This is a genomic window from Variovorax ginsengisoli (genome assembly GCF_030486595.1).
GTDB lineage: Bacteria > Pseudomonadota > Gammaproteobacteria > Burkholderiales > Burkholderiaceae_C > Variovorax > Variovorax ginsengisoli_B.
On sequence record NZ_JAUJZH010000004.1, the window covers coordinates 1 to 220268 of the forward strand.

Annotated in this window: 221 protein-coding genes, 1 tRNA gene, 1 pseudogene and 3 riboswitches (1 of these 226 running past the window's edge); of the genes and pseudogenes, 95 read left to right on the plus strand and 128 right to left on the minus strand. The window is 68.0% G+C overall.

The window, feature by feature from the left end:
• Window positions 1–11: 11 nt before the first annotated feature.
• Window positions 12–1634 (minus strand): IS21 family transposase, encoded by a 1623-nt coding sequence (istA, locus tag QZH52_RS06795; RefSeq protein ID WP_301805791.1) that lies wholly within the window; start codon window positions 1632–1634, stop codon window positions 12–14.
• A gap of 156 nt (window positions 1635–1790) precedes the next feature.
• Between istA and QZH52_RS06800 the strand changes: the two are divergent.
• A pseudogene (locus tag QZH52_RS06800) lies at window positions 1791–2588 on the plus strand (IS3 family transposase); the annotation flags it as partial.
• Between the two features lie 60 nt (window positions 2589–2648).
• On the opposite strand, the gene QZH52_RS06805 reads toward QZH52_RS06800, so the two are convergent.
• The 6 genes from QZH52_RS06805 to rffA all read right to left on the minus strand — a co-directional run bounded on the left by QZH52_RS06805 (window position 2649) and on the right by rffA (window position 12672).
• Window positions 2649–4298 (minus strand): hypothetical protein, encoded by a 1650-nt coding sequence (locus QZH52_RS06805; RefSeq protein ID WP_301805793.1) that lies wholly within the window; start codon window positions 4296–4298, stop codon window positions 2649–2651.
• A gap of 22 nt (window positions 4299–4320) precedes the next feature.
• The gene (locus QZH52_RS06810) at window positions 4321–7701 is read right to left on the minus strand and encodes an O-linked N-acetylglucosamine transferase family protein (RefSeq protein ID WP_301805794.1); all 3381 of its coding nucleotides are present in this window, start codon (window positions 7699–7701) and stop codon (window positions 4321–4323) included.
• Window positions 7702–7917: 216 nt separating this feature from the next.
• Window positions 7918–9054: a non-hydrolyzing UDP-N-acetylglucosamine 2-epimerase gene (wecB, locus tag QZH52_RS06815; RefSeq protein ID WP_301805795.1), complete on the minus strand. Its 1137-nt coding sequence runs from the start codon at window positions 9052–9054 to the stop codon at window positions 7918–7920.
• 4 nt (window positions 9055–9058) lie between these two features.
• A complete protein-coding gene (gene wbjC / locus QZH52_RS06820) occupies window positions 9059–10186 on the minus strand; it encodes a UDP-2-acetamido-2,6-beta-L-arabino-hexul-4-ose reductase (RefSeq protein ID WP_301805797.1) in 1128 nt (375 codons plus the stop codon).
• 4 nt (window positions 10187–10190) lie between these two features.
• Window positions 10191–11243 carry a polysaccharide biosynthesis protein gene (locus QZH52_RS06825; protein ID WP_301805800.1) on the minus strand — a complete coding sequence of 351 codons (1053 nt, stop codon included), beginning with the start codon at window positions 11241–11243 and terminating at the stop codon, window positions 10191–10193.
• Between the two features lie 283 nt (window positions 11244–11526).
• A complete protein-coding gene (rffA, locus tag QZH52_RS06830; protein WP_301805802.1) occupies window positions 11527–12672 on the minus strand; it encodes a dTDP-4-amino-4,6-dideoxygalactose transaminase in 1146 nt (381 codons plus the stop codon).
• Window positions 12673–12791: 119 nt separating this feature from the next.
• Here rffA and QZH52_RS06835 point away from each other — a divergent pair, with 119 nt between their 5' ends.
• Window positions 12792–13793, plus strand: coding sequence for a class I SAM-dependent methyltransferase (locus tag QZH52_RS06835; RefSeq protein ID WP_301805805.1), 1002 nt, complete (start codon window positions 12792–12794; stop codon window positions 13791–13793).
• 5 nt (window positions 13794–13798) lie between these two features.
• Window positions 13799–14746 carry a glycoside hydrolase family protein gene (locus QZH52_RS06840; RefSeq protein WP_301805808.1) on the plus strand — a complete coding sequence of 316 codons (948 nt, stop codon included), beginning with the start codon at window positions 13799–13801 and terminating at the stop codon, window positions 14744–14746.
• Window positions 14747–14792: 46 nt separating this feature from the next.
• Here the strand turns inward: QZH52_RS06840 and QZH52_RS06845 are convergent, their stop codons facing one another.
• The 11 genes from QZH52_RS06845 to rfbB form a co-directional block, all read right to left on the minus strand.
• Window positions 14793–15665 carry a class I SAM-dependent methyltransferase gene (locus QZH52_RS06845; protein ID WP_301805811.1) on the minus strand — a complete coding sequence of 291 codons (873 nt, stop codon included), beginning with the start codon at window positions 15663–15665 and terminating at the stop codon, window positions 14793–14795.
• Window positions 15662–16099: a GtrA family protein gene (locus QZH52_RS06850; protein WP_366919273.1), complete on the minus strand. Its 438-nt coding sequence runs from the start codon at window positions 16097–16099 to the stop codon at window positions 15662–15664. The genes QZH52_RS06845 and QZH52_RS06850 overlap by 4 nt, the downstream gene beginning before the upstream one ends.
• Window positions 16096–16761, minus strand: a complete 666-nt coding sequence (locus tag QZH52_RS06855; RefSeq protein WP_301805814.1) for an acetyltransferase — start codon at window positions 16759–16761, stop codon at window positions 16096–16098. The genes QZH52_RS06850 and QZH52_RS06855 overlap by 4 nt, the downstream gene beginning before the upstream one ends.
• The gene (locus QZH52_RS06860) at window positions 16758–17396 is read right to left on the minus strand and encodes a class I SAM-dependent methyltransferase (protein WP_301805816.1); all 639 of its coding nucleotides are present in this window, start codon (window positions 17394–17396) and stop codon (window positions 16758–16760) included. The genes QZH52_RS06855 and QZH52_RS06860 overlap by 4 nt, the downstream gene beginning before the upstream one ends.
• Window positions 17396–18220, minus strand: coding sequence for a phytanoyl-CoA dioxygenase family protein (locus tag QZH52_RS06865; RefSeq protein WP_301805819.1), 825 nt, complete (start codon window positions 18218–18220; stop codon window positions 17396–17398). The genes QZH52_RS06860 and QZH52_RS06865 overlap by 1 nt, the downstream gene beginning before the upstream one ends.
• Window positions 18217–19161, minus strand: a complete 945-nt coding sequence (locus tag QZH52_RS06870) for a glycosyltransferase family 2 protein (RefSeq protein ID WP_301805822.1) — start codon at window positions 19159–19161, stop codon at window positions 18217–18219. Before QZH52_RS06870 ends, QZH52_RS06865 begins: the two co-directional genes overlap by 4 nt.
• Window positions 19158–19850 carry a WbqC family protein gene (locus tag QZH52_RS06875; RefSeq protein WP_301805825.1) on the minus strand — a complete coding sequence of 231 codons (693 nt, stop codon included), beginning with the start codon at window positions 19848–19850 and terminating at the stop codon, window positions 19158–19160. Before QZH52_RS06875 ends, QZH52_RS06870 begins: the two co-directional genes overlap by 4 nt.
• Before the next feature lie 137 nt (window positions 19851–19987).
• Window positions 19988–20536: a dTDP-4-dehydrorhamnose 3,5-epimerase gene (gene rfbC / locus QZH52_RS06880; RefSeq protein WP_301805828.1), complete on the minus strand. Its 549-nt coding sequence runs from the start codon at window positions 20534–20536 to the stop codon at window positions 19988–19990.
• Window positions 20533–21420, minus strand: coding sequence for a glucose-1-phosphate thymidylyltransferase RfbA (rfbA, locus tag QZH52_RS06885; RefSeq protein WP_301805830.1), 888 nt, complete (start codon window positions 21418–21420; stop codon window positions 20533–20535). Before rfbA ends, rfbC begins: the two co-directional genes overlap by 4 nt.
• A 16-nt stretch (window positions 21421–21436) precedes the next feature.
• Window positions 21437–22327: a dTDP-4-dehydrorhamnose reductase gene (gene rfbD, locus QZH52_RS06890; protein WP_301805832.1), complete on the minus strand. Its 891-nt coding sequence runs from the start codon at window positions 22325–22327 to the stop codon at window positions 21437–21439.
• Complete coding sequence (gene rfbB / locus QZH52_RS06895) at window positions 22324–23403, minus strand: dTDP-glucose 4,6-dehydratase (RefSeq protein ID WP_301805834.1); 1080 nt, start codon at window positions 23401–23403, stop codon at window positions 22324–22326. The genes rfbD and rfbB overlap by 4 nt, the downstream gene beginning before the upstream one ends.
• A 160-nt stretch (window positions 23404–23563) precedes the next feature.
• Here rfbB and QZH52_RS06900 point away from each other — a divergent pair, with 160 nt between their 5' ends.
• The 4 genes from QZH52_RS06900 (at window position 23564) to QZH52_RS06915 (ending at window position 25984) form a co-directional block, all read left to right on the plus strand.
• Complete coding sequence (locus tag QZH52_RS06900; protein WP_301805837.1) at window positions 23564–24034, plus strand: phasin family protein; 471 nt, start codon at window positions 23564–23566, stop codon at window positions 24032–24034.
• Window positions 24035–24149: 115 nt separating this feature from the next.
• Complete coding sequence (locus QZH52_RS06905) at window positions 24150–24824, plus strand: TetR/AcrR family transcriptional regulator (RefSeq protein ID WP_286522113.1); 675 nt, start codon at window positions 24150–24152, stop codon at window positions 24822–24824.
• A gap of 15 nt (window positions 24825–24839) precedes the next feature.
• Entirely contained in the window at window positions 24840–25667 is an 828-nt protein-coding gene (locus tag QZH52_RS06910; protein WP_301805843.1) for a tetratricopeptide repeat protein, read from the plus strand.
• A 62-nt stretch (window positions 25668–25729) separates the two neighbouring features.
• Window positions 25730–25984 carry an acyl-CoA-binding protein gene (locus QZH52_RS06915; RefSeq protein WP_301805845.1) on the plus strand — a complete coding sequence of 85 codons (255 nt, stop codon included), beginning with the start codon at window positions 25730–25732 and terminating at the stop codon, window positions 25982–25984.
• Between the two features lie 12 nt (window positions 25985–25996).
• Here QZH52_RS06915 and QZH52_RS06920 read toward each other — a convergent pair whose 3' ends face one another.
• The 3 genes from QZH52_RS06920 to QZH52_RS06930 are packed head-to-tail and all read right to left on the minus strand — an operon-like array spanning window position 25997 to window position 29511.
• The gene (locus QZH52_RS06920) at window positions 25997–26299 is read right to left on the minus strand and encodes a polyhydroxyalkanoic acid system family protein (RefSeq protein ID WP_301805848.1); all 303 of its coding nucleotides are present in this window, start codon (window positions 26297–26299) and stop codon (window positions 25997–25999) included.
• Window positions 26292–27398, minus strand: a complete 1107-nt coding sequence (locus QZH52_RS06925) for an aminopeptidase (protein WP_301806712.1) — start codon at window positions 27396–27398, stop codon at window positions 26292–26294. The genes QZH52_RS06920 and QZH52_RS06925 overlap by 8 nt, the downstream gene beginning before the upstream one ends.
• A 46-nt stretch (window positions 27399–27444) precedes the next feature.
• Window positions 27445–29511: a molybdopterin-containing oxidoreductase family protein gene (locus tag QZH52_RS06930; protein WP_301805849.1), complete on the minus strand. Its 2067-nt coding sequence runs from the start codon at window positions 29509–29511 to the stop codon at window positions 27445–27447.
• A gap of 73 nt (window positions 29512–29584) precedes the next feature.
• On the opposite strand from QZH52_RS06930, the gene QZH52_RS06935 reads away from it, so the two are divergent.
• On the plus strand, window positions 29585–30709 hold the full coding sequence (locus tag QZH52_RS06935) for an ABC transporter substrate-binding protein (protein ID WP_301805851.1): 1125 nt from the start codon (window positions 29585–29587) through the stop codon (window positions 30707–30709).
• Here QZH52_RS06935 and QZH52_RS06940 read toward each other — a convergent pair.
• The 3 genes from QZH52_RS06940 to QZH52_RS06950 are packed head-to-tail and all read right to left on the minus strand — an operon-like array spanning window position 30706 to window position 34269.
• Window positions 30706–31800 (minus strand): M14 family metallopeptidase, encoded by a 1095-nt coding sequence (locus QZH52_RS06940; protein ID WP_301805853.1) that lies wholly within the window; start codon window positions 31798–31800, stop codon window positions 30706–30708. The two genes, QZH52_RS06935 and QZH52_RS06940, sit on opposite strands and share 4 nt — an antisense overlap.
• Window positions 31797–33011: a M20 aminoacylase family protein gene (locus tag QZH52_RS06945; RefSeq protein ID WP_301805856.1), complete on the minus strand. Its 1215-nt coding sequence runs from the start codon at window positions 33009–33011 to the stop codon at window positions 31797–31799. The genes QZH52_RS06940 and QZH52_RS06945 overlap by 4 nt, the downstream gene beginning before the upstream one ends.
• Before the next feature lie 55 nt (window positions 33012–33066).
• Window positions 33067–34269 carry a glycerophosphodiester phosphodiesterase gene (locus tag QZH52_RS06950; protein ID WP_301805857.1) on the minus strand — a complete coding sequence of 401 codons (1203 nt, stop codon included), beginning with the start codon at window positions 34267–34269 and terminating at the stop codon, window positions 33067–33069.
• A 101-nt stretch (window positions 34270–34370) separates the two neighbouring features.
• On the opposite strand from QZH52_RS06950, the gene argE reads away from it, so the two are divergent.
• Window positions 34371–35579 (plus strand): acetylornithine deacetylase, encoded by a 1209-nt coding sequence (argE, locus tag QZH52_RS06955; RefSeq protein WP_301805861.1) that lies wholly within the window; start codon window positions 34371–34373, stop codon window positions 35577–35579.
• A 13-nt stretch (window positions 35580–35592) separates the two neighbouring features.
• Entirely contained in the window at window positions 35593–36816 is a 1224-nt protein-coding gene (locus tag QZH52_RS06960; RefSeq protein ID WP_301805864.1) for a DUF445 domain-containing protein, read from the plus strand.
• Between the two features lie 93 nt (window positions 36817–36909).
• On the opposite strand, the gene QZH52_RS06965 is transcribed toward QZH52_RS06960, so the two are convergent.
• Window positions 36910–37683, minus strand: coding sequence for a type III pantothenate kinase (locus QZH52_RS06965; RefSeq protein WP_286522095.1), 774 nt, complete (start codon window positions 37681–37683; stop codon window positions 36910–36912).
• 123 nt (window positions 37684–37806) lie between these two features.
• Between QZH52_RS06965 and lysM the strand changes: the two genes are divergently transcribed.
• The gene (gene lysM / locus QZH52_RS06970) at window positions 37807–38268 is read left to right on the plus strand and encodes a peptidoglycan-binding protein LysM (protein ID WP_301805867.1); all 462 of its coding nucleotides are present in this window, start codon (window positions 37807–37809) and stop codon (window positions 38266–38268) included.
• A gap of 36 nt (window positions 38269–38304) precedes the next feature.
• On the opposite strand, the gene QZH52_RS06975 is transcribed toward lysM, so the two are convergent.
• Window positions 38305–38733 carry a rhodanese-like domain-containing protein gene (locus QZH52_RS06975; RefSeq protein WP_301806715.1) on the minus strand — a complete coding sequence of 143 codons (429 nt, stop codon included), beginning with the start codon at window positions 38731–38733 and terminating at the stop codon, window positions 38305–38307.
• A gap of 108 nt (window positions 38734–38841) precedes the next feature.
• Between QZH52_RS06975 and QZH52_RS06980 the strand changes: the two genes are divergently transcribed.
• From QZH52_RS06980 to QZH52_RS07000, 5 genes are all read left to right on the plus strand, one after another.
• Complete coding sequence (locus QZH52_RS06980) at window positions 38842–39267, plus strand: CopG family transcriptional regulator (RefSeq protein WP_301805869.1); 426 nt, start codon at window positions 38842–38844, stop codon at window positions 39265–39267.
• Between the two features lie 34 nt (window positions 39268–39301).
• Window positions 39302–40447 (plus strand): extracellular catalytic domain type 1 short-chain-length polyhydroxyalkanoate depolymerase, encoded by a 1146-nt coding sequence (locus QZH52_RS06985; protein WP_301805872.1) that lies wholly within the window; start codon window positions 39302–39304, stop codon window positions 40445–40447.
• 147 nt (window positions 40448–40594) lie between these two features.
• Window positions 40595–42637, plus strand: coding sequence for a DUF6600 domain-containing protein (locus QZH52_RS06990; protein WP_301805874.1), 2043 nt, complete (start codon window positions 40595–40597; stop codon window positions 42635–42637).
• Window positions 42638–42690: 53 nt separating this feature from the next.
• On the plus strand, window positions 42691–44046 hold the full coding sequence (gene gorA, locus QZH52_RS06995) for a glutathione-disulfide reductase (RefSeq protein ID WP_301805876.1): 1356 nt from the start codon (window positions 42691–42693) through the stop codon (window positions 44044–44046).
• Between the two features lie 14 nt (window positions 44047–44060).
• Window positions 44061–45578, plus strand: a complete 1518-nt coding sequence (locus QZH52_RS07000; protein WP_286522088.1) for an AMP nucleosidase — start codon at window positions 44061–44063, stop codon at window positions 45576–45578.
• Between the two features lie 18 nt (window positions 45579–45596).
• On the opposite strand, the gene QZH52_RS07005 is transcribed toward QZH52_RS07000, so the two are convergent.
• A complete protein-coding gene (locus QZH52_RS07005) occupies window positions 45597–46322 on the minus strand; it encodes an ArsR/SmtB family transcription factor (protein ID WP_436411549.1) in 726 nt (241 codons plus the stop codon).
• A gap of 21 nt (window positions 46323–46343) precedes the next feature.
• Here QZH52_RS07005 and QZH52_RS07010 point away from each other — a divergent pair, with 21 nt between their 5' ends.
• The gene (locus QZH52_RS07010; protein WP_301805887.1) at window positions 46344–47495 is read left to right on the plus strand and encodes a cytochrome P450; all 1152 of its coding nucleotides are present in this window, start codon (window positions 46344–46346) and stop codon (window positions 47493–47495) included.
• Between the two features lie 3 nt (window positions 47496–47498).
• Here QZH52_RS07010 and QZH52_RS07015 read toward each other — a convergent pair whose 3' ends face one another.
• Together QZH52_RS07015 and QZH52_RS07020 are read right to left on the minus strand one after the other, a co-directional pair.
• The gene (locus QZH52_RS07015; RefSeq protein ID WP_301805890.1) at window positions 47499–48458 is read right to left on the minus strand and encodes a pyridoxamine 5'-phosphate oxidase family protein; all 960 of its coding nucleotides are present in this window, start codon (window positions 48456–48458) and stop codon (window positions 47499–47501) included.
• Entirely contained in the window at window positions 48455–49099 is a 645-nt protein-coding gene (locus QZH52_RS07020) for a glutathione S-transferase family protein (RefSeq protein WP_301805892.1), read from the minus strand. Before QZH52_RS07020 ends, QZH52_RS07015 begins: the two co-directional genes overlap by 4 nt.
• A gap of 108 nt (window positions 49100–49207) precedes the next feature.
• Between QZH52_RS07020 and QZH52_RS07025 the strand changes: the two genes are divergently transcribed.
• From QZH52_RS07025 to QZH52_RS07040, 4 genes are all read left to right on the plus strand, one after another.
• The gene (locus QZH52_RS07025) at window positions 49208–50098 is read left to right on the plus strand and encodes a LysR family transcriptional regulator (RefSeq protein ID WP_301805895.1); all 891 of its coding nucleotides are present in this window, start codon (window positions 49208–49210) and stop codon (window positions 50096–50098) included.
• Window positions 50099–50114: 16 nt separating this feature from the next.
• Window positions 50115–51059 carry an ATP-binding cassette domain-containing protein gene (locus QZH52_RS07030; protein WP_286534222.1) on the plus strand — a complete coding sequence of 315 codons (945 nt, stop codon included), beginning with the start codon at window positions 50115–50117 and terminating at the stop codon, window positions 51057–51059.
• Window positions 51060–51893: an ABC transporter permease gene (locus tag QZH52_RS07035; RefSeq protein ID WP_286534223.1), complete on the plus strand. Its 834-nt coding sequence runs from the start codon at window positions 51060–51062 to the stop codon at window positions 51891–51893.
• 71 nt (window positions 51894–51964) lie between these two features.
• A complete protein-coding gene (locus QZH52_RS07040) occupies window positions 51965–53602 on the plus strand; it encodes an NHL repeat-containing protein (protein WP_301805907.1) in 1638 nt (545 codons plus the stop codon).
• A gap of 19 nt (window positions 53603–53621) precedes the next feature.
• Here QZH52_RS07040 and QZH52_RS07045 read toward each other — a convergent pair whose 3' ends face one another.
• Window positions 53622–54515, minus strand: coding sequence for a LysR family transcriptional regulator (locus QZH52_RS07045; RefSeq protein ID WP_301805909.1), 894 nt, complete (start codon window positions 54513–54515; stop codon window positions 53622–53624).
• Window positions 54516–54604: 89 nt separating this feature from the next.
• Between QZH52_RS07045 and QZH52_RS07050 the strand changes: the two genes are divergently transcribed.
• Together QZH52_RS07050 and QZH52_RS07055 are read left to right on the plus strand one after the other, a co-directional pair.
• Window positions 54605–55606 carry an NAD-dependent epimerase/dehydratase family protein gene (locus tag QZH52_RS07050; protein WP_301805910.1) on the plus strand — a complete coding sequence of 334 codons (1002 nt, stop codon included), beginning with the start codon at window positions 54605–54607 and terminating at the stop codon, window positions 55604–55606.
• A gap of 77 nt (window positions 55607–55683) precedes the next feature.
• The gene (locus QZH52_RS07055; RefSeq protein ID WP_301805913.1) at window positions 55684–56862 is read left to right on the plus strand and encodes an acyl-CoA dehydrogenase family protein; all 1179 of its coding nucleotides are present in this window, start codon (window positions 55684–55686) and stop codon (window positions 56860–56862) included.
• A gap of 239 nt (window positions 56863–57101) precedes the next feature.
• Here the strand turns inward: QZH52_RS07055 and QZH52_RS07060 are convergent, their stop codons facing one another.
• Complete coding sequence (locus QZH52_RS07060) at window positions 57102–58328, minus strand: DEAD/DEAH box helicase (protein WP_301805915.1); 1227 nt, start codon at window positions 58326–58328, stop codon at window positions 57102–57104.
• 74 nt (window positions 58329–58402) lie between these two features.
• Here QZH52_RS07060 and QZH52_RS07065 point away from each other — a divergent pair, with 74 nt between their 5' ends.
• The 4 genes from QZH52_RS07065 (at window position 58403) to QZH52_RS07080 (ending at window position 61425) form a co-directional block, all read left to right on the plus strand.
• The gene (locus tag QZH52_RS07065) at window positions 58403–58624 is read left to right on the plus strand and encodes a DUF3820 family protein (RefSeq protein WP_301805918.1); all 222 of its coding nucleotides are present in this window, start codon (window positions 58403–58405) and stop codon (window positions 58622–58624) included.
• Window positions 58625–58845: 221 nt separating this feature from the next.
• Entirely contained in the window at window positions 58846–59256 is a 411-nt protein-coding gene (gene rbp / locus QZH52_RS07070) for an RNA-binding regulator (protein WP_301805921.1), read from the plus strand.
• A 155-nt stretch (window positions 59257–59411) separates the two neighbouring features.
• Entirely contained in the window at window positions 59412–59900 is a 489-nt protein-coding gene (locus QZH52_RS07075; RefSeq protein WP_286534232.1) for a tripartite tricarboxylate transporter TctB family protein, read from the plus strand.
• A gap of 13 nt (window positions 59901–59913) precedes the next feature.
• Window positions 59914–61425 carry a tripartite tricarboxylate transporter permease gene (locus QZH52_RS07080; RefSeq protein WP_301805926.1) on the plus strand — a complete coding sequence of 504 codons (1512 nt, stop codon included), beginning with the start codon at window positions 59914–59916 and terminating at the stop codon, window positions 61423–61425.
• Window positions 61426–61655: 230 nt separating this feature from the next.
• Here QZH52_RS07080 and QZH52_RS07085 read toward each other — a convergent pair whose 3' ends face one another.
• The 9 genes from QZH52_RS07085 to purT form a co-directional block, all read right to left on the minus strand.
• Window positions 61656–62828: an ABC transporter substrate-binding protein gene (locus tag QZH52_RS07085; protein WP_301805929.1), complete on the minus strand. Its 1173-nt coding sequence runs from the start codon at window positions 62826–62828 to the stop codon at window positions 61656–61658.
• Window positions 62829–62862: 34 nt separating this feature from the next.
• Window positions 62863–64749 (minus strand): AMP-dependent synthetase/ligase, encoded by a 1887-nt coding sequence (locus QZH52_RS07090; RefSeq protein ID WP_301805933.1) that lies wholly within the window; start codon window positions 64747–64749, stop codon window positions 62863–62865.
• The gene (locus tag QZH52_RS07095) at window positions 64746–65519 is read right to left on the minus strand and encodes an ABC transporter ATP-binding protein (protein ID WP_301805936.1); all 774 of its coding nucleotides are present in this window, start codon (window positions 65517–65519) and stop codon (window positions 64746–64748) included. The genes QZH52_RS07090 and QZH52_RS07095 overlap by 4 nt, the downstream gene beginning before the upstream one ends.
• Window positions 65520–65874: 355 nt before the next feature.
• On the minus strand, window positions 65875–66690 hold the full coding sequence (locus QZH52_RS07100) for an ABC transporter ATP-binding protein (RefSeq protein WP_286534238.1): 816 nt from the start codon (window positions 66688–66690) through the stop codon (window positions 65875–65877).
• Window positions 66687–67763, minus strand: coding sequence for a branched-chain amino acid ABC transporter permease (locus tag QZH52_RS07105; protein ID WP_286522068.1), 1077 nt, complete (start codon window positions 67761–67763; stop codon window positions 66687–66689). Before QZH52_RS07105 ends, QZH52_RS07100 begins: the two co-directional genes overlap by 4 nt.
• Before the next feature lie 13 nt (window positions 67764–67776).
• Window positions 67777–68652 (minus strand): branched-chain amino acid ABC transporter permease, encoded by an 876-nt coding sequence (locus QZH52_RS07110; RefSeq protein ID WP_286534241.1) that lies wholly within the window; start codon window positions 68650–68652, stop codon window positions 67777–67779.
• Between the two features lie 103 nt (window positions 68653–68755).
• Window positions 68756–69499: an AraC family transcriptional regulator gene (locus tag QZH52_RS07115; RefSeq protein WP_301806719.1), complete on the minus strand. Its 744-nt coding sequence runs from the start codon at window positions 69497–69499 to the stop codon at window positions 68756–68758.
• A gap of 165 nt (window positions 69500–69664) precedes the next feature.
• Window positions 69665–70606: a LipP1 family hormone-sensitive lipase gene (gene lipP1 / locus QZH52_RS07120; protein WP_301805940.1), complete on the minus strand. Its 942-nt coding sequence runs from the start codon at window positions 70604–70606 to the stop codon at window positions 69665–69667.
• 27 nt (window positions 70607–70633) lie between these two features.
• Window positions 70634–71836, minus strand: a complete 1203-nt coding sequence (gene purT, locus QZH52_RS07125) for a formate-dependent phosphoribosylglycinamide formyltransferase (protein ID WP_301805943.1) — start codon at window positions 71834–71836, stop codon at window positions 70634–70636.
• A 176-nt stretch (window positions 71837–72012) separates the two neighbouring features.
• Between purT and QZH52_RS07130 the strand changes: the two genes are divergently transcribed.
• The 5 genes from QZH52_RS07130 (at window position 72013) to QZH52_RS07150 (ending at window position 76058) form a co-directional block, all read left to right on the plus strand.
• The gene (locus QZH52_RS07130) at window positions 72013–72861 is read left to right on the plus strand and encodes a 3-hydroxybutyryl-CoA dehydrogenase (RefSeq protein ID WP_286534245.1); all 849 of its coding nucleotides are present in this window, start codon (window positions 72013–72015) and stop codon (window positions 72859–72861) included.
• Between the two features lie 128 nt (window positions 72862–72989).
• Window positions 72990–73805, plus strand: coding sequence for a crotonase/enoyl-CoA hydratase family protein (locus QZH52_RS07135; RefSeq protein WP_301805945.1), 816 nt, complete (start codon window positions 72990–72992; stop codon window positions 73803–73805).
• A gap of 99 nt (window positions 73806–73904) precedes the next feature.
• Window positions 73905–74360 (plus strand): MarR family winged helix-turn-helix transcriptional regulator, encoded by a 456-nt coding sequence (locus QZH52_RS07140; RefSeq protein ID WP_301805948.1) that lies wholly within the window; start codon window positions 73905–73907, stop codon window positions 74358–74360.
• Between the two features lie 58 nt (window positions 74361–74418).
• Window positions 74419–74844, plus strand: coding sequence for an organic hydroperoxide resistance protein (locus QZH52_RS07145; RefSeq protein WP_301805951.1), 426 nt, complete (start codon window positions 74419–74421; stop codon window positions 74842–74844).
• Window positions 74845–74942: 98 nt separating this feature from the next.
• Window positions 74943–76058: a DUF2855 family protein gene (locus QZH52_RS07150; RefSeq protein ID WP_301805953.1), complete on the plus strand. Its 1116-nt coding sequence runs from the start codon at window positions 74943–74945 to the stop codon at window positions 76056–76058.
• Here the strand turns inward: QZH52_RS07150 and QZH52_RS07155 are convergent.
• The 5 genes from QZH52_RS07155 to coxB form a co-directional block, all read right to left on the minus strand.
• Window positions 76039–76410 (minus strand): TfoX/Sxy family protein, encoded by a 372-nt coding sequence (locus QZH52_RS07155; RefSeq protein WP_301805956.1) that lies wholly within the window; start codon window positions 76408–76410, stop codon window positions 76039–76041. The two genes, QZH52_RS07150 and QZH52_RS07155, sit on opposite strands and share 20 nt — an antisense overlap.
• Before the next feature lie 136 nt (window positions 76411–76546).
• Entirely contained in the window at window positions 76547–77878 is a 1332-nt protein-coding gene (locus QZH52_RS07160) for a ferredoxin reductase family protein (protein WP_301805958.1), read from the minus strand.
• 34 nt (window positions 77879–77912) lie between these two features.
• Window positions 77913–78254, minus strand: a complete 342-nt coding sequence (locus tag QZH52_RS07165) for a hypothetical protein (RefSeq protein ID WP_301805960.1) — start codon at window positions 78252–78254, stop codon at window positions 77913–77915.
• Complete coding sequence (ctaD, locus tag QZH52_RS07170; protein ID WP_301805962.1) at window positions 78251–80791, minus strand: cytochrome c oxidase subunit I; 2541 nt, start codon at window positions 80789–80791, stop codon at window positions 78251–78253. The genes QZH52_RS07165 and ctaD overlap by 4 nt, the downstream gene beginning before the upstream one ends.
• Entirely contained in the window at window positions 80788–81498 is a 711-nt protein-coding gene (coxB, locus tag QZH52_RS07175) for a cytochrome c oxidase subunit II (RefSeq protein WP_286653950.1), read from the minus strand. The genes ctaD and coxB overlap by 4 nt, the downstream gene beginning before the upstream one ends.
• A gap of 33 nt (window positions 81499–81531) precedes the next feature.
• On the opposite strand from coxB, the gene QZH52_RS07180 reads away from it, so the two are divergent.
• Window positions 81532–82041, plus strand: coding sequence for a DUF2231 domain-containing protein (locus QZH52_RS07180; RefSeq protein ID WP_301805968.1), 510 nt, complete (start codon window positions 81532–81534; stop codon window positions 82039–82041).
• Here QZH52_RS07180 and QZH52_RS07185 read toward each other — a convergent pair.
• Together QZH52_RS07185 and QZH52_RS07190 are read right to left on the minus strand one after the other, a co-directional pair.
• Window positions 82005–82517 (minus strand): HemJ family protein, encoded by a 513-nt coding sequence (locus QZH52_RS07185; RefSeq protein ID WP_301805970.1) that lies wholly within the window; start codon window positions 82515–82517, stop codon window positions 82005–82007. The two genes, QZH52_RS07180 and QZH52_RS07185, sit on opposite strands and share 37 nt — an antisense overlap.
• The gene (locus QZH52_RS07190; RefSeq protein WP_301805973.1) at window positions 82514–83239 is read right to left on the minus strand and encodes a cytochrome c oxidase assembly protein; all 726 of its coding nucleotides are present in this window, start codon (window positions 83237–83239) and stop codon (window positions 82514–82516) included. Before QZH52_RS07190 ends, QZH52_RS07185 begins: the two co-directional genes overlap by 4 nt.
• 176 nt (window positions 83240–83415) lie before the next feature.
• Here QZH52_RS07190 and QZH52_RS07195 point away from each other — a divergent pair, with 176 nt between their 5' ends.
• Window positions 83416–84465, plus strand: coding sequence for a serine/threonine protein kinase (locus QZH52_RS07195; protein WP_301805975.1), 1050 nt, complete (start codon window positions 83416–83418; stop codon window positions 84463–84465).
• Here the strand turns inward: QZH52_RS07195 and QZH52_RS07200 are convergent.
• Window positions 84456–85352, minus strand: a complete 897-nt coding sequence (locus QZH52_RS07200; RefSeq protein ID WP_286522046.1) for a LysR family transcriptional regulator — start codon at window positions 85350–85352, stop codon at window positions 84456–84458. The genes QZH52_RS07195 and QZH52_RS07200 overlap by 10 nt on opposite strands.
• 107 nt (window positions 85353–85459) lie before the next feature.
• Between QZH52_RS07200 and QZH52_RS07205 the strand changes: the two genes are divergently transcribed.
• From QZH52_RS07205 to QZH52_RS07215, 3 genes are read left to right on the plus strand one after another with little or no spacing between them, the layout of a single operon-like run.
• Window positions 85460–87154: an acyl-CoA dehydrogenase family protein gene (locus QZH52_RS07205; RefSeq protein WP_301805982.1), complete on the plus strand. Its 1695-nt coding sequence runs from the start codon at window positions 85460–85462 to the stop codon at window positions 87152–87154.
• 29 nt (window positions 87155–87183) lie between these two features.
• Window positions 87184–88170, plus strand: coding sequence for a Bug family tripartite tricarboxylate transporter substrate binding protein (locus tag QZH52_RS07210; protein WP_301805985.1), 987 nt, complete (start codon window positions 87184–87186; stop codon window positions 88168–88170).
• A gap of 4 nt (window positions 88171–88174) precedes the next feature.
• Complete coding sequence (locus QZH52_RS07215) at window positions 88175–89296, plus strand: CaiB/BaiF CoA transferase family protein (protein ID WP_301805987.1); 1122 nt, start codon at window positions 88175–88177, stop codon at window positions 89294–89296.
• Between the two features lie 3 nt (window positions 89297–89299).
• Here the strand turns inward: QZH52_RS07215 and QZH52_RS07220 are convergent, their stop codons facing one another.
• Entirely contained in the window at window positions 89300–89572 is a 273-nt protein-coding gene (locus QZH52_RS07220; protein ID WP_301805989.1) for a metal/formaldehyde-sensitive transcriptional repressor, read from the minus strand.
• Window positions 89573–89620: 48 nt separating this feature from the next.
• On the opposite strand from QZH52_RS07220, the gene dmeF reads away from it, so the two are divergent.
• A complete protein-coding gene (dmeF, locus tag QZH52_RS07225; RefSeq protein WP_301805991.1) occupies window positions 89621–90586 on the plus strand; it encodes a CDF family Co(II)/Ni(II) efflux transporter DmeF in 966 nt (321 codons plus the stop codon).
• Here the strand turns inward: dmeF and QZH52_RS07230 are convergent.
• The 5 genes from QZH52_RS07230 to QZH52_RS07250 all read right to left on the minus strand — a co-directional run bounded on the left by QZH52_RS07230 (window position 90564) and on the right by QZH52_RS07250 (window position 96313).
• Window positions 90564–91028 carry an EVE domain-containing protein gene (locus tag QZH52_RS07230; RefSeq protein ID WP_301805996.1) on the minus strand — a complete coding sequence of 155 codons (465 nt, stop codon included), beginning with the start codon at window positions 91026–91028 and terminating at the stop codon, window positions 90564–90566. The genes dmeF and QZH52_RS07230 overlap by 23 nt on opposite strands.
• 23 nt (window positions 91029–91051) lie before the next feature.
• Complete coding sequence (gene htpG / locus QZH52_RS07235; protein ID WP_301805998.1) at window positions 91052–93094, minus strand: molecular chaperone HtpG; 2043 nt, start codon at window positions 93092–93094, stop codon at window positions 91052–91054.
• A 117-nt stretch (window positions 93095–93211) separates the two neighbouring features.
• A complete protein-coding gene (locus QZH52_RS07240) occupies window positions 93212–94237 on the minus strand; it encodes an ABC transporter substrate-binding protein (protein ID WP_301806000.1) in 1026 nt (341 codons plus the stop codon).
• A gap of 58 nt (window positions 94238–94295) precedes the next feature.
• Window positions 94296–95657 carry a sensor histidine kinase gene (locus tag QZH52_RS07245; protein ID WP_301806001.1) on the minus strand — a complete coding sequence of 454 codons (1362 nt, stop codon included), beginning with the start codon at window positions 95655–95657 and terminating at the stop codon, window positions 94296–94298.
• Window positions 95654–96313, minus strand: a complete 660-nt coding sequence (locus tag QZH52_RS07250) for a response regulator (RefSeq protein WP_301806004.1) — start codon at window positions 96311–96313, stop codon at window positions 95654–95656. Before QZH52_RS07250 ends, QZH52_RS07245 begins: the two co-directional genes overlap by 4 nt.
• A gap of 159 nt (window positions 96314–96472) precedes the next feature.
• Here QZH52_RS07250 and QZH52_RS07255 point away from each other — a divergent pair, with 159 nt between their 5' ends.
• Entirely contained in the window at window positions 96473–96940 is a 468-nt protein-coding gene (locus QZH52_RS07255) for a DUF3761 domain-containing protein (RefSeq protein ID WP_301806008.1), read from the plus strand.
• Window positions 96941–96966: 26 nt separating this feature from the next.
• On the opposite strand, the gene QZH52_RS07260 is transcribed toward QZH52_RS07255, so the two are convergent.
• Window positions 96967–97743, minus strand: coding sequence for a pseudouridine synthase (locus QZH52_RS07260; RefSeq protein WP_436411550.1), 777 nt, complete (start codon window positions 97741–97743; stop codon window positions 96967–96969).
• Between the two features lie 137 nt (window positions 97744–97880).
• Here QZH52_RS07260 and QZH52_RS07265 point away from each other — a divergent pair, with 137 nt between their 5' ends.
• Window positions 97881–98093, plus strand: a complete 213-nt coding sequence (locus QZH52_RS07265; protein ID WP_286522033.1) for a hypothetical protein — start codon at window positions 97881–97883, stop codon at window positions 98091–98093.
• Between the two features lie 129 nt (window positions 98094–98222).
• Window positions 98223–99185: a Bug family tripartite tricarboxylate transporter substrate binding protein gene (locus QZH52_RS07270; protein WP_301806013.1), complete on the plus strand. Its 963-nt coding sequence runs from the start codon at window positions 98223–98225 to the stop codon at window positions 99183–99185.
• Window positions 99186–99194: 9 nt separating this feature from the next.
• Here the strand turns inward: QZH52_RS07270 and QZH52_RS07275 are convergent, their stop codons facing one another.
• Complete coding sequence (locus tag QZH52_RS07275) at window positions 99195–99953, minus strand: SDR family NAD(P)-dependent oxidoreductase (RefSeq protein ID WP_301806016.1); 759 nt, start codon at window positions 99951–99953, stop codon at window positions 99195–99197.
• Between the two features lie 117 nt (window positions 99954–100070).
• Between QZH52_RS07275 and QZH52_RS07280 the strand changes: the two genes are divergently transcribed.
• Window positions 100071–100697: an SOS response-associated peptidase family protein gene (locus tag QZH52_RS07280; RefSeq protein ID WP_301806019.1), complete on the plus strand. Its 627-nt coding sequence runs from the start codon at window positions 100071–100073 to the stop codon at window positions 100695–100697.
• On the opposite strand, the gene QZH52_RS07285 is transcribed toward QZH52_RS07280, so the two are convergent.
• From QZH52_RS07285 to QZH52_RS07295, 3 genes are all read right to left on the minus strand, one after another.
• Complete coding sequence (locus QZH52_RS07285; RefSeq protein WP_301806020.1) at window positions 100694–101335, minus strand: helix-turn-helix transcriptional regulator; 642 nt, start codon at window positions 101333–101335, stop codon at window positions 100694–100696. The genes QZH52_RS07280 and QZH52_RS07285 overlap by 4 nt on opposite strands.
• Complete coding sequence (locus tag QZH52_RS07290; protein WP_301806022.1) at window positions 101290–101679, minus strand: hypothetical protein; 390 nt, start codon at window positions 101677–101679, stop codon at window positions 101290–101292. The genes QZH52_RS07285 and QZH52_RS07290 overlap by 46 nt, the downstream gene beginning before the upstream one ends.
• A 69-nt stretch (window positions 101680–101748) precedes the next feature.
• Window positions 101749–102486 (minus strand): Crp/Fnr family transcriptional regulator, encoded by a 738-nt coding sequence (locus QZH52_RS07295; RefSeq protein ID WP_301806024.1) that lies wholly within the window; start codon window positions 102484–102486, stop codon window positions 101749–101751.
• A gap of 93 nt (window positions 102487–102579) precedes the next feature.
• Between QZH52_RS07295 and QZH52_RS07300 the strand changes: the two genes are divergently transcribed.
• The 8 genes from QZH52_RS07300 (at window position 102580) to QZH52_RS07335 (ending at window position 112230) form a co-directional block, all read left to right on the plus strand.
• Window positions 102580–104514, plus strand: a complete 1935-nt coding sequence (locus tag QZH52_RS07300; protein ID WP_301806723.1) for an AMP-dependent synthetase/ligase — start codon at window positions 102580–102582, stop codon at window positions 104512–104514.
• Complete coding sequence (locus QZH52_RS07305) at window positions 104511–105299, plus strand: ABC transporter ATP-binding protein (protein WP_301806025.1); 789 nt, start codon at window positions 104511–104513, stop codon at window positions 105297–105299. Before QZH52_RS07300 ends, QZH52_RS07305 begins: the two co-directional genes overlap by 4 nt.
• Complete coding sequence (locus tag QZH52_RS07310; RefSeq protein ID WP_301806027.1) at window positions 105299–106228, plus strand: branched-chain amino acid ABC transporter permease; 930 nt, start codon at window positions 105299–105301, stop codon at window positions 106226–106228. Before QZH52_RS07305 ends, QZH52_RS07310 begins: the two co-directional genes overlap by 1 nt.
• 14 nt (window positions 106229–106242) lie before the next feature.
• Window positions 106243–107307 (plus strand): branched-chain amino acid ABC transporter permease, encoded by a 1065-nt coding sequence (locus tag QZH52_RS07315; protein WP_286522025.1) that lies wholly within the window; start codon window positions 106243–106245, stop codon window positions 107305–107307.
• A 29-nt stretch (window positions 107308–107336) separates the two neighbouring features.
• Window positions 107337–108662 (plus strand): ABC transporter substrate-binding protein, encoded by a 1326-nt coding sequence (locus tag QZH52_RS07320; RefSeq protein ID WP_301806028.1) that lies wholly within the window; start codon window positions 107337–107339, stop codon window positions 108660–108662.
• Window positions 108663–108682: 20 nt separating this feature from the next.
• A complete protein-coding gene (locus QZH52_RS07325; RefSeq protein ID WP_286534303.1) occupies window positions 108683–109513 on the plus strand; it encodes an ABC transporter ATP-binding protein in 831 nt (276 codons plus the stop codon).
• Entirely contained in the window at window positions 109510–110757 is a 1248-nt protein-coding gene (locus QZH52_RS07330) for a phenylacetate--CoA ligase family protein (protein WP_301806031.1), read from the plus strand. Before QZH52_RS07325 ends, QZH52_RS07330 begins: the two co-directional genes overlap by 4 nt.
• Before the next feature lie 177 nt (window positions 110758–110934).
• A complete protein-coding gene (locus tag QZH52_RS07335) occupies window positions 110935–112230 on the plus strand; it encodes an acetyl-CoA hydrolase/transferase family protein (RefSeq protein ID WP_301806032.1) in 1296 nt (431 codons plus the stop codon).
• Between the two features lie 24 nt (window positions 112231–112254).
• On the opposite strand, the gene QZH52_RS07340 is transcribed toward QZH52_RS07335, so the two are convergent.
• The gene (locus tag QZH52_RS07340; RefSeq protein WP_286534306.1) at window positions 112255–113322 is read right to left on the minus strand and encodes a DnaJ C-terminal domain-containing protein; all 1068 of its coding nucleotides are present in this window, start codon (window positions 113320–113322) and stop codon (window positions 112255–112257) included.
• An 85-nt stretch (window positions 113323–113407) separates the two neighbouring features.
• Here QZH52_RS07340 and QZH52_RS07345 point away from each other — a divergent pair, with 85 nt between their 5' ends.
• The gene (locus tag QZH52_RS07345) at window positions 113408–114742 is read left to right on the plus strand and encodes a cytosine deaminase (protein WP_301806033.1); all 1335 of its coding nucleotides are present in this window, start codon (window positions 113408–113410) and stop codon (window positions 114740–114742) included.
• Between the two features lie 197 nt (window positions 114743–114939).
• Here the strand turns inward: QZH52_RS07345 and QZH52_RS07350 are convergent, their stop codons facing one another.
• The 3 genes from QZH52_RS07350 to QZH52_RS07360 form a co-directional block, all read right to left on the minus strand.
• Window positions 114940–115371, minus strand: coding sequence for a CBS domain-containing protein (locus QZH52_RS07350; protein WP_286534308.1), 432 nt, complete (start codon window positions 115369–115371; stop codon window positions 114940–114942).
• Window positions 115372–115645: 274 nt separating this feature from the next.
• Window positions 115646–116386 carry an SIR2 family NAD-dependent protein deacylase gene (locus tag QZH52_RS07355; RefSeq protein ID WP_301806034.1) on the minus strand — a complete coding sequence of 247 codons (741 nt, stop codon included), beginning with the start codon at window positions 116384–116386 and terminating at the stop codon, window positions 115646–115648.
• 16 nt (window positions 116387–116402) lie between these two features.
• Window positions 116403–117863, minus strand: coding sequence for an NAD-dependent succinate-semialdehyde dehydrogenase (locus QZH52_RS07360; RefSeq protein WP_301806035.1), 1461 nt, complete (start codon window positions 117861–117863; stop codon window positions 116403–116405).
• Between the two features lie 190 nt (window positions 117864–118053).
• Between QZH52_RS07360 and QZH52_RS07365 the strand changes: the two genes are divergently transcribed.
• Window positions 118054–119031: a tripartite tricarboxylate transporter substrate-binding protein gene (locus QZH52_RS07365; protein WP_301806036.1), complete on the plus strand. Its 978-nt coding sequence runs from the start codon at window positions 118054–118056 to the stop codon at window positions 119029–119031.
• A 64-nt stretch (window positions 119032–119095) separates the two neighbouring features.
• Here the strand turns inward: QZH52_RS07365 and QZH52_RS07370 are convergent, their stop codons facing one another.
• A complete protein-coding gene (locus QZH52_RS07370) occupies window positions 119096–121204 on the minus strand; it encodes a PQQ-dependent dehydrogenase, methanol/ethanol family (RefSeq protein WP_301806038.1) in 2109 nt (702 codons plus the stop codon).
• A 133-nt stretch (window positions 121205–121337) separates the two neighbouring features.
• Between QZH52_RS07370 and QZH52_RS07375 the strand changes: the two genes are divergently transcribed.
• Together QZH52_RS07375 and QZH52_RS07380 are read left to right on the plus strand one after the other, a co-directional pair.
• Complete coding sequence (locus QZH52_RS07375; protein WP_301806039.1) at window positions 121338–122582, plus strand: helix-turn-helix domain-containing protein; 1245 nt, start codon at window positions 121338–121340, stop codon at window positions 122580–122582.
• Window positions 122579–122848, plus strand: coding sequence for a hypothetical protein (locus QZH52_RS07380; protein WP_301806041.1), 270 nt, complete (start codon window positions 122579–122581; stop codon window positions 122846–122848). The genes QZH52_RS07375 and QZH52_RS07380 overlap by 4 nt, the downstream gene beginning before the upstream one ends.
• 26 nt (window positions 122849–122874) lie before the next feature.
• On the opposite strand, the gene QZH52_RS07385 is transcribed toward QZH52_RS07380, so the two are convergent.
• The 4 genes from QZH52_RS07385 to xylF are packed head-to-tail and all read right to left on the minus strand — an operon-like array spanning window position 122875 to window position 127002.
• Complete coding sequence (locus QZH52_RS07385) at window positions 122875–124017, minus strand: ROK family transcriptional regulator (RefSeq protein WP_301806043.1); 1143 nt, start codon at window positions 124015–124017, stop codon at window positions 122875–122877.
• A complete protein-coding gene (locus QZH52_RS07390; protein ID WP_301806044.1) occupies window positions 124014–124787 on the minus strand; it encodes an ATP-binding cassette domain-containing protein in 774 nt (257 codons plus the stop codon). The genes QZH52_RS07385 and QZH52_RS07390 overlap by 4 nt, the downstream gene beginning before the upstream one ends.
• Complete coding sequence (locus tag QZH52_RS07395; protein ID WP_301806046.1) at window positions 124788–125975, minus strand: sugar ABC transporter permease; 1188 nt, start codon at window positions 125973–125975, stop codon at window positions 124788–124790.
• Between the two features lie 4 nt (window positions 125976–125979).
• Window positions 125980–127002: a D-xylose ABC transporter substrate-binding protein gene (gene xylF / locus QZH52_RS07400; RefSeq protein ID WP_301806049.1), complete on the minus strand. Its 1023-nt coding sequence runs from the start codon at window positions 127000–127002 to the stop codon at window positions 125980–125982.
• Window positions 127003–127162: 160 nt separating this feature from the next.
• Between xylF and QZH52_RS07405 the strand changes: the two genes are divergently transcribed.
• Genes QZH52_RS07405 through QZH52_RS07415 form a run of 3 tightly spaced genes read left to right on the plus strand, consistent with a single transcriptional unit; the run spans window position 127163 to window position 129623 of the window.
• On the plus strand, window positions 127163–128182 hold the full coding sequence (locus QZH52_RS07405) for a thiamine pyrophosphate-dependent dehydrogenase E1 component subunit alpha (RefSeq protein ID WP_301806050.1): 1020 nt from the start codon (window positions 127163–127165) through the stop codon (window positions 128180–128182).
• The gene (locus tag QZH52_RS07410; RefSeq protein WP_301806051.1) at window positions 128173–129159 is read left to right on the plus strand and encodes an alpha-ketoacid dehydrogenase subunit beta; all 987 of its coding nucleotides are present in this window, start codon (window positions 128173–128175) and stop codon (window positions 129157–129159) included. The genes QZH52_RS07405 and QZH52_RS07410 overlap by 10 nt, the downstream gene beginning before the upstream one ends.
• On the plus strand, window positions 129156–129623 hold the full coding sequence (locus tag QZH52_RS07415) for a MarR family winged helix-turn-helix transcriptional regulator (protein WP_301806054.1): 468 nt from the start codon (window positions 129156–129158) through the stop codon (window positions 129621–129623). The genes QZH52_RS07410 and QZH52_RS07415 overlap by 4 nt, the downstream gene beginning before the upstream one ends.
• Window positions 129624–129672: 49 nt before the next feature.
• Here QZH52_RS07415 and QZH52_RS07420 read toward each other — a convergent pair whose 3' ends face one another.
• The 9 genes from QZH52_RS07420 to QZH52_RS07460 all read right to left on the minus strand — a co-directional run bounded on the left by QZH52_RS07420 (window position 129673) and on the right by QZH52_RS07460 (window position 139688).
• On the minus strand, window positions 129673–130434 hold the full coding sequence (locus QZH52_RS07420; protein ID WP_301806056.1) for an SDR family NAD(P)-dependent oxidoreductase: 762 nt from the start codon (window positions 130432–130434) through the stop codon (window positions 129673–129675).
• A 322-nt stretch (window positions 130435–130756) separates the two neighbouring features.
• Window positions 130757–132151 carry an amidase gene (locus tag QZH52_RS07425; RefSeq protein ID WP_301806058.1) on the minus strand — a complete coding sequence of 465 codons (1395 nt, stop codon included), beginning with the start codon at window positions 132149–132151 and terminating at the stop codon, window positions 130757–130759.
• The gene (locus tag QZH52_RS07430) at window positions 132148–132852 is read right to left on the minus strand and encodes an ABC transporter ATP-binding protein (protein WP_301806061.1); all 705 of its coding nucleotides are present in this window, start codon (window positions 132850–132852) and stop codon (window positions 132148–132150) included. Before QZH52_RS07430 ends, QZH52_RS07425 begins: the two co-directional genes overlap by 4 nt.
• Before the next feature lie 14 nt (window positions 132853–132866).
• Complete coding sequence (locus QZH52_RS07435; protein ID WP_301806064.1) at window positions 132867–133589, minus strand: ATP-binding cassette domain-containing protein; 723 nt, start codon at window positions 133587–133589, stop codon at window positions 132867–132869.
• On the minus strand, window positions 133586–134686 hold the full coding sequence (locus tag QZH52_RS07440; protein WP_301806067.1) for a branched-chain amino acid ABC transporter permease: 1101 nt from the start codon (window positions 134684–134686) through the stop codon (window positions 133586–133588). The genes QZH52_RS07435 and QZH52_RS07440 overlap by 4 nt, the downstream gene beginning before the upstream one ends.
• Window positions 134683–135549 carry a branched-chain amino acid ABC transporter permease gene (locus QZH52_RS07445; protein ID WP_301806071.1) on the minus strand — a complete coding sequence of 289 codons (867 nt, stop codon included), beginning with the start codon at window positions 135547–135549 and terminating at the stop codon, window positions 134683–134685. Before QZH52_RS07445 ends, QZH52_RS07440 begins: the two co-directional genes overlap by 4 nt.
• A gap of 17 nt (window positions 135550–135566) precedes the next feature.
• Window positions 135567–136793 carry an urea ABC transporter substrate-binding protein gene (locus QZH52_RS07450; protein WP_301806074.1) on the minus strand — a complete coding sequence of 409 codons (1227 nt, stop codon included), beginning with the start codon at window positions 136791–136793 and terminating at the stop codon, window positions 135567–135569.
• Between the two features lie 98 nt (window positions 136794–136891).
• Window positions 136892–138409: an amidase gene (locus QZH52_RS07455; RefSeq protein ID WP_301806076.1), complete on the minus strand. Its 1518-nt coding sequence runs from the start codon at window positions 138407–138409 to the stop codon at window positions 136892–136894.
• Window positions 138410–138620: 211 nt separating this feature from the next.
• The gene (locus tag QZH52_RS07460; RefSeq protein WP_301806078.1) at window positions 138621–139688 is read right to left on the minus strand and encodes a substrate-binding domain-containing protein; all 1068 of its coding nucleotides are present in this window, start codon (window positions 139686–139688) and stop codon (window positions 138621–138623) included.
• 235 nt (window positions 139689–139923) lie between these two features.
• Between QZH52_RS07460 and QZH52_RS07465 the strand changes: the two genes are divergently transcribed.
• Window positions 139924–140358 carry a MarR family winged helix-turn-helix transcriptional regulator gene (locus tag QZH52_RS07465; protein WP_301806080.1) on the plus strand — a complete coding sequence of 145 codons (435 nt, stop codon included), beginning with the start codon at window positions 139924–139926 and terminating at the stop codon, window positions 140356–140358.
• Between the two features lie 99 nt (window positions 140359–140457).
• Entirely contained in the window at window positions 140458–141471 is a 1014-nt protein-coding gene (locus tag QZH52_RS07470; protein WP_301806082.1) for a Bug family tripartite tricarboxylate transporter substrate binding protein, read from the plus strand.
• Between the two features lie 138 nt (window positions 141472–141609).
• Here QZH52_RS07470 and QZH52_RS07475 read toward each other — a convergent pair whose 3' ends face one another.
• A complete protein-coding gene (locus tag QZH52_RS07475) occupies window positions 141610–141933 on the minus strand; it encodes a DUF1840 domain-containing protein (protein ID WP_286522006.1) in 324 nt (107 codons plus the stop codon).
• Window positions 141934–141944: 11 nt separating this feature from the next.
• Window positions 141945–143216, minus strand: coding sequence for a class I SAM-dependent methyltransferase (locus QZH52_RS07480; RefSeq protein WP_301806084.1), 1272 nt, complete (start codon window positions 143214–143216; stop codon window positions 141945–141947).
• 105 nt (window positions 143217–143321) lie between these two features.
• On the opposite strand from QZH52_RS07480, the gene QZH52_RS07485 reads away from it, so the two are divergent.
• The 6 genes from QZH52_RS07485 to QZH52_RS07510 all read left to right on the plus strand — a co-directional run bounded on the left by QZH52_RS07485 (window position 143322) and on the right by QZH52_RS07510 (window position 150303).
• Window positions 143322–145679 carry a bifunctional salicylyl-CoA 5-hydroxylase/oxidoreductase gene (locus QZH52_RS07485; protein WP_301806087.1) on the plus strand — a complete coding sequence of 786 codons (2358 nt, stop codon included), beginning with the start codon at window positions 143322–143324 and terminating at the stop codon, window positions 145677–145679.
• 89 nt (window positions 145680–145768) lie between these two features.
• On the plus strand, window positions 145769–146245 hold the full coding sequence (locus QZH52_RS07490) for a MarR family winged helix-turn-helix transcriptional regulator (protein WP_286534330.1): 477 nt from the start codon (window positions 145769–145771) through the stop codon (window positions 146243–146245).
• Complete coding sequence (locus QZH52_RS07495; RefSeq protein WP_286534332.1) at window positions 146242–147096, plus strand: enoyl-CoA hydratase family protein; 855 nt, start codon at window positions 146242–146244, stop codon at window positions 147094–147096. The genes QZH52_RS07490 and QZH52_RS07495 overlap by 4 nt, the downstream gene beginning before the upstream one ends.
• A gap of 5 nt (window positions 147097–147101) precedes the next feature.
• Window positions 147102–148295 (plus strand): acyl-CoA dehydrogenase family protein, encoded by a 1194-nt coding sequence (locus QZH52_RS07500; protein ID WP_301806095.1) that lies wholly within the window; start codon window positions 147102–147104, stop codon window positions 148293–148295.
• A complete protein-coding gene (locus QZH52_RS07505) occupies window positions 148292–149911 on the plus strand; it encodes a benzoate-CoA ligase family protein (protein WP_301806096.1) in 1620 nt (539 codons plus the stop codon). Before QZH52_RS07500 ends, QZH52_RS07505 begins: the two co-directional genes overlap by 4 nt.
• Window positions 149908–150303: a RidA family protein gene (locus QZH52_RS07510; RefSeq protein ID WP_301806098.1), complete on the plus strand. Its 396-nt coding sequence runs from the start codon at window positions 149908–149910 to the stop codon at window positions 150301–150303. Before QZH52_RS07505 ends, QZH52_RS07510 begins: the two co-directional genes overlap by 4 nt.
• A 168-nt stretch (window positions 150304–150471) precedes the next feature.
• Here the strand turns inward: QZH52_RS07510 and QZH52_RS07515 are convergent.
• From QZH52_RS07515 to rplN, 18 genes are all read right to left on the minus strand, one after another.
• Window positions 150472–150548, minus strand: a tRNA-Met gene (locus QZH52_RS07515).
• 18 nt (window positions 150549–150566) lie between these two features.
• Entirely contained in the window at window positions 150567–150968 is a 402-nt protein-coding gene (gene rplQ / locus QZH52_RS07520; RefSeq protein ID WP_286521998.1) for a 50S ribosomal protein L17, read from the minus strand.
• A gap of 105 nt (window positions 150969–151073) precedes the next feature.
• Window positions 151074–152063, minus strand: coding sequence for a DNA-directed RNA polymerase subunit alpha (locus QZH52_RS07525; protein ID WP_093382585.1), 990 nt, complete (start codon window positions 152061–152063; stop codon window positions 151074–151076).
• Window positions 152064–152188: 125 nt separating this feature from the next.
• Window positions 152189–152812, minus strand: coding sequence for a 30S ribosomal protein S4 (gene rpsD / locus QZH52_RS07530; protein ID WP_286521997.1), 624 nt, complete (start codon window positions 152810–152812; stop codon window positions 152189–152191).
• Window positions 152813–152944: 132 nt separating this feature from the next.
• Window positions 152945–153349: a 30S ribosomal protein S11 gene (gene rpsK / locus QZH52_RS07535; protein WP_009124825.1), complete on the minus strand. Its 405-nt coding sequence runs from the start codon at window positions 153347–153349 to the stop codon at window positions 152945–152947.
• 9 nt (window positions 153350–153358) lie between these two features.
• Entirely contained in the window at window positions 153359–153724 is a 366-nt protein-coding gene (gene rpsM / locus QZH52_RS07540; RefSeq protein WP_286371094.1) for a 30S ribosomal protein S13, read from the minus strand.
• 24 nt (window positions 153725–153748) lie between these two features.
• Entirely contained in the window at window positions 153749–153862 is a 114-nt protein-coding gene (gene rpmJ / locus QZH52_RS07545; protein ID WP_038201958.1) for a 50S ribosomal protein L36, read from the minus strand.
• 74 nt (window positions 153863–153936) lie between these two features.
• Window positions 153937–155247 (minus strand): preprotein translocase subunit SecY, encoded by a 1311-nt coding sequence (secY, locus tag QZH52_RS07550; protein ID WP_286506520.1) that lies wholly within the window; start codon window positions 155245–155247, stop codon window positions 153937–153939.
• Window positions 155248–155273: 26 nt separating this feature from the next.
• Window positions 155274–155705, minus strand: coding sequence for a 50S ribosomal protein L15 (gene rplO / locus QZH52_RS07555; RefSeq protein ID WP_286506519.1), 432 nt, complete (start codon window positions 155703–155705; stop codon window positions 155274–155276).
• A 21-nt stretch (window positions 155706–155726) separates the two neighbouring features.
• Window positions 155727–155909 carry a 50S ribosomal protein L30 gene (rpmD, locus tag QZH52_RS07560; RefSeq protein WP_286371091.1) on the minus strand — a complete coding sequence of 61 codons (183 nt, stop codon included), beginning with the start codon at window positions 155907–155909 and terminating at the stop codon, window positions 155727–155729.
• An 11-nt stretch (window positions 155910–155920) separates the two neighbouring features.
• The gene (rpsE, locus tag QZH52_RS07565; protein WP_028250822.1) at window positions 155921–156439 is read right to left on the minus strand and encodes a 30S ribosomal protein S5; all 519 of its coding nucleotides are present in this window, start codon (window positions 156437–156439) and stop codon (window positions 155921–155923) included.
• Between the two features lie 18 nt (window positions 156440–156457).
• Complete coding sequence (gene rplR, locus QZH52_RS07570) at window positions 156458–156823, minus strand: 50S ribosomal protein L18 (RefSeq protein WP_286522277.1); 366 nt, start codon at window positions 156821–156823, stop codon at window positions 156458–156460.
• 14 nt (window positions 156824–156837) lie between these two features.
• On the minus strand, window positions 156838–157371 hold the full coding sequence (rplF, locus tag QZH52_RS07575; RefSeq protein WP_301806221.1) for a 50S ribosomal protein L6: 534 nt from the start codon (window positions 157369–157371) through the stop codon (window positions 156838–156840).
• Window positions 157372–157395: 24 nt separating this feature from the next.
• A complete protein-coding gene (rpsH, locus tag QZH52_RS07580) occupies window positions 157396–157791 on the minus strand; it encodes a 30S ribosomal protein S8 (protein ID WP_286521995.1) in 396 nt (131 codons plus the stop codon).
• 20 nt (window positions 157792–157811) lie between these two features.
• The gene (gene rpsN, locus QZH52_RS07585; RefSeq protein WP_286371088.1) at window positions 157812–158117 is read right to left on the minus strand and encodes a 30S ribosomal protein S14; all 306 of its coding nucleotides are present in this window, start codon (window positions 158115–158117) and stop codon (window positions 157812–157814) included.
• A gap of 8 nt (window positions 158118–158125) precedes the next feature.
• Entirely contained in the window at window positions 158126–158665 is a 540-nt protein-coding gene (rplE, locus tag QZH52_RS07590) for a 50S ribosomal protein L5 (RefSeq protein ID WP_028250827.1), read from the minus strand.
• An 11-nt stretch (window positions 158666–158676) separates the two neighbouring features.
• Entirely contained in the window at window positions 158677–158994 is a 318-nt protein-coding gene (gene rplX, locus QZH52_RS07595) for a 50S ribosomal protein L24 (RefSeq protein ID WP_286521994.1), read from the minus strand.
• 13 nt (window positions 158995–159007) lie between these two features.
• Window positions 159008–159376, minus strand: coding sequence for a 50S ribosomal protein L14 (gene rplN, locus QZH52_RS07600; protein ID WP_068674584.1), 369 nt, complete (start codon window positions 159374–159376; stop codon window positions 159008–159010).
• A gap of 264 nt (window positions 159377–159640) precedes the next feature.
• Here rplN and QZH52_RS07605 point away from each other — a divergent pair, with 264 nt between their 5' ends.
• Together QZH52_RS07605 and proC are read left to right on the plus strand one after the other, a co-directional pair.
• Window positions 159641–160798 (plus strand): esterase-like activity of phytase family protein, encoded by a 1158-nt coding sequence (locus QZH52_RS07605; RefSeq protein WP_366919274.1) that lies wholly within the window; start codon window positions 159641–159643, stop codon window positions 160796–160798.
• Window positions 160795–161652 carry a pyrroline-5-carboxylate reductase gene (gene proC, locus QZH52_RS07610; RefSeq protein WP_301806240.1) on the plus strand — a complete coding sequence of 286 codons (858 nt, stop codon included), beginning with the start codon at window positions 160795–160797 and terminating at the stop codon, window positions 161650–161652. Before QZH52_RS07605 ends, proC begins: the two co-directional genes overlap by 4 nt.
• Window positions 161653–161659: 7 nt before the next feature.
• Here proC and ubiA read toward each other — a convergent pair whose 3' ends face one another.
• The 4 genes from ubiA to recG form a co-directional block, all read right to left on the minus strand.
• Window positions 161660–162529, minus strand: coding sequence for a 4-hydroxybenzoate octaprenyltransferase (gene ubiA / locus QZH52_RS07615; RefSeq protein WP_301806734.1), 870 nt, complete (start codon window positions 162527–162529; stop codon window positions 161660–161662).
• Window positions 162530–162578: 49 nt separating this feature from the next.
• Window positions 162579–163172, minus strand: coding sequence for a Dps family protein (locus QZH52_RS07620; protein WP_286521990.1), 594 nt, complete (start codon window positions 163170–163172; stop codon window positions 162579–162581).
• 83 nt (window positions 163173–163255) lie between these two features.
• Entirely contained in the window at window positions 163256–164221 is a 966-nt protein-coding gene (locus QZH52_RS07625) for a LysR substrate-binding domain-containing protein (RefSeq protein WP_301806242.1), read from the minus strand.
• 59 nt (window positions 164222–164280) lie between these two features.
• Window positions 164281–166389 carry an ATP-dependent DNA helicase RecG gene (gene recG / locus QZH52_RS07630; RefSeq protein ID WP_301806244.1) on the minus strand — a complete coding sequence of 703 codons (2109 nt, stop codon included), beginning with the start codon at window positions 166387–166389 and terminating at the stop codon, window positions 164281–164283.
• Between the two features lie 80 nt (window positions 166390–166469).
• Here recG and queA point away from each other — a divergent pair, with 80 nt between their 5' ends.
• Together queA and tgt are read left to right on the plus strand one after the other, a co-directional pair.
• Window positions 166470–167522 carry a tRNA preQ1(34) S-adenosylmethionine ribosyltransferase-isomerase QueA gene (gene queA / locus QZH52_RS07635; protein ID WP_301806247.1) on the plus strand — a complete coding sequence of 351 codons (1053 nt, stop codon included), beginning with the start codon at window positions 166470–166472 and terminating at the stop codon, window positions 167520–167522.
• Window positions 167516–168688, plus strand: coding sequence for a tRNA guanosine(34) transglycosylase Tgt (tgt, locus tag QZH52_RS07640; RefSeq protein WP_301806249.1), 1173 nt, complete (start codon window positions 167516–167518; stop codon window positions 168686–168688). The genes queA and tgt overlap by 7 nt, the downstream gene beginning before the upstream one ends.
• A gap of 11 nt (window positions 168689–168699) precedes the next feature.
• Here the strand turns inward: tgt and QZH52_RS07645 are convergent, their stop codons facing one another.
• Complete coding sequence (locus QZH52_RS07645; protein WP_301806252.1) at window positions 168700–169635, minus strand: aldose 1-epimerase; 936 nt, start codon at window positions 169633–169635, stop codon at window positions 168700–168702.
• Between the two features lie 88 nt (window positions 169636–169723).
• On the opposite strand from QZH52_RS07645, the gene QZH52_RS07650 reads away from it, so the two are divergent.
• On the plus strand, window positions 169724–170503 hold the full coding sequence (locus QZH52_RS07650) for an SDR family NAD(P)-dependent oxidoreductase (protein ID WP_301806254.1): 780 nt from the start codon (window positions 169724–169726) through the stop codon (window positions 170501–170503).
• Here the strand turns inward: QZH52_RS07650 and QZH52_RS07655 are convergent.
• The 6 genes from QZH52_RS07655 to QZH52_RS07680 all read right to left on the minus strand — a co-directional run bounded on the left by QZH52_RS07655 (window position 170476) and on the right by QZH52_RS07680 (window position 175458).
• The gene (locus QZH52_RS07655) at window positions 170476–171564 is read right to left on the minus strand and encodes a serine endopeptidase (RefSeq protein WP_301806258.1); all 1089 of its coding nucleotides are present in this window, start codon (window positions 171562–171564) and stop codon (window positions 170476–170478) included. The two genes, QZH52_RS07650 and QZH52_RS07655, sit on opposite strands and share 28 nt — an antisense overlap.
• Window positions 171561–171788, minus strand: coding sequence for a hypothetical protein (locus QZH52_RS07660; RefSeq protein WP_301806260.1), 228 nt, complete (start codon window positions 171786–171788; stop codon window positions 171561–171563). Before QZH52_RS07660 ends, QZH52_RS07655 begins: the two co-directional genes overlap by 4 nt.
• On the minus strand, window positions 171785–171907 hold the full coding sequence (locus tag QZH52_RS07665) for a hypothetical protein (RefSeq protein ID WP_286534350.1): 123 nt from the start codon (window positions 171905–171907) through the stop codon (window positions 171785–171787). Before QZH52_RS07665 ends, QZH52_RS07660 begins: the two co-directional genes overlap by 4 nt.
• Before the next feature lie 67 nt (window positions 171908–171974).
• Complete coding sequence (locus QZH52_RS07670; RefSeq protein WP_301806267.1) at window positions 171975–172628, minus strand: phosphatase PAP2 family protein; 654 nt, start codon at window positions 172626–172628, stop codon at window positions 171975–171977.
• A gap of 10 nt (window positions 172629–172638) precedes the next feature.
• Entirely contained in the window at window positions 172639–174585 is a 1947-nt protein-coding gene (locus tag QZH52_RS07675; RefSeq protein WP_301806270.1) for an MFS transporter, read from the minus strand.
• Window positions 174586–174588: 3 nt separating this feature from the next.
• Complete coding sequence (locus QZH52_RS07680; RefSeq protein WP_301806273.1) at window positions 174589–175458, minus strand: hypothetical protein; 870 nt, start codon at window positions 175456–175458, stop codon at window positions 174589–174591.
• 125 nt (window positions 175459–175583) lie between these two features.
• Between QZH52_RS07680 and QZH52_RS07685 the strand changes: the two genes are divergently transcribed.
• The 3 genes from QZH52_RS07685 to QZH52_RS07695 all read left to right on the plus strand — a co-directional run bounded on the left by QZH52_RS07685 (window position 175584) and on the right by QZH52_RS07695 (window position 179491).
• On the plus strand, window positions 175584–176318 hold the full coding sequence (locus QZH52_RS07685; RefSeq protein WP_286506498.1) for a helix-turn-helix domain-containing protein: 735 nt from the start codon (window positions 175584–175586) through the stop codon (window positions 176316–176318).
• Window positions 176319–176456: 138 nt separating this feature from the next.
• Window positions 176457–176564, plus strand: a riboswitch (glycine riboswitch).
• Between the two features lie 79 nt (window positions 176565–176643).
• Window positions 176644–177873 carry an FAD-dependent oxidoreductase gene (locus QZH52_RS07690; protein ID WP_301806276.1) on the plus strand — a complete coding sequence of 410 codons (1230 nt, stop codon included), beginning with the start codon at window positions 176644–176646 and terminating at the stop codon, window positions 177871–177873.
• Between the two features lie 3 nt (window positions 177874–177876).
• Window positions 177877–177962, plus strand: a riboswitch (glycine riboswitch).
• A gap of 15 nt (window positions 177963–177977) precedes the next feature.
• Window positions 177978–178086: riboswitch (glycine riboswitch) on the plus strand.
• An 88-nt stretch (window positions 178087–178174) separates the two neighbouring features.
• Window positions 178175–179491 (plus strand): D-amino acid dehydrogenase, encoded by a 1317-nt coding sequence (locus tag QZH52_RS07695; protein ID WP_301806279.1) that lies wholly within the window; start codon window positions 178175–178177, stop codon window positions 179489–179491.
• On the opposite strand, the gene QZH52_RS07700 is transcribed toward QZH52_RS07695, so the two are convergent.
• Together QZH52_RS07700 and QZH52_RS07705 are read right to left on the minus strand one after the other, a co-directional pair.
• Window positions 179452–180720, minus strand: a complete 1269-nt coding sequence (locus QZH52_RS07700) for an FIST signal transduction protein (protein ID WP_286534360.1) — start codon at window positions 180718–180720, stop codon at window positions 179452–179454. The genes QZH52_RS07695 and QZH52_RS07700 overlap by 40 nt on opposite strands.
• Window positions 180721–180730: 10 nt before the next feature.
• Window positions 180731–181426, minus strand: a complete 696-nt coding sequence (locus tag QZH52_RS07705) for a PhaM family polyhydroxyalkanoate granule multifunctional regulatory protein (RefSeq protein ID WP_301806286.1) — start codon at window positions 181424–181426, stop codon at window positions 180731–180733.
• Window positions 181427–181562: 136 nt separating this feature from the next.
• On the opposite strand from QZH52_RS07705, the gene QZH52_RS07710 reads away from it, so the two are divergent.
• Together QZH52_RS07710 and QZH52_RS07715 are read left to right on the plus strand one after the other, a co-directional pair.
• Complete coding sequence (locus QZH52_RS07710) at window positions 181563–181973, plus strand: VOC family protein (RefSeq protein ID WP_286521973.1); 411 nt, start codon at window positions 181563–181565, stop codon at window positions 181971–181973.
• Window positions 181970–183154, plus strand: coding sequence for a toxin-antitoxin system YwqK family antitoxin (locus QZH52_RS07715; protein WP_366919275.1), 1185 nt, complete (start codon window positions 181970–181972; stop codon window positions 183152–183154). The genes QZH52_RS07710 and QZH52_RS07715 overlap by 4 nt, the downstream gene beginning before the upstream one ends.
• Window positions 183155–183216: 62 nt before the next feature.
• On the opposite strand, the gene QZH52_RS07720 is transcribed toward QZH52_RS07715, so the two are convergent.
• From QZH52_RS07720 to QZH52_RS07730, 3 genes are read right to left on the minus strand one after another with little or no spacing between them, the layout of a single operon-like run.
• Complete coding sequence (locus QZH52_RS07720; protein WP_286521972.1) at window positions 183217–184194, minus strand: Bug family tripartite tricarboxylate transporter substrate binding protein; 978 nt, start codon at window positions 184192–184194, stop codon at window positions 183217–183219.
• A 50-nt stretch (window positions 184195–184244) separates the two neighbouring features.
• A complete protein-coding gene (locus QZH52_RS07725; RefSeq protein WP_301806292.1) occupies window positions 184245–184454 on the minus strand; it encodes a hypothetical protein in 210 nt (69 codons plus the stop codon).
• Window positions 184451–186196: an FAD-dependent monooxygenase gene (locus QZH52_RS07730; RefSeq protein WP_301806294.1), complete on the minus strand. Its 1746-nt coding sequence runs from the start codon at window positions 186194–186196 to the stop codon at window positions 184451–184453. The genes QZH52_RS07725 and QZH52_RS07730 overlap by 4 nt, the downstream gene beginning before the upstream one ends.
• A gap of 74 nt (window positions 186197–186270) precedes the next feature.
• Between QZH52_RS07730 and QZH52_RS07735 the strand changes: the two genes are divergently transcribed.
• Window positions 186271–187041, plus strand: a complete 771-nt coding sequence (locus QZH52_RS07735) for a helix-turn-helix transcriptional regulator (protein WP_301806296.1) — start codon at window positions 186271–186273, stop codon at window positions 187039–187041.
• 15 nt (window positions 187042–187056) lie between these two features.
• Here QZH52_RS07735 and QZH52_RS07740 read toward each other — a convergent pair whose 3' ends face one another.
• Window positions 187057–188067, minus strand: a complete 1011-nt coding sequence (locus QZH52_RS07740) for a fumarylacetoacetate hydrolase family protein (RefSeq protein ID WP_301806298.1) — start codon at window positions 188065–188067, stop codon at window positions 187057–187059.
• Window positions 188068–188167: 100 nt separating this feature from the next.
• On the opposite strand from QZH52_RS07740, the gene QZH52_RS07745 reads away from it, so the two are divergent.
• From QZH52_RS07745 to QZH52_RS07755, 3 genes are all read left to right on the plus strand, one after another.
• Window positions 188168–189313 (plus strand): DUF3108 domain-containing protein, encoded by a 1146-nt coding sequence (locus tag QZH52_RS07745; RefSeq protein WP_301806299.1) that lies wholly within the window; start codon window positions 188168–188170, stop codon window positions 189311–189313.
• 115 nt (window positions 189314–189428) lie between these two features.
• Window positions 189429–189707 (plus strand): BTH_I0359 family protein, encoded by a 279-nt coding sequence (locus QZH52_RS07750; RefSeq protein ID WP_286371057.1) that lies wholly within the window; start codon window positions 189429–189431, stop codon window positions 189705–189707.
• A gap of 26 nt (window positions 189708–189733) precedes the next feature.
• Window positions 189734–190540, plus strand: a complete 807-nt coding sequence (locus QZH52_RS07755) for a ChaN family lipoprotein (protein ID WP_301806300.1) — start codon at window positions 189734–189736, stop codon at window positions 190538–190540.
• Between the two features lie 9 nt (window positions 190541–190549).
• Here QZH52_RS07755 and aptA read toward each other — a convergent pair whose 3' ends face one another.
• Window positions 190550–191884, minus strand: a complete 1335-nt coding sequence (gene aptA / locus QZH52_RS07760; RefSeq protein ID WP_301806301.1) for an omega-aminotransferase AptA — start codon at window positions 191882–191884, stop codon at window positions 190550–190552.
• A gap of 93 nt (window positions 191885–191977) precedes the next feature.
• Here aptA and purU point away from each other — a divergent pair, with 93 nt between their 5' ends.
• Genes purU through QZH52_RS07775 form a run of 3 tightly spaced genes read left to right on the plus strand, consistent with a single transcriptional unit; the run spans window position 191978 to window position 193917 of the window.
• A complete protein-coding gene (gene purU, locus QZH52_RS07765; protein ID WP_301806302.1) occupies window positions 191978–192823 on the plus strand; it encodes a formyltetrahydrofolate deformylase in 846 nt (281 codons plus the stop codon).
• Between the two features lie 16 nt (window positions 192824–192839).
• The gene (locus QZH52_RS07770; protein ID WP_301806303.1) at window positions 192840–193187 is read left to right on the plus strand and encodes a CidA/LrgA family protein; all 348 of its coding nucleotides are present in this window, start codon (window positions 192840–192842) and stop codon (window positions 193185–193187) included.
• Between the two features lie 4 nt (window positions 193188–193191).
• Complete coding sequence (locus tag QZH52_RS07775) at window positions 193192–193917, plus strand: LrgB family protein (protein WP_301806305.1); 726 nt, start codon at window positions 193192–193194, stop codon at window positions 193915–193917.
• Here QZH52_RS07775 and QZH52_RS07780 read toward each other — a convergent pair.
• From QZH52_RS07780 to QZH52_RS07795, 4 genes are all read right to left on the minus strand, one after another.
• Window positions 193914–194288 carry a hypothetical protein gene (locus QZH52_RS07780; RefSeq protein WP_301806306.1) on the minus strand — a complete coding sequence of 125 codons (375 nt, stop codon included), beginning with the start codon at window positions 194286–194288 and terminating at the stop codon, window positions 193914–193916. The genes QZH52_RS07775 and QZH52_RS07780 overlap by 4 nt on opposite strands.
• Before the next feature lie 114 nt (window positions 194289–194402).
• Window positions 194403–195134 (minus strand): SGNH/GDSL hydrolase family protein, encoded by a 732-nt coding sequence (locus QZH52_RS07785; protein WP_301806308.1) that lies wholly within the window; start codon window positions 195132–195134, stop codon window positions 194403–194405.
• Window positions 195135–195178: 44 nt separating this feature from the next.
• On the minus strand, window positions 195179–198478 hold the full coding sequence (locus QZH52_RS07790) for a carboxyl transferase domain-containing protein (protein ID WP_301806313.1): 3300 nt from the start codon (window positions 198476–198478) through the stop codon (window positions 195179–195181).
• Between the two features lie 5 nt (window positions 198479–198483).
• Window positions 198484–200109: an AMP-binding protein gene (locus QZH52_RS07795; RefSeq protein ID WP_301806317.1), complete on the minus strand. Its 1626-nt coding sequence runs from the start codon at window positions 200107–200109 to the stop codon at window positions 198484–198486.
• Between the two features lie 74 nt (window positions 200110–200183).
• Between QZH52_RS07795 and QZH52_RS07800 the strand changes: the two genes are divergently transcribed.
• The 5 genes from QZH52_RS07800 (at window position 200184) to QZH52_RS07820 (ending at window position 203981) form a co-directional block, all read left to right on the plus strand.
• Entirely contained in the window at window positions 200184–200876 is a 693-nt protein-coding gene (locus tag QZH52_RS07800) for a TetR/AcrR family transcriptional regulator (RefSeq protein ID WP_301806320.1), read from the plus strand.
• A 40-nt stretch (window positions 200877–200916) separates the two neighbouring features.
• A complete protein-coding gene (locus QZH52_RS07805; RefSeq protein ID WP_301806323.1) occupies window positions 200917–202170 on the plus strand; it encodes a branched-chain amino acid ABC transporter substrate-binding protein in 1254 nt (417 codons plus the stop codon).
• A gap of 70 nt (window positions 202171–202240) precedes the next feature.
• Window positions 202241–203152, plus strand: a complete 912-nt coding sequence (rocF, locus tag QZH52_RS07810) for an arginase (RefSeq protein WP_301806325.1) — start codon at window positions 202241–202243, stop codon at window positions 203150–203152.
• Between the two features lie 114 nt (window positions 203153–203266).
• Entirely contained in the window at window positions 203267–203488 is a 222-nt protein-coding gene (locus QZH52_RS07815) for a hypothetical protein (protein ID WP_286371041.1), read from the plus strand.
• A gap of 106 nt (window positions 203489–203594) precedes the next feature.
• On the plus strand, window positions 203595–203981 hold the full coding sequence (locus QZH52_RS07820; RefSeq protein WP_301806330.1) for a response regulator: 387 nt from the start codon (window positions 203595–203597) through the stop codon (window positions 203979–203981).
• Between the two features lie 12 nt (window positions 203982–203993).
• Here QZH52_RS07820 and QZH52_RS07825 read toward each other — a convergent pair whose 3' ends face one another.
• The 4 genes from QZH52_RS07825 to QZH52_RS07840 form a co-directional block, all read right to left on the minus strand.
• On the minus strand, window positions 203994–204638 hold the full coding sequence (locus QZH52_RS07825; protein WP_286538660.1) for a DUF2242 domain-containing protein: 645 nt from the start codon (window positions 204636–204638) through the stop codon (window positions 203994–203996).
• Between the two features lie 165 nt (window positions 204639–204803).
• On the minus strand, window positions 204804–205430 hold the full coding sequence (locus tag QZH52_RS07830) for a nucleoside/nucleotide kinase family protein (protein WP_436411551.1): 627 nt from the start codon (window positions 205428–205430) through the stop codon (window positions 204804–204806).
• Window positions 205427–206701 carry a Glu/Leu/Phe/Val family dehydrogenase gene (locus QZH52_RS07835; RefSeq protein WP_301806334.1) on the minus strand — a complete coding sequence of 425 codons (1275 nt, stop codon included), beginning with the start codon at window positions 206699–206701 and terminating at the stop codon, window positions 205427–205429. The genes QZH52_RS07830 and QZH52_RS07835 overlap by 4 nt, the downstream gene beginning before the upstream one ends.
• Window positions 206702–206790: 89 nt before the next feature.
• Entirely contained in the window at window positions 206791–209745 is a 2955-nt protein-coding gene (locus QZH52_RS07840; protein ID WP_301806337.1) for an L-glutamate gamma-semialdehyde dehydrogenase, read from the minus strand.
• Window positions 209746–209835: 90 nt separating this feature from the next.
• Between QZH52_RS07840 and QZH52_RS07845 the strand changes: the two genes are divergently transcribed.
• On the plus strand, window positions 209836–210318 hold the full coding sequence (locus tag QZH52_RS07845; protein ID WP_301806340.1) for an Lrp/AsnC ligand binding domain-containing protein: 483 nt from the start codon (window positions 209836–209838) through the stop codon (window positions 210316–210318).
• Here the strand turns inward: QZH52_RS07845 and QZH52_RS07850 are convergent.
• Window positions 210315–211226 carry a LysR family transcriptional regulator gene (locus QZH52_RS07850; protein ID WP_301806342.1) on the minus strand — a complete coding sequence of 304 codons (912 nt, stop codon included), beginning with the start codon at window positions 211224–211226 and terminating at the stop codon, window positions 210315–210317. The two genes, QZH52_RS07845 and QZH52_RS07850, sit on opposite strands and share 4 nt — an antisense overlap.
• A 127-nt stretch (window positions 211227–211353) precedes the next feature.
• On the opposite strand from QZH52_RS07850, the gene QZH52_RS07855 reads away from it, so the two are divergent.
• Together QZH52_RS07855 and QZH52_RS07860 are read left to right on the plus strand one after the other, a co-directional pair.
• A complete protein-coding gene (locus QZH52_RS07855; protein ID WP_301806345.1) occupies window positions 211354–212070 on the plus strand; it encodes an SDR family NAD(P)-dependent oxidoreductase in 717 nt (238 codons plus the stop codon).
• A 6-nt stretch (window positions 212071–212076) separates the two neighbouring features.
• Entirely contained in the window at window positions 212077–212295 is a 219-nt protein-coding gene (locus tag QZH52_RS07860; protein ID WP_301806346.1) for a tautomerase family protein, read from the plus strand.
• Between the two features lie 46 nt (window positions 212296–212341).
• On the opposite strand, the gene QZH52_RS07865 is transcribed toward QZH52_RS07860, so the two are convergent.
• Window positions 212342–213028 carry a YggS family pyridoxal phosphate-dependent enzyme gene (locus QZH52_RS07865; RefSeq protein WP_301806348.1) on the minus strand — a complete coding sequence of 229 codons (687 nt, stop codon included), beginning with the start codon at window positions 213026–213028 and terminating at the stop codon, window positions 212342–212344.
• A 39-nt stretch (window positions 213029–213067) separates the two neighbouring features.
• On the opposite strand from QZH52_RS07865, the gene QZH52_RS07870 reads away from it, so the two are divergent.
• The 3 genes from QZH52_RS07870 to QZH52_RS07880 all read left to right on the plus strand — a co-directional run bounded on the left by QZH52_RS07870 (window position 213068) and on the right by QZH52_RS07880 (window position 216491).
• On the plus strand, window positions 213068–214111 hold the full coding sequence (locus QZH52_RS07870; RefSeq protein ID WP_286371030.1) for a type IV pilus twitching motility protein PilT: 1044 nt from the start codon (window positions 213068–213070) through the stop codon (window positions 214109–214111).
• 34 nt (window positions 214112–214145) lie between these two features.
• Window positions 214146–215282, plus strand: coding sequence for a PilT/PilU family type 4a pilus ATPase (locus QZH52_RS07875; RefSeq protein ID WP_286521945.1), 1137 nt, complete (start codon window positions 214146–214148; stop codon window positions 215280–215282).
• Window positions 215283–215570: 288 nt separating this feature from the next.
• Window positions 215571–216491 carry an NAD(P)-dependent oxidoreductase gene (locus QZH52_RS07880; RefSeq protein WP_301806352.1) on the plus strand — a complete coding sequence of 307 codons (921 nt, stop codon included), beginning with the start codon at window positions 215571–215573 and terminating at the stop codon, window positions 216489–216491.
• A gap of 9 nt (window positions 216492–216500) precedes the next feature.
• Here QZH52_RS07880 and QZH52_RS07885 read toward each other — a convergent pair whose 3' ends face one another.
• Window positions 216501–217289 carry a BON domain-containing protein gene (locus QZH52_RS07885; protein ID WP_436411552.1) on the minus strand — a complete coding sequence of 263 codons (789 nt, stop codon included), beginning with the start codon at window positions 217287–217289 and terminating at the stop codon, window positions 216501–216503.
• 198 nt (window positions 217290–217487) lie between these two features.
• On the opposite strand from QZH52_RS07885, the gene QZH52_RS07890 reads away from it, so the two are divergent.
• Window positions 217488–218966 (plus strand): patatin-like phospholipase family protein, encoded by a 1479-nt coding sequence (locus tag QZH52_RS07890; protein ID WP_301806353.1) that lies wholly within the window; start codon window positions 217488–217490, stop codon window positions 218964–218966.
• A gap of 18 nt (window positions 218967–218984) precedes the next feature.
• Here QZH52_RS07890 and QZH52_RS07895 read toward each other — a convergent pair whose 3' ends face one another.
• Together QZH52_RS07895 and QZH52_RS07900 are read right to left on the minus strand one after the other, a co-directional pair.
• On the minus strand, window positions 218985–219614 hold the full coding sequence (locus QZH52_RS07895; RefSeq protein ID WP_286521942.1) for an SIS domain-containing protein: 630 nt from the start codon (window positions 219612–219614) through the stop codon (window positions 218985–218987).
• A gap of 66 nt (window positions 219615–219680) precedes the next feature.
• Complete coding sequence (locus QZH52_RS07900) at window positions 219681–220079, minus strand: YraN family protein (protein WP_286521941.1); 399 nt, start codon at window positions 220077–220079, stop codon at window positions 219681–219683.
• Between QZH52_RS07900 and rsmI the strand changes: the two genes are divergently transcribed.
• Window positions 220079–220268, plus strand: the beginning of a protein-coding gene (rsmI, locus tag QZH52_RS07905; protein WP_301806358.1) for a 16S rRNA (cytidine(1402)-2'-O)-methyltransferase. The gene runs 758 nt beyond the window's last position; the window shows 190 of its 948 coding nt (coding positions 1–190); its start codon is at window positions 220079–220081; its stop codon lies off the right edge, out of view. The genes QZH52_RS07900 and rsmI overlap by 1 nt on opposite strands.

The window sequence follows — 220268 nt, forward strand, 5'->3', positions numbered from 1 at the left end:
CAAGGACAAGCTCAAGGCCGGTCTCGTACGGCCTCACGACGACGACTCATCTCAACCGGGTGGGGAAATCTGAACGACCACGACTGGGGAATATCCGGCGACCCTTGACAGATGAGCGGGTGCTCCTGGATCAGCGACATCTGCGAGCCCGCCGGAACCGGGGCTGCGGCGTCGATGGCGGCCAGCGCACCGGCCACGAGCTTCTCGGTCAGCCTCTTGACGTGCTGGTAGCTGTGCACGCCCTCGGCGATGGCACGCGCGCAGGCGCTGTCCACCAGACGGCGTGGGTAGCGTTCGGCCAGCCCGACGATGCCCCAGAGCTTGCGCTGCCCGACCCGCCCCTCGATAGCGAACAGCATCTCGCACAGCCGCTCGGCGTCTGGGCCGATGGCCTTGGCCTGCCCGAGGATGCGGCGCGTCTCGCGCGACGGGTTGAAGACTCGTTCCTCCAGCGGCAGCACGACCGTGCCGGGTCGATCGACACGGTCATGCGTGCGCAGCAGCGTGTGCGTCTTCAGGTCGCGGATCTCGATGCGATGCTCGAAGAGACGAACCAGGACCTTGCTGCCGATCGGCGCCGGCCGGGCTGCGTAGCTGCTGTGGTCGACGCGCACGCAGCTGTCGTCGCAGACCGTGCGCGGACCCTCGGTGAAGTACTGCATGCTCAGCAGCGGCAAGGGCTGCAAGTGGGGCCGCTCCTCCTCGAACATCGCCTGCACCTGGCGGCGGGCGCTGCCGTGGATGCGCTTGGCGGCCCAGCGACTCTCCCAGTGCTCGAGGAAGTCGTTCTGCTCAACGATGGACTCGAAGCGTCGGCCCTTCAAGGCAGTGGCCTGGGTGTGGCCGATCGCGTTCTCCACAGACCCTTTGCGGTTTGGGTCACGGACGCGGGCCGGGTCGCCGACCACGCCATAGTGGGCAAGCGTCGCGGCATAGACTGGGTTGAGTTCAGGCTCGTACAGGTCGGGCTTGAGCACGCCTTCCTTCAGGTTATCGAGGACTACGTACCGACACGATCCGCCGAAGTAGCGCCAGGCCTGCTCGTGAAGCCGCGCCCAAATCTCTTGGCTGGACTTCCACACGACGCGCCGGAAGCTGCGCCGTGAATAGCGCAGCGTCGCCACGAACAGGCGCGGCTTGCGATAGCGGTCGGTGCCAGGCACGCGGGTCGGGGCGCCCTCACCGTAGTCGACCTGCATCTCTTCGCCCGGCAGGAACGACAGGCGGTCGAACTGCTGCGGCTCGCGCCGACGCAGCTTGGCGGCAAAGCGCTTGACGGAGTTGTAGGCACCGCCGAAGCCGAACCGGTCCACCAAGTCCTGGTAGATGGCCGTGGCATTGCGGTTGAGCTTGAGTTGTTCCTCGATGAATGCCCGGTGCGGCTCGCACGTCGACAGCAGGCTGGCCGCCGCCGCGACCGGCGACCGGGCCGGTGGCCAGGGTGGAGCAGTTTGCGCCGACGCATCGCTGGCCGCATCAGGTCCGAGGGCGCCGCCCTCGGCGGCGAACCGCTTCTGATAGGCACGAATCGTGTGCCGTGAGATGCCCGTGACGCGGGCGATCTCCCGCTGGGTGGCGTTGTTGCGCAGTAGGGTCCAAATGGTGGTTTGCAGATGTGGCTTCAAGACGTTCAACCTGTGGGCTCCCCCGAAAACAAGGGAGCGAAAGTTACGTCCTGCCGCCAGCCGCCGACCTACGACGGCGCTGCGATCAGCGCCTCAAATGCCGGTGGCCAGGTGGAGCAGTTTGACCCGGCCTCAAGTGGAGCAGTTTGGGTGGCCACCGGGGGTCTTGCCCGCAGTTCGTATTTCTACCACCGGGCACGCCTGCAGGTTGCTGACAAACATGCTGGTGCGCGCTGGGCGATCACCGACATCTTCGAACTCAATCACCGTTGCTACGGCTATCGCCGGATGCAGGCGGCGCTGAGTAGGCAGTGCGTGCGCCTGTAAGAGAAGGTGGTGCAGCGCCTGATGAAGGAGGAGCGCCTGCTTGTCGCAAAGCCGAAGCGGCGCCGATACGGCTCCTACCTAGGAGAGATCAGCCCGGCGCCAGAAAACCTCATCAACCGAGACTTCCAGGCCGCGGCCCCTAACGTGAAGTGGCCGACAGATATCACGGAATTCCAACTTCCTGCCGATAAGGTGTATCTGTCGCCGATGATCGACTGCTTCGACGGGATGGTCGTCAGTTGGTCGATTGGCACTCGCCCGGACGCCGAGCTTGTGAACGCCATGTTGGATGCGGCGGTCGAGAAGGTGGCCGACAGCGTCAATCGGCCGATGGTCCACTCCGACCGAGGGGCCCACTATCGCTGGCCTGGCTGGCTCGCGCGCATCGGCGATGCGAGGCTGATCCGCTCCATGTCACGCAAAGGGTGCTCGCCCGACAACGCGGCCTGCGAGGGCTTCTTCGGGCGCCTGAAGACAGAGCTGTTCTATCCTCGACAGTGGCGCTCCACAACCATCGAGCAGTTCATGCAGGCGCTCGACTCCTACATCCGCTGATACAACGAAAAGCGGATCAAGATCTCCCTTGGCTTCCGCAGTCCTCTCGAATACCGTGCGAGCCTTGGACTTGCGGCATAGCCCAGTCCAAGAATTCCGCCGCACCCCCGGTGAGTCAAGATTTAACCGGCGCCGACAATACTACAGATCGGCCTTCGAAATGCAGCACATCTTGTCGGACCTGATCGCCCTGTCCAACAACGCCTTCGGCAGGTATTCACAGCGCGAAAGGATGCCGCCGCTGTCAATTTTCCTCAGGAACTCAGGGAGCTTCTGTCCGATGTCCATCCCGAAGGCATAGTCGGACACGTAAAACACATTGATCGGCTGGCGGCCGTGCTGGAAGAGGAAGTAGGCGGCACCGTCCAGCACCAGGCGTTTGTCACCGTCATGAATGCCGCACCGTTTGGCAAGGGAGGGAATTTGGGCATGCTGGTCTTCGCGCACGAAGACCGGCGTTGACAAGGACTGCCCCTCTATCACGTCGTCGCCGGCACGAGCGATCTGCAGCAATCTGGGCGTTTGGATGGGGAGGAGCACCGCCATGCTCGCAATGGCAAGCAGCATCCAATAGAACGCCACAGCGCCTGCAACCAGCCTGATCCAGTTCGACACCGGCCATTGCGCGTCCAACACCAGCAGCAGCAAGATGGACAGCGCGGGCACGATGAGCCCGGGTGTGTAGAAATGCCATGCATTGACGTTGTACGCAACGCCGTGAAGCACTAGGCCGGCAGTCATCGAAATACCCAGCAAGGCCCCTGGTTCCAGACGCTTGCGCAGCAGTTCCATCACGACTCGAAGGATCCCAGCGCAGAGCAACAGCAACGCGAACACATGCAGGCTGACTTTCAGCAGCTTTCCAAACCCAGCCAAACCCGGCTCAATCCATTTGCCATCGACCGACGGCAGCCAGTTCGATTGGTAAACGAGGGTTACCGGCACGCGCTCAATGACGAGGCCGAGTGATGAGGCCACATTGCGAGAGGCCTCCCTGAAAAACGCTGCCCTATCGGTCGAAAGCAGTTGAAAGTCCAAGGTGTGCTGAGCGAGAACCAGAGACATCGCTGGCGCATCCACGCAGCGCGACGCGACTTGGACGTGCTGGAAAGACTGCGCGATTGCAAAGCCGAGCGACAGCAAGACCCCAACGGACCACAGCTTGCCCGCATCGCGAAAAATCAGAAAGGCCGACGCCAGAATGATCGGCGAAAAGAACAGTGCCTTGGGATGCGCCAGCAAGAAGACCGAGGTAATCAGGAAAATCAGCGCGGCCTTGAGGCCCTTGATATAGATTCCGTCGGTCTCCGTGGAACGCCAGAATATCGGGAATATGCAATAGGCCAAGAGCCCGACCACCAAAAGCTGCTCCGATCGTGCCAAGACAAGCACGAACGGCAGGACGCCGAGCATGTTTAGCGAGAGTACAACCCCCTGAAGGCTGCGCTTGGAAATCAGCGTCTGCGGATGCCTGCCAGCCCACATCCACAGCAGGCTCAGCCATGCGCCGCAAATCGCAATGCCTCGGATCCGCAATCCCAGCTCGCTTGCCCCCGAGTACAGGATGGCGTTGAAAACAGCTCCCGGGTACCAAGACGCCGGGATGGGCATCAGCAATGGGCGACATTGGGGCAGTAGATTGAGGAGAGCGCCGTCTTCCAGGAAAAATCGCGCACGGACCATCTGAACGGCAATTTCATCCGAATACAACGGAATCAATATCCCGGCAGCACAAACCGAAAGTGCCAATACCAATACAGCAAATCCAGCCAAATTGTTGAGGCGAGTCATCCACTGTGCTGACATCGCCGGGCTACTTCCATTCGCCACGCAACCAATTTGCCGCCGGCAAACCTTCAAGCCTCCTGTTCCACGAATGAGTGAGGAATTTTTGAAATTCGTCGCTGCTGGCTTGGCTCTCTACGTAGCGAGATGATTTTTCTTTCATCTCCGCCGAAATGCGAGCACGCCATACTTTATCTGATGCGATCCTCAAGGCGATATCGACATAATCCTCTCGACTGCTCGCCGTCAGCCCCTCTATCCCGATATATTCATAAATTGCCGCAGTCCATCGGCCGAATGGAATATCCGCCGGAAGCGTCACGGTCGCTATCCCCAGCATGGCGCCATCGAAGCTCGACGACATTCCGCAGAGAGGATAAGAATCCAGACAACAATCCACTGACTGCAATAACATATGGGCATCATCCTTGCTCATAGTTGGCACGAACACAACTCTTTCATAGAGCGACCCAAGCTTAGCTCGCAATCTTGCCCGCAAGCTCTGCGCCGGCGGATATTCTCCGCGAAGAAGCACCAGGATAGCCTCTTTGTCACGGTCCAGGACGTCAAAGAATATGTCATCCATATCGGGATGGATCTTCGGTGGCGTATTCGCACACAAATAAAGGCGAGCTTCCGGACCTACATTCAGTAGCCGTCTCCTGGTATCCGTTCGCGCCTCCGGAGAAATTGAACCATTTTCACCAATCGCTGGCCTCTCAATCCAGTAGGGAGGATTTTGAAATAACGCTGCCTTGGTCTTGTAAAAGTCAGCCGGATTGACAGGCTCAGCTTGTTGCCAAGAAATGTAGTAGTCAGCATTGGTCAAGCCATCTGTCCAGTTCGGCTCCAACAAGACCATTTGAAGCGGTGCAAGTCGCGCCATCATCGGATAAAACACTGCGGCGATAGAAGGTCCGGATATGATGATGTCGAGCTCCTCATTTGCAATCACCTGAAGAGCGGCATACATATCAACATCCGAATACTGCACAACCTTGTCGGCCCTAGCAATCCAACTTTTTGCGGCGGCAGATTGACCAGCTGTGCCCGGGCGGAGAAATACCGTTTCAAAGCGATCTCTGTCAAGTCGAGGCAAAAACCCCGACATCATCGGCATGGAATCATGGACGATGAATCCAATGCGAATTTTTTTCCCCTGTCTCTTCTGAAGATCCATCGCATCGCCGACATGTGGCGCCGTAAAATCAAGTTTAGGCCAGGTATTGAAAATCATCTTTTCGATGGCGGCAATGGCCTCACCATACAATTTGGGCGCAACGAGGCAAAAAATGTACTGCCACGGCGTCCAATTATTCGTCATGTCCGCGATCGGCTCACCCAACTCCACAGGATTTTTGGAGATGCGAAGACCCGCCCGGATGAATTTTTCAACGATGACGGCCCCATGGATCGGACGCTCCGGGATCATGGGCGGGGTCATCTCGTTCAGGATCAGGAGAGATTGACTCTCCTTGCTTCCCGCTTCGCACGCGGTTTGGAGCGCCTCATACACCCCGTCACCAAAGTCCTGGGGCAAATGCAGATATCGACAAAAAAACAACAAGACTCTAGCAATCTTGATGGGCTGAGGATTCTTCCTAAGGTAGGCGATAAAATCCCCTCTTAGAGTGGCAATATCGTGCCCATCGAAAAGCGACTCAATGTCTCTCAGTCCGATGACAAAATCAACCGGCGAACTCATGCTTGCACGATAAAAATCCAACATCGAGACTGGCGCTGGAAACTGAGAATTCGGTGCACCGAGAAAATTTAAGTACCGCTTGTAATCGAGGCGTTTTGCACAGATGCTCATGTACAGAGTCAAGAGTTTGCCTTCTCTTGGATGCCGCAACAAACCCTGCTCAAGTCGCCCCAAGCATCCGTCCAGATCCGAGAGACAGATAAACGCCAAACTTGACAAGTGATAGTCTTGAGCGTCTTCCAGATTGTGCTCGGTCAACTTTCTATGAATAGCGTTCGCCTCATTGGTGCGCTCTCTCAATAGCAGCAATTCAGCGACTTGCCACAATGCCAGGGCGTTTCTAGAAAATTCCTTGATTGAATTTATCTTTTGCTCACCCAATCTTATCAGCCCTGAGTTCAAGCAATAATCAATCAAACCGACTTGAAATTGAGGATCGGGGAATTTTTCAAAAAGCACTTCACAAGCTTGCTCCTCGGTTTTCGCGTCTGATGCCAAGATGCGGAGGACGCGTTCCATCTGTCCAAGTTTTGAGCAAACAAGGATATAGTGGTCCACCAACTCCGCAGCTTGCGGATATTCTTTGATTCCTGCCTCAAACATATCGGCAGCGCGCGCGGAGTTGCCCAGCCTGTGCTCAGAGAGCGCTGAATGTACAAGACCCAGAGGATTCTCTGCAGGGCGCGCAGCCAACCGCTTATAAATAAGCTTGGCCTCGTCGCTGCGTTGGTAGTGCAACAACACATCTGCAAGCGTCCAAAGCAGCACGTTGTCCGAGCAGTTTTCCAGCAGAACTCTAACTTTCTGTTCGGCAAGATCCGGGAGGCCCCTGTGCAGGGCGTGTGCGATCAGGCTCACTTGGAAATGCGAGTCCGGAAATTTGTCAAACGCAGCCTCGCACACCTGACGGTCCTCCTCCCCTCCACTCTCCGCTGCCACCAAGCGGAGGACCCGATCCATCTGCCCAAGTTGTACGCAAATATTTGCGTAGTGGTCCACCAACTCCGTAGCTTGCGGATATTCTTTGATCCCCGCCTCGAACATATCGGCAGCGCGAGCGGAGTTGCCTAGCCTGTGCTCAGAGAGCGCTGAATGCACAAGACCGAGAGGATTCTGTGCAGGACGTGCAGCCAACCGCTCATAGACAAGCTTCGCCTCGTCGCTGCGCTGGTGCTCCAACAAGACATCGGCAAAGCGCCAAAGCAGCGCGTTGTCGGAGCAGTTCTCCAGCAGAACTCTGAGTTGTTGTTCCGCAAGATCTTCGAAGCCGCTGTGCAAGCAGTGGGCGATCAGGTTCGCTTGGACATTTGGATCAGGGAATTTTACAAACAGCGTCTCGCATAAGTGCCGCTCATCCACTCCACTCGATGTAAGCCGCCGACCTGCACGCCCAATCTGTTCGTGTTCAAGACAAACACGAACATAATGCTCCATCAGGGACGACGAGGCCGGATATTTATTCAGACCCGTTTCGAGCACCGATATTGCCTCGTCTGGCCTACGCAGCCTTTGCTCAGAAAGACCTGCGTAGATATAAGCCTCCGGGCTTGTCAGGCGACTGCGGGACAGGAGTCGATAGATGGATGCAGCTCGGGAATCGTCTCCCGCGGCATGGGCGAGATCAGCCTGTACCCAAAGGTATTGCGAATCCTTGAATCTATAAACCAGCGGTTTTAGCAGCGCCTTGAATTTGGTGAAGTTCATTTGTCGATGCAACATTTCGTGTTGCGCTGAATTGGTTTAGCGATTTCGGATACAGCTAATCGATAGATTTCGAGGACTACGCATCTTCGATGAACGTGGTCGACCTGCGCGCCGCAAGATCAGAGGCGTGCCGCCTGAGGCGCTCGAGCATCGATCACGTAGTGCGGCGAGGCCCGGCGAGATGCGTGGTGGAGGCGATCTTGGGCTCAACGGCCCTCAATACTTCTTCCACACCACACGGTTGACGTAGTCCACGTAGCTGTGAATGATCCGAAGCACCTTGTCGGACACGTTGGGCATGTTGTAGTCGGCAACCATGCGCAAGCCGCGATCGGCGCCCCGCGGTTGCGATTCCAGGATGGCCAGTCCCTGTCGGACGCGCTCCGCGTCCAGCCCCACCATCATCACCGCGGCCTCCTCCATGCCTTCAGGCCGTTCGTGCGCCTCGCGGAGGTTGAGCGCCGGGAAGTTCAGGATCGAGGATTCTTCGTTGATGGTGCCGCTATCCGAGAGCACAGCCTTCGCAGACATCTGCAGCTTTACGTAGTCGTGGAACCCAAGAGGCTTCAAGAGGCGAACTTGCGGATGAAAACTGACCGACGTGGCCTGGACTCTCTTTTGTGTTCGAGGGTGCGTGGAAACGATCACGGGCAAGTCGTGGTCTTTGGCGATGGCATTCAAGGTCGAGACCAACTTGCCGAATGAGCTATCGGACTCGATGTTTTCCTCACGATGCGCGCTGATCACAAAGTACTTGCCTTCGGTCAGGCCCAGCCGCTGCAGCACGTCTGAAGCCTGAATCTGCGGCATGTAGTGGTGCAGCACCTCGTACATTGGACTGCCGGTCTTGATCACTTGGTCGGGCGGCAAACCCTCGCGCAGCAGGTAGTCGCGGGCGATCGTGCTATATGTGAGATTGATGTCGGACGTGTGATCGACGATGCGGCGATTGATCTCTTCTGGCACCCGCAGATCAAAGCATCGATTGCCGGCCTCCATGTGGAAGATCGGGATCTTGCGCCGTTTGGCCGGGATCACTGCAAGACAGCTGTTGGTGTCTCCGAGCACGAGCATGGCCTCCGGCTGGACCTCTCCCAGGACACGATCGACTTCAATAATGAGATTGCCGATGGTGTGCGCCGCGCTGGTGCTGCCGACCGCGCTGTTCAGGAAGTGATCCGGCTTGCGCAACTTCAAGTCATCAAAGAAGACCTGGTTCAACTCGTAGTCGTAGTTCTGCCCGGTGTGGACCAGTAAATGGTCGCAATGCTCGTCCAGCGCGGCAAAAACGCGGGAAAGGCGAATGATCTCTGGCCGCGTGCCGACCACGGACATGACTTTCAGCTTCTTCATTTTTTCAGAGGGGACAGGCGTAGGTATCCGGCCGGGCGCGGTCGAAGATTTCGTTGGCCCACAACATCACGACCAGCTCGTCCTGACCGATGTTCGTGATGTCGTGCGTCCAACCTGGGGCGGTCTCGACGATCTCGGCGCCTTCGCCGTTCGTGGTCAGCTCATAAGTTTCGCCGGTCTGGATGTGGCGGAACTTGAAACGCGCATGGCCCTTGATCACCAGGAACTTCTCGGTCTTGCTGTGGTGGTAGTGGCCGCCACGCGTAACGCCCGGGTGTGCCGTGAAGTAGGAGAACTGGCCGCTGTCGGGCGTTCTGAGCATCTCCACAAACACGCCGCGCGGGTCTGCATGGCGCGGCACGGCATACTTGAACTCTTCCTCCGGCAGGTAGCTGACGTAGGTCGAGTACAACGCCCTCACGAGACCGGTTCCGACCCGTTCGGTCAGCAAGGTCTGGCGGCTTTCCCTGAAGCGTCCGATCAGATCCGCGACCTCACCCACGGTGGTCGAAAACTGCGGCGTCACGGTTGCAAAGCCCTCGGCATCCACCGACGCAACGGCACCATCCAGCAACTGGACGAATCGCCCGACGAGATCGTCAATGTAGACAAGCGTCAGGGGCGCCGCTGGATCGCGAACTTCGATCGGCAAGCCTCGGGCAATGTTGTGGCAAAAGGTTGCCACGGCGGAGTTGTAGTTCGGTCGACACCACTTGCCGAACACGTTGGGTAGCCGGAAGACATGCGCAGGAAAGCCATAGCGCTTCGCCGCGGCGAAAACAGCTTTCTCAGCCCCGCGCTTGCTCTGCCCATAGGGATTGTCTCGCTCGGCCTGGATCGAAGATGTCAGCACGACCGTGATCTTCTTTCCGCAGGTCTCCATCTCCGCGCTCACTGCATTGCACAGCGTTTGCGTCAAGTCCAGATTTCCCGTGGCGAACTCTTTGGGATCCTGGGGCCGATTGACACCGGCCAGATGAAACACGAACGCAGCACCGTGCAGCATCGCAGGCAACTCCGACACGCTGTTGCCGACATCGAAAGTGACCACTTCGACGTCCGCACGCTCGAAGAGAGCCTGTCGAAGATTCTTGCCGACGAAGCCATCGGCACCAGTAATCAATACCTTCACCGACTCATCCTTCCAATACGGCGGGCTCTCCGCGAGTGATCTTCTGCATGAAGTCGAGCTTCAGAAGCAAGTTCTTCATCCCCTCGACGTCCAGACGCGTCGTGTTGTGCGAGTTGTATTCTTCGCCGTGCAAGGCCCTGGTGATACGGCTCTCACCCTCTTCGACGAACTTCGCGTAGTTCAGATCGCGCCCGTCCGGCGGAACCCGGAAATAGTCTCCCAGGTCCTCGGCACATGCACGCTCTTCCTTACCGAGCAACGACTCATAGAGCTTTTCGCCATGCCGTGATCCGATAATGGCGATCGGATGACCTTTCTTGTCCATCAGTTCAAGGATGGCCTGGCTGAGTACGTCCATAGTCGCAGCGGGCGACTTCTGAACGAAGATGTCGCCGTTCCCGCCGTGCTCGAAGGCGTAGAGAACCAGATCGACTGCATCCTCCAACGTCATCATGAATCGCGTCATGGTCGGATCGGTGATCGTGATCGGGTGGCCTTCGGTCACCTGCTGCACGAACAGCGGGATGACCGAGCCTCGCGAGGCCATCACATTGCCATAGCGGGTGCCGCAGATCACGGTGTCGGTGCCTTCGAGGTTGCGGCTCGCGGCAACGATGACCTTCTCCATCATGGCCTTGCTGATGCCCATGGCGTTGATCGGATAGACCGCCTTGTCGGTGCTCAGGCCCACCACCCGCTTCACGCCCGCCGCGACGGCACTTTCAAGAACATTCTCTGCCCCCAGCACATTGGTGCGGACCGCCTGCATGGGGTGAAATTCGCAGGATGGCACCTGTTTCAGGGCTGCGGCATGGAACACGTAGTCAACCCCGCGCATGGCGCCAACCAGGCTGCGCGCATCGCGAACGTCGCCGATGTAGAACTTGAGCTTCGCGTTGTTGTAACGCTTGCGCATGTCATCCTGCTTCTTCTCGTCCCGGCTGAAAACTCGTATCTCGCCGATATCCGTCTTGAGGAAGCGCTGAATGACGGCGTTTCCAAAAGAACCGGTCCCGCCGGTTATCAATAGGGTTCTGTTGCTAAACGGCTTTTGCATTTGAATCTGGGCCCTGAAAGGCTCTAGGAAAAGAGGAATCGGCTTGATAGGTGAAGAGGCGACCTCAAGCGATGCTGTGCGCTTGTGTCTGATGGTAACGCCGGCGCCCTCAGGCGCTCAGGCGCTCACTGTAGCGCAATCCAGACCCCCATCGGCAGGATCCCGAATTTGGCGTGCCACCGTCCCTGCAACGCGTCAGATCAGCACGTCATCCGCCGAATTTGCCCTGCCTTGGACGGCAGGCCAATCGGTGAAACCACTGCGCAGCTCGTGAGAACGCCCCTCAGGATTGCGCCGAGATCGCTTCCTGAAGTACCTGGACGACGGTCTCTTGCTTTTCTCGGGGCAGCCCCACCCAGAGCGGCAGGCGGATCAGGGATTCCGCTTGACGGTCGGTGACATCTAGCGCGCCGTGCGTTCTGCCGTAGCGTCGCCCTCCCGGAGAAGAATGCAAGGGTACATAGTGGAACACCGATGAGATGTCAGCCCGCTTCAGCGCATCGAGAACCCGCTGACGGTCGATCTCGGGCGCAAGAATGACGTAGTACATATGCGCGTTGTGCCTGCAAGCGTCCGGCACCGTGGGCCGCCGGATCACCCCACCCCCCTCCATCGTCTCCAACAACCCATGGTAGTGATTCCAGGCGTCCAGGCGCATCTGCGTGATGCTCTCGGCCTCTTCGAGTTGCGCCCAAAGGAAGGCTGCAACCAGTTCACCGGGAAGAAACGAAGATCCGACCTCTTGCCAGGTGTACTTGTCGACTTCGCCCCTGAAGAAGCGACTGCGGTCTGTGCCCTTCTCACGGATGACCTCCGCGCGGAGCGCCAGCGACGGATCGTTGACCAGGAGCGCCCCGCCTTCGCCAGAGATCACGTTCTTTGTCTCATGGAAACTGTAGGCACCCAGTTGACCGATGCTGCCCAGCGCTCGGCCCTTGTAACTCGCCATGACACCTTGCGCGGCGTCCTCGACCACCACGAGCCCGTACCGCTCCGCGGTGGCCATGATGGCATCCATCTCGCAAGCCACGCCCGCATAGTGGACGACTGCAATGCCACGTGTGCGCGGCGTGATCGCCGCTTCGATCAGCGACTCGTCGAGGTTCAGCGTATCGGCACGGATATCGACAAACACCGGCACGCCGCCCCTCAGCACGAACGCATTGGCCGTCGATACAAAAGTGTAGGACGGCATGATGATCTCGTCGCCCGGCTGGATGTCGAGCAGGAGTGCCGCCATTTCGAGCGCCGCGGTGCACGAGTGCGTGAGCAGCGCCTTCGAACTTCCGGTGCGGCTTTCCAGCCAGCCATGGCAGCGCTTGGTGAATGGGCCGTCGCCCGCCAAGCGCCCATTAAAATGCGCCTCAGCGATGTAATGCAACTCCTTGCCGGTCATGTGCGGCCAGTTGAATGGAATGCGGTCTTTCATAGGTTTCGTTCTGGCCCGGTGAAGCAGCGAGCTTAACAAGGCCCCATGAACACGGACAACCGTCAAGGGATGGGCGGAAACTGAAGGCAGAATGTCGCGACACTGCCTGGCTGACTCAGATGAACATGAACCCCACCCGTACTTCGCTCTACGAGGCATTTTGCGATCCGCTCACCCATTGTGCATTGGAGGTGACCGGCCACCGCGGCCTCAAGAACGGCGACGGAACCACCTACAAGTTCCTTGATGGCGACGAGTCGATCGTTGATTTCCTCGCGACGACGGGGGCCTCTGCAGCCGACGTTGCGAACTTGAAGATGTACGATGACCAAAGCCCGACCGAACGGTATCGCAACTTTCTTCGCTGGCTGTTTCAGACATTCAAGGTGAGCGAAGCCGAATTCAGGACCGACTTGCTGGCGCGGCTGAAGATCTCCGGCGGCATGAAGGTACTGGTGATCGGTTGTGGCCTCGGGGAAGACGTCGCGATAATTCACCAGGCGATCGGCGCCGGCGGAGAGTTGCATGCGCAAGACATCAGCAAGTCGATGGTCAAGGCTGCCAGCGACTCGATCGATTCGCCGAACGTCTGCTTCTCGATCTCGAACGCCCTGAGCCTGCCGTACAAGTCACGGTACTTCGACGTCGTATTCCATTTCGGTGGCATCAACCTGTTCGGCAACATGCAGAAGGCGATTGCCGAGTTGGAACGAGTCTGCAAGATCGGCGGGCGCGTGATGTTCGGGGACGAGGGGATTGCACCGCACCTGAGGGGCACGGAATACGCCAACATTCTGATCAACAACAACGGATTGTGGGCGCTTGAGGCGCCGATGCATCAGTTGCCTCACAATGCGGCCGGCATCGAAATCACCTACGTGCTCGGGAACTGCTTCTATCTGATCTCGTTCAGGCCCCAGGAAGGACTGCCGAAAGTGGACCTGGACGTCCCGCACGTCGGTACACGCGGCGGCTCGGCCCGAACTAGGTATTTCGGGCGGCTGGAAGGCGTCACGCCGGAAACCAAGGACAAGTTGGTCGAAGCGGCGCGGGCGCGCGGCATCTCTGCGCACGCCTTGCTGGAGGAAATCATCAATCGGCAGATTCCGAGCGGTCAATGACACCCATGGGACATTGGATCAAGCAGGGTCTCCTCTATGCGCTGCCCCCCGGCGGGCTGCATCCGAAACTCCTGACGCATGCGGCAAACCCGCTGCCCGCACACATCGCGGACGACGTCTATCGCATCTTCTTCAGCGCCAGGGATTCCAGCAATCGATCGTCTGTTGGCGCCGTGGACGTGGACATCGGGACTCGACAGATCGTTCGCGAGCACTCGCAGCCCTTCTTCGAGCACGGGCCCACCGGAAGCTTCTACGCCGACGGTGTCAGCATTGGCAATTGCTACGAGGTCGGCGGCACGCGATACATGCTCTTCATGGGATGGCAGGCCCCAACCGACGGTCACTGGCGGGGGGACATCGGTCGGCTGGTCGTTCGCTCCGACCTGACCCTCGCGCTGAACAGTCCCACCCCTTTTCTTGGCGCCGATCCCATCGATCCCATCAGCCTGTCGTACCCATGGGTGATCAACGCGTCCACCGACCGGTTCCGCATGTGGTATCCATCGACCAAGACCTGGGACGCGGGTAATGGCGAGATGCTGGCAGTACTGAACGTCGCGGATTCCGCGGATGGGCACCAGTGGGTCCGCAAGGGGTTGGGCGTGCCGTACGAACTCGGAAGGGCTCAGGCTTTTTCAAGACCGAACGTGCTGGGAGACCCGATCGCGGGATACGAGATGTGGTTCTCCTATCGCGGCGGCGGCGGCAGAAGTTATCGGATCGGGTATGCCGTCAGTCCTGACGCAACCGATTGGGAACTGAGACTCGACGATGTCGGCATCGACGTTTCGCGCGAAGGCTGGGATTCCGAAATGATCGAATATCCATTCGTGTTCGACCATCGCGGCCGTCGATTCATGCTCTACAACGGCAATGGCTACGGCAAGTCCGGATTCGGCATCGCAGAGCTGGTTGCCTCGGAGGCAACCACCGGTCGAGGCGCGCGATAGACATGATGGTCGCGTTGCCTGGATAGGCGACCATCATGTTTCATGTCTAGCGTCTCTGCGCCACGACGAGCCTCGAACCGCCGACAGGCAAGTCCATGCCGCGCTTGATCAACGCCAACTCGGCCACCAAGAGACTGAAGAAGGTCTTGTTTAACCAGGGCGCGATCTTCAGCTCTCGAGTCGCATCGAATTGCGCTATGTCGGCTTTGCGTTGAGTCAAGCGCGCCGCCATCATCGCCGGCAGGAGGAAGGTCACGAATGAGCTGCTTCGGATCACGCGAAAGCCGGCGGCTTCTATTTTTGCTTGCAGCTCGGCACGCGCATAGCGCCGAACGTGATACGCGTAGTCGTCCGCCGCGCTCCACAGCCATCCATGCTGAGGCACTGTGAGCAGCAGAAAGCCTCGGGGCTTCAGAGCAGCCTGAACCTGAGCCAGCACCTGCTCGTCCTGGTCGATGTGCTCCAGAACGTCGAACGCGCCGACGACGTCGAATTCCTCGCGATAGGGGATGTCCCTCGCGTCCATCTGCATGAAGTCGACGCCCGGAAGCCGGCGTGCTGCGAAACCAAGGCCTTCGGTGAATATCTCGCTGCCATGCAGCACCGGCCTCGCGAAGCGGTCGGCAATTCCCGAAAGGACAAACCCGGTTCCGCAACCGATCTCCAACAGGTTCTGAAAATTTCCACAGTATCTCTGGAGCGCCCAGAGGATGATTTCATTGCGACCTCGAAACCAGAAACTGGCGCCTTCGAGCTCGGCCAGCTCAGAGAAGTACTCCGAACTGAACCCCCCACCACCGTGCGCAAGGGCGGGCGCAAAGGACTGGAAGCCGTCGACACGCTCGGGCTGCGCTCCACATGCGGAACATGTCAACGCGGCCGAGGGATACGACGCGCCGCATGCAAGACAGCGCCTCAACGTTCGGCTCCCTGCGAAGAAGTCAAGTCCCTGAAGACGAAGAACTTGAAGGCCAGAAAGAGATATCCGGCAACCACGAAAACGCCAATCGCCTGCGCCCACTGGTGGGGATACCCCAGCTTGTCGATCACGACAGCGAATATGGCCAGGTTGATCAGGTATCCAAGGCAGTGGGCCAATACATAGCGGGTCGCAGTCCTGAGGACCCCACCCTCATGCCGAAAGGTCAGCCTCTTGTTGCCCCAAAACCCACCGAATGCACCGACCCCGTAGAGCACCGTCATGGCCGCCCTCGGGGGGGCTCCTAGATACGTGACAAGAAGGTAGACCGCATAGCCCGCCAAGTTGACAGTCAGTCCGACAAGCCCGTATCGCATGAGCTGCTCGAACGAACTCTGCCCACCCCCGCCGTGAGGAAATCCGATGGATTTCATATCCCTCGCAGCCTGCCGCTTGGCACCCTCGAGCGCTCTGTCGCAGGACCGATATAGACGCCGTCGGCTTCTGCATCGGCAAGAAGCAAGGCACCCGCGCCAATGACGCACCGCGCCCCGACCTTGATGTGATCGCGCAGAGTGGCGTTGACGCCGACAAAGCATTGCTCCCCGATCTCGACGCCCCCGGATACGACAACATGCGAAGCAATGAAGCAATGACTGCCGATGACCGAGTGATGGCCGATGTGGTTGCCGCTCCATAGCGTCACGTTGTCGCCCAAGGTCACGAAAGGCTGGATCGTGTTGTCTTCGAGGATGAAGCAGTTTTCACCGATGCGGCCCCCATTGAGCATGGTCGCGCGCGGACTCACGAAGCTCGCCAGCCGGTAGCCAAGGGCCTTGGCGGCGAGGTACTTCTCCTTGCGCACGGCATTGAGCTTCGAATAGCTCAGTGCAACGAAGAGATGGACCTCTTCCGGAGGAAACCGCGCAACGATTTCCTCAAAAGCCACAACGGGGAGTCCGCAGAAAGTGGACCCGGGCACAAACGCCGCGTCAACAGTGAATGCCACCACTTCGTAATCCGAGCCTGCGCTGAAATAGAAATGCGCCAATTCCCCGATGTCCCCGCATCCGAAGATGACGAGCTTGAGCTTCATATCGCCTTTCGCACGATGATCGTGAATTCGTAGAGGCCGTAGTCATGAAGAAGGGCCACGTTTCGCGAGAACCGACGCTTGCAAAAATCGAACAGCAGGCAGGGATCGGCGTAGTAGAGGTCGCCGCGCATCTTCTCCTTGTCGGAATAGGACGTCAGGCAGTTGAAGGAAAATCCACGCTCACTCGTGTGATCCATCAATTCGAGCGTTGCCTCAACATAGCTCCGCCATTCCGAATCCGAGCGCCCGAGCCGGACGTTAAAGATGCCGCTTGCGATACCGTAATCACTCACACGGTCAGGCTCGCTCGCCACGACAAATCGCGCATGAGGCTTGTCGCGATGACGCTCACGCGCCGCATTCACCATCGCCTCGGACACGTCTATGCCGGAGTATTCGAAGCCTTCCCGTCCAAGCTGCACGAAGTCGCAAAGCGCGCCGTATCCGCACCCCAGGTCGTTGACGGAAAAGCCGCGATCACGCTCGATCACCTTGCACAGTTGCTCGAAACGCAGGGTCTGGCCCGCTTCGCCGTTCCAGTCGACGCCCTGTGCACTTTCGCCGTGCAATGCCAGTTTGCCGTCGTAGTAGTCGGCCACTTCGGCAAGCAGTGTGTCTCTGGGTTCGGTCTTCATCATTTTCTCGCTGCGCGTTGTCCCAGATAGTCGGCCACCGCGCGGGGCTCGATATAGTTGAAACCGAGGACATCGCGCGCCTCCGGCGACAGACGCTCTCCATCCATGTTCAGCGGAATGTTGATCTGCTGCTTGAAGTAAGGGATGTTGAACATGTGATTGACCGCGCGCCGAGGCACGCTTGTCGTGTTGAATCCGCCGGCATGGAACATCATGCAGTCCAGCACGATGAACGAGCCCGCCTTCGCCGCCACCTGCACGGCGTTGCGCGAAACGTATGCAGATGAGGGAAAGGCCGCGGACTTGTGGGAGGCTGGCAGCACGAACGTAGCGCCATTGTCGACAGTGAAATCGTCGATGCAATAAAGTGCATTGATCGCCAGCGGCGTAGTGGTAACAAAGTGCTGATACGGAAGGTCGCGATGCCAGGCGCTTTGACTGTAGCCCTGCTGTGGCGGATTCACGATGCCGTTCTGCTGGTTGAGGATGAACTTGCCGCCGATGAGCCGCTTCAGAAGGGACATCAACGTCGAATTGAGGGCGAGATCGACAAAGATCTCGCTGCCCTGGATCAGCATCGCACGGATGGTGTCGAACTCCCCGGCCCGCTTCAACAGAGCTTCGCCGTGTATCCCGACATAGGCCGCGCGCACGCGGTCGAACTCTTGAGCCACACGGGCAATATCATCCGGGCTGTAGCCCGCATCCACGACAGCGTACCCGAGTTCTCGAATCTGCTCGACGGCCTCCGCCTCGGAAGTGGAAGCGGCCGTACGGTCCAACACGCCGTAAGACGCTGTGGGAGGTTGACGTTCGGTCGTCATTGAAGTGGGTCCTGCTGGCCTGGATTCGCGTAGATCTGGCGAATAATCGTGTAGGGACGACGCTTCACCTCCGAAAACACCTTGGCAATGTAGATCCCTTGCACGCCGAGGAAGAAGATGATCAAGCCCGAGAAGAGCCATATCGACGCGATGATCGATGTGTAGCCGTCCGGAGGTGCGGCGATGAATGCATACCTGACCGACAAGTAGACGATGTAGACGAGCGCCGACACGGAGATAAGCAGACCCGAATAGAAGGTGAGCACCAGCGGCAGGCTGCTGAAAGAGGTGACCGCATTGACGAAATGACTGAACTTTCGCGACAGGGAGTAGGTCGTCGGGCTGGTCGAATGCTTGTTGACGGTGAGTTGCACCTGCCTGAAGCCTGTGACGACCCACAAGCCCCCAATATTTAGCTCACGTTCCTTGTGCAGCAACAACGAGTCCACGTATCTGCGGGTCATCAGTCTAGCCGTCACGATATTGTTCGGCTGGTTGATGCCCGTCAGCATCCGAAAGGCCCGATAGAACAAGGCCCCGCTCATCTGCTCGAAGAATCCGCCTCGACGCCTGGCCTGGACGCCGTAGACCACGTCGCATGATCTCGATGCCATCTGCTCCGCGAAAAGGCCGAGCCACTCGGGTTCTTCCTCGAGGTCGCTATCGATCAGGAACACACGATCGCCCTTGGCCGCCGCGAGCCCGGTCATCATGGCTTTGTGGTGGCCGAAATTGCGGGAAAGGTCGACAACCACGACACGGCTGTCCACCTGCGTCAGTTCGATCGCGAGGGCCAAGCTCTGGTCCGGTGAGCCATCGTTGACTAGGATGATCTCGTAGTCCTCTGCGACAAGTTGCCTGGCCGTTTCACTCGCTCGCCGATGGAATTCAGCGACGTAGGGGGCAGACTGGTAAAGCGTCGCGACGATCGAAAGCTTCACCCTGCATGCCTCATATAGCTTCGCGCATCCTTGCCGCAGTTGAACATCAGGTCGAGCACCGTGACGCCGTGGGTGAAATCGCCCCAGAGCTGCGGGTATTCAGGATACCCGGCGTAGTCGAACCAGGTCAGCGCAATGCCACGCTCACGAAAGACGGTCTCGTCCACATAGTTCTTGGCGGACGGGCCGGAGATGTATTCGGTACCACCCGCCTGCACGCAAAGGTCGACGAGGCGCTCGGTCTTACCGTCGGCGAGGGAAAATGAAGATGAATCACTGATCTTCGTGTCGATTTCCAGGTAACTGCAGATCCGCTCGATGAAGTGACTGTTGAGCTCCGACAGGTACACGTATTCGGCCTGTCTGTACATGGGCTCAAGCCACACGGCGATTTCTTCGAAGTGCTTGGCGCGCGCATAGTTCTGCACCAGCGATTTCCAATGCGTGCCGGCCCAATCCGCGCCGTCGATTTCGGTTTCCCTGATCTTTTGCTCGTACTTGCCCTTGACGCGGACTGGCACCGTGAGCCACCGGAGACCCAGCGGGGTCTTGATCTGGTTTCGATTTCTCCAGTCGCGCCGCGTGTACTGCATGTCGTCGAATAGGATGAACTCATCGACCCGCGCAATGAGGTCGAAGTATCCCTTCCAGGGGATGTAATTGGACTGAACGATGGCGATCTTCTTCAATTCATCTCTCGCGCGCGAAGTTTTGAAGGGTCCGCGCGACCGCGGTGTTGCGGCTCGCGTTAAGCGCCTCTCGAAAGGCGTCGTCGAAACTCTCGTCTGTGAAATCAAGCATTGCAGTTCTTTTTCTATGTAATTGTTCAATCGAACAATGCAGCTGCTCGAAATTCACCAGCCGCGGAATCCTTCGACGATAGCTTGAGGTCGCCGCCAAAGTCCGGCCAGCGGATGTCCAGGACGGGGTCGTTCCAGATGATTGCGCGCTCATGGCTCGGCGCGTAATAGTCGGTCGCCTTGTACAGGAAGTCCGCGGATTCACTTAGTACGAGAAAGGCGTGCGCGAAGCCTGCCGGTATCCAAAGCTGCTTGTGATTGTCTTCACTCAGTTCGAGCCCAACCCACTGACCAAACGTCGGCGACGACTTGCGGATGTCCACCGCAACGTCGAACACCGCACCGCGAGCCGCTCGGACCAGCTTGCCTTGAGACTGCTGGATCTGATAGTGCAATCCACGGAGCACACCCTTGACCGAGCGCGAATGATTGTCCTGGACAAACTCGACATGCTCGCCCACCGCCTCGTCGAAATCCTTCTGATTGAAGCTTTCGAGGAAGAATCCCCGCGCGTCGCCGAACACCTTGGGCTCGATGACAAGCACGTCGGGAATCGAGGTGGGGGTGACTTTCATGAGCGCACCTCTTCTGCTAGTAGATGATTGAGGTACTTGCCATACCCGCTCTTCTCCAGCGGCGCAGCCAGCATCGCCAACTGCTCCGTGGTGATGAACCCGTTCCGCCACGCCACCTCTTCAGGGCACGCGATCTTCAGCCCCTGCCGATGCTCCAGCGTCGCAATGAACTGCCCCGCCTCCAGCAGGCTCTCGTGCGTCCCCGTGTCCAGCCACGCATACCCCCGCTGCATGATCTGCACATTGAGCTTGCCCAGATCCAGGTACGCCTGGTTCACGGCCGTGATCTCCAGTTCCCCTCGCGCGCTCGGCTTCACCGCCTTGGCAATGTCGACCACCTGGTTGTCGTAGAAGTACAGCCCGGTCACCGCATAGCTGCTCTTGGGCTTGACCGGCTTCTCCTCGATGCTGCTGGCCTTCCCGTTGGCATCGAAGGCGACAACGCCATAGCGCTCCGGGTCATGCACGTGATACGCGAACACCGTCGCGCCCGCGTCCTTCTTGTCAGCATCCGACAGCAGATGCACCAGGTCGTGCCCATAGAAGATGTTGTCCCCCAGCACCAGCGCGCTCGGCGAATTCCCGACGAACTTGTCCCCGATGATGAACGCCTGCGCCAGCCCGTCCGGACTCGGCTGCACCGCGTACTGCAGGTTGATCCCCCACTGGCTGCCGTCCCCCAGCAACTGCTGGAAGCGCGGCGTGTCCTGCGGCGTGCTGATGATCAGGATGTCGCGCATGCCGCCCAGCATCAAGGTGCTCAGCGGGTAATAGATCATCGGCTTGTCATAGACAGGCAGGAGCTGCTTGCTCATGGCCAGCGTCGCCGGGTGCAGCCGCGTGCCGGAGCCGCCTGCCAGGATGATGCCTTTGCGTTGGGTCATTCTTTGTCGTCTCGAATCAGAGGGTTTCGGCGAGCATGCGCGCCACGCCTGCCTGCCAGTGCGGCAGCTTTAGGCCAAAAGTCGCTTGCAGCTTGTCAGTATTCAGCCGGGAATTGTGTGGGCGAACCGCCGGCGTGGGGAACGCACTGGTCGGCACCGCATCGACCGCCTCGGGCGAAGCCTTGAGTTCGACCCCTGCCGCCTGCGCTTGCGCCAGCACGAAACGCGCATAGCCGTTCCAACTGGTCTCGCCGCCCGCCACCAGGTGATACAGCCCCGCCTTGCCCGGGTCGGCAACGGTCGCGCGGATGGCATGGGCCGTCACGTCGGCCAGAAGCTCAGCCCCGGTCGGTGCGCCGAACTGGTCGTCGATCACGGTCAGACGGTCACGCTCCTTGGCCAGCCGCAGCATCGTCTTGGCGAAGTTGCCGCCGCGCGCCGCATAGACCCAGCTGGTCCGGAAGATCAGGTGCCGCGCGCAGTGCCGCGCGACCAGCAGCTCGCCTTCGAGCTTGGTGCTGCCGTAGACGCTGAGCGGCGCCGTGAGGTCGTCCTCGAGCCAGGGCTTGTTGCCGCTGCCATCGAATACGTAGTCGGTCGAGTAATGCACCATCAGCGCGCCGATCTGCTGCGCCGCCTGCGCTACCACGCCCGGCGAGGTCGCATTCAGCTTGCGCGCGAACTCCGGCTCGCTCTCGGCCTTGTCGACCGCGGTGTGCGCCGCCGAGTTGACGACCACGTCGGGCCGCACCTTCAGCACCGTTTCGGCCAGCTGTTCCGGGCGGCTGAAATCGGCATGGAAGTCGGTGCTGTCGAAATCGAGCGCCACCACCTCGCCCAAGGGCGCCAAGCTGCGCTGCAGCTCCCAGCCCACCTGCCCGCCCTTGCCGAGCAGCAGCAGCTTCATGCCGCCGCCTTGGCGGGCGCAGCCTCGTACTGCTTCTGCACCCATTCGCGGTAGGCACCGCTCTGCACGTTGGCCACCCATTCGCCGTTGGCGAGATACCACTCGACGGTCTTGCGGATCCCAGTGTCGAAGGTCTCGGCCGGCTTCCAGCCCAGTTCGCGTTCGAGCTTGCGCGCATCGATCGCGTAGCGGCGGTCGTGGCCCGGGCGGTCGGTGACGTAGCTGATCTGCTCGCGGTAGCTCTTGCCGTCGGCCCGCGGACGCAGTTCGTCGAGCAGCGCGCACACGGTGTTGACGATCTCGATGTTGGGCTTTTCATTCCAGCCGCCGACGTTGTAGGTCTCCCCCAGCCGGCCGGCTTCGAGCACGCGACGGATCGCGCTGCAGTGATCCTTCACGTAGAGCCAGTCGCGCACCTGCATGCCGTCGCCATACACCGGCAGCGGCTTGCCGGCCAGCGCGTTGACGATCATCAGCGGAATCAGCTTCTCGGGGAAGTGGAAGGGGCCGTAGTTGTTCGAGCAGTTGGTCGTCAGCACCGGCAGGCCGTAGGTGTGGTGCCAGGCCCGCACCAGATGGTCGCTGGCCGCCTTGCTGGCCGAGTACGGGCTGTTGGGCTCGTACTTGTTCTCTTCGGTGAAGGCCGGGTCGGTCGCCGAGAGCGAGCCGTACACCTCGTCGGTCGACACGTGCAGGAAGCGGAAGGCGGCCTTCTGGTCGGCCGGCAGCGCGCTCCAGTAACCCCGCACCGACTCCAGCAGCCGGAAGGTGCCGAGCACGTTGGTCTGCACGAAGTCCTCGGGGCCGTGGATGGAACGGTCGACGTGGGATTCGGCCGCGAAGTTGACGATGGCGCGCGGCTTGTGCTCGGCCAGCAGCCGGTCGAGCAAGGCGCTGTCGCCGATGTCTCCCTGCACGAAGACGTGCTTCGGATTGTCGTCGAGCGACGCCAGGGTCTCGAGATTGCCCGCGTAGGTCAGCTTGTCCAGGTTAACCACGGCCTCGCCCTGTTGCGCAGCCCAGTCGAGAACGAAATTGGCGCCGATGAAGCCGGCGCCCCCGGTTACCAGGATCATGGGAGTCCCTCGCTATTGTGGAGTGTCAAATGTCGCCTGTGGCGGCGCTCGAACCCATGATTATCCCATCCGCGGATGTTTCATTTTGCAGCTAGAACCTTAGCTCTACACCGCCCCCCGGCCGCCGCGCTAGAGTGGCTGACCATCCCAAGGAAGACCCATGCCGACCTCCGACGACGACAAACCCTCTGACCGCATCAAGGACTCCGCCCAGCAGATCTGGCTCGCGGGCCTGGGTGCCTTCGCCAAGATGCAGCAGGAAGGCAGCAAGGCCTTCGAGGCCCTGGTCAAGGATGGGGCCGGCGTGCAGAAAAAGACCCAGCAGGCCGCCGAAGAAACCCTCGCCCAGGCGCAAGCCCGGATGGCCGGCTTCGCCAGCGAGTTCGGCACCAAGGCCGCGGGCGGCTGGGGCAAGCTCGAGAACATCTTCGAGGAACGCGTCGCCCGCGCCCTCGAAAAGCTCGGCATGCCGTCGGCCGACGAAGTCGCGGCCCTGCGGGCCCGGGTCGAGGCGCTCGAGGCGCAGCTCAAGCGCCAGGCCGGCGCCGCCGCGCCCCGCAAGACCGCCGCGCGCAAGACCTCGGAGCCGGCCAAGCCTTCGCAGCGGCACAAGCCGGGCGGCGCCGGCTGAAGCGCCTTGACCAGACCCTGAGCGCCCGCGCGGCGCTCGCCCGCCGGCGCGCCGCCTCCCCTGCTTTCGCGGACTTGCGCTAGAGTGCTCCCCACGAGACAAACGGGGCTACGACATGGCCAAAAAAGCGCCACGCCGCACTGCGCAACGCATCCTCGAAGCCGCACTTGACCTGTTCAACCGCTTCGGGGAACCGAACGTCTCCACCACCCTGGTCGCCGGCGAGCTCAACATCAGCCCCGGCAATCTCTACTACCACTACCCCGCCAAGGACGAGCTGATCAACCGGCTCTACGAGGGCTACGAAACCGAGCTGCTCGAACTGCTGCATGCCAGCGACGGCGTGCACGACGTCGAGGACGCCTGGTTCTTCATGCACAGCCTCTTCGAGCTGATCTGGCGCTACCGCTTCCTCTACCGCGACCTGAACGACCTGCTCAGCAAGAACCGCCATCTCGAGACCCAGTTCCAGCTGGTGCTCAAGAACAAGACCCGCGCCATCCGGGCCCTGATCGCCGGCCTGGGCCGCGCCGGCCACCTCGACATCGATGCGAGGGAGGTCGACACCCTGGCGCAGAGCATGGTGGTGGTGCTGACCTACTGGCTCAGCTACGAATACGTGCGCAACCCGCGCGAGGCCCTGGAGCCGGCGCACGCCCAGGGGGCGCTGATGCGCGGCGCCCACCACACCCTGCACCTGCTGGCGCCTTATCTCGCCACCGAGCAACGCCGCCACCTGCTGGCCCTCAGCAGCGCTTATGCTGGCGAAGATCAATCCGCGATGGCCTGACACCTCATAGAGCGAATGAATCCACCCCCACCCGACCCGCTTTCGCTGCTTTCGTCCCGGGAACCCGACACGGTGGGCCAATGGACCCGGCTGCCCTACCGCGACGGGCCTCGCTTCAACGCCGCCGACCTGCACCTGCACTGGCCCCGGCTGCATGTCGGGCAGGGGCTGCCGCCGCCGCAGGGTCCGCTCGCCGAGGGCTGGGCGCTCTATCACAGCGGGGATTTCGAACGCGCCGCCGCGCTCGGGTTGGCGCACGCGCCCGAAGGCCTGGCGCTCGCCAACCAGGCGACGGCGATCTACGCCAACTACCTCGAGCCGCGCGAATCCGTGCGGCAGGCGCTGTTCAAGCAGGTGGCCGAGCGCGCCACCGCGCAGCTCGCGTCGGACCCGGACGATTGCCAGGCCCTGTACTGGCAGGCCTACGCGCTGGGTCGCTACAGCCAGGGCATCAGCGTGGCGCGGGCCCTGGCGCAGGGCCTCGGGACCAAAGTCAAGGGCGCGCTCGAACACCTGATCGAACTGCGGCCGCAGCACGCCGACGCCCACGTGGCGCTGGCGGCCTTTCACGCCGAGGTGATCGACAAGGTCGGCTCGCTGGTGGGCCGCATGACCTACGGAGTGCGCGCCGACGCGGCCGTGTCGCTGTTCGAGCGCGGGCTCCAGCTCAACCCCCACTCGGCCAGCGCGCTGATCGAATACGCCCGCGGCCTGCTGATGCTGCACGGCGATTCGCGCATGCCCGAGGCCACCCGGCTCTACGAGCGCGCGGCCCACCTCGAACCGGCCGACGCGCGGGAGCGGCTCGATGTCGAGCTGGCGCGGGCCGGATTGATCGATTGATCTATCTCAACGGCGCCGTCACTTAAGATCGCGTTTCGTTCCTCATCACGCCCCCATCTTTCATGTCCGACCTGAACGCCCTGTTCGAATCCGCCCAAGCCAACTCCAAGCTGCTCGCCGAGCGCCCGGACAACCCCACGCTGCTCAAGATCTACGGCCTGTTCAAGCAGGCCACGGCCGGCGACAACACCGAGAAGAAGCCCAGCTTCAGCGATATCGTGGCGCGCGCCAAGTGGGACGCCTGGACCGCACGCAAGGGACTGAGCGCCGACGAGGCGAAGCAGCAGTACATCGACCTGATCGAGTCGCTGCGCTGAACGGCGCCCGGCTCAGGCCGGTGCCGCGCCGGCCAGCAATTCGTCGAGGCTGCTGGCGAGCCGCTGCTCGATCTGCCCGCTGAAGGCCGCGAACAGGAAACCCAGCGTGGCCTCGAGCCGGAGGCGGTCGGCGCCGACCTCGACCCGGCCATCGACCCCTTCGCGGGTGAATGCCGCCTGGTCGCCATCCGCCCCTTCGACATAGCGGCACTCCAGGCCGTACGCCTCCTCGGCCTTGCGCATCCACCGGTGCGCGACCTCCCGGGCACCGGCCAGGCCGAGTTGGTGGGCGCGTTCGATCACGATGTCAGCCACCTCGGCCTCCTTGCTGTTGTTGTTGATTTGTCGGGGCGCCCGCCGTCGCTGGCGCGGCCTCGGTCCGCAGCGCCTGACGGCGCTCGGCCTTGGGCATTTCGGCCAGCCGCTTGACCGCCGCGTAAAAGCGCGTCCAGTCTTCGCCTTCGCGCTCGAACAGGGCCTCGAAGCCCGGCACCAGCTCGTCGTAGGCGGCTTGGGCGCCGAACATCGCGTTGTTGGCCCGCGCCACCCAGCCGTCGTAGACGCCCTGCCGCGGACCGGTCCAGCCTTCGCGCAGCTTCGCGTAGCGTTGCCGGAAATCGGCCATCGCGTCGGCCTTCATGGCGTCGACCGCCGGCCAGTCCTGCGCCTTGGCCGCGGGCGAGCCGTAGACCGCCTCCAGAGCCCGCCGCGTTTCGGCCGTGAGCGCGCGGAACTGCTGGCGGCGGCCATCGAACTGCGCGTAGTCGAGCCGCGCCGCCTCGCTCGCATGCGTGCGCAGCCATCTGGCTCCGCCGATGCGTTCCACCGCGGTCGCGAAGGACTCGTTGAACATGGTGTCGTCGGGCACGTACAGCACCTGGTGCGCGAGTTCGTGGAACACCAGCCGGGCCAGTTCGCCTTCCGGATAGCCGATGAAGGTGGACAGCAGCGGATCGCCACCCGCCCAGTTCATCCAGCCCAGGGTCGAGTACGCCGGCACCGGGTAGACGGCGGTCTCCAGGCCCTGCGACTGCTGGGCAGCGGCCTCGGCATTGGCGGCGGCCTCGTCGTAGTAGCCGCGGTAGCCGACGCAGCCCGCCACCGGGAAGCACCAGGTCTTCAGGGTCAGTGCGTGCGGCGGTGCAGCGACCACGTTCCACAGTGCCGCGTTGCGGTGCAGGTCGGCATAGGACTTGTAGCTGTCGTTGTCCGGCAGGCCGAGTTCGGCCACCGCGAACTGGCGGATGCGCTGCGTCAGCGCCAGCTTGGTCTTGAGCGCCTCCGACGTGGCCGGATCGTCGAGCCACTCGGGCACCGGCCGGGCGGCGCGCATCAGGCCCAGGTGCCCGCTGGCCGACTGCCAGTAGTAGCCGAGGTCGGCACAGCCCGCCAGCAGCGCCGACGCGGCGAGCATCGCCAGCGCTGCCGAGCCGCGCCTGCCGAGCCTCACTGGGTCACCTTCATGACGCGGCCGGCTCCGGCACCGCGACGGCTTCGACCTCGACCAGGCAGTCGTAGAACGTGGGCCCGCGCCCGATGTCGGTCAGCCGCTGGCTGGTGAGCTGGTTGACATTGGTGCCGTCGAGCCCGAGCTTGCGCCACCAGATGCCCAGGCCATGCACCACGCCGGGCCGGGCGCGGCGCGAGATCTCGGCGCGGCAGCGGTGCTCGCCGCGCTGGTTGAAGATGCGCACCGTGGCGCCGTCGGCGATGCCGCGCGCGGCCGCGTCGGCGGCGTGGATCTCGAGCAGCGGCTCGCCCTCGATCGCGCGCAGGCTGCGCACGTTGACGAAGCTCGAGTTGAGGAAGTTGCGCGCCGGCGGCGAGATCATCGCCAGCGGGAACTCGGTCGAGCTGCCGAAGGCCTCGTGGTTGGGCAGGTGGTCGGGCAGCCCGTCCTGGCCCATTGCCGCCAGCGCTTCGCTGAAGAACTCGCAACGCCCGGAGGCGGTCGGGAAGTTGCCTTCGGCAAAGGGCGCGTCCGGCAGCTTCAGCGTCGCGAAGCCCTGCGCCTGCAATTCCCCGAAGTCGACCACCTCGGGCGCGAAGGCGCTGCGGCAGACGGCCTCGTCGCCGTCGGAGAAACACGGCTCGTCGAAGCCCATCCGGCGCGCCAGTTCGCGGAAGACCCAGGTGTTGCTGCGGGCCTGGCCGCGCGGCGCGACGGCCGGCTGGTTCAGCAGCACGTCGGTGTGGCCGTAGCTGGTGTGGATGTCCCAATGCTCGAGCTGCGTGGTGGCGGGCAGCAGGTAGTCGGCATAGTCGGCGGTGTCGGTCTGGAACTGCTCCAGCACCACCGTGAAGAGATCCTCGCGCGCGAAGCCGGCCACGACCTTGCCCGAATCGGGCGCGACCGCGACCGGGTTGCTGTTGTAGACGATCAGCGCTTCGACCGGATTCGCCGTGTCGGTCAGCGCGTCGCCGATGCTGCTCATGTTGATGGTCCGCGGCCGGCGCCCCGCCAGCAGGTCGGGCCGCTGCAGGGCCGCCCGGTTCACGGGGTACAGGCCGGAGCTGCTCAGCAGCAGCCCGCCGGCCCGCTCGCGCCAGGCGCCGACCAGCGCCGGGAGGCAGGCCACGGCGCGCGCGGCGTTGCCGCCGCCGCGCACCCGCTGCATGCCGTAGTTGAGCCGGATCGCGGCCGGCCGGGTGGTGCCATAGGCGCGCGCCAGCGCCACGATCTGTGCCTCCGGCACGCCGCAGACCGCGGCGGCGCGGGCCGGCGGCCACTGGAGCGCGCGCGCGCGCAGCTTGTCCCAGCCGATGGTGTGACGCTGGATGTAGTCGTGGTCGAGCCAGTCATTCACGATCAGCTCGTGCATCAGGGCCAAAGCCAGCGCGGCGTCGGTGCCCGGCAGCAGCGCCACGTGCTCGTCGCACTTGTCGGCGGTCTCGGTCTTGCGCGGATCGATGCACACCAGCCGCGCGCCGGCCCGTTTCGCGGCCTGCGCATGGCGCCAGAAATGCAGGTTGCTGGCGATCGAGTTGCTGCCCCAGATCAGGATCAGGCGGGCTTCGGCAAAGAATTCGACCCGCATGCCCACCTTGCCACCCAAAGTAAAACTTAAGGCTTCACCCCCAGCGGTCGAGCAGATCGTGCGGTCCAGCAGCGACGCCCCGAGCTTGTGGAAAAAACGACGATCCATCGACTCTCCCTGCACAAGACCCATCGTTCCGGCGTAACTGTAGGGGAGAATCCCTTCGGGATTGTTACCTTTCAATACATTCAGGCGGGAAGCGATGTCGTCGAGCGCCGCGTCCCAGCTCACCGGCTCGAAGCGGCCGCTGCCCTTGGGCCCAGCGCGCTTCATCGGCTGGACCAGGCGCTCGGGGTGGTCGTTGCGCTCGATGTAGCGCGAGACCTTGGTGCAGAGCACGCCGGCGGTGTGCCGGTGGTCGGGATTGCCTTGCAGCTTGACGGCCACGCCGTCCTGCACGGTGGTCACGAGGGCACAGGTATCGGGGCAGTCGTGCGGGCAGGCGCCGAGCACCTGGGTCACTGAATTCGAGGGGGTGGGGGAAGTCATTGTTCGACCGGAGCGAAGACCAACCCGCAAGTCTAGTTTGAACGATGCGAACACGCGCAAAGGGGTATTCACGATGATCAGCCGCAGACAATTTTCAATCGCCACGGGCGCCGCGGCGCTGGCCGGCTTCCAGCTGGCGCGGGCGCAGAGCGAGACGCCGATCATCCTCGGCCAGTCCGCCCCCTTCACCGGACCGGCCGCGCAGCTGGGCATCCAGTTCTACGAAGGCGCCAAGCTCTACCTCGACCAGTACAACGCGCAGCCCGGCCATCGCGACGTGCAGATCAAGTTCCTGGACGACGGCTACGAGCCCGACCGCTGCGCGGCCAACACCAGGAAGCTGATCGACGAAGAGGCCTTCGCGCTGTTCGGCTACATCGGCACGCCGACCAGCCTGGCGGCGCTGCCGCTGGCGGTCAACGCGAAGGTGCCGTTCATCGCCCCCTTCACCGGCGCGATGGCGTTGCGCGAGCCCTTCCACAGGAACGTCTTCCACCTGCGCGCCTCGTACAACGACGAGACCGCGCTGATCGTCAAGCAGCTCACCCACCTGGGCCTCAAGAAGATCGCGGTCTTCTACCAGAACGACGCCTACGGCAAGGCCGGGCTCGACGGCGTGACCCTGGCGCTGGCGCAGCTCGACCTGAAGCCGACCGCGCTCGCCACGGTCGAGCGCAACTCGGTGGATGTCGCCGCCGCGGTGAGGACCATCGCCGCCGCGAAGCCGGACGCCGTGGTCCAGGTCAGCGCCTACAAGTCATGCGCCGCCTTCATCCGCGAAGCCCGCAAGGCAGGCTACGGCGGCACCTTCTTCAACGTGTCCTTCGTCGGCACGCAGGCGCTGTCGGACGAGCTCGGCAAGGACGGCGCCGGCGTGGTCGTGACGCAGGTCGTGCCTTCGCCCTACAACGCGGCGAACGCCATCACGCGCGAATTCAACGAGGCCCAGCGCAAGAGCGGCGGCGCCACCAAGGCCAACTTCTCGAGCCTCGAAGGCTATATCGCTGCCAAGGTGCTGGTCGAGGGGCTGCGCCGGGCGCCCGGCAAGGTGACGCGCGACAGCCTGATCGCCGGTCTGGAGAGCATCGACCGGCAGCAGTTCGGCGGCTTCGAGGTCTCGTTCTCGCCGCGCAACCACGTGGCGTCGAAGTTCGTCGAACTGTCGATGATCACCGGCGACGGCCGGATCAGGACTTAGCTCGCGAGCCCATCCACCGCCTGGAACATCGCCTGCCTGGCCTGGCTGATGATCTGGCCGCGCCAGCCGTCGGTGTCGGTGTAGAAGGCCTCCAGCATCTGGGCCCGGATCGAGGCGGCCAGTTCGGGCGGCGCTTCGGGGTGCTTGTGCAGCCAGTGGTCGGCCCTGAGCGCGCCCACCACCTGCATCACCGGCACCGTGCCGTATTCGAGGGCGATGCCGGTGTACTCGGCCTCGGGGCATTCCTCGTAGATCGAACTCCACATCAGGCCGGTCAGGAAGGCCGAGGTCGAGGAGCCGTCGTAGATCGATGTCACCGGCGCCGCGGGCGTGCCCCACCACGCGTTGGCGCGCGCATAGGCGGCCTTGTCGTCGCGGCAGGAAAAGATCCGCTCGCCGAGGCCGTTCGGGCCCAACCCCGTGTGGAGGTCGATCCAGGCCAGCCGGCGGGCCGCCTGCACCTGCGTGCGCAGAACCTTGCGCAGGGTGTCGTTGCTCCAGGTCGGCGCCTTGCCGCCGAAGAACAGTCCGTCGTCGAACTGGTACTGGCCGCGGGTCACGGCCGCCTGGTAGGCGGTGGGACCGTTCTTCTCGATCCAGGCGCCGAGGGCGGCCTCGTTGGCCGCGGTCGGCGGCCATTGTTCGGGCAGCAGCAGCGCGTGGATTTCCGCATAGTCCCTGTTGACCGGCAGCGGCCTGGCGAAATCGAAGAAGTTGCGGTTCAGGTCGCAGTTCTCGTGGGTCACGCGGCGGCCGTGCGAGAAGCCGTGCGGGTTGAGCGCATGGACGTACAGCACGGCCACGCCCTGCGCCCTGGCCTTCTCGCGCCACTCGGCGTCATGCAGGGCGAACACCTGCACGCCGCTGCCGCAGTGGCCCTCGACGCCATGGCAGGCGCTGGTGACGATCAGCATGCGCTCGGCCTGCGGGTCGCCATCGAGCGCGACGTCCATCGCGAGCTCTTCGCCGTCGCGTCCCTTCAGCGGGTGGACATGCGAGCGCACCGCGAGGCCGGCGCCGTCGCAGCCCTGCAGGAACTTCTGGCGGGCCTGCGCATAGCGCGCGGAGAAGGCTTCTGCGATGCCGATCATGCCGCGCTCCCTTCCGCCAGCTTCGGGCCGTTGAGGAACTGTTCGGCCAACTGCACCCAGCAGGTGGCGCCGAGCGGGATCAGGTCGTCGTTGAAGTCGTAGCTCGCGTTGTGCAGCAGGCACGGTCCGCCGCCGTGGTGCATGGCGCGATGGCTGCCGTCGCCGTTGCCGATGAAGGCATAGGCGCCCGGCCTGGCCAGCAGCATGAAGGCGAAGTCCTCGGCGGTCATGGCCGGCTCCTGCACCAGCACGTTGTCGGCGCCGACGATGCCGGCCATCACGCGGCGGGCGAAGTTCGCCTCGGCGGCCGAGTTGATGGTCGGCGGGTAGTTGCGGTGGAAGCGGAAGTCGCACTCGGCCTCGTGGGCCGCGCAGACATGTTCGGCCACGGTCTTCATGCGCGACTCGATCAGGTCCAGCACCTCGAGCGAGAAGGTGCGCACCGTGCCCTTGATCTCGCAGCTGTCGGGGATCACGTTGCTGGCCTCGCCGCCGTGGATCATCGTGACCGAGATCACGCCGGGATCGGTCGGCTTCTTGTTGCGCGTGATGATGGTCTGGAAGGCCTGCACCATCTCGCAGGCCACCGGCACCGGGTCGATGCCGGTGTGCGGCAGCGCCGCATGGCCGCCCTTGCCCGTGATCCTGATGGTGAACTCGTTGCTCGAGGCCATGGCCGGCCCGGGGCTGACCGCGAACTGGCCGGCCTTCATGCCGGGCCAGTTGTGCATGCCGAACACCGCCTCCATCGGAAACTGCTCGAACAGGCCCTCCTTGATCATCTCGCGGGCGCCGCCGCCGCCCTCCTCGGCCGGCTGGAAGATCAGGTAGACCGTGCCGTCGAAGTTGCGGTGCTTCGCCAGGTGCTGCGCCGCCGCCAGCAGCATCGCGGTGTGGCCGTCGTGGCCGCAGGCGTGCATCTTGCCGTGGTGCTGGCTGGCGTGCTCGAAGGTGTTGAGTTCGGTCACCGGCAGCGCGTCCATGTCGGCGCGCAGGCCGACGGCGCGCTCGCTGGTGCCGTTCTTGACGATGCCGACCACCCCGGTGGTGCCGAGCCCGCGGTGGATCGGAATCCCCCACTCGGTCAGCTTGGCCGCCACCACGTCGGCGGTGCGCACTTCTTCGAAGCAGAGTTCGGGATGGGCATGCAGGTCGCGTCGGACCGCGGCGATGCCGGCCGCCTGGGTGACGAGGGAATCGATGAGTTTCATGGGCAAGAGTCTAGGCTTTGCGGGGAGCGCCCGCAAAGATCGTGCCCCCTTCGCCTCAGCGCCCCATGTCCTTCACCCAGGCGCCGCGCGCCGCCAGCGCGGTGTCGGTGAAATCGGTGAAGACGCCGTCCACGCCGAGCCGGTAGAAGACGATGTATTCGTTCGCCGGATCGCCCTTGTAGTCGCTGGCCAGCCGCCGCGACTCGTTGCGGAAGGTGAACGGGTGCACGAACAGCCCGGCCTTGTGGGCATCCGCGACCAGCGTGGTCGGCGCGGTCGACACGGCGTCGGCGTCATTGATCTTGCCGTCGCGGTTGACGTCGACGGGCTTGCCGTCGGCGCCAATCGTGCCCTTGGTGCTGACGATGTAGCGCTTCCACGGCCCGATGCCGTCGGCATAGGTCTTGATCTCGGCCAGGCCGGCCGGCGTCACCATGACGTCGAAGTTGCGGCGGTCGCCGGCCTTGGTCCATTCGTAGGGGCGATCGACCGGCACCGCGTAGGTCATGGCGCCGGTCTTCAGGTCGATGCCGTCGCCGTCGATCAACTGCACCGTCTTCGTCTTCAGGCCCTTGCCCTTCATGTACTTGAGGCTGCCGGGCTCGAAGGACTGCACGAAGACCGGGGCGCCACGGCTGTTCCAGCCGGCGGCCTCGAGCATCGCGATCAGCTTGTCCTCCAGCGGCAGGCCGAGGTCGCGGAAGTAGGTCGGATTCTTGGTCTCTGGGTAGATGCCGATGGTGCGGCCGGTCTCGCGCGACTTGGCCTTGGCGAGGTCGATCACCTGCTGGAAGGTCGGCACCTTGTACTGGCCGTTGAACTGCTGCGGCCGCTCGGCATCGGTCGAGATGGCGCCCAGCCGCTGGATCTCGGCCAGGGTGAAATCGTTGCTGAACCAGCCGGTCTGGGTCTCGCCGTCGACCTGGATCGTCTTCTTGCGGGCCGCGAATTCGGGCCGGCTGGCGACGTCGGTGCTGATCGCCAGGTTGGGATCGTGGCGGGTGATCAGCACCCCGTCACGGGTCGACACCAGGTCCATCTCGATGTAGTCGGCGCCCAGGTCGATGGCGCGGGCGTAGGCCTCCAGGGTCTCCTCCGGCAGGTAGCCCGAGGCGCCCCGGTGCGCGACGACCAGGGGCGGCTGGCCGTCCAGCGTGGGCAGGCGGGCGGTGGCACCGCCCCCCGGCGCGCTGCAGCCTGCGAGGCAGAGTGCCGCAGCCAGGGCGGCGGCGGCGATCGGGGTCTTGCTTGGCGTCATGTCGGGGCTCCGGGAAGGATTCAGCGCTCCAGCCTACCGCACGGCCATGACACTTCGGCGGCCGTGGCACCACGGCGCCAACTTCCCGGACAATGGCCCGCATGTCACACGTGCTTTCCCCCCGCAGCCTCGAACTCGCGCAGACGCTGGTGCGCATGAACACCGTCAGCGCCAACAGCAATCTCGAGCTGATCGATTTCGCGCGCGACCACCTGGCCGGCCTCGGCGTGCGCAGCCGGCTCACCTACAACGCCGACAAGACCAAGGCCAACCTGTTCGCCACGCTGGGCGCCGGCAAGAAGGCCGGCGTGATCGTCTCCGGCCACACCGACACCGTGCCCTGGGACGGCCAGGACTGGAGCGTCGACCCGCTGTCGGCAATCGTGCAGGACTGGCCGGCCGACGACGCCGATGCCGAATCGGCACGGGTCGAGCCGCGCCTCTACGGCCGCGGCGCCGCCGACATGAAGAGCTTCATCGCGATCGCCCTGGCCAATGCCGAGCGCTTCATCGAGAGCGACTCGCCGTTCGCGGTCCACTTCGCCTTCAGCTACGACGAGGAAGTCGGCTGCTTCGGCGTCCGGGAGCTGATCGCCGACATGAAGGACCAGGGCATCAAGCCGCTGGCCTGCATCATCGGCGAACCCACGCTGATGATCCCGGCGATCGCCCACAAGGGCGTCTACCGCTACAAGTGCTGCGTGCGCGGCAAGGAGGCGCATTCGTCGCTGACGCCGCAGTCGGTCAATGCGATCGAGATGGCGGCGCGGGTGGTCGGCAAGCTGCGCGACATGGCCGAGGGCTTCGAGCGCGACGAGCGGCGCTACGAGGGCTTCGACGTCCCGTTCAGCACCGCCAGCGTGGGCCAGTTCCACGGCGGCATCGCCGACAACGTGGTGCCGCGCGACGCCGAGTTCCGCTACGAGTTCCGCAACCTGCCGACCGCCGACGCGGCGCGCATGCAGAAGGAGGTCGCCGACTACGCCAGCCGCACCGAGGTGGCGATGAAGAAGGTCGCGCCCGATGCCGGCTTCAGCTTCGAGACCATCTGCGAGATCCCGAGCTTCCTCAGCTCCGCCGACGAGCCCGTGACCCGGCTTGCGCAGCGGCTGGCGAAGGAGTCGCGGACCACGCTGGTGGCCTTCGGCACCGAGGCCGGCCTGTTCAAGAACGCCGGCATCCCGACCGTGGTCTGCGGCCCCGGCAGCATCACCCAGGCGCACCAGCCCGACGAGTACGTCACGCTGGAGCAGTTGGCGCGCTGCGAGCAGTTCCTGCAGGGGCTGGCCGCGGCCAAGGAGATCCGCTGACCCGGCCCACGGCATGAAACGCATCGCGCTGGCCCTGCTGGGCGCTGCCGCGCTGCTCTATGCGCTGGCGACGGCGCTGGAAGCCCGCCATCCGGCCTGGGGCTATGTCGCGGCCTTTGCCGAGGCGGCGATGGTCGGTGCCATCGCCGACTGGTTCGCGGTGGTGGCGCTGTTCCGCCATCCGCTCGGCCTGCCGATCCCGCACACCGCGATCATCCCGGCCAACAAGGACCGCATCGGGGCCCGGCTCGCCGGCTTCATCTGCAACAACTTCCTGAGCACGCCGCAGGTGCTGGCCAAGCTGGCGCAGTTCGATCCGGCCGCCCGCCTGGCGGACTGGCTCTCGCGGCCCGAGAGCGCCGACAAGCTCGGCGGCCACCTGGTGTCGGCGGTGCGCTACGGCCTGACGGCCTTCGACGACACAAGGGTGCGCGACTTCCTCGGCCGGATGGCGGCGGCCGGGCTGGCGCAGGTCGACCTGGCCCGGCTGGCCGGCCAGGCGCTCGATGCGCTGACCGCGGGCGGGCGCCATCACGCGCTGCTCGACGACGTGCTGCGCCAGGTCACGGCCGTGGTCGAGGGCGAGGAGATGCAGGAGCGCATCACCGAGGCGATCGCGCGCGAGATCAAGACCCTGCGCTATGTCGGGCTCGACCAGATGGCGGCCCGGCTGGCGACGCGCAAGATCGTGGCCGCGGCGGTCCACACCCTGGGCGAGATGGCGGCCGAGCCGGTGCATCCGCTGCGGCTGCGCTTCGACGCCTACATGACCGGCTTCGTCGAACGGCTCAAGACCGACCCCGAATTCCAGCGCCGCGGCGAAGCGCTCCGGGCCGACCTGCAGGCCCATCCGGCACTCGGCGACTACCTGCACGGGCTGTGGAGCGAACTGCTCGCCTGGCTGCATGACGACCTCGCGAAGAGCGACTCGAGCATCCGGCAGCGGCTGGTCGCGATGATCGGCGCCCTCGGTGCCCGGCTCTCGGCCGACGAGGCGATGCGGCGCTGGATCAACGAGCAGATCGTGGACGCCGCCCCGCGGGCGATCGAGCGCTACCGCGAGGACATCCGGCGCTACATCGTGGAGCGCGTGGCCGAGTGGAACGCCGACGAGATGACCGTTGAGCTCGAGCGCAACATCGGCCGGGACCTGCAGTTCATCCGGGTCAACGGCACGCTGGTCGGCGGGCTGGTGGGGCTGTTGATCCACACCGCCACGCAGCTATGGAAGGGCTGAGCGGTTCAGGCCGGCGCCGGGCCGCCCCAAGGCGGCCTGCGGCCCCCTCGGGGGGCAGCGACCACACGCAGTGAGGGAGCGTGGGGGCCACATTCAGCCGGCCAGCATCCGCTCCTGCGCGATGACCAGGAGGCCGTCCATGATCAGGCTGTCCACCAGCTCGAAATCGCCGTTCATGCTCGGCGCCATCTTCCAGCCCGCGCCGCCGGTCATGTAGCAGGCCGGCTCGGCGCCGCAATGGGCCCGCACGTGCTGAACCATGCGCTCCACCGCGCCCGCGATCGCGTAGGTGCCGCCGCTGGTCAAGGCGTCGCTGGTGTTGGTCGGGAACTCGCGCACCTCGCCGGTCGGCACATGCAGCCCGGCAGTGCCGGACTCGAGCGCGCGCAGCATGATGCCGTGGCCGGGCAGGATCAGGCCGCCGAGAAACTTGCCGTGCACGTCCACCGCCTCGACCGTCACCGCGGTGCCGATCATCACGACCACCATCGGCCGCGGCGCGCCCTGCGTCATCATCCGGTGGCGCGCGCCGATCATGGCCACCCAGCGGTCGGCCCCCAGCCGGGTCGGGTGGTCGTAGCCGTTGACGATGCCGGCCTCGGCCTGGCTCGACACCACCCAGCGCGGCGAGCACTCGAAGCGCTCCACCAACTGCTCCTCGGCCCGGCGCCGCACCGCGTCGCCGGCGACCACGCAGCCGAGCATCGAATCGGGAGGCGGCAGGTCGGCCCACGGGCCCTCGGCCAGCCGCTCGATGTGGTCGAGAAACTCGGCGCCATGCGCGATCGGCACGGCGCCGGGCCGCGCCGCATCGTAGAGGGACCACTTGAGGCGGGTGTTGCCGATGTCGATCGCGAGGAATGCCATGCGCGGCATTATTGCGAGTTGTGCTTACGGCCGCTTGCACATTGCGACCGCCGCCTACGCGAAAGCGCCATCTTCCGCCGTTAAAGTGGCCCGTCCGATCCACCAAGGCAGAAGGAGAAAACCATGGGTTTGTTGAGTTTCATCAAGGAGGCTGGGGAGAAGCTGTTCGGCGGGTCGTCCGCGCACGCAGCCGAACCGGACAAGGATGCGGCCGCCGCGGCCGCCATCAAGACCTACATCGAGACCCAGAACCTGGGCCTGACCGACCTGGCGGTGACCTATGTCGCGACCAGCGGGATCGTGACGCTGTCGGGCAGCGCGCCTTCGCAGGAAGCCAGCGAGAAGGCCTCGCTCGCCGCCGGCAACGTGGCCAATGTCACGCAGGTCGACAACAACCTCGTCGCGCCCGCTGCCGACCCGGCGCAGTACCACGACGTGGTTCGCGGCGACACGCTGTCGGCGATTTCCAAGAAGTACTACGGCGATGCCAACAAGTACAACGCGATCTTCGAGGCCAACAAGCCGATGCTGAGCCACCCGGACAAGATCTATCCGGGCCAGAAGCTGCGGATCCCGAAGCTCTGAGTTCGCAAGGGCCGCGCCGGGCCAACCGGTGCGGCGTCAGGTTTGTTTCCAGGGCAGGCCGCGAAAACGCCAGCCGCCCTGGCGGCCGCGGTGGCCCTCTTCGTCGGGATTGCCTTCGAAGCCTTCGAGGATGTTGTAGGCCTCGATGCCGAGTTCGGTGGCGCGCCTGGCGGCCGCCACCGAGCGCACGCCGCTGCGGCACAGCATCACCGCCTTGAGGCCCGCCGGCACGGCCGCCCTCACGCCTTCGTCGAAGCCGGGATTGAGCGCCATGCCCGGCCACTGCTTCCACGCCAGTCCCACCCCGCCCGGCACGTAGCCGACCCATTCGCGTTCGGCGTCGCTGCGCACGTCGACCAGCACGGCTTCGCCGCGGGCGACCCATTGCGCGGCCAGTTCGGGGGTCACGTCGCCCGCGTAGCCGGCGGCCGGGCGGATGTCGTCGCGGCCGGCGGCCACGGCCATGGTTGGGGAAGAACGGTCTGAATCAGTCATACCCGGATTCTTCACCAAATCGAGAACATGGTTTTACCATCCCAACACCATCCACCTGGATGGTGCTAGGATGGCGTCATGCAAGTTCAGACCCCTCTTCCGGCCACCCGGCCCAAATTGCCCGAGGCCGAGAAGATCACCATCAACCTCGGCTACGTCGACCTCGGCCAGGTCGACCTGCTGGTGGCCGAGGGCTTCTATTCGAACCGCACCGATTTCATCCGCACCGCGATCCGCAACCAGCTGACCGCCCACGGCGAGGCGCTGAAGCAGGTGGTCGCCCGCAAGATGCTGGTGCTCGGGCTGCAGCAGTTCAGCGCCGCCGACCTCGAGGCCGTGCGCCGCGCCGGCGAGAAGCTCGAGATCCGCGTGCTCGGACTGGCCACGATCTCGGCTGACGTCACGCCCGAGCTGGCGCTCGAGACCATCGCGTCCGTCACCGTGCTCGGCGCCCTGCATGCGAGCGCCGCGGTCAAGGCCGCACTGGCCGATCGCCTGCGTTGATGCCTTTCCTACTTTTTTCTCTCCAAGGCTCCCCATGAATCCCCTGTTCGAACGCCTGATGCGCAAGGCCACCCGACTGACCCAGGTCGGCCAGCTGCAGGAGGCGACCCGGGCGATCCAGCGCGCCCTGGGCGGCGGCGCCGATGAAGGCAGCCGCGCCACCGACCGGACCACCGCCACCCCGGCGGCGAACGACGAAGCCCAGGTCATCGATGTCGAGGCTCGCTTCGTCGAGCCGGCAACCGCGCCCGCGCCCGCGCCCGAAACACCGCGAGCGCCGCCGCCAACGGCTCGGGAAACCGGCGTCGAGCAGTGGAGCGACGGCCTGTTCGCCCACCAGCACCGGCCCATCGCCTACAAGCTCTTCGTGCCCGGCACGCAGGCCGTGGGCCCTCGCCCGCTGGTCGTGATGCTGCACGGCTGCACCCAGAACCCCGACGATTTCGCCGCCGGCACCCGGATGAACCAGCTGGCGCGCGAGAACGGGTTCCTGGTCCTTTACCCGGCGCAGACCCAGCATGCCAACTCGTCGAAGTGCTGGAACTGGTTCAAGTCGCAGCACCAGCAGCGCGGGCGCGGCGAGCCGGCCCTGCTGGCGGCGCTGACCCAGTCGGTGATCGATGCCCACGACGTGGACCCCGAGCGCGTCTACGTCGCCGGCCTGTCGGCCGGCGGTGCGATGGCCGACATCCTGGGGCGCAGCTATCCCGACCTCTTCGCGGCGGTCGGCGTGCACTCGGGGCTGCCCAGCGGTGCGGCCAGCGACCTGATGTCGGCCTTGGCCGCGATGAAAAGCGGCCCCTCGGCGGCCGCCTCGAACACGACCGGCGGCCCGGGCGTGCCCACCATCGTCTTCCACGGCGATGCCGACGGCACCGTCCACGCCCGCAACGGCGAGGCGGTGGTCCAGGCTGCACTGGCGGCCCAGGACGGCGCTGCCACCCAGGTGCAGGCGTCGGACGGCCGATCGGCGCGGGGTCGCGCCTACACCCGCCGCGTGCATGTGGACGCGCACGGCCTGGCGGCGGTCGAGCAGTGGCTGCTGCATGGCGCCGGCCATGCCTGGTCGGGAGGCAGCGCGCACGGCTCGTACACCGACCCTTCCGGTCCGGATGCGAGCGCAGAGATGCTGCGCTTCTTCCTGAGCCACCGGAAGGTGGCGGTCGCCGCCACGCCCTGAGAAGGCGCGGTCGACCTGCAGCCGGGCGCAAGCTCGGCTTACACGTGGTTGCCTTCAGGGGCGAAATATTTCCTTGCTTTGCAAAGCGGATGCCGTCGCGCATCCGCTGTAGTGCGTTAAGTGCAAAGAGACGAAAGAAAGCCCTCGATGATGCACCGCACCCCCCTCCTTTCCGGCCGCGCGGCCCGCTGGCTGCTCGCCCTGGCGTTGCTGCTGGCCGGGCTGCCGGCGCTGGCGCAGCCAGACCCGCCCGGCCGGGTCGGCCGCCTCAACGACCAGCAGGGCACGGTGAGCTTCTCGCCGGCCGGCGCCGACGACTGGTTCGAGCTGGGCCCGAATCGCCCGGTCACCACCGGGGACCGCCTCTGGACCGACCGCAATGCGCGCGCCGAGCTGTCGCTGGGCGCCACGGCGCTGCGCCTCGACGAGCAGACCGCCATCACGCTGTCCGAGCTCGACGACGTCACCGCCCGCATCACCGCCGCCCAGGGCAGGCTGCAGCTGCGGGTGCGCGAGGATCTGGCGGGCCAGCGCATCGAGGTCGACACCGCGAACCTCGCCATGGTGATCGACAGCCCGGGCGACTACCGCATCGAGACCGATCCGGCAGCCGGCACCACCCGGGTTGCCGTGGCCGCCGGCCAGGTGACGCTGTTCGGCGAAGGCGGCGAGTCGGTCGCCCTCGGCGCCCAGCAGCAACTCACCACCGCGGGGCGCAACCTCGAGGCCGTGAGCGGCGCACCGGTGCGCGCCGGCACCGGCTTCGATCGCTGGGTGGCCGAGCGGGACCGGATCGAGGACCAGTCGATCTCGGCGCGCTACGTCTCGCGCGACGTGGTCGGTTACCAGCAGCTCGACGCCTATGGCGACTGGCAGAACGACCCGGGCTACGGCAGCGTCTGGTATCCGCGCAACGTCGATGCCGACTGGGCGCCCTACCGCGACGGCCAATGGGTCGAGGTGGCGCCCTGGGGCTGGACCTGGATCGATGCTGCGCCCTGGGGCTTCGCGCCCGCCCACTACGGACGCTGGGCGCGCATCGGTCCGCGCTGGGGCTGGGTGCCCGGGCCGCGGCAGGCGCGCCCGATCTACGCGCCGGCGCTGGTCGGCTTCGTCGGCGGTGCCGCCGGCGCCAACCTCGCGATCGGCAACGGCCGGCACGGCGTCGGCTGGTTCCCGCTGGCGCCCGGCGAGCCCTGGCGACCAGGCTACCGCGCCAGCCAGCGCTATGTCGACGAGGCCAACCGGGCCGCCTTCCAGCGGCAGCTGGCGGCGCGCAATGGCGGCTTCGCCAACCAGCAGCTGCCCGGCGCCGTCACGGTGGTCCCCACCGACGCCTTCGGTCGCGGTCCGATCGGCCGGCGCGACATGGTCCGGCTGCCGCCCGCACAGCTGACGGGGGTGCCGGTCGGCATGGGCGCGCCGGTGCCGACGGGCGACCGGGGCCATGGCGGTTTCGGCCGCCCGGCCACGCCGCCGCCGCCGCAGGCCGCGCTGCAACTGCGGCAGTTCCAGCAATTGCAGCAGGCACAACAGATGCAGCAGACGCCGCAGTTCCAGCAGGCTCCGCAGCTTCAGCAGCAACAACAGCAGCGCGCGGCGCAGGCACAGGTGCAGGCGCAGCAGATGCAGCAGGCACAGCAACTGCAACAGCAGCAGGCGCAGCAGGCGCAACGACAGCAGATCGAAGCCCAGCAGCGTGCCGCCCAGGCGCAGGCGCAGGCCCAGGCACAGGCCCAACAGCAACAACAACTGCAGGCACAGCGCCTGCAGCAGGCCCAGCAGTTGCAACAGCAGCAGGCCCTGCAGATGCAGCAGGCGCAACAGGCGCAACGGCAGCAGATCGAAGCCCAGCAGCGAGCAGTCCAGGCACAGGCACAGGCACAGGCTCAACAGCAGGCCATGCACCTGCAGCAGGAAGCGCAGCAACGCGCGGCCCAGGCGCAGGCCCAGCAGCTGCAGGCGATGCAGCAGATGCAGGCCCAGCGCGCGCAGCAGCAGCAGATGCAGGCGCAACAGCAGATGCTGCAAGCCCAGCAGGCGCAACAGGCCAACGCGATGCGCCAGGCGCAGGAAGTGCAGCAGCGCGCCCAGCAGATGCAGCAGCAGCCCCGGGGACCTGGCGAGCCGCGCGGCCCGCAGCGCAGCGGCGTTCCGGGCCAGCAACAGCCACAGCCGGACCGCCCGTAGCCCGCGCAGCAGGAACGCCCCGCGCCGGCTACAGTCGGCGCGAAGGAGTTCCCATGCGCACATTCGACTTCGACCTGTTCGTCATCGGCGGCGGCAGCGGCGGCGTGCGCGCCGCCCGCATGGCCGCCCAGCGCGGTGCTCGCGTGGCGCTGGCCGAATGCGCGGAACTGGGCGGCACCTGCGTCAACGTCGGCTGCATTCCCAAGAAGCTCTACAGCTACGCCGCCGGCTACGCCGAGGCCTTCGAGGAGGCGACCGGCTTCGGCTGGGACCTGGGCGAACCGCGCTTCGACTGGAACCGCCTGAAAAGCAACCGGGCGCGCGAGATCCAGCGCCTCAACGAGGTCTACCGCAGCCTGCTCGAAGGCGCCGGCGCGACCCTGGTCCAGGGCTGGGCGCAACTGGCGGATGCCCATACGGTCCAGGTCGGCGAGCGCCGCTTCACGGCCCAGCACGTGCTGATCGCGACCGGCGGCATGCCCTTCGTGCCCGACCTTCCCGGCCGCGAGCACGTGGTCGTCTCCGATGCGATGTTCGACCTCGACCCCTTCCCGAAGCGGCTGCTGGTGGTCGGCGGCGGCTACATCGCCTGCGAGTTCGCGTCGATCTTCAACGGCCTCGGCGCCGAGGTGGTCCAGTTGCAGCGCAGTGCGCACCTGCTGAGCGATTTCGACGAGGACATCCGCGAATTCCTGGCCAAGGAAATGCGCCGCGCCGGCGTCGACATCCGCTTCAACGCCGAGATCGCCTCGATCCGCCGCCTCGACAGCGGCCTCTGCGCGATCTTGTCGCGCGGCCAGCGGGTCGAGGCCGACGCCATCCTGTTCGCGACCGGCCGGGTTCCGAACACCCAGGGCATGGGCCTCGAGGCGGCCGGCATCGTGCTCGACGCCCAGGGCCGGGTCGAGGTCGATGCGCGCTACCGCAGCTCGGTGCCCTCGGTCTACGCCGTGGGCGACGTCTCGACCCGGCAGCAGCTCACGCCGGTGGCACTGGCCGAGGCGATGGCCGTGGTCGACACGCTGTTCGGCACCGGCAAGCGCCGGCTCGACTACGACTACACGCCGACCGCCGTCTTCACCCATCCGAACATCGGCACCTGCGGCTACACGGAGGCCGCCGCGCGCGCCAGGTTCGGCGCGGTCACGCTGTACTCGAGCGAATTCCGCGCGCTGCGCCACACGCTCTCCGGCAGCGCCGAGCGCACCTTCATGAAGCTGATCGTCGACAAGGCCAGCGACCGCGTGGTCGGCCTGCACATGGTCGGCCCCGACGCCGGCGAGATCGTGCAGGGCTTCGCGGTCGCCATGCGCGCGGGCGCCACCAAGGCGATGTTCGACAGCACCATCGGCATCCATCCGACGGTGGCCGAGGAGTTCGTGACGATGCGCGAACCGATGCCGGGCTGAGCCACAATGGCTTCATGCCCTACATGCCCGCCTTCATCGCGCCCGCCCGCTTCACCGATCCCGATGCCGCCCTGGCGCAAGTCCGACTGATCTACAACGGCGGCCTGCAGCACCTGCGCGATGCGATGCTGCGCTTCGTGGCCGGCGAGAGCCTGCCGGGCCGGGTGCGGGCCTGCTACCCCTTCGTGCGGGTCCACACCCATACGGTCTCGCGCCGCACGCCGGCCGCCAATGCCGGGCTGAGCTACGGCTTCGTCTCCGGGCCCGGCCGCTTCGAGACCACGCTGACCCGGCCCGACCTGTTCTCGCGCTACTACCGCGACCAGTTCCGCCTGCTGCTCGAGAACCACCAGGTCGAACTCGAGATCGGCACCAGCACGCAGCCGATCCCGATCCATTTCTCCTTCGCCGAGAACGACCACATCGAGGGCACCATGAGCGCCGAGCGGCGGGCGCTGATGCGCGACGTGTTCGACCTCCCCGACCTCGGCGCGATGGACGACGGCATCGCCAACGGCACCTACGAGGCCAAGGCCGGCGAGGCGCAGCCGCTGTCGCTCTTCACGGCGGCGCGGGTCGACTACTCGCTGCACCGGCTGCGCCACTACAGCGGCACGGCGCCCGAGTGGTTCCAGAACTTCGTGCTGTTCACCAACTACCAGTTCTACATCGACGAGTTCGTGCGCCTCGGCCACGAGGCGATGACCGACGAGAACAGCGAATACATCGCCTTCATCGAGCCGGGCAACGTCATCACGCGGCGCCGCGGGCTGGCGGCGGGTTCGAGCTCGATGTATGGCGAGCTGCTCGACGGCTCGCAGGGCACGCCGCCGCCGCGCCTGCCGCAGATGCCCGGCTACCACCTGGTGCGCGAGGACTGCACCGGCATCAGCATGGTGAACATCGGCGTCGGCCCGGCCAACGCCAAGACCATCACCGACCACGTGGCGGTGTTGCGGCCGCACGCCTGGGTCATGCTCGGCCACTGCGCCGGCCTGCGCCAGGGGCAGCAGCTCGGCGACTACGTGCTCGCGCATGCCTATGTGCGCGAGGACCACGTGCTCGACGAGGAACTGCCGCTGTGGGTGCCGATCCCGGCGCTGTCCGAGATCCAGCTGGCGCTCGAGAAGGCGGTGGCCGAGGTCACCGGCACCCAGGGCACCGAGCTCAAGAAGATCATGCGCACCGGCACCGTGGCCAGCACCGACAACCGCAACTGGGAGCTGCTGCCGGGCAACCAGCCGCAGCGGCGCTTCAGCCAGAGCCGGGCCGTCGCGCTCGACATGGAAAGCGCCACCATCGCGGCCAACGGCTTTCGCTTCCGGGTGCCCTACGGCACGCTGCTGTGCGTCAGCGACAAGCCGCTGCACGGCGAGATCAAGCTGCCGGGCATGGCCAACCAGTTCTACCGCGAACGGGTCGAGCAGCACTTGCGCATCGGCATGGCGGCGATCGACATCCTGCGCCAGGAAGGCTCGAGCCGGCTGCACAGCCGCAAGCTGCGCAGCTTCGCCGAAGTGGCTTTTCAGTAGGCCGACGGGGCCGGACGCTCAGGCCAGCCCGAACAGCTCCGGCATCTCGCGCGCGGCCTTGGGCGTCAGGGCCAGCGCCCGGCCATCGAGATCTTGCCGCACCCAGCCGCGGCGCAGCGACAGCTGCAGGCAGGCCGCCCCCAGCGCACCGCCCAGGTGGGGCCGGCGCTCGCTCCAGTCGAGGCAGGCACAGGCGAAGCGGCGCCGGGCGGAGCGGGCCTGCGCCACGTCCAGGCCCAGGCTCTCGAGCGCCATCGCACCCGCCGGCGTGAGCACGTAGTCGCCGCCCTCCGAGGTCGCCCGCAGCCAGTCCTGGGCATGCAGGCTGTCGTGCAGCGCCACCCCTGCGCTGCCGGCCATGTGGTCGTAGCAGGTGCGCGCGGCGCGCAGCCGGTTGGGTGTGGTCGGGCGGAACTCGCCGCGCGGCGCGCCGGCCACCACCAGCAGGCCCTCCAGCGCAGCGGCCACCTCGGGACCCGCGAGCCGGAAATAGCGGTGCTTGCCCTGCGCCACCGCATGGACCAGCCGCTGCTCCTTGAGGCGCGCCAGGTGCGCGCTGGCCGTGGACGCCGCGACCTCGGCGACGGCGGCCAGTTCGGTCGCGGTGCGGGCATGGCCGTCCATGAGGCAGCACAGCATGCGCGAGCGCGCGGGCTCGGCGATCGCGCTCGCCAGGCGCGAGAGATGGGAATCGGCGGTGGAGGCGGCATCCATATTTCGATCGTAGACGAAGCGTGTCGGCATGAAAAGTCCAGACTGCGGGGCATGAACTCCATGGCCCCGCCCAGCGACGCGATCGCCGCCGTCACCCACGGCAACCCCTACCCCTGGTATGCCGGCCTGCGCAGCGGGCCGGCGCTGGTCTTCGATCCGAGGCTGAAGCTCTGGATCGCCAGCCGCGCCGAGGTGCTGCGCGAGATCTTCGCCAACGATGCGCTGCGCGTGCGGCCGGCGGCCGAGGCGGTGCCACGCGCCATCGCGGGCACCCCGGCCGGCGAGTTGTTCGGCCTGCTGGTCCGCATGAACGACGGCGCGCTGCACGCAGACCACAAGCCGCTGCTGCAGCGCGCGCTCGCGGGCGTCGACCTCGAAGCGGCGCATGCCGCCACGCTGCGCGTCGCCGCAGCGATGCCCGCCATGACGCTGGCCGACCGGGCCTTCGCGCTGCCGGTCAGCGCGGTCGCGCACCTGCTCGGCTTCGCCGATGGCGAACTGCCGCAGGTCGCGCGATGGACCCGCGACTTCGTCGCCTGTCTCTCGCCCCTGTCGACCGACGGCCAGCTGGCGTCGGCGAGCGCCGCCGCGGCCCGGCTCATGGACCGCTTCGAAGGGCTGGTCGCTGCCCGGCCGGCCCGCCGCGGCAGCCTGCTCGCCACCGTTCAGGCCGACGCACCGGCGCCCCTGTCGCGGGCGCTGCGCGCCAACCTGGTGGGCCTGCTGTCGCAGACCTGCGAGGCCACGGCCGGGTTGCTGGGCAACGGCCTCGCCGCGCTGGCGCGGGAACCGGGCCTGCGCCGGAAGATTGGCGACCGGTTGACGCTGATGCCCCTGTTGGTGGCGGAAGTCGCGCGGCACGACCCCGCGGTCCACAACACGCGGCGCTTCGTCGCCTTGCCGACCACGGTCGCCGGCCAGGCGCTGGCGCCGGGCGACGCGGTGCTGCTGGTGCTGGCGGCCGCCAACAGGGACCCGGCGCTCAACCCCGCCCCCGCGACTTTCGAACTGATGCGGACCGACCGGCGCTGCCTGGGTTTCGGCCACGGCCGCCATGCCTGCCCGGGGCAGGCGCTGGCCGGCACCCTCGCGGCCGCCGGCCTCCAGGCGCTGCTGGCCGAGGGGCTCGACACCGATGCGCTGCTGCGGCGCGGCTGGCACTACCGCCCGTCGGTCAACGCGCGGATCCCGGTCTTTCACTGAACTTCATGCGGCATCCGGCCAGCGCCCGGTGGCGGCGAGAAAGGGCGACAGCGCGGGCCGGCCCCAGCGCAGCGGCAATGCGCCCGGCCGGTGCAGCACCGACACCACCTGCATCCGCAGCAGGCGCTCGGCACCCGCGAAGGCGGCCAGCTCCGGCCCGTCCCAGAGCACTTCCGCCCTGACCGCGAGCTGCAGCAAGTCGCCGCGTTCGAAGTCGATGAACAACAACCCGGCGCGCGGATTCACCGCGATGTTGCCGAGCGTGTTGAAGAACGCGTTGCCGACAAAGTCGGGCGCGGTCAGCGTGCCTTCCCCGCTCACCTGCACGAAGCCCGGCCGGCCACCCCGGTGCGAGACGTCCACCCCCTGCGCCGCGCCGCCCCGTCCGGCCGACGGATGTGCCGTCGCGATGAAGAAGGTGTCGGCCTGGCCGATCAGCCGCCGCGCCGCGGCATCGAGGCGGTCGGTCCACTGCGGCGCCGCGGCCGCCGGCGCGCCTTCGACGAAGACCGGCTCGCGCGCCTGGATGTACTTGGGGCAGTTGCCGAAGCTCTGCTGCACGTCGACCGAGAAGCCGGCGCCATCGACGCTCGCCACCACGCCGTTCATGCGATTGCGCCGGCGCGTGTGCGGCTCGATGCCGAGCAGGCCGATCGGCGCGTCGGGCGCCAGGGCCTGCGCCAGCGGATCGCCTTCCGCGGGCAAGGCGTCGATGCGCAAGCGCCGCGGATCGGGCGAATGGGCGAAGCCCGGCGGCGCCGCCAGCACGCTGGCCCACGGCTGCGAAGCGGCATCCAGGCTGCCGACGACCAGGAACGGCAGCTGGGCGAAGAAGTCCCGGTGCTGGTCGGGCATGTGGTCGCGCAGCACGCGCACGCCGAAGGCCTCCATCCGCTCGCGCACGCCGGCGAGCGTCTGCATCGCGCGTTCGCCCTCGTGCCAGGGGGTCGCGGTCGCGTTCATGCCACCAGCCCGATGCGCGAGGCCGCCATCGGCACGAAGCCCGGCAGTGCCTCGATCCGCGCCAGCCAGGCGCGCACCTGCGGATAGGCCTCGAGCGACACATTGCCTTCCGGCGCATGGGCCACGTAGGTGTAGTTGGCGATGTCGGCCAGGGTGACGGACTCTCCGGCGAGGAACGGACGCCGCGACAGCTCGCCCTCCATCACGCGCAACAAATCGTGCGAACGCGCAATCACCTCGGCTGGGTCCCGCGCCAGGCCGAACAGCACGATCACCCGGGCCACCGCCGGACCGGCCGCGAGCTGGCCGGCGGCCACCGACAGCCAGCGCTGAACGAGCGCCGCGCCGAGCGGATCGCGCGGATACCAGCGCGCCGGGTCGTCCGCATAGCGCTCGTTGAGGTACACCATGATCGCGTTCGAGTCGCACACGGTCACCTCGCCGTCCTCGATCACCGGCACCTGGCCGAAGGCGTTGCGCTCCAGGAAGTCGGGACGCTTGTGCTCGCCCGCCCCCAGATTGACTTCGACGGTCTCGAATGGCAGGCCGAGCAGCGAAAGGAACAGCCGGACCCGGTGCGAATGGCCGGAAATCGGCGAACTGTGGACCTTGATGGGTGCGGCGGGACGGGGTGCGGTCATGGGCTTCTCCTGGATGGGTGGGGGATGCCGCCATTCTTGTTTGTTCCCCCTCACGAAGTAATGGCCTCACCTGCATTTGACTGCTGCGTTTTCCGGTTTAATCGGCCCATGGACCGCCTGAAAGCCATGCAGACCTTCGTGCAGATTGCCGACCAAGGCAGCCTGACCCGGGCCGCGGATGCGCTGGGCAGCTCGCTGCCGGCGGTGGTGCGCGCGCTGGCCGCCCTCGAAACGCACCTGGGCGTGCGCCTGTTCCACCGCACCACGCGCCGCATCTCGCTGACCGAGGAGGGCCGCAGCTACCTGCACAGTGCGCGCGAGGTGCTGGCCGCCGCCGACGCCGCCGACCGCGCGCTCACGCTCGACGCTTCCGAGCCCGCCGGCCATCTCACGGTCACGGCGCCGGTGCTGTTCGGCCACATGTACGTGGCGCCGGCCATCGTGCGCTTCCTGCAGCGCCATGCGCGCATGCGCTGCAGCGTGCTGCTGCACGATCGCCCGGTCAACCTGCTCGAGGAGGGCGTCGATGTCGGCATCCGCATCAGCGCACTGGAAGACTCCTCGCTGGTCGCCCAGCAGCTCGGCAGCATCCGCCGCGTGGTGGTCGCGAGCCCGGACTGGCTGCGCGCCAACGGCCGCCCCGCGCATCCGCGCGATCTGGCGCGCGCCAACTGCGTGTGCGTGGTGCCGAACTCGTCCGGGCAATGGATGTTCCGCGAGAACGGCCGGCCGCTGCCGGTGGCGGTCAAGGGCAACATCGAGTTCAACCACATCGCACCGGCGATCGAGACCTGCGCCGCGGGCCTGGGCTGCGGCATGTTCCTGTCCTACCAGGTGCTGCCCCTGGTGGCCGAGGGCCGGCTCGAGATCCTGCTCGAGGGCTTCGAGGCGCCGCCGCGGCCGGTGAGCGTGATCTACCCGCACGCCCGGCTGCTGCCCGCGCGCACGCGTGCCTTCATCGACTGGATGAAGGCCGAGTTCGACGGCCTGGCGCTCTGACCCGGCCCGGCGGCGCATGCGACACAATGCCGCCGTGCCGCATCCCCTCTTCCAAGCCCGCCACCTTCGCAAGCGCTACGGCACCGCCACCGTGGTGGACGACCTCTCGTTCGAGATCGCACCGGGCGAATGCCTCGGCGTGATCGGCCCCAACGGCGCCGGCAAGACCACCACCATCCGCATGTGCCTCGGGCTCACGGCGCCCGACGAAGGCAGCATCGAGGCACTCGGCGGCCTGTCGATGCCGCGCGATGCGCGCGCCATCAAGGCGCAGCTGGGCGTGGTGAGCCAGTTCGACACGCTCGACCCCGACTTCAGCTGCGCCGAGAACCTGATGGTCTACGCGCGCTACTTCGGCATGCGCCGGCGCGAGATCGCGCCGCGCATCCCGCAACTGCTCGAGTTCGCCGCGCTCTCGCACAAGGCCGATGCCAAGCCGGGCGAGCTCTCGGGCGGCATGCGCAGGCGGCTGTCGCTGGCGCGCGCGCTGGTCAACGATCCGAAGCTGCTGATGCTCGACGAGCCCACCACCGGGCTCGACCCGCAGGCGCGGCACCTGATGTGGGAGCGGCTGCAGGTGCTGCTGCAGCAGGGCAAGTCGATCCTGCTGACGACCCACTTCATGGACGAGGCCGAGCGCCTGTGCTCGCGGCTGCTGGTGCTCGACCATGGCCGCAAGATCGCCGAAGGGCGCCCGCGCGACCTGATCGCCGAGCACCTCGAACCCGACGTGGTCGAGTTGTACGGCGACGGCGCGCTCGAACTCGCGCAGTCGCCGCTGAAGGACTTCGCGGCCCGGGTCGAGGTCAGCGGCGAGACCGTGTTCTTCTACACCCAGGATGCGCGCGGGCTGATGGCGGCCCTGGGCGACCGCAGCGGCCTGCGCACCTTCCACCGGCCGGCCAATCTCGAGGACCTGTTCCTCAAGCTCACCGGCCGGCAAATTCGCGAAGACGGCTAGATGAGCTCGAACGCAATGTCCACTTCCTCGGTGCCCGCGGCGCCTTCGGTCTGGCGCCCGCCCGAACTCTCGATGCGCTGGTGGCCGGTGTTCCTTCGCAACCTGCTGGTGTGGCGCAAGCTGGCGATCCCGAGCCTGATCGGCAACATCGCCGAGCCGCTGATCTGGCTGGTGGCCTTCGGCTACGGCATGGGCGCGCTGGTCGGCGAGGTGCAGGTCGGCGGCACCGCCGTGCCGTACATCCTGTTCCTGGCCAGCGGCTCGGTCTGCATGAGCGCGATGAACGCGGCCTCGTTCGAGGCGCTCTACTCGGCCTTTTCGCGCATGCACGTGCAAAAGACCTGGGACGGCATCATGAACGCGCCGGTCGGGCTCGACGACGTGGTGCTGGCCGAGATGCTGTGGGCCGGCTTCAAGGCGATCTTCACCACCACCGCGATCATGCTCGTGATGCTGGCGCTGGGCATCAGCCACAGCCCGAAGCTGGTGGTCGCCTGGTTCGTGCTGGTCGGGGTCGGCATCACCTTCTCGTGCATCGCGCTGATCTTCAATGCGCTGGCCAAGGGCTACGACTTCTTCACCTACTACTTCACCTTGTTCATGACGCCGATGATGTTCCTGTCGGGCGTCTTCTTTCCGCTCGAGCAGCTGCCGGGCGTGGTGCGCGCGGTCGCCGCCTGGCTGCCGCTCTCCAATGCGGTGGCGCTGGTGCGGCCGCTCTTCATGGACCAGTGGCCGGCCGACTGGTGGCTGCATGCGCTGGTGCTGGTGGCCTACACGGTGGCCGCCTACTGGGTCGCCCTGGGATTGACCCGAAAGCGCTTCAGGGCCTGACCCGGCTTGTCTCATGCGTGACTGCAAACCGGGCCTGCGCTGTTAGGGTCCGGTCACAACGAGGAGACGACATGAACCGCATCCTGAGCGGCGCCCTGCTGGCGGCCACACTCGCATTCGGCGCCTGCACCACCACCGCGCCGCCGACCCGTCCCGCCGCCTGGGCACCGCCCGAGGCGATCGTCGCGCCCTCGTCCTTCGCCGGCGTGCACGGCCTCGCGATCGACGGCAAGGGCCGGCTGCTGGCCGGCTCGGTGGTCGGCAACACCCTGTGGGAGGTCGACCGCCAGAGCGGCGCCGCCCGCGTGCTGGTCAAGGGCCCCGAGGGCCAGGCCGACGACATCGCGGTCGGCCCCAAGGGCGAGCTGGCCTGGACCAACTACCTCATGGGCGCGCTGCGCATGCGCGACAGCGACACGGCGCCGATGCGCGTGGTCGCCAAGGACCTGCCGGGCCTCAACTCGCTCGACTTCGACCGCCGCAACGGCAAACTCTATGCCTCGCAGGTGTTCCTCGGCGACGCCCTCTGGGAGATCGACCCCGCCGGCCAGAAGCCGCCGCGCCTGATCAAGAAGGACATGGGCGGCTTCAACGGCTTCGAGGTCGGGCCCGACGGCATGCTCTACGGCCCGCTGTGGTTCAAGGGCCAGGTGGTGAAGATCGATCCGGCCAACGGCGCCATGACCGTGATCGCCGACGGCTTCAAGATCCCGGCGGCCGCCAACCTCGACGGCAAGGGCAGCCTGTGGGTGGTCGACGCGCGCAGCGGCGAACTGGTGCGGGTCGATCTCGCGAGCGGCCGCAAGACGGTCGCCAAGCAGCTCAAGCCCTCGCTCGACAACCTGGCGATCGCGCCCGAAGGCACGATCTACGTCTCGAACATGGCTGACAACTCGGTCGAGGCCTTCAACCCCGCGACCGGCGAACTGCGGCTGCTCACCAGCGGCAAGCTGGCGGTTCCGGCGGGCCTCAAGATCGACGGCAACGACCTCTGGGTGGCGGACATCTTCGGCTTCCGCCAGGTCGATGCCACCACCGGGGCGGTGCGCGACATCTTCCGCATGCAGCGCGACCCAGAGCTTGAATACCCGTTCGCGGTCGGCCTGTCGGCCACGCACTTCGCGCTCACCTCCTGGTTCACGGGCACGGTGCAGCTGGTCGACCGCAAGACGCTCAAGACCACCGGCATGCTGCACGGGCTGAAGGCCCCGGTCGATGCGATCCCGATGGCCGACGGCAGCGTGATCTATGCCGAGATCGCGACCGGCAGCGTGACCCGCGCCAGCGGCCCCAAGTTCGAAAGCCGGCAGGTGCTGGCCAGCGGCCTCGGCGGCCCGGTGCAGATGATCCTCGGCCGCGACGGCGCGCTCTACGTGACCGAGGCCGCGGGCAAGCTGACCCGCATCCCGCTCGACGCCAGTGCGCCGCTGCGACCGGTGGCCGAAGGGCTGGCGATGCCCGAAGGCGTGGCGCAGACCCCGTGGGGCAGCTTCATCGTGGCCGAGACCGCGGCCCGTCGCCTGGTCGAGATCGACCCGGTCGGCGGCAGCCGCCGCACCGTGGCCGACAACCTGCCGATCGGCCTCGAGCCCGGCCCCGGCATGCCGCCGCCCTACGTGCCCACCGGCGTCGCGGTCGGCAGCGACGGCACGATCTACATGACGGCCGACCGCAACAACGCGCTGTACCGGATCCGGCCGCAGCGGTGATGTCCGCGCCGCCGGGAGGTCATTCGCTGCAGTAGGCGGTGAAAGCCGTCACCAGGTGCGCGAAGGTGGCGCGCACGCGCCGGATGCGGCGCAGGTCCTCGTGCATCGTGATCCAGGTCTCGAAGCCGAAGTCGATGGCCTCCGGCAGCACCGCGACCAGCGCCGGGTCGCGCCGCGCGATCGCCTTCTGGCAGAAGCCGATGCCGAGGCCGGCGCGGATCGCGCTCAGCTGGGCCAGGTGGCTGTCGGTGCGGCAGCTGAAGTTCGGCCGCGGCAGCCGCAAGCCCAGTGCGCCCAGGGCACGCAGGTCGGCCACCTCGCGGTCCGGGCCGATCAGCGCAAAGCGGCCCAGGTCGTCCAGGTTCGCCGGCGTGCCGTTCTGCCGCAGGTAGTCGGCGCTGGCGAACAGGCCCAGCGCGACGACGCCGGCCCGCGTGGCGACCATCGCGGCCTGCGTGGGGCGCACCATGCGCACCGCGATGTCGGCCTCCTGGCGCAGCAGGTCCTCATTGCGGTTGGTCAGGCTGAGCTCGAACACCAGCCCCGGCTGGGCCGCCCGCAGCCCGGCCAGCATCGCCGGCAGCACCTCGACGCCGACCATCTCGCTGGCGGTGATGCGCACCGTGCCGCGCACGGCATCGGTGTCGGCCGAGGCGGCCCGCGCGAAGGCATCGGCCGCGGCGGCCATCGCCTCGGCGTGGCCGCCGAGTTCGCGCGCGGCGTCGGTCGGCGACGGGCCGCCCGGCGAACGGGTGAAGAGGGCGACGCCGATCGAGCGCTCCAGCGCCTCGAGCCGGCGCCGCACCGTCGGCTGCGCGACCCCCAGCGCGCGCGCCGCCGCCGACAGGCTCCCGCCCCGCAGCACGGCGAGAAAGGCGCGCTGGCTCTCCCAGTCCAATGGATTCAGGCTCATACATTTCATACTAGCCGATAGCACCGTTATGACAATTGTGCTTAACGATGCCGCAGCCAAGAATCGATGCCTCAACACCAGGAATCGACATGGAACAAGCAACGGCATTGGTGCTCGGCGCGACGGGCGGAATCGGCGGCGAAACGGCGGCGGCGATGCTGCGGCGCGGCTGGCAGGTGCGGGCGCTGGCGCGCGACCCGGCCCGGGCGGCGGCGCAATGGCCCGCCGGCACGGCGAGGCCGCAATGGGTGGCTGGCGACGCGATGGACGCCGGCAGCGTCATCGCCGCGGCCCACGGCGCATCGCTGATCGTCCATGCGGTCAACCCGCCCGGCTACCGCAACTGGGGTTCGCTGGTGCTGCCGATGATCGACAGCACGATCCGCGCGGCCGAAGCCTCGGGCGCGCGCATCGTGCTGCCCGGCACGGTTTACAACTACGGGCCCGACGCCTTTCCCTTCATCGCCGAGGACGCCCCGCAGCATCCGCGCACCCGCAAGGGCGCGATCCGCGTGCAGATGGAACAGCGACTGCGTGCAGCGGCCGACCGCGGCGTGCGCACGCTGATCGTGCGGACCGGCGACTTCTTCGGCCCGCGTGCCGGCAACAACTGGTTCTCCCAGGGCCTGGTCAAGCCCGGCCGGCCGCTGGCCGCGATCGGCGATCCGGCGCGACCCGGCGTCGGCCACCAGTGGGCCTACCTGCCGGATGTCGCCGAGACCATCGCCCGGCTGGTCGAGCGCGAAACCGCGCTGCAGCCCTTCGACAGCTTCCACATGGGCGGCCACTGGGACGCCGACGGCACCCGGATGCAGGCCGCGATCCGCCGCGCCAGCGGCCGGCCCGGGCTGCCGCTGCGGCGCTTCCCGTGGGGGCTGATGGCGTTGGCGTCGCCCTTCGTGCCGCTGCTGCGCGAGCTGCGCGAAATGCGCTACCTGTGGCAGCAGCCGGTGCGGCTGGACAACGCGCGGCTGCTGGCGCTGCTCGGCAGCGAGCCGCACACCGCGCTCGACGCCGCGGTCGGCGCCACGCTGGAAGGCCTCGGCTGCCTGGCGCCCGGGGCCGGCGCGCTGGCGGCGGGACACCCCTAGCCACTTGCCGCAAGCGCGGCCGGCCGCCTCGTCCTAGAGTGGCCGACGATGACCGCAGACACGACCGGAGACCGGACTTGAACTACACGCACGAACACCTCGAGATCCAGAAGACGATGCGCCGCTTCATCGACGAGCGGATCAATCCGCACGTCGATGCCTGGGAGGCCGAAGAGGCCTTCCCGGCGCACGAGGTGTTCGCCGGCCTCGGCGCGCTCGGCCTGCTCGGACTCAACAAGCCCGAGGCCTACGGCGGCGCCGGCCTCGACTATTCCTACGCCATGGCGCTGGCCGAGGCGCTCGGCCACGTGCGCTGCGGCGGCGTGCCGATGGCCATCGGCGTGCAGACCGACATGTGCACCCCGGCGCTGGCGCGCTTCGGCAGCGACGAGCTGCGCCGCGAATTCCTGGCGCCGGCCATCGCCGGCCAGACCGTCGGCTGCATCGGCGTCAGCGAGCCGGGCGCCGGCAGCGACGTCGCCGGCCTCAAGAGCCATGCCCGCAAGGACGGCGGCGACTACCTCATCAGCGGCCAGAAGATGTGGATCACCAACAGCCTGCAGGCCGACTGGATGTGCATGCTGGTCAACACCAGCGACGGCCCGGTGCACCGCAACAAGTCGCTCGTGATGGTGCCCATGGACAGCCCCGGCATCGAGAAGGCGCAGAAGATCCGCAAGATCGGCATGCATTCGAGCGACACCGGCCTGATCTACTTCGACGAGGTGCGGGTGCCGCAGCGCTATCGCATCGGCGAGGAGGGCCAGGGCTTCGTCTACCAGATGCAGCAGTTCCAGGAAGAGCGCCTGTGGTGCGCGGCGAGCTCGCTGGTGCCGCTCGACGACTGCATCGCCGAGACCATCGAATGGGCCCAGCAGCGCAAGCTCTTCGGCGGCACGCTGGCCGACCAGCAGTGGGTGCAGTTCAAGCTGGCCGAACTCAAGACCGAGGTCGAGGCCCTGCGCGCCCTCACCTACCGGGCCTGCGACCTGCATGTGCAGGGCCAGGACGTGACCGAGCTGGCCTCGATGGCCAAGCTCAAGACCGGCCGGCTCACGCGCGAGGTGGCCGACACCTGCCTGCAGTTCTGGGGCGGCATGGGCTTCACCTGGGACAACCGGGTCTCGCGCCTGTACCGCGACGGCCGGCTGGCCTCGATCGGCGGCGGTGCCGACGAAGTGATGCTGGGCATCCTCGCGAAGACGATGGGGATCGCGAAACGTGGCTCGCCCCCAGGTCGGTCTCACTGCGTGTAGACCTCCCACCCCCTACCGGGGGCAACACCAGCGGCCTGGCGAAGCCAGTTCCGCGGTGTTTCACCGACGGGCCTGGCTGCGCCGGCCGGTGAATACTGGCGCGATGGCTTGTTCTTTGGCGGCGCGCAGCGCACGCCTGTTCGTGAGCAGTCGCGGAACCGGCTTTGCCGGGCCGCTGACTGCGCCCCCGGCAGGGGGTGGGCGCCCGGACACGAAGTGCCGGGCAACCTGGGGGCGAGCTACATCCCGCGCAACTTGTCCTTTTTGCTGGGCCGCTTGCCCTTGATGCCACCGCCCGCATCCGCCGGCGCGGGCGGCGGCGCCTCGGCCGGCTCGAAGCCGACCACCCGCTCGCGCGGCACGTTGAGGCCCTGGCGCTTCTCGATCAGCCTGAAGTGCGCTTCGGTGGCCGCGCTCACGAAGCTCACCGCGACGCCGCTCGCGCCGGCCCGGCCGGTGCGGCCGATGCGGTGCACATAGTCGACCGCCGAGCGCGGCAGGTCGTAGTTGACCACCACCGGCAGCTGCGCGACATCGATGCCGCGGGCCGCCAGGTCAGTGGCGACCACCACCTGCACCCGGGAGGCCTTGAAATCGGCCAGCACCTGCGTGCGCTTGCCCTGGCTCAGCAGGCCATGGAAGGGCTCGGCCTCGACCCCGGCGCGGCGCAGCTTGTCGGCCACCATCTCGGCGCCATGCTTGGTGGCGACGAAGACCAGCACGCGCGTCCAGCCGCTGCCCTTGACCAGCTGGCGAAGCAGCTGGGTGCGGCGTCCGGCATCGACCTCGATCGCCCGCTGCTGGATGGCGGCGGGCTCGCCGACCGGATCGTCCTGCGCTTCGACGCGCACCGGGTCGCTCAGCAGGCGCTCGGCCAGCGACTGGATCGCCGGCGGGAAGGTGGCGGAGAACAGCAGGTTCTGGCGCCGCTCGGGCAAGAGCGCCAGGATGCGCCCGAGTTCCTCGGCAAAGCCGAGGTCGAACAACCGGTCGGCCTCGTCGAGCACCAGCATCGACACCGACGACAGCCGCAGCGCGCGATGGTCGAGCAGGTCGAGCAGGCGCCCGGGCGTGGCGATCATGACGTCGGCACCGCCGCGCAGCGCCATCATCTGCGGATTGATCGAGACACCGCCGAAGGCCACCGCGATGCGCATCGGCACCGGCAGCTGCTGCGCCAGGCTGCGCATCGATTCGCCCACCTGCGCCGCCAGCTCGCGGGTCGGCACCAGGACCAGCGCCTGAAGCCTGCGCGGCTGCTGGCGCCCGGCGCCCGCGAGCCGCTGCAGCAGGGGCAGCGAAAATGCGGCCGTCTTGCCGGATCCGGTCCGGGCGGCGCCCAGCAGGTCGCGGCCCTGCAGGATCGCCGGAATGGCCGCCACCTGGATGGCCGTGGGCGCGAGGTAGCCCTTGTCGGTGGCGGCCCGCACCAGGGAAGGATCGAGTCCCAGCGAATGGAATGGCATGAGCGGAGGGCCCCGCGAGGGACCTGTGAACGAACGGGCGGCAACTGCCGCGGAGATCGAGGAGCATAGCCACCATGAACCCGGAAGACCTCGAAAAGCTCGTGAGCCGCGAAATGCCCTTCGGCAAGTACAAGGGCCGCCTGATCGCCGACCTGCCCGGCAACTACCTCACGTGGTTCGCCCGCGAAGGCTTCCCGCCCGGCGAGATCGGCCGCCTGCTGGGTCTGATGCACGAGATCGACCACAACGGCCTGACAGCGCTCCTGAACCCCCTGCGACGCCGTCCCCCGGGTTGAATTCGTCTCTTTTTTTGCGTTGCATCATCAAATAGCCTGAAATTTCAAGAAGAAATTTACCCAAAAGTTCCTTTGTGCCTGACAATGCCGAAGCGTTTCGGGCAATTCCATGCCGGATTCGTGAACCGGTGATCGGTCAGTTTCGCGCCACAGCGCCATTTGTTTGTTGTGATTCTGGGACTCCATCGCTTTGTTTTTTTGGTTTGATTAGGAGTCCCTCCATGGGCAAGAAACTCTACGTAGGCAACCTCGCCTACTCCATCCGCGACAACGACCTCGAACAGGCTTTCAGCCAGTACGGCTCGGTCGCCAGCGCCAAGGTCATGATGGAACGCGACAGCGGTCGCTCCAAGGGCTTCGGCTTCGTCGAAATGGGCACCGACGCGGAAGCGCTGGCAGCCATCGAAGGCCTGAACGGCCAAGCTCTCGACGGCCGCAGCCTGACCGTCAATGAAGCCCGTCCGATGGAGCCCCGTTCGCCCGGCGGCTTCGGCGGCGGCGGTGGCCGCAGCGGTGGTGGCGGTGGCTACGGCGGCGGCGGCGGTGGCGGCGGCTACGGCGGTGGCGGCGGCGGCAACCGCAGCGGCGGTGGCGGCTACGGCGGCGGCGGCGGTGGCCGCGGCGGCTACTAAGCACCCCTCGGCTTTCAGCTGAACAAAAAGGCTCCTTCGGGAGCCTTTTTCGTTGCGGCGCCAGACTGGCTACGTGGAAGTCCGTACCACCCAGGTCAGCCAACCGTCAGGCTCCGGCGACGACCCTCGAAGACACACAAACGAGGGTCGAGACAATGCGCATCAAGAGTCAGGCTGACTTCTATTCAGGGGTCATGTTCACGGCGATAGGGGCGGCGTTTGCCGTCGGCGCCACCACCTACAACATTGGCGACGGGGCCCGCATGGGGCCCGGCTACTTCCCGCTGATGCTGGGCATCCTGCTGGCGCTGCTGGGCGCCGCCGTGATGTTCCAGTCGCTGGTGGTGGAGACCATCGACGGCGACCCGATCGGCAAATGGGCCTGGAAGCCGCTGTTCTTCGTGATCTTCGCCAACCTCGCCTTCGGCGTCCTGCTGGGCGGCCTGCCGAGCATCGGCGTGCCGGCCATGGGCATGATCATCGCGATCTACGCGCTCACCATCATCTCCAGCCTCGCGGGCGAGCACTTCAAGCTCCGCGACGTGCTGGTTCTCTCGACCATCCTGGCGGCAGGCAGCTACGTGGCGTTCATCTGGGCGCTCAAGTTGCAGATCCAGGTCTGGCCCACTTTCATTTCGGGCTGAGGAGACCATCGCCATGGAACTGTTCCACAACCTCGCGATCGGCTTCGGCGTCGCCTTCACCTTCACCAACCTGCTGTACTGCCTGGTCGGCTGTATTCTCGGCACGCTGATCGGCGTGCTGCCGGGCATCGGACCGGTCGCCACCATCGCGATGCTGCTGCCGGCCACCTACGCGCTGCCGCCGGTGTCGGCGCTGATCATGCTGGCCGGCATCTACTACGGCGCGCAGTACGGCGGCTCCACCACCGCCATCCTGGTCAACCTGCCGGGCGAATCGTCCTCGGTCGTGACCTGCATCGACGGCTACCAGATGGCGCGGCAGGGACGCGCGGGCCCCGCGCTCGCGGCGGCCGGCCTCGGGTCCTTCTTCGCCGGCTGCGTCGGCACGCTGATCCTGGCCGCCTTCGCGCCGCCGCTGACCGAACTGGCCTTCAAGTTCGGTCCGGCCGAGTACTTCTCGCTGATGGTGCTGGGTCTGATCGGTGCCGTGGTGCTGGCCTCGGGCTCGCTCCTCAAGGCGGTCGCGATGATCGTACTGGGTCTCCTGCTCGGCATCGTCGGCACCGACGTCAACTCGGGCGTGGCGCGCTTCAGCTTCGACATCCCCGAACTGACCGACGGCATTGGCTTCGTGGTCATCGCCATGGGCGTGTTCGGCTACGGCGAGATCATCGGCAACCTGTCGCAGCCGGACGAAGAGCGCGAGGTGTTCACCTCCGAGGTCAAGGGACTGTTCCCGACCAAGGATGACTTCAAGCGAATGGCGCCGGCCGTGCTGCGCGGCACGGCACTGGGTTCGGCGCTGGGCATCCTGCCTGGCGGCGGCGCGCTGCTGGCTTCGTTCGCGGCCTACGCGCTCGAGAAGAAGATCCGCATGCGGCCCGGCGAAGTGCCGTTCGGCAAGGGCAACATCCGTGGCGTCGCGTCGCCCGAGTCGGCCAACAACGCCGGCGCCCAGACCTCCTTCATCCCGCTGCTGACCTTGGGCATTCCGCCCAACGCCGTGATGGCGCTGATGGTCGGCGCGATGACGATCCACAACATCCAACCGGGTCCGCAGGTCATGACCAGCAACCCCGAGCTGTTCTGGGGCCTGATCGCCTCGATGTGGATCGGCAACGCGATGCTGATCGTCCTGAACCTGCCGCTGATCGGCATGTGGATCAAGCTCCTGACGGTGCCCTACAAGTTCTTGTTCCCGGCGATCGTGCTGTTCTGTGCCATCGGCGTCTACTCGACCAACAACAACACCTTCGACATCTGGATGGTGGCGGCCTTCGGCTTCATCGGCTATCTCTTCATCAAGCTGCGGACCGAGCCGGCGCCGCTGCTGCTGGGCTTCATCCTGGGCCCGATGATGGAAGAGAACCTGCGCCGCGCCCTGCTGCTGTCGCGCGGCAGCTGGGCCGTGTTCGTGACCCGGCCCCTGTCGGCCGGCTTGCTGGTCGCGGCCTGCCTGCTGCTGGGGATCGTGCTGCTGCCGTCGATCAAGGCCAAGCGCGAGGAAGCCTTCGTCGAGGAATAGGCTCTCCCCCAGGTTGGCTCACTTCGTGTAGCCGCCTCGAGTCGCTGCCAGAGGCGGCGGCCCTTCGGAGCCGTCCAAGCCTGCGCAGGCAGGTTTGGAGCCGCGGTTCCTCAGCCCCCTTCCGGGGGCGATACCAGCGGCCCGGCAAAGCCGGTTCCGTGGTATCCCTGGAAGGGCACTCGCAAAAAAGCCGCCCTCGGGCGGCTTTTTTGCTTTGCGCTAGCTCGCTCTCAAGGGGCGAGGTAATCGGTCACGACTTTCCACTTGCCGTCGACGATCTGCGACAGCCGCGACTGGTCGTTGCCGAGCCGCTTGGTGGCGCTGAAGGTCATCTTCGGGCTGCCGAACATGTCGGGCTCGAAGGTGCTGCTGTCCATCGCCTTGATGAAGCTGTCGGTCGTCAGGTTCGGCCCGGCCTTGTTGGCCGCCTGGATGAAGTCCTGGATGATCGAATAGCCGTAGACCGAGAACACGGTCGGGTCCTCGTTGAACTTGGTCTTGTATTTGTTGGCCCAGAAGCGCAACGGCTGCGACTGCTCGTCGGTGTAGGGGTTCTGCACCGTCATGGTGGCGTAGATGCCGTCCATCGGCTTGCCGCCCAGCTTGTGGATCAGGTCGGTGTAGGCCGCGCTGGACCCGAGGAAGGTCGGGTTGAAGCCGGTCTTGCGGGCCTCGCCCACGGTGCCGATGGTCTCGCGGATGATGGTGCCCAGCACCACCAGGTCGCAGTTGGCGGCCTTCATCTTGGCCACCTGTGACGAGAAGTCGGTGGCTCCGCGCTTGAACGAAGTCTTCTCGGTGAGTTCCAGGCCGGCCGCCTTGAGGCCGGCCTCGGCGCCGCGCTGGACCTCGAGGCCGAACTCGTCGTCCTGGTAGATCGTGCAGACCTTCTTGGCGCCCTTTTCCTTGACCAGCTTGGGCAGGGCGATGCGGATCTGGTCGTAGTAGGTCGCGGCGAACGAATACTTGAGCCGGTTGAGCGGCTCGTACATTTCGCGCGCGGCGGTGATCGGGAAGAAGTTGACGATGTTCTTCTCGAACTGCACCGGCATCGCCGCCATGTTCTGCGCGGTGCCGATGTGGCCCGCCATGATGAAGATCTTTTCCTGGTTGACCAGCTTCTGCGCCGCCAGCACCGCCTTCTTGGGGTCGTAGCCCGAGTCCTCGACGAAGAGCTTGAGCTTGCGGCCGTGCACGCTGCCCTGCTCATTGAGTTCATCCACGGCCAGCTGCATGCCGTTGCGCGACTGCTTGCCGAAGCCGGCCAGCGGTCCCGAGAGATCCTGGATGGTGCCGATGCGGATCTCGTCCTTGCTCACGCCCTGCTGCTGCGCGGCGGCCAGGCCGCAGCCCAGCGCGAGACCGGCCGCGGCGGCCAGGGGGATCAATGTCTGGGTCTTCATACGGAGTCTCCTCTAGGTTGGCGAAAAAACAGGGTCACGCGTACATGGCGTCGATGCGCTCGGCGTACTTGGCCTGCACCAGCTTGCGCTTGAGCTTCATGGTGGGCGTCAGCTCCTCGTCCTCGGCGCTCAGCTGGGTCTCGAGCAGGAAGAACTTCTTGATCTGCTCGACCCGCGCGAACTTGGCATTGACGCGGTCGAGCTCGGCCTGGATCAGGTCCTGCACCTGCTGCGTGCGGGTCAGGCTCTGGTAGTTGCTGAAGGGCACGTCGTGGTCCTGGGCGAACTTCTCGACGTTCTCCTGGTCGATCATCACGATCACCGTGAGATAGGGCCGGGCGTCGCCGATCACGACGGCATCCGTGATGTAGGGGCTGAACTTGAGCTCGTTCTCGAGTTCGCTCGGCGTGATGTTCTTGCCGCCCGCCGTGATGATGATGTCCTTCATGCGGTCGGTGATGCGGAAATAGCCGTCGGCATCGACCGTACCCACGTCGCCGGTGTGCAGCCAGCCGTCGGCGTCGATGGTCTCGGCGGTCTTCTCGGGCAGGTTCAGGTAACCCATGAAGACATTGGTGCCGCGCACCAGGATCTCGCCGGTGGCGGGATCGATGCGGACTTCGTTGTAGGCGGCCGCCGGCCCGATCGCGCCGGGCTTGATGCGCGCCGCCGGCACGCCGGTGGCGGCGCCGCAGGATTCGGTCATGCCCCAGACCTCGAGCATCGGCACGCCGAGCGCGAGATACCACTTGACCAATTCAGGCGATATCGGCGCCGCGCCAGTGACCAGGAAGCGCGCCCGGTGGATGCCGATCAGCTTGCGCACGTTGTCCAGCGCCAGCCAGCGCGCGATCCGGAACTTGAATCGCAATGCGGCGCCGATCGGCTGGCCGGCCAGCACGCGGTCGGCGATCTCGGTGCCGACGCCGATGCTCCAGGCGTAGGCGGCCTGCTGCACGCGGCTGGCCTCCTTGAGCGCGATCATCACGCCGGAATAGAACTTCTCCCACACCCGCGGCACGGCCGTGAACACGGTCGGCGCGATCTCGCGCACGTTCTCGGGCACGGTCTCGGGGTTCTCGACGAAGTTGAGGATCGAGCCGGTGTACATCGCGAAGTACTCGCCGCCCATGCGCTCGGCGATGTGGCACAGCGGCAGGAAGCACATGCGCTCGTCCTGCTCGTCCTGCGCCACCAGCGTGTTGTAGCCGCGCGTGGTGTAGACCAGGCCGCGATGGCTGTGCATCGCGCCCTTGGGCTTGCCCGTGGTGCCCGATGTGTAGACCAGGATCGCCAGGTCGTCGGGCCGGCAGGCGGCGACGCGCTGTTCGAGTTCCTGCGGATGGGCCTTGTTGTGGTCGCGGCCGAGCGCGCGCAGCGCATCGAGGCTGATGACGTCGGCGTCGTGCAGGTCGCGCAGGCCTTCCATGTCGAAGACCACGATCTTGCGCAGCAGCGGCAGTGCGGCGCGCACTTCGAGCGCCTTGTCGAGCTGTTCGTCGTCCTCGACGAAGAGCACGGTGGTGCGGGAGTCCTCGCAGAGGTAGTGGACCTGCGAGGCGGCGTCGGTCGGATAGATGCCGTTGGAAACGCCGCCGCAGCTCAGCACCGCGAGGTCGCACAGCACCCATTCGATCACTGTGTTCGAGAGGATCGAGGCGCACTCGTGCGGTGCGAAGCCGATCGCCATCAGGCCGCCGGCGATCTCGGCCACCGCGTCGGCGGTCTGCTTCCAGCTCCAGCTGCGCCAGATGCCCAGCTTCTTCTGCCGCATCCAGACGGTGTCGCCGCGCAGGCGGGCGGCGTTCCAGAACATCGCGGCCATGGTCTCGCCGGGCACCACGATGTCGGTGCGCGACTGGATGCGGCCGAGGTCCCAGAGGCCGGCGGGTGCCTTGGCGTGCGTGGTGTTCTGGGTCATCTCCAGGTCTTCTTTTTCTTCCAGCGCCGCTCGCCGCGCACGCCGTCGTCCTTGAGGCCGAGGTAGAACTCCTTGATGTCTTCCTTCTCGCGCAGGCGCTCGCAGGTGTCCTCCATGACGATGCGGCCGTTCTCGAGCACATAGCCGTAGTCGGCGGCGTTGAGCGCCATGTTGGCGTTCTGTTCGACCAGCAGGATGGTGGTGCCGCGCTCGCGGTTGATGCGCACCACGATCTCGAAAATCTCCTTGGTGAGCTTGGGCGAGAGGCCGAGACTGGGCTCGTCGAGCAGGATCAGGTGCGGCGCCGCCATGATGGCGCGCGAGATCGCGAGCATCTGCTGCTGGCCGCCCGACAGCAGGCCGGCGTCCTGCGTCGCGCGCTCCTTGAGGATCGGGAAGTACCCGTAGACCGTCTCGATGTCGCGCGCGACGCCGTCGCGGTCGCGGCGGGTGTAGGCGCCCATCAGCAGGTTGTCCCTGACCGACAGCAGCGGGAATACCTCGCGACCCTCGGGCACGTGGCTCAAGCCCTGCTGGACGATGCGGGCCGGGTCCTGCGCCGTGATGTTGCCGCCCTTGAACTCGATGCTGCCCTTGCGCGGGTCGATGATGCCGGAGATGGTCTTGAGAATGGTGGTCTTGCCGGCCCCGTTGGAGCCGAGCACCGTCGCGATCTCGCCGGCGCGCACCTTGAGGCTGACGCCGCGGATGGCCTTGATGGGGCCGTAGGCGCTTTCCACGTTGAGGAGTTGGAGGACTGTGTCTGTCATGACGTGCGTCGTCCGGGGCGGCGATGGCAGGCGGTATGCCCTGGACCGCTGACACGTCGGGGTTGCATCGGCGTTGGAGACGACACGGATCTTTGATCACCCCCTGAGCCCGGCATGCGGTGCGGGACGGGCGATCCCCTCTGCGCCGCTGAGCAGCGCAGCCTTTCGCGGATAAGGGCTCGCGACTGTCTGAGTGGAGCGAAGCGGAGCGAGTTTGAGCGAGACCCCGCGAAAGGCGAGCAGCGCAAGGGAGCCCGAAGGGCCGGCGCAGTGGGGTCGGCCGGCCCGCACCGCTTGCCGGGCGCCCGCCCCAACGACAACGACAACGACAACGACAACGACAACGAAGAAAGCATCAGGCAACCCTCCGCAAGCTGCTCACGTCATCCACGGTCCCAAGATAAGCCTCGATCACCCGAGCATCCGATTGCACCTCGGCAGGCGTCCCCGAGGCCAGCGCCTCGCCCATGTTCATCGCCAGCACCCGGTCCGACACCTTCGACACCAGCGACATGTCGTGTTCCACCATCAACACCGAAATCCCGAGTTCATGCTGGATGTCCTGGATCCAGAACGCCATGTCGGCCGTTTCCTCGACATTGAGGCCCGACGACGGCTCGTCGAGCAGCAGCAGCTTGGGCTCGGTGCACAGCGCGCGCGCCAGCTCGACCACCTTGCGCACGCCGTAGGGCAGACCCGCCACCATCGAGTCGCGGTGGTGCTGCAGGTCGAGCAGGTCGATCACCTGCTCCGCCTTCTCGCGCGCCGCGATCTCGGCCCGGCGGGTGGCGGGCGTGAAGAACACCTCGCTCCAGAAACCGGTCTGGCGGTGCGTGTGGCGGCCGATCAGCAGGTTGTGCAGCACGGTCGCGTGCTCGAACAACTCGATGTTCTGGAAGGTGCGCGCGATGCCCAGCGCCGCGATCTCGTGCGGCGCCTGCTCGGTCAGCGCCAGCGGCGCGCCGCCGCCATGCCAGACGATCTCGCCGGTGGTCGGCGTGTAGATGCGGCTGATCAGGTTGAACACCGTGGTCTTGCCCGCACCGTTCGGCCCGATCAGCGTGAAGACCTCGCCCCGGCGGACGTCGAAGCTCACCTTGTTGACTGCCAGCACGCCCCCGAAGCGCACGCTCAGGTCCCGGGCGGAAAGCAGGATGTCGGGTGTCGTCATCTGAGCCGGTCCGACTTGGTGAAAGATTTCTGCCGCTTGAACAGTCCGCGGCGATAAAAAGGAAACAACTGCAGCCAGGTGCGTACCTTGAGCCAGCGCCCGTAGAGGCCGAGTGGCTCGAACAGCACGAAGGCGATCAGCACCAGGCCGTAGACCAGGCCCTGCAGCCCGGGCGCCTGGCCGATGGCCTCGGGCAGCCAGTCCTTGGCCGACGCGATCAGCTGCGGCATCGCGATCAGGAAGATCGCACCGAGGAAGGCGCCGTGCACCGAGCCCAGGCCGCCGATCACCACCAGCAGCAGCAGGTCGATCGACTGCAGGATGCTGAACTGGTCGGGCGAGATGAAGCTCAGCTTGTGCGCGTACAGCGCGCCGCCCAGGCCCGCCAGCGCGGCCGAGATCGCGAACGACATCGTCTTGTAGCGCGCCAGGTGGATGCCCATGCTCTGCGCCGAGATCTCGGAATCGCGGATCGCGACGAAGGCCCGGCCGGTGGGCGAGCGCAGCAGATTCAGGATGGCCAGCGTGCACAGCACCGCGACGATCAGGCAGACCATGTAGAAGCTCTCGCTCGAGTTGAGCTCCCAGCCGAACAGGCTGGCCGACTTCACGTGCAGGCCCGAGTTGCCCCCGGTGACGCTCTCCCAGCGCGCGAACACCTCCTCGACGATGAAGCCGAAGGCCAGGGTGGCGATGCCGAGGTAGATGCCTTTCACGCGCAGCGCCGGCAGCGCCACCACCACGCCGACCGCGGCCGACAGCGCCGCCGCCGCGACCAGCGCCACCGGGAACGGCACCCCCATGTTGCTGAGCACCGCCTGCGTGTAGGCCCCCGTGCCGAGAAAGGCCGCATGGCCGATCGAGAACTGGCCCGTGAAGCCCGCCAGCAGCATCAGGCCGAGGCCGACGATGCCGTAGATCAGCACGAAGGTGAGTTGCGCCAGCCAGTACTCGGGCACCACCCAGGGCGCGGCGATCAGCGCCACGCCGAGGAGGCTATACCAGAAGACATGGCCGCCATGCCTGGCGAGGTCGATGTCCTGCGTGTAGCTGGTCTTGAAGATGTAGCGCATGAAAGGGGCGTCCTCAGACTTTCTTGCGCAGCTTTTCGCCGAACAGGCCGTTGGGCTTCACCATCAGCATCACCAGCACCACGATGTACGGCGCCGTGTCCTTGAATCCGTCCGGCAGGTAGAAGCCCGCGAAGGACTCGACGATGCCGATCACCAGGCCGCCGACGATCGCGCCCGGCAGGCTGCCGAAGCCGCCCACCACCGCGGCCGGGAAGGCCTTGAGGCCGATGAATCCCATGTTGGCGTGCACGAAGGTGATCGGCGCCAGCAGCATGCCGGCGATCGCCGCCACCGCCGCGGCCAGGCCCCACACCAGGCCGTTGAGCCGCTTCACCGGAATGCCCATGTAGTAGGCCGCCAGCTGGTTCTGCGACGAGGCCTGCATCGCAATGCCGAGCTTGCTGTAGCGGAACATCGCGAACAGCAGCCCGCACAGCACCGCCGTGGCGGCGATGATGGCCAGCTGCTCGAGGTTGACCACCAGCTCGCCGAGCTTCCAGATCTGGTCCTTGTAGGGCACCGGCAGCGTGTGGGTCTCGGTGCCGATGCCCGGGATCATCGTCACCAGGCCGCGCGCCACGTAGCCGATGCCGATGGTCAGCATGACGATCGAGAACTGCGGCTGGCCCAGGATCGGGCGGATCACGACCAGCTCGAGCAGCACGCCGAAGGCCACCATCGCCCCCACCGCCAGCAGCGCGGCGAGCCAGAAGGGCAGCCCGAACAGCGACATGCCGGCGAAGGCGCAGAAGGCGCCGAGCATCATGAGTTCGCCCTGCGCGAAGCTCACGGTCTCGGTGGCCTTGTAGATCAGCACGAAGCCCAGCGCGATCAGACCGTAGATGCAGCCTTGTGCGATGCCTGAGAGCAGGAGCTGAAGGATTTGCAAGAAGAAGTGTCTCGTTCGGGTTTCGCGGTTTATAGCGGCGACTCGTGCGCGCCCTGCAGAGGGTTGTCCCGCATCGGGTTCGCGCGGGCGGCCCGCGCGCGCCTCATTGGTGCACGGCGAGCCGCCGCGATCCGGCGAGGATGTCGCTGGGACGCAGGCCGTAGACCTGGCGGATCGAGTGGCTGAAGTGGGTCGAGTCGGGGTAGCCGGTGTCGAGTGCGATATCGGTCAGCGTGGCGCTCTGGCGCACGTGGCGCAACAGGCTGCGGGCCCGCTTCCAGGCCCTGAAGGCTCGGAAGGTCAGGCCGGTCTCCTGCTTGAACAGATGCAGGAAGCGCGAGAACGACAGCGTCACCGAGGCGGCGCATTGCCCGGCCGAGGCCGGCGCCGCGGGATCGGCGTTGATGCGCTCGATCACGCTGCGGATGCGCGGATCGAGCGGTCGCGGCGCCAGCGGCCGGTCGAACAACAGCGTGTCGAAGTCGAAGCGCTCGAAACTCTCTCGTCCCGATGCGGCGGCCAGCAGCGCATGGACGTCGCGCACCCGCTGGACGAAGGCCGGCGCATCGACCGGCCCGCAGCGCTGCAGGAATTCAGGCATCTGCGCCGGGTCGACGAACTCGGGCTCGATCAGCAGGCTGAGGATGCTGCGGTGATCGGTCGCGATCTGATGCGGCACCAGGGGCGGCACCACCATGAGCTCGCCGCGCTGCCAGGCGCCGCCGCCGATGCGGATGCGCAGCGGCGCGCCGGTGGGCGACAGGTAGATGCCATGGCCGCCGATGCTGCGCTCCGCCGCCGCGCCCAGGAGCCCGGCGTAGAACACGCGCTGAGAGGTGATCCACATGAGGCGCTCGCCGCGGTCGTTGCCGCGCGGCGCGTGCTTCGCTTGCCTGCTGACCAATGCCGTCTCCTCCGCTGGGCGACGGCCGGCCCGGTGGCCGGCGACGCCATCGGTCGATCGTAGCGGCGGACCGCGCCCACCGGGTCGGCGATCGCGCGGGGACTTTCCCTAACCGACCAATGCGCGGCGCAGTTCGGCGGCGCACAACGCGACGGCCGTGTTGGCCTCGTCGAGCAGCCGGCCCATGGTGATGAAGCCGTGGATCTGGCGCTCGAAGCAGACGTAGCTCGCCCGGTTGCCGGCGGCGGTCAGCGCCCGCGCGTAATCCAGGCCCTCGTCGCGCAGCGGGTCGTAGCCGGCGGTGAGGACCAGCGCCGGCGGCAGGCCCGCGAGGTCTTCGCGCAGCAACGGCGAGGCGCGCCAGTCGAAGTCCTGGGCCGCATCCGCGATGTAGTGGTCGTGGAAATAGCCGATGGTGTCGCTGGTCAGCACGTAGCCCTGGCCGTTGGTGGTGTGCGACGGGTGGATGCGGCGCATGTCGGTGGCCGGGTAGATCAGCAGCTGGTAGGCCACCGGCAGGTCGCCGGCGTCGCGCGCCGCGATCGCGACCACGGCCGCGAGGTTGCCGCCCGCGCTGTCGCCGCCGACCGCGAGCCGTTGCGCATCGACGCCGAGCGCGGCCGCTTCGCGGCGCACCCAGCGCGTCGCCGCCAGCACGTCGTCGACCGCCGCCGGAAAGCGGTGTTCCGGCCCCATGCGGTAGTCGACCGCCACCACCGCGCAGCCTGAGCCGTTGCAGAACTCGCGGCACAGCGTGTCGTGGGTGTCGAGGTCGCCGATGGTCCAGCCGCCGCCGTGGTAGTACACCAGCACCGGCAGCAGCGCGGAGGCGGCGCTGCCGAGCGGGCGATAGAGGCGCAGCGGAATCGGGCCGTGCGGGCCGTCGGCCTGCAGCTCGCGCACCTGCGCCACCTCGGCGGGATCGGGCTGCGTCAAGGCGCGCCGCTCACGGTAGAACTTGCGCGCCTCGGCCGGCGTCAGCGTGTGCGTGGGCGGCACGCCGCGCTGCGCGAGGAGGTCGATGAAGGCCTGGGCCTGGGGGTGCAGCATCTGTGTGGGGCTCCGGGGTTGGGAGAATCAGGCCTTGCGCGGCTTCACGCGCGAGGCGGCTTCCTTGGCATTGCGCCGCGCGGTGTCGATGTCGGCCGCATGCGCCAGCGCCACGCCCATGCGGCGCTTCACGAAACTCTCGGGCTTGCCGAACAGCCGCAGGTCGACGCCCGGCACCGCCAGCGCCTCGGCCACGCCGTCGAAGGCGATGCCGGTGGCATCGACGCCGCCATAGATCACAGCGCTGGCGCCGGGGCTCTTGAGCGTGGTGTCGACCGGCAGCCCGAGGATCGCGCGGGCGTGCAGCTCGAACTCGTTCTGCCACTGGGTCGCCATGGTCACCATGCCGGTGTCGTGCGGCCGCGGGCTGACCTCGCTGAACCAGACCTGGTCGCCCTTGACGAACAGCTCGACGCCGAACAGGCCCTGGCCGCCGAGGTCGGCAGTGACGGTCCGGGCGATCTGCTGCGCCAATTGCAGGGCGGCCGGCGCCATCGGGTGCGGCTGCCAGCTCTCGACATAGTCACCGCTCACCTGCACATGGCCGATCGGCTCGCAGAACTGGGTCTGCACCACGCCGGCGGCGTCGGGCGCGCGCACGGTCAGGAGCGTGATCTCGTAGTCGAAATCGATGAAGCCCTCGACGATCACCCGGCCGTGGCTCACCCGGCCGCCGGCCATGGCGTAGTCCCAGGCCTTCTGGACGTCGGCCGGGCCGTCGATCTTGCTCTGGCCCTTGCCCGAGCTGCTCATCACGGGCTTGACGATGCAGGGATAGCCGATCCCGCCATCGATCGCCGCCTGCAGCTCGGCCAGGGAGTCGCAGAACTTGTAGGGGCTGGTCGGCACGCCCAGCGTCTCCGCGGCCAAGCGGCGGATGCCTTCCCGGTCCATCGTGAGGCGGGCCGCCCGGGCGGTCGGGATCACCCGCACCACGCCGGCGTCCTCCAGCTCTTGCAGCATCGGGGTGGCGATGGCCTCGATCTCGGGCACCACCAGCTGCGGCCGCTCGGCCTCGATCAGCGCCTTCAGCTGGGCCGGGTCGCTCATCGTGATGGTGCGGGCGTGGTGGGCCACCTGCTGGCCGGGCGCGTTCTCGTAGCGGTCGACCGCGAGGGTCTCGACGCCGAGGCGCTGGAGGGCGATCAGCACCTCCTTGCCGAGCTCGCCGGAGCCGAGCAGCATCACGCGGGTGGCGGAAGGGGAAAGGGGCGTGCCGAGAGTGGTCATGGGTCGATTCGTGGCGGAAGAAAAGCAACGCGGCACTTTAAATCAGTCCCGGCCGCTGCGGCGCTGTCACGGACGGCAACGCGGGCCCTCGCGCTCTGTTTCACAATCACCGCCACGGGATGCCGCCCCGGGCGGCGCCCCTCCTCTTTCATTTCTCAGTTCAAGGAGCATTTCTCATGGCAATCCAGACGGTCGGCATCATCGGGGCGGGAACGATGGGCAACGGCATCGCGCAGGCCTGCGCGGTCGCGGGGGTGAACGTGGTCATGGTCGACATCGCGCAGGCCGCGGTCGACAAGGGCATCGCCACGGTGGCGGGCAGCCTCGACCGCCTGATCAAGAAGGACAAGCTCACGGCGGCCCAGAAGGACGCCGCGCTGGCGCTGATCAAGGGCTCGACGAACTATGACGACCTGAAGGCGGCCCAGCTGGTGATCGAGGCGGCGACCGAGAACCACGCGCTCAAGCTGAAAATCCTCAAGCAGGTCGACGAGCTGCTGGCGCCCGAGGTGATCATCGCGTCGAACACCTCGTCGATCTCGATCACGCAACTGGCCGCCGCCACCTCGCGCGCCGACCGCTTCATCGGCATGCACTTCTTCAACCCGGTGCCGATGATGGCGCTGGTGGAGATCATCCGCGGCTACCTGACCAGCGACGCCACCCACGACGCGGTGAAGGAACTGGCGGTCAAGCTCGGCAAGTCGCCGATCACGGTGAAGAACGCGCCGGGCTTCGTGGTCAACCGCATCCTGGTGCCGATGATCAACGAGGCCTTCTTCGTGCTGGCCGAGGGCCTGGCGACCGCCGAGGACATCGACGCCGGCATGAAGCTCGGCTGCAACCAGCCGATCGGCCCGCTGGCCCTGGCCGACATGATCGGTCTGGACGTCTGCCTGGCGGTGATGGAGGTCTATCTCGAGCAGTTCGGCGACTCCAAGTACCGCCCCTGCCCGCTGCTGAAGGAAATGGTGGCGGCCGGCCAGCTCGGGCGCAAGACCAAGCGCGGCGTGTACACCTACTGATGACCTTGCGGGACAGACCAGGAAACTGCGCAGCAGTTTTTGCTCTGTCCCCAACTGATGACCTTGCGGGACAGACCAGGAAACTGCGCAGCAGTTTTTGCTCTGTCCCCAACTGACCAGGAGCACAGATGACCGCCACCCCCACTACCCCGCCCATCGAAGGCTGCATCGACACCCAGGTGCTCGATCACGTGCTGCTGATCGGCATCAACCGGCCCGCCAAGCGCAACGGCTGGACGCCGCCGATGTTCAAGCAGCTGGCCGAGGCCTACACGCGGCTCGACGACGATCCCGCGCTGCGCGTGGGCGTGCTGCATGCGTTCGGCGATCACTTCACGGCGGGCCTCGACCTGCCGGCCGTGGCCGAATACATGAAGCGCGGCGAGAAGGCCGTGCCGCAGGGCCTGGTCGAGCCGCACGACTTCGGCCTGGCCGGCTACCGCCGGCGCACCAAGCCCATGGTGGTGGCGGTCAAGGGCATCTGCTTCACGGTCGGCATCGAGCTGATGCTGGGCGCCGACATCGTGGTGGCGGCCGACAACTGCCGCTTCTCGCAGATGGAGGTGCAGCGCGGCATCATGGCCACCGGCGGCGCCACCTTGCGGATGGCCGAACGCGCCGGACTCGGCAACGCGATGCTGCACCTGCTCACGGCCGACGAGTTCGACAGCGCCGAGGCCTTCCGCCTCAACTTCGTGCAGCGCGTGGTACCGGCCGGCAAGGAGCTCGACGAGGCGCTGCGCATCGCGCAGCGGATCGCGGCCCAGGCGCCGCTGGCGGTGGTCGCGACGCGGCTGAACGTCATCAAGGCGATCGAGCAGGGGCCGCTGGCGGCGGTCGAGGAATTCATCCCGGTGCAGCAGCGCCTCGCCAACAGCGAGGACGCGGCCGAAGGCGTGCGCTCCTTCGTCGAGCGGCGGCCCGCGCGCTTCAGCGGCCGTTGAAGCGCCGGTTTCGGCGGCCAGCTGGTGGCCGAAGTGGCAAAGGCCTTGTCGCAGACATTTATATTGCGCACAATTTAATTGCTCGCTACAATTCAGCCCATGCCCTCCACGAGCCTCTCCGCCGACGAACTGCTGAAGCTGGACAACCAGCTCTGCTTCGCCGTCTATTCGGCTTCGCTGGCCATGACGCGGCTGTACAAGCCGCTGCTGGACAAGCTCGGCCTCACCTACCCGCAGTACCTGGTGCTGCTGGTGCTGTGGGAGCGCGATGGCCTCACGGTCTCCGAGCTCGGCGAGCGGCTGTCGCTCGACTCGGGCACGCTGACCCCGCTGCTCAAGCGGCTCGAGGCCAGCGGCCTGGTGGCGCGGATCCGCGACACCGCGGACGAGCGCCGGGTGCATGTCAGCCTCACGGCCGCGGGCCGCAGGCTCAAGGCCCGCGCGGCCGAGGTTCCCGGCTGCCTGATGGCGGCCTCCCAATGCTCGGTGGCCGAACTGGTTTCGCTGACGCAGCAGGTCCAGGCCCTGCGCGACCGCATCAAGAAGGCGGCCTGACCCCGGTCCCCTGCCCCACTTTTTTCGTCCCTCCCTCCACCACTGCAAAGGAATCACCATGACCACCAAGCTCGACAAGGTTCTCTACACCGCCGAAGCCCACACCATCGGCGGCCGCGACGGCGCCGGCAAGTCCAGCGACGGCGCGATCGACGTCAAGCTCAGCCCGCCCGGCTCGGGCAAGCCCGGCACCAACCCCGAGCAGCTGTTCGCGGTCGGCTACGCCGCCTGCTTCATCGGCGCCATGAAGGCCGTCGGGCCGAAGATCAGCGTCAAGGTGCCGGACGACGTCGCCATCGACTCCAGCGTCTCGCTCGGCCCGATCAACGAAGGCAAGGCCTACGGCATCGCGGTCAAGCTCGCGATCACTCTGCCGGGCCTGGACGACGCGCAGAAGAAGCTGCTGGTCGAGACCGCGCACCAGGTCTGCCCGTACTCGAACGCCACCCGCGGCAACATCGACGTCGAGCTGTCGATCGTTTGATCGGACGATAGCGCCAGCCCGGCAGTGGCGTCGCCTGAGCGACCGCCCGCCGGGCTTTTTCTCATGCGCCCGCGCGCCCTCTGCGCTAAGGTCGCAAGATGAGCAACGACACCCTGCTGGTCCGCAAGGACGACCTCCACACCACCCGCCTGCACGGCGCCGCCGAACAACCGCTCGCCGACGGCCAGGTGCGCGTGCGCATCGAGCGCTTCGCACTGACCTCGAACAACATCACCTACGCGGCCTTCGGCGAGGCGATGAGCTACTGGCAGTTCTTCCCGAGCGGCGAAGAAGGCTGGGGCATCGTTCCAGTGTGGGGCTTCGCAACGGTGTCGCAGTCGCTGCATCCGGGCGTGGCCGTGGGCGAGCGTCTTTACGGCTACTTCCCCATGGCCGCCAGCGCGGTGCTGACGCCCGAGCGCCTGTCACCCGAGCGCTTCACCGACGGCGCCCCGCACCGCAGCGCCTTGCCCGCGGTCTACAACCAGTACCTGCGCACGCGCACCGATCCGCTCTACAGCGCCGGCACCGAAGACCTGCAGGCCCTGCTGCGGCCGCTGTTCCTCACTTCCTGGCTGATCGACGACTTCCTCGACGACAACGACTTCTTCGGCGCCCGTCCTGGGGTCGCGCTGCTGTCGAGCGCATCGAGCAAGACCGCCTACGGCACCGCCTCCCAGCTGGCCCGGCGCGAGGGCATCGAGGTTATCGGACTGACCTCGGCGGCCAACAAGGCCTTCTGCGAGAGCCTGGGCTGCTACCACCGCGTGCTGGCCTATGAGGAACTGGGCGAGGTCGCGGCCGATGTGCCCTGCGTCTATGTCGACTTCGCCGGCAACGGCGCGCTGCGGCGCGAGATCCACACCCGCTTCACGAACCTGAAGCACAGCGCCTCGATCGGTGGCACCCATGTCGACCAGCTGGCGGCCAGCGGTGCCGGCAAGAGCCTGCCCGGCCCGCGCGCCACCTTGTTCTTCGCGCCGGCGCAGGTCAAGAAGCGCAGCGGCGACTGGGGCCCGGCGCAGTTCGGCCAGCGCATGGTGCAGGCTTGGCAGGCCTTCCTCGGCCAGGTCGCGGACCCGAAGGCGCCGTGGTTGACGGCGCAGCACCACACAGGCCCGGCGGCCGTGCAGGCGGCCTATGCGGAGGTGCTGGCGGGCCGCGGTGATCCGCGGGTCGGGCACATCCTCACGCTCACCCCGGGGAACCCGTAGACGGGCGAGCCCGGCGCGCGGCAGGCTTCGGCGCCCCCGCGCGCAGCACCGCCTCCCACGCCCGCCCGGCCCACAACGCCGCTTCATGGCGGTCCTCGAACAGCTCGGGCGGCGCCTCGTAGTACGAGATCCGGGCGGTCTGCCCCTGGCGCTGGTATTCGAAGGGCGGCAGCTGGCGGTCCTCGAAGAAGGCCACCGTTTCGGCGTCGGCCTTCAGGTAGAGACGGCCGCCCGCGATCAGGCCGAACATCCGGCCCTCGTGGAACACGCCGTGGCCGCCGAACATCCGGCGCAGCGAGATGCGCCCGAAGCGCTCGAAGACATCGTGAAGCTCTTCCGCGAATTCGTTCATGCGGCGATTCTGACGCCCGAGCCATTGCTCAGGCGCCCACGCGCAAGACCGCGAACACCACCGCCACCAGCACCACAATGACCGCGGTGGCGAGAACCAGTCGATCGGCGAACAAGCGGCGCATGGGATCTGTCTCCTAGACGAAGCTGTAGCGCTCCGAGTGGTACTTCGAGAGCGGCACCTTCATCTGGCCCAGCGCCGCCTCGATGGCGTCCATCATCACGTCCGGGCCGCAGATGAAATACTCGTGGTCGGCGTAGCCCGGGGGCAGATGCCGCTTGAACACGGCGGCATCGATGTAGCCGCTTTCACCGGCCCAGCCTTCCGGCGGCTGCGACAGCACGTAGACCACCGTGAGGTCGACCCGCTTCGCCAGCACATCCAGTTCATCCCTGAAGGTCAGGGATTCGAGGTCCTTGCCGCCGTAGAGCAGGATCAGCGGCCGCTTGTCGCCGCGGTCGATCAGCGTGCGGATCATGCTCATCATCGGCGTGATGCCGATGCCGCCCGCGATCAGCACATGCATGTCCGCCGGGTTGCCGATGGTGAAGGCGCCATACGGCCCGTCGAGGTAGACGCGCCGCCCCACCGGCACCTTGGCGATGCCGCTGGTGAAATCGCCGAGGTTGCGGATCGTCATCTCGACCCGTCCGTCGGCGGCCTCCGCGCTCGACGAGAAAGAGAAGGGATGGCCGGTGATCCGGAACGGGCTGCCCCACAGCGTGAGCCAGCCGAACTGGCCGGGCCGGAAGCGGAAGCCGGCGTGGCCCTCGGGCCGCATCACCAGCGTGGTCGTGTCGCCGCGCTCGGCCCGCACCTCGGCCACGCGGTAGGGCCGCCGCAGCATGAACAGCGGCTTCACGATGCGCACGTACAGCAGCAGCGCGATCCAGAAGATCGTCATGCCGATCCACAGCGCGCGCTTCACCGGATCGGCCAGGTAGAAGCCCCAGCCCACCATGTGGAGCAGCCCGCCGCCGACCGCGAGCAGCGCGAGCCCGATGTGCGTGAAGTGCCAGAACTCGTAGCTGATCTTCAGCCGGGTGCGCCACAGCGCCATCACGACCAGCAAGACCAGCGCGCCGAGCGACAGCACCGCGAACACAGCGCCCAGCGGCACCTCGGCCAGGGAGTCGGGCATGGCCATCTTGTCGGAGCCGTTGGCGAGCAGGATCAGCGGATGCACCACTACCAGCCCGACCGCGAGCAGCGAGACCCGGCGATGGAAGTGGTAGATGACGTCCTCGCCCCACGGATCCGTGACATGCCTGAAGCGCGCCGTGAGCCCGAACTGCAGTCCCATCATCGCGAGGCCGGTGTAGCCGAGCGCGACCGAGAACTCGGTCCAGAAATCGCGCGCCGGCGGCAGCGCGCCGGTCAGCAGCGCCAGCAGCGGCGCCAGGATGAACAGCAGGTAGATCACGGACCAGACGACCCGGCGCTGGAAATCTCGGTCGCGGAACTGCATGGGGTTCGGTGCTGGAACGGGCTGGGGCTGGCGATCAGATGCAGGCGCTGAGAAGCAGCGGCGGACCGAGCGCGAGCACGCCGCTGGCGAACGCGGTGATCGTGGTCCAGACGATCGCGGTGTGCAGGAAGCTGCCGGTCTCTCCCGATCCGGGGTCGGGTGCGCCCTTGGCGAACCGGCCCCACATCCATCCGATCACGACCAGGTGCGCGATGAACACGAGGACCAGGGTCCAGCGCAGCGCGCCCGCCGACCAGCCGAAGGCACAGCCGATCGCGTGGATCGCATAGAGCGCCGCCAGCGCGACGCACCAGACGATGAAGCCGGCCGCGAGCCACCAGACACGCCGGGGTGGAACCGTCGTCACTGCATTCATGGCCGGGCCCCCAGCACGGTGACCAGCGACGGCAGCGCCAGCACCAGGCCCAGCGCGATGACGCCGGTCACCAGCGTGTAGTCGATCCAGAGCCGCGTCAGGCGCAGGTCGGTGCAGCGCAAGCGCGAGATGTAGCCGCTGCGCACGCGCTGGAAGTTGCTGATCAGGAACAGCAGCCCGGCAGCGGCATGAAAGCCCACATAGCCCAGCAGCACCGACGCGGTGGCGCCGAGCGCATGCGCGCGCGGGTGCGGCGTGACGCCCATGATCAACTCCACGATCATCCCCGCCGCCGCCATCAGCGCGAGCGCGGTGATCGCCATCCAGCCCGATGTCTTGCCGCTGGCGACCACGACCCTGAGCGAGCCGCGCGCCGCCACCGCCGCGACCGCCAGGCAGGCGACGACGCCGAAGGCCAGCAGCCGGCTCGGCTCGGGCGGCGGCATCTTCTGCCAGTCGCCGCCGGACAGCCAGAGGTAGAAGGTGCCGAACACCAGCGAGGTGAACAGCGTGCCGTTGGCGACCAGGGAGCAGATCAACGCCAGCCAGGACGGCGAGCTCGCGGCCTCGGTGTGCGGCGGCACCGAGACGCCGAGGCCGACGGGCAAGGGACCGTAGTCGCGCGGCAGGCCCGCGCGCCGCCCTGCGAAGACGAACAGGCCGAAGGTGACGAGCGCCAGCGCCAGCGACACCCAGTAGGCCTTGAACAGGAAGCCCAGCACGGCGCCGCCCGTGAACAGCGCCGTGACCAGCGGCAGGTAGGTCGGGTTCGGCAGCACGATCAGCTGCTCGGGCTTGCCGCTCGTGATGTGCACGCCCATCGCCTCCTGCCAGCCGTTGCGCGTGGCGCCCAGGTAGCCCTCGCCGCGCGCCAGCGAAGCCGCCAGCTCGGTCTTCGTCACGCCCTCGGTCTGCGGCCCGACATGCGGGATCGAGGCGAAGGCATAGGGCGCCGGCGGCATCGGCATCGCCCATTCGAAGGTCTGGGCCCGCCAGGGGTCGCGGCGCGAGCGGCGCCCGTGGCGCAGCTGCACCACGAGGTCGATGATCAGCAGCCCGAAGCCAATGGTCATCACGAAGCTGCCGACCGAGGACAGCAGGTTGAGCCAGTTCCAGCCTTCGTCGCCGCGGTAGGTGTAGACGCGCCGCGGCATGCCCAGCAGGCCGGTCAGGTGCATCATGAAGAAGGTCATGTTGAAGCCGATGAAGATCAGCCAGAACGCCGGCACCGACAGGCGCTGCACCGCGGCGCGCCCGGTCAGCAGCGGCAGCCAGTAGTAGAGCGCCGCCACCATCGGGAAGGCCAGCGCGCCGGCCACCACGTAGTGCATGTGGGCGACCACGAAGTAGGTGTCGTGCGCCTGCCAGTCGAAGGGCACCATCGCGAGCATGACGCCGGTGAGCCCGCCCATCGCGAAGACGAAGAAGAAGCCGAAGACGTAGAGCATCGGCACGTCCCAGCGCGGCCTGCCGTGCGACAGCGTCGCCAGCCAGGCGAAGACCTGCACCGCGGTCGGCACCGCGACGATCGCCGAGCCGGCCGAGAAGAAGGCCAGCGCCAGGTGCGGGATGCCCACCGTGAACATGTGGTGGACCCAGATGCCGAAGCTCAGGAAGGCCAGCGCGACGATCGCCACCACGATCGCGCGGTAGCCCACCAGCTGCCGGTTGGCGAAGACCGGGATCATGGTCGACAGCACGCCGGCCATTGGCAGGAAGATGATGTAGACGTCCGGATGGCCGAAGAGCCAGAACAGGTGCTGCCACAGCAGCGAGTCGCCGCCGCGCGTCGGATCGAAGAAGGGCAGGCCGAAGGCGCGCTCGAGCTCGAGCAGGATCGAGGCCAGGATCAGCGGCGGAAAGGCGATGATCATCATCATCGCGGTGACCAGGATGTACCAGCCGAAGATCGGCATGCGGTCGAGCGACATGCCCGGCGCGCGCATCTTGAGGATCGAGACCACGATCTCCATCGCCAGCGACAGCGCCGAAATCTCGACGAAGGTGATGCCGAGCAGCCAGACGTCGGCATTCACGCCCGGCGTGAAGGCGTTGGAACTCAGCGGCGTGTACATGAACCAGCCGCTGTTGGGCGCGACGCCGAAGATCAGCGAGACGGTCACGATCGAGGCGCCGAACAGATAGCACCAGTAGCCGTAGGCCGTGAGCCGCGGGAAAGCGAAGTCGCGGGTCCCGAGGATCTTCGGCGTCAGGTAGACCGCGAAGCTCTCGACCATCGGGATCGCGAACAGGAACAGCATCATCGAGCCGTGCACCGAGAACACCTGGTTGTAGGTCTCGGCATCGAGGAACAGCGAATGCGGCGTGGCCAGCTGCACGCGGGTCAGCATGCCCAGCAGCCCGGCGATCAGGAAGAAGGCGAAGGACGTGATGAACATCCGCATGCCGATGACCGAATGGTTGACCGCGGCCAGCCGCTGCCATCCCGGCCCGGTGGCCCAGATCTTGTTCAGCTCCCGGTGCAGCCGCAGTGCGCGGGCGCCTCCTGGCTGCGGATCGACGACGGGTCCACTCATTTCTTCGCCTCCGGTGCTGAAAGCGCCTGCGTCAACGCGGCTGAAAAATCCTCCGGCCGATGCACGATGACCGCGAAGCGCATGCCCGTGTGGCCGGTGCCGCAGAACTCGTCGCAGGTGCCTTCGAAGCGGCCGGGCTGGTCGGCCTGGATGCGCAGCCGGTTGACCCGCCCGGGAACCGCATCGACCTTGCCCGCGAGCCGCGGCACCCAGAAGGCATGGATCACGTCCTTGCTCGTCACCACCATGTCGACCGGCTGGCCGACCGGCAGCAGCAGCACGTTGCGGGTCTCGGCGCCGCCGTGTGCGGGATAGCGGAAGGTCCAGGTCCACTGCGACGCGATCGCCTCGATGCGCTGCGGCGGCGCGCTGCCCGGCAGCGGCAGCAGGCGCTCGCCGGTGACCAGGCCGTAGGCCAGCAAGGGCAGCAGCACGAGGGCCGGCAGCACCAGGCCGCCGAGCACGATCCAGCGCGTCGGCGAGACGCTCGAGCCCCAGCCCGGCCGCCGGATCACCAGGATGAAGATGCCGACGACGAGCAGGAACAGCAAGGCCGAGCCGATCAGCATGACCCACCACATGGTCGCGATCGAGGCCGCGGCCGGCCCGGAGGGATCGAGCGTCGAGAGCGGCCCGCTGCAGCCGCACAGCATCGCCAGCGATGCGGCTTGGAGCGCCGCGCGCAAGCCGCTACGATGGCCGCTCATCGGAAGCACCCGCTGCGAAGAAGGAGACGCACCATGGCGAACAAAGTCGACACCACCCCACCCCGCAGCGAGGTCATGCTCGAGCTGCAGCGGCTCGAAGTCGGTTCGGCGGTCGCGCTGGTCGGCCATCCGCTGCACGTGATGCTGGTGCACTTCCCGGTCGCGTTCGTGGTCGCCACGCTCGGCGTCGATGTCTTCTACTGGTGGTCGGGCGATGTGTTCTGGCTGCGGGCGGGACTGTGGGCCGCCGGCATGGCCTTCTGGAGCGGCGTCGCGGCCAGCCTGGTCGGCACCGGCGAGCTGCTGCTGGTGCGCGGCATCCGGCTGCACGAGGCCAGCTGGTCGCATGCCATCGCGGCCATGACGCTGGTCGCCATCTCGGGCGCCAGCTGGGGCCTGCGCCTGACCGACCCGGCCTCGGTGCTGCCGCACGGCCTGATGCTGTCGGTGCTGGCCTCCGTCATGGTCGGCTTCGCCGGCTGGCATGGGGGCAAGCTGGTGTTCGATCATGGCATCGGCATCCTGGTGTCGCCGAAGGACTGATGCCACAGGCGTGACAGCCCGCCGGGCTCGAACAAGTGGGTGGCGAACTGGTTCGAATCGATCTGCGGCTTGGCCAGCACCACCCACAGGATGGCGAGGATCAGCACCGCGTAGGTGACCGACAAGCTGATGAACGAGACGCGCCCGAAGCGGCCGGCGGGCGAAAAGAGCTGGTGCACCACCAGCCCCGCCACCACGTGCAGCATCGCCATGATGCCGACCAGCACCATCTTGATCGAGAACCACTCCTCGTAGGTGGCCTGCAGGAAGATCAGCGCGGTGCCGCTGCCGACCGCGACGAAGGCGGCCGGCGAGGTCAGCTCCACATACACCAGCCGGACGATCCGGTGCAGCCGATCGAGCTCGGCCCCGGCCTCGAGCCCGCGCCGCTGCCAGAACAGAAGGGGCAGCACCAGCAAGCCGCCCGACCAGACCGCGATCGTCGCCAGATGGACGAACTTGAGGAAGGTCGTCACAGGGCCGCCTCCGCGGGCCGCAGGCTGGTCCAGGCGCGCCAGAGTCCGGCGCCCAGGTAGGGCAGCATCGCCGGCACCCACATCAGCAGGCCGGCGAGCTGCTGGTCGGCCAGCGGCGTGAAGCCCCAGGCCAGGGTGCTCGCGAAGTGCACCGGATAGAGCGGCTGCGCCGCGAAGACGATCAGGGCGCCCAGCAGACCCATCTGCCCGATCGTCACGGCGAGCGCGACCAGCGCCAGGCCCGAAGGCGTGGCCGGCGACAGGATCGCGCGCCACATCAGCCAGGCGCTGCCGAGCAGCGTGAGCTGCATCAGCCAGTAGGCCGGGACGCTCGCGAGCCCCCAGGCATAGGCGCCGGGCGCATGCCAGACCCACAGGGCGACCGCATGGGCCGCGACCAGCATCGGGAGGGGGACCCGGCCGGCACGCCGCTGCGGGAAGGCCAGCGCCAGCAAGGCCGCCACCGCGCTCACCAGGATCACGTGATGCAGCACGCGGACCGAGAACAGCGCCGACGACAGGGCGCAAAGCGGCGACACGAAGACCACGGCCATCAGCGCCATCGCGCCCCAGCCGGCGCGGGCATCGGCGCCGCGGCCGCGGGCCACCACGAACGCCAGGGCGGCGAGCGCGACCAGCACAGGCGGATCGAAGTTCCAGCGCGACCACGCATCGTCAGGCACCGCGGCGGCACCGCAGTAAGCGATCAGCGAATTCACCATGGCGGTTTCCTTCCCCCGTGCCGCGGCCGTGCACGCCCCGCGGACTGCTTGGTTTGGAAAATACTAGTCCAGCACGCCCGGCCTGTCGAAGGGTTCGACTCGAATGACAAACGCCCGTTTCTGTGCAAAGCGGGCGAAACACGGTCGACGGCACACGCCAGGCCCGACAATGCGGAGTGGCTCCTTCCAACTCCCCTCCTTCGCCTGCGGCCTCGGCCGCCCACCCTTACGAGAGTCTCACGCCCGACGTGGTGCTGGATGCGCTGGCCGCGCTCGACCTGCACGGCGACGGCCGTCTCACGGCCCTGAACTCCTACGAGAACCGGGTCTACCAGGTCCACCTCGAAGACCGCAGCGCCGTGGTGGTCAAGTTCTACCGGCCCGGCCGCTGGAGCGACGACCAGATCCTCGAGGAGCACGGCTTCGCGATCGAACTGGCGGCGGCCGAAGTGCCGGCCGTGGCGCCGATCGCGGTCGCCGGCCGCACGCTGCACCACCATGGCGGCTTCGCCTTCAGCGTCAGCCCCTACCGCGGCGGCCGCGGGCCCGAGCTCGACGACTTCGAGGTGCTCGAATGGGTGGGCCGGTTCCTGGCGCGCATCCACGCGGTCGGCGCCCGCACGCCCTTCGTCACCCGTCCGGCCCTCGATCTCCAGACCTTCGGCCTCGCGTCCCGCGACTGGCTGCTCGGCCACCAGATGGTGCCGCTGGACGTCCAGCGCGAATGGGAAGCCGCGTGCAACACCGCCTTCGAGATGATCGCCGCCAGCGCGCTCGGCATCGGCCATGACGGCGACAACGACCCGCCGCTGAAGCGGCTGCGGCTGCATGGCGACGTGCACCCCGGCAACATCCTCTGGACGCCGACCGACCGCCCCGGCGGCGGCCCGCACTTCGTCGACCTCGACGATGCCCGCACCGGCTTCGCGGTACAGGACCTCTGGATGCTGCTGTCGGGCGACCGCGCCCAGCAGACCGGGCAACTGAGCGGCCTGCTCGACGGCTACGAGCAGTTCCGCGACTTCGACCGCCGCGAACTGGCGCTGGTCGAGCCGCTGCGCACCTTGCGACTGATCCACTACAGCGCCTGGCTGGCGCGGCGCTGGGAAGACCCGATCTTCCCGATCAACTTCCCGTGGTTCGGCTCCAGCGACTACTGGAAGGGGCAGATCCAGATGCTGCAGGACCAGTGCGAGGCGATGGCCGAGGAGCCCCTCTACGCCTGATCGGCGGCCGGCACGCCGGCCCGCACGGCACGCAGAAAGCCCTGCACCACCGCGTTCTCGGGCCCCTCACGCCAGACGCAGTAGGCATCCGAGCCGGCCACGTCCTCGTCGAGCGGGCGGAACAGCGCGCCGCGCAGCGCGGCCCGGCGCAGCGCGCTCGGCACCAGCGCCACGCCCATCCCCTGCGAGACCAGCGAGACCACCGACAGCCAGTGCCGCACCTCGTGCCGCACCTCGGGCCGGAAGCCGGCGTCGGCACAGATCGCGAGGATGCGCTCGTGGTAGTCGGGCGACGCGCTGCGCGAGAACAGGACGAAGGGTTCGTCGCGCAGGCTGGCGATGGCCACCGTGCGCCGGCGCGCGAGGCGATGCCCGACCGGCAGGCAGGCGACGAAGGGCTCCGACAGCAGCAGCTCGTGGCGCAGCTCGGCCGGCATGCGGCTGGTGTGGACGAAGCCGAAGTCCAGCCGGTCGTGCAGCAGCTCGGTGATCTGTTCGCCCGAGTTGAGCTCGGCCAGCGTGACGCGCACCGCCGGATGCCGGGCCTGGAACTTGGCCAGCGCCTGCGGCAGGCCGCGATAGAGCGTGGCGCCGACAAAGCCGATCCGCAAGCGCCCCGCCGAGCCCTGCGAGACGTCGTGCGCCTCGAGGGCCGCCTCCTCGGCCTGGCGCAGCAGCCGCCGGGCCGAGGCCTGCAGCGCCTGGCCGGCCGGCGTCAGCCGCACCTCCTTGCTGTTGCGGTCGAACAGCCGCGCGCCGACCGATTCCTCGAGCTGGCGGATGGCGACGCTCAGCGGCGGCTGCGAGATCGACAGCCGGCGTGCCGCGCGGCCGAAATGAAGCTCGTCGGCGAGGACGACGAAGTAGCGCAGGTGCCGGAGTTCCATGCGGGGCAGTTTTCCACAATAGGCAAATCAGATCAATCAAGTCATATCTGATATTGGACAAGCATCGTCAACCGCGAAAAGATGCGCGTCCGACAAGGAGACGAGACATGTCCAGCACACCCGCCCATCCCGTGCCCGACCGCCACGGGCAGAATCTTTTCACCACCGACGCCGAGCTGCACCGGATGCTCGCGCTCTACCTGCCGCCCGAGCTGGTGCGCCACATGCGCCCGCACTTCGAGCGCCTGGGCGCCCTGGCCGGCGGCCGGCTCGACGAGCTGGCGCAGACCGCCGACAAGAACCCGCCGACACTGACGCTGCGCACCCGCACCGGCATCGACCAGCAGAAGATCGACAAGCATCCCGCGTATGTCGAGATGGAGCGCCTCGCGCTCAGCGAGTTCGGGCTGGCCGCGATGTCGCACCGCGAAGACACGCTGGGCTGGAAAGGCAAGATGCCGCCGCTGGTCAAGTACGTGCTCACCTACCTCTTCGTGCAGGCCGAGTTCGGGCTCTGCTGCCCGGTCTCGATGACCGACTCGCTGGCCCGCACGCTGAAGAAGTTCGGCAGCCCCGAGCTGGTCGAGCGCTTCCTGCCGCGCTTCCAGTCGCTCGACTTCGACACCCTGGCTCAGGGCGCGATGTTCATGACCGAGCAGGCGGCCGGCTCCGACATCGCGGCCACCCTCACGCTGGCCCGCAAGGACGCGGCCGGCCAATGGCGCCTCGAAGGCGACAAGTGGTTCTGCTCCAATCCCGACGCCGACTTCGCGATGGTGCTGGCGCGTGCCGACGATGCGCCGGCCGGGATGAAAGGCGTCTCGCTGTTCCTGCTGCCCAGGCAGCTGGAGGACGGCAGCGCCAACCACTACCGAATCCTGCGTCTCAAGGACAAGCTGGGCACCCGCTCGATGGCCAGCGGCGAGATCCGCCTCGAGGGCGCGCTCGCCTACCTGGTCGGCGAGCAGGGACGCGGCTTCCAGCAGATGGCCGACATGGTCAACAACTCGCGCCTGTCGAACGGCGTGCGCGCCGCCGGCCTGATGCGCCGCGCCGTCGCCGAGGCCGAGTTCATCGCCGGCGAGCGCCGCGCCTTCGGCCGCCGCCTCGCCGACATGCCCCTGATGCAGCGGCAGCTGAACAAGCTCAGGCTGCCGGCCGAGCAGGCCCGCAGCATGGTGTTCCAGACCGCCCAGGCGCTGGCCCGCTCCGACGCCGGCGAAGCGGGTGCCTATGCGCTGCTGCGGATCCTCACGCCGCTCATCAAGTTCCGCGCCTGCCGCGACGCCCGCAAGCTGACCGGCGATGCGATGGAAGTCCGCGGCGGCTGCGGCTACATCGAAGAATGGAGCGACCCGCGCCTGGTGCGCGATGCCCACCTGGGCTCGATCTGGGAGGGCACCAGCAACATCGTCGCCCTCGACGTGATCCGCGCCGTCAAGCGCGAGAACTCGCTGCCGGCGCTGCAGGCGCATTTCGGCGGCCTGCTCGACGACACCGCCGTGGCGCCGGCCTTTGCCGGTGCACTGCGCGATGCACTGGCGCGCGCGGCCGCACTGGCCGCGACCGCGGCGCACGAAGGCGGCGACGTCCTGGCGCGGCAGGCGGCTTCCGCCCTCTATCACGTCTGCAGCGCGATCGCGATGGCCTGGGAAGGCGCGCGCAGCGGCTCGCCGCAGCGCATCGAGTGGGCGCAGGGCGTGCTGCTGCACCGTGTGCTGCCGCGCGATCCGCTGGCGCCGGATGCGGTGCCGGCCGCGTGGAACAGCCCTGCGATCGCGAAGCAGGCCGCCACCGCCTGACGCGCCCCACAGAACATCAAGGAGACACCATGAAACTGCTCAAGACCCTCGCCCTCGCCGCCGCCATCTGCGCCCTGCCGGTGCTGCCCATCCTGTCGACGGCGCAGGCCCAGGCTTTTCCGACCAAGCCGATCTCGCTGATCATCCCGTTCCCGCCGGGCGGGCCCACCGACGCGATGGCGCGCACCCTGGCCGCAGAGATCAAGGGCAGCCTCGGCCAGCCCGTGATCGTCGAGAACCGCGCCGGTGCCGGCGGCAACATCGGCGCCGATTTCGTGGCCCGCGCCCCAGCCGACGGCCACACGCTGCTGTTCGGGACCTCGGGCCCGTTAGCCATCAACGCCAGCCTCTACCGCAAGATCAGCTACGACCCGACCACCAGCTTCGCGCCGGTGATCCAGATCGGGCAGCTGCCCAACATCCTGGTCGTGAACCCCTCGCTGCCCGTGAAGGACGTGCGCGAGCTGATCGCTTATTCCAAGGCCCACCCCGGCCAGCTCAGCTATGCCTCGTCGGGCAACGGCGCCTCCTCGCACCTGGCGGGCGTGCTGTTCAACGGCATCGCCGGCACCGACCTGCAGCACGTGCCCTACAAGGGCACCGGGCCGGCGCTCAACGACCTGCTGGGCGGCCAGGTGTCGATGAGCTTCACCGACGTCCTGACCGCGCTGCCCTACATCAAGGCCGGCAAGCTGCGCGCGCTCGGCATCGCCACGGCGCAGCGCTCGCAAGCCCTGCCGGAGCTGCCGACGCTGGCCGAGCAAGGCGTCAAGGGCTACGACGTCAGCGTGTTCTTCGGCATCGTGGCGCCGGCCGGCACGCCGCCCGAGACCATCGCCAGGCTGAACAAGGCCTTCACCGAGGCACTCGCGACGCCCAAGGTGAAGCAGCTGTTCGCCTCGCAGGGGTTCGAGCCGGCGACCGACGCCTCGCCGCAGCAGCTCGGCCGCTTCATCGCGGCCGAGACCGCCAAGTGGAAAGACGTCGTGAAGAAGTCCGGCGCCCAACTCGATTGACGCCATGACCGCGACCACCAACACCGGCGCGCTGGCCGGCATCCGCGTCCTCGACATCTCGCGCATCCTCGGCGGGCCGTACTGCGGCCAGATCCTCGGCGACCATGGCGCCGACGTGCTCAAAGTCGAACCGCCGCAGGGCGACGACACCCGGACCTGGGGCCCGCCCTTCAAGGACGGCGTGGCCTCGTACTACCACGGCCTCAACCGCAATAAGCGCACGATGGCGCTCGACCTCGGCAGCGCCGAAGGCCGCGAGGCCCTGCTGGCGCTCGTGGCCGAGGCCGACGTGCTGATCGAGAACTTCAAGACCGGCACCATGGAGCGCTGGGGCATCGGCTACGAGGCGCTGTCCGAGCGCTTCCCGCGACTGGTCTGGTGCCGCGTGTCGGGCTTCGGCGCCGACGGGCCGCTCGGCGCGCTGCCGGGCTACGACGCCGCGGTGCAGGCCATGACCGGCATCATGAGCATCAACGGCGAGTCCGAGGGGGGTCCATTGCGCGTCGGACTGCCGGTGGTCGACATGGTGGCCGGGCTCAATGCGGTGATCGGCGTGCTGCTCGCGCTGCAGGAGCGCCAGCGCAGCGGACGCGGGCAGTTCGTCGAGGCGGCGCTCTACGACAGCGGCCTGTCGCTGCTGCACCCGCATGCCGCCAACTGGTTCCTCGACGGCCGCACGCCGCGCCGCACCGGCAACGCGCACCCCAACATCTATCCCTACGACGCCCTCCGGACCGGCACTGATCCGATCTTCCTGGCCGTCGGCAACGACCGCCAGTTCGCGAGCTTCTGCCGCACCATCGGCCTGCCCGAGCTCAGCGACGACCCGCTCTACCGCGACGCCGGATCGCGCTCTGTGAACCGCGACGGCCTGAAGCAGCGGCTCGAATCGCAGCTGGCGACTTTCGACGGCCGCCAGCTGGTCGACCAGCTCATGGCCGCGGGCGTGCCGGCGGCGCCGGTGCTGTCGGTCGATGCGGCGCTCGAGCATCCGCACACCGCGCACCGCGAGATGGTGGTCGAGATGGAAGGCGGCTGGCGCGGCATCGGCGCGCCGGTGAAGCTGAGCCGCACGCCGGCCAGCTACCGGCATCCGCCGCTGACGCCGGGCACGGGGTTCGAGTAATCGCTACTTCAGGTAGGACCGCAGCGCCGCCACCACGGCCTCGGTGTCCTCGCCCCGCTGTGTCGGGTCGGCCTCGGGCCCCAGGTGCTCGCGGACGTGGCCTTCGAGGACTTCCAGCATCAGCCCGTTGACGGCACCGCGGATCGCCGCGATCTGCTGCAGGATCTCCATGCACTCGGTGCCCGCGCCGAGCGCGCTCTCCAGCGCCGCGGCCTGGCCCTTGATGCGGCGCACCCGCGCCAGCAGCTTCGCGTTTCCTGTGATGGTGTGGCTCATGGGGCGATTCTAGACGGCCGGCCATATACTGGGGTACAGTATCTGGCCATGCAGACTCTTCAAACCACCCGGGGCTGGCAGCACGCCCACGTCTTCGACGACGGCAATCCCCTGGCCCAGCGCGCCACGCTGTGGGCGGCGGTCCTGACCGCCGTGATGATGGTGATCGAGATCGCGGGCGGCTGGATCTTCAACTCGATGGCGCTGCTGGCCGACGGCTGGCACATGAGCTCGCACACCGTGGCCCTGGGTCTGTCGGTGGCCGCCTATGCCGCGGCGCGGCGCTTCGCCGACGACCGGCGCTTCTCCTTCGGCACCTGGAAGATCGAGATCCTCGGCGGCTACACCAGCGCGATCGTGCTGGCGCTGGTGGCCGCGTCGATGCTCTGGCAATCGGTCGAGCGCCTGCTGGCCCCGAGCGCGATCCACTACGACCAGGCGATCGCGATCGCCGTGCTCGGCCTGGGCGTGAACCTGGCTTGCGCCTGGCTCTTGCGCGGGGAAGACCACGGCCACGCCCATCACGGCCACCACGATCACCACGGCCACGCGCACCACGACCTGAACCTGCGCTCGGCCTACCTGCACGTCGTGGCCGATGCCGCGACTTCGGTGCTCGCGATCGTCGCGCTGTTCGGCGGCAAGCTGTGGGGCGCCGACTGGCTCGACCCGCTGATGGGCATCGTCGGCGCCGGGCTGGTCGCGGTCTGGGCCGCCGGGCTGATGCGCGAGTCGGGCCGGGTGCTGCTCGACGCCGAGATGAATGCGCCGGTGGTGGCCGAGATCCGCGAGGTGATCGATGCCAGCCCGGTGCCGGCCACGCTGTGCGATCTCCATGTGTGGCGGGTCGGCAAGGGCAAGTACGCCTGCATCGTCTCGCTCGCCACCGACGGCGATGTCGGGCCGGACTACTTCAAGCAGCAGCTGCGCATCCACGAGGAGCTGGTCCACATCTCGGTCGAGGTGAACCGCGTGGCGGCGGCCCCCGGGCTCAGGCCAGCAGCTGCCTCGTGATGAGCTGCCAGTGCTGCGGCTCGACCGGCGTGATCGACAGCCGGTTGCCCTTGCGCAGCACCAGCATGTCGGCCAGCGCCGGCGTGGCGCGCAGTTCGGGCAGCGACAGCAGGCGGGTCTTGCGCAGCGTCTGCACGTCCAGCAGCAGCCAGCGGGGCTGCTCGGCCTTCGACGCGGCGTCGAAGTAGGGCGAGGCCGGATCGAACTGGGTCGGATCGGGCCGGGTGCCGGATGCCACGCGCGCGATGCCGACGATGCCGGGCTCCGGGCAGCTCGAGTGATAGAACAGCACCCCGTCGCCGACCTGCATCGCATCGCGCATGAAGTTGCGCGCCTGGTAGCTGCGCACGCCGGTCCAGGGCACGGTCGACTTCGGCGCCGCGAGGGCGTCGTCGATCGAGCACTCGTCGGGCTCGGACTTCATCAACCAGTAGCCGGACATGGCGGCGTCGCGCAGCGCGTGCCTCAGACCAGCAGGGCGTTGACCCGGCGCACGTAGGCCGCCGGATCGGCCGGCAGGCCGCCTTCGGCCAGCAGCGCCTGGTCGAACAGGATGTTGGCCAGGTCGTCGAAGTGCGCCGACCCCTCCAGTTTCTTCACCAGCGGATGCTCGGCGTTGACCTCGAGCACCGGCTTGAGCTCGGGCGCCGGCTGGCCGGCCTGCTTGAGCATGCGCGCCAGCTGGGTGCTCATGCCGCCGTCCTGCACCACCAGGCAGGCCGGCGAATCGACCAGGCGGGTGGTGACGCGGACGTCCTCAGCCTTGTCCTTGAGTGTCTCCTTGAGCCGCTCCAGCAGCGGCTTGAAGGACTCGGCGGCTTCCTCGGCCGCCTTCTTCTCGGCCTCGTCCTGCAGCTTGCCCAGGTCGACCGCGCCCTTGGCCACGCTCTGCAGCGGCGTGCCGTCGAACTCGGTCAGGTAGTTGAGCGCCCACTCGTCGACCCGGTCGGTCATCAGCAGCACCTCGATGCCCTTCTTCTTGAAGATCTCGAGCTGCGGGCTGTTCTTGGCGGCGGCCAGCGTGTCGGCCGTGATGTAGTAGATCGCGTCCTGGCCGTCCTTCATGCGCGACTTGTAGTCGGCGAAGCTGACGCTGACCGTGTCGCTGGTGCTGGAGGCGAAGCGCAACAGCTTGGCGATGCGCTCGCGGTTGCCGAAGTCCTCGCCCAGCCCTTCTTTCAGGACCGCGCCGAACTCGGCATAGAAGCGGGCGTATTTGCCCGATTCGTCGGCGTATTCCGCGGCGGCTTCGGCCGCGGGCGTGCTGTGGTCGGCCTTCTTGTCGACCACGTCGGTCACGCCTTCGGTCGGCTCGGGCGCCGGCACCGACTCGCCGGAGCCGACGTCGATCTTGCCCTCGCCGCTCTCGGCCGCCGTCTTCTGCTTCTTCGCCAGGTCCTCGAGCATGCCCAGCACGCGCTTGGTGCTGCCTTCGCGGATCGCCTTGACGTCGCGGCTCTCCTGGAGCAGTTCGCGGCTGACGTTGAGCGGCAGGTCGGCCGAGTCGATCACGCCCTTGACGAAGCGCAGGTAGCTGGGCAGCAGCGCCTCGGCGTCGTCCATGATGAAGACGCGCTTGACGTACAGCTTGACACCCGCGCCCTTGTCGCGGTTCCACAGGTCCATCGGCGCCTTGGCCGGGATGTAGAGCAGCTGGGTGTACTCGGTGTTGCCCTCGACCCGGTTGTGGCTCCAGGCCAGCGGCGCCTCGAAGTCGTGGCTGATGTTCTTGTAGAAGTCGACGTACTGCTCTTCGCTGATGTCCTTCTTGGCCCGGCTCCAGAGCGCGTTGGCCTTGTTGACCGGCTCCCATTCGCCGGTCTTCACCATCGCGCCGCCCTTGTTGTCCTCGCCCTCCTTCCACTCCTCCTTCTCCATCAGGATCGGCAGCGAGATGTGGTCGGAGTACTTGCCGATGATCGACTTGAGCTTCCAGGCGTTGAGGTATTCCTCGGCGTCGTCGCGCAGGTGCAGGGTGACGCTGGTGCCGCGTTCGGCGCGGCTGATGGTGTCGACCTCGAAGTCGCCGGCGCCGCTGCTGACCCAGCGCACGCCCTCTTCGGCCGGCAGTCCGGCGCGGCGCGATTCGACCGTGATCTTGTCGGCCACGATGAAGCCGGAGTAGAAGCCGACGCCGAACTGGCCGATCAGCTGCGCATCGGCCTTCTGGTCGCCCGACAACCGGCTCATGAACTCCTTGGTGCCGCTCTTGGCGATGGTGCCGAGGTTGTCGATGGCTTCCTGCTGGCTCAGGCCGATGCCGGTGTCGGTGATGGTCAGGGTCTTGGCTTCGGCGTCGAAGGCGACGCGCACGTCGAGCCGGGGCTGGTCTTCGAACAGCGCGGGCTGGTCGATGGCTTCGAAACGCAGCTTGTCGCAGGCGTCGGACGCATTCGAGATCAGTTCGCGCAGGAAGATTTCCTTGTTCGAGTAGAGCGAATGCGTGACCAGGTGCAGCAGCTGGGCGACTTCGGCCTGGAACGGGAGTTTGGTCTTGGAGAGGGTCATGGCGCGAGAACAATCAAAGGAAAAAAACGGTTCGCCAACGGCGTACGTTCAACTTTACAAGACCTGGGGCTGGCCGGCCCGATCGCAAGGGCCGGCGGTTTCAAAGCCTTACGAGGCTCAGCGCGGCTGCGACTCGACCTCGCGCGTCCAGCGATCGATCAGCCGCTTGCGCTCCGCCGCCTGGCCGTACTTCTCGAAGTCGTACTTGATGAGCTTGACCCCGTCCATCGACGGGATGCGCGGATCGGGCTTGAAGGTCCGGTTGGCCGGCGACTGCAGGCTGCCGGCCTGGGCGCCGATGGCCTGGCCGGCCGGGCTCATGAGCCAGTCGTAGTAGCGCTGGGCGTTGGCCTTGTTGCGCGCGCCCTTGACCAGCGCGATGCCGCCGATCTCGTAGCCGGTGCCTTCGCAGGGCGCCGCGGCCTTGACCGGGTACTTGTCCTGGCGCCATTTGTCGAAGCCGAAGATGAAGCTGATGCCGACCGCCACCTCGCCCTTGGCCACGTTGGGCGCCTGGGCCTGGCCGCTGCGGGTGTAGGTGGTGGTGTTGCGGTGCAGTCTCTTCAGGTAGTCGAAGGCGGCGTCCTCGCCCATCAGCTGCACCAGCCCGGCGACGATGGTGTAGCCGGTGCCGCTGGTGGCGGGGTGCGACATCTCGATCTCGCCCTTGTATTCGGGCTTGACCAGGTCGGCCCAGCAGCGCGGCTCCGGCAGGTGCTTCTTCTTGAGTACCTCGGTGTTGAAGCCGAAGCCCATGGCACTGGTGTAGAAGCCGCCGACCCGGTTGCCCGACATCGCGTACTGCCGCACCGACCAGTCGTACAGGTCGTTGATGTAGGCCGGGCGGTAGGGCTCCAGCAGCCCCTCCTCGGCCGCCTGCAGGAAGGGGTCGCCGGTGCCGCCCCACCAGATGTCGGTCTTGGGGTTGGCGGCCTCGGCCCGCAACTGGGCGCCGATCTCGCCGGTGCCCTTGTGCGCCTGCAGCACGCGAATGCCGGTGGCCCGGCTGAACTCGGCCGCCGCGGCCTCGCACCAGCCGGCGTCGGTGCTGCACAGGGCATTGACCGTGCCCTGGGCCTGCGCCGCCAGGGCGGCGGCGGTCAGGACGAAGGCGGCAAGGGTTTGGGGAACGAAACGGCGCATGAGGTCTCCCGGGTTCACGAACGAGACGCGCAGGATAGCGCCCCCGGGAGCGGCGCCTTCAGGCAGCGATCGGCGGCAGGTGGACCCGCGCCACCAGGCCGCTGCGTTCGCTCCGATTGGCCAGCACGATGCGCAGCCCGTTGCGCAGCGCCGCCGCCTGCGCGATCGCCAGCCCCAGCCCGCTGCCGCCGGCCGGGGCGCCGGCGACGCGGTAGAAGCGATCGAAGACGCGCTCGAGCTGATCGGGCGCGATGCCGGGGCCGTCGTCCACCACGTCGACCACCGGCTGGCCGTCGACCGCATGCAGCCGGACGTCGACCACGCCGCCCTCGGCCGCATAGCGCACCGCGTTGTCGATCAGGTTGTCGAAGACGCTGCGCAGATCGGCCGCCGGGGCACTGACCCACGGCGTGACGAGGCCTTCGAAGCCGACATCGACCCGGCGCTGGTCGGCCAGCACCATCAGCTGGCCGACGCTGTCGCGCAACAGCATCGCCAGGTCCACCGGGCCGCGGGCGCCGGCAGCCGGCGCGTCCTGGCGCGACAGACGCAGCAGCTGCTCGATCAGGTGCTGGGCGCGCCGGACGCCGCCCTCGAGCTGGGCGAAGCGCTCGGCGGCGTCGCCGTGTGGCACATGGGCGCGCAGGTTCTCGATCTGCAGGCCGATCGCCGCCATCGGCGTGCGCAGCTCGTGCGCCGCGTCCTGCATGAAGTGGCGCTGGGTCGACAGTGCGCCGCGCAGCCGGCCCAGCAGGCTGTTGAAGGCCGCCACCAGCGGAGCGATCTCCTCCGGCACCCGGGCCACCGGCACGCCGTCGGGGCTGGCCTCGTCCTGCGCCGCCAGGTCGCGGGCGACGATGCGCAGCGAGCGCGAGGCGGCCGAGACGATGGCCCACAGCAGGCCGAGCGTGATCGGCAGCAGGAGCAGGATCGGCAGGCTCTCGAGCAGCGCCCGGCGCACGATCCGGTGGCGCCGGAAGCCGTCGTTCTGCACCACCTGCACCCGCGGCGAGCCGTCGGGCGGCTCGGCCGCCAGCGTGTAGACCCGCCATCCGCCCGTGTCGCCGGGGCCGATTCGGACATCGCCGAAGCCCGGCTGCGGCTGCAGCGGCAGCGCCAGTCCGGCCCAAGAGGTGGCCTGCAAGGTGGCGCCGTCGGCACTCCACACCTGGACCACGAAGGCGCCGCGCTGGACGACGTCGTCGCTGCTCACCGGCTGCAGCGTGGGCAGCCGGTGGTGGGTCGCATGCGACTCGGCCACCAGCCGCATCTGGTCGTCCATGAAGTTGTTCACCAGCCGGCCGTAAGCCACGTAGGAAAGCCACACGGTGGCCGCGATCGCCAGCAGGTGCAGCGCCACCAGCCAGGCCAGCAGCCGGGCGCGCAGCGAGCGCGGGCGCCAGCCCCAGCCCGCGTTCACGCCGGTGCGACCCGCCAGCCGAGCCCGCGCACGTTGCGGATCGCCTCGGCACCCAGCTTGCGCCGCATGCCGTGGATCAGCACGTCGATCGCGTTGCTCGTGACCTCGTCGCCCCAGCCGTAGATGCGGTCCTCGAGCTGCTCGCGCGACAGGATGGCGCCAGGCCGCTCCAGCAGGGCATGCAGCAGCGCGAATTCGCGCGCGGTGAGCGCCTCCCGCACGCCGTTGGCGAGCACATCGCGGGTCGTGAGGTCGAGTTGAAGCGCCGCGGTGCCGATGACCGAATGTGCGGCGCCGTCGCGGCGCCGCACCACGGCGCGCATCCGCGCCAGCAGTTCGCGCAGGGCGAAGGGCTTCAGCAGGTAGTCGTCGGCGCCCAGATCGAGCGTCTGGATCCGGTCGTCGAGCCCGTCGCGGGCGGTCAGCACCAGCACCGGCGTGGCGTCGCCGCGGGAGCGGGCGCGCCGCAGCACCTCGGTGCCGTCCTGCTTCGGCAACCCGAGATCGAGCAGCACGCAGGTGTAGCCGCCATCGGCGAGCGCGCTGTGCGCCAGCAGGCCGTCGCGGACCCAGTCGACCGACCAGCCGGCGCGATCGAGCGCATGCATCAGGCTCGCGCCGATCATTTCGTCGTCTTCGACCAGCAATGCGCGCACGGAATCTCCTTGGAACAGGTTCGACGGCGAGGCTACGCCCGGATTCTTAGCGCTGCCTGAGCAAGCGTTGCGCGAAGCCGACGGCGATCGGTCAGCTGGCGTTCAGATCGCATGCGGACGATGGTTGTTCCCCATTTCACCGCCCGAGGAGGCGTCCGGATGACTTTTTCCCCCAAGACCTTGCTGGCCGCGGCGGGCCTGCTGGCCGCGCTCGGCGCCCAGGCCCAGCAACTGCCGGCCGGCGCGCCTGCCGGCACCACGGTGCAATGCAAGGACGGCAGCTTTGCGTCGCCCGACACCAAGTCTGGCGCCTGCCGCGGACACAGAGGCATCCAGACCTGGTACGGCAAGGCCGATCCGAAACCGGCAGCGGCACCTGCGGCGGCAGCCGCACCCGCAGCCGCTTTCGCGACGGCCGTCAAGCCGGCGGCACGGCCCGATCCGGCGACGATGGCCGCTGCACCCGGCGGCGGCGCCGGCAAGGTCTGGGCCAACGACGAGACCAAGGTCTACCACTGCATGGGCGACCGCTACTACGGCAAGACCAAGAAGGGCGAGTACCTGAGCGAAGCCGAGGCCAAGGCCAAGGGGATGCACGCCTCGCACAACAAGGCCTGCGCGGTCTGAGGCCGCTCGCGCCTGCCCCCCGTGGCTCAGAACCGTTCGTCGGCGCCCAGGTAGCGCCACTGGCCGACCGGCAGGTTGCCCAGCACCACCCGGCCGATGCGAATGCGCTTGAGCCCCACGACCTTGAGCCCGACCAGTTCGCACATGCGGCGGATCTGGCGCTTCTTGCCCTCGGTCAGCACGAAGCGCAGCTGCTCGGGGTTCTGCCAGTCGACCTTGGCCGGCTTCAGCGGCTGGCCGTCGAGGCTCAGGCCGTGGCGCAGCTTCGCGAGCAGTTCGCGCGGAAAGGCGGCCTGCGAGTCTTGCGCCACCGGGCCGTAGGCCACCCGCACCAGGTATTCCTTTTCGATGCCGGAATCCTCGCCGATCAGCTGCCGCGCCACGCGGCCGTCCTGCGTCAGCACCAGCAGGCCGACCGAATCGATGTCGAGCCGGCCGGCCGGCGCCAGGCCGCGCAGCTGCGGCGGCGAAAAGCGGTTGCGGCTCGGATCCTCGCGCCAGTGGGTGCGCGGATTGATCAGCACCACCGCGGGCTCGTGACCGTCCTCGGCTTGCCCGCTGACGTAGCCCATCGGCTTGTGCAGCAGGATCGTCACCTGCTGCTGCTGCTGGTTCTGCGCCTTGCGGTCGACCTCGATGCGGTCGGACGGCAGCACCTTGACGCCCATCTCGGCCACCTGGCCGTTGACCTTGACCCAGCCCTGCGCGATCCAGTCGTCGGCCTCGCGGCGCGAGCACAGGCCCAGCTCGGCCATGCGCTTGTTGAGGCGGGAAGGGGCGGGGGTCTCGGACATCGCGCCCATTGTCCGCGATCCGCGGCGTGCGTTTTTCACGCAAGCGCCGGCTGTTGCAATCACGTCGGCCGCCGCGTGATTTCGTTGCTTTGCGGACGTGCGGGGCCTGCGTACAACCGGTCCATGGGCTGAACAAGGAACCGCACATGGACATCCATGCGATCTCGCTGATCGTCGACGAACCGATCGCCGGTCACTTTTACTGGGTGCTGCAGAAGCAGGAAGGCAGCGACTGTCGCCCGATCGACGCCGCTGCCGGGCCGATGCCGACCTACGGCGCGGCGATGATGGCCGGCATCGAGGCACTGCAGCGGCGCACCGAGGCGCACGGCGATGCCGGGCCGCCCACGATGCATTGACGCGGGCGACCGCAGTCGCGATCCGAGATCTCGGCCATCGCCAATCGCGAGCGCTGCGGCCGGCGGGTTGGGGCACACTCCCGGCGCATGGCGCCGCATCTTCGCGGCGCCCCAACGACGAGACACCCCATGATCCGAAAGCTGCTCACCCTCGCCGCCCTGGCGCTGGCATTCACCGCCGCGCAGGCCCAGCCCTATCCCGCCAAGCCGATCCGCATGATCGTGCCGTTCCCGCCCGGCGGCGGCACCGACATCCTGTCGCGGCTGGTCGCCAACAAGCTGACCGAGGTCAGCAAGTGGACCGTGGTGCCCGACAACCGCGCCGGTGCCGGCGGCACCATCGGCATCGCCGAGGCGGTGCGGGCGGCGCCCTCGGGCTACGAGATGGTGATGGGCCAGAAGGACAACATGGTCGTCGCGCCCTGGCTCTACAAGAACCTGAGCTACGACCCGACCAAGGACCTGGTGGCGGTGGCGCATGTCGCCTACACGCCGGTGGTGATCGTCACCCGCAGCGATTCCAAGTTCAAGACGCTGGCCGATGTCGTCGCGGCGGCGCGCGCGGCGCCCGACTCGATCACCTACGGCTCGCCCGGCAACGGCACCACCATCCACCTGGCCGGCGAGATCTTCAAGAGCGCCGCCAACATCAAGATGCGCCACGTGCCCTACAAGGGCTCGAACGCCGCAATGATGGACGTGCTGGCCGGCAACGTCGACCTCATGGTGTCGTCGCTGCCCTCGGCCATGAGCCAGATCCAGGGCGGCAAGCTGCGCCCCCTGGCCGTGACCTCGGCGCGCCGCAGCAGCTCGCTGCCGGACGTCCCCACGGTGGCCGAACTGGGCTACAAGGGCTTCGACGTCAGCACCTGGTATGGCCTCTTCATGCCGGCCGGCACACCCAAGGACGTGGTCGTGACGGTCAACGCCGAAGTCAACAAGCTGCTGGCCACGCCCGAGATGAAGGCCGCGATCATCGCCCAGGGTGCCGAGCCGCAGGCCATGACGCCGCAGGAACTCGAAACCCTGCTGAAGACCGACTACCAGAAGTGGAAGTCGATCGTCCAGGCCTCCGGCGCAACGATCGAGTAACCCTTCAAGTCAGTCGCGGATATCGGCGACCGGGTTGTTGCCGAAGTCCGGACGCGCCAGGTACTTCAGGATCTTGGCGGCGGCCGACGCCGGGCTGTCGAGCAGGCCGTCGGCCTTGAATTTCTCGAAGCGCACGCGGTCCGGGAACATGTCGGCTTCGGCGCCCCGCAGCGCCACCTGCATGTCGGTGTCGATGATGCCGGGCGCCAGCGAGACGATCCGCGCGCCGTTGGCGGCCGCCTTTTCTTCCAGCGCCACGGCGCGCGAGAAATGGTCCATGCCGGCCTTGGCGGCGCAGTAAGGCGCCTGGCTGCCCATCGCATTTCGCCCCAGGCCGGAGGAGATGTTGAGCACCTTGCGCTCGGCGCGCCAGCCCTTGGTGGCTCCGAGAAAGGCCGAGGCCAGCAGCATCGGCGCCTCGAGGCCGACCCGCAGCGCCTGCGCCAGTTCGCTCGCCACCGCTTCGGACAAGGGGCGCGGACGGCCGACCGTGCCGGCGTTGTTGATCAAGGTCGCGCTGTCGAAGGCGTCGGCCTCGAGCCCCTGCAGCCAAGCGGCGAGCCGCGCCGCACCCGGCACCGGATCGGACAGGTCCAGCTGCCACTGCTCAAGCTCGGCACCGGCCTCGCGGGCGCGTGCGGCGAGCTGCTCGTCGGCTTGGCGGGAGATGCAGAGCAAGCGTTGGCCGGGTTGCAGCAACTGCTCGGCCATGGCGCGGCCCAGGCCGCGAGAAGCGCCAGTGATGATGGTGAGGCGGGAAGAGGTCATGGCGTTTTGGGGAGTTTTCGTGAGCTATGGCGCGCCGGCGCCGCTTGCGCACAGGCCGACCCTTCCTATGGTATCGGCGGCTGACTAGAATCCGCCAGCTTTCACATCGTCCTGGTCATGCCCACCCACTACCAAGCAGCGAGCGAGCCCCTTCACTTCGCCCAGCGCTTCGGTCTGGCCTTCCGTCCGGAGGCATCGATCGTGCGGCCGGGCGAGCAAGGCCTGTTCGTGCGGCGACCCCGTGCCGACGACACGGCCCAGGATTCGCTGGCCCGCTTCCAGATCGCCCCCGGGCGCTGGGGCCTGATCCCGCTGTTCAGCAAGGACGGCCAGGACCTCCACACCCACGAGGCGCGCGGCGAGACCGCCTTTGCCGAGCGCAACTTCTACCAGCCCTGGAAGCGCGGCCATCGCTGCGTGATCCTCGCCGATGCCGTGTTCCAGGACGCCGACATCGACGGCCACACCGTGCGCGTCTCGCGAACCGACGGCCAGCCGCTGGCCCTGGCCGGCCTCTGGAACGGCTGGCGCTCGCCCGCCGGCGAGTGCGTCGAGAGCTTCGCGCTGCTGACTTTCGGCGTCCCGGGACGGCCGGAGCAGCGCCGCACCGCGATCCTGCGCGACGCCTGGATCGACGACTGGCTGCATTGTCCGGTCGAGGAAACCGCGGCCTACCTGCGGCCCTATTCCGACGACAAGCTGGCGCGGCACACGCTGCCGACCGGGTCGGTACGCGCGGCTTAGTCCGCCAGCCGCAGGGCCTCGATCAATCCGGCGATGTTGCCGACCCCCAGCTTCTCGTAGATCACCTGGATCTGGTTGCGCACGGTGGCCGGCGAGCGGGTCAGCGTCTGCGCGATCTCCTTGTGGGTGTCGCCCTTGGCGATCAGCTTGGCGATCGTGAACTCGCGCGCCGTCAGGCCGTCGGCGCGGCAGCGCGGCCGGGCCTTGAGGAACAGCAGCTGCTGCTCGACGCGGGCGTCGACCACCACGGCGCGGCCGCAAAAGCGCTCGCCGTCGCCCTGGAAGTGGCTCGCGAGCGCGGCCGGCAGCCGGCGCTCCTGCCAGTCGTCCCACTCCTCGCCGGCCAGCGCGGCGAAGCGCGCATCCGCGTGGTAGACCACGCCGCGCATGTCGGCGATGGCACTGCCGCGGGGCACCGCATCCTGCTCGGCCGGGCCGAGCCGCTCGAGGTGCATCTTGCGGTTGATCGCCAGCGCCTCCATCACGTGCGGCGCCAGCAGCGCCAGCAGCCCGGTCTCCTCGGGCGTGTAGCCGGCATCGCGCTCGGCGCGGTAGAGCAGGATCCAGTGGGCGAAGCGCGTCGCGGGATCGATCACGGTGGTGGCCAGCATGTTCTCGATCTCGAAGCGCCGCAGCATGTCGCGGATCTCCTGCTGGCGCGGTCGGAGAACCAGGTCTCGAGGTGGAAGCCGCGCGTCGCCCGGGGCTCGGCGAACATGCCCGCCACCGCCGTGTCCAGGTGCTTGACCGACTCATAGGCCGGCAGCATCTCGGGCGACTTGTTATGCAGGTGGACGGTGTGGATGTCGGGCCCGCCGGCCGAGGGCGCGGCCGTGCCCCACAGCGACGAGTCGAACGGAAGCACCCCCTTGATCAGCCCGAGCGCGGCGTCCTGGAATTCGGTGATCGGCAGATCCTGGGCCATGCGGTAGAGCCGCAGGAGCAGTTGGTTGTAGCGTTGCAGTTCGTCGAGTGGGTCCATCGGGGATATCGTTGTCGGGGCCGGGATGCCGCGCCAGCATTCTGCACGCCAGTGCACGGCCCGCCGCCGCTACGCGGCGCCCTTGCCCGCCGTCACGCTGGCGCGCAGCGCCGCCAGGTCGAGCACACGCAGCCCGCCGTATTCGACCCGGATCGCGCCCTGCGCCTGCAGCGCGCGCAGGGCCTCGTTGACCCGCTGGCGCGACAGCCCGATCAGGTAGGCCAGCTCCTGCTGCGTGATGCGCAGCAGCTCTCCGACTCCGGGGAACAGCACCGGGTTGAACAGCGCCGCCAGATTGCGCGCCACGCGCACGTCGGGGTCGTTGAGCCGGTCGGTCTCGCGCGCCGCGATGAACTGCGCCAGGCGCTCGTTGAGTTGGTTCATCACGAAGCGGTTGAAGCCGATCGAGTGATCGAGCAGCCAATGGAAGTCGTCCGCCGGCAATCCCCCCACCACGCTGTGGCGCAAGGCCTGGACGTTGTAGCGGTAGGGCTCGCGCTTGAGCACCGTGCCTTCGCCGAACCAGCCACCCGGCGGCAGTCCGCTGTAGGTCATCGACGTGCCGTCGGCGTTGTCGTTGCTCATCTTGAGCAGGCCGGCGACGACGCCGAACCAGTAGGTCGGCGGGCGGCCGATGCGGCAGACCAGGTCGCCCGGCTCGGCCTCGCCGACCACCACCGCGGCCTCGGCGCGGCGCCGTTCGGCGGGCGTCAGCGCGTCCAGCCACGGGATGCTGGCGAGCTCTTCGGCGCTGGCCGGCCGCACGCGGTCGCGGATCGTTGAGGTGCCAGGGTCGGTGCCGCGCATCGGGAAACTCCGGGGAGTGTTGTCCCTAGGATTGTCGTTCAAACGACAAGTTGGCGTCAAAGTTGGTCCTACAGTCCGCCCATCGTGCAGACCATCCCTCCTACCTTTCCTCGCCTGTTGCTGGGCCATGCGCAGCATCAGCCCGATGCCCCCGCTGTGCGCGAGAAGGATCTCGGCATCTGGCAGAGCTGGTCCTGGGCGGACGTCGCGCGCGAAGTGCGCGAGTTCGCCTGCGGACTGGCGAGCCTGGGCTTCAAGCCCGGCGACAACCTGGCGATCGTCGGCGCCAACCGGCCGCACCTCTACATGGCGGTGATTGCGGCGCAGAGCCTGCGCGGCGTGCCGGTGCCGCTCTACCAGGACGCGGTGGCGGGCGAGATGGTCTTCATGCTCGAGGACGCCGCGGTCGAGTTCGTGGTCGCCGAGGACCAGGAGCAGGTCGACAAGCTGCTCGAATGCCGCGAGATGCGGCCTGCGATCCGCCATATCGTCTACGACGACCCTCGCGGGCTGCGCCACTACGACCAGCCTGGCCTGCTCGGCTACGAGAAGCTGTGCGAACTCGGCCGCGCCTGGGACGCCGCCCATCCCGGATTCTTCGACCAGAGCGTCGCCGCCGGCGAAGCCTCCGACGTGGCCGTGATCCTCTACACCTCGGGCACCACCGGGCGTCCCAAGGGCGTCTGCCAGACGCACGCGAGCTTCATCGCGGCCGGCCGCGGCGGCGTCGAGACCGACCGGCTCGGCCCCGGCGACAACATCATGAGCTACCTGCCGATGGCCTGGGTCGGCGACCATCTGTTCTCGGTCGCGCAGTGGCTGGTCGGCGGCTTCACGCTCAACTGCCCCGAGTCGGCCGAGACCGTGATGAACGACATGCGCGAGATCGGCCCGAGCTACTACTTCGGCCCCCCGCGCACCTTCGAAGGCCTGCTCACCGCCGTGTCGATCCGCATGGAGGACGCGGCGGCGCCCAAGCGCTGGCTGTATGCGAAGTTCATGGCGCTGGCGCGGCGCGTGGGCGCGGACATCTTGAACGGCGCGCCGGTGAGCCTCGGCGACCGGCTGCTGTACAAGCTCGGCGACCTGCTGATCTACGGGCCGCTGCGCAACGTGCTGGGCATGAGCCGCATCCGCGTGGCCTACACCGCCGGCGCGGCGATCGGGCCCGACCTGTTCCGCTTCTACCGCTCGATCGGCGTCAACCTCAAGCAGTTCTACGGCCAGACCGAGACCTGCGCCTATGTCTGCCTGCAGCAGGACGGCAAGGTCAAGCTGCAGACCGTGGGCAGCGCAGCGCCCGGCATCGAGCTCAAGATCGCCGACGACGGCGAGGTGCTGGTGCGCGGCGTGTCGGTGCTGCAGGGCTACTACAAGCGGCCCGACGCCACCGCCGAGGTGCTCGACGCCGACGGCTACTTCCACACCGGCGATGCCGGCGTGCTCGATGCCGAAGGCCACCTGCGCATCATCGACCGGGCCAAGGACGTCGGCCGCATGCTGGGCGGCGCGATGTTCGCGCCCAACTACATCGAGAACAAGCTCAAGTTCTTTCCCCAGATCAAGGAGGCCGTGTGCTTCGGCGACGGCCGCGACGAGGTCTGCGCCTTCGTCAACATCGATTTCGAGGCCGTCGGCAACTGGGCCGAACGGCGCGGCCTGGCCTATGGCGGCTATGTCGACTTGGCGGCCAAGCCCGAGGTGCTGGGGCTGGTGGCCGATTGCATCGCCCAGGTCAACGCCGACCTGGCAACCGAGGAAGGCATGGGCGACACCCAGATCGCGCGCTTCCTGGTGCTGCACAAGGAGCTCGACCCCGACGACGACGAACTCACGCGCACGCGCAAGGTGCGGCGCGGCTTCATCGCCGGCAAGTACGCGGTGCTGATCGACGCGCTGTACGGCGGCAAGACGGAGCAGTTCATCGAGACCCAGGTCAAGTTCGAGGACGGCCGCACGGGCGCGGTCAGCGCGACGCTGAAGATCGTCGATGCCAAGCGGTTTCCACCGCTGAAGGCCGCGGCATGAGCAACGGACGAAAAATCGGCGAGGTCATCCTCGACGTTCAGAACATCTCGCTCAGCTTCGGCGGCGTCAAGGCACTGACCGACATCAGCTTCAACGTCCGCGAGCACGAGGTGCGCGCGATCATCGGGCCCAACGGCGCCGGCAAGAGCTCGATGCTCAACTGCATCAACGGCGTCTACCAGCCGCAGCAGGGCGAGATCACCTTCCGCGGCCAGCATTTCAAGCACATGAACTCGCGCCAGGTGGCCGAGATGGGCGTGGCGCGCACCTTCCAGAACCTGGCCTTGTTCAAGGGCATGAGCGTGCTCGACAACATCATGACCGGGCGCAACCTCAAGATGAAGAGCGGCATCCTGGCGCAGGCGCTGCGCTGGGGGCCCGCGGCGCGCGAGGAGATCGCGCAGCGCGAATTCGTCGAGCGCATCATCGACTTCCTCGAGATCCAGCTGCACCGCAAGACGCCCGTGGGCCGCCTGCCCTACGGCCTGCAGAAGCGGGTCGACCTCGGCCGGGCGCTGGCGATGGAGCCGCAGGTGCTCCTGCTCGACGAGCCGATGGCCGGCATGAACGTCGAAGAGAAGCAGGACATGAGCCGCTTCATCCTCGACGTCAACGACGAGTTCGGCACCACGATCGTGCTGATCGAGCATGACATGGGCGTGGTGATGGACATCTCCGACCGCGTGGTCGTGCTCGACTACGGCAAGAAGATCGGCGACGGCACGCCCGACGAGGTACGCAACAACGAGGACGTGATCCGGGCTTACCTGGGGACTGAACACTGATGGGCTTTTTCCTCGAAACCCTGTTCGGCGGCCTGATGGCCGGCATGCTCTACGCGCTGGTCGCGATCGGCTTCGTGCTGATCTTCAAGGCCTCGGGCGTCTTCAACTTCGCGCAGGGCGCGATGGTGCTGTTCGCGGCACTGACGATGGCGCGCTTCGCCGAATGGATCCCGCGCTGGACCGGCCTCGACAACATGCTGCTGGTCAACCTGCTGGCGGCCTGCGTGGCGGCCGCGGCGATGGTGGTCGTGGCCTGGCTGGTCGAGCGGCTGGTGCTGCGCCACCTGGTCAACCAGGAAGGCATCACGCTGCTGATGGCGACCTTGGGCATCAGCTACTTCCTCGACGGCGCCGGCCAGCTGCTGTTCGGCAGCAGCACCTACAAGATCGACGTCGGCATGCCGAAGGATCCGATGATCGTGCTCGAGAACGTGTTCCAGGGCGGCCTGCTGCTGAGCAAGGAAGACCTCTACGCCGCGGCGATGGCGGCCCTGCTGGTGGTCGCGCTGTCGCTGTTCTTCCAGAAGACCAAGACCGGCCGGGCGCTGCGCGCGGTGGCCGACGACCACCAGGCGGCACAGTCGATCGGCATTCCGCTGGCCCGCATCTGGGTCATCGTCTGGTCGGTCGGCGGCCTGGTCGCGCTGGTGGCCGGGGTCATCTGGGGCTCCAAGCTCGGCGTGCAGTACTCGATCTCGCTGGTGGCGCTCAAGGCCTTCCCGGTGGTGATCCTCGGCGGCCTGACCTCGGTGCCCGGTGCGATCCTCGGCGGCCTGATCATCGGCGTCGGCGAGAAGCTGTCGGAGATCTACCTCGGCCCGATGGTCGGCGGCGGCATCGAGAACTGGTTCGCCTACGTGCTGGCGCTCGCCTTCCTGCTGGTCCGCCCGCAGGGCTTGTTCGGCGACAAGATCATCGACCGCGTCTAGGGCCTCGACACACCATGTTCTACCGCGAAAACGGCCAGTTCAAGACCAGCTACCAGAGCGACCTGCAGATCTTCCCGATCGCGCAGGACCGCATCGCGCTCGCGCTGTTCGCGCTGGTGGCCTTCGTCGCCGTGCCGATGCTGGCCAGCGACTACCTCTTCCGCGCCGTGCTGGTGCCCTTCCTGATCCTGTCGCTGGCGGCCATCGGGCTCAACGTGCTGGTCGGCTACTGCGGCCAGATCTCGCTCGGCACCGGCGCCTTCATGGCGGTCGGCGCCTATGCGGCCTACAACCTGAACGCGCGCATCGAGGGCATGCCGCTGCTGCTGTCGCTGATCGGCGGCGGATTCTGCGCGATGGTCTTCGGCATCCTGTTCGGCATTCCGAGCCTGCGCATCCGCGGCCTCTACCTGGCGGTGGCGACGCTGGCGGCGCAGTTCTTCACCGACTGGTTCACCAACCGGGTGGCCTGGGTCACGAACGGCTCCTCGTCGGGCTCGGTCAGCGTCTCGGCGCTGCAGTTCTTCGGCCTTGCGCTCGATACCCCGGCGCGCAAGTACCTGCTGTGCCTGTCGCTGCTGGTGCTGCTGGGGCTGGCGGCCAAGAACCTGGTGCGCGGCGCGATCGGCCGCGAATGGATGGCGATGCGCGACATGGACGTGGCGGCCGCGGTGATCGGCATCCGGCCGGTCTACGCCAAGCTCAGCGCCTTCGCCGTCAGCTCCTTCATCGTCGGCGTCGCCGGCGCGCTGTGGGGCTTCGTGCACCTGGGGGCCTGGGAGCCGGCCGCCTTCGGCATCGACAAGTCCTTCCAGCTGCTGTTCATGGTGATCATCGGCGGCCTCGGCTCGATCGTCGGCGCGGTGTTCGGCGCCGCCTTCATCGTGCTGCTGCCGCTGTTCCTGAACCTCGTGCCGCACTGGCTCGGGCTGGCGATCTCGACCGGCACCGCGAGCTTCCTCGAACACATGATCTTCGGCGCGCTGATCGTGTTCTTCCTGATCGTCGAGCCGCACGGCCTCGCCGCCCTGTGGGCCACGGCCCGGCAGAAGCTGCGGCTGTGGCCCTTCCCTCACTGACCCGTCCATTCAACAACAGGAGACACAGCATGAAGTTCCAGTCCATCGCTCTCGCGGCGGCCATCGCAGCGGCCGGGCTTTCGTCCGCGATGCTGCCGGTGCCGGCCCGGGCGCAGGCCGCCGGCGAGCAGTTCATCCCGCTCTTGGTCTACCGCACCGGACAGTTCGCGCCGCTCGGCATCCCATGGGCCGACGGCAAGCAGGACTACCTCAAGCTGGTGAACGCGCGCGACGGCGGCGTCAACGGCGTCAAGCTCGCGTACGAGGAATGCGAGACCGCCTACGACGCCGCCAAGGGCGTCGAATGCTACGACCGCCTGAAGGCCAAGGGCTCGGGCGCCTCGGGCTTCGACCCGCAGTCGACCGGCATCACCTTCGCGGTGACCGACAAGGCCTTCAACGACAAGGTCTCGATCGAGACCATGGGCTACGGCCTGTCGCAGTCGGTCGACGGCACGGTGTTCGAATGGAACTTCCCGCTGCTGGGCACCTACTGGACCGCCACCGACGTGATCCTGCAGGACATCGCCAAGAAGGAGAAGGGCAGCCTCAAGGGCAAGAAGATCGCGCTGGTCTACCACGACTCGCCCTATGGCAAGGAGCCGATCCTGCTGCTGCAGAAACTGGCGGCGCAGGACGGCTTCGAGCTGGCGCTGTTCCCGGTCACGCCGCCCGGCGTCGAGCAGAAGTCGACCTGGCTGCAGATCCGCCAGCAGAAGCCCGACTACGTGCTGTTCTGGAGCGCCGGCGTGATGACGCCAGCCGGCATCCGCGAGGCCCAGGCCAGCGGCTTCCCGCGCGAGAAGATGTACTCGGTCTGGTGGGCCGGCTCGGACCACGACGTGAAGGACATCGGCGCCGGCGCCAAGGGCTACAACACGGTCACGATCCACAACAGCGCCTCGCGCGACAAGGTGCACGACGACCTGAAGAAGTTCGTCTACGACAAGGGCCAGGGCACGGCCGCCAACGCCGACGAGATCGGCGTCATGGCGCACACCCGCGGCATGATGATCGCGATGCTGCAGGTCGAAGCCATCCGCGCCGCGCAGGAAAAGTACGGCAAGGGCAAGACGCTGACGCCCGAGCAGGTTCGCTGGGGCTACGAGAACCTCGACCTCTCGGCCGACAAGCTCAAGGCGCTGGGCTTCGGCGAGATCATGCGGCCGATCAAGACCTCGTGCAGCAACCACATGGGCACCGACTGGGCGCGCATCGCGCAGTGGGACGGAGCCAAGTGGCAGGTACAGCCCGACTGGTACCAGGCGCGCAAGGCCAACCTCGACCCGCTGGTCGCGGAGTACTCGGCCAAGTACGCGAAAGACAAGAACATCAAGCCGCGCACTTGCAGCTGAGCGGCCCGACGCAGCACGCCATGGTCAACGTATCCGCGCCCGCGCCGGCAGCCCCGCTGCTGGAGGTCAACGGCATCGAGGTCATCTACAACCACGTGATCCTGGTGCTGAAGGGCGTCTCGCTCACGGTGCCGGAGGGCGGCATCGTGGCGCTGCTGGGCGGCAACGGCGCCGGCAAGACGACCACGCTGCGCGCCGTGTCGAACCTGCTGGCGGGCGAGCGCGGCGCGGTGACCAAGGGCACGATCGAGCTGCGCGGCGAGCGCATCGAGGCACTGTCGCCCGCGGCCCTGGTGAAGCGCGGCCTGATCCAGGTGATGGAGGGCCGCCACTGCTTCGCCCACCTGTCGATCGAGGACAACCTGATGACCGGCGCCTACACCCGCACCGACGGCAAGGCCGCGATCGCGCAGACGCTCGAGAAGGTCTACGCCTACTTCCCGCGCCTGAAGACCCGGCGCGGCTCGCAGGCCGCCTACACCTCGGGCGGCGAGCAGCAGATGTGCGCCATCGGCCGGGCGCTGATGGCCAACCCCAACATGGTGCTGCTCGACGAGCCCTCGATGGGGCTGGCGCCGCAGATCGTCGACGAGGTGTTCGGCATCGTGCGCGACCTGAACGCGAAGGAAGGCGTGACCTTCCTGCTGGCGGAACAGAACACCAACATGGCGCTGCGCTATGCCGACTACGGCTACATCCTGGAGAACGGCCGCATCGTGATGGACGGCGAGGCGAAGAGCCTGCGCGAGAACGAGGACGTCAAGGAGTTCTACCTCGGCGTCGGCGGCGCCGACCGCAAGAGCTTCCGCGACGTGAAGAGCTACAAGCGCAGAAAGCGGTGGTTGGCATGACGGATTTCTACGATGCGCTCGAGGTCCGCGACCCGGCCGAGCGCGAGCGCGACCTGCTGGCGGCGCTGCCCAGGCAGGTCCTGCAGGCCCAGTCCGCGACCGCGGCCTTCGGCCACATCCTCGACGGCGTGAGGCCGGCCGAGATCACGAGCCGCGCGGCGCTGGCGAAGCTGCCCGTGACGCGCAAGTCCGAGCTGCTGGCGCTGCAGAAGGCGCGCCGCGCCAGCGACCCCTTCGGCGGCTTCTCGGCGCTGCGCTTCGGGTCCCGCATGCCGCGCGTGTTCGCCAGCCCCGGCACCATCTACGAGCCCGAGGGCGAGGCGAGCGACTACTGGCGCACGGCGCGGGCGCTGTTCGCGGCCGGCTTTCGCGGCGGCGAACTGGTGCACAACTGCTTCAGCTACCACATGACGCCGGCCGGATCGATCATGGACAGCGGCGCCCGCGCGCTCGGCTGCACCGTGTTCGCCGGCGGCACCGGCCAGACCGAGCAGCAAGTCGAGGCCATCGCCGAATTGCGGCCGACGGGCTACATCGGCACGCCGAGCTTCCTCAGGATCCTGATCGAGAAGGCGGCCGAGAAGAACATCGCGCTCGCCTCGCTGACCAAGGCGCTGGTCTCGGGCGAAGCCTTTCCGCCCAGCCTGCGCGACTGGATGGCCGAGCGCGGCGTGGCCGGCATGCAGTGCTACGCCACCGCCGACCTCGGGCTGATCGCCTACGAGACCTCGGCCCGCGATGGGCTGGTGCTCGACGAGGGCGTGATCGTCGAGATCGTGCGCCCGGGCACCGGGGATCCGGTGCCCGAAGGCGAGGTCGGCGAGGTCGTCGTCACCACCTTCAACCCCGACTATCCGCTGGTCCGCTTCGGCACCGGCGACCTGTCGGCCGTGCTGCCCGGGCACTGCCCCACGGGCCGCACCAACACGCGCATCAGGGGCTGGCTCGGCCGCGCCGACCAGACCACCAAGGTCCGGGGCATGTTCGTGCATCCGAGCCAGGTGGCCGAGATTGCGCGGCGCTTTCCCGAGGTGCAGCGGGCGCGGCTGGTGGTCGAGGGCGAGATGGCCGACGACCGCATGACGCTCCGGCTCGAATGCCCGGCGGCGCCCGAGGGCCTGGCCGAGCGCATCGCCGAGGCGATCCGCGACGTCACCAAGCTGCGCGGCGCGGTCGAACTGATGGCGCCCGGCAGCCTGCCCAACGATGGCAAGGTCATAGAAGACGCACGCAGCTATAAATAGGATGACCCCCCGAAGCGCCTGCGGCGCCTCCCCCTGGGGGCGATCCCAGCGGCCCGGCAAAGCCGGTTCCGCGGCATCCCTGGCATTTGGCGCGCCGGATTCATGCGTCGCGCGTCGGGTGATCGCGTGTTGGAGCACTAAGATGGACGCTGGCGGCAGCGAACAGGAGCATTCGAGATGACCATCCACGACCTCTACCAACAGAAACTGCAGCCGGCCGCCGAGGCGGTGCGCCAGGTGCGCGACGGCGACCTGATCATCGTGCCGACCGGGGTCGGCGAGCCACCCGCGCTGCTCACCGCGCTGTCGGTGCAGCGACGCGATTTCAGGGACGTGAAGGTGTCGCAGATCCTGGCGATGCGCAAGTACGCCTACATCGACCCCGAGACCACGCAGCACGTGCGCCACGTCGCCCTGTTCTTCGGCGGCGCGACCCGCGCCGGCGGACAGGAGGGCTGGATCGACTTCATCCCCAACTACTTCTCCGAGATCCCGGCACAGATCGAGCGCGGCCAGATCCCGGCCGACGTGGTGTTCAGCATGGCCTCGCCGATGGACGCCCACGGCTATTTCTCGCTCAGCCTGGGGGCCGACTACACGATGGCGGCGGTGGCCCGGGCCCGCGCGGTGGTGCTCGAGGTGAACCCCAACGTGCCCTTCGCCAACGGCAACTGCCACGTGCATGTCTCGCAGGTCGCGGCCCTGGTCGAAAGCAGCGACCCGGTGCTCGAGGTCGGACTGCCGAAGATCGGCCCGGTGCAGCAGGCCATCGGCAAGCATGTCGCCGAGCTGATCGAGGACGGCTCGACCTTGCAGATCGGCTACGGCGGCATTCCCGACGCGGTCGTGATGCAGCTCACAGACAAGCGCGACCTGGGCATCCACACCGAGATGCTCGGCGACGGCATCCTGACCTTGATCGAGGCCGGCGTGGTCACCAACCGGCGCAAGAACTACCTGCCCGGCAAAACGATCGCGACCTTCGCGCTCGGCTCGAACAAGCTGTACCGCTTCATGGACCGCAATCCGGCGGTGGAGATCCACCCCGTCAACTTCACCAACGACCCGGCGCTGGCGGGCCTGAACGACAACCTGGTCGCGATCAACGCCACCCTGCAGATCGACCTGCTGGGCCAGTGCGGCTCGGAGAGCCTGGGCCATGCGCCCTTCTCGGGCACCGGCGGCCAGTCCGACTTCGTGCGCGCCGCCAACCGCTCGCGCGGCGGCAAGGCCTTCATCGTGCTGCCCTCCACCGCCAAGGGCGACACGATCTCGCGCATCGTGCCCTCGCTGTCGCCGGGCACGCATGTCAGCACCAGCAAGAACGACATCAACTACGTGGTCACCGAACACGGCGTGGCCCAGCTGCGCGGCAAGTCGGCCAAGCAACGGGCACAGGAACTGATCGCGATCGCGCACCCGGATTTCCGCGCCGATCTGACCGAGCAGGCGAAGCGCGCGAAGCTGCTCTGAAAAAAGCAGCGCGCCGGATTCCGATCAGCCCTGGGCGGTCCGCCGGTCGCGCGCATCGAGCCCTCGCTCCCAGGCGCGCAGGCCCCGGTTCCAGGCCCGCAGGCGCTCGTCCGGCGCCGTGGCGCCGTGGCCTGACGACGATGCGATGAGCTGGTCGAGCAGGATCTCCTGGTCGGCGCTGAGCTGCTCCGGAAACACCGGCTGCACCGTGACCACCTGGTCGCCGCGCGCACCGCCGCGCCCCGTCGGATAGCCCTCGCCCTGCAGGCGATAGCTCAGCCGGTCGCGGCGCAAGGCCAGGGACCGCAGGCCCGCGAGGGTGGGCAGCTGGACCGTCCGGTTGGCGATCCAGGCGAAGCCGTCGACCGGCATCTCGCAGCGCAGCGTGCCGTCCTCGTCGAGTTCGAAGAAGGGGTGGGCCAGCAGCTCGACGCGAAGCTCCAGGTCGGCCGGCGGCGGATTGGCACGCGCGCGCCGGCCGTCGACGTGCAGCAGGTCGCCGTGACGCACCCCGGGCGGGATGCGGACCTTGACCTGGTAGGCGCGTGACTGGGTCCCGGCGCCCTCGCAGTCCGGACAGCTTCGCTGGGCGATGCCGCCGCCGTGGCAGGCGACGCACTCGCTCATGCCGCCGGGCCAGCCGAAGAAGGAGCGCTTCGCCACCGCGCCCGAGCCGCCGCACTGGGCGCAGTTGCCACCGAGCACCTGGTGGCCGGCCCCGTCGCAGGTGGCGCAGGCGTGCGTCATCTTGCCGCGCAGCGACTTGATGCTGCCGGCCGCCGCCTCCTCGAGCGTGAGCTTGACCTTGCGATGGATCGGCCGGCGCCGGGGTTCGGCGGCGTCTTCAGCAGCGGCAGCGGCCGGAGCGGGCTCGGTTTCGTCGGACGGCGCAGGCGCCGGGCTTGCGGGGAATCCGGCATTGCGGATTTGCTCGAAGGCCTGGTTGATTCGCTGCATCCTGGCGACCGCATCGGCGCTGGTGTTGCGGTCGGGGTGCCACTGCGACGCCAGGCGGCGCCAAGCCGCCTTGACCTCGCGCTCGGTGGCGTCGGAGCCCAGTCCCAGTTCGGCGAAAGCGTTGTCGGTGCCCATCGGCGCGAATTATCCACGAGCATGCGCGTGGACGGGCATGCTCCTTGCGGCAGCCAGAGCGAAAGAACCAATCCCATTCCAGCCGATGCCCCATTCCTTCTTCCAGCCGCCCCGGGCTTCGCGCCGTGCCCTGCGCAATGTGCGCGCCCCCCGCTGCCTGGTGCAGCCCGCTCTGGCGGGCGACACCGACGACGACCTGGTCGCCATCGACCTGCTCATCGACGACGGCCGCATCGCCGCCATCGACCTGGCCGGCCGCATGCCCGCCGAGTGGGGCCCCGACCTCGACGCCTCGATGGTGCTGCCGGGCCTGGTCGACTGCCACACGCACCTCGACAAGGGCCATATCTGGCCGCGCCAGGCCAACCCGACCGGCGACGGCGCGGGTGCCTCGGCGGCGACCTTGCGCGACCGGCAGGCGAACTGGAACGCCGAGGACGTGCGGCGGCGGATGGAGTTCGGCCTCGCCACGGCCTATGCCAAGGGTGTGGTCGCGATCAGCACGCACCTCGACTCGCTCGCGCCGCAGGCGTCGATCTCGTTTCCGGTGCTGCGCGAGGTGCGCGAGCGCTGGGCCGGGCGCATCGACCTCCAGGTGTCGTCGATCGCGCCGCTCGACATCTTCCTCACCGACGAGGGCCGCCGGCTGGCCGACATCGTGGCCGAGAGCGGCGGCAAGCTGGGCTGCGTGACCCGATCGGCGGCCTTTCCGAGCGAAACGATGCCGCCCGACCTCGACGAGGCGCTGGTGCGCGTGTTCAAGCTGGCCGGCGAGCGCGGGCTCGACCTCGACCTGCACGTCGACGAATCGACCGACCCGCGCGCACGGGCGCTGATCCGGGTCGCCCGCCATGCCGTGGCCCAGGGCTTCAAGGGCCGCATCCTGTGCGGCCACGTCACCTCGCTGGCCTTGCAGACCGACGAATTCATCGAGGAGACCATCGCCGCCTGCCGCGACGCCGGCATCGACATCGTGAGCCTGCCGACCGTCAACATGTACCTGCAGGACCGCAGCGCCGGGGCACGCACGCCGCGCTGGCGCGGCGTGACCGTGCTGCACGAGATGAAGGCGCGCGGGCTGCGGGTGGCGGTGGCCGGCGACAACTGCCGCGATCCGTTCCATGCCTACGGCGACCACGACATGCTCGACACCTTCACCCAGGCGGTGAAGATCCTGCACCTGGACCATCCGCTCGGCGACTGGATCCGCGCCGCGACCGAGACGCCGGCGGCCATCATGGGCATCGACCGCGGCGTGCTGAGGGCCGGCGCGCCCGCCGACCTGCTGGTGCTCAAGGCCCGCAACTATTCGGAGATGCTCTCGCGCACGCAGTTCGACCGCACCGTGCTGCGCGCCGGGCAGGCGATCGACACCACGCTGCCGGACTACCGGCTGCTGGATGATCTGATGCAGGTCTGAAGGACCGTCGAAAACGTGGGGTCAGGCCGACGCCGGGCCGCCCCAAGGCGGCCTGCGGCCCCCTCGGGGGGCAGAGACCCACACGCAGTGGGGGAGCGTGGGGGTCAGTCAGGCCGACGCCGGGCCGCCCCAAGGCGGCCTGCGGCCCCCTCGGGGGGCAGCGACCCACACGCAGTGGGGCAGCATGGGGGCCACACTCAGCCGGCGATGTAGTGCTGCAATTGCTCGATGATGAAGGTCTGCTCGGACATGATGCCCTTGACCAGGTCGCCGATCGAGATCAGGCCGACCAGCTTGCCGTCCTGCATCACCGGCAGGTGGCGGATCCGGCTCTGGGTCATCAGCGCCATGCAGTCCTCGGTGGTCTGGTCCGGCCGCACGTAGATCACGGCGGGCGTCATGACATCGCGCAGGGGGGTGTCCTTCGACGATCGCGCCAGCAGCACGACCTTGCGCGCGTAGTCGCGCTCGGTGATCATGCCGACGATCTTCTCGCCCTCCATCACGAGCAGCGCGCCGACGTTCTTCTCCGCCATCAGCGCGAGCGCTTCGTACACCGTTGCCGAAGGCCCGATCGAATACACGACCGAATCGCCCTTCGCCTTGAGGATTTCTGCCACAGTTTTCATGCGTTCTATTCTGCGCGGCGCGTGGACCCTCCACAAGCGCAAGCCATCGGCGGCGACAAAGGGTTTCAGTGCCGTGCGAGCGCCGCTGCTGCGCCGCCGTGGTGCGCGACGCGCGCCGCCGTGTCGACGTCGCGACCTTTTCCAGCTTCGGGACCGGCGATTTGCACACTTTCGTGTCAATCAACGCGCCAGGTCGTTTTGGTGCGCGCCGAAGACTGGATTTGTCGCCCCTGTAACCGATTGACACAACAACAATGAGAATTCACACGGAGCTTCAGCTTCGCGCAGTCGCGCCGTCGATGCCGTCGACCAGGAGCGGCAGCAGTTCCTCGGCCTTGCCGCGCAGCACCGCGGTCGCCGAATGGTCGAGCGCCAGCGGCTCGGCATTGAGGATGATGAGCTGCCCGCCGTTGGCCAGCGCCAGCTCAGGCAGGTCCGCGGCGGGATAGACGACCGCCGTGCTGCCGACCAGCACGAAGACGTCCGACTCCTCGGCGGCCACCTGGGCATCGAGCAGCACGCCCTTGTTGAGCAGCTCGCCGAACATCACGACGTCGGGGCGCGCCCGCCGGCCACAGCGGATGCAGCGCTGGAGCAGCCAGGGCCCGCGGCGGTTGCCGCAGTGGTCGCAGCGCCAGCGCTGCAGGGCGCCGTGCAGTTCGAGCACGTCGACGGCGCCGGCGCGGGTCAGCAGGCCGTCGACGTTCTGCGTCACCAGCCGCGTCGCCGGACGCAACCGCTGCAGCCGGGCCAGCGCGAGATGCGCCGGATTGGGCGCGGCCGCCTCGACCACGCGCAGGCGTTCGGCCCAGAACTTCGTGAACCCGGCCGGATCGCGCGCCAGATCCTCGGCGTGCGAGAAGCGCAGCGCGGCCTGGTTCATCCACAGGCCGTCGGCATCGCGGTAGGTCGGAATGCCCGAGGCCCTGGACAACCCCGCCCCGGAAAAGACCACGATGCGCCGGGCGGCGCGCAGCAGCTCGACGGCGAGCTCGACCGCGATGCCCTCGCTCATCCGGCCAGGATTCCGTTCATTGGCCGAGCCCCGCCAGGCAGACATACTTGATCTCCAGGAACTCGTCGAGCCCGTATCTGGAACCCTCGCGCCCCAGGCCCGACTGCTTGACGCCGCCGAACGGCGCCTCGGCGGTCGAGATCAGGCCGGTGTTGACGCCGACGATGCCGCATTCGAGCGCCTCGGCGACCCGCATGACGCGGCCGATGTCGCGGCTGTAGAAGTACGAGGCCAGTCCGAACTCGGTGGCGTTGGCCTGCGCGATCGCCTCGTCCTCGGTGTCGAAGGCGAAGATCGGCGCCAGCGGCCCGAAGGTTTCCTCGTGCGCCACCAGCATCTCGGCCGTGGCGCCGCCGATCACGGTTGGCTCGTAGAAGCGCCCGCCCAGCGCGTGCCGCTTGCCGCCGGCCAGCACCCGGCCGCCCTTGGCCAGCGCGTCGGCGACATGCTCCTCGATCTTCGCCACCGCCTTGTCGTCGATCAGCGGCCCCTGCGTGACGCCCGGCTCGGTGCCCTCGCCGACCTTGAGCCCATTCACCTTCGCGACCAGCTTCTGCGTGAAGGCCTCGAGCACGCCGCGCTGGACGTAGATGCGGTTGGCGCAGACGCAGGTCTGGCCGGTGTTGCGGTACTTGGAGACCATCGCGCCCTCGACCGCCGCATCGATGTCGGCGTCGTCGAAGACGATGAAGGGCGCGTTGCCGCCGAGCTCGAGCGACAGCTTCTTGATGGTGTCGGCCGACTGCTTCATCAGCGTGCGGCCGACCTCGGTCGAGCCGGTGAACGTGAGCTTGCGCACGATCGGGCTGCGCGTCATCTCGCCGCCGATCTTCGAGGCCGAGCCGGTCAGCACCGACAGCAGTCCCTTGGGCAGGCCCGCGCGATCGGCCAGCTCGGCGAAGGCCAGCGCCGAAAACGGCGTCTGGCTCGCCGGCTTGACCACCATCGCGCAGCCGGCCGCCAGCGCCGGGCCGGCCTTGCGGGTCAGCATGGCGGTCGGGAAGTTCCAGGGCGTGATCGCCGCCGTGACCCCGACCGGCTGCTTGAGCGCCAGGATGCGGCGGTCGGACTGCGGCGCCGGGATGGTGTCGCCGTAGACCCGGCGCGCCTCCTCGGCGAACCACTCGATGAACGAGGCCGCATAGGCGATCTCGCCCTTGCTCTCGGCCAGCGGCTTGCCCTGCTCGGTGGTCATGATGAGCGCCAGGTCGTCCTGGTTGGCGAGCATCAGGTCGTTGAGCTTGCGCAGGATGGCCGAGCGCTCCTTGGCCGGCCGCCCGGCCCAGGCGCGCTGGGCGACTTCGGCGGCCGCGATGGCGCGCACGGTCTCGGCGCTGCCGCACAGGGGCACGCTGCCGATCGGCTGGCCGCTGGCCGGATTGGTGACCGGGAGGGTCTCGCGGTCGTCCGCATCGGCCCATTCGCCGGCGATGAAGGCCTGCTGGCGCAGCAGGGTCGGGTCCTTGAGTTTCAGCATGCTTGTCTCTCCATGGGCTCGAAAGTGCAGGAAGGCACGATACCCGCGACAGTGTCCCGACGCCGGTCCCGGCCCGCAATTCCGGTCTTCGATCCCATTCATTGGCCTGTATCAAGCACTTGGGGGAAAACAGCGATGGTCACCTTCCGGTCAGACTATAAGATCGCTGCCATTTCTACTCGGAGACCGCATGAAAACACTGCTCGCAATCACCGCGCTGGCCGCCCTCGCGGCCGGCGCGCACGCCCAGGACTTCCCGGGCAGCAAGCCCATCAGCATCGTGGTGCCTTTCGCCGCCGGTGGCCCGACCGACCGGGTCGCGCGCGACCTCGCCGAGGCCCTGCGCAAGCCCCTTGGCGGCGGCAGCATCGTGATCGACAACGTCCCCGGCGCCGGCAGCTCGATCGGCGCCGCCAAGGTGGCGCGCGCCAACCCGGACGGCTACACCCTGCTGCTCAACCACATCGGCATGTCGACGATCCCGACCCTGGTGCGCAACGTGCCGTTCAAGGTCGAGACCGATTTCGAATACCTCGGCATCGTCAACGACGTGCCCATGACGCTCATCGCCAAGCCCCAGATGGCGGCCAACAACTACAAGGAACTGAGCGCCTGGATCGCCGCCAACAAGGGCAAGATCAACCTCGGCAATGCCGGCGTCGGCTCGGCCTCGCACCTGTGCGGCCTGCTCTACCAGACGGCCATGAAGACCGAGATGACCCCGGTGCCGTACAAGGGCACTGCACCCGCCATCACCGACCTGATCGGCGGCCAGATCGACCTGCTCTGCGACCAGACCACCAACACCTCGCCGCAGATCGAGGCCAAGAAGGTCAAGGCCTATGCCGTGACCACGCCCCAGCGCCTGACGACGCCGCTGCTGAAGAACCTGCCGACCCTCCAGGAAGAGGGCCTGAAGGGCTTCGAGGTCACGATCTGGCACGGCTTCTACGCGCCGAAGGGCACGCCGCCGGCCATCACCAAGAAGCTCAACGACGCGCTCAAGGTGGCCCTGAAAGACCCCGAGTTCATCAAGAAGCAGGAAGGCCTGGGCGCCGTGGTCGCGACCGACGGCCGCATCGAGCCCGAAGGCCACAAGAAGTTCGTGGCAGCGGAAATCGCCAAGTGGAGCCCCATCATCAAGGCGGCCGGCGTGTACGCGGACTGATCCCAGCACCTGAAGAAGAAAAGCCGCCGGAGCGAGAGCCCGGCGGCTTTTCTTCATTGCGCGATCACTTCGGCCGGATCGCGTCGGCCGTTCCTTGAATGAAGGCCTTGATCTTGTCCACGTCGTCGGGTGTCAGCTTGCCCGTGAAATCAGGCATGCCGCGCTCCATCGCCGGGCCCTTGAAGACGAACTTGTCGAGGTTCTCGATGAAGCTGGCGTTCATGTAGCCGAGGTTCGGGATGTTGCCGCCGCGGTCGACGCCGGGCACGCCGTGGCAGAAGACGCAGTTGCTCACGTACAGGTAGGTGCCGGCTTCGACCTTGGCGGGGTCGTACTTGACGCCCTGCAGCAGCTTGTCCATGCGGTACTGCACGAACTCCGGCTTGGGCGCATTGCCGCCGACCACGAAGGTGTAGACGGTGCCCGGCCCCTGGCGCTCGGTGGCCCGCTGGGCCAGGCCGTAGACGCCGCCCCAGCCCACCGCCACCGACACGTACTGCTTGCCGTCGACCATGTAAGTGGCCGGCGCCGCGACCACGCCGGTGCCGGTCGGCGTCTCCCAGAGCTTGTCGCCGGTCTTGGCGTTGTAGGCGACCAGCCGGCCGTCGGCCGTGCCCTGGAACACCAGGTTGCCGGCCGTGGTCAGCGTGCCGCCGTTCCAGGGCGACACGTAGTCGACGCCCCAGGCCTCCTTCTGCGCGACCGGGTCCCAGGCGACCAGGCGCCCCATCGGCTTGCTGGTCGGCGGCTCGGCATTGGCGAACTTGGCGGTGTTCCAACCCAGCGCCGCATGCGGCCGGCCCGGTGCGTTCTCGTTGAACTTCCAGTCCTTGTCGTCCATCAGGTTGAGCGGCACGTGCTGCGCCGGCAGGTAGGCCAGCCCGGTCTGGGGGCTGTAGGACATCGGGTGCCAGTTGTGGGCGCCGAAGGGGCCGGGGACGCTGTCGCCGGGCTTGGTGTTCTGGCGCGCGGCGGCGATCTCGATCGGCCGGCCGTTCTTGTCGTAGCCCGTGGCCCAGTTGACCTCGACGAAATTCTTCGCCGAGATGAACTTGCCGTTGGTGCGGTCGATCACGAAGAAGAAGCCGTTCTTGGGCGCATGCAGGATCACCTTGCGCGGCTTGCCCCCGATCTTGACGTCGGCCAGGATCATCGGCTGCGTCGAGGTGTAGTCCCAGTTGTCACCGGGCGTCTCCTGGTAGTGCCACTTGTACTTGCCGGTGTCGGGGTCGAGCGCCACGATCGACGCCAGGTACAGGTTGTCGCCGCCCTTCGGGCTGCGCTGGCTCTGGGCCCACGGCGAGCCGTTGCCGGTGCCGACGTACATCAGGTTCAGCTCGGGGTCGAAGGTGAGCGAGTCCCAGGCAGTACCGCCGCCGCCCGCCTCCCAGTACTTGTTGCTCGGGTCCCAGGTCTTCGCGGCCTTGGCCATCGAGGCGTCCTCGTAGGGCTTGGACGGATCGCCCGGCACCACGAACCAACGCCACTTCTGGTCGCCGGAGGCCGCGTCGTAGGCCGTGACATAGCCTCGCACGCCGTACTCGGCGCCGCCATTGCCGATGATCACCTTGCCCTTGAAGACCCGGGGCGCGCCGGTGATGGTGTAGGAGCGGCTGTGGTCGATGATGGTGTCCTTCTCCCATACCACTTGGCCGTTGGCGGCATCGAGCGCGATCAGCCGGCCGTCATAAGAGGCGACATACACCTTGCCCTGGTAGATCGCCACGCCGCGGTTGACCACGTCGCAGCAGCCCTTGAAGCCCTTCGAGCGGTCGACCTTCGGGTCGTAGGTCCAGAGCTGCTTGCCGGTGCGCGCATCGATCGCATGCACCACGCTCCATGACGCGGTGACATACATGATGCCGTCGACCACCAGCGGCGTGGCCTCGACGCCGCGCGTGGACTGGAGGTCGTAGGACCAGGCCAGACCGAGTTCCTTGACGTTCCCCGCGTTGACCTGGTCGAGCTTGCTGAAGCGGGTCTCGGCGTAGTCGAGGCCGTAGCTCGGCCAGTCTGGCGTCTTGGCCGCATTGGCGCGGATGAAGGCGCCGTCGACCTTCTGCGTGACCGCCTTGATGTGCTCGGGCGAGCCCTTGGCCGGTTGCGCCAGCGCGCCCGGGGCGCCCAGGCACAGCAGCGCGCCGAGCGCCAGCGCGGCGTGGATCTTCTTCATCGTCGGGTCTCCTGTCGTTGTGACCCGAAGGATCGGCCGTCCCGGACCTTTGTTCATCCTCGGGAATTCCCTAGAGCCCGACTGTTCCATTGCGGAACAAATTCGAGCCTCTTTTCCTGCCCTGGAGGCGCCCGTGCCCCTGACGACACGCAGCTTGGCCGGCGGCCCTCGACAGCTGTTCGCCAACACGCACACCGAACGCGTCGCGCTGGCCCGGACCCAGTTCTTCGAGGAAGGCGTGCGGCCTTCCGGGCTGGTCGGCGAGGCCGTGATCCAGTCCTGGATGCGCTGCGCCCGCAGCCATGCCGACACCCGGCGGACGATCGCGTTCGACGCGGTCACGCCGAGCCGGCTGCATGCCACGCTGGCGCGCAACCACGACCTGCTGGCAGCGGCGCAGGGCGAACTCGTGGGCATGGAAAGCTCGCTCGCCGGCACCGACTGCCGGGTGCTGCTGACCGACGCACAGGGCGTGATCGTCCACGTGACGCATCACCCGGCCGCGGCCGCGCAGCCGATCCTGCGCCGGACCGCCCGGCTGGGCGTCAACATCGCCGAGAGCGTGGTCGGCACCACCGCGCCGGGCATCGTCGCGCGCACCGGCCAGGCCTGCACGGTCGATGGCGCCGAGCACTACTTCGAATGCCTGCGGGCCATGCAGTGCGCAGCGGCGCCGATCCGCGATGTCCACGGGCACCTGGCCGGCGTGCTCGACCTGTCGGTGGAATCGCGCCGCTTCGGCTTCGACGCCGCCTCGATGGTCGCCCTCTACGCCACCACGATCGAAAACCGCCTGCTGCTGGCGCAGTCGAGCGACCGCCTGGTGCTCCGCTTCCAGGCCAGTCCGGCGCTGCTGGGCACGCCGCTCGAGGCGCTGGCGGGCATCGCCGACGACGGCACCGTCGCCTGGCTCAATGCCGCGGGGGCGCGGCTGATCGGCGGCCTGCCCGAGGCCGGCCCTTGCGACGCCGAGCTGCTGTTCGGCCTCGATCTGGCCGGGCTGCTGCGCCTCGGCCGCCGCGAAGCCGCGCAGCCGGTGCGGCTCGCGAGCGGACTGGGCGTCTGGCTGCAGGCGCGCATGCAGGCGCGCGACGGCATCGACTTCGGCCACGCGGCGAGCGTGCCCGCGGCGACCCCGGCACCGGCGGCCGCCGAGGTGCCGGCGGCCAGCACTGCCGAAGCGCCGCAGCCGGCCGGGCCCGCTGGCGGCGCGGACGCCGGCGACACCACCCTGCAAGGCCACAGCCGCAAGCTGATCGAAGACACGCTGGCGGCCCACCACGGCAATATCTCGCTCGCGGCGCGGCAGCTGCGGGTCTCGCGCGGCACGCTGTACCGGCGGCTCAGGCGTTGGCGCGAAGGCACAATCGATTCATGAGCGTCCAGGCCCTGCGATCCACCTTCGGTCACAACTGCCATTGGTGCGGCCTGCCCATGGATTTCGCGGAGCCCCGCAGCGACCCCGATTCGGCCACCATCGAGCACCTCAACGACGCTACCCTCGGTGGCGTCCGCAAGCAGAAGCACCGGCGACTCTCGCATGCGATCTGCAACCAGACCCGCAACGAATTCAAGCTCCAGGCCGAACGGCAGTTCCAGCGCTGGATCGAGGCGCGCCGGGCGTCGGCGGCCGGGGGCGACTGAGTCGCCGTTGCCGCCTTCTTCGGCTGTCAACCCTGGGCCGGCAGGCGCCGCGCCTCCGAGCTCGGATGCAGCGGCCGCAGGTACTCGTGCAGCGGCAGCGCGGCGGCTCCTACCGCCGGGGCCCATTGGCCGTAGCGCGCCGGCCGCACCACCGGCGCGGGCAAGCCGGCGCTGTCGGCGTAGCGCTGCACGGTCGCGATGGCGCCGCGCAGGAAGTCCGGATGCGCATCGCATGACTTGCCGCCGACCACGATCGCGCGCGGCTCGAAGGTGACCCACAGGTTCTGCAGCAGCACGCCCAGGTAGCCCGCGGCCCTGCCGGGCCCGTCGGCGCTGCGGTCGAGCACCCGGGCGCCCAGGAAGACCTCGGCGCAGCCGTTGCGGCCGCACGAGCAGCGCGGCCCGTCGATCTGCAGCACGGTGTGGCCGATCTCGCCGGCCATGCCGCCGGCGCCAGTGAACAGGCGGTCGTTGAGCACCACGCCGGCGCCGACCCCGACGTCGCAGCTTACGAAGATCAGCGGGTCTTCGCCCTCGCCGTCCGAGAACTCGAACTCGCCGAGCACCCCGGCATCGGCGTCGTTCTGCAGCTGCACCGCGATGCCCGCCAGCCCTTCGCGCGCCAGGGCCTCGCCGAGCAGCGGCAGGAAGTCGAGGTTGCGCCAACCGAGGTTGGGCGCGAAGCGCACCATGCCGGTGGCATCGTCGAGCGCCCCCGGAACGCCGACGCCGATGCCCGACAGCCGCAGGCCGGCAGCGACCAGGTGAGCGTGCGCCGCCGCCGCCATCCGCGCCACCTGCGCGCACGCCACCCGCGGCGCGCGTTCGACCAGCGGCTGCGAATCGGAATACAGCACCTCGCCCCGGAGCGAGACGCAGACCACGCGCACCGTCTCGACCGCGATCTCGACCCCCAGCAGCGCGCGCACTCCGACGTTGATGGACAGCGGCGTCGACGGCCGCCCGAGTCCGTCGGCGACCGGCGTGCCGGCCTCGTCGAGCCAACCGTCGTCGAGCAGCTCGCGCACCAGCAGGCTCACGGTCGACTTGGTGAGGCCGCTCTCGGCGGCCAGCCGCGCGCGCGAAAGGCCGGGCCGCGCCCGCAGCAGCCGCAGCAGCACGCTGCGGTTGATGCGCTTGACCAGCTGCTGGTCGCCCGTGGTCTTCATCCGGCGTGTTCGGCCTGCGGTTTTCCGTCGGGCCGCTTGCCCGCGATGATCATCCCGAGCACCTCGTCCTCGGTGACGTCGGCGGTGCGGTAGGTGCCGACCAGCCGGCCGTTCTTCATCACCGCGAGGCGGTCGCTGAGGCCGAACACGTCGGGCATGTCGTGGGTGATCAGGAAGATGCCCACGCCGTCGGCCTTGAGCTGCTTCACCAGCGCGCCGACCATCGCGGTCTCCTCGGGCCCGAGCGCCGCGCAGGGCTCGTCCATGATCAGGATGCGGGCGTTGAAGTACAGCGCCCGCGAGATCGCCACCACCTGCCGCTGGCCGCCCGACAGGCGCCGCACCGGCACCCGGATATTGGTGAAGTTCTTGTTGAGGCGATGGAATACCTTGCGCGCCTGGCCTTCCATGAAATGGTCGTCGAGCGTGCGCCAGGGCGTGAGCTTCTCGCGGCCGAGGAACAGGTTGGCGACCGAATCGAGGTTGTCGGCCAGCGCCAGGGTCTGGTAGATGGTCTCGATGCCCTGGGCCTGGGCTTCGGAGGGCGTGCGGATGTTGACCTTTTCGCCGGCGATCAGCGTGTCGCCGGAGTCGATCGGATAGGCGCCCGCGAGCATCTTCATCAAGGTCGACTTGCCGGCGCCGTTGTGGCCCAGCAGCGCGACCACTTCGCCGGGATAGAGGTTGACGCTGACGCCGTCGACCGCCTTCACGCCGCCGAAGGCCTTGCGGATCTCGCGCAGTTCGACGAGGGGTGGGTTGGCGCTCATCTAGTTCTCTCCGAACTTCTTGCGATACAGCACATCGAAGACCACCGCCACGATCAGCACCTGGCCGATGATCACCATCCGCTTGCCGATCGGCACGTCGAGCAGCAGCATGCCGCTGTCGAGCGACTGCATGATCAGCGCCCCGAGCACCGAGCCGAAGATCGAGCCGCTGCCGCCGGCCAGCGCCGTGCCGCCGATCACGGCCGCCGCGATCACGTAGAGCTCCATGCCGGTGCCGAGCGAATTGGTGCCGGCATTGAGCCGCGCGATCGAGACGATCGCGGCGATGGTCACCAGCACAGCCAGCAGCGCGAACAGCATCAGCGTCACCCGCTTGACCGGGATGCCGACCAGCGCCGCCGCGTCGGGGTTGCCGCCCATTGCGAACACATAGCGCCCGAAGCGGGTGCGGTGTACGATGAACGACAGGACCACCGACACCACCGCCCAGATCAGCACCGGGATCGGGATGCCCTGGGCCTCGGTCTTGGACGAGATCTGGTAGTTGTTCATGGTGGCGGCGAAGGCGAACACCACCGCCGCGGGCACTGCGGCCAGCAGCAGGTCCAGCCACAGGGGCTCGACCGGCATCCCGTGGCGCTGCCGAGCGCTGCGCTTCTGCAGCATGCGCGCGAAGATCACGACCGCCACCAGCGCCGCCAGCGCCCACGACGCCGTGGTGCCGATGCCGCCGTCGTAGCCGCCGCCCAGGCGCTGGAAGAATTCGTCGTTGACCGGCTGCGTCTTCCCGTCGGCCACCAGGAAGGCGGCGCCCCGGAACGACATCAGCCCGCCCAGCGTGACCACGAACGACGGCACGCCGAGCACCGCGGTCAGCCCGCCCTGGTAGAGCGACACCAGCAGCGCCACCGCCAGCCCGGCCAGGCTCGCCGCCGGCCAGGACCAGCCGGCCGAGTACTGCAGGTAGGCGACCAGCACGCCGACGAAGCCCATCACCGAACCCACCGACAGGTCGATGTGGCGGGCCACGATGATCAGCACCATCACGGTCGAGACGATGCCGACCACCGCGGTCTGCTGCGCGATGTTGTAGAGGTTCTCGGGCGACAGGAAGACGCCGCCCGACAGGACGTGGAAGACGATCGCCATCACCACCAGCAGCACGCTCATGAGCAGCAGCCGGAGATCGACGCCGCTGCGGCGCCACAGGCCGGGGGACGCGCTCATCGCCTTACTTGCAGGCCGGCGGCGCCTTGTCGCCGCTGACGCCCTTGCAGAGTTCGTCCTTCTTGATCCAGCCGGCCTTGACCACCACGTCGAGGTTGTCGCGCGTGATCGGCACCGGCGTCAGGAAGCGCGACGAGATCGCCACCTTCTTCTCGCCGCCGCTCCAGTCGGCCGCCTTGTCGGCCGGCTTGCCGGCGGCCAGCGCCACGGCCGCCGAGGCGGCCTCGCGTCCCAGTTCGCGCGAATCCTTCCACACCGACACGGTCTGGGTGCCGAGCGCGATCCGGTTGAGCGCCGCGAAGTCGGCGTCCTGGCCCGACACCGGGATGCCGCGGATGCCCTTGGCCGTGAGCGCAGCCACCGCGCCGCCCGCGGTGCCGTCGTTCGAGGCCACCACCGCATCGACCTTGTTGCCGGCCTTGGTGAGGATCTGCTCCATGTTCTTCTGCGCCACCTCGGGCTTCCAGCCGTCGGTGAATTCGTCGCCGACGATCTTGATGTCGCCCTTCTTGACCGCATCGGCGATCACTTCCTGCTGGCCGGCACGCAGGAAGTTGGCGTTCGGGTCGGTCGGCGAGCCCTTGATCATCACGTAGTTGCCCTTGGGCTGGAGCTTGTAGACCGCGCGCGCCTGCATCCGGCCGACCTCGGTGTTGTCGAAGGTGATGTAGAACACGCCGGGCGTCTCGATCAGCCGGTCGTAGGCCACCACCGGCACCTTCTGCTTAAGCGCCTTGTTCACCGCCGGCAGGATCGCGTCCTTGTCCATCGCGAGCACGATCAGCGCCTTGGCACCCTTCGACATCAGGCCCTCGATGTCGCCCAGCTGCTTCTCGGGCGAGCCGCCCGCGTCGGCGCTGATGTACTTGGCGCCGAGCTTCTCGAGCTGGGCCTTGATCGCGGCCTCGTCGGTCTTCCAGCGCTCTTCCTGGAAATTGGACCAGCTCACGCCGACCACGGTCTGGGCGCAAGCGCCGAGCGCGGTCAGTCCGAGGGCCAGGGCGGTCAGTGTCGGGGCGAACTTCATGGTCGGTCTCCAGGTTTGATTTAGTTTGAGCGACGAACTATGTCAGCAGGCCTACGTGTCGGCATTGGGATATTCCCTGCGGGTAAATGCGCTGCGCCTGATTAGTCACGATCGATACGATTTCGCGGACAACGCAAGCTGTGCATAAGCCGGAGACAAGATGGACCCTGAGATTTCAGCCCCGGAGCGCTTGGCGCTCTACCGCACGATGGTGCGCATCCGCACCTTCGAGAACGCCGCCGAGGCCGCCAGCCAGGGCGGCGTCAGCGCCTACGGCCAGGAGGCGGCGGGCGGCGCCAAGGTGCGCGGCCCGCTGCACCTGTCGACCGGCCAGGAGGCGGTGCCGGCCGGCGTCTGCGCCCACCTGAGCCGCGCCGACTACCTGACATCGACCCATCGCGGCCACGGCCACACGCTGGCCAAGGGCGCCGACCTGGGCCGCATGATGGCCGAGCTCTTCGGCAAGGCGAGCGGCTTCAACGGCGGCAAGGGCGGCTCGATGCACATCGCCGACTTCTCGGTCGGCATGCTCGGCGCCAACGGCGTGGTGGCGGCCGGACTGCCGATCGCGGTCGGCGCGGCCCATGCGCAGAAACTCCAGAAGAAGGACGCCATCACGGTCTGCTTCTTCGGCGACGGCGCGATCAACCGCGGCCCCTTCCTCGAGTCGCTGAACTGGGCCCGGGTCTACCAGCTGCCGGTGCTGTTCGTCTGCGAGGACAACCGCTGGAGCGCCACCACCGCCAGCGGGCCGATGACCGCGGGCGACGGCGCCTCGGCCCGCGCCGAGTCCATGGACATCGCCGCCACCCAGGTCGACGGCAACGAGGTGTTCGAGGTCCACGCGGCGGCCCGCCGCCTGGTCGCCGAGGTGCGCGCCGGCCGCGGACCGCGCCTGCTGCACGCCCTGACCTACCGGGTCAAGGGCCATGTCTCGGTCGATCCGGCCGCCTACCGCGACCCGGCCGAACTGGCCGCGGCGCTGGAGACCGACCCGATCGCACGGGCACGCGCCCGGCTGGCCGCCAGCGGCATCGATGCCGCGGCGCTGGCCGCGATCGAGAACGAAGCCCATGCCGAGGTCGAGGCCGCGCTCGCCGCCGCCGACGCCGCACCGTGGCCCGAGGCCGGCGCGGCTTTCACCGACGTGCAGACCACCGGAGCCGGCCAATGGACATGACCCACGAACCGGCCGCCGCCGTGCTTCAGCTCGGCTATGCCGAAGCCGCCGTGCTGGCGGTCCAGCGCCAAATGGAAGCCGACCCGCGCGTGGTGGTGCTCGGCGAGGACGTCGGCCGCGGCGGCATCTTCGGCCAGTACAAGGGCCTGCAGCAGCGCTTCGGCGCCGAGCGCGTGATCGACACGCCGATCTCCGAGGCCGCGATCATGGGCGCCGGTGTCGGCATGGCGCTGGCCGGGCTGCGCCCGGTGGTCGAGATGCGGGTGGTCGACTTCGCGCTCTGCGGCATGGACGAGCTGGTCAACCAGGCGGCCAAGAACCGCTTCATGTTCGGCGGCCAAGGCCGCGTGCCGCTGGTCGCGCGCATGCCCGGCGGCATCTGGGACGCGTCGGCGGCGCAGCATTCCCAATCGCTCGAGGCCTGGTTCGCGCACCTGCCCGGCGTGGTGGTGGTCTGCCCGTCGACGCCGCAGGACAACTATTCGCTGCTGCGCGCGGCGCTGCAATGCGGCGATCCGGTGGTCTACATCGAGCACAAGACGCTCTGGGGCGCACGCGGGCCGGTCGACGAAAGCCTGCCCGTGGCGCTCGGCAAGGCCGCCCGGCGGCGCCGCGGAGAAGCGCTGACGCTGGTCAGCTGGGGGCGGCAGATGCAGGTCTGCGAAGCCGCCTGCGACGCGCTGGCGGCCGAAGGCATCGAGGTCGACCTGATCGACCTGCGCACGCTGTGGCCCTGGGACCGCGAGGCCGTGCTCGAATCCTGCGGCCGCACCGGACGCCTGCTGGTGGTCCACGAGGCGGTGCAGGCGGCGGGCTTCGGCGCCGAGATCGCCGCCAGCGCGGCCGAGGCGACCGGCTGCCGCGTCGCCCGCCGCGGCGCCCCGCGCATTCCGGTCGGCTACGCGCCGGTGCTGGAGGCGCAATCGCGCGTCGGCGTCGAACAGATCGTGGGCGCCGCACGGGCGTTGCATGGATGAGCACCGAACCGGCATCGGCGATCGAGGACATGGTCTTCCTCAAGCTGGTGCGGGTCGTGAACCTGACGGCGCGGCCCTTCCGACAGCGGGTCGGGCGCGAGCACCAGCTCACGCTCAACGAGTGGCGCACGATGGCGCTGCTCGGCAGCCGCCCCGGCCTCACTGCGACGCAGCTCGCCGACCTCACCGGGCTCGACAAGATGGCGGTGAGCCGGGCCCTCGCGGGCCTGCAGCGCGCCCGGCGCCTGCACCGCCATGAAGACCCGACCGACCAGCGGCGCAGCCGGCTCTACCTGAGCAGCGCGGGCAAGGCGGTCCACGCGGCGGTCGTGGTGCGGGCGCGCCAGCGCGAGGCCGAACTGTTCGCGGGCGTCTCGGCCGAGGAACTGCAGCAGCTCAACGGCACGCTCGACAAGCTGATCGCATCGGTGGCCAGCAATGCCGGGCCGCCCGCTTCAGGCTGAGAAGCCGCCACTGGCGAGGCTGGCGAGATGGGACGCCCGGCCGCGCGCCCTACAGCTGCACGCCCCGCGTCAGCGCGCCATCGACCACCAGGTTGGTGCCGGTCACGAAGCTGGCGGCCGGGCTGGCGAGGAAGGCCACCGCATTGGCCATCTCCTGCGGCGTGCCCATGCGGCCGGTCGGGTTGAGCGCGAGCGCCTGGGCATAGAGCGCGGGATTGCCGTGCTCGATCTGCTCCCACACGCCGCCGCTGAAGTAGGTGTTGCCGGGCGACACCGTGTTGGCACGGATGCACTTGCCCGCGAGCTGGTACGCCAGGCCCTGCGTGTAGTGGACGATGGCGGCCTTGAAGGCGCCGTAGGGCCCGGCCGCGAAGTCGATCTCGCGGCCCGACACGCTCGAGATCGTGACGATGGCCGCATGCGGGCTGCGTTCCAGCCGCGGCATGGCGGCATCGACCAGCCGCACCGTGCCCATCATGTCGACCTCGAAGCCGCGCTGCCAGCCCGCCTCGTCGCTGGCGATGGCGAGCGCGCTCACGTTGGCCACCACGATGTCGATGCCGCCCAGCGCGTCGCCGGCGTCTGCCACCCAGGCCTTGAGCGCCGGGCCGTCGCCCACGTCGACCGCGCGCCCGAACACCTTGACGCCGCCGGCCGACAGTTCGCCGACCGCCTGCGCCACCTCGTCGGCGTGGCGGGCGCAGATCGCCACGTGCGCGCCCTCCGCCGCCAGCGTCCGCGCGATCGCGCGGCCGATTCCCTTGGTGCCGCCCGTGACCAGCGCGTTGAGTCCCTTGAGTCCGAGGTCCATGGAGGGGTCCTTTCGGGCTTCAGCCCGGCAAGAGGTAGGTTTTCGAGATGCCGGCGCCGACCGTGTACTTGGGGTCGACGAAGTGCGCGCGAGGGCAGGTCCTGCTCGGTCCTGATCGCGCCGTCGAAGGCATCGCGCGTCTCGACCACCACGCGGTCGCCGGGGCGCACCTGCAGCACCGGATCCGAGTAGGGACCGATGGTGTAGTGGTACCTGCCCTGCTTCGCCTCGGTGAGCAGGTGCGTGTCGGGCGTGCGGCCCTGCACCACGCCGCGCGTGCGCATGATCGAGCTGTCGAGCCAGTCCATGAAGCCGCCCCGCCCTACAGCGCCGGATGCCGCTGGTGCCAGTCGGTCGCCTGCTGGAAGGCCCAGCCGGCGCGCACCAGCAGTTCCTCCTCGAAGTGGCGCGAGACGAACTGGAACGCCACCGGCGTGCCCGCCTCGGTGAAGCCGCCGGGCAGCGTGAGGGTGGGGCTGCCGCTCATGTCCAGCGGGCAGGTGCAGCGCAGCATCGCCGACATCAGCTCGGCGTCCTCGCCGAAGCTCAGCATGCGCTCGAGCGTCGGCGACGCCACGCCCTGCGCGGGCATCAGCAGCAGGTCGATGCCCTCGAACATCTCTCGCACCCTGCCGCTGAAGGCCTGGCGGCGCAAGACGATCTTCTGATAGTCCATGCCGCTCTGCGCGCGGCCCAGGTCCAGCACGCCGGCAAGCGCCGGGCCGTACATTTCCTTGCGCGCCGGATAGGTCGCCTCGTGCACCACGGCCGCCTCGACGCCGCAGAGCGGGAACCAGTCGGCGATGACCTGCGTCGGGTCGGGGAAGCTCACCTCACGCACCTCGGCGCCGAGCTCGCGCACCGCCGCCAGCGCGCCGGCCATCGCGGTGGCGGTGGCGGCGTCGACGCCCTCGTTCCAGCGCGGGTCGAGGCCCACGCGCAGGCCGCGCAGGCCGCGCTGCATGCCCGCGAGGTAGTTGGGCACCGGAGCGAGGCTGGCGGTCGGGTCTTTCGGATCGGCACCGGCGATAGCGCCGAGCATCGCACCCGCATCGGCCGCGCTGCGCGTCATCGGACCGATGTGGTCGAGCGTCGCGGCCAGTTCGAAGGCGCCGTAGCGGCTGACGCGGCCCCAGGTCGGCTTGAGGCCGGTGAGGCCGTTGGCTGCGGACGGGAAGCGGATCGATCCGCCGGTGTCGGTGCCCAGCGACCCGTAGCAGAGGCCCGCCGCAGTCGCGACGCCCGATCCGCTCGACGAGGCGCCCGACCAGTGGGCCGCGTTCCACGGGTTGACCGGCGGCGTAACCGTCGGGTGGTGGTCGGCGTAGGCGCTCTCGGTGAGCTGAAGCTTGCCGAGGATCACGGCGCCCGCCTCGCGCAGCTTGCGCACCGCCGTGCCGTCCTCGGTGGGCACGAAGTCGCGGTAGAGCGCCATGCCGGCGGCGGTGGCCACACCCTCGGTCCAGCACAGGTCCTTCACCGCCACCGGCACGCCGTGCAGCGGCCCGCGGACCCGGCCCTTCGCGATCTCGGCCTCGGCCTGGCGCGCATCGGCCAGCGCCTGCTCGGCCATCACGATCACATAGCTCTTCAGCGCCCCGTCGACCTTCTCGATGCGGTCGAGCTGCGCTTGCGTGACCTCGACCGGCGAGAGCTCCTTGCGCCGGATGCGCTGGCCGATGTCCACCAGCTCGAGGTAATGCAGTTCGTTGCTCATCCATGGACTCCTGTGTATTGACTCATGATTTCGAAATCGCCGAGGTGCTCGCGCGGGATCTCGTCGCCAATCTGGCCGCGCTTGATCACCAGCACGCGCTGCGACACCGCCGCGATGAATTCGAGGTTCTGCTCGACCAGCACGATCGTGAGCTTCATGCGGTCGCGCAGCGCCGCCAGCGTCTCGGCGATCTCCTCGATGATCGAAGGCTGGATGCCTTCGGTGGGCTCGTCGAGCAGCAGCAGCGTCGGCTTGCCCGCCAGCGCCCGGGCCAGCGCCAGCAACTGCTGCTCGCCGCCCGAGAGCGAGCCGCCGGGCCGCTCGAGAAGGGGCTTGAGGCGCGGAAAGTCCTCCAGCAGGGCCTCGATGGTGGCCATGCTGCGCTCGCCGGTCTTCACCAGGCCCATGCGCAGGTTGTCCATCGCGCTGAGTGTCGGGAAGATCTCGCGCCCCTGCGGCACGTAGGCCATGCCCAGGCGCGCCCGCGCATGCGGCGCATCGCGCGTGATGTCGGCGCCGCCGAAGCGCACCGTGCCGGCGGTGGTGCGCAGCGCGCCGATCAGCGTGCGCAGCAGCGTGGTCTTGCCCATCCCGTTGTGGCCCAGGATGCCGACCGACTCGCCCTGGGCGATCGCGAGCGAGACCCCGTGCAGCACCGGGATGGCCCCGTAGCCAGCGTGCAGGCCGGTGACTTCGAGCATGCGTGCCTCCGGGTTCAGTGCGGCTTCTTGCCGAGGTAGATCTGCTGGATCAGCGGGTCGCTCATGATGCGGTCCGGCGTGTCCTCCTTGATGACGGCGCCCTGGTGCAGCACCGTCACCTTCTTGGCGATCATGCGGATGAAGTTCATGTCGTGTTCCACCACCACCAGCGCATGCTGGCGGTTGATCTCCAGGATGAGTTCGGCGGTGCGCGCCACCTCGGCGTCGCTCATGCCGGCGGCCGGCTCGTCGAGCAGGATCAGGGGCGGGTCGGCCGCGATCACCACGCCGATCTCCACCCACTGCCGCAGGCCGTGCGCGAGCAGCCCGGCCTTGACGTCGCGGTAGGCGTGCATGCCCACCCGCTCCAGCGTCTCGCGCGTGATGCGGTCGGCCTGCATGGTGCTGTTGAGCCGGCGGGCCGACAGCCAGACGTTCTCCCACACGCTCAGGCCGTTGAACAGGCTGGGCACCTGGGTCTTGATGCCGATGCCCAGGCGGCCCGGGTCGTGCGGCTGCATCTTCGAGATGTCCTGGCCGCGGAACAGGATCTGCCCCGAGGTCGGCTTGACCTGGCCGGTCAGCAGCTTGAAGAAGGTGCTCTTGCCGGCGCCATTGGGTCCGATCACGCAGCGCAGCTCGGTCTCGGCCAGCGTGAAGTTGACGTCGCGCGTGGCATGCACGCCGCCGAAGCGCACGTTGAGGTTGCGGGTCTCGATCAGCGGTGTCGTCGTCATGGCGCGGGCTCCGTGGCGGGCATCGGGTGCGGCACGTCCTTGCTCGCCGCCGCTGCCGCGGGCACGGCCGCCGGCTTCGGTGCCCTGGTCGGCGGCGCCCTGCGCAGGCGGCGCCAGGCGATGTCGATCAGGTCGCCGAGGCTGGGCACGATGCCGCGCGGCACCAGCAGCACGAAGACCACCAGGATGGCGCCGAGCACCAGGTTCGAATTGAAAGCCTGCTGGGTGCCGATCTGCGAGGTGATCCACTGGATCGCGACGCAGCCGACGACCGGGCCGACCAGCGTGCCGAGTCCGCCGACGATGACCCAGATGATGATTTGGGCCGACTGCGCGAGGCCGAAGATGGTCGGGCTCGTGAACGCACCCCAGTTCGCGAACAGGCAGCCTGCGAGCCCCGCGATGGCGCCGCCCAGCGTGAAGCTGAAGAGCTTGTAGATGCGCGCGTCGTAGCCCAGCAGCAGCACGCGCTGCTCGTTCTCCTTGGCCGCCACGATCACCCGGCCGATCTTCGAGCTGATCAGCACGCGCAGTCCCAGGTAGACCAGCAGCAGGCAACTGAAGGCGACGTAGAAGAGGTCTTTGGGCGTCAGGACCTCGTCCTGCTGCCCGGGCCAGTTGAGCGTCGGTATCGCAGGGATGCCGTTGAAGCCGCCCAGCGGCGCGCTGCCGATGCGCCACTCGGGCCCGGCGGTGGAATTGACCAGGTTGAACAGGATCAGCGTGACGGTGAGCGTGATCACGCCCATGTACACGTCCGACAGCCGGCCGTAGAAGATCACGTAGCCCAGCAGAGCGGCGAACAGCGCGGGCACCACGATCGCAAGCAGGAAGGGGATGGTGCTGTCGCCCATGTTCATCACCGCGATCGCGTAGGTGTAGGCGCCGAGACCGAAGAAGGCGGCTTGGCCGAAGCACAGGATGCCGCCGAAGCCCCAGATGAAGGCCAGGCTGACGCCCAGGATCGACATCACGGCATAGATCGTGACCTCGATCAGCGTGTAGTCGTCCATCACGCCGGGAAGGCCGAAGAGCAGCGCGATGCCCACGGCCAGGCTGAGCGCCGCGCTGGCCCAGGACTTGGCAAAACGGTTCACAGGGACCCCTTGAAGAAACGTCCGGTGATGCCCTGGGGCAGCAGCCGGAGCATTGCGATCGCGGCCACCAGCAGCGCCACCTCGCCGAGCACCGGCGTGGTGGCGAAGGTGGCCAGCTGGTTGATCGAACCGAAGAGCGTCGAGGCGCCGAGCAGGCCCGCCAGGATGGCCGGCCCGCCGCCGATCACGGTGATGAAGGCCTTGGCCACGAAGGCCGCCCCCATCGTCGGCACCACGCCGGTCAGCGGCGCGAGCAGCCCGCCGGCCAGGCCGGAGAGCGCGGCGCCGACGGCGAAGGTGACCGAATACACGCGGCTCGGGCTGATGCCCAGCGCGTTCGCCATGTCGGGCTTCTGCATGGTGCCGCGCGCGATCAGACCGAGCTGAGTGCGGGTGAGCACGAAGCGGATCGCCAGCGACAGCACCACCGCCACCGCGATGATCACCAGCGTGTAGCCGCTGATCGAGTAGGCGCCGATGGAGAAGCTGCCGAGCGGCGCCGAGACGCCGGCCGTGGTATTGCCCGCCACCGAGGTGACGATGCCCACCAGCAGCAGCGACAGTCCCCAGGTGGCGAGCATGGTGTCGACCATGCGGCCGTAGAGCCGGCGGATCACCAGCCGCTCCAGCACCACGCCGACCGCGCCGACCGCGATCGGCGCGACGATGAACATCGCGATCCAGAGGTTGACGCCCGCCTTGAGCGCGACGATCACGGCATAGGCGCCCAGCATCATGAACTCGCCATGCGCCAGGTTGATGACCTTCATCATCCCGAAGATGACGGCCAGCCCGGCCGAGATGATGACCAGGCTCGCCACCGCGTAGAGCACCTGGACGAGAACGACGAATGCGAGATCCATGATGTCGGCGCCCCGCCTCAGACCTTGATCACGTACTGCTGGTTGTCCTTCGGATTCTTCCTGAGGTTGCAGACCGCGCTGGTGTCCACCGGCGGCTGCTGCTGGAAGGTCTCGACGATGTTGAGCTGCTTGTTGCGAACCTCGGCGATGCTCACGTTCAGCACGCAGTGGTGGGTCTCCGGGTCCAGCGAGACCTTGCCGCTGGGCCCGTCGATGCTGATGCCCGACTCGAGCGCCGCGATCATCTTGTCGCGGTCGATCGAGCCGGCCTTCTTCACGCCCTCGGCCCAGAGCTTGAAGCCCTGGTAAGTGCCCATCGCGAGCTCGGTGATGTTCGGATAGTCGGCGCCGAAGCGCTTGTAGAAGCGCTCCTTGAAGGCCTTGTTCTCGGGCGTGTCGAGGTTCTGGAAATAGTTGTACGAGACCAGGAAGCCGTCGGCCTCGGCCGGCGACAGCACGATCTGCTCGTTGCCGCCGGCGAAGGTGGTGGACGCCAGCGGGATCTTCTTCGTCAGGCCCGCGGCGGCCCACTGGCGATAGAAGGAGATGTGGGCGCCGCCCACCAGCGCCGAGATGATCATGTCGGGCTTGGCCGCCTCGATCTTCGAGATGGTGGGGCCGAAGTTGGTGACGTCCAGCGGGAAGAAGTCTATCGAGGCAACCGAGCCGCCGTTGTCCTGCACGAACTTCTTCACCCACTGCGAGGTGATCTGGCCGTAGTTGTAGTCGGCGGCGACCACGTACACCTTCTTGCCCCACTTCTTCATCGCATACGGCACCAGCTTGGCCACGGTCTGGCCGGGCGTGACGCCGGTGCAGAAGGTGTTGCGGTCGCAGACGCCGCCTTCGTACTGCGTGTTGTAGAAGTAGAGCGTCTTGTTGCGGGTGAGCACCGGGCGGATGACCTCGCGCGAGGCCGAGGTGATGCCACCCATCACGACCGTCGACTTCTCCTTCAGCGCCGACTGCTGCGCGAACTGCGCATAGAGCTGCATGTTCGACTGCGGGTCGTAGGTGGCGAGCCTGATCTTCCTGCCCAGCAGGCCGCCGGCCGCGTTCTGTTCCTCGACCGCCAGCGTCATGCAGTCGGCCATCGGCTTGCCGTAGATGTCCAGCCCCCCGGACATGTCGATGATGCTGCCGACAACGATCTCGTCGGCAGCCAGGGCGGCCGTCGGAAGCATGGGGATGGCGGTGCCGGCCAGGGCCGCGGCCGAAGACCGGATGAAGGAACGACGATCCATGGAACTACTCCTCGTTGGGTGGGCGGGCGCAGCCGCCCGCTGTGTTTTGAGAAAGGCAGGGAAACGCAGGAAGGGAAATGGTCGAAGGCGTCGGATCGTCAGATCGCCTTCCAGTCGCCGGCCTGCTCGAAGGCATAGGCGGCGCGGTAGATCGTGGCTTCGTCGTAGAAGCGGCCGCTGAGCATCATCCCGACCGGCAGGCCGTCGACCAGGCCGCAGGGGATGCTCATCGAGGGATGGCCGGTGACGTCGAAGGGGCAGGTGTTGGGCAACATCTCGAAGGCCCGCGAGATCACCTCCTCCACCGGCGCGCCGGCCGGCGGCAGCGGCGTGGCGGTGAGCGGCAGCGTGGGCATCAGCAGCAAGTCGACATCGGACAGGGCGCTGTCGTAGGCCGCGGTGAGCTGGCGGCCCAGGTTCTGCGCTTTCGCGTAGTAGTGGCCGCGGTAATGCTGGATGAAGTACTCGCCCAGCACCATCGTGAGCTTGAGCGTCTCCGAGAGTTCGTCGGCACGCTGCTTCCAGCCCGCGTGGAAATCGACCATGCTGGTGACGTACAGGCCCTTCCAGTTGAAGCCGTGGCCGTTGTCCTTCATCATCTGCTGGGTCGCGCCCTCGGCCGCGATCGGCAGCCAGATCGCGGGGCCCACGCGGTGCATCGGCAGCGAGATCTCGCTGACCACCGCGCCCAGCTTTGCGAACACCTCGGCCGCCTTGCGCACCTTGGCGTCGACCGCCGGATCCGACTGCGGCCAGCCGAAGCCCTCCTTCACGATGCCGATGCGCAGGCCGCGCACGCCGTCCTTCATGAGCTCGCTGTAGGGCTTCGCGGTCTGGCCCGCATGCTGGCGCGGGTCCAGCCCGTCGGGGCCGGCCAACACCTCGAGCATCAGCGCGTTGTCGGTCACGTTGTTGGTCATCGGGCCGGTGTGGTCGATCGTGAGTTCGATCGGCATCACGCCGGTGTAGGGCACCAGCCCGTGCGTGGCTTTCATGCCGTAGATGCCGCAGTAGGAGGCCGGCATGCGGATCGAACCGCCCTGGTCGCCGCCGATCGCGAGGTCGACCTCGCCGGCCGCCACCAGCGCCGCGCAGCCCGAGGACGAGCCGCCGGCGGAGTAGCCCATGCGGTGCGGGTTGTGGACTGGCCCGGAGGCGCTGGTGTGCGAGCCGCCCGAGAAGCAGAAGTACTCGCAGACCGCCTTGCCGACCACGGTCGCGCCGGCGTCGAGCAGCCGCGTGACCACGGTGGCATCGACGTTCGGCACGTAGCCCTCGAGCGTGGAGGCGCCGTTCATCATCGGCACGCCGGCCAGGCAGACGTTGTCCTTGAGCACCACGGTCTTGCCGGCCAGCTTGCCCTCGGGCTTGCCCTTGATCGTGGTCTTGGCGTACCAGGCGCCGTACTTGTTCTCCTCGCCGCCGGGACGGTAGCCCGGGGTGCGCGCATAGCTCACCGTGGGCTGGTAGTCGGGCATCGCGTCGACCACGTCGTAGGCGTCGAAGTTGGCCTGCAGCAGCGCGTTGTAGCTGCTCGCCTGCGATTCGGACAGGTGGATGCCCAGGCTCAGCGCAACGTCCTGCAGCTGATCGAGGGTGGGTCGTTTGATGGCCATGGCGGACTCCGGATTCTTCGTTGACTGGGCGCCGGCAAGCCTCTGGGAGGGCTGCCGCACGGCTGCGCGGCGAGGCCGGCAGCATCCCCTCGGGAGCGGGACGCCACAACCTCGTCGCGCCTCCATTCTGGAATGTAGATACTTTCCAAGTCAAGCATTTTCTTTTCCTTGGAAAATAAAATGGACACCCGACCGGGCGCTGGGAGCGGGTTCAGAGCTGGGTGATCACCCGGTAGGCGTTGCCTTCGGCGCGCGCCAGGTAGATCGGCGTGCGTATGACGCCGCCGCCCTCGTAGGCCGCGTTGCGCGCACTGCGGTAGGCCATCGGCGCCTCGCCCAGTCGCCGTGGGGCGCCGTCGGCGTCCAGGCCGCGGTCCAACAGCGCCGCCAGGAAATGCAGGCCCTCGTAGGTCGACTGGCCGAAGGTGTTGAGCGTCGGGGCCCTCTCGCCGAAATGCGCGCGGTAGCGCTCCTTGAAGGCGATGTTGGCCTCGGTGTCGAGGCTGGCGAAATAGCCGCAGGTCATGAAGAGGTCCTCGGCGTTGTCGGCGCCGATGCCCAGCAACTCGTTCTCGCCGATGGCGCTGGAGAGCCTGAGCATGGCGCGCGACAGGCCGGCCCGGCCGAAGGCCCGGTTGAACTCGATCGCATCCTGCCCCACCAGCGACAGCAGCACCGCGTCGGCCCGCTTCAGGCGCAGCGCGTCCAGGGCTTCGGCGAAGTCGGTGGTGCCGAAGGGCACGTACATCTCGCCCACCAGCTCGCCGCCGGCCTCGGCGATATAGCCGCGCGCCATGCGATGCGACACATGCGGCCAGACGTAGTCGTTGCCGATCGCGAACCAGCGTCGCGGTCGCTTGCGCTGGCCCAGCCAGCGGATCGCCGGCTGCAGCTGGCGCGCGGTGGTCTCGCCGATCGCGAAGACGCCCGGCGTCGACTCCCCGCCTTCGTAGAGCGGCGTGTAGACGAAGGGAATTTCGCCGCCCACCGCGCGGAGGATGCGCTGGCGCACCGCGCTGGTGTGCATGCCGATGATCGCGTCGATGTCGCCCGCCTGCACCAATTCGATCAGCGTGGCTTCGATATCGGGCGCGTCGTCCGCCGCGTTGACCGTCAGCAGGCGGCAGGCGCGCCCGCCGACGCCGGCCTCCCGATTGAGCTCGACCACCGCCAGCTTGGCCGAGGCGAGCGCCGAAGGCCCCCACAGGCCGGCCGACCCGCCGAGCGGCACACACAGCGCGATGTTGAGCTCCTGGCGCCCCAGCAGCGAGGCCTGCACAGAACCCGCCGGCGCGCGGGGGCGCTGCGGCCGACGGGCGGCGGCGCCCGCCAGGGAGGCGCCGGAATGCGGAGGAACCGGTCCAGGGGATGAAAACATCGAAGCTCCCGGGCAATGCACCAAGATGGCGACAGGGAGAGCAGTGTCGCAAAAACCGCGCCAATGCTTTCCAAGGAAAGTGATCGCCGATAAGATGCAGGCAGATACAACAAGACGCCGGCCGTCGCCGCACCCCATGCCCGAACAAGACATCTCCCAATACCTGGCCTATCTGCTGGCCGCCGCCAACCGGCGCATGCGCATCGGGCTGGCCCAATCCATCGCGGCGGAGGAAGTGACCGAGGAACACTGGCGCATCCTGCAGGTGCTGGCCGACGAGCAGGGGCGCTCGATGGGCGATTTGGCGGAGGCGGTGCTCCTGAACCACCCTGCGCTGACCAAGAACATCGACAAGCTGGTCAGCCGTGGCCTGGTGCAGCGCGCCGCCGATGCCAAGGACAGCCGCCGCGTGCTGGTCTACATCAGCGACCTCGGCCTCGAGACCGTCTCGCGCCTGAAGAAGAGCGTGGACGCGCACCACGGCGTGATCGAGGAGGCGCTCGGGCCGCGCAAGACCAGCCAGCTCAAGAAGCTGCTCGAGAACTTCATCGACGAGTGCGAGGTGCATTGAGGCGTTCGCAGCCGGGGTTTGTACCAGCGCCGGGGCCTGCGCTTCTTCTGTACAAAGCGTGCAGGCCGCACGGCCCCTCCCCGATCGCCGAAGGAACGCATGTCCACTCCCAGACTTCCGCGCCGCGCCGCACTGGTCGCCACCGCGGCCGCGGCCGCCCTCTGGCTGGCCGGCCCCGCGGCCGCCCAGGGCAGCTGGCCGACCAAGCCGGTGCGCATCGTCGTGCCCTTCGCCCCCGGCGGCACCACTGACATCCTCGCGCGCGCCGTCGCGCCCGAGCTGTCGAGGGCCTTCGGCCAGCAGTTCATCGTCGACAACCGCGCCGGCGCCGGCGGCAACGTGGGCGCCGAGATCGTCGCCCGGGCGCCGAACGACGGCTACACGCTGCTCATGGGCACGGTCGGCACGCACGGCATCAACCGGGCGCTCTACCCCAAGCTGCCCTACGACCCGATCAAGGACTTCGTGCCGATCACGCTGGTCGCGGCGGTGCCCAACGTGATGGAAATGAACGTCGACAAGGCCCGCGCCCTGAACATCAACAACGTGGCCGACTTCGTCAAGTACGCCAAGGCCAACCCCGGCAAGCTCAACATGGCGTCGAGCGGCAGCGGCACCTCGATCCACCTGGCGGGCGAATTGTTCAAGAGCATGACCGGCAGCTACATGACCCACATCCCGTACCGCGGTTCGGGTCCGGCCCTGATGGACATGGTCGGCGGCAACGCCGACGTGATGTTCGACAACCTGCCCTCCTCGATGCAGCAGATCAAGGGCGGCAAGCTCAAGGCGCTGGCCGTGACCAGCGCCCAGCGCTCGCCGGCCCTGCCCGACGTGCCCACTGTCGAGGAAGCCGGCGGCCCCGCGCTCAAGGGCTACGAGGCCAGCTCCTGGTTCGGCCTGCTGGCGCCGGCGGGCACGCCGCCGGACATCGTCAACCGCGTCCAGCAGGAGGTGGCCAAGGCGCTGAACTCCCCGGCCGTCAAAGAAAAGCTGGTCGCCCAGGGCGCGATCCCGAGCGGCAATTCACCGGCCGATTTCGCCAAGCTGATCGACGCCGAGCACGTCAAGTGGGCGAAGGTCGTCAAGGCGTCCGGCGCAAAGGTCGACTGACCGCCGCTGAATGCAGGGCCGCCGAAGGCCGGCCCTCGTTGGTGAAGCACCGCGGAACCGGCTTTGCCGGGCCGCTGGTGTTGCCCCCGGCAGGGGGTGGGCGCCCGGACACGAAGTGCCGGGCAACCTGGGGGCGAGCTACACCTCCCAGATGACGTCCTTGCCGTCGGCCAGGGAGTCCTTGAGCATGTGAAGCAGGGGCGTCGCCCGCTGGCGCAGGCCGACGTGCTGCTTCTCGGCCTCGTTGTCGTGTCCTTCCACCGCGTAGGCGTCGGCGTTGTGGAGGTTTTCGCCTTCGCGCGCCATGGCGGCCTCGAGTGCCGCGATGGCGGCCGGCATCTGGTCGGTCGTGATCACGCCCTTCGGGGCCGGCGCCCGGCCGATGATCTCGAACAACTGACGCGCGTTCACCTCGAGCATCACGAAGGGGGGCGTCGCCCGCGATTGGAATCGATACAGCATGAAGCCTCTCTTTACTTGTTGTAGATGTAGTCGCGGTTGAAAGGGTACTCCGATTGCGCGCCGCGCAGCGACCGCGCGTCGACCTGGCCGTCGGGCTTGGTCGACAGCATCTGGTGCAGCGATATCCAGCCCTGCTCGAAGCTCATCGCCGAACCGGCCAGGTAGAGCCGGTAGGCGCGAAGGATCCGCTCGGCATTCTCGGCCTGGCGCCCGCCGCTTTTCTGCAGCACCTGGCGCGCCTCGTCGAGCCGGGCCTCCAGGGTGTCGGACCAGGCCCACAGCGTGCGCGCGTAGTGCGGCCGCAGGTTCTCGGTATCGACCATCTCGAGCCCGGCCGCCGCGGTCTCCCGCAGCACGTGGGTCACGTGCAGCAGTTCGCCGCCCGGGAAGATGTACTTCTCGATGAAGTCGCCCATGCCGGCGCCGAGCTGCCGGTAATCGAGCCCGCCCGAAGTGATGCCGTGGTTCATCACCAGCCCGCCGGGCGCCAGCAGCGCATGCAGCTTGCGGAAATAGGTCCCCATGTTGGCGCTGCCCACATGCTCGAACATGCCCACCGAGGAGATCTTGTCGAAGGGCTGGGCGTCGTCAAGCTGCCGGTAGTCGCGCAGCTCGACCCGAACCCGGCCCTGCAGCCCCTTCTCGTCGATCAGGCGCTGCACATGGGCGTGCTGGTTCTTCGACAGCGTGATGCCGGTGGCATCCACGCCGTAGTGCTCGGCCGCCCACATGAGCAGCGCGCCCCAGCCCGAGCCGATGTCCAGGTAGCGCTCGCCCGGCCTCAGCATCAGCTTGCGGCAGATGTGGTCGAGCTTGGCCTCCTGGGCCTGGGCCAGCGTCATGTCCGTGTCACGGAAGTAGGCGCACGAATAGACCCGCCGCGGATCGAGCCACAGGGCGTAGAAATCGTCCGAGACGTCGTAGTGGAATTCGATCTGGGCCGCGTCCTTGCCCAGCGAATGCGAGCCGCGCGACTTGGCGCGGCGCTGCAGGCGGCTCCACCAGCCGGTGTTGGTCTCGGCCGGATTGCCGGGCAGCAGCCCGACCGCGGCATCGATCAGGTCGCGCATGGCGCCCTCGATCTGGACCCGGCCCTCCACATAGGCCTCGCCGATGGCGCCGATCTGGCGTCGCCCCAGCTTGGCCAGTTCGGACCAGTCCTTGAAGGCCAGGGTGACCCGGGCGCCGGCCTTGGCGACCTGCCGGCCATCGGGGAGTTGCAGCGCGATGGGAACGGACAGCGAGGAAAGCTGGGACTCGATCTTCGGTATCAGGCTTTGCATACAGAACATTCTTGCCAGTGGAAACGGCCCCGTCAACCGCAGGGTCATGGAACTTCGGGCTTCCCATGGTTGACACGAGATCGTTTATGTCTAAACTATTTATCCATGAATAGCTTTACCCCGAATCTTCGCCGCGTGCTGTGCATCGGCGGTGGCCCCGCAGGGCTCTACTTCGCGCTGCTGATGAAGGCCCGCGAGCCTTCGCTGGAGATCACGGTGATCGAGCGAAACCGCCCGTTCGACACCTTCGGCTGGGGCGTGGTGCTGAGCGACCAGACGCTGGCCAACCTGGCCGCGGCCGACGCGCCGACCGCCAAGCTGATCGGCAACGAGTTCCATCACTGGGATGACATCCAGGTCTTCTTCAAGGGCCGGCAGGTGCGCTCGGGCGGCCACGGCTTCTGCGGCATCGGCCGCAAGCGGCTGCTCAACATCCTGCAGGAGCGCTGCCTCGAGCTCGGCGTCAACCTGGTGTTCGAGACCGACGCCACCGACGACCAGGCCCTGGCGGCGCAATACAAGGCCGACCTCGTGATCGCCAGCGACGGGCTCAACAGCCGCATCCGCCAGCGCTACGCCGAGGTCTACCAGCCCGACATCGACCTGCGCAAGTGCCGCTTCGTCTGGCTCGGCACCCACCAGACCTTCGACGCCTTCACCTTCGCCTTCGAACAGACCGAGCACGGCTGGTTCCAGGCCCACGCCTACCAGTTCGACGACAAGACCTCGACCTTCATCGTCGAGACGCCCGAGGCGGTCTGGCAGGCCCACGGGCTCGACAAGATGGAGCAGCCCGAGGCCATCGCCTTCTGCGAGAAGCTGTTCGCCAAATACCTGGGCGGCCACGCGCTGATCAGCAACGCCACCCACCTGCGCGGCTCGGCCAACTGGATCCGCTTCCCGCGCGTGGTCTGCAACCACTGGACGCACCGGATCGAGGTCGACGGCCGGACGGTGCCGGTGGTGCTGATGGGCGACGCCGCCCACACCGCGCACTTCTCGATCGGCTCCGGCACCAAACTGGCGCTCGAAGACGCGATCGACCTCGCCAACGAGTTCGAAAGCGGCGGCGACATCGACCCCGTGCTCGAGGCTTACGAGGCCCGCCGCAGCGTCGAGGTGCTGAAGATCCAGAACGCGGCGCGCAACTCCACCGAATGGTTCGAGAACGTGCCGCGCTACACCGGCATGGAGATCGAGCAGTTCGCCTATTCGCTGCTCACGCGCTCGCAGCGCATCAGCCACGAGAACCTGCGGCTGCGCGACACGCAGTGGCTGGGCGGCTACGAGCAGTGGCTGTCGGGCGGCAAGCCGATCGCACCGATGCTGATGCCGCTCAAGGTGCGCGGCCTCGAGCTCAAGAACCGCATCGTCGTCTCGCCCATGGCCACCTACAGCGCGGTCGACGGCGTGCCGCAGGACTTCCTGCTGGTGCACCTGGGCGCGCGCGCGCTGGGCGGCGCCGCGATGGTGATGGTCGAGATGACCAGCCCGACGCCCGAGGGCCGCATCACGCCCGGCTGCACCGGGCTCTACAACGACGCCCAGCAGGCGGCCTTCCAGCGCATCGTCGACTTCGTCCATGCGCAGTCGAGCGCCAAGATCGGCATGCAGCTCGGCCACAGCGGTCCCAAGGGCTCGACCCAGCTCGGCTGGGAAGTCACCGACGAGCCGCTCGCCTCCGGCAACTGGCCGCTGTTGTCGGCCAGCGCGCTGGCGTACGGCGAGCAGAACCAGCTGCCGGCGGCGATGACCCGCGAGCAAATGGACCAGATGCGCGACCAGTTCGTTGCCTCCACCCGCCGCGCCGCCGAGATCGGCTTCGACTGGCTCGAGCTGCACTGCGCCCACGGCTACCTGCTGTCGGCCTTCCTGAGCCCGCTGACCAATTTGCGCACCGACGACTACGGCGGCAGCCTCGAGAACCGCCTGCGCTACCCGCTCGAGGTGTTCCGCGCCATGCGCGCCGCCTGGCCGGCCGAGCGCCCGATGAGCGTGCGCATCTCGGCCCACGACTGGGCGCCGGGCGGCAACACCGACGCCGACGCGGTGGCCATGGCTCGCGCCTTCAAGGAAGCCGGCGCCGACTTCATCGACGTCTCCTCGGGCCAGACCACCCGGGCCGCCAAGCCGGTCTATGGCCGCATGTACCAGACGCCTTTCGCCGACCGGATCCGCAACGAAGTCGGCATCTCGACCATCGCGGTCGGCGCCATCACCGACGCCGACCAGGCCAACAGCATCATCGCGGCCGGCCGTGCCGACCTCTGCGCGATCGCCCGGCCGCACCTGGCCGATCCGGCCTGGACCTTGCACGAGGCGGCCAAGCTGCAGAGCCGCGATGTCGACTGGCCGAAGCAGTACCTGAGCGGGCGCGACCAGATGTACCGCGAGATCGCCAAGCAGCAGCAGCTGGCGGCGGCGCTGGCGGCCGCTCCGCGCGCGGCCGAAGAGGAGCAATGAAATGAAAAGCCCCCACGCTCATCGCTTTGCGTATCGCTGCCCCCCGAGGGGGCGCTCAGTGCCCTTCGGGCGGCCGGGCGGGCACTGACATGGACCTCGAAGCACGCGCCCACAGCGAGCACCCGGACGAGCTCCGGCTCTGGCTGCGCCTGCTGACCTGCACCCAGCTGATCGAGAAGCAGGTGCGCAACGAGCTGCGCGAGCAGTTCGCCACCACCTTGCCGCGCTTCGACCTGATGTCGCAGCTCGAACGTTCGCCCGAGGGACTCAAGATGAACGAGCTGTCGCGCCGCATGATGGTCACGGGCGGCAACGTCACCGGCATCACCGACCAGCTGGTCACCGAGGGCCTGGTCGAGCGGGTCGATGTCGCTGGCGACCGCCGCGCCTGGCGGGTGCGCCTCACGGCGCGCGGACGCAAGCTCTTCAACGACATGGCGCAACAGCACGAAGCCTGGATCTGCGACGCCTTCGCGTCGCTGAGCCCGAAAGAAATCAACCAGCTCCACAAGCTGCTCGGCAAGGTCAAGCAGCACTCGCATCAACAAATGGCGGAGGCCCTATGAAGCACTACATCGGCGCGACGAGTCCCATGCGCGCACAGTTCGAACCCAAGGCCGGCTACCAGGCCGAGCATTTCTCGTGGGCCTTCGAGGCCGGCGTCGGCACCATCACCCTGAACCGCCCGGAGCGCAAGAACCCGCTCACCTTCGACTCCTACGGCGAGCTGCGCGACCTGTTCCGGGCGCTGAACTACGCCACCGACGTCAAGGCGATCGTGGTCACGGGCGCCGGCGGCAATTTCTGCTCGGGCGGCGACGTCCACGAGATCATCGGCCCGCTGACCCGCATGACGATGCCCGAGCTGCTCGAGTTCACCCGCATGACCGGCGACCTCGTGAAGGCGATCCGCCACTGCCCGCAGCCGATCGTCGGCGCCATCGACGGCGTCTGCGCCGGCGCCGGCGCCATGATCGCGCTGGCCTGCGACCTGCGCTACGGCTCGCCCGCGACCAAGACCGCCTTCCTGTTCACGCGGGTCGGCCTGGCCGGCGCCGACATGGGCGCCTGCGCCCTGCTGCCGCGTGTGATCGGCCAGGGCCGCGCCTCCGAGCTGCTGTTCACCGGCCGCGCGATGACCGCGCAGGAGGGCCAGGCCTGGGGCTTCTTCAACGCCCTGCACGACAGCGACGCCCTGCTCGCCGCCGCCACCGCGGTCGCCCGCGACCTGGCCGAAGGCCCGAGCTTCGCCCACGGCATGACCAAGACCATGCTGTCGCAGGAATGGTCGATGACCATCGACCAGGCGATCGAGGCCGAGGCCCAGGCCCAGGCGATCTGCATGCAGACAGAAGACTTCAAGCGCGCCTACGAGGCCTTCTCGGCCAAGCGCAAGCCCGCCTTCCAGGGAGACTGATCGAGATGGCCGCATCCGCTGTAGACCCTTCGACGGCGCATCTCGCGCTGCCCTTCTTCGACGAGGCGCACCGCGCCCTCGCGCGCGACCTGCTGCCCTGGGCGGCGGCGCAATCGGTGGACGAGCGCGACGACCGCGCCGCCTGCCGCGACTGGGTACGCCGGCTCGGCGACGGCGGCTGGCTGCGCTACTGCGTGCCCGCCGCCTCGGGCGGCGCGCTCGAGCGCCTCGACTCGCGCGCACTGGTGCTGCTGCGCGAGACGCTCGCCTTCCACTCGCCGCTGGCCGATTTCGCCTTCGCGATGCAGGGGCTGGGCAGCGGCGCCATCACGCTCGCCGGCAGCGCCGCGCAGCAGGCCGGCTACCTGGTGCCGGTCGGACGCGGCGACAAGATCGCCGCCTTCGCGCTCAGCGAGCCCGAGGCCGGCTCCGACGTCGGCGCGATGGCGATGCGCGCCGAGCCGACCGCCGACGGCTGGCGCCTCACGGGCGAGAAGACCTGGATCAGCAACGGCGGCATCGCCGATTTCTACTGCGTCTTCGCCAAGACCGATCCGGCCGCCGGCTCGCGCGGCATCACCGCCTTCATCGTCGACGCCAGCACGCCCGGTCTCGACACCTCGGCCCACATCGAGGTGATGGCGCCGCATCCGCTCGCGACCCTGCGCTTCGACGGTTGCACGGTGCCGCGCACGGCCCAGCTCGGCGAGCTCAACGGCGGCTTCAAGCTGGCGATGCGCACGCTCGACATCTTCCGCGCATCGGTGGCGGGTGCGGCGCTCGGCATGGCGCGGCGAGCCCTCGCCGAAGCCATCCAGCATGCCCAGAAGCGCAAGATGTTCGGCCAGACCCTGGCCGATTTCCAGCTCACCCAAGCCAAGCTCGGCGAGATGGCGGCGCTGATCGACAGCGCCGCGCTCCTGACCTACCGCGCAGCCTGGATGCGCGACGACAGCGAGCGCCGCGGAGCACCTGCCGTCGGCGACCTGACCGCCGCCGCCGCGATGGCCAAGATGTGCGCCACCGAGAACGCCAGCCGCGTGATCGACATGGCGCTGCAGATGCACGGCGGCCTCGGCGTCAAGGTCGGGACCAAGGTCGAGAGCCTCTACCGCGACATTCGTTCGCTGCGCATCTACGAGGGCGCAACCGAAGTCCAGCAACTGATCATCGGCAAGGCCGTCTTGAGGCAAAAATGAGCTACAGCGCGCAGACCGATCGTTTCGTGCATGACCGCCTGCCGCCGGCCGATCAATTGCCGATCTTCCGCTACGACCTGCCCGAGCTGCAGTTGCCCGACCGGCTGAACCTGGTCGAGGAACTGCTCGACAAGGCGGTCGACCGGGGCTTCGGCGACCGGCCGATGTTGCGCTCCCCGGGCCGCACGCTGAGCTATGCCGAGTCGGCCCTCGAGGTCAACCGGATCGCCCAGGTGCTGACCGAGGACCTCGGCCTGGTGCCGGGCAACCGGGTGCTGCTGCGTGGCGGCAATTCGATCTCGATGGCGCTGGCGTGGCTGGCCGTGGTCAAGGCCGGCATGGTCGCGGTCGCAACCATGCCGCTCCTGCGCGCCAAGGAACTCGGCGAGATCATCGACAAGGCGCAGCCCACCGTCGCGCTCTGCGAGGGCAAGCTGCTCGACGAACTGGAGGCCGCGCAGCGTGCGCATCCTGTGCTGCGCACCATCGTCGCCTTCAACCGGCTCGACGCACCCGACTCGCTGACCACCCGCGCGGCGGCCAAGAGCGGCGTCTTCCCGGCCTGTCCGACGGCGGCCGACGACATCGCCCTGCTGGCCTTCACCTCGGGCACCACCGGCAAGCCCAAGGCCCCGGTCACGACGCACCGCGACGTGCTGGCGATGTGCCAGACCTGGCCGCGCCACGTACTCAAGGCGCGCAGCGACGACATCGTGATCGGATCGCCGCCGCTGGCCTTCACCTTCGGGCTCGGCGGCCTGCTGGTGTTTCCGATGTGGGCCGGCGCCTCGGTGTACTTCCACGACAAGAGCTACACGCCCGAGAGCATGGTCGAGGTGATCCGCGCGATCGGCGCCACCATCTGCTACACGGCGCCCACCTTCTATCGCCAGATGGCCGCCTTCGCCAAGACCGCGGGCGTGCCCAGCCTGCGCATCAGCGTGAGCGCCGGCGAGGCCCTGCCCGACGCCACCCGCCAGCTGTGGAAGCAGGCCACCGGCCTCGAGATGGTCGACGGCATCGGCGGCACCGAGGTCTTCCACATCTACATCTCGGCGGCCGGCGACGAGGTCCGGCGCGGGGCAGTCGGCAAGGCGGTGCCCGGCTTCACGGCCAGGATCGTCGACGACGAAGGGCGCGAGGTGCCGCGCGGCACGGTCGGCAAGCTGGCCATCATCGGGCCAGTGGGCTGCCGCTACCTCGACGACCCGCGCCAGGCGGACTACGTGCGCGACGGCTGGAACTACCCCGGCGACGCCTTCGTCGAGGACGAGGACGGCTATTTCTTCTACCAGTCACGCGCCGACGACATGATCGTCACCGCCGGCTACAACGTCGGCGGCCCGGAAGTCGAAGATGCGCTGCTCAAGCATCCGGCGGTGGCCGAATGCGGCGTGATCGGCAAGCCCGACGAAGAGCGCGGCATGATCGTCAAGGCGTTCTGCGTGCTCAAGCCCGGACACACGGGCGACGCCGCACTGACCAAGGCGCTGCAGGAGCACGTCAAGGCCACGATCGCACCGTACAAATACCCGCGAGAAATCACCTTCGTGGCCAACCTGCCACGCACCGAGACCGGAAAACTCCAGAGATTCAAATTGAGGCAAATGACATGATCAAGCACCTTCAACCTCCAGGCTGGCTGCCCCCCAAGGGCTATGCGAACGGCATCGCCGCGCGCGGCACGCAAATCTTCGTCGGCGGCCAGATCGGCTGGAATTCGCAGCAACAATTCGAGACCGACGATTTCATCGCGCAGACGGGCCAGGCGCTGCGCAATATCGTCGAGGTGCTGCGCGAAGCCGGCGCAGGTCCGGAGCACATGGTGCGCATGACCTGGTACATCACCGACCGCGACGAGTACAACAGCCGCCTCGGCGAGCTGGGGCCGGTTTACCGCGAGGCCGTGGGCCGCAATTTCCCGGCGATGACCTGCGTCCAGGTGGCCAGGCTGGTCGAGTCGCGGGCCAAGGTCGAGATCGAGGTCACGGCGGTCATTCCGGACTGATTCTGGGGGGCGACACCTGCGGGCCGGTGGAGCCGGTTCCGCGGTGTTTCACGAAGGACCCGCGGCATCGCGGGGTCCGCGATTTCCAAGAAAGCCAAAAACAAAAAAGCCCACTCGAAAGTGGGCTTTTTTGCTTCGTCGACAGCCCTTTTTGGGTTGTCGGGAATTTGGTTGCGCGAGCAAGATTTGAACTTGCGACCTTTGGGTTATGAGCCCAACGAGCTACCAGGCTGCTCCATCGCGCGGCAAGATGGAATTATATACTATTCTGCGGCGTTTTGCGAGTCGTCCGAAGATTCTGTCACTTCGGGGCGATCGACCAGTTCGACCAGGGCCATGGGCGCGTTGTCGCCGACGCGGAAACCCATTTTCAGGATGCGCGTGTAGCCGCCGGGACGTGCCTGGTAGCGCGGGCCGAGCTCGCCGAACAGCTTGACGACCATGTCGCGGTCGCGCAGGCGGTCGAAGGCAAGGCGCTTGTTGGCGACCGTCGGCTTCTTGGCCAGGGTGATCATCGGTTCGATGACGCGGCGCAGTTCCTTGGCCTTGGGCAGCGTGGTCTTGATGGCCTCATGCTCGATGAGCGAGTTCATCATGTTCTGCAGCATCGCGAGGCGGTGCGAGCTGGTGCGGTTGAGTTTGCGGAGTCCGTGACCGTGACGCATGGTGTGTTTTCCTTTACCTTTTAAATTCGTCCAGCCGTATCAGGTACTGAACGTTCACCTAAATCAGAAGTTCAAGGCCTCCGAAGGAGGCCTTGTTATCCTCAATTATCTCTTATCGAGACCGGCCGGCGGCCAGCTCTCGAGCTTCATGCCCAAGGTCAGGCCGCGCGAGGCGAGCACTTCCTTGATTTCGTTGAGCGACTTGCGACCCAGGTTCGGGGTCTTGAGCAGCTCGTTCTCGGTGCGCTGGATCAGGTCGCCGATGTAGTAGATGTTCTCGGCCTTCAGGCAGTTGGCCGAACGCACCGTGAGTTCGAGTTCGTCGACCGGGCGCAGCAGGATCGGGTCGAACTGCTGGGCGCTGCGCGGTGCCGGGGCGTCGAACGCCGCGAGTTCGCCGCCTTCGAGCTGGGCGAACACAGCCAGTTGTTCCACCAGGATCTTGGCCGAGGCGCGGACCGCGTCTTCGGCGGTGATCGCACCGTTGGTCTCGATTTCGACCAGCAGCTTGTCGAGGTCGGTGCGCTGTTCGACACGGGCGCTTTCGACCGTGTAGCTCACGCGCTTGACCGGCGAGAACGAAGCGTCCAGCACGATCCGGCCGATCGACTTGGTAGGCTCGTCGGCGTAGCGGCGCATCGTGCCGGGCACGTAGCCGCGGCCCTTCTCGACCTTGATCTGCATGTCGAGCTTGCCGCCTTGCGACAGGTGGGCGATCACGTGGTCGGGGTTGATGATCTCGACGTCGTGCGGCGTCTGGATGTCCGAAGCGGTGACCGGGCCCTCGCCGTCCTTGCGCAGGCTCAGCGTGACTTCATCGCGGTTGTGGAGCTTGAACACCACGCCCTTGAGATTCAACAGGATGTTGACGACGTCTTCCTGCACGCCATCGATCGACGAGTACTCGTGCAGCACGCCGGCGATCGTGACTTCGGTGGCCGAATAGCCGACCATCGACGACAGCAGGACGCGACGCAGTGCATTGCCGAGCGTGTGGCCGTAGCCGCGCTCGAACGGCTCGAGCGTGACCTTCGCCTTGTTGGGCGCGAGTTGCTCGACCTGGATGGTCTTGGGTTTCAGCAGGGTTGTTTGCATGCAGACTTCCTCTCAATACCCCCGGCTCGTTACACCGGTAAGGCTGGTGAAGCGCCCGCGGGGCGCAGCCCCGGCGGGAACAAAAATGACAAGGACGAGGCGCAAAGCGCCTCGTTATCCTCTGTTTAACGCGAGTAGAGTTCGACGATCAGCGATTCGTTGATGTCGGCAGCGAATTCGTCGCGATCGGGGACCTTCTTGAAGGTGCCTTCCGCCTTGTCGGCGTTGACGTCGACCCACGCCGGCATGCCCACCTGGGCGGCCAGCTGCAGCGCTTCGGCCACGCGGGTCTGCTTCTTCGACTTGTCGCGGACAGCGATCACGTCGCCGGTCTTGACCAGGTACGACGGGATGTTGACCGACTGGCCGTTCACGGTGATCGCCTTGTGCGACACCAGCTGGCGTGCTTCGGCGCGCGTCGAGCCGAAGCCCATGCGATAGACGACGTTGTCCAGGCGCGATTCGAGGATGAACAGCAGGTTCGCGCCGGTGTTGCCACGGCGGCGATCGGCTTCCTCGAAGTAGCGGCGGAACTGCTTCTCGAGCACGCCGTACATGCGCTTGACCTTCTGCTTTTCACGCAGTTGCAGGCCGAAGTCGGAGGTGCGCTGACCCGAGGTGCGGCCGTGCTGGCCGGGCTTGGAGTCGAACTTCGACTTGTCCTGGATCGAGCGGCGGGCGCTCTTCAGGAACAGGTCGGTGCCTTCACGGCGGGAGAGTTTGGCCTTGGGGCCGAGGTAGCGTGCCACGTGATTTCCTTCTGTGTCATCTGCCGCAGCGGAACTGCGGGAGCCATCGGCGGCGTGCCGGCGGCGGTGGGCTTCGATAAAAACAAAAAATGCGCAGCCGCCGTGAAGCAGGCTGCGCCGGGCGCTGTCGCCTTAGATGCGACGGCGCTTCTGCGGACGGCAGCCGTTGTGCGGCACCGGGGTCACGTCGGCGATGGAGTTGATCCGGATGCCGAGCGCAGCCAGGGCGCGCACCGACGATTCGCGACCGGGGCCCGGGCCCTTGATCTCCACGTCGAGGTTCTTGATGCCTTGCTCGACCGCAGCGCGGCCGGCGACTTCGGAAGCGACCTGCGCAGCGAACGGAGTCGACTTGCGCGAGCCCTTGAAGCCCTGACCACCCGACGATGCCCACGACAGGGCGTTGCCCTGGCGGTCGGTGATCGTGATGATCGTGTTGTTGAACGAGGCGTGCACGTGTGCAATGCCGTCCGCAACGTTCTTGCGGACCTTCTTGCGAACGCGTTGCGCCGCGTTGTTGGCGGGAGCTTTAGCCATGGTCTATCCTTATTTCTTCAGGGACTGCGCTGCCTTGCGCGGACCCTTGCGGGTGCGGGCATTGGTGCGCGTGCGCTGGCCGCGCATCGGCAGGCCGCGACGGTGACGGAAGCCGCGATAGCAGCCGATGTCCATCAAGCGCTTGATGTTCATCGTCGTCTCGCGACGCAGGTCACCTTCGATGGTGAAGAGAGCGATCTGGTCGCGGATCTTCTCGAGATCGGCGTCGGTCAGATCCTTGATCTTCTTCGCATAGTCGATGCCGCTCGCTTCGCAGATCTTGCGTGCGCGAGTGCGACCGATGCCGAAAATGGCGGTCAGGCCGATTTCAGCGTGCTTGTGCGGCGGAATGTTGATGCCAGCAATACGTGCCATGTGCGTCCTCTAAATCTCTAACAATCAACCCTGGCGCTGCTTGTGGCGCGGGTCGGTACAGATCACACGCACCACACCCTTGCGGCGGATGATCTTGCAATTACGGCAGATGGTTTTGACCGAAGCCGAAACTCTCATTTCATTCTCCTAAAACTCTTGTTCAACTCGGCGAACCATTCGCCTGAAAATTCGTTGCGCTCAAAGACCCGTGACTACGATGTCTTGAAGTTGGCTTTCTTCAGCAGCGACTCGTACTGCTGCGACATCATGTAGTTCTGCACCTGGGCCATGAAGTCCATCGTCACGACCACGATGATCAGCAAGGACGTGCCGCCGAAATAGAACGGCACGTTGTACTTGAGGATCAGGAACTCCGGCAGCAGGCAGACGAAGGTGATGTACACCGCGCCGGCCAACGTCAGTCGAACCAGGATCTTGTCGATATAGCGTGCGGTCTGGTCACCCGGGCGGATACCCGGAATGAACGCACCGCTCTTCTTCAGGTTGTCGGCGGTTTCGCGGCTGTTGAACACCAGCGCCGTGTAGAAGAAGCAGAAGAACACGATCGCGGTGGCGTACAGCAGCACGTAGATCGGTTGACCCGGCTGCAGCGCGCTCGCGATGTCCTTGATCCAGCGCATGCTCTCGCCGGTGCTGAACCAGCCCACCACCGTGGTCGGCAGCAGGATGATCGACGAAGCGAAGATCGGCGGGATCACGCCGGCCATGTTCAGCTTCAGCGGCAGGTGCGACGACTGGCCGCCGTAGACCTTGTTGCCGACCTGGCGCCGCGCATAGTTCACGAGGATCTTGCGCTGGCCGCGTTCGACGAACACCACGAAGTAGGTCACCAGGACCACCACCGCGATGATGAAGAGCGCAACGATCGGGTTCATCGCACCGGTGGTCACCAGCGAAGCCAGACCGCCGATGGCGTTCGGAAGCCCCGCCGCGATACCCGCGAAGATCAGGATCGAGATGCCGTTGCCCAGGCCACGCTCGGTGATCTGCTCGCCGAGCCACATCAGGAACATCGAGCCGGCCGTGAGGCTGACCATGGCCGTGATACGGAAGCCGAAACCGGGTGCGATGACCAGGCCGGCCGAGGACTCGAGCGCGACAGCGATGCTGAAGGACTGGAACAGGGCCAGTGCCAGGGCACCGTAGCGGGTGTACTGCGTGATCTTGCGCCGGCCGGCTTCGCCTTCCTTCTTCAGCTGCTCGAAGGTCGGCACCACGTAGGTCATCAGTTGCATGATGATCGACGCGGAGATGTACGGCATGATGCCCAACGCGAACACGGTGAAGCGCGACAGCGCACCGCCCGAGAACATGTTGAACAGGCTCAGGATGCCGCCCTGCTGACCTTGGAACAGCTGCGCCAGTTGGTCCGGGTTGATGCCCGGCACCGGAATGTGAGCTCCGATGCGATAGACCACGAGCGCGAGCAGCAAAAAGACGAGCCGGCGACGGAGGTCACCGAACTTGCCTGTTTTTGCGAGCGTTGCCGCGTTGGTTGCCACGAAGAACTTCTTTCAGTCCAGGGTGTTCAGGCGATGCTGCCGCCGGCGGCTTCGATCGCGGCCTTGGCGCCCGCGGTCGCACCGATGCCCGTCAGCTTGACGGCCTTGGTCAGTTCGCCGGTCTTGATGACCTTGACGACCTTGGCGATCTGGCCCACGAGACCGGCTTGCTTCAGTGCCAGCAGGTCCACTTCGGCCAGGCCGAGCTGCTCGAGAGCGGTCAGCGTGACTTCAGCGTTGTACTTGAGCAGTTGCGACTTGAAGCCGCGCTTCGGCAGACGGCGCTGCAGAGGCATTTGACCGCCTTCGAAGCCCACCTTGTGGAAACCGCCCGCACGCGACTTCTGACCCTTGTGACCGCGGCCTGCGGTCTTGCCGATGCCCGAGCCGATGCCGCGACCGACACGGCGCTTTGCATGCTTGGCGCCGTCGGCCGGCTTGATGCCATTGAGTTCCATATGCGTCTCTCTCGGTGCCGGTTAGAGCACTTTGACCAGATAACTGATCTTGTTGATCATGCCGCGCACTGCGGGCGTGTCCTGCAGCTCGCTCACGCTGTTGAGCTTGCGCAGGCCCAGGCCGCGCACGGTGGCGCGATGCGATTCCTTGGTGCCGATCGGGCTCTTGACCAATTGCACCTTGACGGTTTGTTGTTGCGTCATGTTGCTGCTCCTCAGGCGAAGAGTTCTTCGACGGTCAGGCCGCGCTTGGCAGCGACTTCTGACGCGGTCGTCGAGTTCTTCAGGCCGTCCAGGGTGGCGCGGACCATGTTGTAGGGGTTCGACGAACCATGGCTCTTGGCCACGATGTCGGTGATGCCCATGACTTCGAACACGGCGCGCATCGGGCCGCCGGCGATGATGCCGGTACCCTTGGGAGCCGGGATCATGACCACCGAGGCGGCGCCGTGGTGGCCCGTCACGCGGTGATGCAGCGTGCCGTTCTTGATCGAAATCTTGGCCAGGTTGCGACGGGCTTCTTCCATTGCCTTCTGCACTGCAGCGGGCACTTCCTTGGACTTGCCCTTGCCCATGCCGACGCGGCCGTCGCCGTCACCGACCACGGTGAGTGCTGCGAAACCGAGGATACGACCACCCTTCACCACCTTGGTGACGCGGTTGATCGCGATCATCTTCTCGCGCAGACCGTCCTCGGGGCCTTCGTTCTGCGTTCTTGCCTGAATCTTTGCCATTTTGAATCTCGTGTCCGGTTAGAACTGCAGGCCGGCTTCGCGGGCCGCTTCGGCCAGCGCCTTGACGCGGCCGTGGTAGGCGAAACCTGCGCGGTCGAAGGCGACCTTCTCGACGCCGGCTGCCTTCGCCTTTTCAGCGATGCGCTTGCCGATGGCGGTGGCCGCGGCTGCGGTGGCACCCTTGCCCGATGCGCCCAGTGCGGTGCGCATTTCGGCTTCGGCCGTCGATGCGCTGGCAATCACCTTGGAGCCGTCGTCGGAGATGACGGTGGCGTAGATGTGCAGGTTGGTGCGGTTCACCGTCAGGCGCGCCACGCCTTGCGTCGCAATGCGGATGCGGGTCTGGCGCGAGCGGCGAAGGCGCTGTGCTTTTTTGGTCAACATCATTTTGCTGCCCCTTACTTCTTCTTGGTCTCTTTGATCGTGATCTTCTCGTCCGCGTAGCGGATGCCCTTGCCCTTGTAGGGCTCTGGCGGACGAATGGCACGGATCTCAGCGGCGACCTGGCCGACGCGCTGGCGGTCGGCACCCTTGATGATGATTTCGGTCGGGGTCGGCGTTGCCACCGTGATGCCTTGCGGCATGTCCTTGTTGACCGGGTGCGAGTAACCGACCTGCAGGTTCAGCTTGGAACCTTGCGCCGCGGCCTTGAAGCCCACGCCGACCAGGTTGAGCTTCTTCTCGAAGCCCTTGGTCACGCCGACCACCATGTTGTTCACCAGCTGGCGGATCGTGCCGCTCAGCGCATTCGCTTCACGCGAATCGTTGGCGGGCTCGAAGCTCAGCTTGCCGTCGTTGTTGGCGACTTTCACCAGGGCGTTGCGGGCCAGGCTGAGCGAACCGCCCGAACCCTTGACGCTGATCTGGTCTTCCTTGATCGACACATCCACGCCTGCGGGGATGGCGACCGGCATTTTTCCTACTCGGGACATTTCAGTGACTCCTCGATGTCTCGGTCAGGCGACGTAGCACAGGACTTCGCCACCGACACCGGTAGCGCGCGCCTTGCGGTCGGTCATCACGCCCTGGGGGGTCGTGACGATGGCGACGCCGAGGCCGTTCTGGACTTGCGGAATGGCTTGCGCTGCCTTGTAGACGCGCAGGCCGGGACGGCTCACACGCTCGATGCGCTCGATGACCGGACGGCCAGCGTAGTACTTCAGCGTGATGACGAGTTCGGACTTGCCGGCTTCGGTCTTGACCTGGAAGCCGTCGATGTAGCCTTCGTCCTTCAGGACTTGCGCGATCGCGGTCTTCACCTTGGAAGACGGGACCGACACAGTGGGCTTCGCCACCATCTGCGCGTTACGGATACGCGTCAGCAGGTCGGCAATGGGATCACTCATGCTCATGTTGTTTGCTCCTGCCTGGCTTACCAGCTGGCCTTGGTGACACCGGGGATGTCGCCGTTGAATGCCAGTTCGCGGATCTTGGCGCGGCCCAGACCGAATTGACGGAAGGTGCCACGCGGACGACCGGTGATTTCGCAACGGTTGCGCTGGCGCGTGGGGTTCGCGTTGCGCGGCAGCTTCTGCAGGCCCAGGCGGGCAGCAGCGCGCTCTTCGTCGCTCTTCTTGAAGTCGTTGGCGATCGCCTTGAGTTCGGCGTGCTTCGCGGCGTACTTGGCGACCAGGTTGTCGCGCTTGAGTTCGCGTTGGATCAAAGATGCTTTAGCCACAGGTCGCCTCAGTTCTTGAACGGGAAACGGAAGCCAGCGAGAAGCGCCTTGGCTTCTTCGTCGGTCTTGGCCGTCGTCGTGATGCTGATATTGAGACCGCGCAGGGCATCGACCTTGTCGTATTCGATCTCGGGGAAAATGATCTGCTCTTTGACGCCGATGTTGTAGTTGCCGCGGCCGTCGAAGGCACGACCCGAAATACCACGGAAGTCACGCACGCGCGGCAGGGCCACGGTCACGAAACGATCGAGGAATTCGTACATCTGGACGCCGCGCAGCGTGACCATGCAGCCGATCGGCTGGTTCTCGCGGATCTTGAAACCGGCGATGGCCTTCTTCGACTTGGTGACCACGGGCTTCTGGCCGGCGATCTTGGTGAGGTCGGCAACGGCGTTGTCGAGCACCTTCTTGTCGGCGACTGCTTCACCCACGCCCATGTTGAGCGTGATCTTGGTCAGGCGCGGGACCTGCATCGGCGAGGTGTAGCCGAACTTTTCGGTCAGGTCTTTCGCGACTTTTTCGCGATAGTGTTGTTGGAGGCGTGCCATGTGAGTGCTCCTTAGGCCAGCTTGATTTCTTCGCCGCTGGACTTGAAGACGCGCACGCGCTTGCCGTCCGTGACCTTGATGCCCACGCGATCGGCCTTGCCGGTCGCGGCATTGAAGATCGCCACGTTGGATTGATGAATCGGCATGGCCTTCTCGACGATGCCACCGGTCGTACCCTTGAGGGGGTTCGGCTTGGTGTGCTTCTTGACGAGGTTGATGCCTTCGATGATCAGATGGGAATCATCCTTGCGCAGCGACACAGTGCCGCGCTTGCCCTTGTCGCGCCCGGCCAACACGATGACCTGGTCGCCTTTGCGAATCTTGTTCATGGCGTTGTTGTCCTTACAGAACTTCGGGTGCCAGCGACACGATCTTCATGAACTTCTCGGTGCGCAGTTCGCGCGTGACCGGTCCGAAGATGCGGGTGCCGATGGGCTCCAGCTTGGCGTTGAGCAGCACGGCGGCATTGCCGTCGAACTTGACGAGCGAACCGTCGGCGCGACGGATGCCCTTGGCGGTGCGAACCACCACTGCACTGTAGATCTCGCCCTTCTTGACGCGACCGCGAGGAGCAGCTTCCTTGATGCTGACCTTGATGACGTCGCCCACGCTGGCATAACGCCGCTTGGAACCGCCGAGCACCTTGATACACAGGACGGATTTCGCGCCCGTGTTGTCGGCCACATCGAGCCGAGATTCTGTTTGGATCATGTCGTGATATTCCCAACTTGTACCGTTTGCTGGCTCGGACAATCCCGAATGGCAGCGCTGCGGTCAGTCTTGGGCCCGTCGTCCACACACCGAAACCACTCCGGCGCGCTTCCATTGGGCTGAAACTTGAAACTGCAAAATTTGCAGAAACACTCGTCGCCCCTAAAGTTGATCCTTTAAAAGCGAAGCCCGCGATTGTTGCATAGTCTTGGCAGGACGTCAACACCCCCGTTCGACGAGGACGCGAGCCCGTAGACTCGCGGCGTGCCAGCCCGACCTTCGACGCCCTTTTCCCGCCGCCGCCTGCTGCTGGCCGCGGTCGCCGCCGGCCTGGCGGCCTGCCGCAGCGGGGTGGCCCAACCGCCTGCCGCCCGAGAGGGCCAGGCACTGCGGCTGCTGGCCGAGGCGCGCTGGCCCCACCGCATGGACTACCAGGGCAGCACCGTCGGCGGGCTGTCCGGCATCGACCACGACCGGGCAACGGGCGAATTCCTGCTCCTCAGCGACGACCGGTCCGATCTCGCGCCGGCACGTTTCTATAGTGCGCACTGGGACGTGGACGGGCGCCTGCCGCCGGAGGCCACCGGCGTCACATGGCTGCGACAGGCTGACGGCAGCCCCTGGCCCGCTCGCCGCGCCGCCAGCCCCGGCATCCCGGTGGTCGACCCCGAAGCCATCCGCTGGCGGCCGGACACCGGAACGCTGCTCTGGACCAGCGAAGGCGACGTCTCCCGCGGCTTCGGCCCCGCGCTCTACGAGTCGCGGCGCGACGGGACGCTGGTGCGGGAGATCGCGCTGCCCCCGATGTTCGCGGCCGACCGCAGCAACCAGCGCGGCCCCCGGGACAACCTGAGCCTGGAGGGCCTGGGCCTGACGCCGGACGGCCGCCACGCCTGGGTGGCGATGGAGAACGCGCTGCGCCAGGACGGCCCGCCGCCCACGCTGCGCGCGCCCGGCGGCCCCTGCCGCTTCACCGGGATCGATCTGGCGAGCGGGCAGGCCGCGCGCCAGATCGCCTACCTGCCCGACCCGATCCCGCTGCGCCCCCTGCTGCCGGGCACGCACGCCGACAACGGCGTGAGCGAGGTGCTGATGATCGACGCCCACCGGATGCTGGTGCTGGAGCGCGCCTACGCGGTCGGGGCCGGCAATTCGCTGCGGCTCTACGAGATCGATACCCGCGACGCCAGCGACACCCTGGCCCTCGACGCGCTGACCGCCGACAATCTCCGTCCGGTGCCGAAGAAACTGGTGGCGGACTTCGCCGCGCTCGGGCTTTCACGGCTGGACAACACCGAGGGCCTCTGCTGGGGCCCCGATCTGCCCGGCGGCCGCCGGATGCTGGTGGCGGTGAGCGACGACAATTTCAACCCTCTGCAGGTCACCCAGTTCGCAGCCTTCGAATTCACGGACAAGTCATGAACATCGCAGTCACCTTCCTGCCCCGCCAGGAGCCGACCCCCCTGCCCCCGATCGCCTTCATCGGCGGCGGCAACATGGCCAGCGCGATCATCGCCGGGCTGATCCGGCAGGACACGCCGGCCAGTACTTTCGAGGTGGTCGAACCCTTCGCCGAGGCCCGCGAGCGACTGGCGCGCGACTTCGGCATCGTCGCCCAGGCCGAGGCCGGCGCGGCCCTGGCGCGCTGCGAGCTCGTGGTCTGGGCGGTCAAGCCGCAGAGCTTCGCCGAGGCCGCCAAGCCGGTCCGCGGCCTGGCACCCGACGCCGTGCACCTGAGCGTCGCCGCCGGCATCCCCTCCGACAGCATCGCGCGCTGGCTCGGCACCGAGCGCGTGGTGCGCGCCATGCCCAACACGCCGGCCCTGGTGGGCCAGGGCATGACCGGGCTGTTCGCTCGCGAAGCCGTCGACGCGGCGGGCCGAAAGCGGGTCGAGCAGGTGCTGGGCGCCACCGGCGAACTGCTCTGGGTCGCCGCCGAGGAGGCGCTCGACGCGGTCACCGCGATCTCCGGCTCCGGGCCGGCCTACGTGTTCTATTTCATCGAGGCCCTGACCGAGGTCGGCATCGAGCTGGGCCTGACACCGGAGCAGGCCCACCAGCTCGCGGTCGGCACCTTCTCGGGCGCCACGGCGCTGGCCGCCAGCGCCAGCGAACCGCCCGCGGTGCTGCGCGAGCGCGTGACCTCCAAGGGCGGCACCACCTACGCGGCGATCACATCGATGGAAAACGCCGACGTGGCCGGCAAGATCAAGGCCGCCGCCCGTGCCGCGCACCAGCGCGCCCAAGAGCTGGGCGCGGAGTTCGGCAAGGGCTGAGCCCGATTCAAGGCAGGGCGTAGCCCGCCACCACGCCGACGAACACGGTGAAGCCCAGCCAGTGGTTGAGGCGGAAGGCCTTGAAGCAGCCTTCGCGCGTCCGGTCGCGGATCAGGCGCCAGTGCCAGAGCGCCTGCGCCGCCGCCGCGGCGATCGCCAGGTAGAACACCGGGCCCAGTCCCATGCCGGCGCCGATCGCGGTCCAGACCACCAGGAACGTGAGGTAGCAGGCCATCACGATCGGGACGTCGAAGCGCCCGAAAGTGATCGCCGAGGTCTTCATGCCGATCAGCAGGTCGTCGTCGCGGTCGACCATCGCGTACTCGGTGTCGTAGGCCAGCACCCAGAACAGGTTGCCCGCAAGCAGCCACCAGGCCAGCGCCGGCACCTCGCCCCGGACCGCGGAGAAGGCCATCGGGATGCCGAAACTGAAGGCGATGCCCAGCACCGCCTGCGGAATCGAGACGAAGCGCTTGGCGTAGGGATAGGCCAGCGTCACGGCCAGCGCCACGAAGGACCACAGCACCGTCGGCTGGTTGGTGGTGAGCACCAGCGCGAAGGCACACAGCGCCAACGCCGCGCCCAGCGCCAGCGCCTCCTTGACCGAGATCGCGCCGCTCGTGACCGGCCGCTGCGCGGTGCGCTTGACGTGGCGGTCGAAGTCGCGGTCGGCGACGTCGTTGATGCAGCAGCCCGCGCTGCGCATCAGGAAGGTGCCGAGGACGAAGACCACCAGCAGGTGCCATCCGGGCCAGCCGCCACCGGCGAACCACAGCGCGCCGAGGGTGGGCCAGAGCAGCAGCAGCCAGCCGGCCGGGCGGTTCCAGCGGATCAGGTCCAGGTAGAGCGCGAGGCGTGTGCGGCGGGGCTCGGGCATGGGCGTCGAGACGGCCGGCCCGGCGTCCTGCCCGGGCCCGGCCAAGGCATCATTCTTCAAGGAGCGAACGCAGCATCCAGGCTGTCTGGTCGTGCACGGTGCAGCGGGCGGTCAGCATGTCGGCGGTCGGATCGTCGCCCGCTTCCTCGGCCACGGGAATGAACTCGCGCGCGATCCGCGACACGGTCTCGTGGCCCTTGACCAGGATCCGCACCATCTCCATGGCCTTGGGCGGCGTCTGCGGCACGTCGGGCACGGTGGCGATCTTGCTGAACTCCGCATAGGAGCCCGGCGCGTAGTGGCCCAGCGCGCGGATGCGCTCGGCGATCACGTCGGTCGAGCCCCACAGCTCGGTGTACTGGGTCATGAACATCGCGTGCAGCGAGTTGAAATGCGGACCGGTCACGTTCCAGTGGAAGTTGTGGGTCGTCAGGTACAGCGTGTAGGTGTCGGCCAGCACGCGGCTCAGGCCCTCGGCGATGGCTGCGCGGTCCTGGCGGTCGATGCCGATGTTGATGATCGGCGCATTGCGGCTGCCCGATTCCTCGGCGACCTTGACGCCGCCTTTCTTCGGCACCTTGCCGGCGGAGGATGCCGGTGCAGGGGTGGCGGGCGACTTCGGCTTCTTGACGACTTTGGCCATGGCGACGGGTCTTTCTAGAGGAAGGTTGACGGCAGGAGGAACGGAGCCAAGCGGGGGCCGCTTCGCAACAGCCGCACTCTATCTCAGGACAAGCGCTTGACGCCCGGCAACTCGCAGGCATAGATCGCGTTGCGCAGCGCCGCGATCGCCTCGTAGCGGGTGAAGCTGCGCCGCCAGGCCAGCACCACGCGGCGCGTCGGCGGCTCGCCGCCGTGGGTGTCGCGCACCGGCAGGTAGCGCACGATCTGCTCGGGCTCCTTGCGGCCCTTGCCGCGCGGCTTGAGCGCCTCGGCCGGCACCGACAGCCGCGGCACCAGCGTCACGCCCATGCCCGAGGCCACCATGTGCTTGATGGTCTCGAGCGAGGAACCCTCGAAGCTCTTGCGGATGCCCTCGGCATTGCTCGAGAAGCGCGCGAACTCGGGGCAGACCTCGAGCACATGGTCGCGGAAGCAATGGCCGGTGCCGAGCAGCAGCATGGTTTCCTTCTTGAGCTCGTCGGAGCTCACCGACTCGCGCTCGGCCAACGGATGGTGCGCCGGCAGGGCAGCCATGAAGGGCTCGTCGTAGAGCGCGGCCATCGCGAGACCGGTGTCGGGAAAGGGCTCGGCCATGATCGCGCAGTCGATCTCGCCGGCGCGCAGCATCTCGAGCAGCTTGGCCGTGAAGTTCTCCTGCAGCACCAGCGGCATCTGCGGCGTGCGAGCGATGTTCTGGCGCACCAGGTCGGGCAGCAGGTAGGGGCCGATGGTGTAGATCACGCCGAGGTTCAGCGGACCGGACAGCGGGTCCTTGCCGCGCTTGGCGATCTCCTTGATGCTCGCCGCCTGGTCGAGCACGCTCTGCGCCTGCTGCACGATCTGCTCGCCCAGCGGCGTGACCGTGACTTCGCCGGCGCTGCGCTCGAACAGCTTGAGCTCGAGCTCGTCCTCGAGCTTCTTGATGGCGACCGACAGCGTGGGCTGCGAGACGTAGCAGGCCTCGGCCGCCTTGCCGAAATGCCGCTCGCGGGCGACCGCAACGATGTATTTGAGTTCGGTGAGGGTCATAGTCTGCGTCAATTATGCGCAAGGGGCGCATCGCCTGCGCCATCGGCCGGCGCAGGCCGTCAGGCTTTCAGGTATTCGGCCTTGCTGCCGAGCCAGCGGTCGACGTGCTTTTCGGCCAGCGCCGGGTCCCGGTCGAGCATCTGCGGCGCCAGTTCGCGGGCCCAGTCGAGCAGCATGACATCGGTCGTGAGGTCGGCGAAGCGCAGCAGCGGCGCGCCCGACTGGCGGGCGCCGAGGAACTCGCCCGGACCGCGGATCTCGAGGTCGCGGCGGGCGATCTCGAAGCCATCGGCGGTCTCGGCCATCGCCTTGAGCCGGGCGCGCGCGGCCTCGCCGACCCGGCCGCCCTCGTTCGGCGCATAGAGCAGCACGCAGGCCGAGGCAGCGGCGCCGCGCCCCACCCGGCCGCGCAGCTGGTGCAGCTGCGAGAGCCCGAAGCGCTCGGCGTGCTCGATGACCATGAGCGAGGCGTTGGGCACGTCGACCCCGACCTCGATCACCGTGGTGCTGACCAGCACCTGCAGCCGGTTGGCCGTGAAGCTCTCCATCACCGCCTGCTTCTCGGCGATGGGCATGCGCGAATGCAGCAGGCCGACGCCGACCTTCTCGCCGAGCGCGCCGGCCAGTTCGTCGCGCGTCTCGGTGGCGTTGCGCAGGTCGACCGCCTCGCTCTCCTCGATCAGCGGGCAGACCCAGTAGACCTGCCGGCCCTGCTCGAGCTGGGCCTGGATGCGGTCGATGACCTCGTCGCGGCGGTGCTCGGCCACCAGCTTGGTGACGATCGGCGTGCGGCCCGGCGGCAGCTCGTCGAGCGTGGAGACGTCGAGGTCGGCGTAGTAGCTCATGGCCAGCGTGCGCGGAATCGGCGTCGCGCTCATCATCAGCAGATGCGGCTCGAGGTCGCCGACCGCCTTGCCGCGCAGGGCCAGCCGCTGGGCCACGCCGAAGCGGTGCTGCTCGTCGATGATCGCCAGCGCGAGCTTGCTGAAATGCACCTTCTCCGAAATGACGGCATGGGTGCCGATCACCAGCGCCGCCTCGCCGCTCTCGACCGCGGCCGACATCTGGTCGCGCTCTTTCTTTTTCTGGCTGCCGGTGAGCCATGCCACGCGCAGGCCGCGCTCGGCCAGCAGCGGATCGAGCCAGCCGACCAGCTTGCCGAAGTGCTGGGCCGCCAGGATCTCGGTCGGCGCCATCAGCGCGCACTGGTGGCCGGCATCGATGCAGCGCGCCGCCGCCAGCGCCGCCACCACGGTCTTGCCGGAACCGACGTCGCCCTGCAGCAGCCGGTGCATCGGCAGCGCGCGCCCGAGGTCGCGGGTGATCTCGACGCCGACCCGCTGCTGCGCCCCGGTGAGGGCGAAGGGCAAGGCGGCCAGCAGTTCCGTGTGCAGGGAGGCGCCCGAAGCGGCCGCATCGAGCACCGGCGCGCGCTGCGCCGCCCGGGCCCGCCGCGCCTGCAGCTGCGAGAGCTGCTGGGCCAGCAGCTCGTCGGCCTTCAGCCGCTGCCAGGCCGGATGGCTGTGGTCCTCGAGCGTGGCCATCGGCACGTCCGGCGCCGGGTAGTGCAGGAAGTCGAGCGCGCGGCGCAGCTCCCAGGCGCCATGCGGCGCGGCGCCCGCGGGCAGGGTCTCGTCGAGCACGGCCCGCGCCAGGCCGGCGCGCACCTCGCGCCGCAGCACCGGCTGGGCCAGGCCGGCGATGGTCGAATAGACCGGCGTCAGCGCCTCGGGCAGCGCGGTGCCGGCGGCCTTGACGGCCGGGTGCATCATCTGGCGCCCGAGGAAGCCGCCGCGCACCTCGCCGCGCACCCGCACCCGGGCGCCGACCGCCAGCTGCTTCTGCTGCGACGGGTAGAAATTGAAGAAGCGCAGCTGGCAGGTGTCGCTGCCGTCGTCGACGGTCACGATCAGCTGCCGACGGGGGCGAAACACGACCTCGCTGTCGGTCACCACCGCCTCGATCTGCGCGCTCTCCCCGTCGCGCACGTCGGCCAGCCGGACGATCCGGGTCTCGTCCTCGTAGCGCATCGGCAGGTAGAGGGCGAAGTCGATGTCGCGCACCAGGCCGAGCTTGCGCAGCGCCCGCTGCACCACGCTCAGGCCGGTGCCGGGCGCGGGCGCGGCGGCGGGCTTTGGGGGTGGAGGCGACTTGGGCAGGGCGGACATGGGACAATTCTGCCCGGCTCCTCGCCGCCCTCCTTTTCCCCATGCCTCCTTGGCACGGGCCCGTCCGGCCCTCAAGCACCATGCGCGCCTTCACGCTTTCCGATTTCGATTTCGACCTGCCGCCCGAACTGGTGGCCCAGCATCCCGCCAGCGAACGCAGCGCCTCGCGCCTGCTCGACGGCACCGGCGCGCCGGCCGTCGACCGCATCTTCAACCAGTTGCCCTCGCTGCTGCGCGCCGGCGACCTGCTGGTGTTCAACGACACCCGCGTCGTCAAGGCGCGCCTGTTCGGCGAGAAGCCCACCGGCGGCAAGCTCGAGCTGCTGGTGGAGCGCGTGCTGCAGGGCGCCGAGGTGGTGGCCCACATGAAGGTCAGCAAGAAGCCGCCGGTCGGCACCACGCTGGCGATGGCGGGCGGCTTCGCGGCCACCTTGCTGGGCCGCTGGCCCGAGGAGGACGGCGCGCTGTTCCGCTTCCGCTTCGACAGCCCCGCGGGCGAAGACCCCTACGCGCTGATGGCGCGCTGCGGCCACGTGCCGCTGCCGCCCTACATCACCCACACCGACTCGGCCGACGACGAGAGCCGCTACCAGACGGTGTTCGCGCGCGTGCCCGGCGCGGTCGCGGCACCCACCGCGGCGCTGCACTTCGACGCCGCGCTGCTGGCTGCGCTGGAGGCGCGCGGCGTGCAGCGCGCCAACGTCACGCTGCATGTGGGCGCCGGCACCTTCCAGCCGGTCAAGACCGAGGACATCGCCCAGCACCAGATGCATGCCGAGCGCTACGAGGTGCCCGAGGCAACGCAGCGGGCGATCGCCGAGTGCAAGGCGCGCGGCGGCCGCGTGGTCGCGGTCGGCACCACCACCGTGCGCACGCTCGAGTCGTGGGCGAAGAGCGGCGAGGCCGCGGGCGACACCCGGATCTTCATCACGCCGGGCTTCGCCTTCGCGCACGTCGACCTGCTGGTCACCAACTTCCACCTGCCCAAGAGCACGCTGATGATGCTGGTCAGCGCCTTCGCCGGCTACGAGCGCGTGATGGCGCTGTACGCCCACGCGATCCGCGAGAACTACCGCTTCTTCAGCTACGGCGACGCGATGCTGCTCGCAAGAACCCCTACTGCACCATGCTGAACTTCGAACTCCTCGCCACCGACCCGACCAGCCACGCGCGCCGCGGCACCCTCACGCTCAATCACGGCGTGGTGCAGACGCCGATCTTCATGCCGGTCGGCACCTACGGCACCGTCAAGGGCGTGATGCCGCGCAGCCTGCACGAGATGGGCGCCCAGATCATTCTCGGCAACACCTTCCATCTCTGGATGCGGCCCGGCCTCGACGTCATGGCGGCCTTCGGCGGCCTGCACCAGTTCGAGAAGTGGGACAAGCCGATCCTCACCGACTCGGGCGGCTTCCAGGTCTGGTCGCTGGGCGCGATGCGCAAGATCAGCGAGGAAGGCGTCCGCTTCGCATCGCCGGTCAACGGCGACCGCCTGTTCCTCACGCCCGAGGTCTCGATGCAGATCCAGACCATCCTGAACAGCGACATCGTGATGCAGTTCGACGAATGCACGCCCTACGACGTCGACGGCCACGTCACGACCGAGGCCGAAGCGCGCAAGTCGATGGAACTCAGCCTGCGCTGGGCCAGGCGCTGCCAGTCCGAATTCGCGCGGCTCGACAACCCCAACGCCCTGTTCGGCATCGTCCAGGGCGGCATGTTCGAGAACCTGCGCGAGGAATCGCTGGCGCAGCTGGTCGAGATGGACTTCCCTGGCTATGCGATCGGCGGCGTCAGCGTCGGCGAGCCCAAGGACGAGATGCTGCGGATCATGGCGCACACGCCGCACAAGCTGCCGGCCCACAAGCCGCGCTACCTGATGGGTGTCGGCACGCCCGAGGACCTGGTCGAAGGCGTGGCGCAGGGCGTCGACATGTTCGATTGCGTGATGCCGACGCGCAACGCGCGCAACGGCACGCTGTTCTCGCGCTATGGCGACCTGAAGATGCGCAACGCCCGCCACAAGAGCGATCCGCAGCCGATCGACGCCAGCTGCACCTGCCATGCCTGCGCCGGAGCCTCCGGCGTGCCGTGGGAGGCCGGCGGCCGCGACGGCTTCAGCCGCGCCTACCTGCACCATCTCGACCGCTGCGGCGAGATGCTGGGCCCGATGCTGACCACCATCCACAACCTGCACTACTACCTGAACCTGATGCGTGAGATCCGCGAGGCGCTCGATGCCGGCACCTTTGCCGAATTCCGCGTCCGCTTCAAGGCGGACCGGGCGCGCGGGATCTAGGCCCGCCGGATTTACGCGCGGCGCAGGGTCCACGACCCCGACAAGGTCTGGCCCGGCGCCAGCACCGCGCCGCCGATCTCCCGCGGCCCATGCCGCCCCGCCAGGTTGATCGCGTCGGTGCACTGGCTCACAGGCTCGGCGCAGAAGTGGTCGCCGCCGCGCGGGCAATAGAGAACGAAGAAGTCCAGCGGCGCATCGGCCGCCAGCTCCAGCACGCGCCCGGCATCGGGCCACTCGATGCGGGTCTCGCGCTGCCAGCCCGTGAAGTTGTTGTCGAGATCCAGTTCCGACAGCAGCACGCCCTCGCGCAGCCGCGCGACCTCGGCGCCGGCTTCGAGCGACACCGGCATGACCTCGGCGTCGGCCCGCCACATGGCCGCGGTATCGGCCCGCAGCCGCGTGCCGCGACGGTGCGGGAAGTACGGGTGGTGGCCGATGCCGGCGGGCATCGGCGCCGAATCCCGGTTGGTCAAGGCCACCGTGCAGCGCAGCCCCGTGGAATCGAGCTCGAACAGCTGCGAGGCCTCGAAGTCCCAGGGCCATTGCCCGTCGGCCTCGCGGGCCAGCCCGAGGCGTGCCCGCGCCGGACCCGCCTCGGCCACCTGCCAGGGCCGCAGCCAGCCCAATCCGTGCAGCGCATGCTTGCCCGACGGCCGCGCCGGGTGGCCGGCGGCCAGGGCGATCTCGCGGCCGCCGAAATGCGCCCGGCTGTCGCGGATCCGGTTGCACCACGGCAGCAACGGGAAGCTGCCCATCGCGAAGGGATCGCCGCGCGCCAGGTCTTCGGGCGTGGCCGGCCGCAGCCAGTCGAGCCGCTCGTCGCCGTGCTGCTCGTGCAGCGCCGCGATGGCACCGCCGACGCGCGGCGCCAGCCGCAGCCGCATCGCGCCGGCGGCCAGTTCGACCAGGCCCGCGGGGCTGGCTGCGCCTGTCTGCTCGTCACTCATTCGAAGGCACCTCGTCAAGCGTTGCGGACGCCGGCTATTTTCGGCCACGCGGGTGGCGGGCGACACGCGAGGAGGTCAGAATTTGCCCATGACCACATCGACTTCCCCGGCCCCATCGGCCATCTACCCTTCGCTGGCCGGACGCACCGTCTTCATTTCCGGCGGTGCCTCCGGCATCGGCGAGGGCCTGGTGCGCGCCTTCCATGCGCAGGGCGCCCGGGTCGGCTTCTGCGACCTCGACGTCGCGGCCGGCACGGCGCTGGCGCAGCAGCTCGGCGGCGGCAACGCGCCGCTGTTCCTCGAATGCGACGTCACCGACGTGGCCGCGCTCGCGGCCGCCATCGGGGCGGTGCGCGCGCGCTTCGGCCCGATCCGGGTGCTGCTGAACAACGCCGCCAACGACCGCCGGCACCAGATGGCCGACGTCACGAGCGAGGATTTCGACCGCCTGGTGGCGGTCAACTTCAAGCACCAGTTCTTCGCCGCCCAGGCGGTGGCCGACGACATGCGCGCGCTCGGCGGCGGCTCGATCATCAACTTCGGCTCGATCAGCTGGATGATCAAGGGCGCCGGCTATCCGGTCTACCAGGCCTGCAAGTCGGCCGCCCGCGGACTCACGCGCTCGCTGGCGCGCGACCTGGGCAAGGCCAATATCCGCGTCAACACGATCGTGCCGGGCTGGGTCATGACCGAGCGCCAGCTGCGGCTGTGGGTCAAGCCCGAGTCGCACGCCGAGATCGACGCCGCCCAATGCCTGCCCGGCCGCGTGATGGCCGAGGACATCGCCGCCATGGCGCTGTTCCTGGCCGCCGACGATTCGAAGATGTGCAGCGCCCAGGACTACGTGGTGGACGCCGGCTGGACCTGAAGCGGCCCCGGCAGCGCCGTGGCGTCCGGCGCGGCAGAGGTCCCGCAGGCATGGCAGAACTTGGCGAAGGCGCTCTTGCGCGCGTCGCAGGCCCGGCAGTGGTCGAACAGGCCGATGCCGCAGTGCGGGCAGAAATCGATCTCGGTGTTCTTGAGGTCGACCGGACGCTCGCAGCCCGGGCACACGCTCTTGGCCAGCCGAGCCAGCGCGGTGTCGTAGCTCAGCTCGTTGCGGCGCACGGTCTCCGGCTGGGCCTCGGCCAGCTTCTGCCGTGCCAGGTAGCGGTTGAGTGCCAGGATGGCGTAGCGCCCGACCAGCACCGTCACCACGATCCCCACCACATAGCGCACGTAGCCGCCATAGCTTGGCAGGTAAGGCACGAGTTCGACGAAGAAGGCGAACAGCGCGAAGTAGATGAAGCCCCAGACGAAGGGCCACCAGGTGCTCTTGCGCTTCTTCGCGAACAGCCAGCCGGCGACCACCAGCAACGGCAGCGTGAGCGCCAGCCGGTAAAGGAACACCCGCAATTCGACCTTGCGGTTCTCGGCCTCGAGCCGTTTGCGTGCTTCTTCCTCGAGCAGCGCCAGCTGCTGCTGGGCCCGCTGCCGCGACTGCCGGGCGTCGAGCGCGATCTGGCGCTGCGCCACCACGCCGCGCTCTGCCTCGTCCTCCTTCGCCTTCAAGGCGTCGAGCGCCCTGGTGCGGGCGATCAGCTCGGTGTCCTGGTCGGGCTGGGCGGTGGCGCGGCGGGTGGCGAGCCAGTTGCCGAAGGTCTCGCGCGCCGCCCGGCTGGCCTGCTGGGCCGTGACCAGCTTGAGCTCGGCCTGCTCGCGCTCGCGCCCGGCCTGCTGCTCGCTGCGCTCGGCATCGCGCACCGTGGTGCGCAGCGGGTCGGCCGCCGCGCGGTCGATGAAATCATCGAGCTCGATCCGGTGCTCGACCCGGGGCAGGTCGCCGACGATCGTGCTACCGAGCCCGACCAGGAAGCTGGCGAACACAATCGCCACCACCCACAGGCCGCGGCGAAACCACTTTTCGGACAGGCGCAGTGCCTTGCTCATTGCAATCTTCCTCTGTTGACGGGGGGGGTGAAACGGGCCGGCTGATTCTGGACGACGGCCGCCTCCGGCTTGCGCTCCATCGGGAACACGAAGACGCCGGCCGCGATCACGGCGGTGGCCGTCAGCCCTGCCTGCAGCGCCAGCCGCAGCAGGTGCTGCGAGCGCGGCACCCGCTCCCGGTACTCCCGCTCGTAAGGACCGAAATTGGTGCTCTGGCGGCTCACCACGGGCTCCCGCCCGGCGTGATGAGGTGGGTGCAGGCGGCGCAGGCGGCCACCAGGAATGTCAGCAGATACAGCTTCATGGAATTCTTCTCGTCCGCCGTTGAAAGTGGGCGGATCATGGTTCGGCCACCGGACGCCCCGGGTCCACTCCTTCGGTGGTGCCGATACCCTGCGCCGCCGGTATCGCTATTCGATACCAAGCGGCGTCCGGCGGCCGGCCAGCAGGTCGGCGCGCGTGAAAGGCCGCTCGATCCCTGCCAGCCGCACGGCGATTTTCTCGAGCAGGCTCTGGGTCGGCGCCGGCGTGCCGGGCTGCAGGAAGAACAGGGGGGTCGCCAGGCTCAGCAGCACCAGCACCCAGCTCACGCGGGGGTGCGGCATGCGATGCTGCCACCAGAGGAAGGTGGCGCTGACGCCCACGCCGAGCGCGTAGCCGGCGATGACTTCCGACCACGAATGGGCGTCGAGCGCCAGCCGGGTGGCGCCGATGAAGGCGGCGAACAGCCAGCCGAAAACGGCCGCCGCGACCCGCGCGCGGTGCCCACAGCGCGAGACCGCCAGCCAGCAGGCCACGGGCCAGACGCTGGCGGCGATCGCCGTGTGGCCGCTGAAGCCCGTGAAATCGAGCCGGGCGCTGCCGATGCCCCAGCCGAGGAAGGCGATCTTCGACGCGGCGATCAGGCTGCCGCCGAAGCCGAACAGCAGGATCCACAGCCACGCCAGCGGCCGGGTGGGGCTGCGAATTCCGAGCCAGACGCCGATCCAGAGCGAGGCCGGCAGCAGGAAGCCGCTGTCACCGAACCAGGTGATCGCGTGCAGGAGATCGTGCAAATGGGGCATCGGCGGGGCGTCAGGTGCCGAGAAGCACGCTGACGCGCCGCTGAAGGGATTCGGGCTGCACCTCGGCGCGGGGCATCGCGCTGCCGACGCGGAGCCCGACGCGGCTGAAGAGGCCGCGCCGGAACGGCCGCACCATCGCCACCTGCTGGCCGTCGCGCTGCTCGATCCGGCTGAAGTAGGAGCCCCAGAGATTGGTCAGCGCCATCGGCACCACCGGCGTCTCCATGCCTTCGGCGCGCGCCGCCTCGATGATCTTCATCACGCCACCCTTGAAGGGCTGCAGGCTGCCGTCGCGCGTGATCGCACCCTCGGGAAAGATCGCCAGCAGGTCGCCCTCGCGCAGCACCTGCACGGCGTCGGCGAAAGCCTGCTCGTAGGCCGCCGGGTCTTCCTTCTGGGGCGCGATCGGGATCGCCTTGGCGAGCCGGAACAGCCAGCCGAGCACCGGCACGCGGAAGATCCGGTGGTCCATGATGAAGCGGATCGGGCGCGGGCTGGCGGCCATGAGCAGCACCGCATCGATGAAGCTGACGTGGTTGCAGACCAGCACCGCGGCGCCCTCCTCCGGAATGTGCTCCTGGCCCTGGATGTCGAAGCGGTAGACGAAGCGCGACAGCACCCAGGCCACGAAACGCAGCAGGTACTCGGGAACCAGCATGAAGATGTAGAAGGCGACCACGGCGTTGGCGATGCCGGTGAACAGGAAGATCTGCGGGATCGTGAAGCCGGCCTTGAGCAGCGCCCCGGCGATGACCGAGCTGGCGATCATGAAGAGCGCGTTCAGGATGTTGTTCGCCGCGATGATGCGGGCCCGGTGGGTGGGCTGGCTGCGCATCTGGATCAGCGCATACATCGGCACGCTGTAGAGCCCGGCGAACAGCGACAGCAGGCCCAGGTCGGCCATCACGCGCCAGTGCGCCGGCTGGGCCGTGAAGGTGCCCAGCCCCATCTGCGCGGCGGCCGGCAGCCCCCGCGAGGCGAAATACAGGTCGATCGCGAACACACTCATGCCGATCGCGCCGAGCGGCACCAGGCCGATCTCGACCTGGCGGCGGCTGAGCGTCTCGCACAGCAGCGAGCCGGCGCCGATGCCGACCGAGAACACCACCAGCAGCAGCGAGGCCACCTGCTCGTCGCCGTGCAGCACCTCCTTGGCGAAGCTCGGGAACTGGGCCAGGAAGACCGCGCCGAAGAACCACATCCACGAGATGCCCAGCAGCGAGCGGAACACCACCACGTTGCCATGCGCCAGCTTCAGGTTGCGCCAGGTCTCGCTGACCGGGTTCCAGTTGATCTTCAGGCCCGGGTCGGTGGCCGGCGCCGGCGGGATCGCCTGCGCCACCGCGCGGCCGGCCAGCGCCAGCAGCAGGCAGGCCACGGCCACCGTCGCATGGCCGACCTGCGGCAGGGCCACCAGCAGCCCGCCGGCCACCTGGCCGAGCAGGATGGCGACGAAGGTGCCCATCTCGACCATGCCGTTGCCGCCGGTCAATTCGCGCGGCGCCAGCACCTGCGGCAGGTAGGCGAACTTGACCGGGCCGAACAGGGTCGAGTGCAGCCCCATCAGGAAGACGCAGGCGAGCAGCACCCCGGCGTCGGCCCGCAGGAAGCCCCAGGCCGCGATCGCCATGATCGCGATCTCGAGGTTCTTGACGAAGCGGATCATCTTCGTCTTGTCGTGCTTGTCGGTGAGCTGTCCCGCGGTGGCGGAAAACAGCAGGAAAGGCAGGATGAACAGCGCCCCGATCGCCAGCCCGGCCATCGCCGGGGGCATCCAGGCCAGCTGCAGCTGGTAGGTCACCATCACCGTGAAGGCGAACTTGAACAGGTTGTCGTTGGCGGCACCGGCGAACTGGGTCCAGAAAAAGGGCGCGAAGCGCCGCTGCCGCAACAGCGCGAACTGGTTGGCGTGGCCTTCGGGCAGGCGGGTGGAGGCAGCTTCGGTGGTGGGCGTCATGTTTCAGGTGGAGGCGGCGGAGCGCGTTCGCAGGGAAGCGGCGTGCGAATTGTGCCGCAGCGTCCGCCGCCCCATCACCTGCAGGGCGTGCAGCACCGGCAGCGCCGCCAGGGCCGCCGTCAGGTGCTTCAGGCTGTGGCCCGACACCAGGTGCCGGGTGGCCTCGAAGATGGCGTGGTCCGCGAGCTCGAACAGCTTGGCCAGGGCATAGAAGAACACCACCCAGCCGAGCTTGAGGCCGATCGCCCCCGCTACCGGCCGACACAGCGCCAGCGCCAGCACCAGTGCCATGCCGCCGAACTGCACCACGGCCCAAGGCAAGACGTTGCCGTACTTTTGGCAGACCGCCGCCGCCAGCAGCCCGCCCGCGAGCGTGAACCAGGCGGCCGGCCAGCCGGCGCGGGCGCTGACCCGTTCGCAGACCGAGAAGCCGACCAGGCCCGAAAAGGCCACCGCCATGCCGGCGCGGTCCGCGGCCAGCCGCAGGTCGTCGGGCTGCAGGTGATAGAAGGCCGAGCCGAGCGCGGTCAGGATCAGGCCGGCGAAGAACATCCAGGCGCAGTCCAGCGCATTGAAGGGCGGCAGCGCGAGCGCCTGGGGCAGCGGCGCGGCGTCCTGCAGCCGCTCGTGGGCACGGTCCAGCCAATGCAGCCAGCGCAGGCCCCAGATGCCCAGCACCGCGAAAGGCAGGTTGCTCAGCACGTCCATGGCGTTCGGCAGCGTGCGCCAGGACTGGCCATCGGCGAAGGGCGCGCCGCCCAGCGCCGGGGCCGCGACCGAGGGCCCGAGCACCGCGGCGCTGACCAGCAGCATGGCCAGCGCGAGCAGGGAATGTTCACGACGGGTGAGCGACGGCAGGGACGGCAGGGACATGACAGGCTCCGATGGGTGCGCGTGGGAGCTGAATCTAGGTTGTCAACCCACCGGCCGGCATCGAGAATCGATACGGAGCACTTTTTCACCACTTCGGGTATCAATCCGCAATACTTCCTCCGCCCATGAGTACCACTGTCGACCTGGTCAATGCCCTCAAGAACGAGCTCAAGTCCGCCCACATGACCTATGCCGACCTGGCCAAGTCGCTGGACATGGCCGAGTCCAGCGTCAAGCGGATGCTGGCCAAGGGCGACATGCCGCTGACCCGGGTCGACGCCATCTGCCGGGCCCTGAAGATCGACTTCGCCGAACTGGCACGCCGGGTGGCCGACGCCCAGCCGCTGCTCAAGGAACTCACGCTCGAGCAGGAAAAGGCGGTGGTCAAGGACAAGAAGCTGCTGCTGCTGGCGATCTGCGTGCTGAGCCAGTGGACGCTGGAGCAGATCGTCGGCGCCTACCGGATCACCGAGGCCGAGTGCATCGGCCACCTGGCCCAGCTGGACCGCATCGGCATCATCGAGCTGCGGCCGCTGAACCGCTACCGGCTCAAGCTCGCCAAGACCTTTCGCTGGCGGCCGCACGGGCCGGTGATGGACTTCTTCCGCGAGAACGTGGTGCTCGACTACTACCGCGGCGGCTTCGACGGCCCGGCCGAAGGGCTGCTGCTGGTGCACGGATCGATCAGCAAGTCGCTGGCGCCGGCCTTCCTCGACCGGCTCCAGCGGGTGGCGCAGGACTTCGCCCAGCAGCACCAGACCGACCAGAAGCTGTCGCCCAAGGAGCGCGAGGGCTACACGCTGCTGCTGGGCATGCGCAACTGGGAGTTCGAACTGTTCACCCGCCTGCGCCGGGCCTGAAAACACACGAAACCGGTTTCTTCTGTAAGATTCGCCCAGCAGAAAAGCGGACGCATCCGTCCCACCGATGGCGCAATCTCCCATGAACGCTCAGGTGAACCGCCCCCGCAGCGGTTCAGACACTGCCTTATTCGTGATCAATCGCCGACTGGAGAGTCACCACGCCACGTGGTGCACCGAAGGAGCAAACCCGTTGCCGGTCGCAGCGCGGTGAAACTCTCAGGTAACAGAGACAGGGGGAGCGGCATTCTGAACCCCGGGTCTTGCCGCTTGCCACAGTAAGCGCTAACGCCCGCCGTTCATGCCCTCCCACAAGGATTCGGACATGCGCGTGGTTGTACTTGGCGCCGGCTTGCTCGGCGTGACTTCGGCCTATTACCTGCAACAGCTGGGCCACGAAGTGATCGTGGTGGATCGGCACGCAACACCAGCGGCCAAGGCGCGCGGCGTCGCTGCCGCCCGTCCCGGCGCAGCGACTGCGACCGCGCCGCCGAAGCGGCGCGGCAAGAAATTCTCGAAGCTGCGCAGCGGCATCCGCCGCGGCTTCGCCCGGCTGATCGATCGCGCCGTCGGCACGCCGCCGAAGCGCGATCCGCTCGATCACCTGGTGCGTCTGGCCGCCTACAGCCGCAAGAGCGCGCGCGCCCTGGGCGACGAAGCCGGCGTGCCGCACGGCGCGCGCACGGCCGGCCTCATGAACCTGTTCACCGACCCCGAGGCCTTTCGGACCCGGATGGCGAACGCCACCCACTGGTCGGGGCTGGGCTGCGAGGAGCGGCTGCTGTCGGTCGACGAGGCCATCGGCCTGGAACCGGTGCTGGCGGCCATGCGCAGCAAGCTGGTCGGGGCCACCTACGCGCAAGAGGATCCGGCGCGCGACCCGGCCCAGTTCGCCGCCGGCCTGGTCTTCCTGTGCCGCGCCGCCGGGGTGCGCTTCATGACCCGCCACACGGTGGTCGCGCTCAAGGAGCAGGACGGTCGCATCGACCATGTCGAGTTGCTCGATGGCGCCGGCCGGACCATCACCTTGCGCGGCCAGGCCTATGTGCTGGCGCTGGGTGCGGCCAGCGTGCCGCACGCGGAAGAGCTCGGCATCGACATGCCGCTGCGCTTCGTGCGCGAATACATCGTCACGATGCCGATCCTGGATCCCGCCATGGCGCCGCGCATCGCGTTGCGCGACCGCCAGGGCAAGCTGCGCATCGTGCGGATCGAAACCCCGGCCGGCGACCAGCTGCGGGTCCACGCGATCGTGGCGGCCGGACTCGACGAGGAGGCCGAACCCGACTCCGACCGCTTCCAGGCGATCGTGCGCCGCACCGAGATGCTGCTGCCCGGCGTGGCGGACGCGAGCCGGGCCAGCTTCGACACTGCGATGCACGCGGTCAGCACCAACCGGCTGCCGATGATCGGCAAGACCCGGCTGCCCAACCTGTTCCTGAACACCGCGCCCGGCACCCGCACCTGGATCCACGCCTGCGGCGCCGGCAAGTCGATCGCGCGCATCGTCAGCGGCCTGCGGCCCGAACTCGACTTCGCGTTCCGGCGCCCTTAGAATCCGCCCACTGCAGGAGAGCGGGCCCACGGGCCCCACCGAAGGCGCAAACTCCCATAAACGCTCAGGTCGGCCCACGTGATGGGCCTGTACTGCACCAACTGTCAAAGCCGTCTGGAGAGCCATCGCGCCCGCGCGTGATGCACCGAAGGAGCAAACCCGCTGCGGGCGCAGCGGGTGAATCTCTCAGGTACCGAGGACAGGGGGAGCGGCAACTCGGACTTCCGGTCCGGTTGCCTTCGTTCCCGTCGGCAATCCGAACCGTCGCGTCCGAGCGCTGCAACCTTCAAGGGTTCTCGATATGCGCGTGATCGTTCTTGGCGCCGGCCTGCTCGGCGTGACCTCGGCCTACTACCTCCAGCAACTCGGCCACGAAGTGACCGTCATCGACCGCCAGGCCACGCCGGCGGCGGAAACCAGCTTCGCCAACGGCGGCCAGATTTCGGTCAGCCATGCCGAGCCCTGGGCCAATCCGGGCGCGCCGCTCAAGGTGCTGCAATGGCTGGGCAAGGAAGACGCCCCCCTGCTGTTCCGCATCCGCGCCGACATGCGCCAGTGGCTCTGGGGCCTGCAGTTCCTGCGCGAATGCACGCCGGCACGCACGCGCCACAACATCGAGCAGATCGTGCGCCTGGGTACGTACAGCCGCGACACGCTGCAGCAGCTGCGGCGCGACACCGGCCTGGCCTACGACCAGCGCACCCAGGGCATCCTGCACTTCTACACGACGCAAAAGGAGTTCGACGCCGCGCTGGCGCCAGCCGAGCAGATGCGCGCGCTCGGCTGCGACCGGCGCGTGATTTCGGCCGACGAGGCGGTGAAGCTCGAGCCCGCGCTGGCCCACATCCGCCCGCAGCTGGCCGGTGCGACCTACACGGCGGAAGACGAATCAGGCGACGCCAACCGCTTCGCGCGCGAGCTGGTCAAGCTGGCCGAGACGGCCGGCGTGCGCTTTCTCATGAGCCACACGGTGACCGCACTGCGCGAGGCCGGCGGCGCCATCGACCATGTCGAGGCGACCGACAGCGAAGGCCGCTTCCAGCGCATCCGCGGCGATGCCTTCGTGCTGGCGATGGGCTCGCTGAGCCCGCTCTATGCGGCGCCGCTGGGCATCCGGCTGCCGATCTATCCGGCCAAGGGCTATTCGGTCACGATGCCGGTCAAGGATGCGTCCAGGGCGCACCAAGTCTCGCTGACCGACGACGAGTTCAAGCTGGTGTTCTCGCGCTACACCTCGGCCAGCGGCGACCGGCTGCGGATCGCCGGCACCGCCGAGCTCAACGGCTACGACCGCGACCTGAACCGGGTGCGCTGCGAGGCCATCGTGCGGCGCGTCGAGCAATTGTTCCCCGGCGCCGGCGAGGCATCCGAAGCACAGTTCTGGACCGGACTGCGCCCGGCGACGCCGAGCAACGTGCCGCTGATCGGCGCCACCCGGCTGCCGAACCTGTTCCTGAACACCGGCCACGGCACGCTGGGCTGGACCCACGCCTGCGGCTCGGGCAAGTCGATCGCGCGGATCGTGAGCGGGCTGAAGCCGGAAGTCGATTTCGCGTTCACCGGGCTCCGCGCCGCGGCTCAATCCCCCGCGGTGAAGACGGTCAGCACGCCGGTGTAGCCGTAGAGGTGATTGCGGGCGATCTCGCCGGCGGCGAAAAAGCCGACCAGCGGGACGTCGCCGAGGGCATGGCGCACGATCTGCAGCTCGGCACCGGGCGCGCCGAAATGCGGGCCGCCGCGGCCCGAACAGCTGACGTAGATGGCGCCCGCGATGCGGCGCGCCGGATGCGGCGCGGCTTCGGCCTCGCCGGCCGCGACTTCGCGCGCGGTGGCGAGCGTCTGCTCCTGCGGCTCCAGCTCCTCGCGGATCTCCGCGCAGACGCGCATCAGGTCGGCCCGCGCGGCCTGCGCGTTGCGGCGGCAGAAGCTCAGGCGCATCCCGGCCTCGGCGTTGTCGGCGATCGCCACGCCGCGACGCGTCGGGTCGAGGCCGATGATGTGGCGCACCCGGACGTCGGCGCCGAGATCGCCGGTGCGCCGGACGCCGTCGCTGCCGGCCTCGACCAGTCCGACCAGGGTCGCGCGGACCGCGTCGATCGCCTGCTCGGGGGCATCGAGCGAGACCCGCAGGTCGGCCAGCAGCACGTCGAGCGCGGGCTGGCCATCGAGCGCCAGCAGCAGGTTGCCGTCGGCCTCGGTGATCTCGCGTTCGCGCGAGACCGGCTGGCAGCCCTGGGTCACGCGCGAGACCAGCCGTACGCCCTCGCCGAACACGACGCCCGACAGGCCGCCCGAGAACACGCCGCCGACCGCGCCATGGCCGCGGATGTTGCCATTGCCGCCGATCGCGAACTGCAGCGAGCCGACCCGCCCGGAGGACAGGCCGCCGAACAAATAACCGGTGTCGGTGCGGTCCGCCATCTCGGCGATCAGTTCGCCGAGTTCGGGCGTCCGCGGGTCGGCATGGACCAGTGCCGTGTGGGCCGCGAAGCCGCTCATTTCGGAGCTGGCCAGCGGCGCCACGCCGGAAAACACCCGGTACTGGTCGCTCGGCAGCTCGCACAGCATCACGCTGAGCGCCGGCTCGTCGAAGTACTCGGCGTTGTTGGCGGCCACGCCGACGCCCACGGTGCCGGTCCAGTCGGTGATCTCGGGCAGCTCGGCGCCCAGGTGATCGAGGATCTCCTGGGCATCTTCCCCGTAGTGGTCGGTGATGTAGAGCAGGCCCAGCGACGGCGCGCGGGCGTAGTCCGGCAGCGCCATCTGCGCCCGCAGCTGCGCCAGCACCAGGCCGGCCGCCATGCGCCATTGCGGATGGGTGGCGTGCCCGCTCGGAAACAGCTTCATGGCTGGCCTTTCAGCCCGCGCGCTTGCGCGCCGGCGCAGGTCGCTTGGCGGACGCGCTGGCGCCGCGGCGCGTGGCCGGCACCTTCTTGGCGGCGGCCGGCCTCTCGGCGGCCCGGGCCGTTGCGGACGCTGCGCCAGAGCCCGCGTGATCGCCCAGCGGCTGCGGCATCACCGGCATCTTGAGCTGGGAGGCTTCCTGCAGCGCCGAACTGGCGATCTGCTGGAACTGCTGGGTCAACGCACCCCACCACTGGACCGGATCGACGACGCCAGCCGAGTCTTGGGCGGCGGCGGCCTTGGCGCGCTTCGGCGCCGGGGGCTCTTCGGCCTCCGGCTGCGCTTCGGGTTCGGGTTCGGGTTCGGGTTCGGGTTCGGCCGCGGCCGGCCGGGTGAAGGCGTTGGCGAGGTCTTCCATGCGGACGTTCATGCCGCGCAAGGTCGAGAGCGTCATCTTCTGCACCTCGAGCGCCTGGATGGTCGCCTTCAGCGCGTGGCCGTTCTGCTCGAGCCAATACTGCACGGTCTTGAGCTCCTGGATGCGCTTGTCGACCTCTTCGACGCTCAGCGTCGGCGCCACCCAGCTCGACAGGCTCGGCAGGCCGGGCACGGCGCCGGGCGAGGCGCTGGCGCCGCCCGTCAAATTCTTGAGGAAGTCGAAGCCCGGAACGAACTGACTGAAGGCGAAGGGCTTGCTGGCGTCGCTCATGGCGTGCTCCGGGTCTGTGTTTATTGTCCGGGCAGCTTACTCCAAGCGTCAGGGCTTTTGGGGTGCCCGGCTGCATCCGGCACTCGCCATGAGGGCCCGGCTTGTGGACAATGCCCAAACAGACACAGAAAGACACATGTCCATCTTCCATCTCGCCTTCCATGTCCGCGATCTCGACCAGGCGCGCCGCTTCTACGGCGGCGTGCTGGGCTGCGCAGAAGGCCGCAGCACCGACACCTGGGTCGACTTCGATTTCTTCGGCCACCAGATCTCGCTGCATCTCGGCGAGCCCTTCGCCACCGCGCGCACCGGCCGCGTGGGCGAGGTGATGGTGCCGATGCCGCATTTCGGCATCGTGCTCGAGCTGCCGGCCTGGCAGGAACTGGCGAAGCGGCTCGAGGCGTCGGGCATGGACTTCGTGCTCAAGCCGCAGGTGCGCTTCGAGGGCCTGCCGGGCGAGCAATGGACCATGTTCTTCTGCGACCCCTTCGGCAATCCGATCGAAGCCAAGGGCTTCCGGTCGCTGGACACCGTCTACGACGCATGACTGTGCGGGCCGCGCCAGCCGCCCCGCCGATGCGCCTGCGCATCGGCGGGGCGGCGGCTGCGTTGCTGTTCGCCGCCACGGCCGCCCACGCGGTGCAGGACTGCGAACTCAACGGCCAGGCCGTGAACCCGGCCAACGCGGCAACCACTGCCGGCAAGACCGGCGTGATGCGTTGCAAGGACCGCGACAGCGGCCAGCTGGTCCGCGAGCAGCAGGTCCAGAGCGGCACCTTCATGGGCCTGGTGCGCTTCTACGAGGACGGCAAGCTCGCAAAGGAGCACGGCCTGAACGCCCGCGGCAACATCGAAGGCCGGGCGCGCGAGTTCTCGCCCTCCGGTCAGGTATTGCGCGACGCCACCTACGAGGACGGCCACGAAATGGGCCTGGTGCGCATCTTCTACCCGGACGGGTCGCTGCGCCGCGTCACCTTCTTCGCCGATGCGGCGGGCGAGCGCGCCTCGGTCGAGTTCACCGAACGCGGCCAGCTCTCGGCGCTGCGCTGCGGCGACAAGCCGGTGCTGGCCCCCGCGGCCGACGACGCGCAGCTGTGCGGCTTCGTCGGCGGCGCCTCGCGGGTCGAGCTGTTCGATGCCAGGGGCGTCCTGCGCTCGCGGCTGTCCTACGTGGCCGGCAAGCGGGTGCGCAGCGAAGAGCTCTACGACAACGGCAAGCCCGCGGCCCAGGACGAGATGATGGGCAACCAGCGCATCGAACGGCGCTTTTCGTCCGAAGGCGTCAAGCGCCGCGAGGCGGTCTCGCTGCTGGGCGAGCGCGGCGCGGTCAGGCAGCGCGAGCAGGAGTACTCCGAGCGGGGGACGCTGGTGCGCGAGCAGCGCTGGAACAGCACGGGATCGCCGCTGAGCGACGAGAGCTTCTACCAGAACGGCCAGCCGCGCAGCAAGTCGGTCTATGGCGTGGACGGCAACCCGCGCCTGATCGAGGTCACCGAATACCACGACAACGGCCAGCGCGCCGCGATCGGCCGCTACCTGGCCAACGACCGCCTGCGCCAGCTGCCGACCGGCACCCACCAGCGATTCAGCGACAGCGGCCTGCTCATCGCCGAATCGGTCTACGACGACAAGGGCCGCGTCACCCGCGAACGCAGCTGGGACGCCAACGGCAAGCTGGAGCGGGACGACGAAGTGTTCGAGGATGGGTCGCGGAGAGTGAAGCCCTGAGACCTTGCGGGACAGACCAAGAAACTGCGCAGCAGTTTTTGCTCTGTCCTCAACTGACTAGGTCAATCCAACTTGATCCCCGCCGCCTTGATGATCGGCCCCCACCGCTGCGACTCCGCCCGCGACAGCGCCGCGAACTGAGCCGGCGAGCCCGGCATCGCCTCCATGCCGAAGTCGCTGAAGCGCTTCTGCACCGCCGGCGTCGTGAAGGCACGGTTGAGATCGCCATTCAGCCGCGCGACGATCGGCGCCGGAATCCCGGCCGGGCCGACGATGCCCTGGAAGGCGAACACCTCGGAATTCGCGACGCCGACTTCGGCCAGCGTCGGCACGTCCGGCAGCAGCTTCGAGCGGCTGCCCGATCCGATCGCCAGCACGCGCACCTTCTTGCCCTGCATGATCGACAGGCCCGAGGCCAAGTCGAGGAACATCGCCGGCACCTGGCCGCCCATCACGTCGGCCATCGCCGGTGCGGCGCCGCGGTAAGGAATGTGGGTGATGAAGGTGCCGGTGCGGACCTTGAACATCTCCATCGCCAGGTGGTGCGGAGAGCCGTTGCCCGGCGAGGCGTAGTTGACCTTGCCCGGATTGGCCTTCACGTAGGCCAGGAAGGCCTTGAAGTCCTGCGCCGGAAAGTCCGGATGCACGACCAGCGCCAGCGGGAACTTGCCGATCGCGCCGATGTAGCTGAAGTCCTTCTCGGGATTGAAGGGCAGCTTGCTGAACAGGTGCTCGTTGAAGGCCAGCAGCGCGTTGTCGGCCGACATGATCGTGTAGCCGTCGGGCTTGGCCTTGGCGACCAGTTCGGCGCCGATGTTGGTCGAGGCGCCGGGGCGATTGTCGATCACGATCTGCTGGCCCAGCGTCTGCCGCATCGCCTCGGACAGGGTGCGCGCGATCACGTCGGTGCCGCCGCCGGCCGGGTACGGCACGACCCACTTGATCAACTGGTCGGGAAAAGCGCCCTGGGCGCGCGCCCACGGTGCCGCGGCAGCGGCCGCGGTGGCAGCGAGGGTGGTGAGCAGGGTTCTGCGATCCATCGAAAGGTCTCCTGGTTTGTGTCTTCAAATGTAAGGGCTCCGCCGAGGGCTCAGGCGGAGAGCGACGGCGTCGGCAGCCCGTCGATCGCTTGCGCGAGCGCCTCGCGGCAGCGCGCCTCGTCACCGACCTGCTCGAACAGCAGCAGCGCGAGCCGGGCGAGGAACAGCGATTCCCGCTCGGGGCCGGCCTCGCTGATGGCGCGTGCGCATTCGGCGTAGACGCGATCGCGCGCCTCGGGTGGCAGGGCGGTAATAGTCATGCGGACTCCTTGGGGATCAGCGCGGCCGCCCGCGCCAGGGCCTGGCGCAGCGCGCCGGGGGGCGGCCAGCGCCAGCGCGCCGCCACGTGGCCGTCGGGGCGCAGCAGATAGACGGCCCCTTGTCGCGCACCAAGCGCTTCGAACACCTGCGGGTCGGCGTCCCGCGGCGACAGCGCGCACAGCGCCACGGACAACGGGCCGGCCTGCGCCTGCGCCACCTCGGCACGCAGGGCGTCGTCGGCCTGCGTCAGGTTCAGCAGCAGCACGGTGAAGGCCGCGCCGACCCGGTCGGTGAGGTGCGAGCCGTCGGCTAGCGCCTGCTCGGGCAGGGCCTCGCCGGGCCGCGGCCCCTGCGCCAGTTCGTCGCCCGGGCTCGACAGCATCGAGCCCTCATAGCCCACGGCCTGGGTCTGGCGCGGATTGATCAGGTTGGCGATGCCGCGGTGCGCGCCCGCCAGCGACAGCGCCGCCTCGCGCAGCAGGTCGAAGCCGCGCGAGGGCGGCGACATGAACTCGGTGCTGCGCATCGCGTTCTCGGCATTGATGTGGAAGGCCGCGATGCGCTCCTGCGAATAGCTGTCGAGCAGCGACGCATCGGACACGCCGCGCGCCACCAGCGCCAGCTTCCAGGCCAGGTTGTCGGCGTCGTCGAAGCCCGAGTTGAGTCCGCGCACGCCGAAGATCGGCATCGCATGGGCCGCGTTGCCGGCGAACAGCACGCGCCCGTGCCGGTAGCGCTCGAGCGTCATCGCGCCGGCGCGGTAGACCGAGGTCCATACCGTGTGCCAGGGCAGGTGGCCTTCGCCGATCGCATCGAGATGCCGCTGCACGAATTCCTGCACCGCCGCGGGCTGCAGGGCCTCCTCGGTGCTCTGGCCGGCGCGCAGCTGATAGTCGATGCGCCAGATGTCGTCGGGCTGCTTGTGCATCAGCACCGTCGAGCCAGGGTTCCACGGCGGGTCGAACCAGGCGCGGCGTTCGGTCGGATGGCCGCTGTGCAGCTCGATGTCGATGATCACGTAGCGGCCTTCGTAGCCGGTGCCGACCAGCTCGAGGCCGAGCGACTTGCGCACGAAGCTCTGGCCGCCGTCGCAGGCCGCCAGCCATCGGCTGCGCAGCGCATGGTCGCCGAGCGCATTGCGCACCGACAGCCGCAGTCCATCGGCCTCCTCCTCGATCCCGGCCAGCGTGCTGCCCCACCGGATGTCGACCAGGCCCGGCGCCGCGGCGTTGCGGCGCTCGATCTCGTCCAGCAGGTACTGTTCGATGTAGTACTGCTCGAGATTGATCATCGGCGGCAGCTTCTGGCGCTCGTCATGCGGCATCTCGAAGCGGAACACCTCTTCGGTCTTGTAGAAGCTGCGTCCGCCGGTCCAGGGCAGGCCCTTCGCCAGGAAGGCCGGCAGCGCGCCGAGGCGCTCGATGATCTCGAGGCTTCGGCGCGAGATGCAGGCCGCGCGGCTGCCGACGCAGACCGTGTCGTCGGCTTCGAGCACCACGCTGCGCACCCCATGGTTCGCGAGCCCGAGCGCGAGCGCCATGCCGACCGGGCCGCCGCCGGCGATCACCACCGGATGCAGGCCGGCTTCGACGCCCCCCACCAGCGGCGGCAGCGAAGGCGCGAAGCGCGTGTAGTGGAAGGCGCCGACCGAGGGCGGCAGTTCGACGCCGGCCGGCGGGATCGGGCCGGTGGCGGCGTCGCCGGCGCGGGCGGCGGGAGGGGTCGCGGCAGCGGTGTTCATGGAAGGGGATTGTCCGGATGCGGCGGCTCGCCCTTTGTCATAACTTCGTACGAAGTGATTACCCTAGGAATGCAATGAAACGCTGGCCCGTCCGTGCCCACGACCAAGCCCTGGCGGGCCCGGTGGTCGGCAGCGTGCTGGCCGGCATCGGCACCGCCCACCTGGCCGCCAGCTACCTAGCGGCGATGCACCGGGTGCTGCCGGTGACCTTCTGCACGGTCTTCGCGGCCGGCGCCAACGGCCGCATCGAGACGATCTCGGCCGCCAGCAGCTACGGCAACACGGCGGAGCGCACCGCCGAGCGCTACGTGGCCGAGCGTTTCGACCGGCTCGACCCGCACATGGCCTGGCTGGCGGGCCGCAAGCTGCCGAAGCGGCCGCAGTTGTGGCTCGGCCACCACCGGGCCGAGGAGGTCGAAGATGCCGCCTACCGTGCCGCCTGCTACAGCGACGTCGGCATCCGCGAGCGCAGCTCGGTGCTGTTGCTGCTGCCGAGCGGCCAGCGCGCCGCGGTGAGCTTCTACCGCAGCCTGGCCCAGCCCGATTTCGGGCCGGCGGATTTCGCGCTGCTCGAAGCCCACGCCGCGCTGCTGGCCGAAGCCACCGCCGCCCACGGCCGCAGCGCCGTCGCCGCCCGCGAGGCCGCGGAGCCGGCACTGGCCTCGCGCCTGCTGGCGCTGAGCCTGCGCGAGCGCGAGGTGATCGGCCACCTGCTGGCCGGCAAGACCGCCAAGGAGACGGCGCGCGAGATCGGGATCGAGCTGACGACGGTGCGCACGCACCAATACCGTGCGTTCCGTCGGCTCGGGCTGCGGACCCTCAAGGAACTGATGCGCAGCGCCTGAGCGCCGGGGCAGTGGCTAGCCCGCTGCCGCCACCACTTCCTGGTCGATCGCACCGAACACCGACTGCCCATCCGCATCCTTCATCTCGATCCGGATGGTGTCGCCGTACTTCATGAACTCGGTGCTGGGCTGGCCGTCCTGGATGGTCTCGATGCAGCGCTTCTCGGCGATGCAGCTGTAGCCCTTGGGCCATTCCATGCGGCCCTTCTTCTCGACGCCCTTGTTGCTCACGGTGCCGCTGCCGACGATGCTGCCGGCGCGCACGTTGCGGGTCTTGGCGATGTGCGCGATCAGCTCGCCGAAGTGGAAGGTCATCTCCTCGCCCGCATCGCACATCCCGACCTTGCGGCCGTTCCACGTGCTTTGCAGCGGCAGGTGCACGCGGCCACCCTGCCAGGCCTCGCCCAGCTCGCCCGGCGTCACGGCCACCGGGCTGAAGGCGGTGGCCGGCTTGCTCTGGAAGAAGCCGAAGCCCTTGGCCAGTTCGGCCGGGATCAGGTTGCGCAGGCTGACGTCGTTGGCGAGCATCACGAGCCGGATGCCGTCCAGCGCCTGCGCCGCCGTCGCGCCCATCCTGACGTCGCCGGTGACGACCGCGATCTCGGCCTCGAAATCGATGCCGAAGGCCTCGCTGGCCACCACCACCGGATCGCAGGGACCGATGAAGTCGTCGCTGCCGCCCTGGGACATCAGCGGGTCGCTGTAGAAGCTCGCGGGCACCTCGGCGTTGCGCGCCTTGCGCACCAGTTCGACGTGGTTCAGGTAGGCCGAACCGTCGGCCCACTGGTAGGCGCGCGGCAGCGGCGCCATGCACTGCGCCGGATCGAAGGGGAACGCGTGGCGGGCCCGCCCGGCGTTGAGCGCGTCGTAGAGATCCTGCAGCTGCGGGCTCATGAAGCCCCAGTCGTCGAGCACCTGCTGCATGCGGCTGGCGATGCCGGTGGCGTAGTGGGCGCTGGCCAGGTCGCGCGAGACGACGACCAGCTGGCCGTCGCGCGAACCGTCTTTGAGGGTGGCGAGTTTCATGGGTGGCGGCGGATGCCGGCAGGGCACACGCAACTAAACTGAGTGGACGGGCGGCAGTGTACCGAGGTGAACCTCCGGGCCGGCGTCCACTCCATCCTCGATGCCCTCCCCCGCCCTGTCCGTCGACCCCGGCTTTCCGCGCCCGCCCTGGCGCGGGCTGGCGCTGTTGACGGCGGCCGTGGTGCTGGTCCACCTGGCGCTGCTGGGGCTGGCGCCCCTGGGCTCGGGGCCGCGGCCCTCGCCGCTGGCCCAGACCTTCATCACGCGCAGCATCGTCATCGCGCCGCCGCCCGCCGTCGAAGCGGCCAGCGCGGCACCGCCGGCAGCCGTCCCGCCACCGCCACCCAGGCCCGCGCGGCCCCGGCCCGCGCCGCGCCCCCGCCCCGCCGTGGAGCCAGCACCCGCGCCCGCCATCGACCGGCCGGCGCCCGCCGAGATGGCGGTGGCCGATCCCGACGCCGCGACGGGCCCCGACACCGGCGAGGCGCAGCCGCAGGAAGCCGGCGCGCCCGCCCCCGAGGGGTCGGGTGCCACTGGGGCCGCGGGCTCGAACACGGGTGCCGGCGGCGACGCGGCCGGCCAGATCGCCGGTTCGGTGGAGGCGCAGGTCCCCGGTTCGGTGCGCCTGCGCTTCGCCGCCACGGCGCAGCAAGGCGCCCAGCCCTTGCAGGGCGTGTTCGGCGAACTGGTCTGGCTGCAGGACGGCAGCCAGTACGACCTCCGCCTGGCCTGGACCTTCCTGTTCAAGACCCTGCGCAGCCAGCACAGCACGGGGCGCATCGGGCCGACCGGCATCGAGCCCCTGCGCTTCTCGGACACCCGCAGGACGGAGACCGTTTCGCTGTTCGACCGCGACAACAGGCGCGTGCAGTTCAGCGGGAACGTCCCGAGCGAGATGCTCCTCGCCGGTGCACAGGACCGGCTCAGCGTCGTGCTCCAGCTCGGCGCCCTGATGGCGGGCAACACGGCGCACTATCCGCCCGGCGCCGTGATCGCGGTCCAGACGGTCGGGATCAACGATGCCGAAATCTGGACCTTCAATGTCGAGGGCGAGGAGGAGGTCGGCGTGCCGGCCGGCGAGTTCTCGGCCCGCAGGCTCACGCGCAACCCCCGCAAGCCCGGCGACGACAAGATCGAACTGTGGCTGGCGCCGGTGCTGGGCTGGCTCCCGGTCCGGATCCGGCAGACCCAGCCCAATGGCGACTTCATCGACCTCCAGCTGCGCAGCCAGTCGTCGAATCCGTGAGAAATAACACGCAGTAACAGGCGGGTGCCTACAACGCAACGCTGCATATTGAAACTGGCGCGTTGATTGCTATCTAACCACCATGAATGCCATCGACATCCTCACAGGACCCGACATGCAAATGCTCTACGATTCCGACTCCTTCGTCGTCGTGCACGTGCAGCCGACCGAAGGCGAGGCGCCCGCGGCGCCCCACCTGCCGGTGCTGGCACGCCACGGCTTCGAGATCGTGGACAAGCGCTCGGGCAAGGAGGTCTACCTCGATGGCTCCTGGGCAGAATTGTTCCAGCAGCAGATTGCCGCCTGGCAGCTCAACACGCCGACGCAGGAAGAAGTCGAGGACACCCTCGAAGGCTACGCCGAGTTAGCGCACACTCCCGTTCTGGTCCACTGAACACGAAGCCGGCGCAACGCCCCGCCATGCGCAGCCTGGTTGCCGTCGCCGCGGCGCTGCTGACCGCCTGTGCAGCGCCGGGCCCGGGCGACAGCCAGGCGCCGATCGCCCGCCGCGCCGCCGCCCAACTGCCGACCGACGCCCTGCTGCTGGGCGAGCAGCACGATGCCGCCGAGCACCAGCAGATCGAACGGGAGACCGTCATGGCACTGGCCCAAGGCGGCCGCCTCGCCGCCCTGGCACTCGAAATGGCCGAGGAAGGCAACAGCACGGCCCACTTGCCGCGCGACGCGACCGAAGCCCAGGTGCAGACCGCGCTCGGCTGGAACGACAAGGGCTGGCCATGGGCCGCCTACGGCCCGGTGGTCATGGCCGCCGTCCGGGCGGGGGTGCCGGTGATCGGCGCCAACCTGCAGCGGGCCCACATGAAGGACGCGATGGCCGACGTCTCGCTCGATGCGCAGTTGCCGGAAGCCGCCCGCACCGAACAGCAGCAGGCCGTGCGCAGCGGCCACTGCAACCTGCTGCCCGAGTCCCAGATCGTGCCGATGACCCGGATCCAGATCGCCCGCGACCGCGCCATGGCGCAGGCCGTGGTCAAGGCCAGGGTACCGGGCAAGACCGTGCTGCTCGTGAGCGGCGCCGGCCACGGCAACAAGCAGCTGGGCGTGCCGCAGCACCTGCCCACCGATGTCTCGGTGAAGGCGGTGCGGATGCGGGCCGGTCCGCCCGACGAGGCGGACCGCGCCTTCGACGCCGTCTGGCCGACGCCGGCCCTGGCCGAGGCCGACTACTGCGCCGGCGTCAAGCCGCCGCCCCGGCCGGCCGGCTGAGCCGTCTGATCAGGCCTTCGCCTTGATCGCGTCGGCCAGCGTGTTGACCAGCGTGTCGATGTGCGACTTCTCGACGATGTAGGGCGGCGCGATCACCAGCACGTCGCCCGCCGGCCGCACCAGCGCGCCCTTGTGATAGCAGTCGACGAAGATGTCGTAGGCCCGCTTGCCTGGCGCGCCGGCGATCGGCGCTAGCTCGACCGCCGCGGCCAGGCCCAGGCTGCGGATGCCGATCACGTTCGGCAGGCCCTTGAAGGTGCTGTGGAAGGCATCGCCGAGGACCTTGCCCATCTCTCCGGCCCGTGCAAACAGCTGCTCCTGCTTGAACAGGTCGAGCGTTGCGATCGCCGCCGCGCAGGCCACCGGATGGCCCGAGTAGGTGTAGCCGTGGAAGAACTCCACCACGTGCTCGGGCGCCGAGGTCTTCATCATCTCGTCGTAGAGCTTGTCGCGGCAGATCACGCCACCGAGCGGGATCACGCCGTTGGTCACGCACTTGGCGAAGTTCAGCATGTCGGGCACCACGCCGTAGAAGTCGGACGCGAAGTTGGTGCCCATGCGCCCGAAGCCGGTGATGACCTCGTCGAAGATCAGCAGGATTCCGTGCTTGTCGCAGATCTCGCGCAGCTTCTGCAGGTAGCCCTTGGGCGGCACGTACCAGCCGGCCGACCCGGCAATGGGCTCGACGATGATCGCCGCCACGTTGCTCGGGTCGTGCAGCGGCAGGATGCGCTGCTCGAGGTCGGCCAGCGGGTCGTCGGCCCAGACCGGCTCCTGGTTGTGGATATAGGCGTGGTTGACCGGGTCGTGGATGAAGCGCATGTGGTCCACCCGCGGCAGGAAGGCCGAGCCGAACACCTTGCGGTTGCCCGGGATGCCGCCGACCGACATGCCGCCGAAGCCGACGCCGTGGTAGCCCTTCTCGCGGCCGATGAACAGGTTGCGGTGGCCTTCGCCGCGGGCCCGGTGGTAGGCCAGCGCGACCTTCATCGAGGTGTCGGCGGCTTCGCTGCCCGAATTGCAGAACAGCACCTTGTTGAGGTCGCCGGGCGCCATCGCCGCGATCATCTCGGCCGCCTTGAAGGCCTTGTCGTTGCTGACCTGGAAGGCGGTCGCGTAGTCGAGGGTGTCGAGCTGCTTCTTGATCGCCTCGTTGATCGGCTTGCGATTGTGGCCCGCGCCGACGCACCACAGCGACGAGATCCCGTCGACCACCTTGCGGCCGTCATGGGTGGTGAACTCCATGCCATCCGCCGCGACGAAGACCCGCGGGTCCTTCTTGAACGAGCGGTTGGGCGTGAAGGGCAACCACTGGTTGTCCATGTTGAAGTCGTTGAAGGCCATGAATTCACTCCTGCTGAGTTCGGGTGGTCGAGGAATGGGGCATTTTGGCACCAGCCGCGGCCCGCGGCAGGCCCTGCGACAATGTGCGGCCTTATGAACCCCGCGTACATCCTCACCCTCTCCTGCCCCGACCGCACGGGCATCGTGCACGCCGTCTCCGGCTTCCTGCTCGAGCGCGGCGGCAACATCGAAGAAGCGGCGCAGTACAACGACCACGGCACCGGCCTGTTCTTCATGCGGGTGCGCTTCGCCTGCGAGCAAGGGGAGAACGTGCTGCGCGAGCAGATCGCCGCCCTAGCGGCCGACTTCGACATGCGCTGGAAGCTGCATGCCGCCGCCGAGCCGATGAAGACCGTGATCCTGGTCAGCAAGGAAGGCCATTGCCTGAACGACCTGCTGTTCCGCTGGAAAAGCGGCCTGCTGTCGATCGACGTCCGCGCCATCATCTCGAACCACCGCGACTTCTACCAGCTGGCGGCGAGCTACAACGTGCCCTTCCACCACATCCCGGTGACCGCCGCGACCAAGGCGCAGGGCGAGGCGAAGCAGCTCGAGATCATCGAGGCCGAAGGCGCCGACCTGGTGGTGCTGGCGCGCTACATGCAGATCCTCAGCAACGACCTCTGCGGCAAGCTGGCCGGCCGGGCGATCAACATCCACCACTCGTTCCTGCCGAGCTTCAAGGGCGCCAAGCCCTACTACCAGGCGCACGACCGCGGCGTGAAGCTGATCGGCGCCACCGCCCACTACGTGACGGCCGACCTCGACGAGGGCCCGATCATCGAGCAGGACGTGGAGCGCGCCGACCACACCGACACGGTCGAGGCGCTGACCGCCCGCGGCCGCGACACCGAGAGCCAGGTGCTGGCGCGCGCCGTCAAGTGGCACAGCGAGCACCGGGTGCTGCTCAACGGCCACCGCACGGTGGTCTTCAAGTAGGCGCGCGGGCCGGCCCATGAACGGCTTGCGCGGGATGGCCTGGCTGCTGGTGTTCCAGTCGGTCGGCGAGCTGCTCTCGCGCGGCCTGTCGCTGCCGCTGCCCGGGCCGGTGCTCGGCATGATGCTGATGCTGGCCGGACTGCGCTTTGCGATCGTACGCGAGCCGGTGGCCGAATGCGCCAGCTTCCTGCTCGCGCACCTCTCGCTGCTGTTCGTGCCGGTCGGCGTCGGCGTCATGACCCACCTCGCGCTGCTCGGGCAGTACGGCGGGCGGATGCTGCTGGTGATCGCGCTGTCGACCTGGATCGGCCTGGCGGTCACGGCGCTGGTGCTCTACTGGCCCGACCGGCGCAACAAGGCCTAGCCGCATGCCGCGCTTCGTCGAACTCTGGATCTACCTGTCGGCCACGCCGCTGTTCGGGCTGACGGCAACGCTGGTCGTGTACCTGCTGGCGAATGCGGCCTACACCCGGACGGGCGGCGCGCCCTGGGCCAATCCAGTGCTGTGGTCGGTGGTGGTGCTGGCCGGTGGCCTGCTGGCCACCCGGGTCGACTACCCGACCTACTTCGCGGGCGCCCAATTCATCCATTTCCTGCTGGGCCCGGCCGTGGTCGCCTTGGCCTGGCCGCTGTGGCAGCGGCGCGCCGAACTGCGGGAGCGCTTCGGCCGCCTGCTGATGGCCTCGCTGCTCGGCGGCGCCGCCGCGGGCGGGTCGGCTGTGGCCCTGGGATGGGCGGTGGGGCTGCCGCACGACGTCGTCCTGTCGCTGGCCCCCAAGTCGGTGACCGCGCCGGTGGCCATGGGCATATCGGAAAAGATCGGCGGCATCCCGGCGCTGTCGGCGGTGTTCGCAGTGCTCACCGGCATGATCGGCGCGCTGTCGGGCAAGTACCTTTTCGATGCGCTGCGCATCGGCACCGACGCCACCGGCTTCGCCGCCCGCGGCTTCGGCCTGGGGACCGCGGCCCACGGCATCGGCGCGGCACGTGCCCTGCACGTGAACGCCGACGCCGGTGCCTATGCCGGGCTGGCGCTCGGCATGCAGGTCGTGCTGGCCGCCCTGCTGATGCCGCTGGTGTTCAAGCTGTTCTAGCTGCGGTTGGGATTGTCCGGGCGGCGATCCTGTGCATTGGGCACGCCGTCATGGTCACGGTCCCAACCGCCGCGGCGGTACTCCCACTGTCCATCGCGCTGATCCCATTGCGGCGCCCGATACGCATAGCCGTTGCGCGAGCGCATGTACGCGCCCTTGTTCCACACATAGCGGTGTCCATTCCACTCGTAGTGGCCAGGCGCCCAGACGTAGCCCCTGCGCGGCGGCGGCACGTGTTCGGGACGCGGGGGCGGCGGCGCCACGCGGACGACCACGCCGGGCTGGGCCTGTGCGGTGGCCGGCACCACGGCAGCGCCGAGCGACAACAGAGAGGCGACACCGACGGCGAGGCTGACTGCAAGTTTCTTCATGAGGACTCCTTCGAGTTGTTGGAGCCTTCATCCTCCCTGCATCATGTGAAGCTGCTGTAAGCCACTGACGAAGTCTTGTGTAGACGTGTGACGCCAGAACGCGCCGTGCGAAGCCTATTTGCGCAGCGCCCGCAGGTCGATCGCGTCCGCCATCGCGGCATAGCCGGCATTGCCGGGATGAAGGTGGTCGCCGCTGTCGTAGGCGGCCTTCAGCACCTGGGGATCGGAAGGGTCGCGCATCGCGGCATCGAAGTCGACCACCGCTTCGACATGGCGGCGGCTGCGGATCCAGCGGTTGACGGCGTCGCGCCGCGATTCCTTTTCCTTGCTCCAGTAGGAGGAGCCCTTGAACGGCAGCAGCGTGCCGAGCAGCACCTTGACCCCGCGCGCCTTCGCCTGCTGGATCAGCCCTTGAAGCCCGGCGGTGATCTCTTCCGCCGCCGGCTGTCCCCGGATCGGCTCGCTGGCCCCTTCGGGCATGCTGAAGCCGATGTCGTTGATACCGATGAGGATCACGACATGCGTGACGCCCGGCTGCGCCAGCACGTCGTGCTCGAAGCGCGCGATGCCTTTGGGACCGACGTTGTCGGCCAGCAGGCGATTGCCGGAGATGCCGGCGTTGACCACCTGGACCGCGCCCGGCACTGCCCGCAGCCTCGCTTCGAGCCGTTCCGGATAGCGCACCGGTTTGCCGTTCTCGTTGATCGCGCCGGCGCCTTCGGTGATCGAATCGCCGAAGGCCACCACGACCCGTGGCGCGCCCGCCGATACAGCCAGCGGCGCATGCAGGGCCGCGGCCCAGGCGCCGATGAGGAGCGCGGCGCGGCGCCGCGATAAATGCTTCATGGGGTCCGCAGTGTACGGACGCCCGATCGATCCGCGCCAGGCCTTCACCAGGTATCGACGTAGGCCTGCGCCGGCTCGCGCGGCGCCGACGCCGAAGCCAGCCCGCGCACCAGCCAGGCCCGCGTGTCGGCGGGGTCGATGACCGCGTCGATCTCGAGGGTCTGCGCCATGTGGATCGCCTCGCCGTTGGCGTACTGCTGCGCCACCAGCTGCTTGAACAGCGCATCGCGCTCGGCGCCCTCGGGCGCGGCTTCGAGTTCCTTGCGGAAGCCGAGCCGGACGGCGCCTTCGAGCCCCATGGCGCCGAACTCGCCGGTCGGCCAAGCGACCGTGAACACCGGCGCGTCGAAGCCGCCGGCGGTCATGGCCTGGGCACCGAGGCCGTAGCCCTTGCGCAGCACCACCGCGAAATACGGCACGCGCAGGTGCGAGGCCACCATGAACATGCGGCACACATGACGGACCTGCGCCTGGGCCTCGATCTCGGGGCCGACCATGAAGCCCGGCGTATCGCACAGCGCCACCAGCGGCAGGCCGTGCGCGTTGCAAAGCTGCATGAAGCGGGCCGCCTTGTCGGCCGCCTCGACGTCGATCGCACCGCCCAGGTGGTGCGGGTTGTTGGCCAGCAGGCCGACCGGCTTGCCCTCGATGCGGGCCAGCGCGGTCACGATGCCGGCGCCGAAGCCGGCGCGCAGCTCGAGCAGCGAGCCGGTGTCGGCGACCCCGCGCATCGCGGCGCGCACGTCGTACACGCGCAGCCGGTTCTCGGGCACCGCATGCCGCAGCGCCCGCGGATCGGCGCACTGCCACTCGGCGGTCGCGCCCTGGAAGTACGACAGGTATTGCTTCGCGGCGGCCACGGCCTCGGCCTCGTCCTTGACCAGGATGTCGATCACGCCGTTGCGCGACTGCACGCTGCTCGGCCCGATCTGCTCGGGCGCGAAGCTGCCCAGGCCGCCGCCCTCGATCATGGCCGGGCCGCTCATGCCGATGTTGCTGGCCTCGGTGGCGATGATCACGTCGGCGCAGCCGAGCAGCGCCGCATTGCCCGCGAAGCAGCGCCCGTGCACGATGCCGACCACCGGCACCTTGCCCGACAGCGCCGCGAACTGGCTGAAGGTGTGGTTGTTGAGGCCGGCCACGATGGGCATGTCGGTGTCGCCCGGCCGTCCGCCGCCGCCCTCGGCGAACAGCACCACCGGCAGGCGCAGCTGGTGGGCGATGCCGAGCATGCGGTCGGTCTTGTTGTGGTTGCGCATGCCCTGCGTGCCGGCCAGCACGGTGTAGTCGTAGGCCATGACCACGGCGCGCGACTTCTCGGGGCCGAACTGCCGCGCGTTGATGCTGCCGATGCCGGTCACCATGCCGTCGGCCGGCGTGTTGGCGATCAGGTCCTCGAGCGAGCGGCGACGGGTCTGGGCGGCGATCGCCAGCGCACCGTACTCGCTGAAGTTGCCGGGATCGTGCGCCAAGTCGCACAAGTCGGCGATGTTGGCACGCGCGGTGCGTCCGCCCTGCGCATGGCGCTTGGCCACCGCGGCGGGGCGGTTGGCGTCGAGCGTCGGCGCGTGGCGGTCGATGACATTCTGCAGGTCGGCACGAACCTGGTCGAGGTCGTGCGCGGCCTGCGCCTGCGTCTCGACCGCTTGCGCATCGACGGCGTCCATGCGCACCAGCGACTGGCCTTCGACCAGGTAGTCGCCCGGCGCGGCCAGCAGCGCGACCACCCGGCCGGCGAAAGGCGCGTGCAGCAGATGCTCCATCTTCATGGCTTCGATTACGCCGAGCTGCGCGCCGGCGGGCACGAGGTCGCCGACATCGACCTCGAACTGGACCAGCTTCGCGGGCATCGGCGCCTTGACCACCAGGGCGTCGTCTTCGTCGGCCGGCAAGCCGGCTTCGGCGCGCAGGGGCGCGCCGCGCGCCAGCTTGGCGTCCGCTGCATCGATGCGCGCCGCAGCGGCCAACAGGTCGGCCAGATGCGCCTCGACGAATCGCGTGTGCACCGCCTGGGTCGCGAACTCGGGCCGCCCGGCGATCGCGCGCAGCAGCGGAAGATTGGTGGCGATGCCCTCGATGCGGCATTCCTCCAGCGCCCGCAGCGAGCGCCGCAGCGCGTCGGCGAAACGCGGCGAGGACGAATGGACGATCAGCTTGGCGAGCAGCGTGTCGTAGTGCGGCGACGGCGCCAGGCCCGCGTAGCCATGGGTGTCGACGCGCACGCCGGGGCCGGCCGGCAGGTCGAAGCGCGCCAGCGTGCCGCCCGACGGCCGAGCCTGGCCTTCGGCATCGAGGGTCTCGGCATTGATGCGCCACTGCACCGAGAAGCCGCGCTGGGCTGCCGTGCGGTCGGCTTCGATCGCGAGGTCGGCCAGCGTCTGGCCGTTGGCGATGCCGACCTGCAGCTGGACCAGATCAAGTCCGGTGACCGCCTCGGTCACGGTGTGCTCGACCTGCAGGCGCGGATTGGCCTCGATGAAGACGAAGGGCAGCGTCGTCGAACGCTCGTCGACCAGGAATTCGAAGGTGCCCAGGCTCTGGTAGCCGACCGCCTTGGCCATGCGCAGCGCGGCCTGCGTGACCTGCAGGCGCAATGCCTCGGGCAGCGAGGGACTGGGCGCGATCTCGACCAGCTTCTGGAAGCGCCGCTGCAGCGTGCATTCGCGTTCGCCGAGGCTCGCCACCGCCTGCCCGTCGCCGAGCACCTGCACCTCGATGTGGCGCGCGTTGCGCATCAGGCGCTCGACGTAGACGCCATCGACGCCGAAGGCTGCCTTGGCCTCGGAGGTGCATCGCGCATGCGCATCGGGCAGATCGGCTGCGTTCAGCACCGCGCGCATGCCGCGGCCGCCGCCGCCGCCGATGGCCTTGACCATGACGCCTGCGCCATCGGCCTGCTGCACCGCGAAGAAGGCCTGCGCCTCGGCCAGCGTCACCGCGCCGGCACTGCCCGGCATGACCGGCACGCCGCACTGCCCGGCCAGCGCCCGCGCGCGCGCCTTGTCGCCGAACAACGCGAGCTGCTCGGGGGTCGGGCCGATGAAGCGCAGGCCGGCATCGGCGCAGGCCTGCGCGAAGTCGGCGCGCTCGCTCAGGAAGCCGTAGCCCGGGTGCACCGCGTCGCAGCCTTGCTCGCGCGCGATCGCGATCAGCGCTGCGCCGTCGAGGTAGGCAGAGGGGCCGGTCGCATCGAGCGGCACCGCGGCATCGGCCAATTGCGCGTGCAGCGCTTCGGCGTCGTCCCTGGAATGCACCGCGACGCTCGCGATGCCCAGATCGCGCAGTGCGCGCGCCAGCCGGACCGCGATCTCGCCGCGGTTGGCGATCAAGACTTTCGTCAGCATTTCGATCAATCCTTCAGCAGTCGGCGCAGCACCTTGCCGGCACCGGTGGTGGGCAGGGCATCGATGAAGCGCACCGCGCGCGGCGCCTTGTAGCTCGCCATGTTGTCGCGCGACCAGGCGATCAGGGCGTCGGCATCGAGCTCGGTGCCGGGCTTGCGCACGATGAAGGCCTTGACCACCTCGCCCTTCTCGGCATCGGGCTGGGCAATGACCGCGGCCTGCGCCACCGCGGGATGCTTGATCAGGATCGTCTCGACCTCCTCCGGGAACACGCTGTAGCCGGAGACCTTGATCATCTCCTTGAAGCGACCGATGAAGCTGAGGTAGCCGTCGGCATCGAGCTTGCCCATGTCGCCGGTGTGCACCCAGCCATCGCGCAGGGTCGCGGCGGTGGCTTCGGGCTTGTTCCAGTAGCCCTTGAACGAGCCGGCGCTCGCCAGCACGATCTCACCGATCTCGCCCGTGGCTTTGGCCTCGCCGGTGTCGCTGTCGATGATGCGGATCGTGACGCCCGGCACCGGGATGCCCTGGGTGCCCCAGCGCGGCGCGTGGTGCGGCGTGTAGGTGTCGCAGGTGTGGGTCTCGCTCAGGCCGTAGGCGGCCTCGAAGGAACTGCAGTTGCCCGCGAAGCCGCGCCACTGCTGCGCCAGCGGCGCCGTGAAGGCGATGCCGAAGCTGGTCACCGGGTTCATGCGCAGGCTGGACAGGTCGAAGCCCGCGATGCCCTCGACCTGCATGCAGGCGACGTTCATCGGCGCGATGCTGTACCACCAGCTGACCCGGTAGCGCTCGATCGCCTGCAGGGTCGCGCGCGGGTCGAAGCGATGCAGCAGCACCGAGGTGGCGCCGGTGAGCACCGGCACGTTGACGCCCATCAGCATGCCGGCGATGTGGTACAGCGGCGCGATCGACAGCAGCACGTCGCCGCCCGTGACGCCATTGCAGTCCGCCGCCGCGCGGGTCTTGAAGAGCGCGTTGCCGTAGCTCAGCATCGCTCCCTTGGGCAGGCCGGTGGTGCCCGAGGTGTAGGTCATGAGCGCGACGTCGTCCATAGAGAGCGCCGCGATTGGCGACGGCCGCGCGCCGCTCTGCATGACGGCGAAGAAGTCTTCGCAGCTGTCCGGCACGGCACGCGGCTCCTTCGCCGCGGCAGCGAGCTCCGCCGGGACATCGAGCGTCGGCGCCGCGGGCAGCAGGTCGGCGTAGTGCACCGCGAACACATGCGCCAGCGTGCTCGATGCGCGCACCTTGTCGACCACCGGCAGCAGCGACGAGGCGGCGACGATCACGCGCGCCTTCAGGTCGTCGACCTGGTAGGCGAGTTCGTGTTCCTTGTTGAGCGGCCCGCTCGGGCAGACGATGGCGCCGATCTTCTGGATGCCGAAGTGCGCGACCAGGTACTGCGGGCAGTTGTTCAGGAACAGCACCACCGGCTCGCCCTTCTTCACGCCGATGGCCTGCAGCCTAGCGGCGAAGGCATCGCTGGCGGCATCGAGCTCGGCGTAGCTCATCGCATGGCCGTACCAGAGGCAGGCGGGGTGCCCGCCGCGCTCGCGCGCATGCGTGCGAAGGTACTCGTGCAGCGGCTGCTGCGGGCGACCGGGAAGCTCGCGAAGGGGGCTTGTCTCCATGGCGTCAGTCTCTCAGGGTTATCGATGAACTCGGGTGCTTGCCAAGGCCGGCATGGTGCACCAAGATCCTACCCATGGGTATAACTTCGGCGACACCGCACAAACCCTCTGGCCACGAGGACGTGCCCTCTCCCCGCAGCGACCTGCCGCAGGGCACCGGTCGGCAGCGCACCGCCACGGCCGGCACCGACGTGCAGCGCGAGCGCATCCTGCAGGCGGCGGCGCAGCTGTTCGCCACCCAGGGCTACGCCAACACCACGATGGCGCAGATCGTGCGCGCGCTCGACGTCACGAAGCCCTTCGTCTATTACTACTTCCGCGACAAGCAGGAGATCTTCGAGACGCTCTCGTGGCGGCCCGCGGTCGACTGCTTCACATCGATGGACTTCGCCGCCGGCGACCCGCGGCGCGCGGTCGACAAGGTCAAGGAAGGCATCGAGCGGCTGATCCGCGCGACGGTGGCGCACCACCCCTGCGCCTTCTTCGCCTACAAGGAGCCGCAGGTCTACCGTCCGGAGTACATCGCGGCGCAGAAGAAGCTGGCCCATCACTTCTACGACCAGCTCTTTCCGCTGCTCGAGCAGGCCCGCAGCGACGGCGACCTGGACTTCGGCGAAACCAAGATCACCGCCTTCGCAGCGCTCAGCCTGCCCGGCTTCCTCTACAGCTGGTACCGGCCCGACGGCCGGCTCTCGCCCGACGAGGTGGTCGCCGAGCTGTCCAGGCTGGCCTGGCGGGTGCTCGGGCTGCGCGAGCCCGGCGCCTGATCGCCGAGCCTTACTTTCATTCCAACCACGGAGACCGTCCATGAAGTTCCCCAGCCTGCTTGCGCCCGTCGCGGCCGCGGCCCTGCTCGCCACCGGCGCCACCCAGGCCCAGCAGACCTACAAGATCGCCTACATCGATCCGCTGTCCGGACCCTTCGCCAATGTCGGGGAGCTGATGCTCACGCACACGCAGTACGCGATCGAGGACATCAACGCCAGGGGCGGCGTGCTCGGCGGTACCAAGATGCAGCTGCTGCAGTTCGACAGCAAGCTGTCGGCACAAGAGAGCCAGAGCGCGCTGCAGGCGGCCATCGACCAGGGCGCCCGCGCCATCGTCACGGGCGGCTCGGGCTCCTCGGTGGTGAGCGCGCTGGTGCAGGCGGTCAACCGCTGGAACCAGCGCAATCCGGGCCGCGAGCTGCTGGTGCTGAACCACTCCTCGATCGACCCCGAACTCACTGGCAAGGCCTGCAGCTTCTGGCACTTCCAGACCGACGCCAACACCGCGATGAAGATGAAGGCGATCGCCAACACCATCAAGAAGACGCCCGAGGTCAAGAAGATCTACCTGCTCAACCAGGACTATGCGCACGGCAAGCAGTGGGCCAGCTACGGCCGCCAGCTGGTCGGACTGGCGCGGCCCGACATCCAGTTCGTCGGCGAGACGCTGCACCCGATCGGCAAGGTCAAGGATTTCGCGCCCTACCTCGCCAACATCAAGCAGTCGGGTGCCGATTCGGTGATCACCGGCAACTGGGGCCAGGACATGACGCTGCTGCTCAAGGCCGCGGGCGATGCCGGCTACGACCTGCACTACTACAACCACAGCGCGGGCTCGGTGCCGGGCACGGTGTTGGCCATGTCGCAGGCCAGGCTGGGGCAACTCACCTGGGTCGCCGAGTGGCATCCGGGCCAGGCTGACTCGCCCAAGGTCGATGCGCTCGCGAAGAGCTACAAGGCCAAGACCGGCAAGGACTTCCTGGCGCCGCGCATCGAGATGACCCCGCGCCTGCTGGCCGCCGCGATCAACAAGGCCGGCAGCACCGACACCACCCAGGTCGCACGCGCCCTGGAAGACCTGGGCTTCGATTCGGTGGTCGGCCCGGTGCGCATGCGCGCCGAAGACCACCAGTTGCTGCTGCCGCAGGTGGTCAACACCATCGCGCCGGTCGACGGCAAGGCGGTCAAGGTCGGCTGGGAAGGCACAAACTACGGCTTCCGCACCGACGCGATCTACAGCGGCAACGAACTGGCCCAGGGCACCGACTGCAAGATGGTTCGGCCCCAGCCCTAGCCGTCGCGGTTGCCGGTTGTCATGCCGGTGCGCTACCGTAGCGCCTGGACAGGCAACTGGAGAGCCGCGCATGACCCGCACCCTTCGACTGATAGGCGCCCCGACCGACATCGGCGCCAGCACCCGTGGCGCCGGCATGGGGCCCGACGCGCTGCGCGTGGCGGGGCTCGCCAACACACTGGCGGGCCTCGGCTTCGAGGTGATCGACGGCGGCAACCTGGCCGGGCCGGGCACGCCCTGGGAGGTGCCGGCCGAAGGACTGCACCATCTCCCCGAGGTGATCGCGTGGAACCGGCTGGTCTACGACGCCGTCGACCAGGCCCTGGAGGCGAAGCAGCTCCCCATCCTGCTGGGCGGCGACCACTGCATCGCTGTGGGCTCGATCAGCGCGATCGCCCGGCACGTGCGCCAGCGGCGGCAGAAGCTGCGGGTGCTGTGGCTCGACGCCCATACCGACGTCAACACCGAGACCACCAGCCCGAGCGGCAACATGCACGGCATGCCGGTCTCGTGCCTGCTCGGCCATGGGCCGGCGGCACTCACCGGCTGGAGCGGCGAGCCAGCCGCGCTGGCGCACGACGCGATCCGCTTCCTCGGCATCCGCAGCGTCGATGCCGAGGAGAAGTCGGCGATCCGCTCGCTCGGCCTCGGCGTCTTCGACATGCGCCACATCGACGAACACGGCATGCGCACCACGATGACCGAGGCGCTGCAGGATGTCGACGAGGACACCCACCTGCACGTGAGCTTCGACCTCGACTGCCTCGACCCGGACTACGCGCCGGGCGTGGGCACCGGCGTGCGCGGCGGCCCGACCTGGCGCGAGATGCAGCTGTGCATGGAAATGATCGCCGACACCGGACGGCTGGGCTCGCTCGACGTGGTCGAGCTCAATCCGGCGCTCGACGTGCGCAACCGGACGGCGGAAATCGCGGTCGAGTTGATCGAAAGCCTGTTCGGCAAGTCGACGCTGGCGCGTTGAGCCGACCCGGCCGCCGCAAAAAGCGGCGCTCCGTGATTTTTCTCCCGCGGCGAATCCGCACCCTCGAACTACATTCTTAAGTATTCTTTTTTGATACCGAGAAACAAGATGGGCGTGCGCAAGATTGGACTGCTGGTGGAACAACCGACGGATGGATCGTATTTCTGGGTGATCCACGAAGACGTCCGGCGCGACGGCCGCTTCGAGCCCCTGCACCGCGCCGAGCGTTCGTTCGCGACCTATTCGGCGGCCCTGGCCCAGGGCTACGGCGTGCTCCAGCGCCTCTGCGGGCTGAACGGCCTGCCGGCCTACGCCGCCCGCGCGGTCGCGCTCTGAAGGCATCGCGCACCGCGCCGCTTTCCTACGCGTAAAGGCGCGTTCGCGGAAGCCCGCTCGCCGCTGGCGGTCGCTAGAGTCATGGTCCCCCGGACAGAACACGACGATGCCAACCAACGGACCAACGACAGAGGAGCGCGCCAGGGGCCTGCGCGTGCTGGTGGTGGAAGACGATGCCGACGCCTTGTCGGCCACCGTCGAGATGCTGCAGCTCCTGGGGCACTGGGCCACCGGGGTCCGCAGCGCCGAGAGCGCCAAGGACCGCTTCTACGACAAGGCCTTCGACGTCCTGATGACCGACGTCGGGCTGCCTGCGCTTTCCGGCCTCGACCTGGCGGAGATCCTGCGGACCCGCCACCGGGTCGACCGGCTCGGCATCATCTTCGCCAGCGGCCGGCCGCCGCCGGAGACACCGATACCCGGCGCGCTGTGGCTGCAGAAGCCCTTCAGCATCGAACAGCTGGAAGCCGCGCTGGCCCGGACCGCCGCCTGAGCGGAGGAAACCTCAGCCCCGCGTCGGCGACAGCGGCACCGGCCGCAACGGCGCCTCGATCAGCGGCTGCGGCGTCACCACCGGCGAGGCTTCGGCCGGCTTGCCCTCGGCCGCGGCCGGCAGGAAGCGGTCGATCAGCGAGAAGAAGCGGTCGTAGAAGCGCTCGTCGGTCAGCGTTTCGCTCGCCACCTTGACCAGCGCATCGTCGCTGGAGCTGAACGGCAGCGACAGCGAGCCGATCGCGCCGACGCCGACGCTGGCCGAATTGTTGGTTTTCTTCACCCCATAGCGGTCCTGCAGCGCGCTGGCGAAGGCGATCGTGCGGCGCCCGCCGTCGCCGCGCTGGCTGTCGCGCGCGCAGACCACGCGGAACTCGACTTCGACGTGCACCTCGGCGGCCGGCTGGAAGCTCTTGCGGCCGGTCACCAGGTCGGCGGTGCCCGCGGTGATCATGTAGCCCTGGCTCAAGAGCGCACGCCGCGCGGCCTCGCAGGTCTGGGCCTCGGTCGCGGGGTAGCTGCGCGTATGGGTGGTGGTGGAGTCGAACTCCTCGGGCTCGTAGTAGACCCGGGTCGGCGAGCTGCAGCCGGCGATGGACAAGGACAGCAGCAGCAGCGCGACGGCGGCGCGGCAGGACGGAAGGCGCATGGCAGGCATGGAGTGGTCGAAGTGCGAATGATAGGCCGGCGCCGGGCCGCCCCAAGGTGGCCTGCGGCCCCCGTGGGGGCAGCGACACACGAAGTTAGGAGCGTGGGGGCAAGCCAGCAAGCCGCGGGAGCACGGCCCGGCTTGGACATCGGCGGCGGCGCCGCGTTCCCCGGTTCAGTCGGCCAGGCGAAGTATGTGATGCGCCCGTGCCCGCGTGGCGGCGATCCGCGCCGCATTGGGCTCGTCGGTCTGCGCCACCCAGGCCCGCGCGGCCTCCGGGCTGCGGCCGAACTGCTGATGGCGACGCAGCAGGCGTTCGATGCGCAGCCGGTCGTCGACCTCCACGTACCAGACCTCGTCGAGCAGCGGCGCCACCCCGGCCCAGGGGCCCTCTTCCAGCAGCAGGTAGTTGCCCTCGGTGATGACCAGCGGCGTCTCGGGCCGGACCGCGATCGCGCCGGCTACCGGCTCCTCGATCTCGCGCCGGAACTCGGGCGCATAGACGACCTCGCCGGCCGGCTGGTTGCGCAGCCGCTGCAGCAGCGCGACGTAGCCGGCGCTGTCGAAGGTGTCGGGCGCGCCCTTGCGCCCGGCGCGGCCGAGCCGGCCCAGCTCGGCGTTGGCGAGGTGGAAGCCGTCCATCGGCACCACCTGGGCACGGCCCGGCAAGGCGTCCAGCAGCGCCTGCGCCACGGTCGACTTGCCGGAGCCCGGTGCGCCGACCAGCCCGAGCAGCTTGCGCCCCCCGCCGGCCAGCAGGGCCTCGAGGCGGGCCCGTTCGGCGGTCCGCAACCCGGTCACGGGTACAGGCCACGCTCCTGGCGCGCCATCAGGATCCGCTCGCAGGCCACCGCGTAGGTGGCGGTGCGCAGCGTGATCTTGTGCTTGTCGGCGGTGTCCCAGATGTTGTTGAGCGCGTTCATCATGATGCGGTCGAGCCGCACGTTGATCTCGTCCTCGTCCCAGAAGAAGGAGGAGAAGTCCTGCACCCACTCGAAGTAGCTGACCGTGACGCCGCCGGCGTTGCAGATCACGTCGGGCACCACCAGCACGCCGCGCTCGGCCAGGATGTCGTCGGCGGTCGGCACGGTCGGGCCGTTGGCGCCTTCGAGCACCAGCCGGGCCTTGGTCTTCTGGGCCCGTTCGGCCGTGATCTGGCCTTCGAGGGCGGCCGGGATCAGGATGTCGCAGGCGACTTCCCAGAAGGCCTCGTTGTCGATCACGTCGCCGCCCTTGAAGCTCACGGCACCGCCGTCGGTGCGCGAGGCCGGCACCAGCCCGGCGAGGTCGAGGCCGTTCTCGTTGACGATGGTGCCCGTGTGGTCCTGCACCGCCACGATCTTCGCGCCGGCCTCGGCGAACAGCTCGGCCGCCACCGAGCCCACGTTGCCGAAGCCCTGCACCGCGACGCGGGCGCCGCGCAGGTCGAGCCCGAGCCGGCGCGCCGCCTCGCGGCCGGTCACGAAGACGCCGCGGCCGGTGGCCTTGACCCGGCCCAGCGAGCCGCCCAGGTGCAGCGGCTTGCCGGTGACGACGCCGGTGGCGGTGCCGCCGACGTTCATCGAATAGGTGTCCATCATCCAGGCCATGATCTGGGCGTTGGTGTTGACGTCGGGCGCCGGGATGTCGGAATGCGGGCCGATGATGATGCCGATCTCGCTGGTGTAGCGGCGCGTGACCTTCTCGAGCTCCTTGAGCGAGAGCTTCTTCGGGTCGACCCGGATGCCGCCCTTGGCGCCGCCGTATGGCAGGTTGACCGCCGCCGTCTTGACCGTCATCCAGGCCGACAGCGCCATCACTTCTTCCAGCGTGACGTCGGGGTGGAAACGCACGCCGCCCTTGCCCGGGCCGCGCGACAGGTTGTGCTGCACCCGGTAGCCCTCGAAATGGGCGATCGAGCCGTCGTCCATCTCGATCGGCACGTCGACGATCAGCGCCCGCTTCGGGCGCTTGAGGGTCTCGGCCCAGCGAGCCAGGTCCCCGAGGTAGGGGATGACGCGATCGACCTGCGACAGGTAGGTGCCCCAGGGGCTGTTGGCGGTCGGCTGGACATAGGAGAGTATGGAACTCATGGCGATGCGATCCTTGGTGTTGAACGGACAGGCGCCACGATAGTCTTGGTGCGCCCGTCGCGCCATGCCTATGCGCGTTGCTTTGGCGTTTATGCGATGGCGGCAAGCAGCGCCGCGTTGCCGCCCGCGGCGGTGGTGTTGATGGTGAGCGTTTGCTCCGCACAGAAGCGCAGCAGGTAGTGCGGGCCGCCCGCCTTCGGGCCGGTTCCGCTGAGCCCCTCGCCGCCGAACGGCTGGACGCCGACGACCGCCCCGATGATGTTGCGGTTGACATAGACGTTGCCCACATGGGCGCGCGCCGCCAGCGCCAGGGCCCGGCTGTCGATGCGGGTCTGGATGCCCAGCGTGAGCCCGAAGCCCAGCCGGTTGACGGCCTCGATCACGGCCTGGGGCTCGCCCGACCAGCGCACCACCTGCAGCACGGGGCCGAAGATCTCGTCGCTGACCCGGTCGATGGCCGGCACCTCGTAGGCGTGGGGCGAGATCAGGTTGTCGATCCCCGGCGGCGCGTCGGCCGGCGCCACCAGCCGGGTGGCCTCCGAGTCCAGCCGCCGCAGGTGCCGCCGGATGTTGTCGAAGGCCTCGCGGTCGATCACCGGCCCGACATCGGTGGCCAGCAGGGCCGGATCGCCGGCGGTCAGTTCGCGGGCCGCACCGCGGATCATCTCGATCACCGGGTCGGCGATGCCCTCGTGCAGCAGCAGCAGCCGCAGCGCCGAGCAGCGCTGGCCGGCCGAGCGGAAGGCGCTCTGCACCACGGCATCGACCACTTGCTCGGGCAGTGCGCTGGAGTCGACCAGCATGGCGTTGATGCCGCCGGTTTCGGCGATCAGCGGCACGATCGGGCCGTCCTTGGCCGCCAATGCGCGGTGGATGATCTTGGCCACCTGCGTCGACCCGGTGAACACCACGCCGGCCACGCCGGGCGCCGCGACCAGCGCGGCACCGACGGTTTCGCCCGGCCCGTGCAGCAGTTGGAGGGCCTCGGCCGGCACGCCGGCGGCGTGCAGCAGCCGCACCGCTTCCAGGGCGACGGCCGGCGTCTGCTCGGCCGGCTTGGCCAGCACCGTGTTGCCGGTGGCGAGCGCGGCCGCCACCTGGCCCAGGAAGATCGCCAGCGGGAAGTTCCACGGGCTGATGCAGACCCAGGGGCCGCGGCCGGTGAGGCGCAGCTCGTTGCTCTCGCCGGTCGGCCCGGGCAGCGCGACCGGCTGCATCAGCCGCTCGGCCTCGTCGGCGTAGTAGCGCAGGAAGTCGACCGCTTCGCGCACTTCCGCCACCGCGTCGCCCCAGGTCTTGAAGGCTTCCTTGACCAGCAAGGCGCAGAAGCGCGGCAGTTCGGCCTGCAGCGCGTCGGCCGCGTGGCGCAGCACGGCGGCGCGCCGGGCGACCGGCGTCCGGTTCCAGCTGCGCCAGGCCGCGGCTGCGGCGCCCACCGCCGCTTCGGCGCCCTGGGCGTCGAACTCCGGCACCGCCGCCACCGTCGTGGCTGCGTGGGCCGCCAGCAGCGGCGCGCGCATCGCCTCGACCGCGAGGTCGACGCCGCTGCTGTTGCGGCGGGCAGGCACCGGACCATAGAGCTCGGGCGGCAGCGGCAGCGAGGCATGGCGGTCGAGCCAGAGCGGCGAGACCAGCAGTTCGTCCATGCCGACGTGAGCGTCGGCTAGCTGGTTCACGAAGGACGAGTTGGCGCCGTTCTCGAGCAGCCGGCGCACCAGGTAGGCCAGCAGGTCCTTGTGGCGGCCGACCGGCGCGTAGACGCGCACCGGCACGGCGGTGCTCTTCATCACCTCGCGGTAGATTCCCTCGCCCATGCCGTGCAGCCGCTGCAATTCGAATGGAACGCTGCCCGCCATCGCCAGGATCGCCGCGATCGTGCCCGCGTTGTGCGTCGCGAACTGCGGGTAGATCGCATCCGGCGCCGCCAGCAGCGCCCGGGCGCAGGCCAGGTAGCTGAGGTCGGTGTGGTGCTTGTGCGTGAACACCGGGTAGTGCGGCAGCCCGAGTTCCTGGGCCCGCTTGATCTCGGCGTCCCAGTAGGCGCCCTTGACCAGCCGGCACATCAGCCGCAGCTTGTGCTTGCGGGCAATCCCGGTCACGTGCTCGACCAGTTCCAGCGCCCGCGTCTGGTAGGCCTGCATCGCCAGGCCGAAGCCGCGCCACTGCGGCTTCTCGGCCGCCACCTTGGCCGCCAGCGCCTCGAACACGTCGAGCGAGAGCTCGAGCCGGTCGACCTCCTCGGCATCGATCGTGAGGTTGAGATCGGCATCGGCCGCCAGCAGGCACAGCTGCCAGACGCGCGGCACCAGCTCGCGCATCACCCGCGCGTGCTGGGCGTCTTCGTAGCGCGGATGCAGCGCGCTGAGCTTGATCGAGATGCCGTCGTTCTGCTCGGGCGTGCCGTCGCGGTCGGCGCCGGCGGCGATCGAGCGGGTCGCGTTCACGTAGCTGTCGAGGTAGCGCAGCGCATCGGCATCGGTGCGGGCGCCCTCGCCCAGCATGTCGTAGCTGAAGCGCAGCGCCGAGTGCTTGCGATGCGCCGAGCGAGCCTCGGCCATGCCCTCCTCGATGGTCTGGCCGAGCACGAACTGGCGGCCCAGCAACTGGACTGCGCGCAGGGTCGCGGCGACCACGGTGCGGGCGCCGAGCCTGGCCATCAGGCCCGGCTCGGCCTCCTGGTCGGGCAGGAATTTCTTCGACAGCGCGATCGCCGAGGACGACAGTCGCGCCAGGGTCGAATCGGCGCTGCTGTCGAAGTTGGCGCGGCCCAGCTGGTCGGCGGTCAGCGCGATCGCGGTCTCGGCGTCGGGCACCCGCAGCAGCGCCTCGGCCAAGCGCATCAGGGCCAGGCCCTCGGCGCTCGAGATCGGGTATTCGCGCAGCAGGCTCTCCATGGCCCAGAACGGCGGCGGGCTGTGGCGCACGGCGCGCACCCAGGGCGTGGCGACGGGCACGATGGCCGCCCAGTCGAGGGCGCCCTTCAGCGAGGCGAGGCGGTGCGAGGCGATATCGGCTTCGGGGCGGTAGGGGCTGGGCAGGCGCATGGCGAAAACTCCGTGGTCAATGCGGCGATGCTCCGCCTTCCGTCACCGAGTTATTCACCAAAATTCATCCATCCACCAGATAATTCTCTAGTGACAAATGAATCGACCACCGATCTCGACCGCATCGACATGAAAATCCTGAAGGTTCTTCAGGAAGACGGTCGAATCTCGAACCTCAAGCTGGCCGAGGCCGTGGCGCTGTCGCCGACCGCGGTGCTGGCCCGGGTGCAGCGCCTCGCGCGCGACGGCTTCATCCTCGGCTACGAGGCCCGGCTCGATCCGCACAAGCTGGGCCGCGGCTTCACCGTCTTCGTCGAGGTGCTGCTCGACCGCACCACGCCCAACGTGTTCGACGCGTTCAAGGCCGCGGTGCAGGTGCGCGACGAGATCATGGAGTGCCACATGGTCGCGGGCGGCTTCGACTACCTGCTCAAGACCCGCATGGCCGACATGACGGCCTACCGCGACTTCGCCGGCACGGTGCTGTGGCAGCTGCCCGGCGTGCGCGAGACGCGGACCTACGCGGTGATGGAGGAGGTGAAGAGCAGCGCGCGGATTCCGCTGCCGGGCTAGGCCGGACGTTCGCCGAGCAGGTAATCGACGAACGCGCGCACCCGCAGCGGCACGAAGCGCCGGTGCGGATACAACAGGCCGTGCGGCCGCGAACGGCCGCCGAAATCCTGCAGCAGCTCGACCAGCCGGCCGGCGCGCAGGTCCTCCTCGACGACGAAGCGATAGGCCTGGAACACGCCGGCACCGTGGCGCGCCAACGTGGCGCCGGCGGTCACGTCGTCCGAACACGCATAGCCGCCGGAGGTCTGCAGCTCGAGTTCCTGCCCGTCGCGCCGGAACAGCCACGGAATGGCGCGTCCGCTGCTGGGCAATTCGAACTGGATGCATTCATGGGCCTGCAGCTCATCGAGAGTCGAAGGCGTTCCGTAGCGCTGCAGGTAGTCGGGCGAGGCGACGACGACCAGCGGCGTGTCCTCCAGAAGGCGCGAAACCAGGCTCGAGTCGGCGGTCGCCCGGGCCCGTATCGCCAGGTCGTAGCCCTCTTCCGCGAAGTCGATGTTGCGGTTGCTGACGTTGACCTCGACCTTCACGGCCGGAAAGCGCTCGCGGAAGCCCGGCAGCAGCGGCAGGAGGCGGTAGTGGCCGTAGGTGGTCGGCGCGCTGATGCGCAGCAGGCCGGACGGCGCGACCTGGTGGCCGGAGGCTTCCCGCTCGGCCTCGACCAACTGGTTCAGGGCTTGCCGGCACTGCTCGAAATAACCGCGCCCGGCCTCGGTCAGCCGCATCTGCCGCGTCGTCCGCGTGAAGAGCCGCACGCCCAGCCGCTCCTCCAGCCGCGAGATCGAACGGCTGACCGCCGCCGGCGTCACGGAAGCGACCGCGGCCGCGGCCGTGAAGCTGCCCTGCTCGGCGGCCAGGCAGAACAGTTCGATGCTGCCCAGCATCACGTCGTCGAATTGTCGATTCATGGTGTTTCGCTCCGTTGGCGTTCGCATTCATTACATCATGTATTGATAGATTTACTTCGTACCAGCTTTATCAAACGAAAGCACATCAATACAGTCGAGTCCTCCACTCCACTTCAAAGGACTCGTCATGACAGAAAGCAATTCCAAGGTCGCCGTCATCACCGGCGCCTCCAGCGGCATCGGTGCCGCGCTCGCCAAGGCCTATCGCCGGGCCGGCTTCCGGGTCGTCGCCAATTCGCGTTCGATCGCCGCCAGCACCGATCCGGACGTCCTGGCGATCGCCGGCGACGCCGCGGACCCCGCGACGGCCGCGCGGATCTTCAGCGAGGGCGTGGACCGCTTCGGCCGCATCGACACGCTGGTCAACAACGCCGGCATCTTCACAGCCAAGCCATTCACCGCGTTCACCCCCGAGGATTGGGCGGCGAACATCGGCACCAACCTGGCCAGCTTCTTCCACATCAGCCAGCTGGCCTTGAAGCGGATGGAAGCCCAGGGGTCGGGCCACATCGTCCAGATCACGACCAGCCTCGCGGACCAGCCGATCAACGGCGTGCCGTCGGTGCTGGCGTCGCTGACCAAGGGCGGCCTGAACGCCGCCACCAAGTCGCTGGCCATCGAGTACGCGTCGCGCGGCATCCGCGTGAATGCGGTGGCCCCCGGCATCGTCAAGACCCCGATGCATCCGCCGGAGACCCATGCGGCGCTCAGCGGCCTGCATCCGCTGGGCCGGATGGGTGAAATGGAAGAGATCGTCGACGCGGTGCTGTTCCTCGAGAACGCGAAGTTCGTGACCGGCGAGATCCTTCACGTCGACGGCGGGCAGGCCGCAGGTCACTGGTGATCCGCCATGCCTTACATCAGGATCGAGATCACGCGCGAAGGCGTGACCCAGGAACAGAAGAAGCAGCTGATCGCCGGCGCCACCGAGCTGATGGTGCGCGTGCTCGACAAGGACCCGGCCACCACCTTCGTCGTGATCGACGAAGTGGACCTGGACAACTGGGGGGTGGGCGGCCGGCCGGTGGTCGAGTGGCGACGGGAGCAGGCAGAGGCTCGGAGCGGGTGAGGTTGCGGCGGGCAGCCAGGCACGAGGTCCGGCAGGTCGCGCGCCCTTAGCGCTGCCCGAAGATCGCCGTCCCGATCCGCACCATCGTGCTGCCCGCCGCCACCGCGGCCTCCAGGTCGGCGGACATCCCCAGCGACAAAGTGTCGACCTCGATCCCCGCCCCTCGGATCTGCTCGAAAACCGCAGCCGCCCGCTGGAAAAGCGCCCGCTGCGACTCGAAATCCGGCGCCGGCTCCGGGATCGCCATCAGCCCGCGCAGCCGCAAACGTGGCAAAGCCGCCACGGCCTGCGCCAGTGCCAGCGCGTCTTCGGGCGCCACGCCGGACTTGTTCGCACCGCCATCCACGTTGACCTGCAGGCAGACCGAAAGTGGCGGCAGGTGCGCCGGCCGCTGCTCGGCCAGCCGCTGGGCGATCTTCAGCCGGTCGATGCTGTGCACCCAGTCGAAATGCTCGGCCACCACCCGCGTCTTGTTGCTCTGCAGAGGGCCGATGCAGTGCCATTCGAGCTCTTCGCGAAGATCGGCCAGGGCCTCGATCTTGGCCACGCCCTCCTGCACATAGTTCTCGCCGAAGGCCCGCTGGCCGGCCGCATGCGCCGCGCGCACCGCGTCGGCGTCGAAGGTCTTGGACACCGCGAGCAAGCGCACGCTCGCCGGATCGCGCCCGGCGGCCGTGCAGGCCGTCACGATCCGGGTCCGAACTTGCTGGAGCTTGTCGCCAATCATCGTCATAATCTTCAAAGTCGTATCAAAACGTCACCGAGGAACTGCGTGGACATTACCCAACTGCTCGCCTTCAGCGTCAAGAACAAGGCGTCCGACCTGCACCTCTCGGCCGGGCTGCCGCCCATGATCCGGGTCCACGGCGACGTGCGCCGCATCAATGTCGATGCGCTCGATCACAAGGCCGTGCACGCCATGGTGTACGACATCATGAGCGACACGCACCGCAAGCACTACGAAGAGTTCCTGGAGGTCGACTTCTCGTTCGAGATCGACGGCCTGGCGCGCTTCCGCGTCAACGCCTTCAACCAGTCGCGCGGCGCTGCTGCCGTTTTCCGGACCATTCCGTCGAAGATCCTCACGCTCGAGCAGCTCAACGCACCGAAGATTTTCGGCGATCTGGCGCTCAAGCCGCGCGGCCTGGTGCTGGTCACCGGCCCGACCGGTTCCGGCAAGTCGACCACGCTGGCGGCGATGATCAACTACCTGAACGAAACCGAGTACGGCCACATCCTCACGGTCGAGGACCCGATCGAGTTCGTCCACGACTCCAAGAAGTGCCTGATCAACCAGCGCGAGGTCGGGCCGATGACGCTGTCGTTCGCCAACGCGCTGCGCTCGGCGCTGCGCGAGGACCCGGACGCGATCCTGGTCGGCGAAATGCGCGACCTCGAGACCATCCGGCTGGCGATGACCGCGGCCGAGACCGGCCACCTGGTGTTCGGCACCCTGCACACCTCGTCGGCGGCCAAGACCATCGACCGGATCATCGACGTCTTCCCAGGCGAGGAAAAGGAAATGATCCGCGCCATGCTGTCGGAGTCGCTTCAGGCGGTGATCTCGCAGACCCTGTGCAAGACCAAGGACGGCCAGGGCCGCGTGGCGGCGCACGAGATCATGCTGGGCACGCCCGCCATCCGCAACCTGATCCGCGAAGGCAAGGTGGCGCAGATGTATTCGTCGATCCAGACCGGCAGCGGCCAGGGCATGCAGACGCTCGACCAGAACCTCACCGACCTGGTGAGGCGCAGTGTCATTTCCGCCGCCGAAGCGCGCGGAAAGGCCAAGATCCCCGAGAATTTCCCCGGCTGACCCAGCCCTTGCCCAGCCGCACCGGAGTACCGTCATGGAACGCGATCAAGCCAGCCAGTTCATCAACGACCTGCTGAAGCTCATGGTGAGCCGCAACGGCAGCGACCTGTTCATCACGGCGGACTTCCCGCCGGCGATCAAGGTCGACGGCAAGGTCACCAAGGTATCTGCCCAGGCGCTCGGCGCCCAGCACACGCTGGCGCTCACGCGCTCGGTCATGAACGACCGCCAGACGGCCGAGTTCGAGCGCACCAAGGAGTGCAACTTCGCGATCTCGCCGACCGGCATCGGCCGCTTCCGCGTCAATGCCTTCGTGCAGCAGGGCAAGGTCGGCATGGTGCTGCGGACCATCCCCGCCAAGCTGCCGACCATCGACGGCCTCGGCATGCCGCAGGTGCTCAAGGACGTGGCGATGACCAAGCGCGGCCTGACCATCCTGGTCGGCGCCACCGGCTCGGGCAAGTCGACCACGCTGGCCGCGATGATCGACTGGCGCAACGAGAACTCCTACGGCCACATCGTGACGGTCGAGGACCCGGTCGAGTTCGTGCACCCGCACAAGAACTGCGTGGTGACGCAACGCGAAGTCGGCATCGACACCGACAGCTGGGAGGCGGCGCTCAAGAACACGCTGCGCCAGGCGCCCGACGTGATCCTGATGGGCGAGATCCGCGACCGCGAGACGATGGAGCACGCGGTCGCATTCGCCGAGACCGGCCACCTCTGCATGGCCACCCTGCACGCCAACAGCGCCAACCAGGCGCTCGACCGGATCATCAACTTCTTCCCCGAGGAGCGCCGCGCCCAGCTGCTGATGGACCTGTCGCTGAACCTGCGCTCGCTGGTCTCGCAGCGGCTGATCCCGACCGAGGACGGCCACGGCCGCATCGCCGCGGTCGAGATCCTGCTGAACACGCCGCTGATCTCCGACATGATCTTCAAGGGCGAGGTCGGCGAGATCAAGGAGATCATGAAGAAGAGCCGCAACCTGGGCATGCAGACCTTCGACCAGGCCCTGTTCGATCTCTTCGAGGCCAATGCGATCAGCTTCGAAGACGCGATCCGCAACGCCGACTCGGCCAACGACCTGCGGCTGCAGATCAAGCTGAACAGCCAGCGCGCGCGCACGACCGACCTTTCGGCCGGCACGGAGCACTTCGCGATCGTCTGACTTGACTCGCCCCCAGGTTGGGCTCACTGCGTGTAGCCCGCCCACCCCCTGCCGGGGGCAACACCAGCGGCCCGGCGAAGCCGGTTCCGCGGTGTTTCACCAACGGGCCTGGCTGCGCCGGCCGGTGAATGCAGGCGCGGTGGTTGTTCTTCGGCGGCGCGCAGCGCCCGCCCGTTGGTGGGCAGTCGCGGAACCGGCTTTGCCGGGCCGCCGACTGCGCCCCCGGTCGGGGGTGGGCGCCCGGACACGAAGTGCCGGGCAACCTGGGGGCGAGCTAAAGTACGCCCCATGAGCAGCCTCAACCCCAAAACCTACGACCCCGTCCCTTCGCAGAAGGTCGCCTTCCTCGGCCTCGGCGTGATGGGCTACCCGATGGCCGGGCATCTCGCGCTGGCCGGCCACCACGTCACGGTCTACAACCGCAGCGCGGCCAAGGCCCACGACTGGGAGACCGAATTCGCGCCCCAGGCCCCGGCGTCCGTGAGCCACTCGGCCACGCCGCGCGGCGCCGCGTCCAATGCCGACATCGTGTTCTGCTGCGTCGGCAACGACGACGACCTGCGCTCGGTGGTGCTCGGCGAGAACGGCGCCTTCGCGGGCATGGCCCCGGGCGCGGTGTTCGTCGACCACACGACCGCCTCGGCCGACGTCGCGCGCGAACTGTCGAAGGCGGCGCTCGAACGCGGCCTGCAGTTCATCGACGCCCCGGTCTCAGGCGGCCAGGCCGGGGCCCAGAACGGCGCGCTGACCGTGATGTGCGGCGGCGACGCCGCCACCTTCGACAAGGTCAAGCCCGTCGCCGCGGCCTTCGCCCGCGCCGTCACGCTGCTGGGCGCCAGCGGCGCCGGCCAGCTCGCGAAGATGGTCAACCAGATCGCGATCGCGGGCCTGGTGCAAGGGCTGTCGGAAGCGATCGCCTTCGGGCAGCGGGCCGGCCTCGACATGAACGAGGTGCTGGCCGTGATCGGCAAGGGCGCCGCGCAAAGCTGGCAGATGGACAACCGCGGCAAGACCATGATCGAAGGCAAGTTCGACTACGGCTTCGCGGTCGACTGGATGCGCAAGGACCTGGGCCTGGTGCTCGACGAAGCCAAGCGCAATGGCGCCCGGCTGCCGGTTACCGCGCTGGTCGACCAGTTCTATGCCGACGTGCAGCAGGCCGGCGGCAATCGCTGGGACACTTCCAGCCTGATCACCCGACTCAAGTAGGGGTTCGCTTCAGCGCACCGGCGAGGTCGTGACGCCGCCGCTGGCCGGTGGCGTCGACGACGACGGCAGCGGGGGCAGCGGCTCCATCGGCGGCAGCGGCACGCTCGAACGCGAGGCCGGTGCGCTGCCCGCGGGTGTGCCCGTGCCGCCGGGCTGGCCCTGCGGCTGCTGCTGTTGCTGCTGCAGCTGGTTTTGCAGTTCCGCTTCGCTGACGATCTCGACCACGCGCACCACCTTCGTGACGCCGGAGACGCCGCGCGCGATGTCGGTCGCGCGATCGGTCTCGCGGCGGGTCGCGATGCCCAGCAGGTAGACCGTGCCGCGCTCGGTCACGACCTTGAACGAGTTGGCGAAGATGTCCTTGGCATCGAGCAGCGAGGCCTTGACCTTGCCGGTGATGAAGGTGTCGTTGGAGCGTTCCTGGAAGGTGCTCGGCGGTCCGACCACAAGTTCGTTGACCACCGAGCGGACGTTGTCGACGCGCCGCACCACGTCTTCGACGCGGCGCTTGTCGGCCTCGCTGCCGACCGTGCCGGTGAGCAGCACCTGGCGGTTGAAGCTGGTGATGCTCACGTACATGTTGTCGTTGGCGATCTCGCGCACGCGCGCGCCGCCGCGCAGCTCGATCGCCTGGTCGTCGACCTGCGCGCCCGAGCTGCGCCGGTCGGTCGCCACCATGCCGACACCGGCCGCCGCTGCCCCGCCCACCACCAGCGGCACGCAGGCTGTGAGACCGGCGACGAGTGCGGCGCCTGCGGTCAAAGCCATCGCGATGCGTTGAGTGGATGTGGTCTTCATGGGTGTTGGCCTTCCGGTGCGTTGTGTCCGCGGCGAGTTTAGCCCAGGGTATTGCGCCCCCCGTTACCGGCTGTCATGGCCGGGCGTGCCATCGGCATGTCGCGCCTCTTGCCTACAATTCGGCGCGGTGGATGGCGCATATGTTGCATGGTCCGCATCCGGCATTCGATATCGAACCGTTCGAGCAAGGAAGGCATCGTGAATCAATCCATCGCGCGTCCGGCCGCGCTGCGCCGGATGTCCGCCGCAGCGGCCGCGCTGCTGCTGGCCGGGTGCAACGCGCTGGCCCCGGTCAACCCGCCGATCGCCAAGGTCGACTTCGACAGCGGCTACCGGGTCAACCGGATGCTCAAGCGGCAGCACGAAGGCGTCACCAACGACCCGCACACGGTGTTCATGCTGACCTTCTCGGGCGGCGGCACGCGGGCCGCGGCGTTCTCGTACGGCGTGCTCGAGGAACTGCGGCGCACCGATGTCATGGTGGGGGGCGTGCAGCGCAATCTGCTCGAAGAAGTGGATGCCATCTCGGGCGTCTCGGGCGGCAGCTTCACGGCCCTGGCCTACGCGCTCTACGGCGACCGGCTGTTCACCGAGTACGAGCCGCGCTTCCTGAAGCGCGACGTGCAGGGCACGCTGACCTGGCGCGCGCTCAACCCACTCAACTGGTTCAGCCTCGGCAGCGGCCTGTACGGACGCTCCGAACTGGCGGCCGACTACTACGACGAGATCCTGTTCAACGGCGCCACCTTCGCCGACCTTCTCAAGCTGCCGACGCCGGTGACCGCGGTCACCGGCACCGACCTCTCGACCGGTGCCCGCTTCCAGTTCTCGCAGGAGCAGTTCGACTTGATCTGCTCCGACCTCGGCACGGTGCGGCTGGCCCGGGCCGCCGCGACCTCCTCGGCCGTGCCCGCCGTGCTGTCGCCGGTCACCTACTACAACTACGGCGGCCAGTGCGGCGCCACCCTGCCGCCCTGGGTCCGCGACGTCACCCGGCCCGACTCGCCCGCGCGCCCCGCCGGCCGCGCCCTGCTGCGCTATCGCGACATCAAGAACTTCGAGGACAGCAAGAACCGGCCCTACCTGCACGTGGTCGATGGCGGCGTCTCCGACAACCTGGGGCTGCGCGGCCTGCTCGAGGCCCTCGAGGAGCTCGAGGCCAGCCCTTCCTTCCAGCGCCAGGCGGGATTCGACGAGATCCGGCGCATCGTGGTCGTGGTGGTCAATTCGCGCTCGGCGCCGGCCACCGACTGGGACCGCAAGGCGCGCGCGCCAGGCATCGTGGCGCAACTGCTGCAGTCGTCGAGCGTGCCGATCGACCATTTCTCCTACGAGTCGGTCGAACTGCTGAAGGACATCGCCCAACGCTGGGCCGACAAGCGCGACCTCAAGGTGGCCGAGCTGCGGCTGTCCGGCATGTCGCGCGCGCAGGCCGAGGCGGCAGTGCCGACGCTGAGCTTCGATGCGATCGACGTCAGTTTCGACGCCATCGAAGACCCCGAAGAGCAGCGCTACTTCATGAATCTGCCGACCAGCTTCGTGCTGTCGGCCGAAGAGGTCGACCGGCTGCGCGCGCTGGGCGGGAGGCTGCTGCGCGAATCGCCGGGCTATCGCGATCTGCTCGACCGGATCAGCGACCGCAAGGCACCCGCCAAGGCCGGGGCGCCATCGCAGTAGCGGGACGACCGGGCGCGCTCAGGCCGAGGAAGAGTCGCTGTCCTGGTCACCGAGCAGCTGCGCATCGACGCCGTCGCACAGGCAGTGCAGCACCAGCAGGTGGATCTCGTGGATGCGCGCCGCGCGCTCGTGCGGCACGCAGACCTGGACATCGGTCTCGCGCAGCGCACGGCCCACGGCGCCCCCGGTCCCGCTGCCCGAAGGCGCCGCGTTGCCGAGCAGGGCCACCACGGTCATGTCGCGCGCATGGGCCGCCTCGACCGCCGCCAGCACGGCGGCGGACTGGCCGCTGACGCTCAGCACCAGCAGCACGTCGCCGGCCTGGCCCAGGGCGCGCACCTGGCGCGCGAAGCGATCGGCGCCCAGCGATTCGGCCGTGTCCGCGGCGGGGTCGGTGGCATCGCCGGGCAGCGCGATCGCGGCCAGCTCGGGGCGGTCGCGCTCGAAGCGGCCGACGAACTGGGCCGCGAACTGCGCCGCCAGGAAGCCGGAAACGCCGGCCCCGCAGGCGAGGATCTTGCCGCCGCTGGTGACGCAGGCCAGCAAGGCCTGCATGGCTTGGGAGATCGGTTTGCCGAGCAGTGGCCCGGCCTGGTATTTGAGGTCCGCACTGTCGATGAAGTGCTGCTGAATCCGTTGCTCTAGCATTTGGCCCGGATGATAACTGCGGGTTTCCACCCTGGGACTGAAACAAAACGTGAGCAGCCGCCGAGCTCAGCCGGCATCGAACGCGGCCTGGAGCCACTCGATGCGTTCTTCGACCAGCACCACGTCGAAGCGGCACGGCGGCAGGACGCGCAGCCGGCTGATGTAGTGCTGTGCCGCGAAGACGATGCGGCGCTGCTTCACGCCGGTGATGCTGCCGCCGGCGCCGCCGTGCGTCGCGCTGGAACGGCCGCGGACCTCGACGAACACCAGCGTGCCGTCGCGCGGATCGCGCATGATGAGGTCGATCTCGCCGCCGCCGCGGCCGGGGGTTCGATAATTGCGCGCGACCAGCCCGAGGCCGGCCGCCTGCAGGTGTTCGAGCGCGGCGTCTTCGGCCGCGTCGCCGCGCTGCTTGGTCGTCGGCAGCGATGTCCGCCCCGCCGCCTTGTTCTGGAGATAAGCCATTGACTTCCATCGCTCCCGCTTCGTTCGGCGCCGCCCTGCTCGCCGCGCGTGATGCCGCGGGTTCGCAGCATTATCCGCAGGCGACCCTGTACGTGGTCGCGACGCCGATCGGCAACCTGGCGGACATCACGCTGCGCGCCCTGCACGTGCTGCAGTTGGTCGACGCGGTCGCCTGCGAGGACACGCGCC

Coding starts and splice junctions, on each gene's coding strand:
- QZH52_RS06805 (WP_301805793.1), bottom strand. CDS start 4,298: ATGACTCGCCTCAACAATTTGGCTGGATTTGCTGTATTGGTATTGGCA.
- QZH52_RS06810 (WP_301805794.1), bottom strand. CDS start 7,701: ATGAACTTCACCAAATTCAAGGCGCTGCTAAAACCGCTGGTTTATAGA.
- wecB (WP_301805795.1), bottom strand. CDS start 9,054: ATGAAGAAGCTGAAAGTCATGTCCGTGGTCGGCACGCGGCCAGAGATC.
- QZH52_RS06825 (WP_301805800.1), bottom strand. CDS start 11,243: ATGCAAAAGCCGTTTAGCAACAGAACCCTATTGATAACCGGCGGGACC.
- rffA (WP_301805802.1), bottom strand. CDS start 12,672: ATGAAAGACCGCATTCCATTCAACTGGCCGCACATGACCGGCAAGGAG.
- QZH52_RS06835 (WP_301805805.1), top strand. CDS start 12,792: ATGAACATGAACCCCACCCGTACTTCGCTCTACGAGGCATTTTGCGAT.
- QZH52_RS06840 (WP_301805808.1), top strand. CDS start 13,799: ATGGGACATTGGATCAAGCAGGGTCTCCTCTATGCGCTGCCCCCCGGC.
- QZH52_RS06850 (WP_366919273.1), bottom strand. CDS start 16,099: ATGAAATCCATCGGATTTCCTCACGGCGGGGGTGGGCAGAGTTCGTTC.
- QZH52_RS06855 (WP_301805814.1), bottom strand. CDS start 16,761: ATGAAGCTCAAGCTCGTCATCTTCGGATGCGGGGACATCGGGGAATTG.
- QZH52_RS06860 (WP_301805816.1), bottom strand. CDS start 17,396: ATGAAGACCGAACCCAGAGACACACTGCTTGCCGAAGTGGCCGACTAC.
- QZH52_RS06865 (WP_301805819.1), bottom strand. CDS start 18,220: ATGACGACCGAACGTCAACCTCCCACAGCGTCTTACGGCGTGTTGGAC.
- rfbC (WP_301805828.1), bottom strand. CDS start 20,536: ATGAAAGTCACCCCCACCTCGATTCCCGACGTGCTTGTCATCGAGCCC.
- rfbA (WP_301805830.1), bottom strand. CDS start 21,420: ATGACCCAACGCAAAGGCATCATCCTGGCAGGCGGCTCCGGCACGCGG.
- rfbD (WP_301805832.1), bottom strand. CDS start 22,327: ATGAAGCTGCTGCTGCTCGGCAAGGGCGGGCAGGTGGGCTGGGAGCTG.
- rfbB (WP_301805834.1), bottom strand. CDS start 23,403: ATGATCCTGGTAACCGGGGGCGCCGGCTTCATCGGCGCCAATTTCGTT.
- QZH52_RS06900 (WP_301805837.1), top strand. CDS start 23,564: ATGCCGACCTCCGACGACGACAAACCCTCTGACCGCATCAAGGACTCC.
- QZH52_RS06905 (WP_286522113.1), top strand. CDS start 24,150: ATGGCCAAAAAAGCGCCACGCCGCACTGCGCAACGCATCCTCGAAGCC.
- QZH52_RS06910 (WP_301805843.1), top strand. CDS start 24,840: ATGAATCCACCCCCACCCGACCCGCTTTCGCTGCTTTCGTCCCGGGAA.
- QZH52_RS06915 (WP_301805845.1), top strand. CDS start 25,730: ATGTCCGACCTGAACGCCCTGTTCGAATCCGCCCAAGCCAACTCCAAG.
- QZH52_RS06925 (WP_301806712.1), bottom strand. CDS start 27,398: ATGCTCGCCGCGTCGGCGCTGCTGGCGGGCTGTGCCGACCTCGGCTAC.
- QZH52_RS06930 (WP_301805849.1), bottom strand. CDS start 29,511: ATGACTTCCCCCACCCCCTCGAATTCAGTGACCCAGGTGCTCGGCGCC.
- QZH52_RS06935 (WP_301805851.1), top strand. CDS start 29,585: ATGATCAGCCGCAGACAATTTTCAATCGCCACGGGCGCCGCGGCGCTG.
- QZH52_RS06940 (WP_301805853.1), bottom strand. CDS start 31,800: ATGATCGGCATCGCAGAAGCCTTCTCCGCGCGCTATGCGCAGGCCCGC.
- QZH52_RS06945 (WP_301805856.1), bottom strand. CDS start 33,011: ATGAAACTCATCGATTCCCTCGTCACCCAGGCGGCCGGCATCGCCGCG.
- QZH52_RS06950 (WP_301805857.1), bottom strand. CDS start 34,269: ATGACGCCAAGCAAGACCCCGATCGCCGCCGCCGCCCTGGCTGCGGCA.
- argE (WP_301805861.1), top strand. CDS start 34,371: ATGTCACACGTGCTTTCCCCCCGCAGCCTCGAACTCGCGCAGACGCTG.
- QZH52_RS06960 (WP_301805864.1), top strand. CDS start 35,593: ATGAAACGCATCGCGCTGGCCCTGCTGGGCGCTGCCGCGCTGCTCTAT.
- QZH52_RS06965 (WP_286522095.1), bottom strand. CDS start 37,683: ATGGCATTCCTCGCGATCGACATCGGCAACACCCGCCTCAAGTGGTCC.
- lysM (WP_301805867.1), top strand. CDS start 37,807: ATGGGTTTGTTGAGTTTCATCAAGGAGGCTGGGGAGAAGCTGTTCGGC.
- QZH52_RS06975 (WP_301806715.1), bottom strand. CDS start 38,733: ATGGCCGTGGCCGCCGGCCGCGACGACATCCGCCCGGCCGCCGGCTAC.
- QZH52_RS06980 (WP_301805869.1), top strand. CDS start 38,842: ATGCAAGTTCAGACCCCTCTTCCGGCCACCCGGCCCAAATTGCCCGAG.
- QZH52_RS06985 (WP_301805872.1), top strand. CDS start 39,302: ATGAATCCCCTGTTCGAACGCCTGATGCGCAAGGCCACCCGACTGACC.
- QZH52_RS06990 (WP_301805874.1), top strand. CDS start 40,595: ATGATGCACCGCACCCCCCTCCTTTCCGGCCGCGCGGCCCGCTGGCTG.
- gorA (WP_301805876.1), top strand. CDS start 42,691: ATGCGCACATTCGACTTCGACCTGTTCGTCATCGGCGGCGGCAGCGGC.
- QZH52_RS07000 (WP_286522088.1), top strand. CDS start 44,061: ATGCCCTACATGCCCGCCTTCATCGCGCCCGCCCGCTTCACCGATCCC.
- QZH52_RS07005 (WP_436411549.1), bottom strand. CDS start 46,322: ATGCCGACACGCTTCGTCTACGATCGAAATATGGATGCCGCCTCCACC.
- QZH52_RS07010 (WP_301805887.1), top strand. CDS start 46,344: ATGAACTCCATGGCCCCGCCCAGCGACGCGATCGCCGCCGTCACCCAC.
- QZH52_RS07015 (WP_301805890.1), bottom strand. CDS start 48,458: ATGAACGCGACCGCGACCCCCTGGCACGAGGGCGAACGCGCGATGCAG.
- QZH52_RS07020 (WP_301805892.1), bottom strand. CDS start 49,099: ATGACCGCACCCCGTCCCGCCGCACCCATCAAGGTCCACAGTTCGCCG.
- QZH52_RS07025 (WP_301805895.1), top strand. CDS start 49,208: ATGGACCGCCTGAAAGCCATGCAGACCTTCGTGCAGATTGCCGACCAA.
- QZH52_RS07030 (WP_286534222.1), top strand. CDS start 50,115: ATGCGACACAATGCCGCCGTGCCGCATCCCCTCTTCCAAGCCCGCCAC.
- QZH52_RS07035 (WP_286534223.1), top strand. CDS start 51,060: ATGAGCTCGAACGCAATGTCCACTTCCTCGGTGCCCGCGGCGCCTTCG.
- QZH52_RS07040 (WP_301805907.1), top strand. CDS start 51,965: ATGAACCGCATCCTGAGCGGCGCCCTGCTGGCGGCCACACTCGCATTC.
- QZH52_RS07045 (WP_301805909.1), bottom strand. CDS start 54,515: ATGAGCCTGAATCCATTGGACTGGGAGAGCCAGCGCGCCTTTCTCGCC.
- QZH52_RS07050 (WP_301805910.1), top strand. CDS start 54,605: ATGGAACAAGCAACGGCATTGGTGCTCGGCGCGACGGGCGGAATCGGC.
- QZH52_RS07060 (WP_301805915.1), bottom strand. CDS start 58,328: ATGCCATTCCATTCGCTGGGACTCGATCCTTCCCTGGTGCGGGCCGCC.
- QZH52_RS07065 (WP_301805918.1), top strand. CDS start 58,403: ATGAACCCGGAAGACCTCGAAAAGCTCGTGAGCCGCGAAATGCCCTTC.
- rbp (WP_301805921.1), top strand. CDS start 58,846: ATGGGCAAGAAACTCTACGTAGGCAACCTCGCCTACTCCATCCGCGAC.
- QZH52_RS07075 (WP_286534232.1), top strand. CDS start 59,412: ATGCGCATCAAGAGTCAGGCTGACTTCTATTCAGGGGTCATGTTCACG.
- QZH52_RS07080 (WP_301805926.1), top strand. CDS start 59,914: ATGGAACTGTTCCACAACCTCGCGATCGGCTTCGGCGTCGCCTTCACC.
- QZH52_RS07085 (WP_301805929.1), bottom strand. CDS start 62,828: ATGAAGACCCAGACATTGATCCCCCTGGCCGCCGCGGCCGGTCTCGCG.
- QZH52_RS07090 (WP_301805933.1), bottom strand. CDS start 64,749: ATGACCCAGAACACCACGCACGCCAAGGCACCCGCCGGCCTCTGGGAC.
- QZH52_RS07095 (WP_301805936.1), bottom strand. CDS start 65,519: ATGACAGACACAGTCCTCCAACTCCTCAACGTGGAAAGCGCCTACGGC.
- QZH52_RS07100 (WP_286534238.1), bottom strand. CDS start 66,690: ATGACGACACCCGACATCCTGCTTTCCGCCCGGGACCTGAGCGTGCGC.
- QZH52_RS07105 (WP_286522068.1), bottom strand. CDS start 67,763: ATGCGCTACATCTTCAAGACCAGCTACACGCAGGACATCGACCTCGCC.
- QZH52_RS07115 (WP_301806719.1), bottom strand. CDS start 69,499: ATGTGGATCACCTCTCAGCGCGTGTTCTACGCCGGGCTCCTGGGCGCG.
- lipP1 (WP_301805940.1), bottom strand. CDS start 70,606: ATGCTGCACCCCCAGGCCCAGGCCTTCATCGACCTCCTCGCGCAGCGC.
- purT (WP_301805943.1), bottom strand. CDS start 71,836: ATGACCACTCTCGGCACGCCCCTTTCCCCTTCCGCCACCCGCGTGATG.
- QZH52_RS07130 (WP_286534245.1), top strand. CDS start 72,013: ATGGCAATCCAGACGGTCGGCATCATCGGGGCGGGAACGATGGGCAAC.
- QZH52_RS07135 (WP_301805945.1), top strand. CDS start 72,990: ATGACCGCCACCCCCACTACCCCGCCCATCGAAGGCTGCATCGACACC.
- QZH52_RS07140 (WP_301805948.1), top strand. CDS start 73,905: ATGCCCTCCACGAGCCTCTCCGCCGACGAACTGCTGAAGCTGGACAAC.
- QZH52_RS07145 (WP_301805951.1), top strand. CDS start 74,419: ATGACCACCAAGCTCGACAAGGTTCTCTACACCGCCGAAGCCCACACC.
- QZH52_RS07150 (WP_301805953.1), top strand. CDS start 74,943: ATGAGCAACGACACCCTGCTGGTCCGCAAGGACGACCTCCACACCACC.
- QZH52_RS07155 (WP_301805956.1), bottom strand. CDS start 76,410: ATGAACGAATTCGCGGAAGAGCTTCACGATGTCTTCGAGCGCTTCGGG.
- QZH52_RS07160 (WP_301805958.1), bottom strand. CDS start 77,878: ATGCAGTTCCGCGACCGAGATTTCCAGCGCCGGGTCGTCTGGTCCGTG.
- QZH52_RS07165 (WP_301805960.1), bottom strand. CDS start 78,254: ATGAATGCAGTGACGACGGTTCCACCCCGGCGTGTCTGGTGGCTCGCG.
- ctaD (WP_301805962.1), bottom strand. CDS start 80,791: ATGAGTGGACCCGTCGTCGATCCGCAGCCAGGAGGCGCCCGCGCACTG.
- coxB (WP_286653950.1), bottom strand. CDS start 81,498: ATGAGCGGCCATCGTAGCGGCTTGCGCGCGGCGCTCCAAGCCGCATCG.
- QZH52_RS07180 (WP_301805968.1), top strand. CDS start 81,532: ATGGCGAACAAAGTCGACACCACCCCACCCCGCAGCGAGGTCATGCTC.
- QZH52_RS07190 (WP_301805973.1), bottom strand. CDS start 83,239: ATGGTGAATTCGCTGATCGCTTACTGCGGTGCCGCCGCGGTGCCTGAC.
- QZH52_RS07200 (WP_286522046.1), bottom strand. CDS start 85,352: ATGGAACTCCGGCACCTGCGCTACTTCGTCGTCCTCGCCGACGAGCTT.
- QZH52_RS07205 (WP_301805982.1), top strand. CDS start 85,460: ATGTCCAGCACACCCGCCCATCCCGTGCCCGACCGCCACGGGCAGAAT.
- QZH52_RS07210 (WP_301805985.1), top strand. CDS start 87,184: ATGAAACTGCTCAAGACCCTCGCCCTCGCCGCCGCCATCTGCGCCCTG.
- QZH52_RS07215 (WP_301805987.1), top strand. CDS start 88,175: ATGACCGCGACCACCAACACCGGCGCGCTGGCCGGCATCCGCGTCCTC.
- QZH52_RS07220 (WP_301805989.1), bottom strand. CDS start 89,572: ATGAGCCACACCATCACAGGAAACGCGAAGCTGCTGGCGCGGGTGCGC.
- dmeF (WP_301805991.1), top strand. CDS start 89,621: ATGCAGACTCTTCAAACCACCCGGGGCTGGCAGCACGCCCACGTCTTC.
- QZH52_RS07230 (WP_301805996.1), bottom strand. CDS start 91,028: ATGTCCGGCTACTGGTTGATGAAGTCCGAGCCCGACGAGTGCTCGATC.
- htpG (WP_301805998.1), bottom strand. CDS start 93,094: ATGACCCTCTCCAAGACCAAACTCCCGTTCCAGGCCGAAGTCGCCCAG.
- QZH52_RS07240 (WP_301806000.1), bottom strand. CDS start 94,237: ATGCGCCGTTTCGTTCCCCAAACCCTTGCCGCCTTCGTCCTGACCGCC.
- QZH52_RS07255 (WP_301806008.1), top strand. CDS start 96,473: ATGACTTTTTCCCCCAAGACCTTGCTGGCCGCGGCGGGCCTGCTGGCC.
- QZH52_RS07260 (WP_436411550.1), bottom strand. CDS start 97,743: ATGGGCGCGATGTCCGAGACCCCCGCCCCTTCCCGCCTCAACAAGCGC.
- QZH52_RS07265 (WP_286522033.1), top strand. CDS start 97,881: ATGGACATCCATGCGATCTCGCTGATCGTCGACGAACCGATCGCCGGT.
- QZH52_RS07270 (WP_301806013.1), top strand. CDS start 98,223: ATGATCCGAAAGCTGCTCACCCTCGCCGCCCTGGCGCTGGCATTCACC.
- QZH52_RS07275 (WP_301806016.1), bottom strand. CDS start 99,953: ATGACCTCTTCCCGCCTCACCATCATCACTGGCGCTTCTCGCGGCCTG.
- QZH52_RS07280 (WP_301806019.1), top strand. CDS start 100,071: ATGCCCACCCACTACCAAGCAGCGAGCGAGCCCCTTCACTTCGCCCAG.
- QZH52_RS07285 (WP_301806020.1), bottom strand. CDS start 101,335: ATGCTGCGGCGCTTCGAGATCGAGAACATGCTGGCCACCACCGTGATC.
- QZH52_RS07290 (WP_301806022.1), bottom strand. CDS start 101,679: ATGGACCCACTCGACGAACTGCAACGCTACAACCAACTGCTCCTGCGG.
- QZH52_RS07295 (WP_301806024.1), bottom strand. CDS start 102,486: ATGCGCGGCACCGACCCTGGCACCTCAACGATCCGCGACCGCGTGCGG.
- QZH52_RS07305 (WP_301806025.1), top strand. CDS start 104,511: ATGAGCAACGGACGAAAAATCGGCGAGGTCATCCTCGACGTTCAGAAC.
- QZH52_RS07310 (WP_301806027.1), top strand. CDS start 105,299: ATGGGCTTTTTCCTCGAAACCCTGTTCGGCGGCCTGATGGCCGGCATG.
- QZH52_RS07315 (WP_286522025.1), top strand. CDS start 106,243: ATGTTCTACCGCGAAAACGGCCAGTTCAAGACCAGCTACCAGAGCGAC.
- QZH52_RS07320 (WP_301806028.1), top strand. CDS start 107,337: ATGAAGTTCCAGTCCATCGCTCTCGCGGCGGCCATCGCAGCGGCCGGG.
- QZH52_RS07325 (WP_286534303.1), top strand. CDS start 108,683: ATGGTCAACGTATCCGCGCCCGCGCCGGCAGCCCCGCTGCTGGAGGTC.
- QZH52_RS07330 (WP_301806031.1), top strand. CDS start 109,510: ATGACGGATTTCTACGATGCGCTCGAGGTCCGCGACCCGGCCGAGCGC.
- QZH52_RS07335 (WP_301806032.1), top strand. CDS start 110,935: ATGACCATCCACGACCTCTACCAACAGAAACTGCAGCCGGCCGCCGAG.
- QZH52_RS07340 (WP_286534306.1), bottom strand. CDS start 113,322: ATGGGCACCGACAACGCTTTCGCCGAACTGGGACTGGGCTCCGACGCC.
- QZH52_RS07345 (WP_301806033.1), top strand. CDS start 113,408: ATGCCCCATTCCTTCTTCCAGCCGCCCCGGGCTTCGCGCCGTGCCCTG.
- QZH52_RS07350 (WP_286534308.1), bottom strand. CDS start 115,371: ATGAAAACTGTGGCAGAAATCCTCAAGGCGAAGGGCGATTCGGTCGTG.
- QZH52_RS07355 (WP_301806034.1), bottom strand. CDS start 116,386: ATGAGCGAGGGCATCGCGGTCGAGCTCGCCGTCGAGCTGCTGCGCGCC.
- QZH52_RS07360 (WP_301806035.1), bottom strand. CDS start 117,863: ATGCTGAAACTCAAGGACCCGACCCTGCTGCGCCAGCAGGCCTTCATC.
- QZH52_RS07365 (WP_301806036.1), top strand. CDS start 118,054: ATGAAAACACTGCTCGCAATCACCGCGCTGGCCGCCCTCGCGGCCGGC.
- QZH52_RS07370 (WP_301806038.1), bottom strand. CDS start 121,204: ATGAAGAAGATCCACGCCGCGCTGGCGCTCGGCGCGCTGCTGTGCCTG.
- QZH52_RS07380 (WP_301806041.1), top strand. CDS start 122,579: ATGAGCGTCCAGGCCCTGCGATCCACCTTCGGTCACAACTGCCATTGG.
- QZH52_RS07385 (WP_301806043.1), bottom strand. CDS start 124,017: ATGAAGACCACGGGCGACCAGCAGCTGGTCAAGCGCATCAACCGCAGC.
- QZH52_RS07390 (WP_301806044.1), bottom strand. CDS start 124,787: ATGAGCGCCAACCCACCCCTCGTCGAACTGCGCGAGATCCGCAAGGCC.
- QZH52_RS07395 (WP_301806046.1), bottom strand. CDS start 125,975: ATGAGCGCGTCCCCCGGCCTGTGGCGCCGCAGCGGCGTCGATCTCCGG.
- xylF (WP_301806049.1), bottom strand. CDS start 127,002: ATGAAGTTCGCCCCGACACTGACCGCCCTGGCCCTCGGACTGACCGCG.
- QZH52_RS07405 (WP_301806050.1), top strand. CDS start 127,163: ATGGACCCTGAGATTTCAGCCCCGGAGCGCTTGGCGCTCTACCGCACG.
- QZH52_RS07410 (WP_301806051.1), top strand. CDS start 128,173: ATGGACATGACCCACGAACCGGCCGCCGCCGTGCTTCAGCTCGGCTAT.
- QZH52_RS07415 (WP_301806054.1), top strand. CDS start 129,156: ATGAGCACCGAACCGGCATCGGCGATCGAGGACATGGTCTTCCTCAAG.
- QZH52_RS07420 (WP_301806056.1), bottom strand. CDS start 130,434: ATGGACCTCGGACTCAAGGGACTCAACGCGCTGGTCACGGGCGGCACC.
- QZH52_RS07425 (WP_301806058.1), bottom strand. CDS start 132,151: ATGAGCAACGAACTGCATTACCTCGAGCTGGTGGACATCGGCCAGCGC.
- QZH52_RS07430 (WP_301806061.1), bottom strand. CDS start 132,852: ATGCTCGAAGTCACCGGCCTGCACGCTGGCTACGGGGCCATCCCGGTG.
- QZH52_RS07435 (WP_301806064.1), bottom strand. CDS start 133,589: ATGACGACGACACCGCTGATCGAGACCCGCAACCTCAACGTGCGCTTC.
- QZH52_RS07445 (WP_301806071.1), bottom strand. CDS start 135,549: ATGGATCTCGCATTCGTCGTTCTCGTCCAGGTGCTCTACGCGGTGGCG.
- QZH52_RS07450 (WP_301806074.1), bottom strand. CDS start 136,793: ATGGATCGTCGTTCCTTCATCCGGTCTTCGGCCGCGGCCCTGGCCGGC.
- QZH52_RS07455 (WP_301806076.1), bottom strand. CDS start 138,409: ATGGCCATCAAACGACCCACCCTCGATCAGCTGCAGGACGTTGCGCTG.
- QZH52_RS07465 (WP_301806080.1), top strand. CDS start 139,924: ATGCCCGAACAAGACATCTCCCAATACCTGGCCTATCTGCTGGCCGCC.
- QZH52_RS07470 (WP_301806082.1), top strand. CDS start 140,458: ATGTCCACTCCCAGACTTCCGCGCCGCGCCGCACTGGTCGCCACCGCG.
- QZH52_RS07475 (WP_286522006.1), bottom strand. CDS start 141,933: ATGCTGTATCGATTCCAATCGCGGGCGACGCCCCCCTTCGTGATGCTC.
- QZH52_RS07480 (WP_301806084.1), bottom strand. CDS start 143,216: ATGCAAAGCCTGATACCGAAGATCGAGTCCCAGCTTTCCTCGCTGTCC.
- QZH52_RS07485 (WP_301806087.1), top strand. CDS start 143,322: ATGAATAGCTTTACCCCGAATCTTCGCCGCGTGCTGTGCATCGGCGGT.
- QZH52_RS07490 (WP_286534330.1), top strand. CDS start 145,769: ATGGACCTCGAAGCACGCGCCCACAGCGAGCACCCGGACGAGCTCCGG.
- QZH52_RS07495 (WP_286534332.1), top strand. CDS start 146,242: ATGAAGCACTACATCGGCGCGACGAGTCCCATGCGCGCACAGTTCGAA.
- QZH52_RS07500 (WP_301806095.1), top strand. CDS start 147,102: ATGGCCGCATCCGCTGTAGACCCTTCGACGGCGCATCTCGCGCTGCCC.
- QZH52_RS07505 (WP_301806096.1), top strand. CDS start 148,292: ATGAGCTACAGCGCGCAGACCGATCGTTTCGTGCATGACCGCCTGCCG.
- QZH52_RS07510 (WP_301806098.1), top strand. CDS start 149,908: ATGATCAAGCACCTTCAACCTCCAGGCTGGCTGCCCCCCAAGGGCTAT.
- rplQ (WP_286521998.1), bottom strand. CDS start 150,968: ATGCGTCACGGTCACGGACTCCGCAAACTCAACCGCACCAGCTCGCAC.
- QZH52_RS07525 (WP_093382585.1), bottom strand. CDS start 152,063: ATGCAAACAACCCTGCTGAAACCCAAGACCATCCAGGTCGAGCAACTC.
- rpsK (WP_009124825.1), bottom strand. CDS start 153,349: ATGGCTAAAGCTCCCGCCAACAACGCGGCGCAACGCGTTCGCAAGAAG.
- rpsM (WP_286371094.1), bottom strand. CDS start 153,724: ATGGCACGTATTGCTGGCATCAACATTCCGCCGCACAAGCACGCTGAA.
- rpmJ (WP_038201958.1), bottom strand. CDS start 153,862: ATGAGAGTTTCGGCTTCGGTCAAAACCATCTGCCGTAATTGCAAGATC.
- rplO (WP_286506519.1), bottom strand. CDS start 155,705: ATGGAACTCAATGGCATCAAGCCGGCCGACGGCGCCAAGCATGCAAAG.
- rpmD (WP_286371091.1), bottom strand. CDS start 155,909: ATGACGCAACAACAAACCGTCAAGGTGCAATTGGTCAAGAGCCCGATC.
- rpsE (WP_028250822.1), bottom strand. CDS start 156,439: ATGGCAAAGATTCAGGCAAGAACGCAGAACGAAGGCCCCGAGGACGGT.
- rplR (WP_286522277.1), bottom strand. CDS start 156,823: ATGTTGACCAAAAAAGCACAGCGCCTTCGCCGCTCGCGCCAGACCCGC.
- rplF (WP_301806221.1), bottom strand. CDS start 157,371: ATGTCCCGAGTAGGAAAAATGCCGGTCGCCATCCCCGCAGGCGTGGAT.
- rpsH (WP_286521995.1), bottom strand. CDS start 157,791: ATGAGCATGAGTGATCCCATTGCCGACCTGCTGACGCGTATCCGTAAC.
- rplE (WP_028250827.1), bottom strand. CDS start 158,665: ATGGCACGCCTCCAACAACACTATCGCGAAAAAGTCGCGAAAGACCTG.
- rplX (WP_286521994.1), bottom strand. CDS start 158,994: ATGAACAAGATTCGCAAAGGCGACCAGGTCATCGTGTTGGCCGGGCGC.
- rplN (WP_068674584.1), bottom strand. CDS start 159,376: ATGATCCAAACAGAATCTCGGCTCGATGTGGCCGACAACACGGGCGCG.
- proC (WP_301806240.1), top strand. CDS start 160,795: ATGAACATCGCAGTCACCTTCCTGCCCCGCCAGGAGCCGACCCCCCTG.
- ubiA (WP_301806734.1), bottom strand. CDS start 162,529: ATGCCCGAGCCCCGCCGCACACGCCTCGCGCTCTACCTGGACCTGATC.
- QZH52_RS07620 (WP_286521990.1), bottom strand. CDS start 163,172: ATGGCCAAAGTCGTCAAGAAGCCGAAGTCGCCCGCCACCCCTGCACCG.
- QZH52_RS07625 (WP_301806242.1), bottom strand. CDS start 164,221: ATGACCCTCACCGAACTCAAATACATCGTTGCGGTCGCCCGCGAGCGG.
- recG (WP_301806244.1), bottom strand. CDS start 166,389: ATGTCCGCCCTGCCCAAGTCGCCTCCACCCCCAAAGCCCGCCGCCGCG.
- queA (WP_301806247.1), top strand. CDS start 166,470: ATGCGCGCCTTCACGCTTTCCGATTTCGATTTCGACCTGCCGCCCGAA.
- tgt (WP_301806249.1), top strand. CDS start 167,516: ATGCTGAACTTCGAACTCCTCGCCACCGACCCGACCAGCCACGCGCGC.
- QZH52_RS07645 (WP_301806252.1), bottom strand. CDS start 169,635: ATGAGTGACGAGCAGACAGGCGCAGCCAGCCCCGCGGGCCTGGTCGAA.
- QZH52_RS07650 (WP_301806254.1), top strand. CDS start 169,724: ATGACCACATCGACTTCCCCGGCCCCATCGGCCATCTACCCTTCGCTG.
- QZH52_RS07655 (WP_301806258.1), bottom strand. CDS start 171,564: ATGAGCAAGGCACTGCGCCTGTCCGAAAAGTGGTTTCGCCGCGGCCTG.
- QZH52_RS07665 (WP_286534350.1), bottom strand. CDS start 171,907: ATGATCCGCCCACTTTCAACGGCGGACGAGAAGAATTCCATGAAGCTG.
- QZH52_RS07670 (WP_301806267.1), bottom strand. CDS start 172,628: ATGCCCCATTTGCACGATCTCCTGCACGCGATCACCTGGTTCGGTGAC.
- QZH52_RS07675 (WP_301806270.1), bottom strand. CDS start 174,585: ATGACGCCCACCACCGAAGCTGCCTCCACCCGCCTGCCCGAAGGCCAC.
- QZH52_RS07680 (WP_301806273.1), bottom strand. CDS start 175,458: ATGTCCCTGCCGTCCCTGCCGTCGCTCACCCGTCGTGAACATTCCCTG.
- QZH52_RS07685 (WP_286506498.1), top strand. CDS start 175,584: ATGAGTACCACTGTCGACCTGGTCAATGCCCTCAAGAACGAGCTCAAG.
- QZH52_RS07690 (WP_301806276.1), top strand. CDS start 176,644: ATGCGCGTGGTTGTACTTGGCGCCGGCTTGCTCGGCGTGACTTCGGCC.
- QZH52_RS07695 (WP_301806279.1), top strand. CDS start 178,175: ATGCGCGTGATCGTTCTTGGCGCCGGCCTGCTCGGCGTGACCTCGGCC.
- QZH52_RS07700 (WP_286534360.1), bottom strand. CDS start 180,720: ATGAAGCTGTTTCCGAGCGGGCACGCCACCCATCCGCAATGGCGCATG.
- QZH52_RS07705 (WP_301806286.1), bottom strand. CDS start 181,426: ATGAGCGACGCCAGCAAGCCCTTCGCCTTCAGTCAGTTCGTTCCGGGC.
- QZH52_RS07710 (WP_286521973.1), top strand. CDS start 181,563: ATGTCCATCTTCCATCTCGCCTTCCATGTCCGCGATCTCGACCAGGCG.
- QZH52_RS07715 (WP_366919275.1), top strand. CDS start 181,970: ATGACTGTGCGGGCCGCGCCAGCCGCCCCGCCGATGCGCCTGCGCATC.
- QZH52_RS07720 (WP_286521972.1), bottom strand. CDS start 184,194: ATGGATCGCAGAACCCTGCTCACCACCCTCGCTGCCACCGCGGCCGCT.
- QZH52_RS07725 (WP_301806292.1), bottom strand. CDS start 184,454: ATGACTATTACCGCCCTGCCACCCGAGGCGCGCGATCGCGTCTACGCC.
- QZH52_RS07730 (WP_301806294.1), bottom strand. CDS start 186,196: ATGAACACCGCTGCCGCGACCCCTCCCGCCGCCCGCGCCGGCGACGCC.
- QZH52_RS07735 (WP_301806296.1), top strand. CDS start 186,271: ATGAAACGCTGGCCCGTCCGTGCCCACGACCAAGCCCTGGCGGGCCCG.
- QZH52_RS07740 (WP_301806298.1), bottom strand. CDS start 188,067: ATGAAACTCGCCACCCTCAAAGACGGTTCGCGCGACGGCCAGCTGGTC.
- QZH52_RS07745 (WP_301806299.1), top strand. CDS start 188,168: ATGCCCTCCCCCGCCCTGTCCGTCGACCCCGGCTTTCCGCGCCCGCCC.
- QZH52_RS07750 (WP_286371057.1), top strand. CDS start 189,429: ATGCAAATGCTCTACGATTCCGACTCCTTCGTCGTCGTGCACGTGCAG.
- QZH52_RS07755 (WP_301806300.1), top strand. CDS start 189,734: ATGCGCAGCCTGGTTGCCGTCGCCGCGGCGCTGCTGACCGCCTGTGCA.
- aptA (WP_301806301.1), bottom strand. CDS start 191,884: ATGGCCTTCAACGACTTCAACATGGACAACCAGTGGTTGCCCTTCACG.
- purU (WP_301806302.1), top strand. CDS start 191,978: ATGAACCCCGCGTACATCCTCACCCTCTCCTGCCCCGACCGCACGGGC.
- QZH52_RS07770 (WP_301806303.1), top strand. CDS start 192,840: ATGAACGGCTTGCGCGGGATGGCCTGGCTGCTGGTGTTCCAGTCGGTC.
- QZH52_RS07775 (WP_301806305.1), top strand. CDS start 193,192: ATGCCGCGCTTCGTCGAACTCTGGATCTACCTGTCGGCCACGCCGCTG.
- QZH52_RS07780 (WP_301806306.1), bottom strand. CDS start 194,288: ATGAAGAAACTTGCAGTCAGCCTCGCCGTCGGTGTCGCCTCTCTGTTG.
- QZH52_RS07785 (WP_301806308.1), bottom strand. CDS start 195,134: ATGAAGCATTTATCGCGGCGCCGCGCCGCGCTCCTCATCGGCGCCTGG.
- QZH52_RS07790 (WP_301806313.1), bottom strand. CDS start 198,478: ATGCTGACGAAAGTCTTGATCGCCAACCGCGGCGAGATCGCGGTCCGG.
- QZH52_RS07795 (WP_301806317.1), bottom strand. CDS start 200,109: ATGGAGACAAGCCCCCTTCGCGAGCTTCCCGGTCGCCCGCAGCAGCCG.
- QZH52_RS07800 (WP_301806320.1), top strand. CDS start 200,184: ATGGGTATAACTTCGGCGACACCGCACAAACCCTCTGGCCACGAGGAC.
- QZH52_RS07805 (WP_301806323.1), top strand. CDS start 200,917: ATGAAGTTCCCCAGCCTGCTTGCGCCCGTCGCGGCCGCGGCCCTGCTC.
- rocF (WP_301806325.1), top strand. CDS start 202,241: ATGACCCGCACCCTTCGACTGATAGGCGCCCCGACCGACATCGGCGCC.
- QZH52_RS07820 (WP_301806330.1), top strand. CDS start 203,595: ATGCCAACCAACGGACCAACGACAGAGGAGCGCGCCAGGGGCCTGCGC.
- QZH52_RS07825 (WP_286538660.1), bottom strand. CDS start 204,638: ATGCCTGCCATGCGCCTTCCGTCCTGCCGCGCCGCCGTCGCGCTGCTG.
- QZH52_RS07835 (WP_301806334.1), bottom strand. CDS start 206,701: ATGAGTTCCATACTCTCCTATGTCCAGCCGACCGCCAACAGCCCCTGG.
- QZH52_RS07840 (WP_301806337.1), bottom strand. CDS start 209,745: ATGCGCCTGCCCAGCCCCTACCGCCCCGAAGCCGATATCGCCTCGCAC.
- QZH52_RS07850 (WP_301806342.1), bottom strand. CDS start 211,226: ATGAATCGACAATTCGACGACGTGATGCTGGGCAGCATCGAACTGTTC.
- QZH52_RS07855 (WP_301806345.1), top strand. CDS start 211,354: ATGACAGAAAGCAATTCCAAGGTCGCCGTCATCACCGGCGCCTCCAGC.
- QZH52_RS07860 (WP_301806346.1), top strand. CDS start 212,077: ATGCCTTACATCAGGATCGAGATCACGCGCGAAGGCGTGACCCAGGAA.
- QZH52_RS07865 (WP_301806348.1), bottom strand. CDS start 213,028: ATGACGATGATTGGCGACAAGCTCCAGCAAGTTCGGACCCGGATCGTG.
- QZH52_RS07875 (WP_286521945.1), top strand. CDS start 214,146: ATGGAACGCGATCAAGCCAGCCAGTTCATCAACGACCTGCTGAAGCTC.
- QZH52_RS07880 (WP_301806352.1), top strand. CDS start 215,571: ATGAGCAGCCTCAACCCCAAAACCTACGACCCCGTCCCTTCGCAGAAG.
- QZH52_RS07885 (WP_436411552.1), bottom strand. CDS start 217,289: ATGAAGACCACATCCACTCAACGCATCGCGATGGCTTTGACCGCAGGC.
- QZH52_RS07895 (WP_286521942.1), bottom strand. CDS start 219,614: ATGCTAGAGCAACGGATTCAGCAGCACTTCATCGACAGTGCGGACCTC.
- QZH52_RS07900 (WP_286521941.1), bottom strand. CDS start 220,079: ATGGCTTATCTCCAGAACAAGGCGGCGGGGCGGACATCGCTGCCGACG.